The organism is Clostridium ljungdahlii DSM 13528 (assembly GCF_000143685.1).
GTDB classification, from domain to species: Bacteria; Bacillota; Clostridia; order Clostridiales; family Clostridiaceae; genus Clostridium_B; species Clostridium_B ljungdahlii.
The window spans coordinates 3,978,115-4,208,800 of record NC_014328.1 but is presented as its reverse complement, the minus strand read 5'-3'; the positions used below and the strand labels follow the sequence as shown (position 1 = coordinate 4,208,800).

Here is a 230,686-nt window from a genome sequence, read left to right as displayed (position 1 = left end):
TTTAACAAATAGGTAATTTAAATTCAAATTGTGTTTTTTCTTTAGAACTTGAAATATTTATCTCTCCAGAATGCAATTCCATAACTGTCTTTACAATTGCTAAACCTAACCCTGTTCCTTCTCTTTTGTCACAGGACTTTTCTACTCTATAAAATTTATTAAATAAATTTGCTAAATCCTCTTGTTTTATTTCTTCTCCATAATTCACAAACTTAATTATCGCATTATCATTTTCTTTATCTATGATTATATCTAAATATTTTCCTTCACTAGCATACTTAACACTATTACTTATTATATTTTCAAATGCTCTAGCTAGTAAAATAGGATCTGCATTTACCTTTAAGCCTTTACTTTTTGAAATTATTCTATATTCCATATTGTTATCTTCAAAAGATGGTATAAATCCCATAGTTACCTGTTCAATTAATTCTTCTATGCCTATTTCAGTTTTATTTAACTTCAAATCCATATTATTTATTTTAGCAAATTCAAAAAGCTGATCTATGGAACTTTTCAATTTTTTAGCTTTTTCTAATGAAATATTGCAGTAATGTTTTAACTTTTCATTATTATTAGTACCTTTTCCTATTAGCTCTAAAAATCCCAGAATTGAAGTCAATGGAGTTCTTAAATCATGTGATAAATTAGTAATCAAATTGTTCTTCTGATTTTCCCATTGCCTCTCCTTTTTCATTAATTCATTTAAATCGTAAGCCATTTTATTTACATCACTCGCTAAAGTTCCAAGTTCATCTTTTCTTCTAATAGGAATAGTTACTTCCATATTACCTTCAGCCAATAAATTCAAGACTCTCGAAATTTCTTCTATATAATCTGTAATTTTATTCATTTTTTTTATAAATATAGAGCATGCCAAACATATAAATATGAAAAAAATCACTAAGGTGCAAATTGTCCCAACTATCCTGCTATTGTTATAAGCAATTGCAAAACTTACATAAAGGTCATAAGATAAAATATGTAGTATTCCAAAACCTGAAATAAATATTAACATGGTAATTGCAAATGCTTGTACCCCACTAAAAAAGAGGTTAATAATTATATTGTATTTTATACTTCTACTCCTCAATTTTATATCCAACTCCCCATACTGTTTCTATTATTTTTGGCTCCTTTGGATTCTGTTCTACCTTTTCTCTGAGCCTCCACATATGAACCATAACAGTATTATTTCCCTCAAGGTATTTTTCTTTCCAAATTTCCTTAAATATTTCCTCAGCACTAAATACTTTCCCTAAATTATTCGCTAATAATAGCAAAATCTCATATTCTATTGGGGTCAACTTTAACTCTGTACCTAACTTACATACTTTATGATTTTTTCTATTTATAGTTATATCTTTAAATTCAACAATATCAGTATCACTAGTTTTATTGCTTTTTTCATTTAAAAAAATATATCTCCTTATTTGAGATTTAACTCTAGCAATAAGTTCCATGGGGTTAAATGGCTTTGTCATATAGTCATCTGCTCCAATTGACAATCCTTGTATCTTGTCCATGTCCTGACTTTTAGCACTAAGCATTATTATTGGTATATTATAATCTTTTCGGATTTTCATACATACTTGATAACCATCTATACCTGGCATCATTATGTCTAAAATGACGAGATGAATATTCTCTTCATTTATTATTTTAATTCCATCAATACCATTATAAGCTTTGAAAACCTTATATCCTTCATTAATCAAGTATACTTCCATAAGTTCAACTATTTCGGCTTCATCATCTATAATTAATATATTAAAAATATTATCATCTCCAAATCTTTAAATATAATAACATTTTACTATATATAACCATAACAAGAAATAGTCTATATATCTATTATTAAAAAGGAAAAACAAGTTGAATATATAAACTATTTTATTGCACAAAATTCAATTATTACAGTATGTTATTATATTTTATAACCTAAAAAATTGAAGTAATATAAAATCCATATAAAAGCTAAATTTGTTATATTTAAAAATATATAATACCCTCTTGCTTTTATCGATCCATTTTTCTTGACTAAAGAATAAACCAATAGAGCTAAACTAAAAGGAATAATTACAGTTGATACAATTAATAAGGTTAAGAAAAAGTAAAGTAAATATTTGAAGCTAAAATCATAATTATTAATCATCATCATTTCTAAACTCACTGCTCCTAATACTCCAACAATATTAAAAACTTCTATAATTATGTTCAGCAGCTTAAGAACCTTTATAGATCTGATTTTTTTAGGCTCTTTGCATTTTTTGCTTTTTCTTCTAATGAACAATATTACAAATAAAATTGGATTTATAATAAACATAATTATTGAAATACTTAAAACAGACATAATAAATTCTCTCTCATTATAAAAATTGACTTTCTCAAAGGAATTCTCACTTATGTCGTTAAATGCATAAGTTACCTTTCCTTCCTTATCAGTTCTAAAAGCAAATTTTCCTCTTCCATCTTGTCTTAGAAATACTCCATTTTTTACTTCAACAAGTGTAGTTGTAATTTCTTCTTTAGCTGGTGTAAATTCATGAAGTGTTAATGTACCATCTTTATTATCTTTAATTTTCATATCCATTGTAGGATCAAACAATACATTTAATTTCATAATATTATTTTTTGAAGTTCCATCATAACTTCTATAAGTTCCATCATATTTACTATAATCTTTGTTTGCATTTTTCTTAGCCGCACTAAAATTATTACTATTTTCAGGATAAAAATAATTCAGAAATTCCTCTTCAAAATTAAACGGAAGTGCACCTAATGTATTAGTTGCAACATATATTCCTAAATTCTCTTTTGAAATTAAAAATAATGTAGTAGTATATCCAGGTAAACCTCCCTCATGTTTTATTATTTCATGCCCATTTCTATAACTTCTAATGAATCCAAATCCAATTCCCGGTAAGAATTTTGAATTAGAAAATTGTTTGTCATGCATCATTGCTAGTGTCTTTTGATTTAAAATATTATTATCATTAAATTTACCATTATTTAAATTTTCTATAATGAAATTTTCCATATCTTTAGCTGTCGCAATTATTCCAGATGAACCTGAAGTGTATTGGTATGCAAATGGAGTTTCAACATACTTATCATTATCATATACATAACCTGCAGAAGTACTACCGCTTTTTAATCTAACTGAGCTATTACTCATATTTAAAGGTTTTAATATTTTTTCTTCTACATACTTCTCATAGCTTATTCCAGAAGTTTTTTCTACTATATACCCTAGAAGGTTATATCCAATATTTGAATATCTACAAACAGTATTTGGTTCTGTAACAACTTTAAGAGAATGAGTATCAAAATAATATTCCTGTGGTTTTATTGAATTCACATCTGTGGTAGATACATTAAGTTCACTTTCTTCATCAAGTCCACTTGAATGAGTTAGCATATTTCTGCATGTAACAGGCTTATCATATTTATTAATTACTTTATATGGACTTATATAATCATTAACATTTTTATCTAAATCAATTTTTCCTTCTTCATATAACTGCATTATAGCCGTTGCTGTAAACAACTTGCTTACAGAACCTGCTGGAAATCTTGTTTTATCTGGATCAACTGGAGTTTTAGATTCCAAATTACTATATCCATACCCCTTCTTAAACATTTCTTTATTATCTTTAACTACAACAACTGATACTCCCGGCACGGAATACTTTTTCATTTTTTCACTGAAATAATTATTCATAAAATTCTTAATGTCTTGAGTATTATTTATATTTCCATGTGTTTTACTTAATTTTCCTTCAGCCTTTACTTCACCTATATTAAGGTTATTACTTAATCCTACTGAAGCTAAGATTACAATTAATAATATGCCAATTACTCTCTTTAAACTTATATTCACAAGATTCAACTCCTTAACTTTTTTATAGTTAAATCTTACCTGAATATACATTTTTAATTTTAACTTTTTTCTTACGAAAATTTTAAGCTTTTATATATTTTTTCTAAAGAATAATATCAAAACTAACCTTTGAAAACAGTAAAACCTTACAAAATTGTAAGGTTTTTTTATATAAATCGATTTGTTGCTTTTCTTAATTCATATAAAATTTATTTATCTGATGAAATGTGAAGAGAAAATGTCAACTTAAGAAGTTTAAGGAGGTTACTAATAATGAAAAAACTTATTACTTATATTAAAAGATTTATAATTTGTTTTTCGCTTGTTGCATATATTTTCCCAACGCTATGCGCTTCAATATGTAGCTTTCGCTATATTGTTAATAGTAACGCAACTGTTTCAGCAAAAGAAAATAAGAAAGAATTTTCAGCACCTTTGTTAAACAGTAGTTCTACAGAAACTTTAAACAAAGACAATGTACAAAAATTTGCTGATACTATTTTTAACCAAGAATTAAGAAGATTTAATGTACCAGGAGCTGTTTTATCTGTTGTTAAAGATAATCATGTACTTTTTGAAAAAGGATATGGATATTCTGACATAGATAAAAAAACACCAGTTAACCCTAAAACAACAGTTTTTAGAGCTGCTTCCATTTCTAAGCTTTTTACCGCTACAGCTGTTATGCAGCTTAAAGAAAAAGGTAAAATAAACTTAAATGAAAATGTAAATAATTATTTAAAAGGCTTTCAGATAAAGGATAACTTTTCTAAGCCTGTTACTCTTGATAATCTCTTAACTCATACAGGTGGTTTTGATGAAAGGATTATAGGAGAATCAGAACTAGATAACTATCACCAGGAAAAACCATTTAAAGATACCTTAACAGCTCGTATTCGTCCTATAATTCGAGAACCAGGTGAAGCAATACAGTATAGTAATTATGGTATGGCTGTAGCTGGATATGCAGTTGAAAGTGTATCAGGCACTACTTTTGATAAGTATATGGAAGATAACATATTAAAACCTCTCCATATGAATGACAGCAGCTTTGTCTTTGATAAGAAAACACTAGCTAATTTATCACAAGGCTATGATTATAAAAATGGAGTTTACAAAAAAGTACCTATGTATGGAAATACCTTTTTACCAGCAGGAGGCTTAAAAACTACAGCAGATGATATGAGTAAATTTATGATTGCGCATTTAAATAACGGCACTTATGATAATACTTCTATATTGAGCAAAGCCTCCATAGAAGATATACATAAAAAACATTTTCCATTAGATAAAAATATACCATGCATGTGCTATGGATTTGCGGAAAATTATATAAATGGTACAAGAGTACTTGGTCAAGGTGGAGATGATTATGGTTTTCATAGTATGTTATATTTAATACCAGGCAGCAATGTAGGTTTTTTTATATCAACTAATGGTGACAATGGAGCCAAAATTTGTGGTGACGTAGCTGGACAATTTATGAATAGATACTATCCTCAAACTAAGCCGCAGGCAAATATGAATAATACAGCTAACTTCAATAAAAGCAACTTAAAAAATTTGGAAGGTGCTTATATTCCTAGCAGGTATCCAAGAGGAGAAATAGGAAAGTTATTGATGTTAATGTCTCAGCCTATAAATGTAAAAAGTACTAAGGATACATTGATTATACAATACCCTAATGGACAACAAGATGCTTACAAAGAAACATCCCCTTTACTTTTTAAAAATGTTATGGGAAATAGTCTTACCTTTATAGCAAATAAGCAAGGGAAGATATCTTATATGCTTAATGCTGGTTCAAATGATGTTATGAATAAAATTCACTGGTATGAGAATCCTACATTGCATAAAATTATTTTCGTGTTTTTTTTAGTATTATTTTTGTCTATGGCTATTGCCATGATACTATTCAATCTTAAAAATAGAAACAACAAAAAGCCTCTAATTTTTAAATATCATAGATGGGCTATAGCTTTTATTTGCATTTTGAATGTAGTTTTTTTAATTGGCATGGCTAAAGAATGTATTACTTTATTATCATCCTTGATTTTCTTAACAGAATTGCCTAAGGCAGCTATATATCTGTTAATGATCCCAATAATAACTACCATACTTACTTTTGGATTAATAATATCAATATGCTTATATTGGCATAATAAAAAATCTAATTTAGGCACAATTATACCCAATATATTAATTTACTGTATATTTTTAGCTTTTACTCTGTATCTAAATTACTGGAATCTCTTAGGATTTAAATTTTAGTTAAAAAATATCAAAATTTCAACCTAGCTTTTCTCCCAAATAAAATTATGCTATATTAAAATTACTATAGCATAATTTTAGAAGGAGGAAATTGCTTTGTATAAGATACTTGTTGTTGAAGATGATATTAAATTAAATGACCTTATAACAGAGTATCTTCAAAGATATAAATATGAAGTCGTTAATATACAAGATTTTAAAAATGTAGATACTGAGTTAGAAAAATCAAATGCTGATTTAGTTCTTTTAGATATAAATTTGCCTTATTATGATGGTTTTCAATTATGTAAAACTTTTAGAAGAGTATCAAAAATACCTGTAATTATTATTTCTTCAAGAAGCAGTGATGAAGAACAAATACGAGGGATTGAGTTAGGAGCCGATGATTATATTGTAAAACCTTTTAACTTTGATTTTTTGCTAGCTAAGATACAAGCTGGAATAAGAAGGGTATATGGTGAATATGCAAATGAATCAAATATACTTGAAAGTGATGGAGGCATTAAACTTAATAAAGACACTTTTAAGATATTTTATAATCAGATTGAACTTGAACTTAGCAAAAATGAGTTCAAGCTATTAAATATGCTTATTAAAAATGAAAATAAAATAGTCAGTAGGGAAGAACTTCTGGAAGAACTTTGGGATGATTCCTTTTTTGTAGATGATAACACTTTAACAGTAAATATAACGAGAATAAGAAATAAACTTAAAAAATTGGGTGTTAGTGAAGCTATATCAACCAAGCGAGGTGTAGGATATATATTCCACACAACTGCAAATAAGGGGAATTAGTATGGATAATAAAAAAGTATTAGTAAACTTTTTAAAAGATAAATTAGCATTTACTGTTGGGTATTTCCTTAATACAATTTTAATTCTTTTTTATGGTTATTTGATAAGTAACAAAAGTGATGTGATATACCCTTTATTTATATCTATAATAATATATGTATTTATAATATTTAATGAATGGATTAAATATTATAGGTTCAATAGAAGCTTTAATGAAGGTATAGAAAGTAGATACTTTGATTTAAATCCAAAAACAAATGAACAGAAAGAAATAGCTAAAACTATATTTAAAATTCATGAAAACTATACAAATAAGATAAGTACAATTTATGCACAAAATGCAGATAATAAATACTTCTTATCCCAATGGATTCATAATATAAAGACGCCCACTTCAATAATTGATCTTGTTGTTCAAAAAGCTGCTAAAGGAATAAAATATAGTAATGAAAATTCCACAATAAACCAAACAGATATATTAAGATTATTCTTGGATATAAGAGAAGAAAATGATAAAGTTAAAAGCGGTTTAGATCAAATCCTAAACATTGATAGATTAAATAGTTTTTCTAAAGATTATGATCCTCAAGAGGTAGATTTTGTTTTATTATTAAAAGAAGTTATCAATAGTAAGAAAAACCAGTTTATTTATAATAATGTTTTCCCTAAAATAGAATTTAATTATGAAAAAATATTAATTATTACAGATAAAAAATGGAATAAGTTTATGCTTGAACAAATAATATCGAATGCTATTAAGTATTCTGGAGATAGCAGACAAAAGAAATATGTATATTTTAATATATATTTAGATAATAAAGAAGTAAAGTTAACAATTAGAGATGAAGGTATTGGAATTCCGGGTTATGATATAAAAAGAGTCTTTGAACCATTTTTTACAGGAGAAAATGGGAGAAAAGTAGGTAATGCAACGGGTATAGGCCTATATATATGTAAATTAATATCAAAAAAGTTGAATCACAATATAAATATAGATTCTGAAGTTGATAAGGGGACTACTTTTTCAATTACTTATCCATTAAAATTAAATACAACGGGGTGATACTAATGGAGATCTTGAGTGCCGAGGATATTATTAAAGTCTATGAATGGAATTTAGAAGTTAATCCTACTAATGTTTTGAATGGTATAAATCTGAGCATTGAAAGTGGAGAATTTACTGCTATTATGGGACAATCAGGCAGTGGTAAGACGACTTTGCTTAACATTTTGTCGGGAATCGATAAGCCTACCAGCGGAACAGTAAAGATAATGAATCAATATATAACTTCGCTAGACAAAACAGAACGTTCTATCTTTAGACGAGAAAACTTAGGAATTATATTTCAAAATTTTAATCTTCTTGATAATATTACCCTTGCAGAAAATGCTGCACTTCCATTGATATTTAAAGGTGCGGGGAAAGAAAAGATTAATGAAAAAATAGAAGAATATTTTACGTTTTTTAATATATACAATATTAGAAATAAATATCCCTATAATGTATCTGTAGGTGAACAACAGAGGGTAACTGCATGTAGAGCACTAATAAATGATCCTTGTATTATTTTAGCTGACGAACCAACTAGTAGTATTGATCCAAATACCTCAAAAAAGTTTATGAAGTATTTGAAAAAAATAAATGATCAAAAAAAAGCAACAATTCTTATGTCTACACATGATATATATGCTGCAAGCTACTGCAGCAGGGTTATCTTTATAAAATCGGGGAAGATATTTGCAGATATATACAAAAAAGGAGATCAGCATACTTTTTTTAATAGAATATTGGACACTCTTGCTGTAATTAGTGGTGAGTGATATGAATTGGAGAAAGATGCTTGAACAAACTATAAAATTAAATTTAGATCAATATTTTGCATATATATTCTCTCTTGTAATTTCAGTTTCATTCTTCTTTACGGAGCTAATATTTTATAATTCATATGTAACAGCAATTGGACTAAAAAATATTTTTATACTCCCATCAATTGCAGTTTTTAATACAATGTTGTGGAGCATTTTTACATACATTTCCTTTATAAAATATAGGCAAAAGGAATTTGCAACATTTTTGACTTTAGGAATGACATGCAGCGACATTAAGATGCTAGTTTTTGTGGAAAATGTGCTAACTTTTTTTATCTATATGCCTATAGGATTGATTTTAGGTGCAGCATTTTCAAAAATCATTGTACTTTTTGCACTAAAATTATCGGGAATGTTTATTTTTACTTTTAAATTTGAATCAATTGTTTTTATAGTTACCATTGGATACTATGTTTTTCTTACTATTATATTCATTTTATGGACATTTAAATTTATCGATAAACTGTCAGTAATTAATGAAGTGAACTATAAAAATTTGTATATAAAATATTCTAAAAAGAAAGAGTTTGCAAAAACAATAATTTCTATTTTAATACTGTGTTATATAAATTTTAAAGAAAGAATGTTTGTAAACTTTCAATCTAGATATTATGTTGACTATTCTTTAATATGTACATTAGTAATTTATATGTTATTTTTAGTTTTTATAAAAATTTTTGCTGTTGTTATAAAAAGAAGAGAAAACTTTTATTATAAGAAAATTTTATTAGTAAACGAGCTAGAAGATTCCTTCAAAAAAAATAAATATATAATTCTTTTTATTATTTTCCTAAACACTATATTTATTACCAGTAATAGAGTGTATAGTTTGCCCAATGTAAAAACATTTTTTAATATTTACAGCATTTTTCGTGGGTCCGCTTTCAATTTCATATATATGTTTATTGTACTATTGAGTTTTATTGTTTCTTCTAATATTTTATATTTTAAAGCAAAGATAGATTTTTGTGGCTGGCAACTTAAAAGGACTAAATTATATTATATTGGATTAATTGATAAGGAAATAGATACATTGTTAACATATAAAATTAGAATAATATTTTTTTTACCTGCACTTTTAACGGTATTAACAAGTATTGTATATATTTATGTTTTAAATACCAATGGAGAATTTAAGATAGATACATTTAAAATATTGGCATATTATCTTATTGTTCAATTGTTAGGATACATTATTACTAAAAAGAAAATAGCAATATTAAATAACTAGTAAAGTGTTAATAATTATATAATATGTATATTTATTGCAAATGAGGGCACAATATTAATATTAGAGGTTGATATATACAATCGTGCAAAAGAAACAAAAATAAAAAAATCCTTAGAAACTTTAGCAGAAACAAAAGCAGAGATAGAATTTTTGGTTGTCTGCAAGTGTGAAAGGCGTGTACGTGTGCCAAAAGTAAAATATATAAAAATAAATGATATTAAATTGTAAATAAAATATTGTAAGTATCATGAATTTTTTTAATATACTAAAGCAAGTAAAATCAATAGCTAACATAAATTAAGGTGTCCAATACGTTGGATACCTTTTTTATATATTTTTAAATTTCATATTCTGCTGAATGCATAAAAATATAAGTTATCTTTTTAAGCAATATTATAAAATCTCCCACATTGCTTAAATTCATTTTTTATGAAATTTCATAAGATGCTTTTTATATGAACCAGAATTGCAAGTATCAAATCTTTGACACTTACAGAGGAAAAAACAAATATACAAATTTAGATCAAACTATATTGACCGAATCGGTTTATGAAGGTATAATAATATAAACCGATTCGGTTTATATAGTAAGAAGGTGAAAGTATGGAAAAATTTTTTAGTTTACCTAAGGAAAAACAAAATGTAATTATAGATGCTGCTCTTAGAACCTTTGGAACCAATGGCTATAAAAAGACTTCCATAAGCGATATTGCTACTGCAGCAGGAATATCAAAGGCTATGGTATTTCATTATTTTGGTACAAAGAAAGAATTATACCTTTATCTAGTTAATCTATGCGGCAATATTATGATGACTGTAGTTGATGAAAAGTTTGATAACAGCATTACTGACTTTTTTGACAGAATTAAAATGTCATCTAATATAGAAATCTCCGTAATGAAAAGGCATGCTGCAATACCTTCCTTTTTAACTAGTGCATACTTTGAAAATGATGAAGAGGTAAAAGATGACTTAAGAGATATCTTTAATAGTGGAGATGAATTTAGAAATAGAATAGCCTTTGATGGCGTGGATACTTCTAAGTTTAAAGAGGGGGTGGATCTAAAGTTACTTATGAAAATGCTTCTGTGGATGGCGGATGGGTATACAAAACAGATGTCAGATAAAACAGAAATTAATTTTGAAATTATGCTGGATGAGTTTAACAAATGCTTGGATATGCTTAAAAATAATTTTTATAAAGAAGAATATTTGTAGGATGTATACAAAGTTAACTGTTGAAAGATTTTTTAAATGAATTGTGATGAGAGGGGAATAAAAATGAATTCATATTTATTAGGCTTTAAAGACATTGATAAATCACAGCTTTCAGTAGTAGGAGGAAAAGGTGTAAACCTTGGAGAACTTTCAAGAATTGACGGTATACAAGTTCCTGAAGGTTTTTGTATTACTACTTTTGCCTATAAAAAAGTAGTTGAGAATAATAAAAATTTCAACAGTCTTCTAGAAGAGTTATCCCACCTTAAGGTTGAAGATAGAGAAAAAATATGTGAAATCAGTGGCCAAATTCGCAAATTAATTGAAGACATCACTATTCCCAAAGATATAGAAGAAGGTATAACAACATTTATTAAAAAGTTTGGTGAAAAGAATGCTTTTGCGGTTCGTTCAAGTGCTACTGCTGAGGATTTACCTTTGGCCTCCTTTGCAGGACAGCAGGATACCTATTTAAATATAATAGGAAAAGATTCTATTATTCATCATGTTAGCAAGTGTTGGGCATCACTATTTACAGATAGAGCGGTAATATATCGTATGCAGAATAACTTTGATCATCGTAAAGTATATCTTTCTGTAGTTATCCAAATGATGGTTTTTCCAGAGGCTTCAGGAATTATGTTTACGGCAGATCCAATATCAGCAAATAGGAAGGTTGTTTCAATAGATGCAAGTTATGGACTAGGGGAAGCGCTAGTGTCAGGACTTGTGAATGCGGATATCTATAAAGTTAAAGAAAGCAAGATTATAGATAAAAAGATATCTACAAAGAAGATTGCTATTTATGGACTTAAACAAGGTGGAACTGAGCAAAGAGATATTGAGAATCAAAGACAGAATATTCAAACTTTAACGGACCAGCAGATTCTGCAGCTTGAACAAATAGGCAGGAAAGTAGAAAAATATTTTGGACGACCACAGGATATAGAATGGTGTATCCATGAAGGTAATATATATATTGTTCAAAGTCGTCCTATTACTACTTTATATCCTGTCCCAGAAGTTAAAGATGATAAAACTCATGTGTTTTTTTCCTTTGGTCATAGGCAGATGATGACTGAAGCAATGTCACCTTTAAGCATGACCTTCTTTGCAGTTTTGTTTAAGATGATGGTAGATACACCAATGTACTATGCAGGTGGAAGAATATATGTGGACTCATCAAATGAATTAAGCTCACCTATTATGAGGAAATCTTTTGTAAAAGGGCTTGCAGCAGTAGATGTTCTTATGCAGAATGCTTATTACAATATTTTAAAGCGAGAAGATATTATGAATAATCTTCATAAATCAAAAAAGCCAATGGTTTCTATCAAACTAGCTTTCAGGTGGCTTGTTAAAACTATAGAATGCTACAGGAAAAATGATCCTGCCATTGCAGAATTCTATATGGATCGCAGCAGGACTATTATGAAGGATTTGGAGAAGCAGTCACAAAAAATTTCAGGTAATGAGTTATTTGATTTTATTGAGAAGAGTATGACTAAAATAAAGGACAATATGATGGATACTTATGGAGTTGTTTTTGCTGGAGCCTATGCCTCTAGCTGGATTAACAAGAATTTGGGAAAATGGCTTAAGGAAAAGAATCCAGCAGATATGTTAGCTCAATCCGTATCTAATAATGTTACTTCAGATATGGGACTTGAACTTTTAGATGTATCAGATGTAGTAAGAAAGTATCCAGAGGTAATTAAATATTTGGAAAGTCCTAAGGATGAGAGCTTTTTTGAAGATCTTGTTAAACTTCCAGGAGGAATAGAAGTAAAGGATGCAATAAAGAACTTTCTGAAGAAATATGGGATGCGATGTTCTGCTGAAATAGATATAAGCAAGACTAGATGGAATGAAAAGCCAACAATATTGGTTCCATTGATTCTAGGCAATATTAAGGTTTATCCTCCTAATTCTCACGAAATCAAATTCAATCAAGGACTCAAGGAAGCTGAAGAGAAGGAGCAGGAAATTTTAAGAAAGCTTGAAAAGATGCCAGGAGGTAGGGGAAAAGCTAAAAAGGCAAAGAAAGCAATCAGTGTTCTACGTAATTATGCAGGATATCGTGAGTTTAACAAGTATATCTTAATCTGGTATGAATGGGTTGTGAAACAGGTTATTATGAAAGAAGCTGAAAGATTAATACAACAGGGGCTTATAAAGGAGGCAAGTGACATATTCTATCTTGAATATGAAGAATTGAGAAAAGTGATTAAAACTAATGAATTAGATTATAGTATCATACAGAAAAGACAAGAAGATTATGAGGTTTACCAAAAGCTTACACCACCTCGTGTAATTACTTCTGATGGAGAGGTTATTTCCAGTCAATATGATATAAGCAAGATTCCTGAGGGTGCCTTAGCAGGGGTGGCAGTATCAGCAGGTATTGTTGAAGGCAGGGCAAGAATAATATTAAAAATCGAAGATGCAAATATTGAAGAAGGTGATATACTAGTTACTACTTTTACTGATCCTAGCTGGACACCAGTATTTGTATCTATCAAGGGATTAGTTACAGAAGTTGGTGGAATGATGACTCACGGAGCAGTTGTTGCAAGAGAATATGGACTTCCAGCAGTAGTGAGCGTGGAAAATGCTACAAAGTTTATAAAGGATGGACAGAGAATTCGTGTAAATGGAACAGAAGGGTACGTGGAAATACTTGAGTAAATTAATATTATTTAGTATTTTCGGGTTATGTGCGACTCAATTTATTCTGCTAGCGGATGTTTCTTCACATGAAAGTAGTACAGTGAGCGCGATTAATATCCGAAACTAGAGATATATAATCAATATAGTTTAATATAAATGATAATTTAATAATGTACCTAAGTAATGGAGGAAAAGGTCACTATATTAAGGTTTTTAGATCACATGAATTCAATAATAAAAGATACATTTTCAGAAGTTGTGGAAAATTATACTAGAGGTAATGTTCAATAGTTATTTTTATAAACCTACTTCTTAAGCATAGCTAATTTTTAAAGAGACATTTAAACTAAAAATGTCTCTTTTTTAAATTATCATATTTATTTACAAATAGCATTCTATTAATATTAAATATCTAAAGCACCGTAGTAACCACCATGAACTGCTTCTAATACTTTACCCACTTTAACACAATCTCCAATTTGAAAGAATCTAGGTGCTGCATAACGTAAAGCTTCAACAGATTCTGAATTTGGTTTCATACCAGCAGCAACCAAAATAGTATCTGCAGGATATAAAACTTCATTTCCAGTTTCATCTATACATAACAAACCTTCGTTAGTAACTTCTTTAGCCCTTGTATTTAAGTGCATTTTAACATGTCCTTTCTTTAATGTTACTTCTAAAGCAATCTTATGCATTTCTGATGTATCTGGAGCATAATCATTTCTCATTTCTACAACAGTTACATCTTTACCTAGGCTATCAAGATAAATAGATGTTTCTGTACCTATTAATCCTCCACCTAAAATAACAACTTTATCTCCAACAGCTGGTTGTGATTGATGAATAGCATCTATTCCTACAACTTTATGGCTAGTATCAATTCCTAAGATTGGAGGCACAACAGGTACCGATCCTACCGCACAGATAATTATATCTGCATGCAGCTCTTTTGCTAATTCTGGAGTTAATTCTGTATTTAAACGTACTTCTATATTTGTTTCAACTAATCTCTTTGCTAATAATTGAGAATAGTTAAATAAATCTTGTTTAAATGGAATATATTCTTCATAAAGTAACGCGCCACCTAAACGACTATTCTTTTCAAATAAAATAACTTCATGTCCACGAGCTGATGCTTGTAAAGCTGCTGACATGCCAGCAGGACCTCCACCAGCAATCAATACCTTTTTAGGTATTGTTGGAGCAAAAGCAGCTTCATGTTCTCTTTCTCTACCAATCACCGGATTTAATGCACAGACAGTTGTACGTGTTGTCATATATTCACCAAAACAGCTAAAGCAGCGGCAGCATTTAGTAATATCATCTTTTCTTCCAGTTAAAGCTTTTTCAGGGAAGAATGGATCAGCCATTAATTGACGCCCCATTTCAACAATATCTGCTTTACCACTAGCAATTATATCCTCCATCATATCAGGATCATTTAAGCCACCTAATGTAGCAACTGGAGTCTTAACATGTTTCTTAATCTCTGCTGCTAAATGAACGTTGCATCCATGTTCAATAAAAACAGAAGGATGTGTGATAACAAATGCACCTCTATTTTCATGAACACCTGCAGATACATGAATTAAATCTACTTTACCATCTAATGCTTGAGCAATTTTAACACCATAGTTAATGTCATAACCACCTTCAGTATATTCTGCTCCACTCATACGGAATTCAATTGGAAAATTAGGCCCAACTGCTTCACGAATCTTTTCAACACATAAAAAAGGAAAACGCATTCTATTTTCGAAGCTTCCACCCCATTTATCAGTTCTTGTATTAGTGTTAGGAGACATGAATTGATTTATTAACCATCCATGACCACCATGAACTAATACCATATCGAAACCAGCTTCCTTAACCAAGGCTGCTGCCTTACCAAAACTATCAGCAATTTCAAGAATTAAATCTTCTGGCATTTCATAAACATGTGTACCATCTGCCCAAATTTCATCAACAGGACCAAAACGTTTAGCTTGTTTATTTGATTGACTGCGGTTACCAGCGTATTTACCGCCGTGTGATAATTCCATAGAAGCAAAGCAGTTATGGCGATGAATTATACGAGCTAATTCTGTTAATGATGGTAAACTCATGCGAGTGTCTAGTAGGATATGTTTTGTATGAGATTTACCTGTAGCGCTATGCACAATTCCTTCACTTACAGTGATAACAGCTGCTCCACCTTTTGCTCGCAAGCTATAAAAAGAAATGTTATCTCTTGTTAAGTTTTCGTCTGGCCCGATTTCTGGAATTGAAATTGGAGAACCTATCATACGATTTTTTAATGTTAATCCAGCAATTTTAATTGTGCTACCTAAATTGGGATAATATTGATTCATTTTTTTCCCCCCTAGTTTTCCATTTTTAATATAGCTTTAACAACTTTACCTTTATTCACATCTTCAAAAGCTTTATTAATATCTTTAAAATTATAATAAGTAATTAATTTATCAAATGGAAACATTCCTTTTTTATAGTACTCTAATAATTCGGGAATAAAGATTTGAGGAATAGAACAGCCTTCAACAATTCCTACCAATTTCTTCCCTGAGCCCATTAATTCATTTTCTACATTAATTGTAAGATCTTGTGTCGCACCTAATACAACACATGTACCTAAAGAACGGGTACAATTTAAGGATTGTCGGACACATGTGCCATTACCTGTACAGTCAATTGCATAATTTGCACCAATGCGAGTTATTTTTTTCACTTCATCAACTACACTTTCAACTCTAGTACTATTGATTGTATGAGTTGCACCAAACTCTTTAGCCATTTCTAATTTAGCATCGATAATATCAGATGATTTTGATTTAGATGATCCTCCAACAGCAATAATAGTTGTACATCCCGCAATTTTAGCTGCCATGATAGCACTTAAGCCTACTGCACCAATTCCTGTAACAACAATAGAACTTGCTGGATCTGGTTTCAAATAATTTAAAACCGCACCTGCACCTGTTTGGATACCACATCCCATAGGACCAACCATGTTTAGATCCACATCATCTGGTACAGGAATTAAATTATTGGCATGAACAACTGCATATGTTGCAAATGCGCCTTGTCCAAAGAATGAAGATACGTCTTCACCATTATAGTGAAGGCGTTTAGTTCCATCAAATTGCGTTCCAAAGAAATTTAATTTACGATTTACTTCACAGCCATAAGGTTGACCAGAACGACACGCTTCACATGTACCACAATATCCATAAGAAAAACCAACACGATCTCCTTTTTTAAAATTAGTAATACCTGGACCTACTTCTTCAATAATTCCGCAGCCTTCATGTCCAAATACTGCTGGAAGGGGCACTGGTATAATTTGTTGACGTGCAACTTCATCAGTATGGCAAACACCACAAGCTGTTACTTTAACCAATACTTCATCAAATTTTGGAGCATCTAATTCTAGTTCTTCAATTTGAAATGGTTGTCCTTTTTCAAAAACAACTGCTGCTTCAATTTTCATTTTTTATCCTCCTCGAATATTTTATTTTTTAATCCCTTACGGAATGTCACAAGAATAATACTGAACATTTTAATTTACTTCTACAAATTTGAACTTTTAATAAGCGATATTTTTCTTAATTCCCCAGAGCAGCATTATTATAGTTAAAATAGCTGCCAGAACTGCTCCAATAATAAAGCAGGTGATTACATTACTGCCTCCACTAATTACTGCAGAAAGTGGATTAACAATAAATGGACAAATGAATTGACCAAAATTTTGTGCACATGTTACGGCTGAAATTGCCATACCAGCTGAAAATGTATCTACAGACATTCCAGTATTTATAAAAATACCCGGTAAAGTTGATGCAATAGCCATTCCAAAGAATATGCTTCCCACATAACACATATTTAAATTACTTGCAGATGCTATGATCACAAAAGATACTACTAACATCAAACAACCAACTGATGTGGTACAGTTTCTAGCTATCTTTGCTAGTTTTCCATATAACAACCCCATTACGAAACCGCCCGCCGCGAAAAATGCTACTGATAATCCCGCATCTGCAGCAGTTCCAAGTTTCTTTTCTGCTATAAGATAAGATAATGAAACATTATATATTTGAAAATTAATAAACAGGACAAACATGAATATTTAGCTACATACAAAGTTCTATAAGTACTTAACTGAATAGTCATGTTAAAAAATATTAAGGTACCTTTGTTAAAATGATATCAAAAAATAGCGGCTTCAATCAATTCCAACTATTACGTAACTAATTCAGAAATGGAATAAGAGAAACTGTTAGTTATATGCAATCTATTTTAGGATTAAACAAGAAAAATATTATGGCAGGGGACTAATTAGCATATTTTATCTGATGGCTATCTACTGTAATACTCCAACTTATACCAAAGTGGGAGATAACAGTAGCTACGCCCCTAGATAATTCATCTAATTTAGTGGGAGAAACAAAACTCTAAAGAGGAAGCGATTATCACCAAATCAAAGATGTGGGATATCTGCTTTTCCCACTGAGTAAGATTCATTGATAACTATAATAGATACAAGTAGTTGCATTATTGTAATGAATTTTGAAATATTATATAATTAAACTTAGTTCAGAATAAATTGCCTAATTAAAGTAATTAATTTAAAAATAAAGCAGGTGAGATATTATGACGGAAGACCAATTGAGGTATTTTGTAACTATAGTAGATACTGGTAGTTACATAGAAGCTGCCTTGGAGCTAAATATTGTTCAATCTTCTATTAGTAAACAGATTCAAGCATTAGAAAATGAATTAGGCATTCAACTTTTTAATCGCCAACATAGACGTATTGAATTAACAGATGAAGGAAAACAATTATTACCTCAAGCTAGACAGTTATTAGAAGGATTTTATCGTTTGAAATATATGGCACAAAAGTTGCAGCCTAGATACAAAAATAGAATAACAGTAATATCTTTGCCTTTTATAGGTTACTTTGGCTTATATGTTCCAATAAATCAATTTAAATTAAAGAATCCTTCTTTCAAAATCAATATTATAGAACTAGAAGAACCGCAATTATTTCGCAGATTGCTAAGTAATAGTTTTGATATAGCATTAACTTATTGGCATGAACAAAATCTAGCTAATAGTAAAAATATCTTTATTCCTATTTCTACAGACGAAATCGTTTTAGCTGTTAATAAGGATGACTCTTTAGCCCAATTAAAGCATGTTACTACAGAACAATTAAAAAATACTCCTCTTATGCTAATGGAATCTTATACATGCGTAGCTAATCTATGTAAGACTTTCTTTGAAGAACATAGTATTGTTCCTAATATTATATTTAGGGGTAGGCCAGAAACTATTTTTAGTTGTGTACAAGCTAACCAAGGTGCTGCTGCTTTAATAACACGTAAACAAGCTAGTTCTTATTTAGCTAATAATGTTGTTTTAATTCCGATTACACCTAATATTCCGGCTATATTAGGCGCAGTTATTAATAAACATAGTCAAAAAAATCTCAAAGTTAAAGAACTAGTTAATATGTTAATAGGTAGAAATATTAAATGATGAAACATGATTATAACAAGTGAATAATTATAGCAGAGAAAAATCACATTATATTATATAAAAACCCATGCAGCATCTTCTTTAATAGTCCTCCACAAAGAGCATCAGCCAAAGCCGCATCCATTTGAATTTTCCACATTCCATCCGTTTTGTTAAGAGTTATTTTCAAGTTACTTGTAACCATTTTATTATCAGAATTTTTAATTGCTTCAATAAGTGGATTATCTGCATCTTTATAATGCGGTATATCTTTATATGCATTTGATAAATCACGGTTAGTAATTTTCACTTGAGCTGTTGTGACATTCCCATTTTCTTTAACTTCCCCTATATCATAAGAAAAATTCTTTATAAACTCTTTCTCTGTTTCATCTAAATTATTGCCAAAAAGCTTATTATCCTTATATACAAAAACGCCTTCCCGTCGATCATTATATTGAATAAATTGGTTAAATTTCTTGGAATCCCCATTCTTTAGTGCTTCAAAAGCAATTTGTATAGTTTGTTTAGGGGAAATTTTTGATGACAAACCAGTCGTTTTATTGCCATCACCTGATAAATTTCCACAAGCAGATAATAAAACTGTAAATACAAAAACAAGTACTAAAAAACATTTTGTTTTCATTTCAATGACCTCCTAAAAATGTTTTTATTAAAAAAGTAAATGTAAAAAGAAACAGAATTGCAATAGCAGAAATACCAGCAATAAATAAAAGTTTATTAAACGTTTTTCCGGATTTAATATTCTCCTTATTTTCTTTAGAATTAATTTCTATTGGCTTACTTATCTGCTCTTCACCTTTTAATAAATAATCCGTACTAACATTATAAATTTCACTTAATTTAATAATATTATTGATATCTGGATTGCCTTGGTTACTTTCCCATTTTGATATTGCTTGTCTTGTTACTCCTAATTTTTCTGCTAACTGTTCCTGCGAATATCCTTCATGTTTTCTTAACTTCTGTAATCTTTCAGATATGCTCATTAACTCGCCCCCTAGTATGATAAACATGTAAACATTAAATAATAGTTTTCCTGCCTAAAACTTTAATCTATATAACATCTTTATAGTTCTAAAGTTCATTTATATAACTATTGTTTAATAACTCATCTTTTGAGACAATATTCTCGTATAGATAGAGGTTTACGCTCACCCCCATGAGGCTTTTTGACCTCGGAGCAGAGACTGCTGCCTCTTCTTTGCGAGATGTTGCGTATGAGCTGGATGTCAATTGTATTTTTACAATTTTTCGTATATCGAACTAGGCTGTAACTTGCATAGATGAGAGGATTCTATCTAAATAATCTTTTAAATGAAGGTGACTTTTTATGTATATTGTTGGTGTTGATATTGGTAAGAATAATCATGAAGCTACTATTATTGATGATACTGGCTCCATAATCGGCAAATCTATAAAGTTTGCTAATTCCCATAGCGGTGGAAATAAATTAATTGAACATATAAAAAAATATACTGGCAATTCTAAAGTTATATTTGGACTTGAAGCTACGGGGCATTATTGGCTGTCATTATATTCATTTTTACTAACAAAGGGATATGAGATAAACGTTATTAATCCTATTCAATCAGATAGTTTTAGAAATTTGTATATTCGTAAAACTAAAAACGATACGAAAGATTCTTTTATAATTGCTGAAGTTATTAGATTTGGTAAATTTACTAATACAAAACTTTGTGATGATAAACTTCTTGCTCTAAGACAGCTTTGCAGATATAAACTTTCTTTAACTACTGAAATTTCTGAACTTAAATGCAGAATAATTACAGTACTTGACCAAATTTTCCCTGAATATGATAAACTATTTTCTGATATTTGGGGTGCAAGTTCTAAAGCTGTTCTCGAAAAATGCCAAACTCCAGAAGGAATATTAGAATTGGATATAAATGATTTAACTAAACTATTGAAAACAAAAAGTAAGGGAAGACTTGGTTTTAATAAGGCTGATGAGATTCAAAATGCAGCTAAAAATACCTTTGGCATTAAGATAGCTAAAAAAGCTTTTAAATTTCAAATAAAACAACTTATTAGTCAAATACTATTCCTTGAAAAACAAATGAAATCTCTAGATTCAGAAATTGAGTTTTATTATAGTAAATTTGACTGCCATCTAACAACTATTCCTGGAATTGGTTCCGTAACTGCTGCTATTATTCTTAGTGAAATTGGTGATATTAAACGTTTTAAAAACTCTTCTAGTCTTGTAGCTTATGCTGGCATTGATCCTACTGTTAAGCAATCAGGACAATTTCTATCTAATAACAATAAAATGTCCAAAAGAGGTTCACCGTATCTTAGACGTGCCTTATTTTTATCTGCTTCAACATGTGTCTTACATGACAGTCCTCTTAATGAATATTATAATAAAAAACGAAGTGAGGGTAAACATCACTTAGTTGCAATAGGAGCTACAGCTAATAAATTAACACGCATTGTTTTTGCTGTTATGAGAGATAACAAGGATTATGTCCCTATTAACTAAGCAATATTATAACTAGACTAATAGTTTTATGTAAAATTTTAACTATTAATTATTTTAATAGTTTATTTGCTTTGCTCAAAATACTTTCTTATTATTCGTTTTTAATCTTCATATAAAATAAAAAAGGCATAACTCTGCCTTTTTATTAGTAAACAAAATAAGAATAATACGAACTGGTTTATTTATTACTATTAACAATTTCTATAGCTGCCTTACCTGTCATATGTTCGATTTTGACTTCAATTAAACATACTCTATTCCATTCTCTTTCAATTTCTTGCTGCCCTTCTTTAATATAGTCAGGTGAATATTTTTCAACTAAACTTTCAATGGCATATCTCCTATCGGAATCGTTTGTAAGAATCCTTGCTCTGCCAAATATGGAAACACTCCGAAAATGGGTAGTAAAAGTTTTTTGTATTACTTCGTCTTTTTCTATAACACAAAATGTCACTTTATCATTCCTTTTAATGCTGTCAATCTTATGCCCTTGTTTTGCACCATGCATAAATAGTTTGCCGTCTTTAAAAACATAACTTATTGGAACGGTATATGGATAATCATCGTCACCAATTACACCTAAGACGCCAGATGTACATAACTTTAGAATTTCAATTGTCTCTTCTTTGGATAATAATTGTTTTTTTCTTCTCATATCTCTAAACATAATTACACCTCTAATTCTTTCGCTATTTTATTTCTTATCATTTACTGCAATTCTTGATTAAATATTACAATTTACACTTACGACGTTTTATAAAAATATAATATATTAGCATTACTAAATATTTAATAATGTACTTGAAATTTCCTCAAATCGTTCATCATTTATACCAAGTTTTTTCTTAAATTTTTCATCTTCCATTCTTGCTACAATTATTTTGTCAGGAGATATTGCTTTAATAATATTTTTTATCTTCTCAATTGATTCTTCATCATCGTTATAGCCTTTAATGATAGTAATTTCAAATATAAATTTTCCTTTGTATTGTTTATTAAAAGAAACCATGTTTGAAATATATTCTGCTAATGTATATCCTTCAATAGGTCTTTGAACTTTTTGAAAGCCTTCTTCTGTTATTATTTTTATTTCTCCAACAACCTCATCACATTTATTAGCAATTTTCATATATTCATCTCTACCTAGTAAATATCCATTAGAAAGTAGTCTTACAGGCAAACCTTTGTCTTTGATAAAGTCAATAATATCACCAATTTTATCATTTACTAAGGCTTCTCCTTTTGAGTTAATAAAAACTAATTCTGCTTTTGTACTTTCTATCCTGTTTCCAAGTTCAATCAATGAGCTGTCTATTTCATCAAATGACATTTTTGTATCTACCTTATTTTTCGACCTTCCAATAGGACAAAATATGCAATCAAAATTACAATACTTTTCTGGAAGTACATTAATCTCCAGTACCCTTCTTCCATCTTCCATATAAATATCTTTATAACTAAAACCACTCATTACCTTTTTTTCTCCTTTCGTATAACCATGGGACAAGCAATCCTGACCGCTTTCGCTCACGAGTTACTCGTTAAAGGTCATTTAGACCTTTAACCTCAAATTAATCTATTAATACTTCTTTATTGTTAATATCAAGAATTGAAATCTTGCACGTTCCACCTAAATTATCCTGTACTATTTTTGCTAAATCTTTTAAAGCATTCTCAAAATCTTTAACTCTTCTCTCATCAACTAATTCAATGCACAAAAAAGCATTCCTTGTATTTTCAGTGAGCATTGTTCTTACTGATTCACGCCAATTAAAACATCTGCAAATTGCTCCTTCGTTATCTTTATATACTATTTCACCTTCATATGGTAGTGCACTCTCATCTGTTCCTAATGTAATAAAGCTTTCATCTCCAACTGCCTTAGTCAATCTTATATCACCAGCAAATTTATCCATATCCTCTCCACCACAAGGCAATGCATATGTTAAAGAAATAGAATTGTAAATATCAACTAGCGGATTAATAGTTCCTATATGAGTTCCTTTATCAACTCGTTTTAACAATGCTTCAATAGATGATCTTGCACCTTTCTTTGTTTTAAACTTTTGGAAGGCTTCTCTCCATACTTTTATGACTTCATTGCTGCTGAATTCTACATTCTCCAAATATTTTAATGCTTCCTTTTCTGACTTACTAATCATATTCTTGTATTGATCTTCATCTTTTATAAAGTTATCTATGCCATGACAAACTATAATTCCTATCCTTGCACCTGGAAACAGACTCCAAAAATCATCTTCAATAACAAACTTTTTCATTAAAATTCCTCCTTCATATTAAAGCTAAATAACTGCATATTTTCTTCTTATCACTTTTCTTTAATTAAAATTATATTTATTTTTGTTATTTATAAGCTATATACAATTATTAGTCTATTGATATTAATTTTAAACCAACGATTCCAAGAACTATAAATACAATACAACTCATACGCATTACATTAATTGGTTCTTTAAATAAAATAACACCTAACACTACAGTGCCAACAGTTCCTATCCCTGTCCAAATTGCATATGCATTGCCTAATGGTAATCTTTTTAAAGACAATGATAAAAAATAGAAGCTTGCAATCATTCCTATAACAGTTAGGATGCTAGGTAATATTTTTGTAAATCCCTGCGAGTACTTCAGCCCTATTGCCCAGCTTATTTCGAAAAAACCTGCTATAACTAAATAAATCCATTCCATAAACTTTACCTCCCTAAATTTTATTAATTAAGATTAGTATAGTAATATTTCATGGCTTATTTAAAAGAAAATAAAACAAAAAGCCTAAGGAAATATTACAAAAATATCTCCCAGGCTTTTATCCTTCCGTGTACACAATTAAATGTGCGCTTCCTCTCGGACCAGCCAGTTACAAACTGCGGAACCCTAGAAAACTCAAATATATAAACTTTTTTATAATTTATAAGTTACAACTTATAAATCTAATTTAGCATAGTAGTGGGTTTAAATCAAGTTAATATTTTTAATTCGCAAAATCTTACTCTTGCGAATTAAAGTATTTATATATTTTAAACATATTACAAATTTTTTTATAAAATCTATTGACTTCTCATAGCTGGTCTCTATTCTTCAATTATATAGAAAACGAAAGGTTGCAGTCTACCAAAAAGTGCTGAAAATTTGTCAACGAAACGTTGCTATTCGTTTTTTTGTTACTGTATACGTATAGTCAATATATTTATTGGGGACTGGATTCTTTCCACAATTCCACTTAAGAATTCCAAAGCAAAAATCAGCTTATCATCCTCCAAATATAAAAAATAAAGCATTTATTGAGTTTTCAAATCAACAAATGCTTTTCTTTTTTATATTTATATTATAATACATTGCACAATTTAAAATCATTTATTTTATAAATTTTCTAGTCTATACTATTTACAATATGGTATTAATAATTATATACTTTCACTAATTACTTTATTCAATAAACTTGTATTAAAAAACCGTACTGGATTCCAGTACGGTCATTATGTATGGTGGAGGCGAGGGGAATCGAACCCCTGTCCAAAAGCAGAAACATTTGAGCATCTCCGAGTGCAGTCCTTAATTTAAAATTCCCTCCTTCAGACGCCTAAGGACAGGCTTCTGAATTCAGTAGCTTCATAAATTCCGTTCCTAGGTCAAAGCTTTCCTAGGCTCGTTTCCCCGCTATCGGCGCCAGACCCTAGATCGCGGGAAGTCTAGGCTGACGGCTAGCAGACTATGCTGCTAAAGCTAAATTTTCGTTATTATTTTCGTTTATATTTAATCCCATAGTTTTTTAACGCGGGCCCACAGGTTCCCTCGACTCGCTTCTCAAACACATCACACCCCTGTCGAAACCATTGCGCCCCCATGTTGGGTTAAGTGTTTGGATACTTAATACCGCATAATAATTGTCTTATGCAGTATTAAATTATATCACCCAGATTACTATAAGTCAAATATTAAAATAATGGAAAAAATATTCTTAGAAAGTGGAAAAAAATAAGTCGTCACATGACAGAAATAGCATTTATATGAAGATTAATGGAAAACATGTTATAATTAAAATAGATTTAAATACAAAGTGTTTGGAGGAAATATGAGAATAAAAAAACCTAGATTAACTTTACAGACCACTATAACTTTACTTGTTTGCGGCGTGGTGGCCATTTCTCTATTAGTAACAGATGTTCTTATAAGTGCAAAAATATCAAGTAATGCAGAAAAAAATCTATCTAATAAAGCGTCCTATATTGCTAGGATGGCTGCCAGTTCACCTACTATAATTGAATCTTTAAGTGATAAGAAAAATGAAAAAATCATTCAAGAACTAGCGAATAAAATAAGAAAATCAACTGATGTAGAATTTGTTGTAGTTACTGACATGAAAGGTATAAGAAAATCGCATCCAGATATAAATCAGCTAGGAAAGCATTTTGTTGGTGGTGACGATGTAGAGGTTCTGAAAGGCCATGAATACGTTTCAACTGCTGAGGGAACATTGGGTAAGTCACTTAGAGCATTTGTTCCAATATTTACTGCAGACGGCAAGCAAGTAGGAATGGTTTGTGTTGGCATATCATTAAACACTGTACAGCAGGCTGTCTCACAAAGTAGAATGATTATATATTTAGGTATAGGTATAGGGTTTATAGTTGGAGTTATAGGTGCTATGCTGCTTGCCAAAAGCATTAAAAAAACCATGTTTGGATTAGAACCTTGGAAAATTGCAAAACTTTTAGAAGAGCAGAATGCAATGCTTTACTCAATAAGAGAAGGTGTTATAACTGTAGATGAAAACTGCCGAATTACTCTAGTAAATGAAGAGGCAGCCCGGATATTCAACAAAGCAGGCATTACCAACCTTATTGGTGAAAAAGCGGAGGACTGTGTTCCAAATACCAGATTAAACCATATTCTAAAAACTGGACAACCAGAATTTGACCAGGTGCAAGATCTCAGAGGGATAAAGATTTTGACCAATCGTATGCCAATTTTAGTGAATAAGAAAATTGTAGGTGCTATATCAACTTTTCGTGATAAAACTGAAATGAAAGTATTAGCGGAACAGCTTACAGGAGTAAAACAATATGCAGGTGCACTTAGGGCACAAACCCATGAGTTTATGAACAAATTACATGTTATATTAGGTATGTTACATATGAAATGCTATGATGAACTTACAAACTATATAAATGGAATTGCAAATAAATATCAAGAAGAGATAGGATTTATAGTAAGGCATGTAAAGGATCCTGTACTTGCTGGATTTATTTTAGGTAAAATGAGCTATGCTAGAGAAATCAATGTCAAGTTAAAAGTATGCGAAGACTGCTTTATACCTGAGCCAGAAAATCCTGAGTTAACTCATGAAGTTGTAACTATACTTGGCAATTTACTTGAAAATGCAGTGGAAGCTGTAAAGGATTCCAAAGAAAAGATAATAAATTTAACATTACTATATGAGAAAGAAACTCTGACTATAGAGGTAAATGATAGTGGTTCTGGAATTGATGAAGATACGAAAGAAAAACTTTTTATAAAAGGTTATTCAACAAAAGGAAATGACAGAGGATTAGGTCTCTATTTAGTACAAAAAAGTGTAGAGAGATTAGGTGGTGAGATTGAAATATACTCAGAGTTAGGTAAGGGTACTCTATTTTCAATTTATATACCTTATAAGAGCAAGGAGAGAATGGTAAATGATTAATGTTTTAATTGTTGAAGATGATCCTATGGTTGCAGAATTTAATAAAAAATACCTTAGTCAAGTAGGTGGATTTAAATTAAAAGCTGTAGCACGTTCCTTTGAAGAAGCTGTAAAAGTTTTAAAAACAAGCGATATACAATTAATTTTATTGGATATATATATGCCCGGTTTAAGTGGATTGGAATTATTATCTCAAGTAAGAAAAATGGGTAAAGAAGTGGATATAATTATTGTATCGGCTGCTTGTGATATTCAAACTATAAAAAGAGCTTTGCAATACGGTGCAGTGGATTATTTGATAAAGCCCTTTGAATTTGATAGATTTAACTCAGCATTATCTGCCTATAGAGAAGCACAGAATTTTATGAAACAAAAAAAAGAACTTAGTCAGACAGAACTTGATCAGCTTATTTTAAATAATCGGGAAGAAAATCAAGTATCTCCACAGTTGCCAAAAGGACTTGATAAAAATACTTTAAGAAAGGTATGGACAAAGGTAATAGAAATGAAAGAAGATACATTTTCAACAAGTGAAATTGCAAGATATGTTGGAATATCAAGAGTTTCCATGAAGAAATATTTAAGCTTTCTAAATAAGCTAGGTGCCCTGCAAGTAGAGGTTATTTATGGCTCTGTTGGAAGACCTATTCATAAATATAGATGCATAGACATCGAAAATAGTTATATAAAAAAGTATATATGCTAATAAAAAAACCTTTAGACTGAAAACTAAAGGTTTTTTTATTTGCGTAAATTTTGGTTAAAGGTTTTCACTTACTTTAGTTACAAAATTATTTAGAAAGTTTCAATAACTTTATAAATTGCAATATGAAATTTATAATAAACTTGAAAATAAGGTAATAAAGCAATTATTTTTATGATTTAAATATTAGTTGGAGGTAATGTTCATGAATCTAAGAGAAACTGCATTAAAATTTCACAAAGACAATGAAGGTAAAATTGCACTAAAATGCAAGGTGCCGGTTAAAAGCAAAGAAGATCTAACACTAGCATATACACCTGGAGTTGCAGAACCTTGCTTAGAAATTAATAAAAATCCAGAATGTATTTATGACTATACATCAAAAGGAAATTGGGTAGCTGTTGTAACAAATGGTACAGCTGTTCTTGGCCTTGGAAATATAGGCGCAGGTGCAGGGCTTCCTGTTATGGAGGGAAAATCCGTTTTATTTAAAACTTTTGCTGGAGTAGATGCATTTCCAATATGTCTGGAAAGCAAGGATATTAATGAAATTGTAGCAGCTGTAAAACTTATGGAACCAACTTTTGGAGGAATAAATCTAGAGGACATCAAAGCTCCAGAATGCTTCGAAATTGAATCAAAGCTTAAGAAGGTTTGTAATATACCTGTATTTCATGACGATCAACATGGAACTGCAGTTGTTTCGTCAGCTTGTCTTATAAATGCATTAAAAATAGTAAATAAGAAATTTGAAGACTTAAAAATTGTCGTAAATGGAGCAGGAGCAGCAGGAACTGCTATTACAAAACTTTTAATAAAAATGGGAACAAAAAATGTAATACTTTGCGATACAAAAGGTGCTATATACAAGAAAAGACCAATTGGAATGAATAAGTTTAAGGATGAAATGGCAGAAATAACAAATCCTAATCTTCAGAAAGGAAGTCTTGCTGATGTTTTAAAAGGTGCAGATGTATTTTTAGGAGTATCTGCAGCTAATTGTGTAACTGAAGAAATGGTAAAGTCCATGAATAAAGATTCAATAATTATGGCAATGGCAAATCCAAATCCAGAAATACTTCCTGATTTAGCTATAAAAGCTGGAGCTAAAGTGGTATGCACAGGAAGGTCAGATTTTCCAAATCAGGTTAACAATGTGCTTGCTTTTCCAGGAATATTTAGGGGAGCTTTAGATGTAAGGGCAAGTGAAATAAATGATGAGATGAAAATAGCTGCAGCATATGCAATAGCAGAACTTATAAGTGAAGAAGAATTGAAACCGGACTATATAATACCTAATGCTTTTGACTTGAGAATAGCTCCAAAAGTAGCTTCATATGTGGCAAAAGCTGCTATTGATACAGGTGTTGCAAGGAAAAAGGATGTCACTCCAGAGATGGTTGAAAAACATACAAAGACTTTGCTTGGAATTTAATATGTGAGGATATAAAAACAAGGGGGAATTTACGTGCAAGGTACAATTAACATGCCTAAATCTGAAAATAATAATTTTATTTCAAAATTTGTAAATTATAAAATAGGGGTTACACCTCTTCCAATATTTATTGTACTGGTGGCAATAATCTATTTTGCTTCAGTAACAAAAAAACTTCCTGCAGATATGATTGGTGGTTTTGCAATAATCATAGTTTTGGGAACATTTTTCGGAGATCTTGGCTCAAAGCTTCCAGTGTTAAAAAACATTGGTGGTGCTGCAATTTTATCAATAATAATACCTTCTATGATGGTATATTTTAAACTGCTTAATACAACATCCATGAAAGCGATTACTGGAATAATGAAAAATTCTAACTTCTTATATTTATATATTTCATGCTTGGTTGTAGGAAGTATACTAGGGATGAATAGGAAAGTACTGATAAAAGGTTTTGTCAGGATGTTTGTTCCTTTAGTTGTAGGAACTATTATGGCAATTGCAGGTGGAATGTTAGTGGGCTTATTATTTGGATATAAGCCAGGTTATACTTTCTTCTACATTGTAGCCCCTATACTTGATGGAGGAATTGGAGAAGGAATATTGCCACTAACTATGGGATATTCAGATATCCTACACCAACCTCAAAGTCTCCTTATTGCAAAACTAGTTCCAGCAGCAGTACTTGGAAATATTGTTGCTATAGTAAGTGCTGGAGTATTGAAACGTTATGCTGAAAAAAGACCAGACCTTACTGGTAATGGACTGTTAGTAAAGACAAAAGAAGATAATGAAATACTTGCAGAACAAAAAGCTGAAAAACCTGTTGATTTTAAACTTATGGGAAGCGGTCTTCTAATTGCTTGTACTTTCTATGTATTTGGTCTTTTAACTAGTCCGCTTATAGGAATACCAGCACCTATCATTATGATATTTACTGCAGCAATAGTTAAATATCTCAATGTGATACCACCTGAAACAGAACAAGGTGTTCATCACTTGTATAAATTTGTATCATCAAGCTTAACTTACCCGTTGTTAGTTGGTATTGGTGTATTATATACTCCGTTTAGTGATTTGGTTAGAGCAATCACACCAGCATACATTATTATTTGTATATCCATAGTTTTGTCAATGATGGCATCAGGATTTTTTATTGGCAAGTATATAAATATGTATCCAATAGAATCTTCTTTAGTTACAGCATGTCACAGTGGACTTGGTGGCACAGGTGATGTAGCAATCTTGTCTTCAGCAAATCGTATGGAACTTATGCCATTTTCACAAATATCTACAAGAATTGGCGGAGCATCTATGGTTGTTATAGCAACATTGCTGCTTAAAATGTTTAGTTAATAAATTAATTTAGGGAGAAGTCATTATATATTGTTAATGACTTCTCCCATTTTAAATGTTTTTATTTTGCTGATTTCTTTTTACTGTTTTTATTATGGTTTTGTCCTTCTTCAGTAATAGGTATCTGGCCTTTACTTTTTTTAGCTCTGGCCTTTTTGTTATCAGGCTGACTGTCCTTAGTCATTTATGTTACCTCCTAAATTAATCCTGCTTTCTTATTACCAGTTTTAGCTTTTCCCTGGATTTCTTTCACAGGTTTCACAGTATTTCTATTAGATTTCATCTTTTTATTGCTTTCAGTACCATGAGGGTCACTTGGATCGGGCCTTCTCATTCCTGCTTTAGCCATAAAAATACCCTCCTTAGATTCAAAATACATAGTTATTTTTAGCATTGAATAAGAAAATATACACATAATAAGCAGAGATATTATTTATAAAATATATAAGTGATTAATAAAAAAGAGGTGGCAAGGTATGAAGAAAAAATTAAGTATTTTTATGTGCACTATGTTTTTAGTATCTTTACTTGGAGTACCTGTAGTATATTCCAAGGAAGTTACAGGAATGAAAAATGAAAATGTGCAGCTTGAACACATACAAAATAAAAATGTACAGCTTAAAATAGACTCTAAAAAGAAAAATAAAATTCCTAAGAGATTCAGAAAAACTACAGATGACATTAGAGTTTATGGTAAAGCCTTAAATTTGAAGGGACTATCCTCTTTAAATGCTTCAGGCAGCGCACAGTTTACAGGGCAGAATATAAAAATGGTGAAAGAGGAAATAGGCAATGTACCTATATTGGTAGTAGATTTAAGGGAAGAGTCCCATGGTTTTATAAATGACCTGGCAGTTAGCTGGGTAGGAGAAGAAAAAAATAATGCAAATAAGGGACTTACTAGGGAGCAGGTATTAAAGGATGAAAGCGAAAGGTTAAAAGGTATCAAATTAAATGAGAAACTTGGTATTGAAGAAAAAGAAATAATTCCAGATAAAGTTCAAGATGAGAGGGAACTTACGGAAGAAAATAAGATGTCCTATGTAAGAATACCTGTTACAGATACAGAAGGGCCTACAGATGAAATGGTGGACTATTTCATAAGCATTGTAAAGAAAACGCCGCCAGGTACATGGATGCATTTTCACTGCAAAGCCGGAATTGGAAGGACTACTACGTTTATGACAATGTACGATATTATGAAAAATGCTAAGGATGTAAGCTTAGACGATATAATGGAGAGACAGATTTTGCTTGGAGGGAAAAATTTACTTAAGCCTTTTCATAAAGTTGGAAGTAAATCTTCAGAGAGATCGGAATTTATAAAGAAATTCTATGAATACGCAAAAGAAAATAAGGACAATTTTAATACTAGCTGGTCTGAGTGGTTAAAAAACCATAAAGATTCAGTTAAAGACTTAGATTAGGAGGTCCTATAGGTTGAAATATAAAAATAACATATTTGTCAAAACAGTTGTACTTATGTGTATATTTTTTATGACAATAAACCCCAATGTGGTTTTTGCAAATAATTCAAAACATAACCTGAATGATGATTTGCAGAAGGACAATAAAAAAGTAATTTACTTGACTTTTGATGACGGACCCAGCAAACTTACAGATAAGTTTCTAGACATACTAAAGGAGAACAATGTAAAAGCCACATTTTTTCTCATAGGCAATCAAATAGAAGATAATGAACAGGTAGTAAAGAGAATATATAGTGAAGGTCACAGTATAGGACTTCACACATATAGTCACAAATATAGAAAAATATACAGAAATGGTGACAGTTTTATAGATGAAATGAATAAATCTAACGAAATAATAAAGAGAGTTACGGGGAAGGAAAGTCACTTAATAAGATTTCCAGGAGGGAGCAGGAAACATCTAAATAAAAGATTTTTAGAGAAATTGCACAACAATAAGTTCAAAATATATGACTGGAACATACAGGCACCTGATGGAATTAATCCAAAGATTCCACCGTATAAACTAGTTAAAGAGGCTACTAAAGATCCAGATAAGCATAATCCAGTAATACTTTTAATGCACTGTGATTATATGCATAAGAATACTTGTACTGCATTGCCTCAAGTAATAAGTTATTACAAATCCCATGGCTATGAATTTGAGCCTATAACAGAAAATACAGATGAGGTTTATTTTCCCATAAAAACTAATAAAGCTTCTTCATTTTTAGAAAAGTTATTTAAAAATTGATTTTTAAGTTAGAATACCTTAGAGACTTAGATATGTCTGATGCACAAGTTTATCTAAGTCTCTTTAGGTTTTTTTGAAATAATTTCTAAAAATTTAAAAAATAAGAAGAAATTATATATTTTTTATAGTTTATAACATATATAAACAAATATGAACATATATAAACAGTATAGAACAAATTACATATTTTATTATAACAAAGGAGAAAACAAAATCCTTCCAGAAGAGAGACGTATTAAAATAGTAGATTTTTTAAAAGAAATATGGACAAGAAAGTAGCAAACAAAAGTGAGAAAGAGAGAATAGATATATCTGGTTTAATTAAAAGAGGAGGGTATATATGCCAGGTGTTTTAGTGATGGCTGATGATTTTACAGGCGCAAATGATACAGGGGTACTACTTAAGACAAAGGGACTAAATGCTATTTCTTTTTTGAGAAGTGATGATGTGAAAAATTTTCATAGTGATGAAGATGTTTTCTGTATAAACACAGACACTAGAGATAAGGAAAAGCAGTATTCGTATAACTTGATTAAAAGTATAACCCATGAATTTAAAGATCAAGTTAAAGTTATAAGCAAAAGAATAGATAGTACCTTGAGAGGAAACGCAGGAAGTGAAATAGATGGTGTACTAGATGAATTGGGGAAAGAATATAAAGCTGTTGTAGTAGCGTCTTATCCTTCATCTGGACGAATTTGTATTGGAGGATATGTTCTTGTAAATGGAGTACCACTAGAAAAAACTAATGTTTCAAAGGATATTAAAACCCCGGTAAAATCTTCTAATGTAATTGATATTATAAAATCTCAGAGCAGTAAAAGTGTTGGACATATATCTTTGGAGAAAGTTTTAAAAGGAAGTAATTTTTTAAGTAGAGAAATACAGGATAATTCTAATGAAATAATTGTTATAGATGCAGTAACAGATGAGGATATTAAAATTATAGCTGATGCATGTGTATTGTCACAGCAGAAAATTGTATGCATAGATCCAGGGCCTTTTACGGCATATTTTTCATTAAACTTGTTAAAGTCAGGCAAAGAAGATTTTTATAGAAGCTTAATGGTTATAGGAAGTACTACAGATTTAACTAGAAGGCAAATAGAATATTTTAAAGAACATAAAAATATACTTATTTATAACGTAGATGTGAGTAATTTAATAGATAATTTTGAAGACGAATTGCAAGAGGCGTTAAGTTATTTTAAACAAAATTATAAGAAGTATAAATATCTCTGCATAAGTACTTCTTTAGAAAAAGATGAAATAATGGATAAAGCTAGCATGAGTATATCTTATATTATATCAGATAGATTAAATAAGCTAGCAAAAGATATACTTAGCGTAAAGGATTTCAATATTAATCTTGCTTATTTAACTGGAGGAGATATAAGCCAGGGGTTTTTGAAAAATATAAATTCAATTGGTGTGGAAATAATAGATGAAATAATTCCACTTGCAGTATACGGAAAAGCAGTAGGAGGGGAATTTGATGGATTAAACATAATAACCAAAGGAGGACTAATTGGGAATGAAACATCTGCAGACTTTATATTGTCTGCTGTAGAAAAAAATGTTAAAGGTGGTAGTAAAAATGAGTAAAAAAATTGTAGCAATACCAATAGGGGATATAGCAGGTGTAGGACCTGAAATAGTAGTTAAATCTCTTAACAAAAAAATTATTTATGATAAAGTGAACCCTTTAGTAGTAGGAGAATTGAGGGCAATAAAAAGAGCTTTAGAAGTGACAAATATAAATTTAGAAATAAATGTTGTAGATAAAGTAGAAAAGGCAAAATTTGAATTTGGAACGATTGATTTGATTGATCTAAATAATGTAAATGGATATGAAATAAAATTTGGAGAGGTACAAGCAAAGGCAGGAAAATCAGCTTTTGAATTCATTAAAAAATCTGTAGAGCTTGCAGGTGAACATAAAGTAGATGCTATAGCAACTACTCCTATAAATAAAGAAGCTCTAAAAGCTGCAAAAATAAATTATATTGGACATACTGAAATATTGGCTGGTCTTACAGGTACAGGTGATCCTATGACCATGTTTCAAGTACGTAATTTAAGGGTGTTTTTTTTGACCAGGCATTTATCACTTAAGGACGCTGTAAGTTCTGTAAAAAAGGATAAGGTTTATGAATACATTCTAAAATGCAGTAAGGGACTTATGCAGCTGGGAGTGAAAAATCCTAGGATTGCAATTGCAGGATTGAATCCTCATGCAGGGGAGCACGGACTTTTCGGAATGGAAGAAGTTGAAGAAATCGTTCCTGCGGTAGAAGCTGCAAGAGAAAAAGGTATAGATATAGAAGGGCCTATAGGAGCAGATTCAGTATTTTATAAGGCATTAAAAGGTACTTATGATGCAGTAATATCGCTATATCATGATCAAGGTCATATTGCTACAAAAATGGTAGACTTTGAAAAAACTATTTCTATAACTGTTGGACTGCCTTTTATAAGGACATCTGTTGATCACGGTACAGCTTTTGATATTGCAGGTAAAAATATTGTAAGTCCAGTAAGTATGGAGGAAGCAATTAAGCTGGCTTATGAATATGCGGAGGTATACAAATAAAAACTTAGTTTTCTGTACTGACTCATTTAAAACAAACTATAATCTAAAACCTTAAGTACAGTGAACTAGTTTATATAAACAGAGTTCTTGGTTTCAGGTGGAGTTTTTTCTCCATCTGAAACTTAGAAATCGTTATCCAGGGGCGTAGCAGCCGTTATGCACAGCATAAGAACTCTAAATCGCTGAAGCTCAAGAGTTCTAATATTCCCCACTTTATAAGAAAAGCAGATATCCCAAATCTTTGATTTGGTGATAGTCGCTTTCGCTGTGTGCGATGGGGGTATTACGGCTGGTAGCCATCGGATAAAAATAAATTATAAGAAAGGACATGGTGTGAACATGGGGACATCAAGAAGGTGGGTGAGAATTATACCTATAGCATTTGTAATGTATATGACGGCTTATATGGATAGAATAAATGTGTCTATGATACTTCCATATATAGATAAGTCATTTAACTTGACAAGTGCAGATATGGGTATAGCCTCAGGAATATTTTTTGTAGGTTATATGGTACTGCAGATACCAGCTGCTATACTAGCAGATAAGTGGAGTGCCAAAAAAGTTGTATTTATACTGATTATGCTTTGGAGTATAGTTGCTATGTGTACAAGTTTAGTACAAAGTAAAGCTCAGCTATTTGTATTAAGGTTACTTTTAGGAGTATTTGAAGGTGGTGTATGGCCGTCAGTTTTAGTACTGCTTGCTAAATGGTTTCCGTCAGGAGAAAGAGCTCGTGCTAATGCTTTTTGGATGATTAACATGCCGTTATCTGCTGTTATTATGGCACCTATTACAGGCTGGCTTATATCTATAACAAGCTGGCGTATGGTATTTTTAATTGAAGGACTTTTACCTCTTATTTGGGGATTTGTATGGTGGTTTGCAATATCTGATAGTCCAGCTGATGCTAAATGGGTATCTGACGATGAGAGAAAATATGTAGAAGATACAATTGCGAAAGAAAATGAAAATAAGCCTAAAGCTACTGGATATGGTTCAGCTTTTAAAAATTCAACAGTTATATTGCTTTTGGTTGCCTACTTTTTCTGGATGTCTGGTTTTTATGGATATACTATGTGGGTGCCAAGCGTTGTAAAAGGTTTTAAAGGACTTAATTCTTCTGCAGTAGGACTTATAAGTGCAATACCTTTTATTTTTGCAATGGCATCTATGGCTGTTAACTCTTCCTTATCTGATAAGAGGCATCAAAGGGAAACGCATGTTGCTATACCTCTTTTAATTGGAGCATTTGGACTTATTGGAGGACAGTATTTTGCACATACGGCTGTAGGAAAAATGATATTCTTAATTATAGCAGCTATAGGAGTATATGGACCTTATGGACCATTCTGGGCTATACCTACAGATATATTGAGACCTGAACTTGCAGCAGCAGCTATGGGACTTATAAATGCTCTTGGAAACTTGGGAGGATTTTTAGGACCTTACATTGTAGGATGGATTCAAGGAAAATTTGGAGGATTCCTAGGATTTATTGTTTTAGGAATATTCTTAATGATTACGGCTGCTATTTCTATGGTAATTAAGTCTAGAAGAAGTGCTGCCAAACAAAATGCAGTAGTTTAATTAGAATGTTGTACTAGTAGCATTATAGGGGGAATTAAAATTGAGAATACTTCTTGCTCCAGATTCCTTTAAAGGAAGTTTGTCTTCAAAAGATGTTTGCAGTGCTCTTAGAGAAGGAATACTCAGGGTATCTCAGATGGATATACTGGAAGTTCCTATTGCAGATGGGGGAGAAGGCACAGTAGATGCAATTGTTTCATCTACAAAAGGTACAGAATATTTTGAAAAAGTTAATGGACCTTTAGGAGAAAAAATAAAAGCTCATTACGGAATATTAAAAGATAAAACTGCAATTATAGAAATGGCCTCGGCTTCAGGATTATATCTTGTACCTGAAAATAAAAGGAATCCACTTATAACTACATCTTATGGAACTGGACAGCTTATAGAAAGCGCTCTAAATAAAGGATGTAGAAAGTTTATAATTGGAATAGGAGGAAGTGCTACAAATGACGGTGGTGCAGGTATGCTGCAGGCTTTAGGTGCAAGCTTCTTAGATGAATGTAATAGGGAGATTGGTTATGGAGGCGGATGCCTTGATAAGCTGGCAAGGGTGGATTTAAGCAGTTTAGATGGCAGAATATATGAAAGTGAATTTATTGTTGCATCGGACGTGGTTAATCCTCTATGTGGTAAAAATGGTGCATCTTTTGTGTATGGACCTCAAAAAAATTCATCTCCTGAAATGGTCAAATTGCTGGATGATAATTTAATGCATTATTCTGAGGTTGTGAAGGATACTCTAAATAAGGACTTATCACAAACTCCAGGAGCAGGTGCTGCAGGTGGAATGGGATTTGCACTTATGGCCTTTTTAAATGCTAAATTAGAAAAAGGTATAGATGTTGTAATTGATATTACTGGAATGGAAGATAAAATAAAAGCCAGTGATTTAGTTATAACAGGAGAAGGAAACACCGATTTTCAAACTGCTTTTGGAAAGGCTCCTCTAGGCGTTGCAAAACTAGCTAAAAAATACAATAAGCCTGTAATTGTATTGTCCGGTGGTCTTGGAGATAACTATAAGAGCTTATATGATATTGGTGTTACTTCCTTATTTAGTATCATAGATAAACCTACGTCGCTTGAATATTCTATGGAGCATGCATCTGAATTAATAAAGGATAGAATAGAAGATATTATAAGAACAATAGTAGGAGTTTTAAATTAGAATTTGACTTATACTAAATCATATAATGACAAATTGCGTCACCTTAAAAATTTTAGTAAGTCTAAAGTCCGGTATTTTGAAAAGCTAAGAAGCTTAGCTAAACTCGTGCCTCAAACATATCTAAGCTTCTAAGATTTCCTAAAATACCTCACTAAGACTTACAAAAAAATTTTTAAAAGTGCCTTCAATTTTGTCATTATATTTCATGTATAAGTCTAAATTTCAATTGAAAACTCTATGTGGGTATTCTAGCTTAAAATCAACTTATACGCAGGCATATTTTTACAATGCTGAAGCTCTTTTAAATATTTTGTATATAAGTCTTGGAAAAAATTCGTAAAAACTTAGAACTTTTAAATTGTCTGAGGTACGAGTTTTCAAAAGTTCTTAGCTTTTTTAGAATTTTTTACTTAGACTTATCAAAATATTTAACGAGCTGAAGGTTGTAAAAGATATCCGGAGTATAAGTTGATTTTTGCTTAGATTCCCCTATAGAGCTTATTTACTGATATTCTTTTTCATAATATCCATAAATGTATCTGGTGGGACAACTTTTACTTTAGGATTTTTATTTAACTCTGTTATTACTTTTTCTACGTCTTTCATAGATTTACTCCATGCATGAACGTACACAAACGTATAGGCTTCAGGTTTGGATATGTTGGTGTAGCCTTTATTAACATAATTATTTATGTTATTTATAAGAGCATCTTCCTCTTCCAGTCCATACCAGAGTACATCTCTGCAGGACACCACTGGTTTTCCATTGCTCCATACAATTTTACCTTTATAGTCATTTTGCTTATTATAATTAAGGTAGAATATACCGTCAACATTTGAACAAGTAGTGTATTTATTCCATAATTTAGTATCATAAAGTGACCAATCATCCAAAACTGATACATACCTTTCATCTACATCTGCCATATAATTGTTTAATCTTTTTAGATATGCGTTTAAAGAATCTTCCTTAAATTTACTAGGGTACATATAACCATTGCCAGAAGGTGATACTACAAAGTTATCCCTATAAGGAATTGAAGATGTATTTTTATAATATAGTTTAAAAACGGTAGGCGCTAGTTCATACATAGAAGGACTTATGCTGAATCCCATATTAAAACTACCTCTTTTAGGAGATCCGTACCATTTTTCAGATCCATAATTACTCCCCAGGTTCCACTGCTGGTTATCTCCATCTGACATTATAAAAGTTACGTAGTGCATAGGTTGATAGAAAAGTTTTTTATCAGGCTTTACACTGCTTTTTTGTGTTAAAGGTACTGATGGAAAGGCACTTAATACTGTTAAATTGTAAGACCAATCTGCAGGAACCATACTTACTCCATTTTTAGAGGCTGCACTTACATTACCATGTTCGTCAGGCCCCCATCCAAGGCATGTAGAGTCCTTTTTCATAGACTCAAAAACTTTATCCCTTAGTGAGAAATCTTTTAGATCATCCTCATAAAACACTAAACATTTACTCATGATTCCATAATCTCTAAGAGGAGCATTTTTATTTGGAGACAGCTGAATTACAACGGAATGATTTAGTCCTGAATTCCACAAATTATTATAAGCCCAATATTTATCGGTGTTTACACAATCACCCTGTATTTTAATTCCTGTACTTTTAACCTTATCTTCTATAGATTTATCTATAGCTATGGAATTTTTTAATGCTGCAAGAGAGCAGGCATTGTTAATAGAAGGGTTTTTCTCAGGATAACTGCTGTAAAGTACATATCCAGACACTAGTGATTTAAATTTATCTAATAAATACCAGGGATCTTTTACTATGGTATAAGTTACCCCGTAATTTGTTTTTAAATCATCCAGCCATATTTTGTAATCAGGTTGATTTTTGTTTAAAGTATATATTTGAGAATTTGACTTATTTGATATTACTCCTTGAAGGGTGACTATCATAGTTTTTTCTGCAGGAGTTAGATCATTTTGGTAAATTACATAAAGGTGATGTGGTATTTTCGAGTTTTTTACATAATAAGGCTTGCCTAAAAAAGCATGTACATTTGGGATAAATATACCAAATAAAAAAATAGAAATAATTAGTACAATAGATTTTTTAAATTTCATATGAATTTACCTCCTAATCTTATTATGCAGTTTTTTGGTTAGTTTATTAGAAATTTGGTTTGGTAAGATATAGTAGGAGATGTTTAAAAAATAGGAATATTTTTAGATGTATAATATTTGGAGAAACTCTAATTTTAAAAAATATATTGACAATAAATTTCCTGTATTCTATTATATAGAAAGAGTTTAATTAAATATAGTGATATGCAAAGAAGAGGATTAGTAGAAATGATATTTTTTTAAGAGAGGAAACGGGTGGTGAAAGTTTCTAAATGTACATTTTGAACCTACCTTTGAGTTCTGTTAGAATACAGCGGTAATTGCCGTTATAATTATAATTGAGAGAATATGTTTAATATTTTAAATATATTAATCAGGGTGGTACCGCCGACGTAACCTCGGTCCCTTTTGGGATTGGAGGCTTTTTTATATTTAAAGGAAAAACTAACTACACTAGATTCAAATTTTGGAGGTAATTAAAATTGAGTAAAAAGATGGTAGAACAAATAACATCAAGAGATGAAGATTTTGCACAGTGGTATACAGACATTGTAAAAAAAGCAGAATTAGCTGATTATTCAAGTGTAAGAGGCTGTATGATAATACGTCCTTATGCTTATGCTATGTGGGAAAATATTCAGAGTTATTTAGACAAAAGATTTAAAGAAACAGGACATCAAAATGTATATATGCCCTTATTTATTCCTGAAAGTCTTCTTCAAAAGGAAAAGGATCATATAGAGGGATTTGCACCAGAAGTTGCCTGGGTAACTCACGGTGGTAATGAAGAACTTACAGAAAAATTATGTGTTCGTCCAACATCAGAAACATTATTTTGTGAACATTATGCTAAGATAGTTCAGTCTTATAAAGACTTGCCTAAGCTTTACAATCAGTGGTGTTCTGTAGTTAGATGGGAAAAGACTACAAGACCTTTCCTTAGAACTACAGAATTTTTATGGCAAGAAGGTCATACTATACATGAAACTAAGAAGGAAGCCCAAGAGGAGACCACAAGGATGCTGAATGTATATGCGGATCTTTGTGAAAAAGTACTGGCTATTCCAGTATTAAAAGGACAGAAAACTGACAGTGAAAAATTTGCAGGAGGAGAAGCTACATATACTATAGAAGCACTTATGCATGATGGAAAGGCACTTCAGGCTGGTACATCTCATTACTTAGGACAGAACTTTGCGAAATCTTTTGGAATGCAGTATTCAGATAAAGAAGGAAAACTTCAATATGTATACCAGACTTCCTGGGGTGTAACAACCCGTCTTTTAGGAGCAATTATAATGGTACATGGCGATGATAATGGACTCGTAGTTCCACCTAGAATAGCTCCTACTCAGGTAATTATAGTACCTATAGCACAGCATAAAGAAGGAGTACTGGATAAGGCAAACGAACTAAAAGATAGAATAGCTAAATTTGCAAGAGTTAAACTTGATGACAGTGATAAAATGGCTGGATGGAAGTTTAGTGAATATGAGATGAAGGGAGTTCCTATACGTCTTGAAGTAGGACCAAAGGATATCGAGAAAAATCAAGTTGTACTTGTAAGGAGAGACAGTGGAGAAAAGATAATAGTATCCATGGATAACCTGGAAAAGGATATACCAGATCTTTTAGATAAAATTCATGACGGTATGTTTGAAAAGGCAAAAAATCTTATAGAAAACAATACAAATAATGCTGTAAACATGGAAGAGTTTAAAGATATAATGGAAAATAAAATAGGTTTTGTAAAGGCTATGTGGTGTGGAGACGCTAAATGTGAAGAAAAAATTAAAGAAGTTACTGGTGCGTCTTCAAGATGCATTCCATTTGAACAAGAACATATTTCAGATACCTGCGTGTGCTGTGGTAAAAAAGCTGATAAATTAGTTTATTGGGGAAAAGCATATTAAAGAAACCTGTGTTAATATAATACTTCAATTTTTAGAAATGCTATCAAAATTTTGATAGTATTTCTTTTTGGCAAATAAATTTAGTGGTTACTTGCAAATATCATAGATATTTGGTTAAAAATAACTTTAAAAATATTTTGTAAATACTAGTAGGAAAAAGAGTATTTATTGCTATAATATAAGTAGATTATGAGTTGAAATAAAGTGGAGGCTTACATATGTTTAATAGCAAAAAATTTAAAGGTAACAAATTCAAATATGTTATTTATTATTCACTATTAGCTGTTATAATTGTGTTTATAGTTAATGAATACTCTAGCCAATTAAAATATGAGCACATAAAATATAGTGATTTTATAAATTATATTAACCAAAATAAAATATCTAATGTACAAATATCCAAGGATAGGCTAATAATAACTCCCAAGGATAAGGATACAGCTCATAAAGGAAAAATACTTTATACTGAAAGGGTAGATGATCAGAATTTAATTAAAAAGTTAAATGATGCCAAAGTTCAATATGAAGGCGTGTCACAGGAAAGCTCTCTAATGAGAAGCCTTTTTACAAATTGGATTTTACCCTTAAGTATAATTATGTTTTTTGGAAGTATTTTAATGGGAAGATTAGATAAAAAAATGGGCAGTGGAGTTATGTCCTTTGGAAAGAATACCGCTAAAATATATGCGGAAAATGAAACTGGCGTGAACTTTAGTGATGTGGCAGGACAGGAAGAAGCTAAAGAATCTCTGATTGAAATAGTTGATTTCTTGCATAACTCTCAAAAATATGTATCAATAGGTGCAAAGCTTCCTAAGGGGGCACTCCTTGTAGGGCCACCAGGGACAGGAAAGACTCTTCTTGCAAAAGCTGTAGCAGGGGAAGCTAAAGTCCCATTTTTCTCTATATCAGGTTCTGCTTTTGTAGAGATGTTTGTAGGTATGGGGGCATCTAGAGTTAGAGATTTATTTAAACAGGCACAGGAAAAGGCTCCTTGTATAGTATTTATAGATGAAATAGATGCCATAGGTAAAAGTAGGGGTGGCAACGTATCTGGAAATGATGAGAGGGAGCAAACTTTGAATCAACTTCTTGCAGAGATGGATGGATTTGATTCTTCTAAAGGAGTTGTAATTTTAGCAGCTACCAATAGACCAGAAGTACTTGACAAGGCACTTTTAAGACCAGGAAGATTTGATAGAAGGGTTATAGTAGATAGGCCTGATTTAAAGGGAAGAGAAAGTATACTTAAAGTTCATACTAAGGGAGTTAAAGTTTCAGAAGATGTAGATTTAAATTCTATAGCAAAATCGACTCCTGGAGCTGTAGGAGCGGATTTGGCTAATATGATAAATGAAGCTGCTTTAAGGGCAGTGAAAAATGGTAGGGAAGAAGTAATTCAGGAAGACTTAGAGGAATCAGTAGAAGTAGTTATGGCTGGTAAAGAAAAGAAAGATAGAATTTTATCTGATGCTGAAAAAAGAGCTGTTGCTTTTCATGAAGTAGGTCATGCACTTGTGGCTGCATTATTAAAACATACGGATCCTGTACATAAGATAACTATAGTTCCGAGGACCATGGGTGCACTAGGTTATACGATGCAGCTTCCTACAGAAGAAAAATATCTTGTTAGCAAGGAAGAAATGATAGATAAGATATGTGTCATGCTAGGGGGAAGATCTGCAGAAGAAGTAGAGCTTAATAGCATATCTACAGGTGCATCTAATGATATTGAAAGAGCTACGGAAACAGCTAGGAGCATGGTGACTATGTATGGAATGACAGATAGATTTGATATGATGGGACTAGAATCAATAAAAGATAGATATTTGGATGGAAGACCGGTGCAAAATTGTAGTGCGGAAACAGCTGCTATTATAGATGATGAAACCTTGAACATAATAAAAGAATGTCACGAAAAGGCAAGAAGTATTATTAAAGAAAATAAGGATTTACTCATAAAGATATCTGAAAGCCTAATTGAAAAAGAAACTTTAATGGGAGAGGAATTTATGGACATAATAAAAGAATATAATGACAAAAAACAGGAAACTCAGGATACAAAACTCTGATTATGGACTACTCTAAGGCATTTGGAAGAAAATAGGATAGAATACTCAATGGTTATTTCTTTGAAAATGCCTAATGGGTAACTTATGAAATGGAGATAGTAATATGTATAGAGACGATTTAAAAAAGGAATTGGAGAAGGAAGTCGAGCTGGATCTTGAAAGGGAAAAATTAAAAGAAGTCTTAAAAGAAATTGAGGTACAAATTTTAGAATACATTGAGAGTAGAAAAAAAGTAATAGACTATATTTTAAAGCTAAGAGAAAAAAATTTGGAACAGTACGAAGATGATGAAGACAAAGTTATAGAATATTTTAACCATGAAATGTACGAAAAGGAAGAACAGTATAGGCTAGTAAATAAAAGCATAAAAGAACTTACCATACTGAGCAATTCACCTTATTTTGGTAAGGTAAAATTTCAGGATGAATATGGAGAGGAAGAAATATACATAGGTAGGTTTGGTGTGACAGGAAGGAAAAGTTACGAACCTATTGTAATTGACTGGAGATCACCTGTATCTTCTTTGTTTTATGCAGGTAAGCTGGGAACTGTAAAATATACATCTCCTATGGGAGAAGTAGAAACAGAAGTGCTTTCTAAGAGACAATTTATTATAAAAAAATCTAATCTAGTAGGTATGTTTGATTCCAGTATAGATGTAAAAGATGAAATCTTGCAAATGGTACTTAGCAAAAATGCTGGTGAAAAGTTAAAAGATATTGTAATGACTATACAAAAAGAACAGGATAATTTAATAAGACAGCCTAGAACAGGGGCTATTGTGGTAAATGGAGTAGCAGGAAGTGGAAAAACTACTATAGCACTGCATAGAGTAGCTTACTTATTATACAATTATAGAAAGGTTCTTCAAGGAAAGGTACTGATATTAGGTCCTAATAGCATATTTATAGATTATATATCACTTGTACTTCCAAGTTTAGGAGAGGAAAAGGTTACTCAAACTACTTTTAGAGAATTTGCAGAGGATATTCTAAATGTGCCTTATATAATGGATTTTAAGGATTATATGGAAAAAGTATTAAGTCACCAAAAAGATTTTTCTGAAGAAATTAAGTATAAGGGTTCTTTACAATATGTGCAGGATATAGATAATTTTATTGGCAGTTTGGAAAAAGATTGTTTTAAGATAGAGGATGTGTTTTTTTACGATAAACTTATAATGTCTGGAGAAGACATAGATAAGATGCTTAATTATTATTTTAAAGATATGCCTCTATTTAAGAGAAGTGCCAGGATAAAAAGAGTCATATACTCAAAGGTAAGGGATGAAAGAAACAGGCTAATAATATCTATACAAAAAGAATATGAAAATAAGGTGAAGAGTCTAACGGAAAGTGAACTAAATGATTGTGGAAATGAGCTGGAGTACAAAAGACGAAATGGTATAAGAGATGTAATAAAAGAAGTAATTAATATCAAAAAAAATAAGTTAATCTGGCTTAAAAATCCTGATGTGATTACATTATACAATGATTTTAATGGAAATAAGTTGCTGATTTATGATGATTTAGCTCCTATTTTATATTTAAAAATAAAGCTGGAAGGGCTAAGATATAGAGATGAAGTAAGACATATAGTGATAGATGAAGCACAAGATTATTCTCCGCTGCAGTTTCGGGTTATTTATGAACTTACAAAGTGTAAATCTTTTACTATAGTAGGAGATACCAATCAGAAAATTATATTTTCAAAAGAGACACCTGCCGTGGAAAAATTGGAAAACATACTCCCGGATTTAGAGATAAAGCGTTTTTCATTAAATAAAAGCTATAGATCCACAAATGAGATAATTGATTATGCTAATAAATATCTAGAAGGGGATAAAACCGTACCTCTAGTTAGAAGTGGAAAAAAAGTTGTGGAAAAAAGGGTAGATAATTCCAAAGAACTTGTGGACAAAATACTAGATAATGTTGTAGAATTAAAAGAAAGAGGTTATGAAAGTATAGCCATAATTTGCAGGGATTTAAAAGACACGGAAGCTATAGGTAATTTAATAAAAGCAAGAATTCATATAAATGTGCTTGATAGAGAAGATATGATTTATTCCAGCGGCGAAGTTATACTTCCAAGTTATTTTGCCAAAGGTTTAGAATTTGACGCGGTTATAATGATAGATACCTGTGAAAAAAATGAAAATACATTAAAATATATAATGGCTACAAGGGCGCTGCATGAATTATATGTGTATAAGACTTCCTCGATTAATTAAAAGTTTACTAAGCTTCAGGTTTAAATCAATTATCCTGAAGCTTAGTGTTTATTTATCCGATCGCTACCATTGCTAACACCCCATATTCTACCAAAGTCGGGGATAAGCACTGCTACGCGGCTGGATAAGTTCTTCTTAGGTTCAGCTGGAGAAAGTCATCCTTATAAGCAAACTCCATCTGAACCTAAGAATCACTTGATAAAGGAGACATGATCTATGGGGGATAAATTACTAGAATCAATTGAAAAAGCTGAATTGAATCATACACTTGATAAAAGTGAAATAGTTGAATTATTTAACAGTAACGAACATAATGAAGAACTTTTTAAAGCGGCAGACAGAGTAAGAAAAAAATATGTAGGGGATGAAGTACATTTAAGAGGACTGATAGAATTTTCTAATATATGCAAAAGAAATTGCATGTACTGTGGACTTAGACGTGATAATAAAAATATCAAAAGATATAGAATAGAGCCGGATAAAATAATCGAATTAGCAAAAAAAGCAGTAGGATACGGCTATAAAACAGTTGTTTTGCAGTCTGGAGAAGACGATTACTATACTGTAGATAAGCTAAAATACATAATATCAAATATGAAGAAAATGGACATAGCTGTAACTCTAAGCATAGGTGAAAAAACTTTTGAGGAGTATAAAGCTTTTAAAGAAGCTGGAGCAGATAGATATTTAATAAGAATAGAAACTACGGATCCGGAACTGTATGCAAAAATGGACCCCGGGATGAGTTATGAAAATAGAAAACGCTGCTTGAAAGATCTTGGAAAGTTAGGATATGAAGTTGGTACAGGATGTCTTATAGGTCTTCCTGGCCAAACTTTTGAGTCGCTTGCAGAGGATATATTATTTTTTAAAGAAATAGATGCAGATATGGTAGGAGTAGGGCCTTTTATTCCAAATGCAGATACGCCTTTAAGAGATGAAAAAGGTGGAACGTTTATAAATGCTCTTAAAGTTATGGCTATAAGCAGACTGATTATGCCAGATATTAATCTTCCTGGTACAACAGCTATGGAAACTTTAAATCCAAGAGGCAGGACTATAGCTCTTCAGAGTGGAGCTAATGTAGTTATGCCAAATGTAACGGAAGGTGTATATAGGAAGCTTTATGCACTATATCCAGGTAAAATTTGCACAGGGGATACTCCTGCCCAATGCAGAGATTGTATAACCGGTAAAATAATTACTATAGGAAGGGTCATATCTGGTTCTAAAGGATTTAGAGTAAAAAAATAGTTGAAATCATTAGATATTTGTGATAAACTTAGAACAATTTAATAAATTAGTTACCTTAGGGTAGAGGTGCTGTAACTATCAGTATTTATTTTTAGTCGGCGGACGTTGAAAAATAAAGAAAGGAGCTGCAGCCGAAAAAACTAGTTTGGCGAAACTGTTTTTGGCTTTGTACATAATATGTTCAAAGCTGTCATTGAAAAGGCATATTCATTTTATATGATTTAATGGATATACTTTTAGTGGAGAGCTACAAAGGTACACGACCATGCATATTTGTGCAGTATAGGTGTTGTGTCCCTTTACTGCACTATTTTTTTATAAGATTCATTGATAACAAACAATTTAGGGAGGAGTATTATGGCAATTATTGTTCAGAAATATGGAGGGAGTTCAGTAGGAACTCCAGAGAAGATAAAAAATGTAGCAAAGACGGTAGTTAGTAGGGTTGAAAATGGAGATAGTCTAGTAGTTGTAGTATCAGCTATGGGAGATACTACAGATGACTTAATAGCCCTTTCAAAAAAAATTACAGATACCCCAGATAAGAGAGAATTAGATGCACTTTTGTCTACTGGCGAAATGATGTCCTGTGCACTGCTTGCTATGGCTATAAAAGATTTAGGATATGATGCTGTAAGTTATACAGCTTATCAAATTGGCATAAAAACTAGTGGACAATATGGCAAATCTCTTATATGTGATATAAATGGAAAAAAAATAAAGAAAAGTTTGGATGAAGGAAAAGTTGTAATTGCAGCAGGTTTCCAGGGTATAAATGATAAAGGAGATATAACTACTCTAGGAAGAGGAGGGTCAGATACCTCTGCTGTTGCAATAGCTGTAAAACTAAAAGGAAGTTGTGAGATATATACAGATGTAGATGGCATATACAGTGTAGATCCTAGAAAATATAAAGATGCTAAAAAACTAGATGAAATAGATTATGAGGAAATGCTTGAACTTTCAAGTTTAGGTGCTCAAGTTATGCATTCTAGATCTATAGAATTAGCTCAAAAGTATAATATACCCGTATATGTGGGATTAAGCAATAGTGATATAAGAGGAACAGTTATTAAGGGGGTAGATAGTATGAATTTAGAGAGTAAACCAGTAACAGGACTTGCAACAAGTGATGAAGATGCAGCAATAACGCTAACAAATATTGATAACGACATAAACATTATTTCCAATTTATTTGAGAAGATAGCAGAAAAAAGAGTAAATGTAGATATGATAAGCCAAACTGCACCTGTAAGTGGAAAGGTGAATATATCATTTACTGTACCAAAAATTGACTTAAAAGATTGTCTTACTATTTTAAAAAGTTATTTCAATGAAAAAACTAAGGTTGATATAGATGAAAACATTACTAAATTTTCAGTAGTTGGTATAGGAATGAAAACTACTTCTGGAGTAGTTGCAAAGATGCTTAAATTATTTAAAGAAAACAATATAGGTGTAAAGATGATAACTACATCTGAGATAAGAATTACTTGTGCTATAAAACAAGAAGATAAAATGAAAACTATAAACTTAGTAGCAAAAGAATTTAATTTATAGTTTTATTCGGATAAATCTTGACGTATATTCGGAGTATGCTTATGAAATTAAGAGCATATTTAAAAACTTTTAGGAGGAAACCAGTGTGAAAATGATGGGTAGTATGGAGATCAGAAACAATGTTTTATACATTGGTGGGATGAGTACGGGGGAATTAGTGAAAGAATTTAAGACTCCTCTCTATGTAATGGATGAAGAATTAGTAAGGGATAGGTGCAGGAGATATTACAAATCTTTCGAGGCTGATAAAGCTAATAAGGTCACTTATGCAGGTAAAGCCTTTTTAACTTTGGCTATGTGTCAGATAATAAACAGTGAGGGATTGTATTTGGATGTAGTATCAGATGGAGAATTGTATACTGCACTAAAAAGCGGCTTTCCTATGGAAAAAGTCTATTTTCATGGAAATAATAAAACTTTAGATGAAATAGATATGGGAGTAAAACTTGGAGTAGGTAAGTTTGTAGTAGATAATTTCTATGAGATGGAAAAGATAAATTCCGCAGCAAAGAAATATGGGAAAATACAAGAAATACTCCTTAGAGTGACACCAGGAATAGAGGCTCATACCCATGACTATATAAAAACTGGTCAAATAGATTCTAAGTTTGGATTTACAATGTTAAATAATGAAGTTATGAATATAATAAAAAGTGCAGTTGATTTTCCTAATTTAAAATTTGTTGGAATCCACTGTCATATAGGTTCTCAAATATTTGAAACCAAACCTTATGAAGACGAAGTTGAGATTATGTTAAATCTAGTAAAAAAAATAAAAGATGAATTGGGCCGTGAAGTAGAGGAATTAGATCTTGGCGGCGGATTTGGAATATACTATACAGAAGGAGATAAGCCTAAATCTGTAGAAGATTTTTGCAGTATTATACTTCAAAAGGCAAAGGAAAAAGCTAAAGAGCTTGATTTAAAACTTCCTATTCTTGTGATAGAACCTGGCAGGTCTATAATTGGTAATGCGGGAACAACTCTTTATACCGTAGGATCTATAAAGAATATTCCAGGTGTAAGAAAATATGTATCTGTAGATGGAGGTATGGCAGACAATATAAGGCCAGCTTTGTACGGTGCAAAGTACGAATGTGTTTTAGCAAATAGAGTAAATGACAGTGTAAAAGAAACAGTTACCATAGCGGGAAAATCCTGCGAATCGGGAGACATATTGATAAAAGATGTGGAGCTCCCGGAAAGCAGAAGCGGTGACATATTAGCTGTGTTTACCACAGGAGCTTATGGATATTCTATGTCTAGTAATTATAATAAGATTCCAAAACCTGCAGCAGTTTTAGTAAAGGAAGGAAAGGCAAGGCTAATTGCTAAAAGACAAACCTTTGATGATCTAATAGAAAATGAAATAATGTTATAATTTAAATCCATCCTGAGTGTGAATTAATATTTTGTGGTTTTATTGGGAACAATAATCAAAGCAAAATTCTTTTTCACAGGAAAGGATGGATTTTTTATGCTTTACATTGTATGCATTATAGGTATAGGGATAATTTTATTGCTCATGATGACTTATAGCAAACTCAATAGGGTTGATTGTAGAAATGAAAATGTAGGAGAGGATATTTCTACACTAATTGTTGATAGAGAAGAATTAAAGAAATATGCTAGAGAAATATCAACTGTTCCGTCTGCAGTTCAAAGAAGAAGCTGCAAGAAGCAATTAATAAAGAGTTTGGATAAAAGTTATGGAAGAATTTTAGCTGGATACAATTTTTTTGATGAGGAAATTAAAGATAGAGAGGAAATAGTATCCTGTGCCGAATGGCTTTTAGATAATTTGTATCTGGTAAAAAAGGAATACAAAGATATAAAAAATAATATGTCTGAAAAATATTATAAAAATCTTCCTGTAATGACTGAAGGCACTATGAAAGGCTTCCCTAGAATATACTACATTGCTAGGGAAATGTTATCAAAGACTCAGGGAACTGTAAAAGAAAATACCATAGAGACATTCATAAATGCATATCAGGAAAACACAATATTAAGAAGTGGAGAACTCTGGGCAATACCTATAATGATAAGGATAGCTTTGATTCAAAATATAAGTAGTATAACTGATCGTATGGTATTTATGCAAAAAGAAAGAAAGAGGGCAAAAAGTGAAGCAGAGGATATTATAAATTCTAAAGAGAATGAAAATGAAATAATTAATAAGTTAAAGGATAAAAATATTAAATTTACACCCCATTTTACAGAAGGATTCATTAAAACATTAAGGGATAATTTTATAAGAAATGCTGAAATATACAATTGGATAGATGAAGAGCTAGATAAAGAAGATAGCAGCGTTAAAAGGATGGTAAATATAAATCACCAAAAGCAGGGTATATGCCAGATTTCTATGGAAAATTCCATAAGTGGAATGGTAGAAATATCTGCATTGAACTGGAAAGAAAATTTTGAAAGATTGTCCTACGTAGAAGAAATATTGAAAATGGATCCTGCAGGAATTTACAGTGAAATGGATTTTAAGTCTAAGGATTATTACAGACATAGAATAGAGAAAATGTCTAAAAATATAAACATACCTGAATCTTTTATAGCCAAGAAGGCTATAGAGTGTGCAAAAGAAGCTTGTGGAGAAGAATACGAAAAACATGTAGGGTATTATTTAATCGATAAGGGTATAAGCTGTCTTGAGAAAAAAATAAAAAACAGTACAAGAGAATATAAAAATTTGCATTACAAAGCTCGAAATAAGATAACGGTTAACTTCTATATAGGTAGTATTGTATTTGGAACTATTTTTCTAGATGCGCTCATAAGTGGTATAAATTTTTATGTAGACAATTTATCTTTGTGGAAATATATATTAGGAGCAATTGTACTCTTTATACCTTTAAGTGATATATTTATATCTATATTCAACTGGAGTGTAAATAAGCTTGTAAAACCCAGGTTTATACCTAAAATTGAATTTAGAGATGGTGTACCTGAAAAGTTTAGTACGGTAGTAGTAATACCTGCTATTATAAACGATATTAAGCAGGTTAAAAAACTTATAGGTGATATAGAGGTTTATTATCTAGCAAATGAAGAAAAAAATTTGTATTTTGCACTATTAGGTGATTTTAAGGATAGCCTTGAAAGAGAAGAGAAAGATGATAAATTAATAGTAGATACAGCTTTAAATGAAATAGAAAAATTAAATAAGCAATATTCTCAAGGGCAAAAAGACAAATTTTATTTTTTAAGCAGGTTTAGGAAATATAATGAGAAAGAGGGAAAGTGGATTGGATGGGAAAGAAAACGTGGAAAGCTTATGGAGTTCAACTCTCTTATAAGGGGAAGTGATAATACAAGTTATGATGTTATAAGTGGTGACATAAAAAATTTATATGATGTAAAGTATGTTATAACTTTGGATGCAGATACTAAATTGCCTAAAGATACAGCTAGATTTCTCATAGGAGCTATGGCTCATCCCCTAAACATACCTTATCTGAATCGTGACGGTAAAAAAGTAATAAGGGGACACGGCCTTATGCAGCCTAGAGTAAGTGTCAGTGTATTAAGTGCAAATAAAACGCTTCATTCCAGTATATTTTCAGGCGAAACAGGAATAGACGTATATACAAATGCTATTTCTGATGTGTATGAAGATTTATTTGACGAAGGTATATTTACGGGTAAAGGTATTTATGATGTAGATGTATTTAACAGTGTTTTAAAAGGTGAAATACCCGAAAACTCTGTATTAAGCCATGATCTTTTAGAAGGATCTTATACAAGAGCTGCTCTTGTGACTGATATAGAACTTGTAGATGGATATCCTGCTTACTATAATACCAGTTGTAAAAGACTTCATAGGTGGGTAAGAGGAGACTGGCAGCTGCTTCCCTGGTTATTTAAAAAAAGTTCTTTAAATAGGTTATCAAAGTGGAAGATAATAGATAACTTAAGAAGAAGCATTATAGCACCCTCCGTAATGGTGTTAATTATAGTGTCTATGACATTATTTAAAAATTTAAATGATTTTTTGGTAGTAGCCTTTGTTTCAATACTTTCACCTATACTTTTTGACGTATCTGAAACAGTAGTTTCTCCTATAAGGGGAAATGGACTTTCAGGTAAAATAAGTAATTTTAAAACTGTAGTAGAACAATTCTTTCTAATACTAAGTTTTCTACCTTATCAGGCGTATTTAATGTTGGATGCTATAATTAGAACTCTTTACAGGCTTTTTATAAGTAAAAAAAATTTGCTCCAATGGCAGACTGCAGCAGATGCAGAGGCCACTTGTAAAAAGGGATTGGAAAGTTATTTAAGGTCTATGTGGATAGGCAGTGCATTAGGTATTATTATAGCTTTTTTGGGCTTTAGAAGCTCTGTAGAAGATGCTGTTTTGGTAGTACCTTCCTGTATAATCTGGATTTTTTCACCGTGGATTGCATTTAATATAAGCAATGAGAGAAAAAATACTGAGGAAGATATTCATAAGGAAGAAAAAGATATATTGAGAAGATTGGGAAGAGAAACTTGGGCTTATTTTGAAGATTTTATATCACCTGAAAGTAATTGGCTTTCTCCGGACAATTATCAGGAAGAACCGTATAAGGGAGTAGCCTACAGAACTTCTCCTACTAACATGGCTATGGGGATTTCTTCTAATATAGTTGCTTACGACTTAGGATATATAGGCATAAAAGAGCTCATATATAGACTCCACCATATAATATCCAATATGGAATCCTTAGAAAGGTATAGAGGACATTTTTATAATTGGTATGACATAAAAAATAAAGTTCCTCTAAGGCCTAGATTTATATCTACAGTTGATAGCGGGAATTTAGTGGCATACATGTGGCTTACAGAAGAATCACTGGAAGAATATATGAGCTATCCTATAATAAATAAAAATTTGCCAGAGGGATTTAAGGATACTTTGAAGCTAGCGCAAAATGAATTATATAGTAAACTTAAAATTGAATATGCTTATGGTAATTTTATAGATAAACTTTCTAAGAATAATTTAACTATATTTTCCTTAGAAAGTTTATTGCAGGATTTAAATACAGAATGTGTGAAGTTTATAGGGGCTGGTAAGAACTTATATTGGAATGAGAAAGTTAAAAATATGACATGTAAATTTATGGATGAATTAAATGAATTTTTCCCCTGGATTTATTTAATAAATGAAAATGAGGAATTTCATGATTTTAGGCCTGAATTGAACGAATTGGCAACTAAAATTCCTTTAAGAGAACTTCCAGAAGCTTTTGATAAATTGATTAATCTTATGGATAAAGGTAATAAAAAAGACTCTTCAGAAGAAGAAAATAGACATAAAGATGATTTGAAAAAATTATTGTTGGACAGTAAATTAAATTTATGTAATTTTATATCTAATGTAAAAAATGTAATAGAAAAATTGAGAACCATTGATGAAGAACATAATTTTAATATGCTTTATAGTAAAAAAAGACAGCTTTTTGCTATAGGATATGATGTTGAAAAGGATACTATTGGCAAAAATTATTATGACCTTCTAGCATCTGAGGCAAGGCAGGCTAGCTTTGTATCTATAGCTAAAGGTGAGATTAAACAAAACCACTGGTTTAACCTTGGTAGATCCATGGCTTCTATGGGAGGTGGAAAGGCATTAGTTTCTTGGTCTGGAACTATGTTTGAATATTTAATGCCACTTATAATTATGAAAAGCTTCCCTAATACTTTGTTGAGTGAAACCTATGAATATGTGGTTAAAGCTCAAAAAAAATATGGTGAGAAAAGAAGAGTCCCTTGGGGAATTTCAGAATCTGCTTACTATGACTTTGACATAAATTCTATATATCAGTATAAGGCTTTTGGAATACCGGCAGCTGGATTAAAAAGAGGACTTATTAATGAATTGGTAATAGCACCTTATGCATCCTTAATGGCTCTTCAGGTTGATTTTAAAAGTGCATTTTATAACGTAAAAAATCTTATAAAATCTAAGGCTGAGGGCAGATATGGATTTTATGAAGCTATAGATTATACTAGGGAAAGACTTGCAAGAAAGCAAAAGTGTGCTCTGGTAAAATGCTTTATGATACATCATCAGGGAATGAGTTTTATGTCACTGGATAATGTGCTTATGGAAAATGTACTTCAGGAAAGATTTCATAGAATTCCTAGGGTAAAATCTGCAGAACTTTTACTTCAAGAGAAGATTCCTAAGAATATAATCTATAATCATGAAGAACATAGTACAAATGAAAAACCTATAGTAAAGAATGAAAATGTAATTGCTAGAAAGTTTACGGGAGCATGTACAGAAATACCAGTAGTGAATATAATTTCTAGTAACAATTATTCTATGATGATAACCAATAGCGGCAGTGGATATAGTAAAAGAGGTAACATGACAATTTATAGATGGCGTGAAGATGCCACAAAAGATGATACGGGAATGTTTTTTTATATAAAGAATATAAATTCAAATGAATATTGGAGTGCTGCTTATGAACCTTGTGAACATGAAGGAGAGGAGTACGAAGTAGTATTTTCGCCTGATAAATCAGAATTTAGAAGAAAAGATGGAAACTTAAGAACTTATACAGAAGTTACTGTATGCCAAGAAGAAGAAGGTGAAGTGAGAAGAATTTCTATTACAAATACAGGTGAAAAGAGGAGAGAAGTTGAAATAACCAGTTATATGGAAGTAACCTTGTCACCTTATAATGCGGATTTGGTTCACCCTGCATTCCAAAAATTATTTATAGAGACTGAATTTATACACAATCCTGTATGTTTACTTGCAAGCAGAAGACCTAGAAAAAAGGATGAAAAAAGACCATGGTTAGTGCAGACTATAGCATTGGAAGGAGAACAATTAGGTTCAATCCAGTATGAGACCAGCAGAGTGAAGTTTATAGGAAGAAATAGAAATCTAAGGAACCCAAGGGCAATGGATAATGATGTGCAGCTTACTAAGTCCGTAGGAGCTGTAATTGATCCTGTAATAAGCATTAGGGTAAGAATAGCTGTAGATCCAGGAAAGACCTGCAAGGTAGCATATACTACTGCAATTACAAGCTCCAGAGAAAAGGCAATCGAAATTGCAAATAAGTATAGGGATATGTTTAATGTAAATAGAATATTTAAACTATCCTGGACAGAATCTCAGATGGAAATGAAGTATTTGGGTATAAAATCCAATCAAATAAATATGTATCAAAAAATGGCCTCAAGGATTTTATTCTTAAATAGCTCCCTTGAGCAAAGAAAAGAATATATTATGAATATAAGAAAAGGACAGTCTGCTTTATGGGCTTATGGAATTTCAGGTGATTTACCTATAGTACTTGCCGTTATAAGGAATGAAAATCACATGTCACTTGTGAGACAGCTTTTAAGTGCACATGAGTACTGGATGTGGAAAGGGTTGTCGGTAGATTTAGTTTTTATAAATTTACAAGATAGCTCATATATGCAGCCTCTTCAAAATAAGTTGGGGGATGCTGTGAATTCTAAAGCTTCAAGATATAAGAAAAATATTGATGGGGGAATATTTTTATATAATAAAGATACTATGAAGAAAGAAGATATAGAACTCCTTATAGGCATATCTAAACTTGTAATAGATGGAGATAAGGGAGAACTGTTTGAGCAGATTGAAGATAGTATATATTTACCAGAGGGTAGTATGGAGAAGATTGATGAAAACACAAGCTTAGCCTTTAAAAACAAATCTTCTTATCATTTTCAACTTCCAGAGCTTCAGTATTTTAATGAGGTAGGGGGATTTTCTTCACAAGGAAAATCGTACATTATAGTGCTAAAGGATCATAATCATACTCCGGTTCCATGGATAAATGTAATTTCAAACAAAAAGTTTGGATTCCATATTTCTGAAAGTGGTACTTCTTATACATGGAGTAAAAATAGTAGGGAAAATAAACTTACAACCTGGTCAAATGATCCAGTTATGGATGGAGAGTCTGAAAGCATTTACCTAAGAGACGAGGTTACAGGACAGATATGGAGTATATCTCCTGAACCTATAAGAGATTCTGGACAGTATGTAATAGAACATGGATTTGGGTATTCCAATTTTAAACATGAGGCTAATGGGATAGTAGGCGAAATGGATGTTTTTGCTGATATGAATGAAAGCGTAAAAGTGTTTAAAATAAAGCTAAGGAATATAAGTGGAAAGAGAAGAAAGATTTCAGTAACTTATTATGCAAAATTAGTATTGGGAGTTTGCCATGAGCAGACAGCACAGTATATATGTACAGGATTTAACAAGGAATCGGAATATATATATGCTAGAAATCCATATAGTGAGCACTTTAATCAAGGAATATGTTACATGAAAATTTTAGGAGGAGAAGAACTTTCTTATACTGCTAGTAGAAAAGAATTTATAGGTAGGGGAGGAGATATATCTAAACCTAAAGCACTGGAATGTGAACAATTTTCTAATAAAGTAGGGGCAGGATTTGATCCTTGTTTAGCTGAGAATGTAAAAGTAGAATTGGATACAAATTCAGAAGAAGAGGTACTAATTTTATTTGGAGAAGAAGATAGTTCTGAAGAAGTGAGAAGGGTAGTTGAAAAATATAGTAGTATAAAAAATGCATATATGGAATTAGAAAAAGTTCAGGAGTATTGGTCAAAATTATTTGGAACTATACAAGTGGATACGCCAGATGAATCCATGAATATAATGTTGAATGGATGGCTTATGTATCAGATTATAGCTTGCAGATACTGGGCAAGAACAGCTTTTTACCAATCTGGAGGTGCCTATGGATTTAGAGACCAGCTTCAAGATGTAATGGCTATTTGCTATATAGATCCATCTGAAACTAGAAAACACATAATATACAGTGCTTCAAGACAGTATCTTGAGGGAGATGTACAGCATTGGTGGCATCCATTTGTTGAAAGTGGAATTAGAACTAGATTTTCCGACGATTTACTTTGGCTTCCTTATGTAGTAGAAGACTATATACAAAATACAGGCGATTACAGCATATTGTCTGAAAAAGCTTTGTATTTAGAAGACACTGCCCTTCAAGATGGAGAAGATGAAAGATATAATATATCAAATGTGTCAGAAAAAAGCGGAACGATATATGAACACTGTATAAAAGCAATTGAAAAATCCCTTAAATTTGGAAGTCACAATATACCACTTATTGGTTCCGGAGATTGGAATGATGGTATGAGCACTGTAGGAAATAAAGGACAGGGTGAAAGTGTATGGCTTGGATGGTTTTTATATAATATACTGGATAAATTCATACCTATATGCACATTTGAAGGAGATGTGAAAAGTTCAAATAAGTACTCAGAGCTAAAAGAATTTATAAGAGAAAACATAGAAGAAAATGCGTGGGATGGCGGCTGGTATAGAAGAGCTTATTTTGATGATGGAACTCCACTTGGTTCTGCAATGAATGAAGAGTGTCAAATTGATTCAATTTCTCAATCTTGGGCTGTTATATCAGGTGCCGCAAAAGAGTCTAGAGCAAAAGAAGCTATGGAAGCTTTGGAAAGAAATCTCATAAGAAGAGATAAGGGAATTATATTGCTTTTAAGCCCGGCTTTTGATAAATCCGATTTAGAACCAGGTTATATTAAAGGATATGTGCCTGGCGTCAGGGAAAATGGAGGCCAGTATACCCACGCTGCTATATGGTCAATTTTGGCACTATCTAAAATGGGATATAATAATAAGGCATATAGTGCATTTTCTATGATAAATCCTATAAACCACAGTAACACATATTTAAATTGCCAGGTTTATAAAGTGGAACCTTATGTTATGGCAGCAGATGTGTATGCAGTTGAGCCTCATACAGGCAGAGGAGGATGGAGCTGGTATACAGGTGCGGCAGGATGGATGTATAGAACTGGAATAGAGTCAATACTTGGAATGAAATTCAAAGAAAAATTAGGATTTACAGTTTCTCCTTGTATACCAGACAGTTGGAATGGTTTTAGTATGAAATACACGAGAGGAAAGTGTATTTATAACATACAGGTTTTAAAAGACAATGAAAAGGGAATATGGTTAGATGGAAACAAGGTTTCACAAGGTATAATACCTTTTTTAAGAGAGGGCGAGCATGAAGTAAAAGTATATATGTAACCCAGGTAAAAATTTCCATAGCATTTTTTACAGGTTTATAGTAGAATATATGATAATATTCGATATAGTTTAAATCCTTTGAAAGAAAGCAAGTAAATTTGAAAACAGATTTTTAGAGAGCTGTATGAGGTGAAATTACAGTAATTATGCTTGAATTGAATGGATTCTTGAGGAGAAAAATGAATTAAATTAGTAGTTTTAACCGTAAGTCTTACGTTATAAAGACAGGATATTTTGTAATCCATATGAGAAAAAGATGTAATTTTATCTTTTTGAATTTAGGTGGTACAGCGGTAAATACGCCCTATGATTTTTATATCATAGGGATTTTTTTTATAAATGCTTAAAGGGAGGCAATAATAATGGAAGAAAAGAAAAAAGTAATATTTAGTGGCATTCAACCTTCAGGAAATTTAACTATAGGAAATTATTTTGGAGCTTTAAAAAATTGGGTAAAGCTTCAAGACAAATATGACTGCTATTTTTGCGTAGTAGATTTACATGCAATAACTGTAAGGCAGGAACCAAAAGATTTGAGAAGGAGAACCCTGGAAGTGCTTGCAATATATTTAGCAGCAGGTATAGATCCAGAAAAAAATACTATATTTATTCAATCTCATGTTCCTACTCACTGTGAAGCAGCATGGCTTTTAAATTGTTTTACTTATGTAGGAGAATTGGAAAGAATGACTCAGTATAAGAGTAAATCTAAAAAATACGAAAATGGTGGTTCTATAAGTGCAGGACTTTTAAACTATCCTGTACTTATGGCAGCAGATATATTGATTTATAATGCAGACCTTGTTCCTGTAGGTAAAGATCAAACACAGCATGTAGAATTAACTAGAGATATAGCGGAGAGGTTTAACAATCTGTATAGTCCTACATTTACTATGCCAGAAGCATATATACCAGAGGATGGAGCTAAAATAATGGATTTACAAGATCCTACAAAGAAAATGTCTAAGTCATCAGATAATCCTAACAGTTACATACTTATTATGGATAAACCAGAAGATATAAAAAGAAAGATAAATAGGTGTGTTACTGACAGTATTGGAAAAGTAAAATATAATGATGACCAACCGGGAGTTAAAAATCTTATAAATATAATGAGTGCTGTAACTGGAATGAGCCATGAGGAGATAGAGAAAAAATATGAAGGCAAAGGATATGCTGAATTTAAAAATGATACTGCAGAAGCCTTAATAGGTGAACTAAAGCCAATACAGGATAAAGTCAATGCGTTCCTTCAAGATAAGAAATATCTAGAGGACATATATAAGAAAGGTGCAGAAAAGGCTTATTATGTATCAAGCAAGGTACTTAGAAAAATGCAGAAAAAGATAGGATTTATTCCTGTTTCAAAGTAAATAAAATTTTTATAAGGAAAATAGCCAGCTTCAATTCAATAGAGAATTAAAGCTGGCTTATTTTATTCTGTCTTACCTATATCTGATAGCTCAAGGCCTTTATTGTGTTCAAGTGCCCAACTAATAGACCACTCACTTTGAAATATTAAAAGGTCTCTTCCTTTTAGGTCTTTTACTTTTTTAGTATCACTTGTTAAAATAAGATCTTCTACCTTTGTAGAAGAGCTTTCTATCCACCTTATAGCTCTATAAGGAAGCATGTCGACTTTTATATCTACATTGTATTCATTTTTCATTCTGTACTCTAGCACTTCAAACTGAAGAACGCCAACCACACCTATGATGATTTCCTCAATCCCTATATTTAACTGCTTAAATACTTGAATTGCACCTTCTTCTGAAATCTCACTTATACCTTTTATAAATTGTTTTCTTTTCATGGTATCTATGGTTTTTACTCTGGCGAAATGTTCTGGTGCAAACACCGGGATGCTTTCAAATTTGAATTTTTTATTTGCAGGACATAATGTATCTCCTATATTATAAATTCCAGGATCAAATACACCTAGTATATCCCCTGCATAAGCTTCTTCCACTATTTCCCTATCTTGAGCTAGGAACTGCTGCGGCTGAGAAAGCCTTACTTTATTTCCTCCCTGGAAATGAAATACTTCCATACCCTTCTTAAACTTACCGGAACATATTCTCATAAAGGCAATTCTATCCCTATGTGCAGGATTCATATTTGCCTGTATTTTAAATATAAAAGCAGAAAAATCATCACTAAAGGGATCTACTTCTCCACTGTCTGATTTTCTTGGTAGAGGTGGTGTAGTTAAATTTAAAAATTCCTTTAAAAAAGGCTCTACTCCGAAATTGGTGAGGGCACTTCCAAAAAATACAGGAGTAAGTGAACCTTCTCTAACCTTTTTTATGTCAAATTGGTCTCCTGCAATATCTAAAAGCTCTATATCGTCTTTTAGTTTTTCATGTAAAGCTTCACCTAATAAGTCTTTAAAAACATTGTCATCTACAGAGCCTTCTATGGATTCTACTGCTGTTTGACCGTGGTTTCCGCCATTAAATACTTCTATTAGACTTTTTTCTCTATCATATATTCCCTTGAAGTCCTTACCAGATCCTATAGGCCAGTTCATTGGGTAGGATTTTATTCCTAAAACATTTTCTAGATCATCCATTAATTCAAAAGGATCCTTACTTTCCCTATCCATTTTATTTATAAATGTAAATATGGGAATTCCACGTAAACTGCAAACATTAAACAGTTTTTTAGTCTGTGCTTCAACTCCCTTTGCTGCATCTATTACCATTACTGCACTATCTGCTGCCATTAAAGTTCTATATGTATCTTCACTAAAATCCTGATGGCCTGGTGTGTCTAATATATTTATACAAAAATTATTATAGTTAAATTGCATTACTGATGATGTTACAGAAATACCTCTTTGTTTTTCTATTTCCATCCAATCAGATACTGCGTGTTTTGAAGCCTTTCTTGCCTTAACAGAACCAGCAAGTCTTATGGCGCCTCCGTATAATAACAGTTTTTCAGTAAGAGTTGTTTTACCTGCATCTGGGTGAGATATTATTGCAAAAGTTCTTCTTTTTTCTATCTCTTTTTTTAAGTCTGCCACTACCTTTTCTCTCCTCTTTTTTTATTAGTTTCATCACTGATTTTAACTTTATTATATATTAATGTCAACTTGTGTTGTTTGTAAAATTTAAACGTTTAATTCTAATGCTTACAGGTTAATATAAGGTCTTTTACAATTTAAACTTATTTTTTGTAAATGATATAATTATTATGAAATATTATTAAAGGGAATAAGATAGCACCTATATATGGAGGGAATTTATGTATAAACTAGTAGGAATAGATATGGATGGTACTTTGCTTAGAGATGACAAAAGTATTTCAGAAGAAAATTACAATGCTATTCAAAAGGCTAAAGAGCTTGGAGTAAAAATTGTACTAGCTACTGGAAGGCCATTAAAGGGAATTGAAAAGTATTTAAAACAATTAAAGCTTACTTCAGAAGGAGATTATTCTGTAGCATTTAATGGAGCAGTAGTTCAAAAAAACAATAATGGTAAAGTTATAAGTGAAAATTTACTTAAGCATGAAGATTTGAAGTACTTATATAGTTTGAGTAAGCAATTAAATGTAAATATTCATATCCTTACTTTTGATTTTTGTGCTGCAGCTAAGCTAAATAAATATAGTAAATTGGAATCTTCTTTAAATAAGATACCACTTAAAATATTAGATTTGAACCAAATTCCTGATTATGTACCTATAGTAAAAGTTATGTTTGTAGATGAGGAAGAAAAGCTTTCAAAGGCCATAGAAAATTTACCTAGAACAGTATATGAGAAATATACCGTTCTTAGAAGTGAACCATATTTTTTAGAGTTTATAAACAAAAATGTAAATAAGGGATTCGGTATACAAGTTTTAAAGGAGAAGCTAAATATAAGTAGGGATGAAATAATGTGCATAGGTGATGCTGGAAATGATATTCATATGATAAAATATGCAGGATTAGGCGTTGCTATGGAAAATGCTTTTTCCGATACAAAAAAAGTTGCAGATTATATTACAAAAACTAATGAGCAAAATGGAGTGGCACATGTAATAAATAAATTTATACTAGAACAATGTGCTGTAAAATAGAATCTCCATAGAGTTTCTAAACCCAAAATCAACTTATACTTCGGATATTTTTTACGACATTCAACTCGTTAAATATTTTGATAAGTCTAAGTAAAAAATTCTAAAAAAGCTAAGAACTTTTGAAAACTCGTACCTCAGACAATTCAAAAGTTCTTAGCTTTTACGAATTTTTTTCTAAGACTTATATACAAAATATTTAAATGAGCTTCATTGTTGTAAAAATATGCCTGCGTATAAGTTGATTTTTAAGTTAGAAAGCTTATTCGTTGATCCTAATTAAAGTTTGAACTTATACATGAAATATAGTGGAGAGTTGGAGAAAAATTATCATTCACTCTCCACTTTCAATTATTAACTTTTAACTTAGTATAATATAAGCGTGCTAGCGTTAGAACTAATTTTTCATAGTTTCTAAATAGTAATTACTTACATATATAGCCTTTTTCTTCTTGTAATAAAGCATGTCTAATGGCTTCTGGACAAGTACTTTACCTTTAGCCAAAATAAAGTCTACTAATTTTACAGTTACGTAAGCTAATATCATTCCAGCAAAAACATCTATTACCCAATGAACCTCTAGATATAGAGTTGAGAATATTACACTTAAACAGAAAAAACCAAATACACATTTCCATATTTTGTTCCGTTCCCTAAGAACTAATAAAAACATGGCAAAGCATATAGATGTATGCATAGATGGAAAACAATTAAGAGTAACACCTGCCGCAGCGCTTGGACTTAATTGCCTATCAAGGCCATCAGGTTGCCCAAGTACAAACCATACCTCCTGTAAATGGAAAATAAGATAAAACGGAGTTATTAAAAATATCTGTACTACATGTGCAGATAAAATATAACGTAGCATTTTCTTAAAGTCCTTGGCTAAGGTAGATCTATAAACTGCAAGTAAAACAGGTAGTACAAAACCGTTATTATATACCATTCTAAAAAACCAGGTTAAAGTTTCTGTTTTATAAATTCTTGCAAAACTTCCATTATTAAATGGTATTTTACTAAATATAGGATTTAGATCTACTACTATTTTCCTACTTATTTGCCAACTTAGCATTTTCCCCCAAAACGCATATCCGTGCTGTTCTATGTAAAATATGAACGCAAAAAATGGAATACATAATATTAAGAAAGGAATTACTTTAATATCATTTCTAATATCTGAATAGACTGTGAAACACATTAAAGCAAGCATACCCAGATATATTTTACTAGTCAAACTAATAGATGGATATTGAACTAGATATAAAGTCTTATGCAAGAAATATAAACCTATAAGAATAAAGTAGTACTTACTTAGTAAATTGAATAATATTTTAAACGTGTGCTGCGTAGTTTTCCACATTTTATTTTCTACAAATTTATACATGAAATTTATACCCCCCTTATGGACAAATAAATTATATCACTAGTAAAAGGGTAAGTATATAAAAAAATTTAACAATATTTTATCTTATTTTACATAAATATAACCTAATTATCTTTTCTATATTTATTTGTCATTAGGGAGGAATAAACTAAAATCAAGTATAAAATATTAATTTTATGCAGCATATTAGAATCGTTTTTTGCCCATAAATGCCGTGTCTATTATAAAAACAAAAGCACATATTAAAAGCAGCATATTTATGAAAGTTAATCCTATTTTAAATATTGCACCTATAAATAGGAATATCAAAAAAAGGCTGCAGAGCCATTTAAAAAAAATCATTTTAAAATCTCCCTTATATAATTAAATAAAAATATTAAATGTATAAAGTAGTATTTCCTCTTTTATATGAATTAATACAAAAGTGTATCGTTACATTTTGAGTTTTTTATAAAAAAAAATATAATGTTATTAATTCAAATTTAAGGGGGTTATCATTATAATGGAACAAAAAAGATTAAGCGTAAGTGGCTTAAAAGTCAGAGACATTATTCAGGTATCACTTATGGCAGCAATAACTTATATTGCTACAGCTATAATTAATATACCAACAGGAGTATTGGTTAAAGGTGTTGTACATATGGGAGACAGTATGGTACTTTTAGCAGCTATATTAATTGGAAGAAAAAAGGCGTTTTTATCTGCAGCTATAGGAATGAGTTTATTTGATGTTCTTTCATCCTATGTTATTTGGGCTCCTTTTACTTTCCTTATAAAGGGTATTATGGCTTGGATTGCAGCAACTATTGCTTACAGAGGAGAATATAATGGTGAAAAGTTTTGGAATAATATAATCGCATTTATTGTAGCTTGTATTTGGATGGTATCTGCATATTATGCAGCAGGAGTGGTTATAATGCATTTTGTCACAAATATAGCTTTTTCAAAAGCCATCATTTTATCTGCAGCAGAAATCCCGGGAAATATAGCCCAGAGTATTGTAGGAATAGCTATAGCGCTTCCACTAGCAAAAGTTTTAAAGAGAGCTAATTTAGGTAAATAATAAAGGAGAGGTTTTCACCTCTCCTAATTATTTACCTAGCTCTCATTCTATTCTTTTCAGCTTTTCTTTTTCTTCTACATTCAGGACATCTTACAGGATCATTTTCAAATCCTTTTTCCTTGTAAAATTCCTGTTCACCCTCTGTAAATACAAATTCTTTTCCGCAATCTTTACATACGATTGTTTTATCTGCCATAAAAAAACCTCCTTAACCTAGGACTAATTTTATTCTTGATAACCTACCTCCTAGGATTAAAAGGAGAATATAGCACCTTGAAAAAATTTGACCTAATATAAATATTATAATTAGAGTAAAACTCTAAGCTAATTATACCATATTTTAATAAAAAAACAATATTTTAAATAATTATGGCTTGTACCAATTCGTTGGTATAACTAGCATAGGGGAAAATGTTAATTAATGCAAATGTTAATTTTAATTAAAGTTGAATGAATTAAAAATCTGTCAAATAACAATAGTAATAGAGTATAATTAAATTAGGTTTTATATATTAAACTCAAAAAAGTAATGGGGTTGTTTTCATGGATATAAAAAAATTTTTTAATTTATTAAAGAAAATGGAAGGACCGAAATTAGATTTTAAACAATTACTAAATATTGAAACTGATAGTGGAAGAAAAGAATTAGCTAAGGACATATGTGCTATAGCAAATTCTAGAGGGGGAAGAGGATATATAATAATTGGAATTGAAGATAAGACTAAGAAAATAGTAGGAGTAGACAGAAATTTTAGTGAAGAACAAATACAGCAGATAATAAGCTCTAGAATAGAACCTCCCATACCAATTTCTCTAGAACTTTTAAAGTATAAGGGAAAAGATATAGTTATTATAAATATATATGATGGACCTCAAAAACCATATCAAATGAGAGAAAATGGAGCCTTTTACACGAGAAGAGGTTCAACAAATGATACGATGCGTAAACAGGAAATAATATCGGCTCTTCAGCAAAATTTAAATTTAAATACGGAATTGTGTCCTATACCACATAGCAAATTAAACTGTATAGATAATTGTATAGTAGATAAGTATTTTTTGTCTCAAGGGATAAAAGTAAATGATGAAAATAGATTGGGTTTAATGGAGGATGCTTCTATAATATATATAGATAAGGATTCAGGTAAGTATATGGTAACGTTAGGTGGGCTTCTAATTTTTTCTAATACAAACAATGTATATATTCCCCATAATATGATAAAAATAGTTAATAAGATAAATAAAGATTTTAGAAAGGTGAGTATAATTCAGGGAAATCTACTGTCAATTATGGATAAAGCACAAGAGGCTATTGAGAATATTATAACAGTGAAATCATATCCCACAGAGGGGATAAGTGAAGGAATAAGAAATGCCGTAATGTATAGGGACTATTCTGATTTTTCTAGGGAAATAGAGGTTATAGTAAGCTATAATAGTGTAGTAATAACTAGCCCTGGAATGTTATCAAATAGGGAAAATACAAGTTACTATAATTATGCAAGAAGGAATATGTGGATATATGAAAAAATAATTACACTGGATTCTAAAAAGAGATTTACAGGAACTGCAGCAAGTTTTAGTAGAATTCAAAAGCTGTTTAAGAATGTAGGAAGAGTTAAATTTATAAATTCTATAAAAAATGATTATTTTAAGATTATATATCCTGGTACTAAGAAGTTGAGTAACTAATATACTAGTAACAAAGGTAGAAAAATAAAAATAATATTTTCCAAAATAATACACCTAAGTTATTGAAAAAATATTCTGAATATTATATAATTTATCTATAAGGATGACACCTGAATATTAAATTAAGGGGTGATAAAAATGATTCATGTATTTTGCAGCAAAAGAGGATCTGGGAAAACTAAAGAACTGATTAATTTGGCTAATGAAAAGACAATGATAGGGAGGGGGCACGTTGTCTATATAGATGATGATAGGGGACCACTGTGGCAATTGAACAGAGGAGTAAGATTTATAGTAACAAGTGATTTTAAATTAAAAAAAATAGAAGAGTTTTATGGTTTTTTGTGCGGCGTACTTTCAGAAGATTATGATATTGATACAATTTTTATTGATGGATTGTTTAATATTGTAAAAGAAAATCTTCAGGATATGGCGCATTTATTTTATGCCATTGAAAAGCTGTCGGAGGAATACAAGGTTAATTTCTATATAAGTGTAAATGGAGAAAAAGAGGAGATACCTGAGTGTATTATGAAGTATGTAGCCTGATTAATGAAGTAATTTGTTTGTGAGAAAATAATGCTGGTTTTTATATAGTTAAGACTGGAGAGTGTATCTTCAGTCTTAAAATTTTTAAAATAACTTTAAATTAAAATTACATAGGTAAATCATTTAAATGTTGATAAAAATAGGTTTTAAATATATACTATACAATATATAAGAGTACTATTGTACTGACTATTTGAAAGGTAGGGATTTAGGTTGCCTAACGTTTATGACATATTATTGGAACGTGGATACATAAAACAAAGTACACATGAAGAAGAAATAAGAGAGTTATTAGGAAAAGAAAAAGTGACATTTTATATAGGATTTGACCCAACAGCAGATAGCCTCCATGTAGGACACTTTTTACAAATGATGGTTATGCATTATATGCAAGAAGCAGGACACAGACCTATAGCTTTGCTTGGTGGTGGTACTACAATGGTTGGTGATCCTACTGGAAAAACTGATATGAGAAAGATGTTATCTAAAGAACAAATACAACATAATGCAGAGTGTTTTAAAAAGCAGTTTTCAAGGCTTGTGGATTTCAAAGATGATAAAGCTATCCTTGCCAACAATGCAGATTGGCTTTTAAATTTGAATTATATTGAATTCTTGAGGGATATAGGAGTTCATTTTTCCGTAAACAAAATGCTTACAGCAGAGTGCTTTAAACAGAGATTAGAAAGGGGATTGTCTTTCCTTGAATTTAACTACATGCTAATGCAGGGATATGATTTCCTAGAGTTAAATAGAAGATATGGCTGTGTGCTGGAATTAGGGGGAGATGACCAGTGGTCAAATATAATAGCAGGAGTAGAATTAATTAGAAAAAAAGAGCAGAAACCTGCTTTTGGGATGACTTTTACTCTTTTAACTAAAAGTGATGGTAAAAAAATGGGTAAGACAGAAGGGGGAGCTATATGGCTGGATCCTGAAAAAACATCACCTTATGAATTTTATCAGTACTGGAGGAATATAGGAGATGCTGATGTGGAAAAATGTCTGGCTCTTTTAACTTTTCTTCCAATGGATGAAGTGAAAAGACTTGGCTCACTTCCAGGTGAGGAGATAAATGAAGCTAAAAAAGTGCTTGCTTATGAGGTAACGAAGATTGTACACGGACTAAAGGAAGCTGAAAAAGCTAAGGAAGCAGCAGAAGCTTTGTTTTCTGGTGGACAGAATATGGAAAATGTGCCTACTGTAGAGATAGGTGAAAATTCACTTGGATGTTCCATAGTGGAATTACTTGCTGATTTACAAATACTTCCTTCAAAAAGCGAGGTAAGAAGGTTAATACAACAAAATGGACTCACTGTAAATGACGAAAAAATAACTGATCCAAAACTTTTAATTACAAAGGATAGTTTTAAAGATGGAGAAATGCTTATAAGAAGAGGAAAGAAAAAGTATAATAGGATTATACTAAAATAGTAAGTAATTTATATAACTAATAATGGCTTCTTTTATAGATCGCCTATAAAAGAAGCCATTATTAGGCATTTTCTTTGAAATGCTTTAAATATTATATTTCCACATTATTAGAGCATCCTCTTTATTGTCTCTATAATATCCTTTCCGTATACCGTTTTGTAAAAATCCGTACTTTTTATATAAATTTTGAGCACGTATATTGGATCTTCTAACCTCTAAGGTCATACTTTTTATAAATTCAATTTTGCATATTTCTATAAGGGCTTCTAAGAGTAAACTTCCAACACCTATACCCCTGTATTCTGGATGAACTGCTATATTTGTTATATGCCCCTCATCTAGTATAACCCACATGCCTGCATAACCTATGACTATGCCTGATTTTTTTGCTACAACATATTTTGTAAGTGAACTGTTTTCAATTTCTTTCTCTAGAGACTTTCTACTCCAGGGCATAGGAAAACATAAAGAATCTATTACAAGAATCCTATCAATATGTTCTAGTTTTAAAGGGCAAATTTCTATATCACTCATGGACTTGGGACCTCAGTTTTTTTTCATACTCCCTTTCAGCTTGGGATTTCCTTAGATAAAAAGGTGCAAAACTATATAAATCGTCTTGTATACCGGATTTTAGAAGTTTTAATCCTAATTCACCCAAAGAAGAAGCTCTTGCCAAATTTAAATTTGCAGGTGAGAAACGAACTTGTTTTATATTTGAAATTAAATCATCCTTAAATTTTGGAACAGCATCTCCTATGAAACACACGGGTTCATTATAGTTGTTCAATGTTTTAATTAGATCTTCTATGGAAAGGAGCATATGATCACTTAGCATATTTAATTTATTATCTGTAAAGTTATAAAGGGCGGTGTATACATTTCCCCTAAGTGCATCTAATATAGGACAAATAATACCAGAGGTATAGCATAAATTATAGGCTAACGCATCTAAGGAAGATACTCCCACAAAGGGTTTGCCTGTACCTTGGCTTAATCCTTTTACTACAGCGGCTCCAATTCTAAGTCCTGTAAAAGAACCAGGACCCTTTGAAACAACAAAACCGTCTATAGAATGAATATCCATATTTAAGTTTTTTAAAAGAGTGTCTATCATAGGCATTAATACTGTGGAATGCTGTTTTTTATAATTAAAAGTAATTTCACCGAATAATTTATTGTCGTCTATTACAGCACAAGTTGCTGATTCGGTGGAAGAATCTAAACTTAATATTTTCATGTTCTTATTTTAGCTCCTTTATGTAATCATATCTATTACCATGATATTTTATTATTATTTTTCTATAATTTGGACCTTTTTCTGGAAGTTTATAAATACTTACCCATATGCATTCTTTAGGTATTAATTCCTCAATATAATTTGCCCATTCTATAATACTTACAGCATCACTGAAAATATACTCATCAAATCCAATTTCAGCAATTTCATCTATATCATTAACCCTGTATACATCAAAATGGTATAATTTTAGTCTTCCATAGTACTCATTTACTATGGTAAATGTAGGGCTTGTTATAGGATCATCTATGTTAAGACCCTTTGCTATTCCTTTTGTAAAATGGGTCTTTCCTGTACCCAAGTCACCATTTAGACAAATTATGTCACCGGCATTTAATAAGCTGCCTATTTTTTTGCCTAGATTAATGGTATCTTCAACACTATTTAAAATAAATTCCACAGCAATTCACCTCATAGAATATTGTATCTAAAATGTATTAAAAAGTGAAGGAATATATTATTTCATTTCAGGATTGTAGGAAACAGTTATATAATCTTCATAAGAGCCTAGATTAGAAAGATTACTTATTGCTTCCTTTAGATGGTTTAGTGCATGGTCACATATAAATCCTCCAGATACCATTTCGTCCATTATGTTAAAGGCCTTTTCCGAACTCATACCATTTCTATAAGGTCTATTTTCTGTAAGGGCTTGGTATATATCACACACTGCCATAATCCTGCATTCTTCGGATAATTCATCTGCTTTTAAGCCTTGAGGGTATCCTCTGCCATTTAACTTTTCATGATGATTTGATGCCCATTTGCTTATATTAGGAATATCGCCTATTTTATTCAATATTATTCTAGTATAATAGGCATGAGATTTTATTATACCGAATTCCTCAGTTGACAGAGAACCATTTTTATCAAGTATATAGAGAGGAATAGATAGTTTGCCTATATCATGCAGGAGACCTGCGATCTTCATTTCATGACACTTTTCCTCTGGATATCCAATGAATTTTGAAACTAAATAGGCAAGGCTTGCTATACCTTTAGAATGAGTTGCAGTAAATTTACTTTTATTATCTATTATGTTTGCAAATATTTTAGATATTGCTTCAAACTCATGGAGATCCATAAACATATTTAACTTGGGGTGAGTTTCATCTAGTATAAAGTCAATAAAATCTATATTTTGAAGATTAAGCCAGAACATATCAGAAGATGCACTTCCTAAAAAAGCATTTGCAATTGTTTTGGAAAAAATCTTTTTAGAATTTTGTTTGATCCATAAGATAATATTATTTTTTTGCTGATAGTTAGATATATTTTCATTATATATAAGTTCTATTAAATCCGAAATTCTTATTATTTGACTTTCTAGAGGGATCATATCTCCTTTTAGCCCCATGGCACCACTTCCATCAAAATTTTCATGATGATATAATATTATCTTTGATATATCATGAAAGTAGGGAAAAGATTTAGTTATTTTATTACCAAGTTCACAATGTTCTTTTATAAATAGATTAGCAGAATGACTCTGAGATAAAAAGGTAGCAGCTCCTATATCATGCAGTAGAGCTGATACATAAAGTTGTTTTTTAAAATCATCACTTAATTTTAGATAATTTGCAATTTCAAGCGCTATATAGGTAGTCCTCTGGGAATGATGGATAAATCGATGATCTGAATAGTTTATATTTGTTATATTTTCAATGACTGGATCATTCCCATTAAAGCTATCATATTTGGAACTCATTTGAGCTAAATCCAGTGCAATTGACATGGCCCTTATTGTTTTGTCCATACTAACCTTCATGGATAAACCCCCTTAAATAGAATATACTCTGTACACCTAATTTTATCACAATGGAATGTGTCAATAAATACTTATGAATAAGCAATGTGAAAAATAAAAATTATTTGCAAAACAGGTATTGTGATTTGCAATGTTAAAATACATTATGTAAAATGTATTTGTTATGAGTTAATTTATCAATGGTAGATAAAATGATATACTTTGATTTGCATTCTGGATAGGAAGGTGAAAGACTTGAAAAAAGTATTGAGCTTAATTATGTCTTTTTTAATAATTTTTATTGTTGTTGGATGCAATAGTAAAGAAGAATATAAAAGTAATAGCAAGTTGCAGGTAAGAAATAATGTACAATTAAATATAGTTACTACAGATAAATTTCTATATAATATGGTAAAGTCTATAGTAGGAAACAGACATGTAGTAGAATATATGTTTAATGATAGAAAAAGTGAAATGAATTTTAAGTTTACTGAAGACAGTGTAAATAATGTATCTAAAAAAGATCTATTTTTTTATGTAGGTGCAGATTATGAGCCTTGGGTAGATACTTTTGTGGACAAATTAAATAAAAGTAAGGTTGGAGTTATAAATGTTTCAAGAGGAATAAATCTTTTATCTTATAACAGAGTAGTAAAATATAATAATACAATTTTAAAAGATAATCCCTATTATGTTAACAATATTGATAATTATAGGATAGCACTTATGAATATTAAAAACGCACTTGAGGATAGGGATGCTAAAAGTAGAGATTTTTATGAGAAAAATTTTTCTGAAACTTTGAATAAATTAGATAGTTATAAAAAAGACTTAAAGTCAGTAGATGGAGAATTGAGTAATTACACTTTTATTGTTATAGAAGATGAACTTAGTTATTTTGCAAGGTATAATAATTTGAAACTTTTAGATGTAAGTCCAAGGGAAGATAATAGCATAATGCCTTTGGATTCAGCAGGGCAGAAGAACTTAGAACAAAAATTAAAAGACAATAAGGTAGTTCTTCTTTATAATAATGATTCTGTAGTTAAAAGTAATGAAGAGTTGATAAAAATTTATAATATAAAAACTTCTAAAATAGAAATTTATAATGGGGATTTTAACTATGAAGAAACCCTTAAACATAATATAAATAGTTTAGAAAATATTTATAAAAAATAAAAAGCTTGCATTTTATTAGTTTATATTATATAATTATTAACGTCTTAGGGGTATAGCTCAATTGGTAGAGTGCCGGTCTCCAAAACCGTAGGTTGTAGGTTCGAGACCTACTACCCCTGCCAGATATCAATGCTTTCACGATTTCGTGAAAGCATTTTTTATATGAAATAACATAACCGTAACACAACCCAGAAAAAAATATATAAACACAAATAAAAAAAATGCCCTAAAACTATAGGGCAAATAAATGATTAATTCTATCAACTGCTAGTATTGCAGTTTTATTTTCCGCTGGATTTTCTATATTAATTTTAGATACTCTTTTAAAGGTTCTCTGAACTTTAAGCTCATTATTTTCAAAATCTATGTCAGACCACTTAAGAGCTACTACCTCCCATATCCTCAAACCTGTTCCAAGTACTAATATAAATAATGCTCTATTTCTATGATTTAGTATATAAAAATGTTAATACAAATTATAATTTGGTTAAGGAGGTTAAAAGAAATGGCAAGAGGAATTATTATTTTTGGTTCATCTGGTTCTGGAAAAACAACATTGGGAAAATTGGTTGCAAAAAAGCTTGATTTTCCGTATTTTGATATAGACGATTATATTTGGAGAAAAGATACAGATAAACCTTTTACTATTATGTATACTCATGGGGAAAAAATCAACAGATTAATGACAGATATATCAAAAGGAACTCATTTTGTGATGGCAGGCTCAATGGATAGCTTCAATAAACCATTTGTTCCGTTATTTGATTTAGCGATACACATTACCGCGTCCATTGATACTAGAATTGCCAGGATTAATAAGAGAGAATATGAAGTATATGGGGAGAGAATTATGGAGGGCGGCGATATGTATGAAGAGCATTGCCGTTTTCTTGATAATTCAGCAAGATATGATACAGATGGTTCTCCATGTATGCGCACACATGCACAATGGGCTAATTCGTTACCATGTAAAGTACTTCAACTAAATGGGGATGAAGATTTAAATAAGAATGCTGAAATAATAGTCCATGAATATTTGAAGCAGGATTCTTTATGAATTAGTAATTTGTAGTACAGATTATTTATATTATGTGACTTAAAAAATATTATCTACATATTATTGATGGACCTCAGTTGGTATTTACCGTTACAGATCCTAATGGAAGCCTTATTCCTGATAGTAATATCACAGTTACAAATGTTGCCGACAAAACTTATACTTATTCTGTTAAAGTAGACCCATCTGCATTTAAAGGCAATGTAAATTATACACTTAGTGTAAAAACAATTTATAAAAATGGAAAAACAGCTGGACAAACTCATACATCTGCCCCTGATCAAAAACAAAATATTCATGTAGCTTATGTTAATAGTTTTGAGTATAGCAATTTTACTTTTGGAGCTTATGACAGAAATCAAAATCAATATCCCTATTCTTATGACTTAATAAAAGTTTGGGATGATGGAACAAAAACTTCTAAAGGAGTAACAGGAACTGTTTCTGGCGAAGGCTCGGTTTCAATTCTAGGGGAAGATCCAACGTATGATGGTGGACCTGCTAATGTAGGTAACCAAATACCACCTGTAAATATTAAAAGTTTTGAGATAAAACCGATAGTTGATTCTGATTGGAGTTGGTCAGATAATAAATATAATTTGAGTTTCACTGTTATTAAGAACCTAAGTAATGGTCAAATTGAAGAAAATCAAGAATCTATATCAATAGATCCTTCAACAACCTATACTTATACTGCAAAGGATGGTAGGTCACCAGACTATTCACAAGACTTTACATTTACTGCACCAGCAGCACCAACTCCGGTTGTAAGTGATGTTTTAGTAGAACCCAGCAGTATTAGTTCTAGATGGACTGGAAATGATGCTAATGGAGGAAATGTTCAGGAAAATTATACTTTAACTTATAAAATTAATGGTCAATCCTTCTCTAAATATTTAAGCACCAACTTTACAAAGGGTACAGGATACAGTGATCAAAATTTACTCTATACAGTAGCATTTAATGGTGAAGATGTGAATGTAAGTTATACATTGCCATATATTCAGCCAGTTTCAACAGACATTAATACTTCTAATGCTGGTTCTGGTAGTAATGATAATAATGGCAAAGGATAACACTAATAAACAGTTTAAATTTAGAAATACATAAAAAATTTATTGATTTGCAGCAAATAATTTTATAAAAGACCGTATTGGAGATATTAATATGCTCCCTTATCCATAAACAGACTTTTATTTTTTAATCTGTCTACTTTAAGGGGAGCAAATAAAAACTTTACGGCTTTTTTATTTGAAATAACACATTAAAAAAGTAAATTTATTTGCATTTTTGGAGAAACTGATGAAGGGTATGATTCTCTTTTTTTCTATCGCTATTTAATCTTCCAATTCTATCGCATAAGCCAAGTAAAGCCACTTCATGGATATCTGTGTGCTCTTTCATACCCTGTATGTCTGCAAAGGGCAAATTATTTACTACAAAGAGTATTTGCATATGGTATCTGATAAGCTCACAAACTTCTTCAATGAAGTCTTTATCTTGTGTAAAAAATAGCAAAAATTCTTTTGATAGAGCTGATCCAACCTTATCATGGTCATAGGAAGTTATTTTACCCTTTCTGTCCCTGGTTGTAGAAGGTTTTCCAATATCATGAAGCAGTGCTGCCCACATAAATACTTTTTGATTTTTACTTTTTGATTTTACATTTGCTGCTTCGTCTACTACAAGTAGAGTATGATTCCAAACAGTACCTTCTGGGTGGTATTTTGGAGATTGCTTCGTAATATTCAATTTGTAGAGCATATCAAAGGGATACTGCTGAAATAATGGATCATTATAGAGTTCTTTTAAATAATCTGATGGTTTCGAATCATTCAGCAAGTGATACTCAATATTGAGGTACAATCTATTCAAGTTCATCATCTCTTAGTGTTTGAGCCTAATGCTTCTTTTTTTGTGTTATGATTTTCATTTTGGTTATCACTATGAGTAGAGTTAACGGCATTGCTTAGTTTTTCTTGTACGTTTTTAGATTTTATATTTTTATTTTTTTTACTTTTAGACATATCTTTCACCTCTCTAATCAGTATTCCAATATGAAAAATATTTATTCTAATAACAAATCTTTAGAAAAGAGGGTAACATTTATCACAGATTATATAAGTATTTTATAATATAATGCTTATATTCAATATGATATTTAGTGATGTTTAGGGAGGGTTAAATTGTGGACCTTATGAGATTAAAACTTAAAGACACAAATAAGGAAAGTTGGTTAAAAAGAATAATAAAAGTGGAAAAAGAATTTAAGCAGAGTAAGCCTGGACATTGTAATGATTATTCTACTAAAGCTTGTTTAAGATGTGGAAGGTGTTGGAACAATTCTTCTAAATAAATTAGTTGACTATCTTCAGTATATTCCACAATATAGGAAAATATTAAATGTTTGACATACACATTGGCAAAGTTTATACTTATATAGGATTTTTAACATAATGTAGACTAAATTTGATAATTATGAAAAATGAAAAGAGACATAGTACTCTTTTTATTAACAAATAATTTATATGAGGATGTGACTTATGTCAAGATCAAGAAGAACAAAAAGAATTAAGAAAAATAAAAAATTTAAGACTACAACTTTAATTTGTTTTACACTAGTAATTATAGTGGCTTCTTTTTGCAGCTATAAATTTCACCTTCAAAAAAAATTAACTAATTCTGTAGAAGTATCAGCTTCTGCAAATTCCCATAAAACTAAAAAAACTCAGGATGCTATACCTAAAAATGCATTAAATTCAATTCCTGAAACTACTGATTCCCAGAATAAAGATTTGAGGAAGTTTCCATACCCTTACAGTTCTATGCTTGCAATATGTTCTGATATTGATGATGGAACATTGGAGGAATTTAAAACGTATCACAAGTTTTTAAATACCAAATCTGAGACATCATATGGGCAAGGACTGGGATTAGATATTGGAGATTCATTTTGGATGTATATGGGTGATAACAGCAACTCTGTAGTTGATGTTCATGGAAGGCATAATGTGAAAAGCATAATGACATTTTTCAATGGGACAAGTCAAACTGAAAAACATAATGCTGATGAGATAACTCACTATATTAAGTCAGGATGGATAGACTGTATCCATACTTTTGGAGATTTTTCAACTGAAAATCAAAGAGGTACTCTTTTTAATAGAAATTTGGCTGAAAATGCATGGAACGTTTTGAATTCTGAAAACTTAAAACAAACGGTATGGATAAACCATGGTAATAAAGCTAATAAACAAAATTTTGGTGCATATGGTACTGGAAATTTTATGAGTTATCAACAAGGGGACAACCCTAAATCACCTTACTATCATACAGATATAACTTTAAAAAGTGGTATTAAATATGTTTGGGATTCATGGTCAGATCATAAATTTGGACATAATTATCCACTCTATGAAATTTCATTGAGAGATGGGAAAAAAGTGTGGGGATTTCATAGGTATACAAATGATTTAGCAAATAATAAAATAGATTGGATCTGGACTCCGAAATACATTCACAGGCAGCTTACGAAAGACAATCTTGATAGTATAGTAAATAATAAGCAATACAGTATAGTGGCACAACACTTGGGTATTGACACAGAAGATTTATTTACACAAGATAATATAAGTTCACTGAAGCTATTGAAAGAATATCAGGACAACAATAAAATACTTGTTGCGAAAACTTCCAGAGTTTTAAACTATGCAGATATACATAAGTATTTAACTTATCAAAAATTATCTCAAAACGGAAAAACTTATATTAATATAACTTCTATAAATGATCCTATATTTGGAAGATACGTTCCTACAGTTGATGATATAAGAGGAATTACTTTTTATTGTGATAATCCTAAAAATACAGTGTTGTTAATAAATAAATCTAAGATAGATAATGATAATTTAAAAGTAAATCCTAAGGATGAAACAGGTAAAGTAAGTATATCTATAAAGTGGTTTAAACCGGATTACAAAGATTATACACAGCAATGAAGTTTTAAAAAATTTTTTCGTATACAATTCTAATTTTATTTAAAGTGAACATAAAATAGTCCATATTTTAAGCTAAAGTATGGGCTATTTTCTATTAACGCAGATATTAAACATAATTGATTTAGTACTATGTTTTTGATACAATCAACATAAGAAGACAAAAACTAATAATATGAATTAATCAAATTAAGTATTAATTAGTTTTGATTAATTTTATCATGAAATTACTTTGGCGTTTACTTAAAACAAATAAAATAGTATGGGGGATGAAATTTTTGAAAAAAAAGAAAATGTTAATGTTAGTTTTAAGCTTATTACTAGTATGCGTTGCATTTATAGGCTGTGGACAGAAACAGCAGAGCACTACTACGAATAATGACACAGATAAAAAGACATTACTTATTTATTGCGCTGCAGGAGTAAATAAACCAATGGAGGAAATAGCCAAAGAATTTGAAAAGAAATATGGGGCGAAAGTTCAGTATACCTATGCTAATTCTTCAGAACTTATAAGCCAGATGGAAGTTTCTAAAAAGGGAGATCTTTGTGTACTAGCATCTAATGAAGATTATGAAACAGCAAATAAAAAAGGTTTAGTTTTAGCTAGAAAAGATTTAGTATACCATGTACCTGTAATTGCTGTACCAAAAGGAAACCCTGTAGGTATTAAAACTTTAAATGATTTTAAAAAACCTGGAGTTAAGGTGATTTTAGGAGATTCCAAAACTTCTCCATTAGGAAAACTTGCATCTAAGTTATTTCAAAAACAGGGTATAGAGAGTCAGGTAAAAAATAATGTAGTTTCTACAGTTACTACAGTAAATGAAATGGTAACGTTTGTTTCCATGAAAAAAGCAGATGCATCTATTATGTGGGAAGATAATGCTTTAAATGCGTCTAAAAGCATAGATTTAGTGCAGATTCCTAAAGATCAAAATTTGATTAAGACAGTACCTATAGCTGCATTAAAGAGTTCTAAAGATAAAGAATTATGCAATAAATTTATAAGTTTTGCTGTATCAGATCAAGCAAAATCAATATTCATCAAGTATAATTTGAAGCCTATTAAATAGAAACTAGAGGTCTTGAGTATGTCAAAAAATAATTATAAAGACATTCTTTTTAAAATTTATATATTTATTTTTATAAGTATCTTTATGATTTTTATAATTTTAACTATATTTGTGGTTTTTCAAAAAAGTTTTTCTAACTTAGCATCCATTATTATGGACAAGGAGATACAATTTGCAATTAAATTAACATTATATACATCTACAATATCTACTATAATTTGTTTGATATTTGCGGTACCTATAGCTTATGGACTTGCCAGATATGATTTCTTTGGCAAAATGATTATAAACTCTGTAATACAGATATCAAATTCTATTCCTCCAATTGCAGCAGGAATTGCTTTGCTTATGTTATTTAGTACAAAGCAGGTTGAAGATATAATAAATAGGTTGGGATTAGATCCCGTATTTTCGGTTAAAGGAATTATACTAGCTAACTTTTTTATCAATGCTCCATATATGATAAGAATTTTAAAGGGAACTTTTGAAGATGTGAATCCCAAACTTGAATTTGTAGGAAGAACTCTTGGATGCAGTGTATGGGGATCATTTTTTAAAATAACAATTCCTTTAGCTAAAAACGGATTGATCTCAGCTATAATAATTACGTGGATAAATGCACTTGGGGAATTTGGAACTGCACTTATGCTGGCAGGTGCTATTAGAATGAAAACGGAAACTCTGCCAGTAGCTATATTTTTAAATTTGTCAGCAGGAAACCTGGATAAGGCTTTAGCTGCTGCCACTATACTTATAATTATATCTATAATTTGTTTATTTGCATTTGAATGTGTGCAAAAATGCAGTACAAAAAAAGTTAACTACTAGAATTTTATAAGGAGGCTAATATGCTTAGAGTAGAGCATATTTATAAAAAACTTGGTGATTTTGAAATTTGTAATATAAGTTTTGAAGTATTGGATGGAGAGTATTTTGTAATACTAGGGTCTACAGGAAGTGGAAAGAGTGTTGTTTTAGAAGCTATTGCAGGTGGTTATGATATTGATAGAGGAAATATATATATAAATGATGTTAATATAAATAATATTCCGCCGGAAAGTAGAAATATTGGATTTGTATATCAGGATTATTTGCTATTTCCCCATTTGTCAGTTAGAGAAAATATATTATTTGGATTAAAGACGAAGAAAATGAGTAAAAATATTATGGATGAAATTTTACAGAAAATAAGTTCAATGTTAAATATAGAACATTTACTGGACAGAAGGCCGCTTACGTTAAGCGGTGGAGAACAGCAGAGAGTTGCCTTTGCAAGGGCTGTTGTGACTTCACCAAAGATACTACTCCTTGATGAAATAAGCAGCGCTTTGGATCCGGGTACTAAGAAAAAGTTTCAACATAACTTAAAAAAAATGCATAGAGAATTAAATACTACTACTATTCAAATAACCCATGATTTTAACGAAGCAGTATATTTGGCAGATAGAATAGCGATTATGGGGAATGGACAAATTTATCAAATAGGTACTGTTGATGAAATATTCAATCATCCTAAATCAAAGCTTGTAGAAGATTTTATAGGTCATGGTTTATGATTAAAATGTTTTAACAGAGGGGAGAAATTACAAATGTATATATCAGATGAACTCATTGACAAATTTATTAAAGAAGACGTTCCTTATATTGACTTAACTACTTTAGTTTTAGAAATTGGTAATAAAAAAGGCAAGATACAATTTTTTTCAAGGGAAGATGGGGTATTATGTGGAACAGAAGAAGCAGCAAGAATATTTGATAAATTAAATATAGAATTGACAAAAATAAAACCTTCCGGCAGTTTAGTAAAGAAAAATGAGGCCTTTCTTGAAGGAAAGGGCAGCGCTAGTGATTTACATATGGCATGGAAAATCTGCCAAAATATTATTGACTACAGTTCTGGCATTGCGACTAAAACAAGGAAATTAGTTAATAAGGCAGCTAATATAAATTCAGATGTTTCTGTTATAACTACAAGGAAAAATATACCTGGTACTAAAGAATTAGCTATAAAAGCAGTTGTTTCAGGTGGAGGCTTCCCTCATAGATTAGGATTATCGGAGACTATACTGATTTTTAAACAGCATTTAAATTTTTTGGGAGGCATTCATGAATTAGCTAAGATAATTAAAAAAATTAAAGGTAAGGTTTGTGAAAAAAAAGTAATAGCTGAAGTTGATTCACTGGAGGATGCAGTTGAACTTTGTAAAAATGGAATTGATGGAATTCAATTTGACAAGGTTCCCTGTGATAAATTAAAGGTAAATGTAAGTATTTTGAAAGATATTAATCCATCTATGGTTATATTAGCTGCTGGTGGGATTAATGAAAGCAATATTGAGGATTATGTTGAAACAGGAATTGATGCTATTGTAACAACCTGTGTTTATTATGCAAAACCTATTGATATAGGATGCAAAATAGAACCTATAATGTAAATATTTGTTGGAATTGATTATACTTCTGTTTTAGATTAGTCTCATAATGATGCTACCATATCATTATGGGACTAATTCTGTATCATTATAATAAAATTAAATTTTTATTTTTATCTAACTTCAATTATAACCTGTTAGAAGAAAATTTAAAAAACTTAGTTTTAAGCAGTATTTTTGTCTTATGCCAAGAATTCTGCTTGCGATATATGCATTTTTAATTTATATATTACATTTTGGCTTGAAAATTGCTTGTATAATTTAAATAAGTGAAAGGGGAGATTATTGATGAATAAAGAATTATGGAATAAATGTATACAATTTCATGGACATGAATGTCCAGGCCTTGCCATAGGATTTAAGGCCTGTGAGGCGGCAGTAGAGAAAATGAATTTAAAATTTTCATCTGATGAAGAAGTAGTATGTGTTACTGAAAATGACGCTTGTGGTGTTGATGCAGTACAAGTTATAACAGGATGTACTTTAGGAAAAGGTAATCTAATATATAGGGGTACTGGTAAAATGGCATTTTCATTTTTTAACAGAGAAAATGGAGACAGTATAAGGGTAGTTTTAAAACAATTTAAGGGTGAAATGAGTAGAGAGGAAAGAGAAAGGTATATTTTAGAATCACCGGTAGATGAAGTATTTGAAATAAAAAAACCTAAGTTTGAGGTTCCCAAAACTGCAAGATTGTTTAATACAGTTATTTGCGATAAATGTGGAGAAGGTGTTCCAGAGCATAAAATTAGAATGAGTGAAGGAAAGAAACTTTGCTTGGATTGTTTTGAAGAATATACACGAGGGTGGTAAAGAATGGACATAAACTTTTTTTCGAATTTGTGGAATATTTCAAAGAAATCATATGATATGGAAGAAAAATTTTGGGATGAAAGGGCTGAAGAGTTTAATAGCAAAGATATAGAGGAAAAAGAGAGTAGAGATTTTATCTCTATACTAGAATTTATTGAAGCAAATAAAAATATTAAATTTAAGAACGTATTGGATATAGGATGCGGTACAGGATTTTATTGTAGAAAGTTTTCGGAAATATCTGAATGTGTTACTGCTGTAGATATTTCTGAAAATATGCTGAAGTATGCCCAAAAAAATTTAAAGGAAGAATGCAGGAATAATGTAAAATTTGTAAAAAAGGCATGGCCAGACTTAAGTTTAGAAGAATTTAAATGGAAAGAAAAATTTGATTTGGTTTTTGCATCTATGACGCCAGCTGTAGATAGCTGTGAAGATCTTATAAAAATGATTGATTGTGGGACAAACTTGTACTTTTTAAGTGGATTTGTAGAGAGAAAAGACAGCTTAAAAAATGAGATTTCTGAGATGATTTTAGGATGCCATAATGATAAGCCCTATGGGAATAAAATGTATAGTGCCCTTAATATACTATGGAATATGGGTTATTATCCAAAGATAACTTATGTAGATTCAAATTGGAGTAAAAATCAGCCTGTAGATCAATTTTACAAAAAATGCTTGCTTAATTTTGGAAGAAAAAAGCCTTTAACAGAAGAAGATAAAGTTTTAATTAGAGATTACATAGAAAGCAAGGCAATAAATGGAATTGTAGAAGAAAAGGTAACTTCTAAAGTGGCATGGTTTTGTTGGAAAAAGTAGAAGCATATAAAAAATAAGCAAAGGAATTGATGAAATTGAAAGAAGAGATACATGAAAATTACGAAAAGTATACAGGAAGAAAAAAAATTGTAATTTTATTTGTACTATTGCTAATCATAATATTTTCCTTATTTTCTATATGTGCTGGTTCATCAAATATTAAACCGTACCAAATTTTAATGACTATTTTTCAAAATGGGGATGGGTTATCCAACGTTGTAATTTGGAATATACGTCTCCCAAGAGTTTTAGCTGCTATTATAGCAGGTGCAGGTCTATCTGTTGCGGGATGTGTAATGCAAAGTAATTTAAGAAACCCTCTTGCATCACCGTCAACTTTAGGAATATCCAGTGCTGCAGCTTTTGGTGCAAATATTGCTATTATAGTATTTGGAGCAGGAAGCGTTAAAAGTACCGGTAGTGATGCAGTGCTTATAAATAATCCATACATAGTTACTATTTGTGCATTTTCCTTTTCCATGCTAGCTGCTGTTGTTATTTTAATGATTGCAAAACTCAGAGCTCTTTCCTCAGAAGCAGTACTCCTTGCCGGAGTAGCTATAGGGTCACTTTTTTCTGCTGGTATTACACTCATTCAGTATTTTGCCCAGGATGTTCAGGTAGCAGCTGTTGTATTTTGGACATTTGGTGATCTTGGACGTGCTTCTTGGAAAGAAGTAATTATAATGGCAATTCTTATCATAGCATCAATGATTTATTTTGTTATAAGGCAGTGGGATTATAATGCTATGGACAGTGGAGAAGAAGCAGCCAAGAGTCTTGGAGTGAGTGTAGAAAGAGTACGGTTTGGCGGAATGTTTGTTTCTTCTTTAATCACTGCAGCAGCAGTTTCTTTTCTAGGTATTATAGGATTTATAGGACTTATAGGACCTCAGATAATGAGAAGAATTATTGGAGGGGATCACCGTTTCTTGATTCCTGCATCTGCACTTATGGGATCACTTTTACTTCTTGTTTCTGACACCTTTGCAAGGACCATAATTTCACCTATAATACTTCCTGTTGGTGCTATTACATCTTTTATGGGAGCACCTATGTTTTTATATTTGCTTATGAGGGGGTATAAGAGAAAATGATTTTATCTGTAAAGGGGCTTACTTTTAAGTATCCAAGTAGATCTGTTCTTAAAGATATTAATTTTTCAGTAAAAAAAGGGGAATGTCTTGTGATCTTGGGGACAAATGGAGCAGGAAAATCCACCCTCCTTAAATGTATAAATCATATATTAAAGGCACAGTCCGGTACTGTATTAATCGAAGGTGATGAAATTTTTAAGCTTAGTCCCATGAAGCTTGCTCAAAGGATAGGCTATGTTTCCCAGCAGCAGATAAGTGTTAGGACTACTGTTTTTGATTCGGTGCTTTTAGGGAGAAAACCATATATAAAATGGAATATTTCAAAAGAGGATATTGAAATAGTGAATAAGGCTGTTAAAGCGCTTGGACTTGAAGATTATTCTTTAAGATATTTGGATGAATTAAGTGGCGGTGAATTACAAAAGGTTGTAATTGCAAGGGCACTTGCCCAGAAGCCAGAGGTGCTTCTTTTAGATGAACCTACAAGTAATTTGGATTTAAAAAATCAACTTGAAGTCATAAGAATTATTAGGGAAATAGTTAAGACTCAGCAAATTGCCGCCGTAATGATAGTACATGATCTAAATCTTGCTATAAGATTTGCAGATAAATTTGTTCTATTAAAAGATGGGAGTATTTTTGCTGCAGGTGGAAGGGAAGTAATGACGCCTGAAAACATTGAAAGCGTTTATTCTGTTTCAGTAGCTATTGAAAAATATAGAAATACTCCTGTAGTTGTACCACTATAAAGGGAGAGGTTATTATGTATAAAAAATTTTCATGCATGATGGTTGCCATGTTATTCTTAATTACATGTGTATTTAGTGGCTGTGGCAATAAGGGAATATCTAAATCATCTGAGAAACCAGAAAAAATAAATTTAACTGATATGGATGGAAGGAAAGTTACTATTCCTGCAAATATTAGGCGTGTAGTGGCTATTGGATCGGCAATGAGATTATATTGTTATGTTAATGGTATAAATGAACTTGTTGGTGTAGAAAAGGCACAGCAGACAAGTTCTGACGGACGACCTTACATGCTTGCAAATCCTGGACTTAAGAAATTACCTGTAATAGGACCTGGATTTCCGGCAGATCCTAATCCTGAATTAATCCTTAATGTAAAACCTGATGTAATTATTGCTGGAGATATTGTTGATAAATCAGGGGCTGAAGAACTGCAAAATAAGACAGGAATTCCTGTAGTAAATCTTACCTGTGGAAATAATGTAGTATTTGATCAAAAAATGTATACTGCATTGAAACTTATAGGTAAGGTTATAGGAAAAGAAAAAAGAGCTAATGATATAGTAGATTATATGGAAAATTGTAAGAATGATTTAAGCAAGCGAACCAAAGACATATCAAATGAGGAAAAACAGAGTGTGTATGTTGGTGCACTTTCCATGAAAGGAACTCATGGCATTGAAAGTACATCAGCCAATTATCCTCAACTTGAAATATTAAATGCTAAGAATGTGGCAGATGAAACTGGGAAAAGTGGATCAGTTATGATTGACAAAGAAAAACTTTTAACATGGAATCCTCAAAAAATAATTATTGACGAGGGTGGATATACTTTAGTACAGCAAGATTATGGGAAAAACTCCAACTTCTATAATTCCCTTTCTGCAGTAAAAAATGGAGAATTATATGGCCAATTACCCTATGTTGCCTATTATAACAATATAGATACTGCATTAGCAGATACATATTATCTTGGTAAAGTTCTCTATCCTGAAAAATTTAAGGATATTAATCCAGAGAAAAAGGCCGATGAAATTTATAAGTTCCTTCTTGGAAAAGAACTTTATTCTCAAATGGCAAAAGATTATGGAGGATTTAAAAAGATAACGCTTAAACAATTGAATAAGTTCATAAACAAAAAATAAGCTTAAATTAATTGATTTGTTAGAATTTTTTTGATATTGTTATATATAGGTAAACAAAACATATACTGCTTAAGATAATTTAGATAAGTAATATTAAATTAAATACTATGTAAAACATATTAAATAAAATTTAAATATGGAGGCAGAGTTTAATGGGAAAAGTAGTTTCTTTAAATATTAGTGAAAAAAGAGGAACTGAAAAAATTCAAGTTCCCTCAGTTAATGTTATTGAAAAATTTGGTATTGAAGGGGATGCACATGCAGGAAATTGGGATAGGCAGATAAGTATATTACCTATAGAGGCTTTAGAAAAGGTTCCTTCTGATAAAATTGAGGAAGTTAAAAAAGGTGGATTTACTGAAAATATTACTATATCAGGTATTCCTCTTAACAATCTTGGTGTTGATAGTTCAATTCGAATTGGAGAAGTTGTAATTAAAATACTTTATATAGGAAAAGATAAATACAAAGAATGTGGTAGGCCTTATATAGTTAGTAGAGAAGGTAGATTTGGCATAGTAGTTAAAGGTGGAAAAATAAATGTTGGTGATCCTGTAGAAGTTATTTAGTTTTAAAATGATAAAATGTTCTCAAAATGAAATATATATTTTATCAAAATGATATTGTTTAAAAAAGGACAATATCATTTTTTATATGCATTTTTATTTACAAAATTACTTTATTTGATAGTTGCCTGCTCTAATATTACAGTGCACTTTATTTATATATATATTAATTGAAGAATTGGTACAAAAATTGCTAATTTATTTAAATAATATATTAAATTAGGCATTTGAAAAGAAATGACAAGTCAAAGATGTGGAGATAGGTTCCGCTGATAGTTGTTCTATCAAAGGGTTCTGCCGATGCAATATGATGACTAGTTGTTTTTTGAAGATGCCTTAGAGAAGGGGATAAATTATGCATAGGAAAATTTCAAGCTTATTGCTTGTAAGCGTATTTATAATAACATTTCTATTTGCAGGATGTTCTTCTAAATCAGCTGAAACTTCAGGTTCAAAATCTGAAAAGATAACTGTAACAGATTTAGTTGGGAGAAAGGTTACATTAAATGCAAAGGCAAATAAAGTTGTAGCCATTGGACCAGGGGCATTGAGACTTTACTGTTATATAAATGGTTCAAAAAAATTAGTAGGCGTGGAACAGATGGAAAAAGGTAAGGCTGTAGGAAAACCATATATGATGGTAAATCCTGAAATTAAAAAACTTACAGCTATAGGTCAAGGTGGACCTAATAATTCACCAGATGCTGAAAAAATACTTTCTGTTAAGCCAGATGTAATTTTTTCTACTTATTCCTCAGATAAATCCTCTGCTGATGAGTTACAATCTAAAACTAATATACCTGTTGTAGTTGTAAGTTATGGAAAACAATCTACTTTTGACCCTGATGTGTATAATTCTTTACAAATTATTGGCAAAGTTACTAACAATGAAAATAGAGCACAGCAAGTAGTTGACTATATGAAAAATTGTAAAAATGACTTATATAAAAGGACTAGAGATGTTCCTGAAAATAAAATGCCAAGTACATATATCGGAGCTGTAAGCATGAAAGGTTCTCATGGTATTGAAAGTACTCAGGGAAATTACTCACTGCTTAAGGCTGTAAACGGAAAAAATGTAGTGGACGAAACAGGAAAAACAGGCACAGTCATGATAGATAAAGAAAAACTTCTTAAATGGAATCCAGAAAAAGTTTTTATAGATGAGGGAGGGCTTCAGGTAGTACAGGAAGATTATAAAAAGAATCCTGATTATTATAATAATCTTTCTGCAGTAAAAAATGGTGAAGTGTACTCACAGATGCCTTACAATTTTTATGATACAAATATTGAAACCGCCATGGCAGATGCCTATTATTTAGGCAAAGTTCTATACCCTGAAAAATTTAAGGATGTGGATCCAGTAAAGAAAGCCGATGAAATTTATAAGTTTATTCTTGGAAAAGAAGTTTATTCACAAATGGCAAACAACTTTGGTGGATTTAAAAAAATAACTTTAAAATAATAGGGTTTGTTGTAAGTTAAAAGTAAACTTTTGCACATATAAAATTTTGACTTAATATAAAAATATTGTGACGCAGTATTTTTAAACTGTAGTGGAAGTACAACTTTGTAGTGCACTGATAATCTAATAAATCTAAAAAATACAACTTCAGGTGTACTAAGTATGCTTGGAGTTTTTTAGTACAAACAGCGTGATATTAAGGGCTTTATTATGATCATATGTTTAAAAAGTCTTATAAGATATTAACGAATGAATTTAATAGTAATAGAAAATAATAAAAAAAGACAGATTACTTTTTAAGGAGTTGAAAAGAATGAAACTCGATTGGATTTGGCAGTCAATACTTATTTTTTTTGTAGGAACATTTATATTGAGAATAGGAGGAAGAAAATCTATATCACAAATGACAATATCTCAAACTATTGTAATGATAGGTTTAGGGTCGCTGCTAATTCAGCCTGTAACTGGAAATGGATTATTTATTACCTTTCTAGTGGCACTTGTGTTGGCGATATTAATGATAATTACAGAGTATATAGAGGTAAAAGTAGACTTTTTAGAAAGTTTATTTTCAGGTAAAGCTGTTATAGTTATTCAGAATGGGGTACCTAATATAAAAAATTTGAGGAAATTGAGGTTATCTATTGATAGGCTGGAAACCCGTTTGAGGCAAGTTGGAATATCCTCAATAGAGGATGTCAAATATGCAACCATTGAGGTAAGTGGTCAACTGGGATATGAGCTGAAGGATAACAAGAAGCCTTTAACAAAGGAAGATTTTATGACTTTAATGGTAGAAATATCACAAATGAAAAAAATGATAGGAAGCAATATAATATCTCAAAGTAACAATAATGAACAAAATAATATTTTTCAAGAGATTAGTAGTAGGAAGTTTGAAGGAAATAAAAAAGAACCATAAAATTATCTAATATATACTAATTTGGTAAATAACATTGTTAAAGGAGCTGTATTTATATGCATTTAATTAAGGAATTTTTAATAGTAGGCGGCAGAATAGTAACTATCCTACCTTTAGCACTAGGAATAACTATATATATGGGGAAACGCTCTGTTGGAGAACTTCCGATTTTTGACTTTATAGTAGTAATAACGTTAGAAGCTGTAGTAGGTGCTGATATAGCAGATCCAAAAATTGAACATATACATACTGCAGTAGCAATTATTCTAATTGGGCTCTTGCAGAAACTGATTTCAAAATTAAAGATAAAATATAGAAAGTTCGGGCACATAGTGACATTTGAGCCTACAATTGTTATTCAAGATGGAAAGTTTATAGTATCAAACCTTACAAAGATACATTATTCAATTGATAATGTTCTTCAAATGCTGAGGGAAAAGGAAGTATTTGATATTAAAGATGTATATTTAGCAATTGTGGAGCCAAACGGCAATGTTTCAGTACTTAAAAAACCATATAAAACCGAGGTAACTATTGAAGATATAAATTTAATTAAAAAAGATCCTTCTATATCATATCCAGTAATAGTTGATGGGATAGTATATAGTGAAACATTGAAAAAATTGAATCTTTCTGAGGACTGGTTAAAAAAACGGTTAGAAATTATCGGTATGAATAGTGTAGAAGAGATTTTCTTTGCTTCAGTAAATATGAAAAAAGAACTGCATGTTTCACCGAAAAATTATATGAATGATAAGAGTAAAATAATGCCTGTATATAATTAAATATTTATAAAATCAGTACTTTGGGATGTTAGTATTCAAAATTGTATAATATACCAAATAAGAAATTCTATTAAGTATATAGCCTCCAAAGATAAAATGGGATGTATGAAAGACTTAAGTTGGAATTGATATATAATTAGCATATGCTATAATTATACATAGGTACAAAAATAATTTTAAAAATATAATGGAGAAAGCTTGAGGTGGAAATATGTATACTTGTGCTATGTGCAGTGAACATTATTGTAAAAAAGGAGAACTTGACAAATTGCATCTTAATTGTCCATGCAATGAGAAAGAGGAACAGGAGCAAATAAAAAAGCTATATTCTGAAGATGAAAATTATAAATTGGCACATAATTCAGCATTAGTTGAAGCAGAAGGATATTGCAAAAAAACAAGACTCGAAGAGATAATGGATTTTGCAAATAAATGTAATTTTAAAAAATTAGGAGTGGCTTTTTGTGTAGGGTTAAGTAAAGAAGCAAAAATGTTATGTAAAATATTAAAACATAATGGATTTGAAGTTGATTCGGTTATTTGTAAAAATGGAAGTATACCTAAAGAATTTTTAAATATAAAAGATAGTCAGAAGGTAAGACCAGGTACTTATGAAGCAATGTGCAATCCTATAGGACAAGCTATTTTATTAAATAATGCTAAAACGGATTTGAATATTATTTTAGGCTTATGTGTAGGACATGATTCATTGTTTATAAAACATTCTAATGCACCCATAACCGTTTTTGCAGTTAAAGATAGAGTACTTGCACACAATCCTTTAGGGGCCTTATATCTTTCAGATGGATACTATAAAAATAAGTTGTATAAATAATTAATAAAAGTTAATGATATATAGCAAAATTTTAAATAGGGTTTATCTTCACAATGTATAATATAGTAGTTTATTGAGTTTGAGAATTAGATTAATATTTTGGGGGAATAGAAATGAATAAAAATGAGTTTTATGCTGATTTATTTCACAATTTTAGAAAACTTGTAGAGGACAATGGACTTTTAAATGATGAAGTAAAAATAACAGGAAGAGCATTAACTGTAGAAGAAGCCATAGGAAATACTGAGAGAAAAGATTTTCCTATTATAAAAGGAAAAGAAAAATTACTTCAAGCAGATTTTAAAGGTGCTAAAGGTCAGGCTTTTACAGATATGCCTAATAATTTTCACGGAAATTTAAAACAAATAATTGAAATGCCTCTACGGACAAATTTTGATACAGCTGTATATATTGCTACTTTAAATGCTGTATGTAGATATTTAGGAATGACATATAAGACAGTGCATTGTAAAGATGGGGAACCAGAAAAATGTGCTTTAGAGTTAGTGGAATATATAAAAAATAAATATGGGAATCCCAAAATTGCGTTGATAGGATTTCAACCAGCTATGTTAGAAAATTTAAACAAAAATTATAAAGTTAGGATTGTAGATTTGGATGCCAATAATATAGGAAAAGTTAAATATGGTGTAATGGTTGAGGATGGAAGTAAACCAATTGAAGATTTATTGAATTGGTGTGATATTGTAGTTGCTACAGGTAGTACTGTAGCTAACAAAACAATAACAAGTGTTTTAATAGATAAACCAACTATATTTTTTGGAACTACCCTTGCAGGCACGGCAGCTTTGATGAAACTTGAAAGATTTTGTGCTTGTTCAAAGTAATGAAGAACAATAATTAGTGAAATTTTATATTCATTTTTAGATTAAATATATATAAAGTGAGGGAAAAGGATGAATATTGCAGTGGCAGCGGAGGGTGAAAATTTAAATAGTATAGTATCTGACAAGTTTGAAAAATGTTTATATTTGTTGATTGTTAATATGAATGATTTAAGTATTAAGACTATAAAAAATGAGAAACCATGTAAAGGTTTATCTCAAAAAAACCTTGCTGATGAGATATTAAAGTATGATTGTGAGGCATTGATTACAGGTGATATACAATTGACGGCATTTGATATTCTGGCAGATGAGGGAGTAACAAGGTTTTTTGGTGCAGGTTATTCAGTTGAAAAAACTCTTGAGCTAATGGATAAAAGATCATTAAAATTAATTAGAAACTGTAATGGGACAGATAGCTGTAGTGGTAATCACCACTAGTCATATTCATATCAAGAACACCTTTCAAATGGGATATTTTTTACATGAGATGAAAATTTTATATTAAGTGAATAAAAGCACTCTTTCTTAACAATAATTTTGGATAATGAATTTACAATTATTTGTGCTGAGGAGTGTTTTTTTCAGCCATCGGGTAAATATTTGTTATTTTAGAAATAGCATTATGCCAATATTAAAGTCACTATCTAAAAATTTCATAAAATAGATGATATAATGATTGCCAAGGATGATACAATATATTTATTAGGAAGAAATATAAAATAATTTTAATATAATAAGGAGGATTAGATAGATGTTAGAATTAAAAAATTTATGTCTTGAAATAGAAAATGATAATGGAAAAATCAATATTTTAAAAGATATAAACTTAAAGTTTAAGAAGAATAAAATATATGTAATTACTGGTCCAAATGGTGGTGGTAAATCATCTTTAGCCAAAACAATAATGGGAATATATAAAGCTTCTTCTGGAGATATACTATTAGATGAAGAAAATATCTCAGATTTGGATATTACCGAAAGAGCTAAAAAGGGTATAGGATTTGCATTCCAACAGCCTGCAAGATTTAAAGGTATAAAAGTAAATGAGTTGCTAAACCTAGCTGCAGGGGATAATAAGGTAAATACATGTAAATTACTTCAGGACGTAGGACTTTGTGCTCAAGATTATATAAATAGGGATGTTGATTCAAGTCTTTCCGGTGGTGAACTTAAGAGAATAGAAATAGCAACTATACTTGCTAGAGACCTCGAAGTTGCATTGTTTGATGAGCCTGAAGCAGGAATAGATTTATGGAGTTTTAACAAGTTAGTTGAAACTTTTGAAGCTATGAATAAAAATAAAGAAACGACTATAATTATAATATCTCACCAAGAGAGAATTTTGAATTTAGCAGATGAGGTTATCATACTTGCAGATGGTCAAATTAAGGAAATAACTTCAAAAGAGAATATACTTGATAAAATAAAAAAGAATGATAATTGTAAATGCGGCGAGATTTGTCAAAAAGGAGGTACTTTTTAGATGCTGAATGAATTGGATAAAAGTATGTTAAGTCAAATGTCAGGACTTCATGAATTGCCAATTGGCGCTTATAATATAAGAAAGAACGGAGAAAAGGCTGCAAGAAATACTACAGCTCATATAGATATAGTTACAAAAAAGGATAAGCCTGGCATAGACATAATAGTAAAACCCGGCACTAAAGGCGAGAGTGTACATATACCTGTAATTTTAACACAAGAAGGGTTAAATGATGTTGTGTATAATACTTTTGAAATTGGTGAGGGGTCAGATGTACTTATAGTGGCAGGTTGTGGTATACATAATCCAGGTGATAAAAAATCTCAGCATGATGGAGTCCATGAATTCTTTGTCAGGAAAGGTGCTCGCATAAAATATGTAGAGAGACATTTTGGAGAAGGCAGTGGAAATGGTGAAAGAGTATTGAATCCTAAAACAATAATAGAAGTTGAAGAAGGAGGATATGCTGAATTAGAGCTAGTCCAAATAAAAGGAGTAAGCAGTACTAAAAGGGATACAGAAATAAAACTTCATAAAAATGCTAGAGCTGTAGTATCAGAGAGACTTCTTACATATAAAAATCAAGATGCAGAGTCGAAGATAAATGTGGAAATGGTAGGAAAAGATTCTTCTGCACGAATAATTTCTCGTTCTGTAGCACGAGATGAGTCAAAACAACTATTTCATTTAAATATGTCTGGATATGAGAGATGCAGAGGTCATATTCAATGTGATTCCATAATAATGGACAAAGCAACGGTACAATCTATACCTAAAATATCAGCATTTCATTCAGATTCACAACTTATACATGAAGCTGCTATAGGAAAAATTGCTAGTGATCAACTTATAAAACTTATGTCATTAGGACTTTCTGAAAAAGAAGCTGAAGATACTATATTAAAAGGATTTCTTAAATAGCCCAAAGATGTAAAAATAGCATGTTAAAAATATCCTTTTTTAAAGATATTTTTAACATGCTTCATAATTTTACTGATTATTATGTAGAATAATTAATCAATTTTGTTTAATACATCAGCTATAAATTTTTCTTTTCCAATCCTATCCATAACTCCTGAAATTCTTTCACCTTTATTGCCAGTTTGTCTATAATACTCCATAATGGTATCGACAATTGATACTATTTCTTCTTCTTTGAATATTTTTCCAAGTGAGTCTCCGATTCTCATTCCTCTTCCAAATCTTCCACCAACAAATATTTCTGCACCTTTTTCTTTAACAGTAACAGCATTACTGTTGCATACTCGTACACATTCACCACATTCTACACATAAATTTTTATTATGAACTATTTTTTTGTCTACTAACTGTAACGCTTTTTGTCGGCAATTTGTTACGCAAAGTCCGCAGCCAACACAATTATCTGAATCAAATTTAGGTACACATCTTCCCATAACTCCGATATCATTTATATTAGCTTTTCCACAGTTATTAGCACACCCAACTATTCCTATTTTACATTTATGTGGAGTATCAGTTCCAAAGTATTTGCGGTCTAATTCTCTGCAAATTGCTTGGGTGTCAATATTGCCATGGAGGCATACAGTTCCTTTACAGGAAACTAAAGGTCTTACTTTTTGGCCTGTACCGCCGTGGCGTAATCCTAAAGCTTTAGCTTCTTGAATTACTTTTTCTGCATCTTCATCCTTGATCCATGGAACTTCAATTTGAAGTCTTGTTGTAAGTCCCGAATACCCTCGTCCATATTTTTCCGCAATTTTATTAATGTTGTTTAATTCTTCTACTGTAAAATTGCCGGCTTTACTTAAAAACCTAACTGAATAATGTTCTTTGTCATTTTGTAACAAAAATCCTAATGCTTTCATTTCTTTTTGTCTTTTTGCACTAACCATAGTGATTATACATCTCCTTTAAAGTTATCATTCATTTTTAATAAGTTTGCTATAATAATAAGAAAATCCATATTCTAAACAAGAAATGCCTTATCTTTGTGTTTTATTTATCAATATTACTTGCTTTCATGATATCACTTGTGACTAAATAAGGAAATATATATTATGTTATAATAATGATAGGTAAAACCTATTAAGAATTTTTAATAGTATAAATGCAATAGGGCGGAATAATAAAAAGAGGTTACTAATATGACAATTCGACATTTAAAAATTTTTATTGCTGTAGTAGAAACAGGCAAAATGAGTACTGCTGCAGCTCGATGTTATATCTCGGAACCAACTGTCAGCCAGGCAATTAAAGAATTAGAGGGGCATTATGGTGTATTGTTATTTGAACGAATTGGTAAAAAATTATGTATTACAGAAGCAGGAAAGAACTTATTTGCCTATGCTAGAATGGTAGTAAATCAGTTTGATGAATTAGAGGATAATATGCTGAAGGGATTTTCAGAAAAACTTCGGATTGGTGGTACCATAACTGTGGGTTCCTGTATTATGCCTCAACTTATAAATCAATACTGCAAAATAAAGCCTCAGGTTGAGACCTTCGTTTATATTAATAATACTAAGTCTATAGAAGAAAAGTTGCTAAAATCTGAATTAGATATTGGTATTGTGGAAGGTAAAATTAAAAGCCGAGATTTAGTTGCTATTCCAATGATAAATGATTATCTTGTAATAATATGCAGTAAAAACCATAGATTTTCAGGATGCAGTAGTATTTCTGTTAAGGATTTGGAAGAAGAATATTTTGTAATGCGTGAAGAAGGAAGCGGTACGAGGGAACTTTTTGAGAATTATATTTCCAGGTGTGGAGCAAATATAAATATTAAGTGGGAAGTAACTTGTCCAGATATGATGAAGAAAGTAGTAATTATGAATAATTGTTTTGCAGCTATATCTGCAAGGTTAGTTGAAGAAGAAGCAAAAAAAGGTCTGCTGTATGTGATAAAAGACAGTGGGCAAGCTTTGAATAGATATTTTAGTTTGGTATATTATAAGAACAAATTTGTTAATGATAATATGAAGAGCTTGATGTATCTATTGGAGGAATATAAGGACAAAGATATCTTAAGTGGAATTTCTACTGGAACCTTAATGGACATATAATGTTTTTAAATTTAATCAGTGCTATTAATGTAAATATATTTTGAAGTAGGCGGATCTACTTTTTTAATACTTTGAATTTTTATTAGGGGAATTAAAGAAACTTGTTTTGAATTATTATCAATGTAATTTGTAGTATCAAGAATTCCTGTTACTTGTACCCATGTGTTTTTGTCTAAATTTTGTCCGTTGTAATTACATAAGAATCCAACAGTCTGTGTATCAGCTGCACAGCATACCATAAGCAATCTTGCAATAACAAATTGATTGGCTTTTATGTTATCGTTTTTGTAAACAAAACCGGTTAATGTTATTTTACAATTTCTAAATTTATTTGGATCATCGCTGATTCCATTAAGAAAAGCAAAAAAATTTTTTTCAGTCATAACAATTTCCGTATTTTTAGTCATACTAGAGTTTTTTCTTAGTGCTTTTGTGTTTGCTTGAGTAGAATTTTGCGTTACATTCATTCCCTTTGTATCTGCTATTTGTTGATTTAATCCACCTGGATTCACTAAAATACCAATGATTATTGGAATCCCAAATATTAAGTAGCCAAACTTTGGTTTGTCATTTGGAGTACTTATTATTTTAGGTATTTGAAAAATTCCCAAAACCAGCAAAGCTATAGAAGCAAACGTAACATACTTACTCATATTAGGAGTTATAAACATATTAATCTTTTTTGAAGAAACTAATTTATAGAAATAAAATGAAATTGCAAGAAGAAGTATACACCATGTAAATTCTCCTATGTTAAAATTAAATTTTTTACTATTCATGTTTAGATACCCCCAATAATTTTCAAACTAAGAGGAATTATATAATTTGCGGATGCAGCCATAATGAAACATATAGAAACTATAAGAAAAACAAGCTTTATTACAAATTTTTTATTAAATGTGCCCATAAGCATTAATGTGTTTTTTATATCAAGCATTGGGCCAAATATTAAGAATCCAACTACAGAACCAACAGTAAATTGTCCAAGAAAAGTTCTAGCAATGAAAGCATCTGTTTGAGAACAAATACATAATATATAAGCTAATACAAGCATAATTAATATAGAGTACATTTTACCCTGTCCAATAGAAAGTATATATTTTTTGGGTATATAGGTTTGAACAAAGGCTGATATAAGTGCACCTATAATAAATAACTTACCTGTATTATAGGTTTCAGAGCTAGTATGGTAAATTATATCACAGAAAAAATGAAGTTTATGGATAGTATTATTGTGACTATGACTATGATGTCCATTGCAATTGCAGATGCATTTATTTACTTGAATATCATATCTCAATACATTTCCTGGATGCATTAAATCTATGAAATATCCTATTAAAATAGCACTTATAAATCCAAATATAAATCTTGAAATTAGTATGTATAGTTTACCAGTAAATGCATAGTAAGTGGAAAACAAAACTATAGGATTGATTATGGGTACAGAAAGCATAAAAGTAATAGCTATGCCTGTAGGAACTCCTTTCTTTATAAGCCTTCTGGTAACAGGTATTATTGCACAATCACATACTGGAAAAACTAAGCCTATTGATGCTGCACAAAATAAACCTATAATTTTATTTTTAGGTATAATTTTTAATACAGTTTCTTCTGAAATAAAGATTTGGATAAATGATGAAATCAGTGATCCAATTATAATAAATGGCAGTCCTTCTAGTATCATGCTTATGAATACTGTGCAAAAATTATTTAATGTATTAGTATCAATCTTTATTATAAAAATATTTCTTAAGATATTCATTAAAAAAAGTAATAATACCATTGACATTATAATTATAGCCAGTTTTTTGTCGTTTGTATAAAACTTAGCGTTCTTTTCCATTTTAACTCCTTTACTGATTATTAAATAATATCTAATGTGGAAGCTGTTGACAATTTAGGTATATATGTATATTATATATGTAAATGCAAGCTATTTGCAACAACTTTATATGAGGAGTGAAAAAATGTATAAAAGAATAATCTCAATTTTAATGTTAATGTGTAGTCTTGTAACTTTTTCGGCATGTGGTAATGCTAGTGTGAACAGCAATAATAAGGTTGCTGATAAAAAAGAATCTCACGGAAAAATTCAAGTTGTAGTTTCTTTTAATGCTATGAGAGAATTTGCTGAAGCAGTAGGTAAGGATAAGGTAGAAGTTAAGACAGTAATTCCAAATGGGGTTGAGCCTCATGAATATGAGCCTAAAGCGAAGGATCTTGAAGATTTAAACAAAGCTAAAGTATTTGTTTATAATGGGCTTGGAATGGAGTCGTGGGTGGACAAGTCTCTAAAAGTTATAAATAACAAACAATTAGTTGTTGTTGAAGCATCAAAGGGTTTTGAGTCAATAAAGAATACTGATGAAGGTGAAATTAAGGAACATGGACAAAATGATCCTCACGCTTGGGTAAGTTTGAAGGGTGCGGAATTTGAAGCAAAAAACATAAAAGAAGCTTTAGTAAAGGCTGATCCATCTAATAAAGATTATTATGAGAAAAATTATAAAGATTTTTCAACTCAACTTAACAGTTTATATAATGATTATAAGAAAAAGTTTGATACAGTAACTAATAAAAATTTTGTTACAGGTCATGCAGCATTTGCTTATCTTTGTAGAGATTTTGGACTAAAACAAAATAGTGTAGAAGATGTATTTGCAGAAGGTGAGCCAACAACTAAAAAGATGGAAGAGTTAATTAATTACTGTAAGCAAAATAAAATAAAAACTATATTTGTAGAAGATATGGTAAGTCCTAAGGTTTCAGATACCCTTGCTAAAGAAGTTGGAGCGAAAGTACAAAAGATATATACAATTGAAAGCAAGGAAGATAATAAAGATTATATTCAAAGCATGAAGAGCAATTTAGAATTAATATATAATAGTTTAAAATAGGTTAAGGCATTTTCAAAGAAATTAAAAATAGGAGTTATGAACTAAGAAATTAGTGTCTAACTCTTATTTTTGTTCTATTATGCATTTAATATAAATATTATAATTTAGTATAAACGTAATAGAGGGAGGTAAAGTACAATTGATAACTCAAAATGATAAATTGGGAAAAAACTTTCTTATAATAATTATTTTTATGCTTATTTTTCCTATTTTGTTTTCAAGCATTTCAGTATTAATGCCATCATTTCATTTTTCACTGCCTAATATTCAATTTAAATCTTTAACAGATAATAAAATGTTACAAGGATTTTCAACAATTTTTTTAAGTATAATCTTGGAGGCATTTCCTTTTATAATGGTTGGAACAATATTGGCATCTATAATTCAAATATTTGTTACAGAAGAAACTTTAGCTAAGATAATACCTAAAAACAAGTTTTTAGGATTATTAAGTGCTGCTTTAATAGGATTAGTATTTCCTATATGTGATTGTGCAATTGTTCCTGTTGTAAGAAAATTAATAAAGAAAGGTATGCCGTTACATATAGGTATTACTTTTATGCTTTCCGTACCTATAATAAATCCAGTAGTACTTGCTTCAACTTACTACGCATTTTCAAATAATATTTACATAGTTATTATGCGCGGTGGGTTAGGTATTATTGGGGCAATGATTATTGGTAATGTAATTAGCATTATATGTGATAATAGTTCTGTATTAAAAAAAGTAGACATGGGTCTCCAATATCATCACAGGCATTATCATCAACATGATAGTACTTGTCAATGCGGATGTGGACATTCTCATTATAATTCAGGTAAAAAACATAATATAGGATTAACAATTATGGAAGTAGTGGATCATACAAATATAGAATTAAATGGTGTTGGAAAGTTTGTAATTATTGGTGCATTTCTATCTTCACTAATGCAAACAGTTGTACCAAGAAAATATATTTTATTAGTTGGACATGACAAAATATATTCTATACTTGTTATGATAGGTTTAGCATTTTTATTAGCAGTATGCTCTGAAACTGATGCATTTATTGCAAGAACATTTATTGGTCAATTTACTACAGGGTCTATAATAGCTTTTCTTATATTTGGACCAATGATTGATATAAAAAATACACTTATGTTAAGTGAAACTTTTAAAAGTAGCTTTATAATAAAACTGATTTTTGTAATTTTTACAGTTTGTTTTATTATAGGAGCATTAGTTAATTACTTGCCTTTTAATGGGGGATTGATATTGTGAAATTGAACAAAAGTGAATTTAAATGGTTTGTAATACTTATATGCTTTACTTATTATGTTTACAACTTACTTTCATCCGGGAAAATTTATCTTTATCTTAATCCTAAAATGATAAAATATGTTCGTTTTTCTTTCATTATTTTTCTTATACTCACTGTTTTTCAACTAAGAAGACTTTTTATACCTACACAAATGAATAAAAGAAAGGTTTATTTTTGTGTGTTTTTAGTTCCATTGTTTTTAGGTATTTACATAAATCCGAAGGGATTAAATGATGAACTTATTTCAAAAAAGGGTGAAGTAGTAATGAAAAATAGCATAAGTAAAAACATCTCAATTTCTAAAACTCAATCGAAAAGTATTCAGAAAGATACTCCAAAAGATAATATTTTAGTTGTTGATGGAAAAAATTTTACTCATATAGCAGATGATATTTGTTATAATAATCCAAACAAATATAAAGGTAAAGATATAGTTATAACAGGTTTTGTGTTTAGGGATGGTACAAATTCTAAAGATAAATTTCTAATTGCAAGATTAATGATGGTTTGCTGTGCTGCTGATACAGAGGTTACAGGATTAGTATGTAATTGGAATAAAGCTTCTACATTAAAAAATAACAAATGGGTTAAAATCACAGGAAAAATTGATGTAGAAACTGAAAATATTAACGGTGAAAAGTCCAGTACTCCTGTTATAAGAGTTGAATATGTAGATCCAGCTCAAAAGCCACAAAATCAATATATATATCCAGAATAACTTTAATACAAGGAAGAGAAGTAATAAAAAAGCCTATACATTTTATAATGCATGGGCTTTTATACTATAATAAATTGTAAAATATATGTTTCCTTTTATAGATTAGGATCTTTATCTTTTTGTTCTATGAACATCTCTGAGTATTCGTTATACTTTCCCGTAAAAACTGGATGGGTAAACCACATTCCCTTATTTCCAAGCATAATACTTAAAGGTTTAGCTTTTTCATAATCCATGTCTCCATCTTCATTAAAGAAATTATCATTTACTTCAAGACTTACTACCTTGCCTATAATTAATGAGTACTTTTCCCTTTTTATTTCTTCGACTAATTTACATTCTGCCCAAGCTAAACAACCTTCAATACCTGGAGCTTTAATTTCCTTAGATGCATGTACTTTTAGTTTTGAACATTCAAATTCATCTACTTGAGGAGGATAATTTTTCGAACAAGTCATTACTTCTTCAATCATATTTGTAGATGGAATATTAACCACAAATTCTTGAGTTTCTCTAATGTTTTCTAATGTATCACGTTTAATCCATGAAGCTAATACAATTTCATCTAAAGGTCTTAAAATAGAAGTAATATTAGACCATGGGGCAATATTGCAAATTTCATTTTCATCTTTTGTAGAAATTAATACTACTGGTTGAGGTAGTATTTGTTCTCTTTTATGAGCAGCTAAAAACATAAGTGTACCTCCTAAAAAATTTTTATATTAACCATCTTGTCTATCCCAATTGTATGGGATTTCATCATTATGAGGATGTACACGAAATTCATCAGGTTCATCATATTTATAAAGTTCTGTTGGAAGACCTAGTGTAATTGATGGTTGTGTTCCAATTGCTTTTAATCCATGGTAAACTCCTGGTGGTATAAGTATAAATAAAGGATTTCTTTCTCCAACAAAAAATTCATTTATTTCACCTTTTGTTGGAGAATTTTCTCTAGCATCATAAAGCACTATTTTTGCCATGCCAGAAATTACTGCTAATCTATCAACCTGAACAGAATGTATATGCCAACCTTTTACTACACCAGGATAACAAATTGATGTAATAAGTTGTCCAAATTTTCCACCTAAAAAATCTTCATCATCATTTCTAAAGATTTCTATTAAAGAGCCTCTTTCATCTGGATATACCTTCAATCTTTTGTACTTTACACCTTCAATAATATTATCTACCCACATTCCCTCTTCTTTCATTACTTTTGTTCTTGTTTTTTCCATAGCATTTGCCTCCTTTAAGTTTTTAGTAGTATTTATTTAAAATTTTCATATAATTGGCAATTATACTAAATTAAAAGAATTAGATACTTCAGAAAATATATTACTTATTTCATCTTCTAATTCTCCTAATTCTGATGATTTTCCTATAAGGTTAGTCCAAATAATATCATGAGAATAATTTAAACAGCCTATAATTGGTATATTACGATGTGTTAGTTCCTTATATAAAATTGGTTTTGTCTTATCATTTACTTTATTTAAAACTACTTTGAAGTTTTTTTGTGCTTCTTCTGCTAACTTTTTCCCTTTTTCAGCTAATAAAATTGACTCATATGAAGTATCTACTACCATTATTATTAGATCAGCACCTTCTAATACCCCTCTGCCAAAATGTTCAACTCCAGCATCAGTGTCCACTAAAACCCACTGATTATCTTCGATTACAAGTTCATTTAAAAATGAACGTGCAACTGCACCCATAGGGCAAGCACAACCTTCCATACTATGTTGAATTTTTCCTACACGAACTAATCCAATATTACCATTCCAATAAGAACATTGTGGTGGTAAGTTAGATAAGTTTAATTTTTTATCAAATATGGGTACAGCGCCTTTTGTGTTATTTCTCATTGCATTCATTAATTCTTCTACTATTTTTGTTCTTCCGCCTAAGTAATCAAGTAAACTTATATTTGGGGTTTCTAGTCCCAACATTGTTGCTAAACTAAGATTTGATTCATCTACATCAACAACTAAAACTTTATTACAGTTAGCACTTATTTGTTTTGATAATAAAGTGGTTAATGTACTTTTACCACAACCACCTTTACCGCTTATGATTATTTTTGGCATATACAATTCCTCCTTAAACTTAAGTTTTTTTGTAAATTTAATTTTGTAATGTATACTTATATGAATAGATAAAAAATGATAAATTATATAGATAAATTATGTGATATTTTTGTTTATTATTTTAAATAAGCAATATTCATTCCAATTTTTTAAAAAATTATATATATTTACTTAAAAATCTACAGAATTAGTTATTAATAAATATATTTAAATTAAATAATTATAGTATTTTATAAAAAATAATATAATTATTTATCATTTTGAAATTAATAAGTTTCATCTTGATATATTGTCTATAAATGAGAAGAAATAAATCTATAGATGTTTTCACATTGGCATTTGACAATAATTATGCATAGATGTATTATGAAAATGGCAAATGCCAATATATAAACAGTAATTAAATTTGTTACAAATAAAAAAATTAAGCCAGAAATTACATTAAAATTTTTGGCAACACTATAAATAATAATGGAGGAATGTTATTATGGAAAAAATTCAAGGAAATATGAAGTCATGTCTTCAACCTATGCCCAAAATATTAGTTTCTTGTAGGGATGTAAATGGTAAGAATAATGCACTAGCAGTAGCATACTGTTGTAACTGCAGTTATGACCCACCAATGATTATGGTAGGTATTGTTCCATCTAGATATTCTTATAAAATGATAAAAGAAACAGGTGTTTTTGTAGTAAATATTGTTACAAAAGAACAAAAAGAAATGTTTGAATATTTAGGTAGTCATAGCGGCAGAAATGAAGATAAATTTTCAAAACTTAATATTAAAGTTGACGAAGGAATAAAGGTAAATGCTCCTTTATTAGCAGATTGTCCTATAAACATAGAGTGTAAGGTAGAGGGATCTATAGTTACTGGTTCACATGAAATGTTTGCAGGAAAAATTGAATATGTTCATGCTGATAAAGAAATGATTAAAGATAACGGAGATATTGATTTTTCTAAAATTCAACTTCTTTAATTTACTTCTTTAATTTAAATGAGTTGGTGATTAAAATGAATTTTAAAATAGTAACTCTCATAGAAAATAACCCTGGTGTTGATCCAAAATTATATAATGAACATGGAGTATCACTTTACATAGAAGTAGATGAATTTAAAATTTTGTTTGATACTGGAAATGTGTCACTGTACAGGAGAAAAATCCATTAAAGAAATGAAACTTCAATTTAAAAAAAGATTCTTATATAACAACACAGGAAATGTAATTATCTAGATTTAATATTAAAAATATTAAAGGACAATATACAACTTTTTAGCAAAAGTTTTTTACTAAAAAGTTGTACATTGTCTCTAAAAAATTGCTTTTAAAGATTTTTATTATGATGTTTTAGACATCAATGTTAATCAAATTTCTTTCTCTAAAAAATACCCATTATAAAATGTTGAACGCCAAGAGAAATAAATGCTAAAACTACCCAGCATGTAAAGCCTAACACAATTGGTCTTACACCATTTTTAACAAGTTCCACAATATTACTATTTAATCCTACAGACACCATTGCCATTACAATTACAAATTTTCCAGCTTCGCATAAAAAATTAGTAAGTGCAGCTGGCAGAGGAATAAATGTGTTAATTATAGAGGCAGCTACAAATCCAAGTACAAACCAAGGGAATATTTTGCTAATGCTGTAAGATCCCTTTTTACCTTTTAATTCTTTTTTAGAAGTATAAATAGCAAGTACCAATGTAACTGGAACAATGGCCAGTGTTCTTGTAAGTTTTACTATAACTGCAAGATTACCTGCTGCATTACTGTAAGAATAGCCAGCAGCTACTACAGATGAAGTATCATTAACAGCTGTCCCAGCCCAAAGACCAAAGCATTGATTACTCATGCCAAGTAAATGCCCGAGAAATGGAAATAAAAAGGCTGCAATGGCATTAAAAAGAAATATGGTTGATATAGAATGGGCAACTTCTTGTTCATTTGCGTTAATAACAGGAGCTGTTGCTGCAATAGCTGAACCACCACATATGGAAGAACCAACGCCAATTAAGGTTGCCGTTTTCCCATTTATCTTTAATAATTTACCTACAATATAAGCAGTAATAAATGCTGCTGTTAGTGTGAAAGTCATTAAAAGAATTGTTTGTTTTCCTATTTTAAAAACATTAAAAAGATTCATGCCAAAACCCATAAGGATAATGGAGTATTGTAGTAATTTTTTTGCAGTATAGGTTATACCTTCATTAAAACAGTTTGGTCTTTTCCAAAATGCTAAAATCATTCCAAATAAAATTCCAAGCACAGGGCTTCCTATAATAGGAAAAGCATTTCCAAGTAGCCATGCTGGAATAGCTATAATTAGTGCAAGTATAATTCCTGATACTTTATTAGTTATTGTTTTCATAAGATTTCCCCCTATCTGCAATTCATAATACACCTTGACATTATATAAGTAAAATATTATTATTTAATGAATGTAATAAGTATATACTAATGTGTAAGGAGAATATTATGACTTTAAGACATTTTAAAATATTTGTTGCTGTATGTGACAAAATGAATATGACTAAGGCTTCTGAAACACTTTTTATGTCTCAGTCAGCAGTTAGTCAGGCAATTTCTGAACTTGAGAGTCACTATGGTATACGACTTTTTGAACGGCTTTCAAGAAAACTTTATCTGACTCAGGCAGGAGAAAAACTGATGAGTTATGCTAGGTATATTATCAAATTAAATACAGAATTAGAAAATGACATGAAAACTTTGTATAAAAATGGTGCTATACGCATTGGTGCAAGTGTTACTGTTGGAGCTTATGTTTTACCTAAATTTGTTTCACATTTTCAAAAAGTATATCCAGAAACTGATATACAAGTGTATGAAGAAAATACTACAGAAATTGAAAAAATGCTTCTTCACGATGAAATTGACATAGGTCTTGTAGAAGGAGAAACGACAAATTTGGATATTTTAAACAAACCATTTATGGATGATGAATTGATACTTATTTGTGGAGCTTGCCACAGATTTGCAAAACTTCCTTATGTGGAACCTTGCGAACTTCAAAAAGAAAAATTTATTATTCGTGAAAAAGGAAGTGGAACTCGTAAGACATTTGAAGATAAAATGATAGAAAATGAATTAACATGGAAGGCTTCCTGGATATGTAACAATACTGATACTATAAAAATTGCAGTTGCAGAAGGATTAGGAGTGTCAGTTATTTCTAGAAATTCAGTGATAAATGAATTATCCTCTGGTACCCTTTGCGAAATACCTGTTAAAGGTATTAAATTTAAGAGAAAGTTTAAAATCATATATCACAAAAATAAATATTTAACAAAGATAATGAAACGTTTTATAGATTTATGTACAATAAAGAAGTAAAGATATTAATGAATTTACAATGCACCATAATTGTGCATTGTGAACTGTGAATTATGAATTCATTTATATCGTAATTGTTAAAATCTTATATATTCGAAATTTGAGTAATAAAAAGAAATGGAGTGTAGATTATAATGTATGATTTTGAAAAAATGAGTATTCCTGAATTAGAAAAAAAACTTGCAGAACTTAAAGACTCTCTTGAAGATATAGAAGAAGAAAGATCACTTGTACTAGGACAGAGAGGCATTCATTTATCTAGTGCTACAGTAGGAAAATATGAAGCTGAGATAGAACAAATAAATAAACGCATTAATGAGTTAGAAGAATTATTGCGGAAAAAACGCTGTGATTGATATTTTGTTTTAAATAGAAAAATGATTATTATAATTGGCATTTGATAATAATTATAAATGGAGTTATTATATAAGTAGCAAATGCTAATTACAAATTTAGGAGATGATTTCATGTCAGAATGTAATTCATGCCCATCTAATGGGGGATGTGATAAGGATAAGCAGAAATGTATGATTGAAAATAATCCTTTAAACAAAGTGAAAAAAATTATTGGCGTTATGAGTGGAAAGGGTGGAGTAGGGAAATCTTCAATTTCAGTTCTTATTGCAAAACGTTTAAAGGAACTGGGATATAGCACAGGTATCTTAGATGCAGATATAACAGGGCCAAGTGTACCAAGGCTTGTTGGACTAAAGGATAAAAAAGTTATTTCAGATGGAGAACTAATGCATCCTGTAGATACAGATGATGGCATAAAGGTTATGTCTTTAAACTTATTAGTGGACAATGAAAATGATCCTGTCATTTGGAGAGGACCGATGATTGGGGGCGTAGTTAAACAATTTTGGACAGATGTACTATGGGGAGAACTTGATTATTTAGTTATTGATATGCCTCCAGGAACAAGTGATGTTGCACTGACAGTTATGCAGTCTATTCCTATAAATGGAATAGTTATGGTATCTGTTCCCCAGGATCTAGTTTCAATGATAGTTTCAAAAGCTGTAAATATGGCAAGGGCAATTAATATTGATGTATTAGGTGTTATTGAAAATATGAGCTATATAACTTGCCCGGATTGTAGTAAAAAAATAAAACTATTTAATGGAGAAAGCACAACTAAGTTTTTAGAAGAAATGAATTTGAAGCTTTTAGGAGAAATTCCTGTTTTAAATAGCGTAGGTAATTTATCAGATCCTACATATAAAAATGAAGATGAAGACCTTGAAAAGGTTTTTTATCCTATCGTTGATAACGTAATGAAGAGTTTAGACAAATAAAGACAAATACTTATAAATGAATTATAAATTACCCGTAACCGTTTTGTAGTTACGGGTAGATTTTTTAAGTATATTCTGATGGGGGTAATTTAAAACACAATAGTTTAAAGGGAGTTATGGGTATTTGAGAATAAATCTATTTTAGTAAAAGGCATTAGAGAATATGCCCATTATTAGGACCAGGAGTTAAAATGAATGTTTCTTTTACATTTACAATGACAGCACCTTTGGTTGTTAGGTTTATTTTAGATGTTATTGAATTTCCTTCTTCTAAAAGCTTTGAATCAATTGAATATGTTGCTGTACCTTTCAATTGATATCCTTCCAATGTTTCGTCATTGTATATAGTAATTGCAATTTGTGAATTCTTTTTAATATTTTCAATGGACTTTTTCATAAAAACATCGAAAAGGATAAGGTTGTCTTCATTATCCATCTTTTTAAAAAGAATAGGTACTGCATTAGGGGTTGTGTCCATTGTAGACATAATCCATGCTTTTGATTCGTTTAATAATTTTTTTACGTTTTCATCAAGTTTGTTCATAATATACACCTCACATCTAAAAATTGTAATTAATTTATATTCTTATTCCAGTAATTTAAATACTTACTAAAAATTTATATAAATTATTCAACTAATATGTTACAACAATTATTATATTTATCAAGTATGCACTTTTTTGTAACAATACTAACATAAAAGTAACCATTGAAGGGAGGTTTTTACATGAAATATAGATGCCCTATTGAGACTACATTATCATTAATAAGTGGAAAGTGGAAAATACTCATACTAAAAGAATTAATAAAAGGACCTGTACGTTATGGATTGTTAAATAGAAAAATCTCAGGTATAAGTGCTAAAGTTTTAACTCAGGAATTGAGGGAAATGGAGCAAGATGGTCTTATAGTACGTAAAGTATATGCAGAAATTCCATCCCGTGTTGAATATAGTTTAAGCGAAATGGGTACAAGCATGTTGGATATATTGAAGGCAATGAGAGATTGGTCACTCAATAACGATGTTGTTCATCCTATTAAATGTTTTAAATGTAAGCAATGTGAATCTTTAGACAATAAAAATGATATTAAATAATTAATTTATAAAAATATAGGTTATTGGCATTTGACAATAATAAATATTAGTGATACTATGAAAATAGCAAATGCCAATAACATAACTGAGATATGAGTTTATTTTACAATATAGTTCATATCTATAGCAAAAGTATAATTGAAGATTTGGAGGGATAGTGATGAAAATAGCAATTTCATCAGCAGGAAAAAATGCTGAAGATTTACTTGATAGTAGGTTTGGAAGGTGCAAGTACTTTCAAATTCATGACACTGAAAGTGGAGAAGTTAAAATCATAGAAAACAAAGGTCAAAGTTCAAGCGGAGGAGCAGGTATTGCTGCATCTAATCAATTAATAGATGAGAAAGTAAATGCTATTATTACGGGTAATCTTGGTCCTAATGCATTTGAGCTTGTTGAAAAATCAGGAATCAAAGCTTATAAGTGCAGTAGTATAGATATAAACTCAGTTCTTCAGAAGTATAAAAATAATGAACTTGAAGAAATAAAAACTTCTGGTCCAGCACACCATTGAAGAATTTATTAAGTTGGAGATGAGTGTATAGTGAATATAGCAGTACTTAGTGGAAAAGGAGGAACAGGAAAAACTACAGTATCTACTAATCTTGCTCTTGCTTTAAAGGCAAACTATGTAGATTGTGATGTAGAAGAACCAAATGGTTTTCTGTTCTTAAAACCTAAAGTAGATGTAGTAAAATCAGTGAAAGTAGAATATCCAATAATAGATGCTTGTAAATGCACTGCCTGTGGTGCTTGTGCAAATGCATGTCAATTTAATGCCCTTGCAAAAGTGAAAGATGATCTTTTCCTTTTCCAAAAGTTGTGTCATGGCTGTGGTGCTTGTGAAATTGTATGTAAATACAATGCTGTAACTTATGGTAAAAGAGAAATAGGGAAAATTGAAAAAGGAACATCAAGAGATATAAAATGCAGTAGAGGAATTTTAAATATAAGTGAACCTATGGCAGTACCTGTTATTAAAGAGTTACTTGAGAATTTGTCAGGAGAAGTTAATTTAATTGATTGTCCACCTGGAACTTCCTGTAATGTAATAAATACTTTAAAATATGCTGATGCTGCAGTGCTCGTTACAGAACCTTCAGAGTTTGGACTTCATGATTTAAAAATGGCGGTAGAACTTGTAAAAATGTATAACATACCTTTTGGTATAGTTATAAATAAAGATGATAAAAAGGACAATATAATAAAAAAATATTGTAAAGAACAAAAGATTATGTTGCTAGGTACTATTGACTATAGTAAAGATATAGCAATACTTTATTCTAAGGGCCAAATATTATATGATGATTTACATCACAAATCAATATTTGATAAACTCTCACAGAAGATAAGGGAGGTGTTAGCTTGGAATTAGTAGTTGTAAGTGGAAAAGGTGGAACAGGAAAAACTACTATTGCAACAGCATTAGCTGAAATTGCAAAAGATGTAATAAGGATAGATTGCGATGTAGATGCCCCAAATCTTTACATGTTTTATAAAGGAAAAGATATAGAAAAAAAAGGTTTTATAGGTGGAAAAAAGGCTTCTATAAATGAATCTATGTGTAAAAAATGTGGCAAATGTGAAACCGTATGTAAATTTCAAGCTATAATAGACTTTAAAGTAGATTTATTTGAATGTGAAGGTTGTGGTGCATGTACATTAGTATGTCCTCATAATGCTGTAGAATTAAAAGATCAAAATGTAGCAAATACTTTTATTACTGAGTTAGATAAAGGAATAATTTCAAGATCAGAAATGAAAATAGGGGCTGATGGGTCAGGAAAATTAGTAAACTATTTAAGAAAAAATGGGAAAAAGTTTAATTGTAATAATAAGCTAACTATAGTAGATGGATCACCTGGTATTGGATGTCCTGTAATATCTTCTGTAGCAGGTAGTGATGCAGTGTTAGTCGTTACAGAGCCTACAAAATCAGGCCTTGAAGATTTAACAAGAGTAGTAAATTTATGTAAACATTTTGAAATTTTTACTATGGTATGTATAAATAAATATGATATAAATGAAGAAATAGCTAAAAAAATAGAAAACTTTGTATTTTTGGAAAATTTAGAGTTAGTAGGTAAAATTCCTTATGATGATACTGTTATGAAGTCCATAAATGAATTAAAACCTATAACTTTTTATAAGGAAAGTATGGCAGAAAAAGCTATTGAAGATATGTGGAATACTATAAAAAGCTTTTTCTAAATTGTTAGCGTTAAGTATAAAATTATAAATTATCAATTAAAATATAAGGAGGAAGTTTAAATGAAAATAGCAATTGCAAGTGATGGAAAGTATGTAAGTGGACATTTTGGACATTGTGAAGGTTTTACAATATATGATGTAGAGAATGGAAAGGCATCTCAGGGACAATTTACTGCAAATCCAGGACATAGACCAGGATATCTTCCAGTTTTTTTAAAAGGGTTAAATGTAAATGTAATTATTGCAGGAGGTATGGGAGAAACAGCACAACAGTTATTTAATGAAAATGAAATTAAGGTAATAGTTGGTGCACAAGGTTTATGTGATGATATGGTACAAAAATACATTAAGGGTGAATTAAAATCAACAGGAAGTATTTGTGAGGAACATAAATACGAAGGACATTGTAACGAATAATTTTAAAGGATGTTTTAATGAATAATGATTTAATGTCTTTAAAAAAAATTATAGAGAAGAGAGGATATAGATTTACCGCAGGCAGAAGCAAAATACTGGAAGTCATCTTAGATAGTAATACACATTTAAATGTAAAAGAAATATATGAAAAAGTAAAAGGAAAGCATATAGGATCTGCTACAGTGTATAGAGCTTTACGATTATTTAATGAATTAGGAATAGTAAAAGAAATAAATATCAATGGAATAAGTTACTATGAAATGAAAATATTTAGTAGAAAACCCCTGCATATGCATTTTAAATGTTTTAATTGTAATAGTATAATAGATATAAATAGTCAAAGTTTAGACTTTGACTATTTGAGACTAAATAAAAAAATAGAAGCAGAAAATGATTTAGAAATATATGATTTAAATATTATGTTTATAGGATTATGTAGTAAATGCAGGGAGGAGTTAAAATGCCAAGGCCAACAAAGTTTAGAAGAGTAGAGTTTTTCCCGGAAAATACTTATTTTGTACCCTGGGGAAAACATAAGTGTGAAATTGAGGAAATTGTTTTAAAGGTAGAAGAACTTGAGGCGATGAGGTTAAAGGATATTGAAGAATTAAATCAAGAAGAATGTGCTCAAAAAATGCAGGTATCCAGGCAAACATTTCAAAATATCATAGATAGTGCCAGAAAAAAAGTAGCTGTAGCATTAACAGAGGGAAATGCCATAAGAATAAATGGAGGTAACTATACTACAACCTACTGTAAATTTAAGTGTTTACATTGCGGTAACGTATATGAAATAAAATATGAGCAAGATAGATATACTTGTCCTATTTGTGGTTCAGAAAAAGTTATATGCAATAAAAAGGCGAAATTCTGTGGAAAATGGTGTAGAAATATGAAGAGTGATAATAACGTCTAATTATGGAAAAACTATTTGAAAGTATTGCAAATAAGATTAAAAATGCTATAATTAAAATAGCATATGACAAAAATTGGAGGAAAAGTTTATGAAAATAGCATTACCTAATAACGGAAATATGGTTAACCAACATTTTGGTATGAGTCAGAGTTTTGTAATTGTGACTGTTGAGAACAATAAAATTGGAAATGTTGAAGAAGTATCTACAGTTCAGTTAGCTCATCAACATGAGGGCCTTGCAAATTTACTAGTAAAACATAATGTTGATTTAGTAATAACTGGAGGCATTGGTGGAGGAGCTTTGATGGGATTACAGCAGTGTGGTCTCAAAGTAATAAAAGGAGCATCTGGAGAATACAGAGATGTTGTTCAAAGTTATATTGATGGAAAATTAGAAGATAAAAATGAGCTTTGCAATCATCATTGCGAACACTAAACAAAAATAGAGTCTCTAAACAAAAGATCAACTTATCTAGAGTATAAGTTGATCTTTTGTTTAGAGACTTTTTAAGAAAAAATTGAGGAATAGTCTATCCAGTAGCAGATACAACAGTAAAATTCAAATAAAGTTTTATAAAAGCAGGAAAGATGGGTTCTAATATAGAATAACATAAATATAAATATTTACTAAGATGTAGAAAGAGGTGTTTGGTATGGCAAAAACTAAAATATTAATACCTTTAGATGGAACTGACAGGAGTATGCATTCTCTTGACTTATTAAAAAAAATGTTTAAGAAAGATGAAGTAGAAGTTACACTCATGAATATTTCAGAAATAGTTATAGTAAATGATATGGTGATTACAGATAAAGTTGATAGAGCACGTGAAACAGGGGAACTTGTTTTAGATAGGGCAGAAAAAGAACTCCAGGGATATACTGTAAACAAGTTTTTTGATTTTGGATATGCTGGAGATGAAATATTAAAAAAAGCTTCCCAGGATAATTTCGACATTATAATAATGACTAAGTCCACTAAAAAGGGTTTAGCTAGAATGGTCGGTTCTGTTACTAGTAAAGTTGTTAAAAATTCACCAAAGATAGTCATAATAGTTCCAGAATAGTTTAATTTAGCATTTGGATTAAATTCCCATATGTTTGTTAAATATATACCAAACTAGTATAGATATTTTTAAAATACTGTACTTAAACAGTAGTAATTTACGTAAAAAAATTTTTTGATTTTTTTAAAAAAGTCCTTTTCAAGTTGTACATTATTATGGTAATATGTAATTGAAGAAGTTGTGTAGTAATATTGTAAACGTTTCTTAATTTATTTTCATCCATGTAGTGCTTAAAAAACCAAAATATGTCACACGCAATTGCATATTTCAAACAATAATATTTATTTTCTCGTTAAATTCACAAATAATTTATTAATAATATCAATAACCAAGATTATACTTAAATGGATGTTTATTTTTTAACATTTTTTATAGTAAATATATTTATTTTATGTAGTAAAAAGGTTATAATTATAATTGTATTTATTACAATTAATTAAAATAAAAAAATAGGGTTTTAGGTAAAATTAAGTTATTTTAAGAAGTAATTACAACAAAAATTGAAGTTATTTCTTTAAGGAGGGAATTATTAAAATGGAAGAAAAAGCAAAATCAATTGATCAGGCTACTTTACAATTATTGGACAAGGCAAAACAAGATGGGGTCGAAACAGTTTGGGATAGAAAAGCAGACATGAAGGTACAGTGTGGATTTGGATCAGCAGGAGTTTGCTGTAGAAATTGTAGTATGGGCCCATGTAGAGTAAGTCCAGTGCCAGGAAAAGGTGTAGAAAGAGGTATATGTGGTGCGACAGCAGATGTAATTGTATCTAGGAATTTTGCAAGAATGGTTGCAGCAGGTACTGCAGCACATTCAGATCATGGTAGAAGTATAGCACTTAGTTTGTATCACACTAGTAAAGATGGAGATATAAAAGTTAAAGATGAAGATAAATTAAAAAAATCTGCAAAAAGATTTAATGTTGAAACTGAAGGCAGAGACATATATGATATAGCTCATGATGTAGCTAAAGAAGGATTAAGTAATTATGGTAAGCAGATTGGAGAAGTTAATTTACCACCTTCCTTACCAGAGAAGAGAAAAGAATTGTGGAGAAAATTAGGTGTATTTCCAAGAGCAGTTGATAGAGAAATAGCTGGAGTTATGCATTCAACACACATAGGATGTAATGCAGATGCAGAAGCTATGATTAAAATGTCTATGAGATGTTCACTAACTGATGGATGGATGGGTTCATTCATGGGAACAGAATTCAGTGATATAATGTTTGGAACACCTCATTCCGTTGATACAGAGGCAAATCTTGGAGTACTTGAAAAGAATTCTGTAAATGTAGTTTTACACGGACATGAACAACTTCTTTCAGAAATGATAGTAGAAGCAGCATCAGATCCAGAACTAATTGAACTTGCTAAATCAGTAGGTGCTGATGGAATAAACTTATGTGGAATGTGCTGTACTGGAAATGAAGTTTCTATGAGACATGGAATTAAAATAGCAGGAAACTTTATGCAGCAGGAATTGGCTGTAGTTACAGGAGCAGTAGATGGACTTATAGTTGATGTACAGTGTATTATGCCAGCACTAGCAAAATTGTCCAAGTCATATCATACTAAGTTTATAACAACTTCACCAAAGGCACACATCACAGATTCAATTTATATGGAATTTGATGAAGAAAACCCACTTGATTCAGCTAAAAAGATTTTAAAGGAAGCAATATTAAACTTTAAAAATAGAGATCAGAGTAAAGTAATGATTCCTGAATTGAAATCAAAGGCAATTTTGGGATATAGTGTTGAAGAAATTATAAATAAATTAGACAAGGTTGTAAATACACAAATAGGACCAATGCAAACTGTAAAACCTTTGGCAGATGTTTTAGTATCAGGAGTATTAAGAGGTGCTGCAGCTGTAGTTGGATGTAATAATCCTAAAGTTGTACAAGATTCTGCACACATTGAAACTATAAAGGGATTAATAAAGAATGATGTAATTGTTGTTGTTACAGGTTGTGCAGCTCAAGCAGCAGCAAAATATGGCTTATTGCAAAAAGAAGCAGCAGAAAAGTATGCAGGACCAGGACTAGCTACTGTATGTAAGCTTGTAGACATACCACCAGTACTTCATATGGGTTCTTGTGTTGATATAAGCCGTATATTAGACTTAGTTGGAAGAGTAGCTAATCTTCTTGGAACCGATATGAGTGACCTTCCAGTTGCAGGTGTAGCACCAGAATGGATGTCAGAAAAAGCTGTAGCAATAGGTACTTATGTAGTAACTTCAGGTATAGATACTTGGCTTGGAGTAGCACCTCCAGTAACAGGTGGTCCAGAAGTTGTTGACATTCTTACTAATAAGATGGAAGATTGGGTAGGAGCAAAATTCTTTATAGAAACAGATCCTAAAAAAGCAGTTGAACAAATTGTAAATAGAATGAATGAAAAACGTAAAAAGTTAGGTATATAAGAATAAAGACAAGCAATTGCCATGCCAAAGTTAAAATGGCTTAAAAGCTAATTTTAACTTTGCATGGCTCAATATGATATAAAAATATGTTCTCAAAATGATATGAAGCCAAGAATACATATCATTTTGAGAAGAATTTTAATTTATAGATGGTATAATGTAGAATAAAACTTATAATTTATCTACAAATACATAAATTATAAGGGAATATATTTGCAGGTAAAAGTATATATTAAATTTGTGTTTTAAATAAATTATATAAAATGGTTGTTCAAAATGGGAGGGACTACATATGAAAATGAAAATGGCTATAACAGGTAAAGGTGGTGTAGGTAAAACTACATTTTCAGCGATAATGAGTAGAATATATGCAGAAGAAGGATATAATGTTTTAGCTGTGGATGCAGATCCTGATCCCAATTTGGCATTAGCATTAGGATTTCCAAAAGAGATAGCAGATGAGATTGTTCCAATTTCAGAAATGAAAAAGTTAGTAGCAGAGAGAACAAATTCTACTCCAGGATCCTTTGGAAAAATGTTTAAAATAAATCCTAAAGTTGATGATATACCAGAAAGATATTGCAAGGAATACAAAGGTGTAAGACTTTTAACTATGGGAACAGTTGATACAGGCGGAACAGGTTGTTTCTGCCCGGAAAATGTTTTGCTTAAAAAACTCACGTCACATTTAATGCTCCAAAACAAAGATATCGTCATAATGGATATGGAAGCAGGTATTGAACATTTAGGAAGGGGAACAGCACAAGGTGTAGATGTATTTATTGTTGTTGTAGAACCTGGAATAAGAAGTATACAGACGTTCAAGCATGTGAAAAAATTAGCTAAGGATATAGGAATAGAAAAGATATTTGTGGTAGCAAATAAAATTAGAAATAAGAAGGACGAAGAATTTGTATTGGAAAATGTAGATGAAAAAGAATGTCTTGGATTTATACATTATAGTGACACAGTTGGAAGTTCTGATAGAGTCAATCAATCTCCTTACGATTCCAATGAGGAAACTGTTAAGGAGGTAAAAAATATAAAACAAAAATTAGAAATGGGGGTTTTTTAAATGACTTATAAATCAGACATCGAAATAGCTCAAGAATGCACAATGAAGGACATTAAGGAAATTGCAAAGAAATTAAATATTTCCGAAGATGATATTGAATTGTATGGTAAATACAAAGCAAAGGTAAATTACAACTTGTTAAAGACTACACCTGGTAAGAATGGAAAACTTATATTATGTACAGCTATAAACCCAACACCTGCTGGAGAAGGAAAAACTACTACAGCAATAGGTGTAGCAGATGCATTAAATAGAATGGGAAAATCTGTTGTTGTTGCACTTAGAGAACCATCTATGGGGCCTGTATTTGGTATAAAAGGTGGAGCTGCCGGAGGTGGATATGCTCAAGTAGTACCTATGGAAGACATAAACCTACACTTTACAGGTGATATACATGCACTCACTGCTGCTAACAATTTACTTGCAGCAATGATAGATAATCATATATATCAAGGCAATAAACTTAACATAGACCCAAGAAGAATTGCTTGGAGAAGATGTGTAGACATGAACGACAGACAGCTCAGGTTTGTAGTCGATGGATTAGGTGGAAAAGCCAATGGTACACCTAGAGAAGATGGATTTGATATAACAGTTGCTTCAGAAATAATGGCTATATTCTGTTTATCAAGTGACATAATTGATTTAAAGAACAGAATTGCTAAAATAGTTGTAGGATACACTAGAGATGGCAAGCCTGTAACAGCTCATGATTTAAAAGCTGAAGGAGCTATGGCAGCACTTCTTAAAGATGCATTAAAACCAAATCTAGTACAAACTCTTGAAGGAACACCAGCATTTGTACACGGCGGACCATTTGCAAATATAGCTCATGGTTGTAACTCAATAATGGCTACTAGAATGGCTCTTCACTTTGGTGATTATGTAGTTACGGAGGCAGGTTTCGGTGCTGACCTAGGTGCTGAAAAATTCTTAGATATCAAGTGCAGAATGGCAGGATTAAAACCAGATGCAGTAATAATAGTTGCTACAGTTAGAGCATTGAAATATAATGGCGGAGTTCCAAAGGCTGATTTAAATAATGAAAACTTAGGAGCTCTTGAAAAAGGACTTCCAAATTTATTAAAGCATGTAGAGAATATAACTAAGGTATATAAATTACCAGCAGTAGTTGCATTAAATGCATTCCCTACAGATACACAGGCAGAATTAAAATTAGTAGAAGATAAATGTAAAGAATTAGGTGTAAATGTAAAATTATCAGAAGTTTGGGCTAAAGGCGGCGAAGGTGGAATAGAAGTTGCCAAAGAAGTGCTTAGACTTATAAAAGAAGAGAAAAATGACTTCCAGTTTGCTTATGATGAAAAATTACCAATCAGAGATAAAATAAGAGCAGTAGCTCAAAAGATATATGGTGCTGATGATGTTACTTTTACAAATCAGGCAGACAAAGAAATTGATGAGCTTGAAAAATTAGGATTTGGTAAAACACCAGTATGTATAGCAAAGACCCAATACTCCTTAACTGATGACCAAACTAAACTTGGAAGACCAACAGGATTTAATATTACAGTAAGACAGGTTACAATTTCTGCTGGAGCAGGTTTTGTAGTTGCAGTAACTGGTTCAATAATGAAGATGCCAGGTCTTGGAAAAGTTCCATCTGCTGAAAAAATAGATGTAGATGAAAATGGAGTAATAAGCGGATTATTCTAAAAACATTTAGGAGGAAACAATATGAAATTAGCAGATAAAAGTTGCACAGATTTTATAGAAGTTCTTGCATCTAAAGCTGCAACTCCTGGTGGAGGCGGAGGATCAGCTATTACAGGTGCTATAGGAATGGCACTTGGAGGCATGGTATGTAACCTTACAATAGGAAAGAAAAAGTATGCACAGTATGATGAAAAGGTAAAAGGCATACTTAAAAGATCTGATGAGCTTCAAGCAGAGCTTTTAAAGATGATGGATGCAGATGCAGAATGTTTTCTGCCTCTTTCAAAGGCTTATGGAATGCCAAAAGACACTGAAGAGCAGAAAAAAATAAAAGAAGAAACTCTAGAAAAGTGTCTAAAACAAGCATGTAGTGTTCCAGTAAGTATTGTTAAACAAGCTTATGAAGCAATAAAACTCCATGAGGCACTTGTAGATAACTGCTCCAAACTTGCAATAAGTGATGTTGGTGTAGGAGTTCAGTGTCTAAGAGCTGCTATTATTGGAGCACAGCTTAATGTCATAATCAACATAAATTCTATTAAAGATCAGGAATATGTTAAAAAGGTAAAAGCAGAGACGGAACCTTTAGTTGAAGAAGGCATTAAGATTGCAGATAAGGTATATGAAAAAGTAGTTAGTGCACTTTCCAAATAAAATTATTATTCTCCAGAAGAAATTTTAATTTCTTCTGGAGGCACTTGTAAATTAGTTTAGTATGGTACAGATAGCTAATTTTAATATGAAGGAGATATAAGTATGGGTCAAATAATTAAAGGTAAACCAGTGGCAGATGCTATAAGTGAGGCTTTAACTAAAGAAGTTAATGATTTAAAGGTAAAGGGTATTACTCCAAAGCTTACATTAGTAAGAGTTGGAGCAAACGGAAGTGACCTTGCTTATGAAAAAGGAGCTCTAAAAAAGTGCGAAAAAATTGGAATAGAGGCAGTCGTTAAAGAGCTACCAGCAGATATATCACAGGACAAGTTTATTGAAGAATTGAAAAAAATAAATGCGGACAAGACTGTAAATGCAATAATGGTATTCAGACCATTTCCTAAGCAGTTAGATGAAAGTGTTATAAAATATATAATCGCCCCTGAGAAAGATGTAGATTGCTTTAGTCCTGTAAATGTTGCTAAATTAATGGAAAAAGATATGACAGGATTTGCACCTTGTACACCATCTGCGGTTATAGAAATCCTTAAGCATTATAAAGTTCCTATGAAGGGAAAAAATGCAGTTATAGTAGGAAGATCTATGGTAGTTGGAAAACCAGCGTGCATGCTGCTTTTAAATGAAAATGCTACAGTTACCGTATGCCATTCAAAAACTACTGATATGCCAAAGGTTTGTTCCCAGGCAGACATACTGGTAGTAGGCATAGGAAAAGCTAAAATGATAGATTCAAAATATGTAAAAGATGGTGCCGTAGTTATAGATGTAGGCATAAATGTAGATGAAAGTGGAAAGTTATGTGGAGATGTAGATACAGAAGACTGTGAAGCAAAAGCTTCAATGATAACGCCAGTTCCTGGAGGAGTAGGTTCAGTTACGTCATCTATACTTGCACAGCATATTGTAAAAGCATGTAAATTACAAAATAACCTATAAACCTGTGAAATAAATGGAGGAATAAATATGATTATTTCAGAAAAAAAATCTTTTGATGAATTATTGGACTACCTTAAAGACAGTGAAAAAGTAATAATCACAGGATGTTCTTTATGCGCAACTACTTGTAAAGTAGGCGGAGAAGAAGAAGTATTAGCAATGAAAGCCAAGTTAGAAGAACAAGGCAAAAAAGTTTTAGGATACAAAATACTTGATCCTTCCTGCAATCTTTTAAAAACAAGAAAAGATTTAAAGTCCTTAAAAGCTGAATTGAAAGAAGCAGATGCAGTAGTATCCCTAGCTTGTGGTGATGGAACTCAAACTGTGGCCAAGTTAGTAAAGATTCCCGTTTATCCAGGTAATAACACTATGTTTATAGGTGAAGTAGAAAGAGTTGGACAATATGCAGAAGCTTGTAAAGCTTGTGGAAATTGCCAGCTTGGATGGACAGGGGGAATATGTCCAATTACAATGTGTGCAAAGGGACTTTTGAATGGACCTTGTGGTGGTGCAAGAGATGGTAAATGTGAAGTTGATCCTGAAAATGATTGTGCTTGGATATTAATATACAATAAATTAAAAGAACTAGGACAGCTCGATAATTTGACAGAATTAAGAAAGCCAAGAGATTATCAAATAAGTGCTCATCCTAGAAAAATAAATTTAAATGCTAAGTAATAATCAGAAGGGGGATTAAAAAATGAGCTTATTGAAGGAAGCTTTTGAAAAGGGAGAGTTTGCAATTACAGCTGAAATGGCACCTCCAAAGGGAACGGATCTTTCTCATTTAATTGAATGTGCCAAAAAGATAAAAGGAAGAGTTCAGGGAGTTAATGTAACGGATTTTCAGTCTGCTACATTAAAAGCTACATCTTTAGCTACTTGTAAAGTATTAAAAGATGCAGGATTAGAACCTGTATTTCAAATAACAGGAAGAGATAGAAACAGAATAGCAATTCAAGGAGAATTGTTATCTGCAGGTGTTTTTGAAATTGAAAATGTTTTAGCTCTTACTGGAGATTATACTGCTACAGGAGATCACCCTGGTGCAAAGCCAGTTTATGATCTAGATAGTGTTGGGATATTACAGGTGGCAAGTATTTTAAATGGTGGAAAAGACATGGGTGGAACTGATTTAAAAGGGAAACCAGATTTCTTTTTAGGGGCCTGTGTTACACCTAGATATGATCCGTTAGAGCTTCAAGTTATAAAGATGAAAAAGAAAATTAAAGCTGGAGCTAAATTCTTTCAAACTCAAGCTGTTTATGATATGGAAACTTTAAAGAAATTCAAAGAAGAGACTAAAGCTCAAGGTGTAGATGCTAAAGTTATGGTAGGCATAATACCTTTAAAGTCAGCTGGTATGGCTAAATACATGAATAAAAACGTACCTGGTATATTCGTACCTGATGAACTTATAGATAGAATGAAGAATGCTGAGGATAAAGTTCAAGAAGGCATAAAGATAGCAGGAGAATTTATAAAGGCCGTAAAAGAATCAGGACTTTGCGATGGAGTTCATATAATGGCAATTGGTGCGGAAGAAAATGTGCCATTAATATTGGATGAAGCAGGATTATAAAAATATATAGGATTAAAAAATAAGGGGCGATTAGGAATGAAATTAGTTGTAATTGGTGGAGGACCAGGAGGATATGTAGCTGCACTGCAAGCTGCAATTTTAGGAGCAGATGTTACTGTAGTTGAGAAGAAAGCTGTAGGAGGAACTTGCTTAAATGTAGGATGTATACCTACAAAAGCATTACTTGCTTCCACAGATGTTTTAAGCGTAATAAAAGGAGCATCAAAATTTGGAATTAATGTTGAAGGTGAAGCAAAACCTGATTTTGATGCAATTATGAAGAGAAAAGATAAAGTAGTAGATCAACTTGTAAAAGGCATAGAATATATGTTTGAACATAGAGGGGTAAAGCTTATAAGGGGAACAGGAAAACTTATAAGCAATAAAGAGGTAGAGGTTACAAAGCAGGATGGATCTAAAGAATCCATAACGGCAGATAAAATTATACTTGCTACTGGTTCTGTACCTGTTACACCTGGAGTATTCAAGTATGATGGTAAAAAGGTTATAACTTCAGATGAAGTTTTGAATTTAGAGAAACTTCCAAAGTCAATGATACTAGTTGGTGGAGGTCCTATAGGATGTGAAATAGGATTCTTCCTGAATAGTATGGGAGTAGAAGTTAAGGTAGTTGAAGCTCTTCCACATCTTGCACCACTTGAAGATGAAGATGTTGCAAAACAACTTCAGAGAATTTTCAAACAGCATAAGATTAAATACTTTGTAGGTGATGGTATAACTAGTGTAGAAGTTAAAGGTGATACGGTAACTGCTACATTGGGAAGCGGAAAAGTTTTAGAGGCTGAAACACTTCTTATAGCAGTTGGAAGAAGAGCTTATGCTGAAGGTTTAGGTTTGGATGATATAGGTATTGAAAAAGATCAAAAAGGAAGAATAATTGTAAATGAATATTTAGAAACTAATGTAGAGGGAGTTTATGCAATAGGTGATTTAATTCCTACTGCTGCTCTTGCACATGTAGCTGAAAGAGAAGGTATTGTAGCTGTTCAAAATGCAGTTTTAGATAAAAAGAAGAAGATGAGTTACAAAGCAGTACCTGGTTGTACATTTGTAGAACCAGAAATAGCTTCTGTAGGTATGAAAGAAAAAGATGCTGAAAAAGCAGGAATCCAGTACAAGGTTGGAAAATTTGACTTTAGAGGACTTGGAAAAGCTCAAGCTATGGGTAAATTACAAGGATTTGTAAAGATTATTACAGACGAAAAGGACGTAATAATTGGAGCTGCTATTGTAGGTGATAGAGCAACAGATATGATTTCAGAACTAGGTGTTGCTTGTGAGCTTGGTTTAACAGCAGAACGAGTTGGTGAAGTTATTCATCCACATCCAACTTTATCTGAGGCAATGATGGAAGCTCTTCATGATGTACACAAACAATGTGTTCATTCTGTTGATTAAATTGTTTAATGTGTATAGGGCTATCGTGCCCTATACATGTAATATATAATTAAAGATGTTTTCTACATAAGAGGCATAAAATTTATAATAGGCTTTTTATAAGTAATCTGAAACACAGCAATATAAGGAGGTTGTACTATGGGATATAAAATAGCTGTAGCAGGTAAGGGTGGTACCGGTAAAACTACTTTGACAGGTCTTTTAATAGATTATTTAATAAAAAAAGGTTCAGGACCTATTTTAGCAGTAGATGCTGATGCAAATGCTAATTTAAATGAAGTACTTGGAACAGAAATTGAAGAGACTATTGGACAAATAAAAGAAGATGTAAATAAAAGATCACTTGCAGGGGATAATTTTCCTGGAGGTATGATGAAAGCAGATTATTTAAAGTATAAATTAAATGCATCAGTAACTGAAGGAGACGGTTATGACCTTATTGTTATGGGAAGATCCCAGGGACCAGGATGTTATTGTTATGTTAATGGAATACTTAAAGCACAAGTGGATTCACTTTCTGGTAATTATGATTACATAGTAGTTGATAATGAAGCGGGAATGGAACACTTAAGTAGAAAACTTATAGATCCTATTGATACTCTATTTCTGATAAGCGATTGTTCCAGAAGAGGTATACAGGCTGTTGGAAGAATAAAGCAGTTAGTTGCTGAATTAAAGTTAAAAGTTGGCCAAATCTTTCTTATCGTAAATAGAGCTCCAGAAGGTAAATTGAATTCAGGAATAAAAGAAGAAATAAAAAAGCAAGAACTGGATTTAGTAGGAGTTGTGCCGATGGACCAAATGGTCTATCAATTTGATTCAGATGGAAAAGCATTAGTAGAGCTGCCAGAGGATTCTTCATGCAGAAAAGCATTGAATGAAATACTATCAAAAATTCAATTTGAAAATTAAATTAAGGAGGCATACATTATGTTCAAAAAACCAACACAAAAATTTTCAGGCAAAATTGGTGAAGTTGAAATTGGAACAGGAGAAAAAGCATTAAAATTAGGAGGAGAATCAGTATTACCATTTTATACTTTTGATGGAGATACAGGAAATACCCCAAAAGTAGGTATGGAAATTTTAGATGTATATCCAGAAGATTGGATAGATCCTTTAAAAGACATATACAAGGATGTTGCAAAAGATCCTGTTAAATGGGCACAATTTGTAGAAGAAAAATATAGTCCAGATTTTATATGCCTAAGACTTATAAGTGCTGATCCAAACGGTACAGATGCTGCACCAGAAGATTGTGCTAAAACAGCTAAAGCAGTAGTTGAAGCTATAAAAACTCCATTAGTAGTTGCAGGTACAGGAAATCATGAAAAAGATGCAAAATTATTTGAAAAAGTTGCTCAGGAAACTGAAGGACACAATATACTTTTAATGTCTGCAGTAGAAGATAACTATAAGTCAGTAGGAGCTGCAGGTGTAATGGCTTATAATGACAAAGTTGTAGCTGAATCTTCAGTTGATATAAACCTTGCAAAACAAATAAATATTTTAATGAATCAACTTGGAATAGACAATACAAAGTTTGTTGACAACGTAGGATGTGCAGCAGGTGGATACGGTTATGAATATGTTATATCAACTTTAGACAGAGTAAAGCTTGCAGCACTTGGTCAAGATGATAAAACTCTTCAAGTTCCTATAATAAGCCCTGTTTCTTTCGAAGCTTGCAAAGTAAAAGAAGCAATGGATTCAGAAGAAGATTCACCACAATGGGGAAGCCAGGAAGACAGAACAGTTTCTATGGAAGTTGCAACAGCATCCGGAGTATTAGCATCAGGAACAGATGCTGTAATATTACGTCATCCAAAATCTGTAGAAGTAATTAGAAACTTTATTAAGGAATTATTAGGTTAATTAAAATTTATACTGGGATTAAATAAGGAGGATTAAAAATGGCTTTAACAGGATTAAATATATTTAAATTAACACCAAAAAAGAATTGTAAGGATTGTGGTTTTCCTACTTGTCTAGCTTTTTCAATGAAAGTAGCAGCAGGAGCTGTAGAAATAGGAAAATGTCCTCATATGAGTGATGAGGCAATGGAAAAATTAGCTGAAGCTACTGCACCAATTATGAAGACAATAACTATTGGTAAGGGAGATAATGAATATAAATTAGGTGGAGAAACTGTTTTATTCCGTCATGAAAAAACTTTTGTAAATAGAAATAGATTTGCAGTTGCATTTTCCGATAGTATGGATGATGCAGAAGTAGATGCTAAGATCCAGCATATAAAAGATGTAGATTATGTTAGAATCGGTGAACAAATGAAAACCGAATTTGCTGCAATAAAATATGCAGGAAATAAAGACAAATATCTTGCTTTAATAAACAAAATAAAAGCGAGTGGAGTAAAAGTAGCTTATGCCCTAGTCTGTGAAGATGTAGCAGTAATGAAAGAAGCTCTTCCACTAGTTAAAGATGAAAATCCATTAGTTTATGGAGCTAATAAAGATAATTTTAAAGAAATGGTTGAACTTGTAAAAGGAGATAAATTAGCTTTAGGTGTAAAGGCAGACGGATTGGAAGCTCTTTATGGTTTAGTAGAAGAAATACAAAAATTAGGATATAAGAACTTAGTACTTGATCCAGGTGGAAAATCTATTAAAGAAGCTTTTGAAAATACAGTTCAAATTAGAAGAATAAATATTGAAGGTCAGGATAGAACTTTTGGATATCCTTCTATAATATTCCTAGATGAACTTACTAAAGCTGATAAATTTATGGAAGTAGCTTTATCTACATTATTTACTTTGAAATATGGTTCATTACTTGTTTTAAGTGATATGGATTATGCAAGAGCACTTCCTCTTTATAGTATAAGACAGAATGTATTTACAGATCCACAAAAACCAATGACAGTTGATTTGGGTATACATGGAATTAACAACCCAGATGAAAACTCACCAGTATTATGTACTGTTGACTTTGCTCTTACTTACTTCCTAGTTTCAGGAGAAGTTGAAAGATCTAAAGTTCCAGTATGGATGGTTATACCAGATGCAGGCGGATATTCTGTTCTTACATCTTGGGCTGCAGGTAAATTTACTGGTGCTGCAATAGCTGATGAAATAAAGAAGTGTGGAATATCAGAGAAGACTAAGAACAGAACTCTTTTAATCCCAGGAAAGGTTGCAGTTTTGAAAGGTGAATTAGAGGAACTTCTCCCAGATTGGAATATAGTAATTAGTAGTACAGAAGCTATGTTTATTCCTAAGTTATTAAAAGAGTTAACTGCTAAGTAAAAATTATTTAAGTAAAAAATAGGCAATGATTAAAAATTTTTAATTATTGCCTGACAATATAAATTAATACTAGTTTATAAAGATTAAGGTAAATAGGAGGTCATCTGAACATGGATAAATTTATGATCATAGGCGAAAGAATTCACTGCATATCTCCATCTATAAGAAAGGCTATTGAGGAAAGAAATCCTGAACCAATATTCAAAAGAGCAAAAGAACAATTGGATGCAGGAGCTAATTATCTAGATTTTAATATAGGACCAGCAAGAAAAGATGGGGAAGAAATTATGCAGTGGGGTGTTAAGGCTCTCCAAAGTGAATTTGACAACGTTCCACTAGCACTTGATACAACAAATAAGAAGGCTATAGAGGCAGGACTTAAAGTTTACAATAGAGAAAAAGGAAAACCTATCATAAATTCTGCAGATGCAGGAGAAAGAATTGGGAATATAGACTTAGCTGCAGAATATGATGCTATGAGCATAGCACTTTGTGCAAAAGAAGGAATAACAAAAGACAATGATGAAAGAATAGCATATTGCACTGAAATGCTTGAAAAAGGTATGGGTCTTGGAATGGAGCCTACAGATTTACTGTTTGATCCATTATTCTTAGTAATAAAGGGCATGCAGGATAAACAAAAAGAAGTATTAGAGGCTATTAAATTAATAAGTGATATGGGTCTTAGAACTTGCTGTGGATTAAGTAATGTTTCAAATGGAGCACCTAAGGAAATAAGACCAATAATGGATGCAACTTTTGCAGCTATGGCAATACAATGTGGTCTTACTTCTGCAATAATGAATCCATGTGACAAGAGATTAATGGAGACAATAAAGACTTGTGATGTTGTAAATGGTGCTGTTTTATATGCAGATTCTTACTTAGAGTTGTAATTTAGAGTTATAATTTAGAGCTATAATATATAATATTTTAAATTAGGAGGGGCTAAAAATGAATTTATTTCAAACTGTATTCACTGGTTCAAAGCAGGCTCTAGCAGCTGCTGAAGGCATAGTAAAACAAGCTGTTGACGAGAAGGGTAAAGACTATAAAGTAGCATTTCCTGATACTGCATATTCACTACCAGTAATTTTTGCAGCTACAGGAAAAAAGATAACTACTGTAGGAGAATTAGAAGGTGCATTAGATATAGTAAGAAGTTTGATAGTTGAGGAGGAAATGCTTGATAAGCTTTTAAATTCAGGACTTGCAACAGCTGTTGCAGCAGAAATTATAGAAGCTGCAAAGTATGTTCTTTCCGATGCTCCTTACGCAGAACCATGTGTAGGATTTATATCTGACCCAATAATTCGTTCTCTTGGTGTACCACTTGTTACTGGAGATATACCAGGTGTAGCAGTTATATTAGGAGAATGTCCAGATGCAGAGACTGCAGCTAAAATTATAAAGGATTATCAATCAAAAGGTCTTTTAACATGCTTAGTTGGAAAAGTAATTGACCAGGCAATAGAAGGAAAAGTTAAGATGGGACTTGACCTCAGGGTTATTCCACTTGGATATGATGTTACATCTGTAATTCATGTTGTAACTGTAGCTATAAGAGCTGCACTTATATTCGGAGGAATTAAGGGCGGTCAGTTAAATGATATATTAAAATATACAGCAGAAAGAGTACCTGCTTTTGTAAATGCATTCGGACCATTAAGCGAACTTGTAGTTTCAGCAGGTGCAGGAGCTATAGCACTTGGATTCCCTGTACTAACTGATCAGGTTGTACCAGAAGTTCCTACATTGTTGTTAACTCAAAAAGATTATGATAAAATGGTTAAAACTTCATTAGAAGCTAGAAATATAAAGATAAAGATAACTGAGATCCCAATTCCAGTTTCCTTTGCAGCAGCATTTGAAGGTGAAAGAATAAGAAAGAATGATATGCTTGCAGAGTTTGGTGGAAATAAGACTAAAGCTTGGGAATTAGTTATGTGTGCAGATCAGGGAGAAGTTGAAGATCACAAGATAGAGGTTATAGGACCAGATATAGATACTATAGATAAAGCTCCTGGAAGAATGCCTCTTGGAATGCTTATTAAAGTAAGTGGAACAAATATGCAGAAGGATTTTGAGCCAGTGCTTGAAAGAAGACTTCACTACTTCTTAAACTATATAGAAGGAGTAATGCATGTTGGTCAGAGAAATCTTACTTGGGTAAGAATAGGTAAGGAAGCTTTTGAAAAAGGATTTAGATTGAAACATTTTGGTGAAGTAATATACGCTAAAATGTTAGATGAATTTGGTTCAGTTGTAGACAAATGTGAAGTAACTATAATAACTGATCCAGATAAGGCTGAAGAATTGGAAGGCAAATATGCTGTACCAAGATATTCAGAAAGAGATGCAAGACTTGAATCATTAGTTGATGAAAAAGTTGATACTTTCTATTCATGTAATTTGTGTCAATCCTTTGCACCTGCACATGTATGTATAGTAACTCCTGAAAGACTTGGACTTTGCGGTGCAGTTTCATGGCTTGATGCTAAAGCTACACTTGAATTAAATCCAACAGGACCATGCCAGGCAGTTCCAAAAGAAGGCGTAGTTGATGAAAATTTAGGTATTTGGGAAAAAGTAAATGAAACTGTTTCAAAAATTTCTCAAGGTGCTGTAACTAGTGTTACATTATACAGTATATTACAAGATCCAATGACTTCCTGTGGATGTTTTGAGTGTATTACAGGTATAATGCCAGAAGCAAATGGTGTTGTAATGGTAAACAGAGAATTTGGTGCAACAACTCCTCTTGGAATGACATTTGGTGAACTTGCATCTATGACAGGTGGTGGAGTTCAGACTCCAGGATTTATGGGACATGGAAGACAATTCATAGCTTCAAAGAAGTTTATGAAAGGTGAAGGCGGACTTGGCAGAATAGTTTGGATGCCAAAAGAATTAAAAGACTTTGTTGCAGAAAAATTAAATAAGACAGCAAAGGAATTATATGATATAGATAATTTTGCAGATATGATCTGTGATGAAACTATAGCTACAGAATCTGAAGACGTAGTAAAATTCTTGGAAGAAAAAGGTCATCCTGCATTAAAGATGGATCCAATAATGTAGTAAAATTTTTTAAGTACTTAAATGATAGTGACAGGAACAGCTGTCACTATTGTTTTAATTAATGAATCATTAAGTTGAGAGTGTAAGTCTGGAATTTTGTATAAACCGTTTACTCATCCAATTATAAAAATTTAATTTATAAAGGAGTGTTATTTATGGATTTTCCAAAAGAATTAAAGTATAGCAAAGAACACACATGGGCAAAGATTGAAGGAGACACAGCACTTATAGGCATAAGTGATTTTGCACAGGATCAACTTGGAGAGATATTATTTGTAGAAATGCCAGATGTAGGAGATGAAATTACTCAAGGAGTTTCTCTTGGAGTTGTTGAATCATCTAAAAAGGCTTCAGATGTAATATCTCCATTATCTGGAGAAGTATTGGAAGTTAATGAGAAACTAGATGATGAACCAGAATATATAAATGAAAATGCTTATGATGCATGGATAGTAAAAATAAAAGTAAAAGACAGTGGAGAAGTTAAAAACTTAGTAGATGCTTCTGAATATGAAGCAGGTTTGAAATAAACAAAGGTTACTTTTCACAAGGAGGTATTCACAAAATATGGTAAAAGTTAAATTTACTCCATACAACAAAGAAATAGATGTTTTAGAAGGAGAAAATCTGCTGGAGGCTATAAGAAAAGCAGGTGTATTTATAGACACTCCATGTAATGGAAGTGGGTCCTGTGGAAAATGTAAAGTTAAGATAACAGCTGGAAATGTTATATCAGAAGATAGCAGACATATTACGGAAAAAGAAAAAAAGGAAGGATATGTGCTTGCCTGTCAGTGTGAGGTTAAAGAAGATATATCAGTAGAAATACCAGGGACTGCATCCTCTTCAATGCATGGAATGAAAATAGAAGATTTCTCAAGCAAGAGAGAATATGAAATATTTGAAAGAGCTAAAAATCAAATATTAAAATGTGGTATGGAATTTAAGACTTATGTAAGGAAGGACTATTTAGAGTTAGATCTTCCTAATTTAAATGATAATATATCTGATTTTGAAAGATTAAAAAGGCATATTAAAAATTATTTAAATTGTAATAGTGTATTTTGTAGATTACCCATATTGAGGAAGATACCTCAGCTTTTGAGAGAGTCAGATTTTAAAGTAACCATAACTCATATACCTAGAGGAGTAGGTAAAACTACAATTATTGATATAGAAAAAGGGGATACGACAGATAAGATTTATGGAGTGGCAGTGGATATTGGCACTACATCTGTGGCAGCGTGTTTGGTGGATTTATACAATGGTGAATTAATTGCAAAAGCCTCATCTGGAAATGCTCAAATAAAGTATGGAGCAGATGTTATAAACAGAATAATGTATTCTACTAAAGGTAACGGACTACAGGAATTGAATCACGCAGTGATACAGGAAACTATAAATCCCCTCTTAAATAAGATGTATATGGATTCAGGAATAAGAAAGGAACAAGTGGTATCCTTTGTTACGGCTGGTAATACAACTATGTCTCATCTTTTTTTGGGGTTGTATTCAAATTTTTTAAGAATGGAGCCATATATACCTGCTTTTGTTAAGACTCCTTTTATAAAAGCTTCCGAGCTAAATATAGAAGTTAACCCTGAAACATTTATATATTTAATCCCTTGTGTAGCAAGTTATGTAGGGGGAGATATAACTGCAGGTGTATTGTCTTCGGGAATGTGGAATACTGAAGATAATATACTATTTATAGATTTAGGAACAAATGGTGAGATTGTATTTGGAAATAAAGAATATCTGATGACCTGTGCTTGTTCTGCAGGACCTGCCTTTGAAGGTGGTGAAATAAGTTGCGGAATGAGGGCATCAGGAGGCGCCATAGAAAAGGTTAAAATAGGCAGCGACTATGAACCTATAATTAGCGTTATTGGCAATGAAAAGCCTCTTGGAATATGTGGCTCAGGTATTATAGATTTAATATGTTCAATGATGTTTGCAGGAATTATTGATAGGAAGGGCAAAATAGTAAAAAATTTAAAAACTAATAGGATTAGATTTGATGAAAATGGAATTGGGGAATATATTTTAGTTTTTAAAGAACAATATGATTTGGATAGAGATGTAAGTATAACAGATGTGGATATAGACAACTTTATTAGGGCAAAAGCAGCAATTTATTCTGGAATTACTACACTTTTAAATAACCTGGGGATGGATTTTACCATGATAGATAAAATCTATATAGCAGGAGGTATAGGAAATAGTTTAAATATAGGTAATGCTGTAAAGATAGGAATGCTGCCTGATATAGACCAAGATAAAATAAATTATATAGGTAATAGTTCTCTTATGGGATGCTATTTGACACTGATGAGTGAGGATGCAAGGCACAAGTTGGAGGAAATAGCAAATCATATGACCTATGTAGAACTTAGTGTAGATCCATTATATATGGATCAGTTTGTATCAGCTTGTTTTTTACCACACACGGATATAGAAAAATTTCCTACTGTTAAGAAGCTTTTAGAAAAATCTCTTTAGTCATATTGAAATTGGTATGTTGCCATTTTATCGTTATGTTATTTTAATAACATAGTAAAAGGAGTATACTTAAATTGAAAGTTAATTTTTAACTTAGGGTAAACATTTATTCTGATATCAGAATTGGTACCCTGTTTATGTGTAAAATTTAAGAGGAGGTAATTGAAAATGTGTGAATCAACAGCTTATTTGGTAACACCTGAAGGTGAACGTAAAATTATGGATTATGTAGTGGATATAGTTCCGAAAGAAAATGGTAAGTTGTCATTGACAGACATTTTAGGAGAAGAAGAGATAATAGAAGGAATGTTAAAGGAAGTAAGACTTTTGGAGCATAAGATTGTAATAGAAAAAGCAATGTAGCTATTGTATAAGGAGGTACTATAATGAACAACGAACATGAATGCCACCATCATCATGACAATACACCTCATACTCATGAACATTATCATGATGGTATAGCTCATACTCATACACATGTTCACGATGATGATCACCATCATACACATGAAATGTTAGATGGAGATGAAAGTAAGGAAGAAAAAACATTAAAGATACTTTTAAGTCATTGGGTGGAGCATAATAAGTCCCATGAAGAAGGATTTGCAGAATGGGTAGAGAAAGCAAAAAATATGGGAAAAGTAGAAACTTCACAATTTATTGAAAAGGCAATCGACTTTATGAAGCAAGCTGACAATATGTTGGAAGAAGCGGAAAAGCATATGGAATAGCTTAGATTAAGTTTGTTAAACAACTTCAATTTTATAGAAAGATATAGGATTGAAGTTGTTTAGCCATATATACCATCTATGAGGAGATTATATAATTATTAGAAAATTAAAAAAATAATAATGCTATTTGTTTTGGAGGGATGTAATAGATGTACAAGAATGGTATAGACAAAAAACCAAAGGATGAAATACCCTATGATCACTATAAAAGTGTATTTAAGAATTTTAAACCTGAAGAAATGGCAAAAAATACAGGGTGCGTATACAATGAATCCAGAGGAGAAATAGAAGTAAAATTGATGGGGAAAAATGTAATAGTAAAATATCCTTCCGGTGAGGTTCTTAATGAGGATGGTTCTGAAATGGAAAAATATCCTCCTAGAACTTTAATTTTGAGATATCTGATGCAGGGCAAAGGATTAGCACCTTCTGATAAATATATAACCTATAGAGAAGTGGATGGCGGAAATGTGTATTATAATAATTTTTATGGGAGATGTCTATTAAGATTATCTAAAACCTTTGGGAACAATATAAACAAATTTAAAGAAGTTTTTGAAAGTCTAGGAGCTCAAGAAGTAAGCATGGGGGATGCTGCTTATAAATTTAGATTTTTAAACAACATATATGTTATTTTTGCATTATGGGAAGGTGATGAAGAATTTGCACCTTCGTCCCAGATATTATTCAATAGTAATGTGCCATTCTATTTTACGGCTGAAGATTTAGCTGTAGTAGGAGACACATCTATAGGAATTATAACAAATTTAGCATATAAGAAATAGGAAATAAGAGATGGGGGTCTCGAAATGGAAAATAATATGTTAAAGCCAAATGAAATATGTAATGCTGCTGTAGGAGCGGGTTGTTCTAAGGCAGCATTAAAGACTTACCAACAAGCAGTACTTGGAATACTCGCGGGGGCGTTTATTGCATGTGGTGGTGTTGTTTCTGCCGTTGCATCTCATGGTATAACAAATGTTGGAGTTTCAAAGTTTGTAGGGGGAGCTGTTTTCCCGGTAGGACTTATATTAGTGGTTATATGTGGAGCAGAGCTTTTTACAGGGAATTGTCTTATGGTTGTACCATTAGTTGGCAAGGAAGTAACCCTTAAGCCTATGATTAAAAATTGGATAGTAGTTTACATATTTAATTTTATAGGATCAGTTATTGTAGCTTTTTTGGTATTTGAATCGGGGACTTTTGGAATGAGTAGTGGAAAGCTTGGTGGAACGGTTATAAAGGTAGCTTCAACTAAAGCATCACTTTCTTTTGGCACTGCTTTCTGCAGCGGAATAATGTGTAATTTTTTAGTATGTCTTGCAGTGTGGGGTGCTTTTGCAGCTAAAGATATAATAAGTAAAATTGTAATAATATGGTTTCCTATAATGACTTTTGTGACTTGTGGATTTGAGCATAGTGTTGCCAATATGTATTTTTTAACAGCTGGGCTTTTTGCAAAATCCAATCCTTCATTTGTAGCAGCATCAGGAATTTCACAGGATAAAATAGTATCTGCAGCTGGAATAGTTCATAATTTAATACCTGTAACTTTAGGTAATATAGTTGGAGGATCAATATTTGTTGGATTAGCATATTTTGTTGTTTATAAATATAAATCTTCTAAACCAAAGGAAAGCGTATGTAAATAAGGCATTTTTATACCCTCAATTGTTATTTAATTATCATTCTTTATTCTTGAATAGTGTGATATCATATGTTAAACTTAAGCTAATATTAAGAAATATGGTTATGACAGAATAAAAAGAGAGCCAAAATTTTAAGACATTTAATTGGTGCCTTAAGTTTGGCTCTTTTTATTTTTTACTATTACATAAGGAGGAATATTCGGTGTTTGATGTTACTATTATAGGAGCTGGAGTTGTTGGAAATGCTATAGCAAGAGAGTTATGTAGATATAAACTTAATATATGTGTTGTAGAAAAAGATTCTGACGTGGGAAATGGTACTAGCAAAGCAAATAGTGGTATAGTTCATGCAGGGTTTGATGCAGATCCAAATACGTTAAAAAGTAAACTAAATGTGATTGGGAATAGTATGTTTGATAACCTCTCTAAAGAATTAGATTTCACATTTAAAAAGGTTGGTTCATTAGTGCTTTGCTTTAATAAATCTGAGGTGAAAAATCTGGAGAAATTAAAACAGCAGGGAATTGAAAATGGAGTTACTGATCTTGAAATAATAGGTGGGGATAAAGTAAGAGAAGTAGAACCCAACATATCAAAAAATGTAGTTGCTGCACTACATGCTCCAACGGGAGGAATAGTTTGTCCTTATGAAATGACCATAGCACTGGCTGAAAATGCAGCTGTAAATGGAGTGAAATTTAAATTAAATACAAGAGTAATATCTTTAAAAGAGAGTAAGGGATTTTATATAATAGAAACAAATAGAGAAAATATAGAAACGAAACTTATAATAAACGCAGCAGGATTGTTTTCAGATGAGATTAATAATATGATAAGTGCTAGGAAAATTAAAATAGTTCCAAGAAAAGGGGAATATTGTTTATTTGATAAGACAGCAGAACATACAGTTTCAATGACTATATTTCAATTACCTACTAAGAAGGGAAAAGGAGTTTTAGTTACTCCTACAGTAGATGGAAATTTGCTTATAGGGCCTGATGCAGAAGATATAGAAGATAAAACAGACTTAACTACTACAAGTAGAGGGATAGATTTTGTAATTTCTAAGGCAGCTTTAAGTGTAAATAAGCTGCAAATGAAACAGATCATAACTTCTTTTTCTGGGCTTAGGGCACATAGTGTAGAAGGAGACTTTATAATTGGAGAAGCAGAGGATGCGGAGAATTTTATAAATGCAGCAGGTATTGAATCACCTGGTTTAACCAGTTCCCCTGCTATAGCAGAAATGGTTAGAGATATTGTAGTTAGCAAGTTAAAACCGGAAAAGAACGATAAGTTTAACCCTATAAGAAAAGGAATGCCTAAATTTAGAGAAATGACAAATGAAGAGAGAAAACGTATGATTGCCAGTAACCCAAAGTATGGTAAAATTATATGTAGATGCGAAACTGTTACAGAAGGAGAAATATTAGATGCCATAAGGAGACCTCTTGGTGCAAGAACAATGGATGCTGTGAAAAAGAGAACTAGGTCAGGTATGGGAAGATGTCAGTCAGGATTTTGCTCACCGAGAGTAGTTGAGATTTTGGCAAGAGAATTGAAGATTTCACCACAAGAAGTAACTAAGTTTGGAAATCATTCAAATATATTAGTAGGGAAAGACAAAGAAGGAGTAAATCGCTTTCGCTGTGTGTGATGGGAGAGTTATGGATGGGCAGCGGGTAGCCATCGGATAAATTAGGATGATTTGGAGGTTTAAAATATGCAAGAATATGATGTAGTAATAATAGGAGGCGGACCTGCAGGGCTTGCAGCTGCTATATCAGTTAAAGAAGCAGGGATAAATAATATAATTATACTAGAGAGGGAAAATGAGCTAGGGGGAATATTAAATCAATGTATTCATAATGGATTTGGTCTCCATACTTTTAAAGAAGAATTGACAGGACCTGAATATGCTCAGAGATTTATAGATAAGGTAGAAGATTTAAAGATACAATATAAATTAAATACTATGGTGCTTGATTTAAATAAAGATAAGTGTATAACGGCTGTGAATGAAGAAGAAGGTATAATTGAAATAAAGGCTAAATCTATAATTTTATCTATGGGATGTAGGGAAAGACCAAGAGGAGCCATAAATATACCGGGAAGCAGATGTGCTGGGATATATACAGCAGGAGCAGCTCAAAAATTTGTAAATGTAGAAGGATATATGCCGGGAAAGGAAGTTGTAATACTTGGTTCTGGTGATATAGGTCTCATAATGGCAAGAAGAATGACGCTTGAGGGGGCAAAGGTAAAAGCAGTTGTGGAACTTTTACCTTATTCTAGCGGGCTTAAGAGAAATATAGTGCAGTGCCTTGATGATTTTGAAATTCCACTGAAATTAAGCTATACCGTAATAGACATAAAGGGAAAGGAAAGAGTAGAAGGCGTGACTATTGCTGCAGTAGGTAAAGATAGAAAGCCTGTCAAGGGTACTGAAGAATATATACCTTGTGATACTTTGCTTTTATCTGTTGGACTTTTGCCAGAAAATGAACTTTCGAGAAAAGCTGAAATAAATTTATCTGATGTAACAGGAGGACCTATAGTCGATGAAAGTTTAGAGACTAATGTAGACGGAATATTTGCCTGTGGAAATGTATTGCATGTTCATGATTTAGTAGATAATGTAGCATTAGAAAGTATAAATGCAGGTAAGAATGCAGCTAGATATGTAAAGGGTGAGAAAAGATTTAGTGGATATAAAATAGAAGTTATAGCTGCTAGTGGTGTCAGGTATACAGTACCAAAGTATATAAATCCTAAAAATGTAGAAAAATCAGTAGATGTTAGATTTAGAGTAGGGGATGTATTTGAAGATAGTTTTATATCAGTTTATTTTGATAAGACAAGAGAAATGTATATAAAAAAGAGGATACTTACTCCAGGAAAAATGGAAACAGTTAAGATTAGTAAAGAGCTGCTGAATAAATATACGAATTGTAAGGAGATAACAATAAAGCTGGAAAGGGAGCAGTAGTATGAGTACAAGAGAATTAACTTGTATAGGATGTCCTATAGGATGTCAGCTTTTAGTTAAGATTAATAAGGATAAAGTTGTAGAAGTTACTGGAAACACCTGTAAAAATGGAAAAGAGTATGGAGAAAAGGAATGTACTAATCCTACTAGGATAGTTACTTCTTCTGTATATGTAGAAGGCGGAGAAATAGATGTACTTCCAGTTAAAACAGAAAGGGACATCCCTAAAGATAGGGTATTTGATTGTATAAAGCTGCTCAAGGGGAAAATAGTTAAGGCACCTATTAAAATAGGAGATATAATAGTAGAAAATGTAGTAAATTCAGGAATAAATATTATAGCTACGAAAAATGTAAAAAGAAGTAAGAGAAGCTAACCTTCTTATTTTTTGCTACAGCAAGTAAACAGTAGTATAACAGTAAATAAATATTATTCTAGAAGAATATGTTATAATAATATTAAGAATTTACTGGAGATAAACAGAGTTCTTGGTTTCAGGTGGAGTTTTTTCTCCATCTGAAACTTATTAACAGGATTCTTAGTGCTTTAGCACTTAGAAGGCGTTATCCTTTAGGGGAAATCGTTATCCAGGGGTGTAGCAGCCGTTATCCCCCAGTTAAGTAGAGAGCCAAAATCTATGATTTTGTGCGAATCACTTACTCCTTCGACAATAGGAGAAGGAGTTTCATACAAAGAAGATGGGGGTATTACGGATGGTAGCCATCGGATAAAGCTAGGAGGTATAATATGGATAAAACTACATTAGATGAATTGACAAATCAGCTTGGAAACTTTACACAGTTAAAACTTGAAAGCATACCAGATATAGATTTATATATGGATCAGGTAACTACTTTTATTGAAGAAAAGTTAGGATATTTAAAGAGAAATAAAGAAGATACGGCTATTACTAAAACTATGATAAACAATTATACTAAAGCAGGTATACTAATGCCGCCTAAAAAGAAAAAATATTCTAAGCAGCATATGATACTTATTATATTGACATATTACTTAAAACAAATTTTATCCATAGGTGATATACAGAGCTTATTTTCCTCTCTAGCTAAATCCATAAAAGAAGGAGAAGATCATACAAAAGATTTAGATAAGATATATCAGGATTTTTTAAAAATAGAAAAAATTCAAGTGGAGAGTTTTGTAAAAGATTTTAAATCTAAAATTACTGAGAATGATACCTTTAATTGTAATGGGGAAGAATTAGAACAGGATGAAAATAAACTTATAACAGTTGTAGTTATGTTGATTGTAAGGGCGAATATAGAAAAGAAAATGGCAGAAAGTATAATAGATAATTTCTTTGGAAAATAAATTGTGTACATAAACTTGCAAACTTGCAAATTTATCCGATGACTACCTGCTCTAATACTTCCACTTCTCTAAGTGGGAGTATTAGAGCAGCTACGTCCCTGGATAACGATTTCTAAGCATTAGGTGGAGTCAAAACTCCATCTGATGCCAAGAACTCTGTTTATGTACAAGTACAATAAGATATTAAAAAATTATTTAAATAGTTTATTAAAACAATCTTTGCAAATCATGACTGTACCTTTGTTTGCAGATATTAGTTCACTACTACTTACTGATTTTTGGCAAATTTCACATACGCGATGTTCATGATCCTCATGGAAACTTGATGTTTTTTTAGTGTTTTTAAAACTTCTTTTCCTATTTGGAGGAGGTGAATAGTTTATAGGTTCATCCATGGTAGTCTTTTTAAAAACATTGTAGTCCATGTCATAGGTACTCTCACCAAATAACTCCAGTTCAAATCTAGGATAATCCTGATCGTAATGTTCTTCTATGATTAATCTTCTAATCTGGGCATCATTTATTATGAGTCCACTTTTTTCAATACCATCAAATATACTTTTAGTTATGTTGTTGGTATCAGGGTGTCTTTTTTTACTCTTATAGTATACTTTTAAAAGGGCTATAAGGGATTCTTCTATAACTAGTCCAGGATTTTGACTCCTGCATTCATAAGCTATTTCTTCTTCGTACAGAGCATATCTGTCGTGATATTTCCCGGAATTATAGGGCAATATGGCTCTTCCATTTACGTTAAACAGCTTAAAATTTGACTTAGATATAGGAGAACCTTTTACTATAATTTTTGCATAAGGTTTGATCATATTTATTTCTCCAGTAATTTAAGTTTATATCAGTGAATATTATACATATATTATATCACACGCATGAGTTTTAAGTCCCGGGAAATAATTATGAAGTACAATGAAGTGCGTAAGTTTTAAATAATATGATTTATAGGTATTTTTATTAATACCTTTGCACCACCAAGTTCTTCAGAATGGGATAGTTTCGTTGAACCTCCGTTCAGCTTTATAAATAAATTTGTAATACTATTACGTCCTTTTAATTTTCACTTCTTCCCTCAAAATAGTTATACCATAAAAAGCTTATTAAAAATAACAAAATAGTGGCAATTAAACAAATATATATCCCATTATGAAATTCATTTATTAAAAACAAATGCTTACCATTATCAATTTTTAGACTAATATAATAATCGGGTATTCTACCTCCCCAGCTGCAAGGAGTCCATTTCCAAATTCCATCTCCAAGTCCTGTAAGCATAAGGGCAGTAATTAAACTTTCTGATATTCCAAGCCCTATAGACGCTCCACTTCCAAACCTAAAACTACACAACAAATGTAATAAGTATAAAAAGATTTCACAAAACAATAAAATTAAAGTCATCTTTCCATAAAACACTGCACTAAATACATTTTTATGAGCCAAAAATTCTAATCCCAAACCTAAAATACCAATAGCCACAATTAAAGAACCTAATCCCATAAGAAGTAGCATACACAATTTGCTGAAAAACTTAAGCAGTTTATGCCTTGCCATCAAAAGTTCCTGAAAATTTCCTGCATCAGCTTCCTGTTCTACAACCATGGCACAGACAATTCCAATTATAAGCGGAAATCCTGCTGATAAGACTTGTATATAAAATCCTACCTTTGAAACATTGTCTACAGTTGCAGGCGATGATGTGTAATATGCCACACATAGCGTTGAAATTAGTATTGGAACTATAATGTGTATCCATATTATTGGAGTATGATGTATTTTCTGAAAATCTGATCTTATAAGTTTAAAAAGTTTACCCATTTATTTTGCCTCCTGTCCTTCATACCATTTTGCAGTTAAAATTGTAAGTATTACAAATAAAACTAATGTAATTATAATTCCAGGTAAAATAACACTGTGTGATAATAACTCAGGTTCAAATCTTTTACTTCCAGGAACAGCTGGAAGTCCATTTGGAAGTATTTTCACAATTGGACACATTAATCTAGCTGGAATTGCATATGGTATTAACCATAATACTTTTTTTAGAGAAAATATTACCGCCCCTAATTCATATGCAACAATATTAATTAATATTGTTGGAAACATTCCAACTTTACTTCCGAGAAACAAGCAAAGAGGTACCTGCCATAAAAAAGTAATGATTAAAACTAAACTCCCTAATGCTGAGCTTGTTATTGGAATTCTTCCTTCTGGATTTTGAAAAGGAAGAACATTACCAATTACTACAACTCCAAATAAATGAATTATAGAAGCAATAACAATCATAAGCATACACACAAGTATCTTGGATATCCATACTTTTTTAAGATCTACAGGAAGTGAGAGGACTGCCATGTTTTTCATTTTGTTGTCTTTGACAGCAACTAATGTACATAATAAAGATACCATTCCTGGAAGCAGCATTGAGTACCACCAGTTATACATGTTTATTTGAAAATATGTAGGTTCTAGTGCCAATGTACAAAGTATTGTAAAAATTGGTGCCAGAAAAATGAGCTTTCCTATAAATGTATGCTTTATCTTCAAATATTCTGATTTAAAATAAGCTTCCATACTATTCACCGTCCCTTCTATATTTTCCAGCAACTTCTATAAACAATTTTTCAAGATCTTCTCCCTTTTTCATATCTCCCTGATATCCTAAAATTCCACCTGAAATAATTCCAATTTCTTGAACTACCTGTTCAACTTCACTTAGTATGTGACTCGACAATATCACTGTAATTCCCTGCTTCGGAAAAGATCGAATCAATTCACGAAGTTCCTGTATACCAAAAGGATCCAATCCATTAGTGGGTTCGTCTAGAATTAAAAGCTTTGGATTGTTTAAAAGAGCAATTGCAATTCCAAGCCTTTGCTTCATTCCCATAGAAAATTGCTGTGCTCTTTTTTTACCTGTATTTTTCAAATCAACTATTTCAAGAACTTCATCAATTCTCTTATCAGGTAGTCCCAAAACTGTAGTACGTACTTTTAAATTTTCCTTTGCAGTAAGATTTCCATAAAGGGGTGCACCTTCAATTAACGCTCCCACATTTTTCAAATCATTTCTGCTCCAATTATGGCCTTCAAAAAAGATTTCTCCACTACTTTTACGCAGCATTCCAGTGATCATTTTTAGTGCTGTAGATTTTCCTGCTCCATTTGGTCCAAGAAGCCCATAAATAGAATTTTTTTTGACTTTAAGTGATATATTGTTCACTGCCATTTGTCCCTTGAAATTTTTACAGAGATCTTTAGTCTCTAAAATTAAATCATTCATTGTAATCATCCTCCTGTTTGATTACATAGTAATTTATAATTATAAAGATTTTATAAAGATGTACCACTAGGGTGCAATTTTTTCCAATGTTACTATACTATAAAAAGGATAAGTAGTATAATTCAATGGTAGATAAACGAATGCGTTTAATAACTTTATATGGAATGTAGGAAGGTAAGAAATTATGGAAAGAGATATAAAAATACTTGCTATAGAGAGCAGCTGTGATGAAACTTCTGCAGCTGTAGTGGTGAATGGAAGAAATGTTTTGTCTAATATAATATCTTCACAGATAGATATACATACAAAATTTGGAGGTGTAGTGCCAGAAGTGGCTTCTAGGAAACATATAGAGGTTGTAAGTCTTGTAGCACAGCAGGCTATTGAAAAGGCTGGTATTACATTTGATGATATAGATGCCGTAGGAGTTACTTATGGACCAGGGCTTGTAGGGGCACTTCTTGTAGGTCTTCAATATGCAAAGGGTTTGGCTTATGCACTTAATAAGCCTTTAGTAGGAGTAAATCACATAGAAGGTCATATAAGTGCTAATTTTATACAATATAAAGATTTAAAACCGCCTTTTGTATGTATGGTTGTATCTGGAGGACATACTTATCTGGTTTATATGAAGGACTATGGAAAATTTGAGGTTATGGGTCAAACTAGAGATGATGCAGCTGGAGAAGCCTATGATAAAGTTGCAAGAGCTATTGGACTTGGATATCCAGGGGGACCTAAAATTGATAAGTTAGCTAAAGAAGGAAATCCAGATGCAATTAAATTTCCTAGGGCAAATTTTCACGATGAAAGTTCCCTTGATTTTTCATTTAGTGGTTTAAAATCTGCTGTGTTAAACTATTTAAATCAAAAGAAAATGAAAAATGAAGACATAAATAGAGCTGATGTAGCAGCATCGTTTCAAAAGGCTGTAGTAAGCTTTTTAGTAGATAACGCCATGAAGGCATGCAAGTTGAAAAATGTAGATAAAATAGCTGTAGCAGGAGGAGTAGCTGCAAATAGTTGTCTTAGAGAAACTTTAAAAAATGCAGGCTGTGAAAAAAATATAGAAATCTTGTTCCCAGAAATTATATTATGCACGGACAACGGAGCTATGATAGGAAGTGCTGCATATTTTGAGTATATGAAAGGGACTAGAAGTCCTCTAAGTTTAAATGCAATTCCAAACTTAAAACTAGGAGAAAGATAGATAAGTTATAGAGTTTCTAACTTAAAAATAAACTTATACGTAAGAATATTTAACCGTATTTGCGGCTTACCAAAATATTCGGAGTATAAGTTTATTTTCGTTTAGAAACTCTATCATGTTGAATAATTTACCACAATATATTGAGTAGCATAAATAATATATAGAATATACTATTTACAAAATGCATTACACGATATATAATAAATGGTATCGATATTGATTTTCTGTATAAAGAAAAATTGCAAATAACATATTAATATATATATTGCCAAACTATAAACTGTAGACAACAAATTCCATTGTAACGTATACATACAGTATTCACACACTATACAAGAAGGTTTTCAAAATAAACTGTTATGCAAGGCAAAAAAAATAAAAATTCAATTGAAATAATTTTGATACTTATATATAATAGTAATGTGACTCAGATATTTAATAGTAAATATTAATAAATATTAATGAATATTAATATTTATACAAAATATATAATTTTTATAAAAGGGGATGGATTACTTGTTAAAGAGGTTTAAGAGGGTTCTTGTAGCGAATAGAGGAGAAATAGCCATAAGAATATTCAGAGCATGTAAAGAATTGGGAATAACTACTGTAGCAATATATTCAAATGAGGATAAGAGATCTCTTTTCAGAACTAAAGCTGATGAATCCTATATGATAGGGAAAAATAAGGGACCTGTAGAAGCATATTTAGATATTGATGAAATAATAGACATAGCTTTGAAGAAAAATGTAGATGCAATACATCCGGGTTATGGATTTTTATCAGAAAATCCTGAATTGGCAAAAAAGTGTAAAGAAGCAGGTATTGAATTTATAGGGCCTACATCAGATATGATGGAGATGCTTGGCGATAAGATAAAGTCTAAAATTGTTGCACAAAAGGCTGGAGTTCCAACAATACCAGGAGTTCAAGAGGCTATAAAGACAGAAGAAGAAGCTTTAAAATTTGCTAAGTTCTGTGGATATCCTGTTATGATTAAAGCAGCTGATGGCGGTGGCGGCAGAGGAATGAGAATAGTAAGGGAAGAAAAAGATCTCGTAGAATCCTACAACAGTGCTAAAAATGAATCCAGAAAAGCTTTTGGTTCAGAAAAAATATATATTGAAAAATATATTGAAAGTCCAAAACACATAGAGGTGCAGGTACTTGGAGATAAGTACGGCAATATTGTCCATCTGTATGAAAGAGATTGTTCAATACAGAGGAGACATCAAAAGGTTATAGAATTTACACCATCTTTAGCCCTTTCAGAAGAGAAAAGACAACAAATATGCGAAGATGCTTTAAAAATTGCAAGAACTGTAGGATATACAAGTGCAGGTACCTTGGAGTTTTTGGTTGATAAAAACGGAAATCACTATTTCATAGAGATGAATACTAGAATTCAGGTAGAACATACCGTAACTGAAATGGTTACAGGAATAGATATAGTTCAAGATCAAATACTTATTGCAGAAGGACATTCACTTGATTCTAAGGAAATAGGAATAAAGTCTCAAGATGATATAGAGTTAAAAGGATATGCAATACAATGCAGAATTACTACAGAAGATCCTTTAAATAATTTTGCACCAGATACAGGAAGAATAGATATGTATAGAACTGGTTCTGGATTTGGCATAAGACTTGATGGAGGAAATGGATTTACAGGCGCAGTAATAAGTCCTCATTATGATAGTTTGCTAGTAAAAACTGTATCTTGGTCAAGAACTTTTGAAGATGCCATAAGAAAGGCAATAAGGTCTATAAATGAGACTGTTATATCAGGAGTAAAGACAAATGCAGACTTTATAATAAAAGTATTAAGTCATGAAAAGTTTATAAAAGGTGAATGTGATACTAATTTTATTGAAGATAATCCAGATTTATTTGATATAAAACCAAAACTAGATAAAGAGATGAGTGTACTTAAATTTATAGGAAATAAAGTAGTAAATGAGACTCGTGGAAAGAAGAAGAAATTCAATATACCTATTGTACCAAAAGTAGAGGAAGATATTAAATTAAGTGGGACGAAGCAAATACTTGATACCAAAGGAGCAGATGGATTAGTTGACTGGATAAAGTCACAAGATAAGCTTCTTATTACAGATACTACTATGAGAGATGCCCATCAGTCACTTATGGCAACTAGGGTGAGAACTAGAGATTTGCTTAAGATAGCAAAAGCACAATCGGTATTAGCAAACGATCTTTTCTCCATGGAAATGTGGGGAGGAGCAACTTTTGATGTAGCCTATAGATTTTTAAATGAATCTCCTTGGGAAAGACTTGAAAAACTTAGAGAAAAGGTTCCTAATATACTATTCCAGATGCTCATAAGAGGAGCTAATGCAGTAGGATATAAGAACTATCCAGATAACGTTATTAGAGAATTTATAAAACAATCTTCAACTTCAGGTATTGATGTATTTAGAATATTTGACTCTCTAAACTGGCTCAAAGGAATGGAAGTTGCTATAGATCAGACATTAAAAGAAGGAAAAATAGCTGAAGCATGTATGTGCTATACAGGAGATGTATTAGATGACAAAGAGGATAAATATACCCTTCAGTACTATATAAACTTAGCTAAAGAAATAGAGAAAACTGGAGCACAGATTCTTGGAATAAAGGATATGTCTGCCCTATTAAAGCCATATTCTGCTTATAAACTTGTAAAAGCACTTAAGAATGAAATCTCTATTCCAATACATCTTCATACTCATGACACTACAGGTAATGGTGTGGCAACAGTACTTATGGCTGCCGATGCAGGACTTGATATAGCTGATACTGCATTCAACAGTATGTCTGGGCTTACTAGCCAGCCAGCTTTGAATTCAATAGCAGCAGCACTTAAAAATACAAATAGAGATACTAAGTTAGATGCAGATAATCTTCAAAAAATATCTAACTATTGGGAAGATGTAAGACCTATATATAGTCAGTTTGAGTCGGGACTTAAGTCAAGTACTGCAGAAATATACAAGTATGAGATACCAGGAGGCCAATATTCAAACTTAAAACCTCAGGTTGAAAGTTTTGGGTTGGGAGATCGTTTTGAAGATGTAAAAGAAATGTATAAGCGAGTTAATAAAATGCTTGGCAACATAATTAAAGTAACTCCTTCTTCAAAAATGGTAGGAGACCTGGCTATATTTATGATACAAAATGATTTAGATGAAAAGAACATTTATGAAAAAGGAAAAAATTTAGCTTTCCCAGACTCTACAATTTCTTTCTTCAAAGGAATGATGGGTCAGCCTATGGGAGGATTTCCAGAAGAACTTCAAAAAGTAGTTTTAAAGGGAGAAGAACCTTTTAAGGTAAGACCAGGAGAACTTTTACCACCAGAAGATTTTGCCAAAATAAAAGAGTATTTAACTAAAAAATATAAGAGAGAATTTAATAATAAAGAGCTTATAAGCTATGCTATGTATCCTGATGTATATGAAGGTTATCTCAAATTCTTAAGTGAATATGGTGATCTTAGCAGAATGGAAAGTGAAACATTTTTCTATGGACTTGCGGAAGGAGAACTTTGTGAAGTTGAAATAGGAGAAGGAAAGAGTTTATTTGTACAGTTATTAGAGATTACAAAAGTTGATGATGAAGGATATAGATTCTTAGTATTTGAGGTAAATGGTATTAAGAGAGACATAAGGATAAAAGATAACTTGGCTTTCTCCGGATCAGGAATAAAAGAAAATTCATGTGTTATGGCAGATGAAGATGATGAAAAAGAAATAGGATCAAGTATACCTGGAAACATTGTTAAAGTACTTGTAAAACCAGGAGATAAAGTAGAAGAGGGCCAGAGCTTAATTGTAATAGAGGCTATGAAAATGGAAACAAATGTTTCAGCTGCTGAAGCAGGGGTAATTGATGGAGTATTTGTAAAAGAAGGCCAGAGAGTTAAAACTGGAGAACTTTTAATTAGATTAAAATAGATAAATATTATTAAAGGTACTATTAGGGTTTCTAATAGTACCTTGTTTTTTAATACTCTATAGCTTAACTTCACTAACTTAACCAGTTATGTTAGAATATATTAATAATGACAATTTAGCGGTGTAAATTTATAGGAAAGAGGTATGAAGATGAACAAAAATATTGGATTTATCGGATGTGGAAACATGGCTCAAGCTATAATTGGCGGAATAGTAAAGTCAGGATTAATTAACAGTAAAAATATAATGGCAAGTAATAGATCTTATGAAAAACTTAAATCTACTGAAGAGAAATACGGAATTTTGACAGCTAAAAGCAATGATGAAGTGGCTAGATTTTCAGATTTGCTTTTTTTGAGTGTAAAACCAAACGTATATAAGAAAGTTATAGAAGAAATAAAAGATGAAATAAAAAAAGATGTAGTTATTGTTACTATAGCTGCAGGTGTAGATATTAAATCTGTAGAAGGATGGTTCGAAAAGAAATTACCTATAATAAGAACCATGCCAAATACCTCTGCTCAAGTAGGTGAGAGTATGACTGCAGTATGTGTTAATGATGTAGTTAAAGAAGAAGATTTAAGTTTTACGCTGGATATTTTTAAAAGCTTAGGAAAAGCGGAAATAGTAGATGAAAAACTTATGGATGCAGTTGTAGGTGTAAGTGGATCTTCAGGTGCCTATGTATATATGTTTATAGAAGCACTGGCAGATGGTGCAGTTTTAAGTGGAATGACAAGAAAAATGGCCTATGAATTTGCAGCACAGTCAGTTTTAGGTGCAGCAAAGATGGTACTTGAGACAGGACAGCATCCGGGAATACTCAAGGATAATGTATGTTCTCCAGCAGGTACAACTATAGATGCAGTTTATTCACTTGAAAAAAATAACTTTAGGGGAACGGTTATTGAAGCTGTGAAAAAATGTACAGAAAAATCAATTGAAATGTCAAAGCGTGTTTGATCTTATAGTAAGAAAGGTGCAGAACATATGGAAGGTATAGGATTAGTTTTAGAAGGCGGAGGTATGAGAGGATTATACACTGCTGGAGTATTAGACTTTTTTATGGAGAAAAATTTGTATTTCCCTTATGTTATAGGAGTATCCATGGGAGCTTGTAATGCATGTTCATACATTTCAAGACAAAAGGGAAGAAACAAAAAGATAAACATAAACTATGTGAATGATTCCAGATATTTGAGCTGCAGAAATTTGATATTTAAAAAGGGACTTTTTGGAGTAGATTTTATATTTGATGAAATACCAAATAAACTAGAGATATTTGATAAAAAATCTTTCTATAATGCAAATGAAAAATTTATAATAACAACTACAGACTGCGATAAAGGTGAACCTGTATATTTTGATAAAAATCAATGTTTAGATGAAGAAATATTTAATGTGATAAGAGCTTCTAGCAGCTTACCCTTTATGGCTTCTATAGTAAAATTTAGGGGGATGAATTTATTAGATGGAGGAATCTCAGATCCCATACCTATAAAAAAATCTATAAAAGATGGGAATAATAAAAATGTAATTATCTTAACTAGAAATAAAGATTATGTAAAAAAGCCTTTTAGGATGAAATTTTTAGCGAACAAAATATACTATAATTATAAAGGGTTAGTGAATGCAATGGTAGACAGACATAAAAAATACAACAATACTTTAAGCTATATAGAACAACTTGAAAGAGAAGGAAAGGTATTTGTGATAAGGCCTAAAGAGCAGCTTAAAGTTAGGAGAATAGAAAAAGATAAAAATAAACTCACTGAACTATATAATCAAGGGTATAAAGAAGCTTCACAGTGTTATGATAAATTAGAGAAATGGATTGTGGGGTAAATAATAGGAAGGGAGAATTGATATGGATTTAGGAAAAACATACAATGGCTTTAAATTACTAGAGAAGGAAAGATTAGATGAGATAAATTCTGAGGGAATGCTTTTTGAACATGAAAAAAGTGGTGCTAGATTATTTTTCCTAAAAAATGAAGATGACAATAAAGTATTCTCAATAAGCTTTAGGACGCCACCGGATGACAGCAGAGGTGTTCCACATATACTTGAACATTCTGTATTGTGTGGTTCAAGAAAATTTCCTGTAAAAGAACCTTTTGTAGAACTAGTAAAGGGTTCTCTCAATACTTTTTTAAATGCGATGACATTTCCAGATAAAACAATGTATCCTGTAGCGAGTGTTAATGACAAGGATTTTGTAAATCTTATGGACGTATATTTGGATGCAGTTTTTTATCCTAATATATACAAGTATTCAGAAATCATGATGCAGGAAGGGTGGCATTATGAACTTGACAGCAAAGACCAAGACTTAACTTATAAAGGTGTAGTATACAATGAAATGAAAGGTGCCTTTTCATCGCCAGAGTCCATACTTCTTAGAAAAATGATGGAATCTCTCTATCCAGATACTCAATATGGAGTAGAATCTGGAGGAGATCCGGATGTGATACCGGAACTAACCCAACAGCAGTTTGTAGAATTTCATAATAAGTATTATCATCCATCAAATAGTTATATATATTTGTATGGTAACATGGACATTATGGAAAAACTGAAATTTTTAGATGAAGAGTATTTAAGTAACTTTACTAGAAAAAATGTAGATTCTACTATATTAAATCAGGCTGCTTTTAGTAGTGAGAGACAGATGACAATTAAATATCCTATTTCAAGTAGTGAAAGAGAAGAAGATAAAACATTTTTAAGTATGAATTATTCGGTGGGAAAAGCTGTGGACAGTGAGTTGTACCTAGCTTTTGACATACTGGAGCATTTACTTTTAGAAACTCCATCTTCACCTTTAAAAAAGGCACTAATCGATGCCAATATAGGAAAGGATGTATTTGGAGTATTTGAACCGAGTATGCTTCAGCCTATGCTTGGAATAGTATGTAAAAATTCTAATGAAAGTGAAAAAGATAAATTTAAGCAGGTAGTTGAAACTACTTTAAAGGATATGGTTAATAAGGGTATCGATAAAAAGCTTGTAGAAGCCTCTTTGAATATAAAGGAATTTCAGCTTAGAGAAGCAGATTATAGGGGATATCCTAAGGGACTAATATATGGAATGAAGTCTATGGATAGCTGGTTGTATGGTGAAAAACCATGGATTCACCTAAATTATGAGAAAGTATTGGATAAGATAAAATCTGAATTAGACAACAATTATTTTGAAAAACTTATAGATAAATATATTTTAAAAAACAACCATAAGTCTATGGTAATAGTCAAACCTGAAAAGGGTCTTGAAGAAAAGAAGGAAAAAGCACTAAAGGAAAAGCTAGGTAATTTTAAAAAGAAACTTTCAGACAGTGAATTAGAAAAGATAATACAAGATACTCAAAAATTGAAAAAGAGACAGGAAAGTGGAGACAGCAAGGAAGATTTGATGAAAATACCACTTTTGTCCATATCAGATATAGATCCAAAGGCCAAGAGATTGAAACTTGAAGAAAAGGAAGAGGATAAAGTAAAAGTACTATTTTATCCGACATTTACCAATGGAATTTATTATTTAAACCTTTATTTTGATAGTAATACAGTAAAGGAAGAACTTATTCCATATATATCACTTTTAAGTGCGGTACTTGGAAAAGTCAGCACTGAAAATTGTTATTATGAAGAATTGGCCAAAGAAATAAATATATATACAGGTGGAATAGGTTATTCTGCTCAATCTTTTGGAGAAAATGGAAATAGCCACAAATTTTATCCTAAGTTTGTAGTAAGATCAAAGGTTCTTGTGGATAATTTACCAAAGTTAATTTCAATATTGAATGATGTAATAAATCATACAAAATTTGAAGAAAAGAAGAGATTGAGAGAAATAATTCAGGAAACTAAATCTAGAATAGAGATGGCTATTTTTGAAAGAGGCCATGTAGTAGCTGCAAATCATGTTTCATCTTATTTTTCACCTATAAGTAAATATGAAGATATGCTCAGTGGTTTAGAGTTTTATAAATTTATATCAGATTTAGAAAAGAATTTTGATAGTAAGTCAGAGGAAATAAGCAAAAAATTAGAGGAAGTTTCAAATAATATATTTAATAAAAATAACTTGACTGTAAATATAACTTGTGGTGAGAAAGATTATGGTAATTTTAAAAGTGCTTCTAAGGATTTATTTCATGAATTAAAAGATAATGAGATATGTAAAGTAGAGTATAATTTTGATTTGAAGCCTAAAAATGAAGGACTTATGACGTCATCTAAAGTTCAATATGTAGCTAAAGCTTATAACTATATAGATCTTGGATACTCTTATAGTGGAAGTCTTCAGGTATTGAGATCCATAGCTAATTATGAATATTTATGGAATCAGGTAAGAGTTCAAGGAGGAGCTTACGGAAGCTTTGCATCTTTTCAGAGAAATGGAAACATGTTTTTTACATCCTATAGAGATCCGAATTTGAAACATACTGTTGAGGTATATGATAATGCAAGTAAGTTCTTTGCGAACTTTAAGGCAGACAGCAGACAGATGACCAAATATATAATAGGTACTATATCAGATTTGGATTTTCCACTGTCACCTTCTATGAAGGGAGAACGTGCTGCTGAGAACTATATAAGACACATAAGTTATGATGACCTACAAAAGGAAAGAGAAGAAATACTAAGCACTAAGCCTGAGGACATAGCAGGATTTGCAGAACTTATTTCCAGTGTAATGAATAAAAATAATGTATGTGTACTTGGAAATGAACAAAAAATAAAAGAAAATAAAGATATCTTTAATAATATGGTTAGTTTGTTTGAATAGTTAAATCCATTGTAGAGTTTCTAAACGAAAAATAAACTCTACATAGTTATTCACATTGTGGATAACTATGTAGAGCATTTTATTAAACTGCGCTATTTTCAGGTGTATTGTTGTACTTTCCTGATTTTAAATCTATAACCCAGTGTCTGATACTTTCGTAAAGTATGACTATCAATATGGCCATAACGATTAGAGATAATACTGTAAGTGTAGTGTTACCATGTGGAATGTAGTTGCCAGTCATATTTTCAATTGAAGCTGTTAAGGTTGCCACACTTATAAATGCCATTGGTATTACTGTAATTGGCATGTATTTCTTTTTGCCCATTCTTATAAGTACTGAAGTACCTATTGCAAAGGCTATAGCTGCTAAGCTTTGGTTTGCTACACCAAATAGAGGCCAGATAGTGGATATATTACCTGTATACAATAGATAACCCCAACATACAGACATAAGCAAACTAAAGAATATTATGTTAAACCAAGAATCTTTTTTTGCAAGAGGCTTGCAGAACTTACCGATTAAATCTTGAAGTAAGTATCTACCTATTCTAGTACCTGAGTCTATAGTTGTAAGTATAAATAATGCTTCAAACATTATACAAAAATGATACCAGTAAGACATCAATCCTTTAAGTCCAGGAATCTGATAGAATACGTAGGACATACCAACTGCGAGAGATACAGATCCACCAGTTCTTCCTGCCAAGTTTTCTCCTACTAGCTGCTGCAGCATAGGAAGTTCTTTTGGAATCATACCTAGTTTTGCAAATACAGCTGGTGCTGAATTTATAGCAAAGTAATCAGCTGTTGGAAGACAAGTTGCAGCAATTAATGCCATTAAAGCTATAAAGGATTCTAGAAGCATAGAACCGAAACCTATAGGAAGTATATCCCTTTCATTTGAAATAAGTTTAGGTGTAGTACCAGAACCTATTAATGAATGGAAACCTGATAGAGCACCACAGGCAATGGTTATAAATACAAATGGGAATACTTTACCTGAAACTATAGGACCTCCGCCATTTACAAATTTAGTGATAGCAGGCATCTGAAGTTCTGGTCTTACAAATATAATACCTATTGCAAGGACAAGCATAACTCCAAGTTTCATATAAGTACTTAAATAATCTCTTGGCAGTAATAAAAGCCATACAGGAAGTACAGCTGCACAAAAACCATAAGCTGCAAGTATAAGTGACATTTGTTTTACATTGAAAGTAAGATATGGTGCTAAGGCTGAATGCTGAACAGTTGGTCCTAAAATAACTCCAAGTAATATAAGTACCATACCAATAATTGTACCTTCAGCTATTTTACCTGGTCTTAAGAATTTAAGATAAATACCTATAAAAAGTGCCACTGGGATAGTAAAGCCAACTGTAAACGTTCCCCATGGACTGTTGTTAAGAGAGTTTACTATAGGAAGTCCAAGACCTGCCATTGTTATTATGAGTATGAATATAACTGAAATTGATGTAATGTAACCCATTCGTTCACCAAGATTTTTCCTGGCAATTTCGGCAATAGATTGTCCGTCTTGTCTAACTGAAGCAAATAAGATAACCATGTCGTGAACGGCACCGCCTAGTACACCACCTATTAAAATCCAAAGTGTACCTGGAAGATATCCGAATTGTGCTGCCAAAACTGGTCCTATGAGTGGCCCAGCACCTGCAATTGCAGCAAAATGATGGCCAAGAAGTATCCATTTGTTAGTTGGTACATAATCATGTCCATCTTCGAACTTTTTAGACGGAACCTCTCTTGTTTCATCTAATGCTAGAACTTTTGCCGCTACAAATGATCCGTATATTCTGTAGCCCGCGACTAATACAAGAGCCCCTATAATTACTAGTACTATAGAATTCATATAAAAACCTCCTTTTTAATTTATTAATAATTATGAATGATTCATTAATAATTAATTATATGAATTTTATTACATATTTATAATAGTCTGAATTTATTGATTTTCATACCCAAATATTCCAAAGTGCAAAAAAACGGATGCGAATGGACAAAAATAACATGTGAATGGTATTTACAATAAGTTGAATAGCATAATTGAATTTTACAGTGTGAAAAATTTATAAAAAAATTCACAGTGTGAATATATTTTCATACACACTGTGAATAAAACTTTTAAGGATAAACTTTATCCAACTATTTTTTCTTCTTGAGGATTATCATAATCTCCGGATTTTAAATCTTTAATCCAGTGTCTTATGCTTTCATAAAGTATAATTATTACTATAGCTATGAGAATTATAGATAAAACTGTAAGTGCAGTTTTATGATTTGGAATATAGTTTCCTGTTATATTTTCAACTGATGCAGTTAAAGTAGCTACACTTATAAATGCCATAGGGATTATTGTAATAGGTATATACTTTCTCTTGCCCATTCTTATAAGTACTGAAGTACCTATTGCAAAGGCTATAGCTGACAAACTTTGATTTGCCACACCAAATAGAGGCCATATTGTAGATATATTACCTGTACACAGTAAGTATCCCCAACAGAAAGACATAAGCAAACTGAAGAATATTATGTTAAACCAGGAGTCTTGTTTGGCAAGAGGCTTACAGAATTTCCCGAATAAATCCTGAAATAAATATCTTCCTATTCTAGTACCTGAGTCTATAGTAGTAAGTATAAATAATGCTTCAAACATTATGCAGAAATGATACCAGTAAGACATCAATCCCTTAAGTCCAGGAATTTTATAGAATACATAAGACATACCAACAGCTAATGATACTGAACCGCCAGTTCTTCCTACTAAGTTTTCTCCTACTAACTGCTGCAGCATAGGGAGTTCTTTTGGAACCATACCTAGTTTTGCAAATAAAGCTGGTGTTGAATTTATAGCAAAGTAATCAGCAGTTGGAAGGCAAGTTGCAGCAATTAATGCCATTAAAGCTATGAAAGATTCTATAATCATTGATCCATAACCAACAGCTAAAATGTCCTTTTCATTGGCAATAAGCTTAGGGGTTGTACCAGTACTTATCAATGAATGGAAACCAGATAGAGCACCACAGGCTATAGTTATAAATATAAATGGAAATACTTTACCTGGAACTATAGGTCCTCCACCATTTACAAATTTAGTAAGAGCAGGCATTTGAAGTTCTGGTCTTACAAGTACAATACCTACTACAAGTGCCACCATAACTCCAATTTTCATGTAAGTGCTTAGGTAACCTCTTGGAATAAGTAAGAGCCATACAGGAAGAACAGCTGCACAGAAACCATATATAGCAAGTATAAGTGACATTTGCTTTACATTAAAAGTTAAATATGGAGCAAGTGCTGAACTTTGGATAGTTGGTCCTAAAATAACTCCTAATAATATAAGTGCCATACCAATTATAGTACCTTCACCTATTTTACCTGGTCTTATAAATTTAAGATAAATACCTATGAATATTGAGACCGGAATAGTAAAACCTACGGTAAAAGTTCCCCATGGACTACTGGCAAGAGAGTTTACTATTGGAAGCCCAAGGCCCGCCATAGTAATTATTAGTATAAAAATGACAGAAATTGATGTAATATAACCCATTCTTTCGCCTAAATTTTTTCTTGCAATTTCGGCTATTGATTGACCATCTTGTCTAACTGAAGCAAACAATATAACCATATCGTGAACACCTCCAGCTAGTACACCACCTATTAAAATCCAAAGTGTACCTGGAAGATATCCAAATTGTGCTGCTAAAACTGGTCCTATAAGTGGTCCAGCACCGGCAATGGCTGCAAAGTGCTGACCTAAAAGCATCCATTTGTTTGTAGGCAAATAGTCATGTCCATCCTCAAATTTTTTAGCGGGAACTTCTCTTGTTTCGTCTAGAACTAAGACCTTTGCAGCTAAAAATGATCCATAAAGTCTGTAGCCTATAACTAAAACTAAAGCTCCTATAATTACTAGTACTATAGAGTTCATATAAGTACCTCCTTGTAAAATTTTTGATAAATTAAAATAATTGATTAATAAATAGCAATGGTAACGTTATTACATATTCATAATAGTCCGAATTTATTCGTTTTCATACTAATGCACTCTAAAATGGTAAAAAAGGATGATAAATAGTCGAAAATAGACGGTAATCGGTAAGGGGTATTTATATAATAAAGTTAACAAAGCAACTAAATTTTGTTATTATAATATAAGGGGTGCTATTATATTTTTTAGGCATAAACAGAGTTCTTGACATCAGATGGAGTTTTGACTCCATCTGATGCTTAGAAATCGTTATCCAGGGACGTAGCTGCTCTTTACTCACACTTAGAGAAAAGCAGATATCCCAAATCTTTGATTTGGTGATAGTCGCTTTTGCTGTGTGCGTGGGAGTATTAGAGCAGGTAGTCATCGGATAAAAGTTCAAATAGTTGGTTTCTGCTAGTTCTCATAGATAATTATACGAGGAGTGATATACTTTGATTTATCTTAAATTGCTTCAGAACATGGCCTTAATTGCATTATCTGCATATATGTACAATCATTCTAGTGTTTTAAAACAATTAATTAAAGATGAGCTGGGAACTGTAGATAAAATTTTACTTGTAATATTTTTTAGTACATTAGGTATTTTAAGTAATTATACGGGTGTAAATGTAGAACCAGCTAATAATATTAGTTCAGAAACTATGGCTTTGGGGTATCTGGGAATGCATGATGCTATAGCTAATACAAGGCCTATTGCAGCCATAGTGTCTGGATATATTGGAGGACCTTTAATTGGAGTTATAGTAGGATTGATTTCAGGAGTCCATAGGTATGCTTTAGGTGGGTTTACGGCTGTTGCCTGTACTATTGCAACTATAGTAGAGGGGCTTATAGGGGGTATTGCAAGAAAATATTCCAAGGATGAAAGCCTTAATGTAAAGCACGCATTTTTTGCTGCCATAGTTGCGGAGTGTTTTCAAATGATAATAATTTTAATATTTGCAAGACCTCTTATAAGTGCACTTATATTAGTAAAAATTATAGCTGTCCCAATGATACTTATAAATTCATTAGGTACTGTTATTTTTATAAGTATAATAAAAAGTGTTAAGGAAGAATATAATAAAGTTGGGGCTATAGAAGCCCAAAAGGCTTTAAACATTGCAAAGAGAACTGTAAAATATATGAGAAAAGGACTTGGAGAGGAAACAGCTAAAAATATATCAAAAATAATATATGAAGTAGCAAATATTGATGGAATACTTATAGGGGATAAAAGTGATATTTTGACTTGTTCTGTTAAAAACATAAATAAGATAAAATTAAGAGAAAGTATATATAAGTGTGATAAGTTTCCTGTTTATAAAATCATAAATGAAGGACAGATGTTTTTTGTATGTGCACCATTTAATATACCAAACTCTGGTTTTCAAGGAGTGCTGGGGCTTGGATTGAAGTCAAAAAAAAATATTAACAATTATTTTATACAATTTGTACAAGAACTAAGCGATTTACTCTCTAACCAGATAGAATTATATAAACTAAATAAATTGGCAGAAGAAGCATCCATAGCAGAATTTAAAGCACTAAGATCGCAGATACAACCTCATTTTTTGTTTAATGCTTTAAACACCATATCATCATTTTGTAGGACAAACCCTTCTAAAGCTAGGGAACTTATTATAGATTTATCAAATTATTTTAGACAAACTTTAAAGAGAGAAGAGGATTTTGCCTATTTAAAAGATGAATTAGAATTTACTAAATCATACATTTCTATTGAAGAAGCTAGATTTGGAAATAGGCTGAAGTTAATTATTGATATACCAGATAAAATGATGACAGCGAAGGTTCCTGCATTCATATTACAGCCTATTGTAGAAAATGCTATAAAACATGGAATACTGCCCAAACCTGAAGGTGGCAGTGTATATCTTAAGGCATCTTTTAAGGATAAAGACATATTATTTTCAGTAGAAGATACTGGGGTAGGTATGAGCAATGAAAGATTAAATGAAATTTTAACTAAATGGCCTGGAATAGGATTGAAGAATGTAAATGAAAGATTAAAACTATTATATGGGGAAGACCATGGGCTAAGCATAAAAACTTCTTTAAATAATGGAACTAAAATTAGTTTCCTCATATCAATGAAGGAGGTTTCATCAGTAAATGGATAAACTGAGATGTGTTATTGTAGAAGATGAGATTCCTGCTGCGGAGGAATTGAATTATATAATATCAAAATATGAGGATTTATGTGTAGAAGGAATTGCATATGATGGTAAAAGTGGACTAGATCTTATAAAAAATAAAAAGCCAAATGCTGTATTTTTAGATATAAATATGCCTTTAAAAAATGGTATTGAGTTGGCAAAAGTTATTAAAAAATTTGATAAGTCAATAGATATAATATTTGTTACTGCTTATGAACAATATGCAGTTCAGGCTTTTGAAATATATGCCCTTGATTATGTACTTAAACCTTTTGATGAAAAGAGAATAGCTGTTACTATAAGAAGATTAATTAGCAAATGGCGTGAAAAAAGTTCAGAAAATGAAAAGATACCTGATATATTAAATGAAATAGTAAGTAAAATAGACAAAGAGAGTAATTTGGTAAAAAGAATTCCTTGTGAGAGGCAAGGGAAGATAATATTAGTAAATGTAAAGGATATCTATTATTGCTATATAGAAGATGATAAAACCTATGTTAAAACTAAAAGTGACAGATATCTGGTTGGGACAACTCTTTATCAGATAGAAGAGAAAACTAATTTTTTTAGGTGTCACAGGAGCTACCTGGTAAACATGGATAATATAAAAGAATTATATTCTTGGTTTAATGGAACTTACAAGCTGGTTATGGATGATGAAGAAAAATCAGAAATTCCTATAAGCAGAAGTAAAGTAAAAAAATTGAGAGAATTGCTTAAGATATGAACTATAAAATTTCTAAGTAAAAAATCAAATTATGAAAAGGAGAAATGTGTTATGGCAGTAGTAAATGTAAGTCTTCAAGTATTACCTGTAGTGAAGGATAAGGATTTGTATGGTGTTGTTGATAAAGTTATAGAGTATATAGCTTCTACTGGGGTAAAGTATGAAGTAGGACCTATGGAAACTACTATGGAAGGTGAATTGAGTGAACTTCTGAAAATAGTAGAAAAGGCTCAAAGTATATGTACAGAAGCAGGTGCAGAGAGAGTTGCATCTGTAGTAAAAATAGATTATAAGCCAACAGGAGTAACAATGAAAGAGAAAATTGGAAAGTATAGATAGTCAGCAATTGCTATAGTTAAGAAGGGATGAAAAATAATGAATATAAAGAACATAGCAGTTTTAGGAACTGGAACTATGGGACATGGCATAGCATTACTTTCTGCAAAAGCAGGATTAAATGTAGTTATGTATGGCAGATCTAATGCAAGCTTGGAAAGAGGATTTAATAATATAAAATCTAGCTTAAATAGTTTAAAGGCTGCAGGAAAATTGTCAGATGAAAAATGTGAAGAAATTTTAAGTAAAATAAAGGGTGTTAAAACAATTCAAGAAGCTGCTAAAGATGCTGATTTTGTAATAGAGGCATTAGCTGAAAACTTAGAGCTAAAACAGGATATCTTTAGGCAGTTGGATGAAATTTGTTCACCAGATGTAGTTTTAACTAGTAATACTTCAGGACTTAGTCCAACAGCTATAGCTAAGAATACAAAGTACCCTGAAAGAGTGGCAATTGCCCACTTTTGGAATCCACCACAGCTGATTCCATTGGTAGAAGTAGTACCAGGAGAAAAAACATCACAGGATACAATGAAAATAATCATGAACTGGGTTGAATTTATAGGTAAAAAAGCTGTTCGCATGGAAAAGGAGTGTTTGGGTTTTATAGGGAATAGGCTTCAACTTGCACTTCTTAGAGAAGCTTTGTATATAGTAGAGCAAGGATGGGCAAAACCAGAAGAGGTAGACAAAGCTATGGAATATGGCCATGGAAGAAGATTACCTGTTACAGGCCCATTATGTAGTGCAGATTTGGGAGGATTGGACATATTTAACAATATATCTTCATATTTATTTAAAGATTTGTGTAATTATACGAAACCTTCTAAGTTAATGCAGGATAAAGTTGAAGCCGGAAATTTGGGAAGTAAGAGTGGACAAGGATTTTATAATTGGACACCAGAAGTTTTAGAAAAGAAACAAAAAGAACGTACAGAAGTACTTTTAGACTTTTTAGAGAGGGATTCTAGGGGAAAATAAAGTTTTTAAATAACAAAGTACAAAGTTTAAATATCAAATAAGGATAATTTTCTTTCTAACATAAGAAAATAAAAAAATTACGACATAACTTTTTCAAGAGGACAATTGACAGAGGACAGAGGACAATGAAGGTGAGTTTTCCTCCTTACGTCAAAAAACTAATTTATTCTTAAGCTTGTTTTGCTAATGCAAAACATCGCTTAAGCAGGCTCTAAAATCTGTGATTTTCAGATAATTGCTTGCTCAGAAAGTACTTTTTAGAAACAAAAAACGTGAGTTTCTTTTAAATTAGAGATTTTTCGTAGTGCAGCGGAGAAAAATATTCCTTCACTGTCCTCTGTCAATTGTCCTCTCAAAAAAAGTTGATTTTTAAGTTAGAAACTCTACATTACAGGCTGCTGGCAAATATATTTTGTCGGCAGTTTTTGTATTATCAATGAAATAGATAGCTAAAGACACTTATTTCTGGTAGAATAAATGCAAAATAGCTTATGAATATAGTAGGAGGATTTGGAATGATACTTATAAAAAACGGATATGTTATTGACCCATTGAGCAAATTAAATGAAAATATGGATATTTTAATAGATAATGAAAATGTAGTAAAAATTGACAAAAACATAAATGAAGAAAACGTAGATAATATTATAGATGCTTCTTCTTGCATAGTTGCTCCAGGTTTTATAGATATACACAGTCATTTTAGAGATCCTGGTTTTACCTATAAAGAGGATATATTTACTGGAGCAAATGCAGCCGCAAGGGGAGGATATACAACGGTTATATGTATGGCGAATACTAAACCGGTGGTAGACAATGTTGAGACTTTAAACTATATATTGAACAAGGCTAAAATGGCAAGAATTGAAGTACTTCAGGTAGCTTCTATAACAAAAGGAATGGTTGGAAAAGAAATTGTAGACATGAAAAAGTTAAAGGAAGCTGGAGCAGTAGGATTTTCTGATGATGGTAAACCAATTATAAGTTCAAAAACAGCAGTTGAGGCTATGAACATGGCAAGAGAGCTTGATGTAGTTCTTAGCTTTCACGAAGAAGATTCGGAACTAATAAGTGAAAATGGAATAAATTCAGGGAAAATAGCAGATGCATTAGATATAAAAGGCTCTCCAAAAGAAGCAGAAAATGTGCTTGTTGCAAGAGATGCAGCACTTGCAATATCAACTAAAGCAAAAATTGATATTCAACATATAAGTTCTGGTTTATCTGTTGAACTTGTTAGATGGGCAAAAAAAATGGGTGCAAATATAACGGCAGAGGCAACACCACAGCATTTTAGCATAACAGAAGAAGAAGTCTTAAAAAAGGGAGCAAATGCAAAAGTAAATCCACCTTTGAGAATGGAAAGTGACAGAAAGGCTATAATCGCGGCATTGAAAGATAATACAATTGAGATAATAGCTACAGACCATGCACCTCATTCAAGGGAAGAAAAAAAAGGCAAAATTTCTAAAGCACCAAGTGGAATGATAGGCCTTGAAACTGCACTCTCTCTTGCAATTTCAAAATTGGTTAAACCAGGATATTTAAATTATATGGATGTTATAGAAAAGTTTACTGTAAATCCTGCAAAATTATATAAATTGGATAGGGGATATATAAAAGAAGGACATAGGGCAGATATTATAATATTTAATCCTGAGGAAGAATATGTGGTAAGTGACTTTTATTCTAAGTCCTGTAATTCTCCTTTTATAGGTGAAAAGTTGTATGGAAAAGTAAAGAGAACAATATATAAGGGAACTATTGTGTATAAAGACGAAAAATAGTGTGTTATCTGAGAAATAAGGTGAAAAGGTGACATAAAAAGTGAAATGCCTCAGAATAGAAGTAATAAATGTCAAGTTGCAAAAAGTATCAATGAAATATTATGTATATGAGCCTTGCTTAATTAAAAGAAGCAGGGCTTTAATTATGAAATCATGTTTCCTATAAGTTGATTTTTTCAACTAAGATCAACTACAACTCCATTTACGGGAAATAGGTCAACATCTAAAATATTATTTAGAGGCGATAGAAAGAAATGAATATTTTAATAAGGTAGATAAATGATTTGATGATAATAATTCTAATGGAACAAATACTCGTATAGACGAGACAACAATCAAGAAAAAACTGAAGGAAAGGTTAGGTGAAAAAAGTGAATGCAATAAGTATAAAAAATCTTAAAAAGTCTTATGATGGGCAGCTTAATGCTTTGAATAATATAAGTGTAAGTATACCAAAAGGCGAGATATTTGGATTTCTTGGCCCTAATGGTTCAGGAAAAACCACTACAGTTAGAATTCTTAATGGAATTCTTTCAGCAACGTCAGGATATGCTGAAATTTTAGGGATACCTGTGGGAAAAAGTAATATTGAGATTCATAGATTATGTGGTGTTATGACCGAAAGTTCTTTCTGCTACGAAAACCTTACTGCTGAGCAAAATTTAATATTTTTTGGCAAAATGCATGGAATGGGTGAAAAATTGCTTAATGAACGTACTGATTTTATATTGAAAAGGCTGGAGTTATTAGATGTAAAGAATAGAAAGGTAAAATCTTTCAGTACGGGAATGAGAAAGAGAGTTTCTCTGGCTATAGCATTAGTTCATAATCCTAAGATTTTATTCCTTGATGAGCCTACTTCTGGTTTAGATCCAGAAAATGCATTTAATGTTACAAGGCTTATAAAAGAACTTGCAGAGGAAAACGAGGTTACAATATTTCTTTGTACCCATCAATTAAAATATGCTGAAGATATCTGCACACTATATGGTTTTATAAATAATGGTAGTATCCTTGGTTTAGGCACATTTGATGAACTTGCTTTAAGGAAAAATGCGGCTCTTCAATTAAAAATTAGGGGAAAAAATATTTCGGAAAAACTTGGATTTATTTATGAGGGTAATGATGTATATAGCAAAGCTATTTTAGGAGACAAAGAGGTAAATACCCTGATACAAGGTATACTGACAAGTGGTGGAGAAATTTACGAGGCCATGCAGAAGAAATGGTCACTAGAACAACTGTACTTTAAATATATAAAAGGCACATCTAATGATGTAACTTTATAAGTCTGGAGGGGTTAGAGTATGGATATAAGTGAAAAAGCATTGATTTATAAAGATATAAATGAAATAATAAGTTCAAAACGGGTTATTATGCCTATGACGATTGTACCGATTATTTTGATTGTAATCATACCATTAGGAATATTTATTGGTGCGAACTTTATTGGAAATGATTCAAGTATGCTTACAAAAATGGCGCCTCTCCTAAGAAAATTGCCTCCTGAATATGCAGCATATGCTCCAGCTAAGCTTTTAATAAAAGTAAGTATAGACTTTATGTTTCCATCATATTTTCTCATAATTCCAATAATGTGTTCAGGAGTTATTGGAGCCAGTAGTTTTGTGGGAGAAAAAGAGCATAAAACGCTGGAGTCCCTGCTTTACACACCAATATCCATGGAACAACTGCTTAGAGCTAAGATTTTAGGTGTTTTTGTGCCATCTTACATCGTGACTTTCATTTCATTTATAGTCTTTGGCATCATATGTAATATAGGTGGTTTTATCTATTTTGGAAGACTTATTTTTCCAGACATAAAATGGCTTATAATCATACTTTGGATTTCACCTGCAATCAATTTATTATCACTAACATTTACTGTTATGGTATCGGCAAAATCAGAAACCTTTCAGGAAGCACAACAGGTAAGCGGCCTTCTTGTCATTCCAGTGATTCTTATATTAGTAGCTCAAATGACAGGTATACTTTTACTCAATAATCTTGTAATGCTTATAGTGGGTGGTGTTCTTTTAGTACTTGATTACCTATTAATAAAAAGGATTTCCTCTAAATTTGTTCCTGAGAAATTGATTTAAATATATGTTTGTAATTCTTTGAATGTACTTTAAATTCAAGTTAAAAACTACCTTTAATGTGCAGATATCAACAATTTATAGCTGTTTCTAACTTAAAAATAAACTTATGCGTAGAAATATTTTACAATAAACAAGTACATTTAAATATTTTGTATATAAGTCTTAGTTGAAAATTTATGAAAAAGCTTAGGACTTTTGAATTGTCTGAGGTACGAGTTTTCAAAAGTCTTTAGGTTTTTGTAAATTTTCTGCTTAGATTTATCAAAATATTTAATTGCACTTGTGGTTGTAAAAATATTCGGAGCATAAGTTTATTTTTGTTTAGAAACTCTATAATATGTTCTCCCAATCAGCGTATAAAGTTTCTATTTCATTTTGTGTATCTAAAAGTTCCTTGTTTACAGCACTGCTTTTTTCAGGATTAGAATAAACTTCTTCTAGGCACAGTTTTTTCTGGAGTTCAAGTACGTGGTCTTCTAAATTTGAAATCTCTTCTTCAATGTTTTTAACTTTAGATTTCTTTTCACGTTTAGACTTTTCAAGTTCTTTTTTCTTTTTTTTATCATGTTGTATTTGAGTTTTAGTCTTTGAACTTTGTTCTTCTTCCATTTCGAATCTCAAGGGATTCTTTTTCTTTTCAACATAATAGGTGTAATTACCCAAGTATTCTTTTGCACCATTCTCATTTAATTCATATATTTTATTGACAGATTTATTTAAAAAGTACCTATCATGAGAAATTACAAGCACGGTGCCATCGTAGTTTAATAAAGCTTCTTCTAAAGCCTCACGGGATGTTATGTCAAGATGGTTTGTAGGTTCATCTAAAAGTAAAAAGTTAGATTTAGACAATATAAGCTTTAATAAATTTATCCTGCATTTTTCTCCACCGCTTAAAGAAGATATTTTTTTAAATACGTCATCTCCTGTAAATAAAAAGCTGGCTAGAGCATTTCTTATTTCTGTAGTGGTGAGTTTTGGAAAACTGTCCCATACTTCGTCTATAATTGTTTTTTCAATATTTAAGTCAGATTGTTCTTGGTCGTAGTAGCCTACCAACACATTTTTACCTAATTTGCAAAGGCCATCATCCTGTTCTAATTTGCCTAGAATTATTTTAAAAAGTGTAGTTTTTCCCCTACCATTTTCACCAATTAGAGCTGTTTTTTCTCCTTTTTTTATATCAAAATTTAAGTTTTTAAACAATAGTTTTTTATCAAAACTTTTACTCAAGTTCTCTACGTGAAGTACATCATTTCCACTGTTTATTTGAGTTTTAAATGTTATACCTTTAATTTTTTCATCTTTGTCAGGAGCAGCTAGTCTATCAATTTTGTCTAACATCTTTTGTCTGCTTTCTGCTGCCTTTATGCTTTTTTCCCTGTTAAAAGATCTATATTTTTCAATGATTTCTTCTTGCTTTTTTATTTCTATTTGCTGCATATTATAAGCTTTTAACTGGACTTCATAATTTTTTTGCTTTAACTCCAAAGAAGTAGTATAATTTCCATTATAAAAATTTATATGACCATTTATGAGTTCCATAGTTGACTGAGTTATAGCATCTAAAAAGTACCTATCATGAGATATTATTATGATAGTACCTTTATAGGATTTTAAATATTCTTCTAGCCATTCTATAGCGTCTAGATCCAGGTGGTTAGTAGGTTCATCTAAAAGAATGATATCAGGTTTAGATAAAAGCAGTTTACAAAGTGCCACCCTTGTTTTTTTCCCACCGCTTAGCACAGTTATAGAATCGAGAAATTCATTTTCTTGAAAACCTAATCCACTTAAAACTCTGTTTATTTCAGCTTTGTAGGTATAACCACCCCTGTTCGTATAAAGCTCTGAACAGGTGGTATATTTATCTATCAATTTATTTCTATACTCTTCATTTTTGGCATCGTAAGGTTCGTTCATCAAGGCTTCTAATTTATTTAACTTATTTTCTAAATTAATTAGATCCTGAAACACAGTAAGCATCTCGTCATATATAGTATTTGAAGAATCCAATGACAGATGTTGAGTTAGATATCCTACTGTTTTAGCCTTATCTATAAATAAATTTCCACTGTCATAATTTATTTTACCTGTTAAGATGTTAAATAAGGTGGATTTGCCAGCTCCATTTGGACCGATTAATCCTACTTTTTCTCCATCATTTATGTTGAAAGTTATATTTTCAAGTATAATTTCTATTCCATAACTTTTATGAATATTATTGCAACTTAAAACAACCATTAGTAACACCTTCCTTAATCATTAACATTTTACTATGTATAGTAACTTTTTTGTAGTCCTATGTTATAATTATAATTAGAAAATTATAATATGGAGTAATTGATGTTTTAAATTTATTTTTAAAAGAAATCATAATTAATTAACTTTCAAGTACATTTGTAAGGTTGGGAATGTAGGCAAATTAATAATAGTTGTTACTGCTCATTATTTACGAATGTTAAAAGGTAACTAAAAAAGTGAGTACTATATTGTATAAAACATGTAAATAATTAATATAATTTACATATAAATGTATTGATTTATGTCTGTATGAATAGGATAATTAAATATATATCAAAGTAATTTATTTAGATACAATAATGGTATTCTAAAAATCAAAAAAGTATTTAAGAGAAATCAAAGAATATAGAAGAAGGTGTAGTATGGATAAAAAAAAGAATATATCAATGGCTGTTATAAAGAGATTGCCAAAATACCATAGGTATTTAATGGATTTAATGAAAAATGACGTAGATAGAATATCCTCTAAGGAATTAAGTGAAAAAATAGGGTTCACAGCTTCACAAATAAGGCAGGACTTAAACTGTTTTGGAGACTTTGGACAGCAGGGATATGGGTATAACGTAGGTGAACTATATGGGCAAATATGCAATATACTTGGTCTTACGAAAACTTATAAGACTGTTATAATAGGTGCAGGTAATATAGGTCAGGCTATAGCTAACTATACTAGATTTGAAAAAATAGGTTTTCGGTTAGAAGCTATTTTTGATATAAATCCTAAACTTATAGGTATTAGAATTAGGGATATCGAGATAAGGGATATAGATTATTTAGATGATTACTTAAAAGAAAGTAGTATAGATATAGGAGTTATATGTGTACCTAACAATAATGCCCAAAAGGTTTGTGATATTTTAGTCAAAAACAAAGTTAAAGGTATTTGGAATTTTGCTCCTGTAGATTTGGTTACTCCAGAAGGCATAAAGATTGAAAATGTTCATTTAAGTGATAGTTTATTAACATTGACATGTCTTTTAAATGACATAGATTAAAAACTTAAATGAATTCTTTAAGCTAAAAAATTCATTTGTTAGAAAATAAATTTAAATCATAAATATTTAGAAAAAATGATCAATATTTATGAATATAGTTTATATTTTTAACATATTGTAATTGTTTTCTTGTGCAATTTTCATAATTATATGATATAATTATATAGGTTTATATTAGGTCAAATATGAGTTGAGAAAGGGGCAAAAAGCCGTTTAATCAGATGTATCTTATTGGGGGGTATTTACTGATGCTGTAGGGTGAATTTCATCCGAATTTACGCCCTTGGAGTGGAAGACCGAACGAAAGTAGCTAATTAGCAAAATCGAACACTATGAAAAGGGAAATGGGCATAGATTTTATGATTTATGTACTAAAAAAATGGCATAAAAGTATGTACAAGATTGTTAACAAAAAAAAGTTATCACCAAACATATTCTTAATGGATATTGAGGCACCAAGAGTTGCAAAGTCCTGTTTACCAGGACAATTTATCATAGTCAAAATGGATGATAAAGGGGAAAGAATACCTCTTACTATCTGTGATTATGATGCAGAAAAAGGAACTGTTACTATTGTATTTCAGACATTAGGAGCTTCAACTAAAAAAATGGCTAAATATGAAGTGGGAGAATATTTTGAAGATTTTGTTGGACCACTTGGACATTGCTCAGAACTTGTAGAGATGGATCTTAAAGAACTTAAGAAGAAAAATATAATGTTTGTAGCAGGTGGAGTAGGTACTGCACCAGTTTATCCACAGGTAAAATGGCTTCATGAACATGGAGTTGCTGCAGATGTTATAGTTGGATGTAAATCAAAAGATCTTTTATTATTTGAAGATGAATTGAAACCAATTTGTGGAAATTTATATATAGCAACGGATGATGGAAGTTATGGATATAAGGGTTTTGTTACGGATCTTTTAAAAGAGATTATTGACAAGAAAGATAAAGAGTACGATTGTGTAGTTGCCATAGGGCCTATGATAATGATGAAGTTTATAACTCAAGTTACGAAACAATACGGAATTAAAACAATAGTAAGTTTAAATACTATAATGGTAGATGGAACTGGAATGTGCGGAGCTTGTAGGGTTACTGTAGGTGGAGAATTAAAATTTGCCTGTGTAGATGGTCCTGAATTTGATGGACATCTTGTAAATTTTGACGAAGCTATGAGAAGACAGGCTATGTATAAAACTGAAGAAGGAAAGAAACTTCTTAAAGAAGAAGAAGGGGACACCTTTGATAGAAAAGGCTGTGAATGCCACAAGGAAGATAAAGCTGATAGAATGAAAAGAGTACCTATAAAGGAACAAGATCCAAAGGTTAGAGCTACTAATTTTGATGAAGTTTGCTTGGGATACACTGAAGAAGAAGCTGTAAAAGAAGCTTCAAGATGCTTGAATTGTAAAAAGCCTATGTGTGTTACCCAGTGCCCTGTTACAATAACTATACCTAAGTTTATTGAACAGGTAAAAAATAGAAACTTTGAAGAAGCTGCTAAAATAATAGCAGAATCAAGTGCACTTCCTGCTGTATGTGGAAGAGTATGTCCTCAGGAAACTCAGTGCGAAGGAAAATGTGTACTTGGCAAAAAAGGTGATGCTGTTGCTATAGGTAAGCTAGAAAGATTTGTAGCAGATTGGTCAAGAAAGAATAATATCGATTTATCTAAGACTTTACCTAAAAACGGCAAAAAAGTAGCTGTTATAGGAAGTGGTCCTTCAGGACTTACTTGCGCAGGAGATTTAGCAAAACTTGGATATGATGTTACTATATTTGAAGCACTTCATGAAGCAGGAGGGGTACTTGTATATGGTATTCCAGAATTCAGACTTCCAAAGGACAGTGTAGTAAAACATGAAGTTGAAAATGTAAAGAAGTTAGGAGTAAAAATAGAGACAGATGTAATAATTGGGAGAACTGTTACAATAGATGAACTTATAGAGAAAGAAAAATTTGATGCTGTATTTATAGGCTCAGGAGCAGGACTACCAAGATTCATGGGAATACCTGGAGAAAACTTAAATGGAGTATTCTCTGCGAATGAATTCTTAACAAGAAGTAATTTAATGAAAGCATATAGGGATGATTATGCAACTCCTATAAAAGCAGGCAAAAAAGTAGCTGTAGTAGGAGGCGGAAACGTAGCTATGGACTCTGCGAGGACGGCTCTAAGGCTTGGAGCAGAAGTATACATAGTATACAGAAGATCTGAAGCAGAACTTCCAGCAAGAGCAGAGGAAGTACACCATGCAAAAGAAGAAGGAATTAAATTCAATCTTTTAACTAATCCTGTAGAAATATTAGGGGATGAAAAAGGTTGGGTTAAAGGAATACGCTGCATTAAGATGGAACTAGGAGAACCAGATGCATCTGGAAGAAGAAAACCAGTTGCAATAAAGGGTTCGGAATTTGATTTAGATGTAGATACTGTAATTATGGCTCTTGGTACTTCACCAAATCCACTTATATCAACTACAACAAAAGGACTTGAAATGAATAAGCGTAAATGCTTAATAGCAGAAGAAGAGACTGGACTCACTACAAGGGAAGGAATATATGCAGGTGGAGATGCAGTAACAGGTGCTGCTACTGTAATACTTGCAATGGGTGCTGGTAAAAAAGCTGCTAAGGCTATAGATGAATATCTGAAAAAATAATTATATATTGAATAAAGAAGCTGTATCAGATTTCTGGTACAGCTTTTTTAATATTGATTGAAAATTATCTTAATAAAATGGTATACTATCAGAAATAAGTATACGATTTTGGTAAAAATTTTACGGAGAAAAGGAAGTATAATATGGATTTTAATTATGTAGAGGATTTTGAAAATGGAATTATAATAAAAAATGTTCGAAATTTTGAATTAGCTCATATATTTGAATGTGGGCAGTGTTTTAGATGGCATAGAGAAGAAAATGGTAACTATATAGGTGTAAGTTTTGGAAAAGTAATAGAGGTAGAAAAAAAGGGAGAGGATGTGATTTTATATAACACATCTCAGCAAGATTTTAAGGAAATTTGGGCAGAGTATTTTGATTTGTATAGGGACTACAATGAAATAAAAAATATACTTAGTAAAGATCCTGTTTTAAAGAAAGCTATAGAATTTGGAGAAGGAATCAGATTATTAAAGCAGGATCCCTTTGAATTGATAGTTTCTTTTATAATATCTGCTAATAATAGAATTCCAATGATACAGAGGGCTATAAAAAATATAAGTGAAAAATGGGGAGAGCCTTTAGAATATAAAAATAAAATTTATTACAGTTTTCCTAAAATAGATAAATTAAAGGAAGCCACTTTAGAAGAACTTGCTTCTTGTGGAACTGGTTTTAGAAATAAATATATAAAAGATACTGTATCAAAGATTTATTATAATGGAACTAAAACTAAAGAAAATTACGATGAAAAATATGATATTAATTGGATTAAAGATCAAGAGGATGAGGTATGCCATAAAGAGCTTCAAAAATTTATGGGTATAGGTCCTAAAGTATCAGATTGCATTATGCTTTTCTCTATGCAGAAATATTCTGCATTTCCTGTAGATGTATGGGTTAAGAGAGCTATGAATTATTTTTATCTGGCACCAGATGTATCGCTAAAAAAGATAAGAGATTTTGGAATAAGCAAATTTGGCAAGTTGTCAGGATTTGCACAGCAGTATTTATTTTATTATGTTAGGGAAAATAATATAAAGTTATAGGATATATATTATAAATACTAAAAATTCAGCAAAAAATAACTATTCTTTATCTGTATTATTTTTAAATATAACCTGTTTTAATTTATTTATTAAAAATAAATTAAAGAAGTATTGGTATATAAAAAGAAATTATATAATAAAATATACTGTGTCTACTGTTACATTTTATATTTAAAACTGTTATAATAAAATAAACAGTTTATAAAGTGTAGCAGGAGGAAAACGTAAGATGAAAGATTTTGAAACACCCTTAAAAAAACTAAAGTATTTGGTGTTAAAGGAGGTTTCTTCTTTAACAAGAGAAAACAAATTAACTGAAAAAGAATTGAAAAAAATACCCTATAAAATAATTTGCGGTGATAAGGAAGAGTATAGATGTTGTGTGTATAAGGAAAGGGCTGTTGTATATGAGAGGGCTCTTTTGGCTTCAGGATTTGTTCCAACATATAATACTACATTGGACCTAAAGAAAATTGTAGATAGGGAATACATAATGTATGTACTTTCAGCTGCCTGTGATAAATGTCCTATATATAAATATCGTGTGACAGAGGCTTGCAGGGGATGTATACAGCATAAATGTATGGAAGTATGTCCGGCAAAAGCAATATCCAAGGTAGATGGAAGGGCTCATATAAATCAAGATATTTGCAAAGAGTGTGGTATGTGTAAAAAAGTATGTCCTTATAACGCCATTGCAGAAGTAATGAGGCCTTGTAAAAAGTCTTGTCCAACTGGAGCTTTGGAAATAAACTCAAAAAACAGGATGGCAATGATAGAAAAAGAAAAGTGCATTAATTGTGGTGCTTGCATGGCAGCATGCCCATTTGGAGCTGTATCAGATAGAAGCTATATTTCTGAGGTAACTAAGGCACTTATGGGTGAGAATAAAGTGTATGCAGTAGTAGCACCTGCTATAACAGGACAGTTTGGGTGCAAAGTTACAGTAGGTCAGGTAAAAGATGCATTTAAAAAAATAGGATTTGAAGATATATTGGAAGCAGCTTGTGGGGCTGATGCTGTAACTGTAAATGAAAGCAATGAATTTGTAGAGAGAATGAAAAATGGGGATAAATATATGACAAATTCATGCTGTCCTGGATTCATGGGTTACATTGAAAAGGAATTTCCAGGTGAAGTAGTAAAAATATCAGGTACGGTTTCACCAATGATTGCAGCAGCAAGAGCAATTAAAAATCAGGATAAAAATGCTGTAGTAGTTTTTGTAGGACCTTGCACTGCAAAAAAGTCAGAGATAACTAGAGAATCAATAAAAGGGGCAGTAGACTATGCTATGACTTTTGAAGAAATAGCAGCTTTGTTTGGTGCTTTTGATGTTGATCCAGAAAATTGTGAAGATGTGCCAATAGATGATGCCTCTGTGTATGGAAGAGGATTTGCACAAGGTGGAGGCCTTACAGCGGCTATAGAAAATTATATAGGAGAAGAGAAAATAGATATTCAATTTGATCCTGTAAAGGTAAGTGGAAAAGATGAGATAAAAAAAGCTATGACTTCGGCTAAAATTGGGAGACTTCCGGGTAATTTTATAGAGGGAATGATGTGTGAAGGTGGATGTATTGGGGGGCCGGCTACTATGATTTCTTCTATGAAAGCTAGAGGCCAATTGATTAAATTTAGTAAACAATCTCATAAAAAATCTGTGCTTTCTAATGAAAAACTTGAAGAATTTAAAGATGTAGACCTTGAAAGATAAACAGAGTTCTTGGCATGAGGTGGAGTTTTAACTCCACCTATTGATTTTTAAGTTAGAATACCGATATTGTTAAGTAAAATTTAATAAATTATACAAAAAATTATGATAAGATTTAAAGTATATAACAGAGCCAATTGAATATAATGAATACTAATTATATTAAACTAGGTGATATAGATTGAAAAAACTAAAAATAGTATTAAAGAAATATAGATCTTATATAGTGTTAGCAATTATATTGTTTATATTAATTGCAGTTGCATATGAATATTACAATAAATACATGTACATATTTAGAGATCCAAATAAAATAAAGAATTGGATTATGTCCTATGGCAAATATGGAGTAGTAGTATTTCTATTTATTCAATTTTTGCAGGTAGTTGCTTTTTTTATACCTGGAGAGATTGTCCAAATTGCAGGAGGATACATATATGGAACGTTGTTTGGAAGTATCATATCAATTTTAGGCATAACTTTTGGCAGCATAGCAGCTTACAGTATATCTAGAATTTATGGGAAGCCGCTTGTAAACAAAATAATATCTGACAAAGATTTAAAATTTTTTCGTAAAATGTTGAACTTAGGCAGCATAAACTTTATAGTATTTTTGTTATATGTAATTCCAGGAATACCTAAGGATGTTCTGGCTTATATATGTGGAATATCAAACATTAGCTTTAAACATTTTATATTTTATTCAACTTTAGGAAGGCTGCCTGGAGTAATTATTTCAGCATATTTTGGATCAAAAATATATACTGGAAATAAAATAGTTCTTATATTAATAGGAATCACAATGACACTTTTATTTGTAATAGGCGTGTTAAAGGGAGAAAAGATAATAGTTAAGATAACAAAAAATAAAACTTCAGAAGGCGATAAACAACTTTAATTGTATTGTTTATCGCTTTTTTAATAAATTTTAAGTATTTTGTATACATAAGGCCTAATTGGAAGATAATAATAGGTATGGTTTTACATATAAAGAATTTGTATATAAAGATATATATGAAATTAATAGTAATAAGGCGAAATAACTACATAATTAAAGTATAATCGATATTTTTACTGTAAAATAGGTTAATAACTGGTAAATTTAAATTTGAAAATATAAATACTATTCATTATTATAATAATTGTATTAGCACTCATAATTAATGAGTGCTAACAATGAAAGCTAAAAATTAATTTTAAATACATTTAAAATATTTTTAAGGAGGGGTTTATATGAAAATTAGACCACTTGGAGACAGAGTCGTAATTAAAAAATTAGAAGCTGAGGAAACTACAAAAAGCGGTATTGTTTTACCGGGAAGTGCTAAAGAAAAACCACAAGAAGCAGAAGTTGTGGCAGTAGGAATTGGTGGAACAGTAGATGGAAAAGAAGTTAAAATGGAAGTAAAAGTAGGAGATAAGGTATTATTCTCCAAATATGCTGGAAATGAAGTAAAAATAGATGCACAAGAGTACACTATTTTAAAACAAGATGACATATTAGCTATAATTGAGTAGTTAATAATTAATTCGAACAGAAAAAATAAGTATTTATATAACGGTTAATTGTAAGGAGGGTTTTTTATGGCAAAAAGTATTTTATTCGGTGAAGATGCAAGAAAATCAATGCAAGAAGGCGTAAACAAGTTAGCAAATGCAGTAAAAGTTACACTTGGACCTAAGGGAAGAAATGTAGTACTTGATAAGAAATTTGGTTCACCACTTATAACAAATGATGGTGTTACAATAGCAAAGGAAATAGAATTAGAAGATCCATATGAAAATATGGGAGCACAGCTTGTAAAAGAAGTTGCTACAAAGACAAATGATGTAGCAGGAGATGGAACAACTACAGCTACTTTACTTGCTCAAGCAATAATAAGAGAAGGATTAAAAAATGTTACAGCTGGAGCAAATCCAATGCTTATAAGACAAGGTATAAAGATAGCTGTAGATAAGGCTGTAGAAGAAATAAAGAAAATTTCAACAACTGTAAAAGGAAAAGAAGATATAGCAAGAATTGCAGCTATATCAGCTTCTGATGAAGAAATAGGTAAATTAATAGCTGATGCTATGGAAAAGGTAGGCAACGAAGGTGTCATAACTGTTGAAGAATCAAAAACTATGGGAACTGAATTAGACGTAGTTGAAGGTATGCAGTTTGACAGAGGTTATTTAAGCCCATATATGGTTACTGATTCAGAAAAAATGGAAGCTGCAATAGAAGATCCATATATATTAATAACAGACAAGAAGATATCAAATATTCAAGATATATTACCATTACTTGAGAAAATAGTTCAGCAGGGAAAGAAATTACTTATAATAGCTGAAGATGTAGAAGGAGAAGCACTTGCAACTTTAGTTGTAAATAAGTTAAGAGGAACATTTACTTGTGTAGCAGTAAAAGCACCTGGATTTGGTGATAGAAGAAAAGAAATGCTTCAGGATATAGCAATACTTACTGGAGGACAGGTAATATCAGAAGAATTAGGAAGAGATTTAAAAGAAGCTGAATTAGAAGATTTAGGAAGAGCTGAATCTGTAAAGATAGACAAAGAAAATACTACTATAGTAAATGGACGTGGAGATAAAAAAGCTATAGCAGATAGAGTATCACAGATTAAGGTTCAAATAGAAGAAACTACTTCAGATTTCGATAAAGAAAAACTTCAAGAAAGACTTGCAAAACTTGCAGGTGGAGTAGCTGTAGTAAAAGTTGGAGCAGCAACTGAAACTGAATTAAAAGAGAAAAAATTGAGAATAGAAGATGCACTTGCAGCTACAAAAGCAGGTGTTGAAGAAGGTATGGTACCAGGAGGCGGAACTGCTTATATAAATGCAATTCCAGAAGTTGAAAAATTAACTTCAGATGTACCAGATATAAAAGTTGGTATAGACATAATAAGAAAAGCATTAGAAGAGCCAATTAGGCAGATATCAAGCAATGCCGGCGTTGAAGGATCAGTAATAATTGAAAAAGTTAAAAATAGTGAAATTGGCGTTGGATATGATGCATTAAAAGGCGAATATGTAAACATGGTAGAAAAAGGTATTGTAGATCCAACTAAAGTTACAAGATCAGCACTTCAAAATGCAGCATCCGTAGCAGCTACATTCTTAACTACAGAAGCAGCAGTTGCAGATATTCCAGAAAAAGCACCTGCAGGTCCAGCAGCAGGTGCACCAGGAATGGGCGGAATGGAAGGAATGTATTAATTTAAAAGCAAATATAAATGAAAAATTGAACCCTAGCATTATGTAAATGCAGGGTTTAATTTTTATATTAAGCAGCATAATAGAAAGTTTTTTAAATGCATGTATATATGGGGTATTTAAAGGGAAATCTATAATATAATTTAGGACTATTTTAGATATATGAGGAATTTTTCATTGACAAAAAGAAAAAAATTGAATAAAATAGTGTAAATAGTTATTAAAAGAGATAGAAATTCATTAAAATTTGTAAAAAGTGAATATCTTTTGTCCAGCTCATATATACCCTCAATAAGGGAGGGAGTATCTACCGGAAGCCGTAAATTTCTGACTATGAGCGGAATTATTATGGTACAAGTCATATTAATTTCGCATACATATGGGAATTTAATATGGCTTTTTTATTAAATCTTATCAAAAATGATTAAGCAGAAATATATTATATTATAATTTAGGAGTGATTTTAATTGGCAAAAATTTTAAAAAAAGCATACACTTTCGATGATGTACTTCTAGTACCAAACAAATCAGAGGTCTTACCTAGAGAAGTTTCTTTAGCTACTAATTTAACTAAGACTATAAAGTTAAACATACCTCTTATGAGTGCAGGAATGGATACTGTTACAGACTCAAAAATGGCTATTGCTATGGCAAGAGAAGGTGGCATAGGTATAATACATAAAAATATGACCATAGAAGAACAGGCTATGGAAGTAGACAAGGTAAAAAGACAGGAAAATGGAGTAATAACAGATCCTTTCTTCCTTTCACCCGATAATAGCATAAATGATGCCCTTAGCCTTATGAGTAAGTATAGAATATCTGGAGTACCTATAACCGTAGAAGGGAAATTGGTTGGTATAATTACTAACAGAGATATAGTTTTTGAAACAAACTATGATAAGAAGATTTCCGAGGTTATGACAAGAGAAAAGCTTATAACAGCTCCAGAAGATACTACTATAGAAGAAGCTAAAGAAATATTAAAAACAAGTAAAATAGAAAAACTACCTTTAGTAGATAAAGATAATAATTTAAGAGGACTTATAACTATAAAAGATATAGAAAAAGTAAAGAGATTCCCAAACAGTGCTAAGGACTCTAGAGGAAGGCTTTTATGTGGTGCTTCTGTAGGAGTTACAAAAGATATGATGGAAAGAGTAGATGCTCTTGTACAAGTAGGAGTTGATGTTTTAAATGTTGATACAGCTCACGGACATTCTAAGGGAGTTTTAGATGCAGTAAAAACCATAAAAGAAAAATATCCAAACGTACAAATTATTGCAGGAAATATTGCAACAGCAGAAGCTGCTAAAGATTTAATTGAATCTGGTGCAGATGCAATTAAGGTAGGTATTGGACCTGGATCTATATGTACTACTAGAGTAGTAGCAGGAGTAGGAGTTCCACAGCTTACTGCAGTAATGGACTGCGTAGAGGAAGCCAATAAATGCGGTATACCAGTTATTGCAGATGGTGGAATAAAGTATTCAGGAGATATAGTAAAGGCATTAGCTGCTGGGGCAAAAGTAGTTATGATGGGATCAATGTTTGCAGGCTGCGAAGAAGCACCAGGTGAAACTGAAATATATAAAGGAAGAAGTTATAAAGTTTATAGGGGAATGGGTTCTCTAAGTGCAATGGCTTGTGGAAGCAAGGATAGATATTTTCAGGAAGGAAATAAAAAATTAGTTCCAGAAGGTGTAGAAGGAAGGGTTCCTTATAAAGGATCTGTAGCAGATACTGTATTCCAGCTAATAGGAGGAATACGTTCAGGAATGGGATATTTAGGAGCACCTACTTTAAATGATTTATATGAAAAAGCTACTTTTGTAGTTCAATCTTCAGCAGGACTTAGAGAAAGTCATCCACACGATATTTCCATGACTAAAGAAGCTCCAAATTACAGTGTTAGACAGTAAAAATTATAGTCGAATAGAAGTTTTTATAATATAATTGTATTTGTAATGTTTAATATAAAATGATTTTCTATAATTGGTTAGGAGGAAGTTCATGGAAAAAGAGATGGTTGTTGTAGTTGATTTTGGAGGACAATATAATCAACTCATAGCAAGAAGAGTTAGAGAAAATAATGTATACTGCGAAATACTTCCCTATACTTGTTCTATAGATAAGATAAAGGAAAAAAATCCTAATGGAATAATATTTACAGGTGGACCAAATAGCGTGTATGGTGAAAATGCTCCTAGAATAAGTGAGGAGATATTTAAATTAGGAGTACCTATTTTAGGCATATGCTATGGACATCAACTTATATGTAATATATTAGGTGGAAAAGTTAAAAGTGCAGAAGTAAGGGAATATGGAAAGACAAAGATAGAACTTGATGCAAATAGTGCTTTATTTTCTAATATAGATAAAAATCAAATCTCATGGATGAGTCATACAGATGTTGTATCAGAACCTCCAAAAGGATTTAAAGTAATAGCAAAGACCAATGGATGTCCTGTTGCAGCAATAGAAAATACTGATAAAAAAGTATATGGAGTTCAATTCCATCCTGAAGTTGAACACACACCTTTTGGAAGAAGGATGCTTTCTAACTTCTTATTTAAGGTATGCAATTTAAAGGGAGATTGGTCTATGTCTTCCTTTGCAGGTGAAAAGATAAAGTTAATAAGAGAAAAAGTAGGAAATAAGAAGGTAATATGTGCTATGTCTGGTGGAGTTGATTCTTCCGTGGCAGCAGTTCTTGTACATAAGGCTGTAGGGAAGCAGCTTACCTGTATATTTGTAGATCATGGCCTTTTAAGAAAAGATGAAGGCGACCAGGTAGAGCATGTATTTAAAAAGCAATTTGATATGAACTTTATAAGAGTAAATGCCAAAGATAGATTTTTAGGGAAATTAGAAGGTGTATCAGACCCTGAAAAGAAGAGAAAGATAATAGGAGAAGAGTTTATAAGGGTATTTGAAGAAGAAGCTAGAAAATTAGGAGATATAAGCTTCCTAGTTCAAGGCACTATATATCCAGATGTAGTTGAAAGTGGTCTTGGAACCTCTGCAACTATAAAGAGCCATCATAACGTAGGTGGACTTCCAGAAGACATGGATTTTAAACTAATAGAACCTCTTAGAGAATTGTTTAAAGATGAAGTTAGAGCTGTGGGAGAAGAACTTGGAATTCCTCATAAATTGGTTTGGAGACAGCCTTTCCCAGGACCAGGACTTGCAATAAGAGTTTTAGGAGAAATTACTGAAGAAAAGCTTGCAATAACAAGAGAAGCAGATGCTATATTTAGAGAAGAAATAGCAAATGCAGGACTAGATGAAAAGATATGGCAGTATTTTGCTTGCCTTCCTAATATACGTTCTGTTGGAGTAATGGGTGATGAAAGAACATACTGCTACACAGTTGCACTGAGGGCTGTAGTATCCAGTGATGCCATGACTTCCGATTGGGCAAGAATACCATATGATGTTTTGGATAAAGTAAGTAGAAGGATAGTTAATGAAGTTAAAGGAGTAAACAGAATAGTTTACGATGTAACTTCAAAACCACCGTCTACTATTGAATGGGAATAAAAGTAAAACACTGTTAAGTCAGTATTTACAGAGTGTTGCCGTAGATTTATAGTTTAATAAGTTAGTTAGTGAAAAGTAATTAGGATAGAAATATCTTAGTTACTTTTTTCTGTTTTTTGCAGTATTTTAGGAGGTGATTTGTATATGCGAAAAGGTGACATCAAAGGGGGACAATTATTCAAGCAAAACTAGAGATAGAAAAGATTTATACATAACTGTTTGATGAGTTCATGATATCAATAAAGATAAAGGAGAGGAGCGAATACACACTAAGAAGTGTATAAAAGTACATTGCGATAAAAAAGGAGTTGAAATTCAGAATATGTCATAATTCATATAAAATAATTCTATTGAAAAAAAACCAAATTTATGTATAATATAAATATATTCAAATATAAACATGAAAAAATATAAATGTAAAGGTGTTGTAAATATGCGCAAAGAGGTAGTTTTTAAATAAACTAACTGAATAAGGATTATTTTTAGAAAGTATATCAAAAAATCTTGAATTACTCAGGGTTTATTTGTGGTAGGATTAATTTTAAAATCATTAATGCTTACCATGATTATTTGTGTAATTTAAAAATAATCAGTATTAAAATGAGCATGTTACACCTTAATTTGCATAATAGGAAAGCCGTGTTCTAAACACGGTATTTTTATGCCTATTTTTGCTGCATTTATAAATATAGTATAAGATTTTAATCTATATAACTTCTTAATTAAGTTGTATAAATTAAAATCCTATATTTCATGTTTATATTTAGGTTATATAATTATGAGGCCGTAAGTGAACTTGTGTTCATTTGTGGCCTTTCGTTTTTTAAGGAGATTATTAGTATGGTTAAGATATTCAGAATACAAAGTACAAACAAACTTTTTCATAATATAAGGACGGTGAATAAATAATGGTTAAAAAACTTTCAGCATATAAAATTTATTTATTATTTTCAGCTATTACAGCAATGTGTTTTTCATTGGTGGGCACAGTTATGATAGTGTACCACATTGAAAAGGTTCATTTAAATCCACTTCAGCTTATCCTTGTAGGAACTACGTTAGAAGCAGCATGTTTTCTATTTGAAATTCCTACAGGTATAGTTGCAGATGTATATAGCCGTAAGTTATCAATTGTTATTGGCGCAATTTTGACAGGATTGGGATTTATTTTAGAAGGATCAATTTCTAGTTTTGTCTTTGTCCTTGCAGCACAGATAATATGGGGATTAGGCTCAACATTTATCAGTGGATCTGTTGATGCATGGATTGCAGAAGAAGAAAAAGTGAAGGACTTAGATAAGGTATATATAAAAGGAGCACAAGCAGGACAAATAGGAGCAGTTATTGGAATAATACTAAGTACCATAATAGGTAATTTATCAGTAAGATTGCCTATTATAGTCAGTGGATGTTTATTTGTAATTTTTTCACTATTTTTAGCATTGTATATGCCAGAAAACAATTTTAAGCCATCTGCCCCTGAAGATTTAAATACTTTTAAAAAGATGGGATATACCTTTAAATCTGGTTTGAAATTTGTAAAAAGTAAAGCCATAATGATAGTTTTAATTTCTGTAACTTTATTTTATGGTTTATCTAGCGAAGGATATGACAGACTTTCCAATGCACATTTTCTACAGGATACTACACTTCCTAAGCTTGGAAATCTTCAGTCCGTAACTTGGTTTGGTATATTTGGTATTGCAGGAATGATATTAAGTGCTCTAGCAATGCAGTTTATAGCAAGAAAGCTGGAAAAAGAGGATAAAAACCAAAGTGGAAAAATATTATTAGTCACAAACATATTTTATATATCATTTATGTTAGTGTTTGCACTTACAAAGAACTTTAAATTAATGTTAATAGCCTATTTATCAACAAATATGTTTAAAACTATAAATGAGCCTATACTTAATGCATGGTTAAATAGTCATATAGATGATAATGCAAGGGCAACCATACTTTCTATGAATGGACAAATCAATGCTTTAGGACAAATTATAGGTGGACCAATTATTGGAATTATAGCTACAAAGATTTCTATAAGCATTGGTATAGCATGCACTTCATTGTTGATGACACCAGTATTAATATTATATATTGTTTCTTTAACAATATATAAAAAAGATGTATGTTAAAGTAAATATTATCGACACCCCATGACATGCAGATCTTGTTTTTTAAGTACAACCTTCTTTAAGTGTTTTAGATGGAACTATATTAGTTATATTTGCAGTAGAAGGGATTCAATCACATATGGAAATATTATTCAACACATTAAAGGCTTTAAAAATTCCTACAATAATTTTTATAAATAAAGTAGATAGAGTAGGAGCAAATTGTAATAAAGTTTTTAAAGAAATAAAAAATGGTGTCTAATAAAATAGTTAGATTACAAAAGATAGATGAAGAAGGAAGCAGAGAAATTTATTTAAATAATTTTATTGTATGGGAATAATATATATATATTTAAATTTAATATTAGTAAAAATGGAGTGATGAAGAAATACGTTTTAAAGAAGTTGTACAGAACTCTATTTTTGTATGTATGGGTAAATTTACCTAAAAAGACAAAACAAATTAAGCCTTAATAAGGTACATTAGTAATTGATATAATTGAGTTTTTATAATATACTGAAAACATACAATTATTTAAATTGTGACATAATAAATAATTATAACTCAAATTAGTACACAAATTTGCAAATATTTTATAATTGGGGTAGAAAGGAAGGGATTTATTATGATTTCCATAAATATGCTGGAACAGTTAAAAGCTATATTAGAATTGCAATTAGACATGATACCTGGTGGAGTGCTATATTTGATTATTGAAGAAAACACATTTACATGGAGAAAAGCATCAAAACAATTTGATTTGGATATGTTTCAGGTTGGGGATAAATTAAATCCAAATAGCATATCAGGAAAAGCAATGAAAGAAAACAGAACATTGACAGAAAATGTTCCTAGATCGCTTTATGGCTTAAGATTAAAAGTAGTTGCAGAACCTTTAGTTGATGAAAGTGGAAAAGTTGTTGGAGCACTTTCAATTGTATTTCCAAAGCTTCATCCTGTAGCAAGATCCTTTAATAATTTTGCACCTGTTTTATCTGAAATGTTTCCAGAAGGAGCTTTTATCTATATGACTGATTTACACAAAGTAGCATACAGACAAGCCTCAAAACAGTTTGATATGCCTGCTGTAACTGTAGGATATAAATTAGTAGAAGGCGACATTGCAAAAGAGGTTATAGACAAGAAAAAGCAAGTTACAGTAGAACTTGATAGTTCAAAGTATGGAGTTCCTGCTTTAGTTACATGTTTACCATTGTTCGATGAAGAAAATTCAAATGAAATTGTGGCCACATTGGGAATAGTTATTCCCAAAAAGGTTGCAAGCGATCTAAGAGATATGTCTGCTAATCTTGAAAGTGGCATTTCTGGAATTGCTTCTGCAATTGAACAGTTATCTGTATCTGCAACAAACATACACTCAAATGAAATGGATCTTAATAATGGTATTAAGGAAGTAATAAATTTGTCCGAAGAAATTAATAAGGTATCAGTATTTATAAAAAATATTGCTGATGAAACAAATATGCTTGGCTTGAATGCTTCTATAGAGTCAGCTAGAGCAGGGGAAAGCGGAAAAGGTTTTGAAGTTGTTGCACAGCAGATAAGAAAATTGTCTAAACAATCAAAAGATACAGTTCCACAAATTAAGAAATTAACTGATAGCATCAAACAGAAAGTTGATGAAACTCGTGAAAAAAGTCAGGGTTCTCTAGCAGAAAGTCAAGAACAAGCTTCTGCTACAGAAGAGATTACGGCGAGTATACAAGAATTGAGTTCTATGTCAGCAGAATTAAATAAAATTGCACAAAAATTGTAAAGAATATTATAAAATTGTATTTGAAAGTGTATCATAACAGTATATGGTTGTGATACACTTTTAATATGCAACACATTAATAAATAATGTAATAAAGAAAATTAATATATATTAAGAGATAAAAAGTAAAAATAAAATGAAAATTTATTAATTTTTTAAGGTTTTTAGTATAAACTATTTTATAGATATACAATTATGGAGGTAGGATATGTTTAAAGGATGTTTAAACTTGGATTTGAGCAAATGTGAGAATTATTTAAAAAATTATGAGATAGAAGCCATGGACCCTTTTATAAATCAGGCTCATGAAATGCTCCATAAGAAAACAGGGATAGGCGGTGAATTTACAGGATGGATTGGTTTACCTCTAAATTATGATAGAGAAGAATTTGAGAGAATAAAAAAATGTGCAAAAAAAATTAGAGACAATTCTGATGTCCTTGTAGTCGTAGGAATAGGTGGATCTTATCTGGGAGCTAGAGCAGCTATAGAAATGTTAAGTCATACTTTCTATAATAATTTGCCTAGAGAAAAAAGAGGTGGCCCTGCAATATATTATCTGGGAAATAACATAAGTTCAACTTATATGGCAGATTTTATGGAAATTATAGAGGAAAAAGACATATCTGTTGATGTAATATCCAAATCAGGTACTACAACAGAACCTGCAATAGCATTTAGAATGCTTAGGGAATTACTTGAAAATAAATATGGACGTGAGGGAGCAAAAGAGAGAATATTTGCTACAACTGATAAGAAAAAAGGTGCACTAAAGTCTCTGGCAGATATGGAAGGATATGAAACCTTTGTAATTCCAGATGATGTTGGAGGAAGATTTTCTGTACTTACAGCAGTAGGTATGCTTCCAATAGCTGTAGCTGGAATTAATATAGATCAATTAATGCAAGGTGCTGCAGATGCGGTTATTGTCTATGGAAATCCAAAGTTAGATAAAAATGATGCCTATAAATATGCAGCAGTGAGAAATATTTTGCAAAGAAAGGGTAAATCTGTAGAAATATTAGCTAATTTTGAACCATGTTTGCATTATTTTGGAGAATGGTGGAAACAGCTGTATGGGGAGAGTGAAGGAAAAGATAATAGAGGAATATTTCCAGCAGCAGTAGATTTTTCAACAGATCTTCATTCTATGGGACAATATATACAAGATGGATTTAGAAGTTTAATTGAAACCTTTATAAATGTTGAGAAACCAAGAAAAGAGATTACAATAAAATCAGATGAAGGAAACCTTGATGGATTGAATTTTATTGCAGGAAAAACTATGGATTTTGTAAATCATCAAGCCTTTAAAGGTACAGTCTTAGCTCATAGCGATGGAAATGTACCTTGTATAGTATTAAATGTACCTGAATTAACAGCATATTATTTTGGATATATGGTGTATTTTTTTGAGAAGTCATGTGCTGTAAGCGGCTATCTTATGGGAATAAACCCTTTTGATCAACCTGGTGTTGAAAAATACAAGAAAAATATGTTTGCACTCCTTGGAAAACCTGGTTATGAAAATATGAAATTAGAACTTGAAAAACAGATATAGAGTTTCTAGTTTGAAGGTGGACTTCATATAATAGCAAATTTCAATTAGAAAACCTATAACTAAGTTTTTCCACCCAATTTTTAAAATAGAAGTGCTTGAGATTTTTTAAATTCAAGTTTTGAAAAATGACTGGAAAAACTTCAGAAAGCGGCCTTTATTATTAAATTTATGGTTATAATGTTGAACATTAATAGCTATTGCTTTTAAGATAATCAATATATTCGTTTCCCCATATCTGGAGTGCATCCAAAACGGGTTTAAAATGATCGCCCAACTCACTGAGTGAATACTCTACCTTTGGTGGTATTTGGTTGTATACTGTTCTGATAATTAGGCCGTTCTTTTCCATCATGCGTAACTGCTTTGTCAGGGTAGCCTGTGTCAAATTGGGAAGCGTTCTTTGGAGTTCATTAAAGCGCATTGTTTTTACGCTTAAGTGGTGCATAATGAGCAATGTCCATTTTCCTGTAAGCAATTTTTGTGCCGTCACATATGGACAAATTCCAAATAAATCCTCGTGCATAAATTCCTCCTTTAGTATCTATTTGATACTTACTATATTAAAAAGTTGTACTTGAATATTGTATCGTACTATGATTTAATAATATAGAAAAGTAGATTGAAAGTCAATCACTAAAAGGAATGGAGGAAGTATTTATGGAAGAAGTTTGTAAGTTCTTGAAAAAATGCGAAACATATTATTTGGCAACTGTTGAAGGTAATCAGCCGAGAGTTCGTCCTTTTGGCACGGCGGATATTTTTGAAAATAAACTTTATATTCAAACCGGCAAGGTCAAAAATGTATCAAAACAAATGAAGGCAAATCCGAAAATTGAAATCTGTGGTATGGCAGATGGTAAATGGATTCGAGTGGAAGCTGTTGCTGTTGAGGATGATAGAGTAGAAGCAAGACAGCATATGTTGGATGCATACCCATCACTCCAGAAAATGTATAAAGCTGATGATGGCAACTGTCAAGTTTTTTACCTCAAGGATGCCACAGCTACTATATCATCTTTCATAGATGCACCTAAGGAAATTAAGTTTTGATTTGATATCAAATCATTTTAAATTGATGAAAAAGAAAAGATCGCAAGGCTTATTGCTTTGCGATCATGTTTTTTTTGAAATTATATTAAATATTTGGAGTATAAATTTATTTTTGCTTAGAAACCCTAGAAATATTTTTATAAATTATCTGTTAAATGTGTAAATATAATATATAATAGGAAGTGTTGTAATATATTTTTATAGGTGTAGGGGGAAGTTATTTGAAAAAGTATTTTATAAAAAGATTTGTAATATTTACACTTATATTCTTTGTGTTATATTTTATTAACCTGCAGGATAAAAATTTAGGATCAGTTTTTAAAATTATTGGCATTTCTTTATTGTCAGGTGGATGCCTTGGAGGACTTATGCTTTTGCTAAAGATTACCTTCGGAAAAATGGGACAAAAAAGAAATCAATAGTAAAGGAGAAAATACGTAAAATTATACGTTGTGGATTAGATGAAAATATTAGTAGATGCAGATGCCTGTCCTGGAAAGTCTATAATAGAAAAGGTTGCTAGAGAAAATAATGTGGAAGTTATAATGTACTGCGATATAAATCATGTTTTAAATAGCAATTATAGTATTATTAAATACGTGGATGGTGGATTTCAAAGTGTAGATATGGTTCTTATAAATAAAGTTGAAAGTGGAGATATAGTTATAAGTCAGGATTATGGAGTGGCAGCCATGGCTTTGGGCAAAAAGGCCTATGCTATAAATCCTAAAGGGTATATATATGATGATAATAATATGGACCAACTTCTTTTTGAAAGACATATATCTTCAAAAATAAGAAGGTCAGGGGGAAAAACTTTCAACCCTAAGAAAAGGACAAAACAAGATGATGAGAGACTTGAAAAAAATTTACTTAAATTAATATACAGGTGTAGGGATAATTAGTGTAGATAATTTTTACAAATGAGAATAGGATACTCCTTTTAAAATAATTTATTTTTAAAGGGAGCATTTTTTAGTTTAATTAAGTCTTACTATTGCTAAATTGTAATGGGAATATACAAAAAATACTATTACAAAATATGGAACTATAGTATAATAAATTTATGGGAATTAATGCCTAGGAATATTATTTTACATGGGGGATGATGTAGATGAATGAACTTGCTATAAGCTGTAATCTAGAAAGTCCACAGAAGCAAAAATCAAAAATCATTATAAATATATATAATAACTTAAAGGAAAAACTTGTTTATAAGTATATGATTGGATGCAATGGAACATGGAGTGTGTTAAAAGACTTTACAGAAAGTGAGAATGTAGAGTGGATTCCGAAGAATGAAGGAAAGTATATATTAATGGTACAAGCTAAAAAGGTAAATGGAAGTAAAAGTTTTGATTATGTATCTAGGATGGACTATGTAATAGGGAAAGTAGAGGAAAAACTAATAACTGCTGTACATATGGATAAGAAGAAATTGAAATTAGGGGATAAATTAAATATAACAGTTAGTACATCTAAAATGCCTAGTATGATAAACATGTAAACATTAAATAATAGTTTTCCTGCCTAAAACTTTAATCTATATAACATCTTTATAGTTCTAAAGTTCATTTATATAACTATTGTTTAATAACTCATCTTTTGAGACAATATTCTCGTATAGATAGAGGTTTACGCTCACCCCCATGAGGCTTTTTGACCTCGGAGCAGAGACTGCTGCCTCTTCTTTGCGAGATGTTGCGTATGAGCTGGATGTCAATTGTATTTTTACAATTTTTCGTATATCGAACTAGGCTGTAACTTGCATAGATGAGAGGATTCTATCTAAATAATCTTTTAAATGAAGGTGACTTTTTATGTATATTGTTGGTGTTGATATTGGTAAGAATAATCATGAAGCTACTATTATTGATGATACTGGCTCCATAATCGGCAAATCTATAAAGTTTGCTAATTCCCATAGCGGTGGAAATAAATTAATTGAACATATAAAAAAATATACTGGCAATTCTAAAGTTATATTTGGACTTGAAGCTACGGGGCATTATTGGCTGTCATTATATTCATTTTTACTAACAAAGGGATATGAGATAAACGTTATTAATCCTATTCAATCAGATAGTTTTAGAAATTTGTATATTCGTAAAACTAAAAACGATACGAAAGATTCTTTTATAATTGCTGAAGTTATTAGATTTGGTAAATTTACTAATACAAAACTTTGTGATGATAAACTTCTTGCTCTAAGACAGCTTTGCAGATATAAACTTTCTTTAACTACTGAAATTTCTGAACTTAAATGCAGAATAATTACAGTACTTGACCAAATTTTCCCTGAATATGATAAACTATTTTCTGATATTTGGGGTGCAAGTTCTAAAGCTGTTCTCGAAAAATGCCAAACTCCAGAAGGAATATTAGAATTGGATATAAATGATTTAACTAAACTATTGAAAACAAAAAGTAAGGGAAGACTTGGTTTTAATAAGGCTGATGAGATTCAAAATGCAGCTAAAAATACCTTTGGCATTAAGATAGCTAAAAAAGCTTTTAAATTTCAAATAAAACAACTTATTAGTCAAATACTATTCCTTGAAAAACAAATGAAATCTCTAGATTCAGAAATTGAGTTTTATTATAGTAAATTTGACTGCCATCTAACAACTATTCCTGGAATTGGTTCCGTAACTGCTGCTATTATTCTTAGTGAAATTGGTGATATTAAACGTTTTAAAAACTCTTCTAGTCTTGTAGCTTATGCTGGCATTGATCCTACTGTTAAGCAATCAGGACAATTTCTATCTAATAACAATAAAATGTCCAAAAGAGGTTCACCGTATCTTAGACGTGCCTTATTTTTATCTGCTTCAACATGTGTCTTACATGACAGTCCTCTTAATGAATATTATAATAAAAAACGAAGTGAGGGTAAACATCACTTAGTTGCAATAGGAGCTACAGCTAATAAATTAACACGCATTGTTTTTGCTGTTATGAGAGATAACAAGGATTATGTCCCTATTAACTAAGCAATATTATAACTAGACTAATAGTTTTATGTAAAATTTTAACTATTAATTATTTTAATAGTTTATTTGCTTTGCTCAAAATACTTTCTTATTATTCGTTTTTAATCTTCATATAAAATAAAAAAGGCATAACTCTGCCTTTTTATTAGTAAACAAAATAAGAATAATACGAACTGGTTTATTTATTACTATTAACAATTTCTATAGCTGCCTTACCTGTCATATGTTCGATTTTGACTTCAATTAAACATACTCTATTCCATTCTCTTTCAATTTCTTGCTGCCCTTCTTTAATATAGTCAGGTGAATATTTTTCAACTAAACTTTCAATGGCATATCTCCTATCGGAATCGTTTGTAAGAATCCTTGCTCTGCCAAATATGGAAACACTCCGAAAATGGGTAGTAAAAGTTTTTTGTATTACTTCGTCTTTTTCTATAACACAAAATGTCACTTTATCATTCCTTTTAATGCTGTCAATCTTATGCCCTTGTTTTGCACCATGCATAAATAGTTTGCCGTCTTTAAAAACATAACTTATTGGAACGGTATATGGATAATCATCGTCACCAATTACACCTAAGACGCCAGATGTACATAACTTTAGAATTTCAATTGTCTCTTCTTTGGATAATAATTGTTTTTTTCTTCTCATATCTCTAAACATAATTACACCTCTAATTCTTTCGCTATTTTATTTCTTATCATTTACTGCAATTCTTGATTAAATATTACAATTTACACTTACGACGTTTTATAAAAATATAATATATTAGCATTACTAAATATTTAATAATGTACTTGAAATTTCCTCAAATCGTTCATCATTTATACCAAGTTTTTTCTTAAATTTTTCATCTTCCATTCTTGCTACAATTATTTTGTCAGGAGATATTGCTTTAATAATATTTTTTATCTTCTCAATTGATTCTTCATCATCGTTATAGCCTTTAATGATAGTAATTTCAAATATAAATTTTCCTTTGTATTGTTTATTAAAAGAAACCATGTTTGAAATATATTCTGCTAATGTATATCCTTCAATAGGTCTTTGAACTTTTTGAAAGCCTTCTTCTGTTATTATTTTTATTTCTCCAACAACCTCATCACATTTATTAGCAATTTTCATATATTCATCTCTACCTAGTAAATATCCATTAGAAAGTAGTCTTACAGGCAAACCTTTGTCTTTGATAAAGTCAATAATATCACCAATTTTATCATTTACTAAGGCTTCTCCTTTTGAGTTAATAAAAACTAATTCTGCTTTTGTACTTTCTATCCTGTTTCCAAGTTCAATCAATGAGCTGTCTATTTCATCAAATGACATTTTTGTATCTACCTTATTTTTCGACCTTCCAATAGGACAAAATATGCAATCAAAATTACAATACTTTTCTGGAAGTACATTAATCTCCAGTACCCTTCTTCCATCTTCCATATAAATATCTTTATAACTAAAACCACTCATTACCTTTTTTTCTCCTTTCGTATAACCATGGGACAAGCAATCCTGACCGCTTTCGCTCACGAGTTACTCGTTAAAGGTCATTTAGACCTTTAACCTCAAATTAATCTATTAATACTTCTTTATTGTTAATATCAAGAATTGAAATCTTGCACGTTCCACCTAAATTATCCTGTACTATTTTTGCTAAATCTTTTAAAGCATTCTCAAAATCTTTAACTCTTCTCTCATCAACTAATTCAATGCACAAAAAAGCATTCCTTGTATTTTCAGTGAGCATTGTTCTTACTGATTCACGCCAATTAAAACATCTGCAAATTGCTCCTTCGTTATCTTTATATACTATTTCACCTTCATATGGTAGTGCACTCTCATCTGTTCCTAATGTAATAAAGCTTTCATCTCCAACTGCCTTAGTCAATCTTATATCACCAGCAAATTTATCCATATCCTCTCCACCACAAGGCAATGCATATGTTAAAGAAATAGAATTGTAAATATCAACTAGCGGATTAATAGTTCCTATATGAGTTCCTTTATCAACTCGTTTTAACAATGCTTCAATAGATGATCTTGCACCTTTCTTTGTTTTAAACTTTTGGAAGGCTTCTCTCCATACTTTTATGACTTCATTGCTGCTGAATTCTACATTCTCCAAATATTTTAATGCTTCCTTTTCTGACTTACTAATCATATTCTTGTATTGATCTTCATCTTTTATAAAGTTATCTATGCCATGACAAACTATAATTCCTATCCTTGCACCTGGAAACAGACTCCAAAAATCATCTTCAATAACAAACTTTTTCATTAAAATTCCTCCTTCATATTAAAGCTAAATAACTGCATATTTTCTTCTTATCACTTTTCTTTAATTAAAATTATATTTATTTTTGTTATTTATAAGCTATATACAATTATTAGTCTATTGATATTAATTTTAAACCAACGATTCCAAGAACTATAAATACAATACAACTCATACGCATTACATTAATTGGTTCTTTAAATAAAATAACACCTAACACTACAGTGCCAACAGTTCCTATCCCTGTCCAAATTGCATATGCATTGCCTAATGGTAATCTTTTTAAAGACAATGATAAAAAATAGAAGCTTGCAATCATTCCTATAACAGTTAGGATGCTAGGTAATATTTTTGTAAATCCCTGCGAGTACTTCAGCCCTATTGCCCAGCTTATTTCGAAAAAACCTGCTATAACTAAATAAATCCATTCCATAAACTTTACCTCCCTAAATTTTATTAATTAAGATTAGTATAGTAATATTTCATGGCTTATTTAAAAGAAAATAAAACAAAAAGCCTAAGGAAATATTACAAAAATATCTCCCAGGCTTTTATCCTTCCGTGTACACAATTAAATGTGCGCTTCCTCTCGGACCAGCCAGTTACAAACTGCGGAACCCTAGAAAACTCAAATATATAAACTTTTTTATAATTTATAAGTTACAACTTATAAATCTAATTTAGCATAGTAGTGGGTTTAAATCAAGTTAATATTTTTAATTCGCAAAATCTTACTCTTGCGAATTAAAGTATTTATATATTTTAAACATATTACAAATTTTTTTATAAAATCTATTGACTTCTCATAGCTGGTCTCTTATGTTTAGATACTGGATAAAGATAAAAGATGAATGGGAAATGATAAAAGACTATTGTGCTGAAAATACGCTTTCCTGGACAGTTAAAAGTGATGGAAAATGTGAAATACTAGTAGAATGTAAAAATGTAGATTCAAAAAACAAATATGATGACTTTAAAATTGAAGAATTTCAGGTGTTTCCTCTAAAAGAAATTAAGATAATGGATTTTAAGTGCCTGACTGGAGAAATTTTAGTAGATTCTGAACTTACTTTTCAAGTAGATGCACAGTATGATGTAGATAGAACTATACTTTATAAATTTTTTAAAATAAGTTCTAATGGACAGGTACAGTGTATACAAAATTATTCTACCAAGAGGACAGTAAGTTATGTGGAACATAAGAGCGGTGAGTACAAGCTCTTGTGTATGGTAAAAGATATGTACTCCCAAAATAAATTTGACGATAGGGCTATGCTTAATTTTGAAGTTAAAAAGTACAGTAAAATTTATATAAAAAATTTTATTACAGATATAAATTATCCACAATTATGTGGGACAAAAGTAACTTTAAAGTCGGAAACTATAGGTGGAAGAGATGTTTTATACAGGTATATAATTTATGGAAAATCCAGCGAGGATTCTGGATATACTCATTCTAATAGTTATGTTTGGGAAAGTAAGGCGCCAGGAGATTACAAGATAACTTTGATGGTGAAGGATAAATCCTTTCAGGGAAGTTATGAGGCTATGGAACATTTAAATTATGTTATAGATGAGAGAAGCGATGAACCTGTAAAAATTGAAAAAGTTTTAATGGATAAAAATGATCATGTGTTAATAAATGAAAATATTAATGTAGAGGTAGAAGCATCAGGAGGAGTAGACCTTAGATACTCATTTATAATGAGGGAAAAGGCAGCAGAGTTATATAAAATAAATTATTGTAAAAATAAACACATGAAATTTATTCCTAAAAAAGAAGGAAATTATGAGCTGGAAGTTAGAGTAAAAGATAAATATTCAAAGAGAGAATATGACTGTCATTCTATAATAAATATAACGGTTCTAAGCTATATACCTGCTGCAATTGATTATGTGCTGTATCCATTAAGGGAGTATTATTTAGTAGGAGATAAAATTTCTATAAATTGTATAGTTCAAAATACTACAAATGTGCTTATGAAGTATGTGCTTAGTATAAATAATCACCAGGTGGAAGAGACGGATTTTGTGAGAGAAAAGACCTATGTGTTTACGCCAAAATACAGTGGTAGATATAAGGTGGATATACTTGCAAAGAATGTTAAAGGGACCAGAGAATTTGATTGCAAAAAAGAAGTTACAATTAAAGTAAATGAAGCACTACCTGTAACAAATACGAGAATAACCTGTGACAATGCAGATTTTTTATGTAATAAATCAGTTATATTTACAGCTCATAGTGAAGGAGGTAAAGATGTACTATATGAATTTTATATAATGGAGAAAGGGGATTGGAATTTAGTTCAAAACTATAGTAAAAAAAATTACTATACATTTATTCCCTTTGAAAAAGACGAATATAAAGTGCTTGTACTTAGTAAAAGTCAGTACAATAAAGTGTTTTATGAAGATTATACCATATTTTCCTTTAAAGTTAATTGAATAGCTATAAAGTTATCACATATTAACACGATGAAAATGAGTAGATTATGTTTTTAAGCAGGTGAAAAAATGAGTGTAAATAACGTAAGTAATGAGAATCAAAATACAAATCTTCAAAAAGTATTACAATATGAGATGATGACTCAAATATTAAAACAAGCCTTTGGAGATTCTGATTCCTTTCAACTTGTAATGGAAAGCTTAACTAAAGCATTATCAGACAGCAGTGGAAATATTGACTTGTCTAAATTAAACTTGGGACAAGAAGATCTTAGTAAACTAGGATATGGGGCAGGACAAAGGTTAAATACTGTTTATAATAGTGTAAAAAGTGACATACAGAGTGGATCTGCAAGTATTGATCAGGCAATTGCAAATGCTTCAAGAAAATATGGAGTTGATGCTAATTTAATAAAGGCAGTTATAAAGCAAGAATCTGATTTTAATCCAAATTCTACGTCTGGTGCAGGAGCTGAAGGACTTATGCAGCTTATGCCAGGTACTGCTAGTGAACTTGGGGTCAATGACCCATATAACATAGATCAGAATGTAGATGGAGGTACCAAATACTTAAAAGAAATGCTTAATATGTATGGAAATAACAAGGAACTTGCACTAGCTGCATACAATGCGGGTCCCGGCACTTTGCAGTCTAGGGGTGTTAGCAGTGTTTCAGGTATTTCAAGGTTACCTTATGAAACGAGAGATTATGTACAAAAAGTTATGAAATATTACGGAAAATAGTACGACTTTCTCTAATGATATTTGAATAAAATTGCAATAAATATTTAATTATGCAAGATACAGGATATTAGTAAAATATATTAATATCCTGTATTTTTGTGTGGTGCCAAGAACTCTACTTATGCATAAATTAAGCCAATTATCTGAATTTTGAACTAAAACTTAATAATTAAAAGTGAATAGTGAATGAAGGTTTTTCTCCACTACGCTGCGAAAAATCTTAACGAAAGAAAATTGCCCATAACTATTAATTATAATAGTATATTTTTTATAAATGCAGAAAAGGGTATAATATATGAGAGGAGGCGGAAATATGGATAGAATAGACAAGATTTTAGCAAATTTAGGCTTTGGAACGAGAAAAGAGATAAAAGCTGTAGTAAAAAATGGAGAAGTAAAAATAAATGGAACTGTTATAAAAGATAGTTCCATGAAAATAGATCCTGATAAAAGCACAATAGAAGTTGGAGGTAATGTTGTAGAGTACAAAAAAAATATATATTTATTAATGAATAAGCCTCAAGGAGTAGTGTCAGCAACTTTTGACAATTATGATGAAACGGTTATAGACATTTTAGAGCCTGAGTACCAGGCATTTAAGCCATTTCCAGTAGGAAGGCTAGATAAAGATACAGAAGGACTTTTACTTATTACAAATGATGGTGAGCTAAATCACAGGATGATATCCCCTAAAAATCATGTAGATAAAGTTTACTATGCTGAAATAGATAAGTATTTAGATGAAAGAGATGTAAATAGGTTTAAAAAAGGAATACAACTAAAAGATGGTTATAAATGTTTACCTGGTAAACTACATATTATAGAATCAGATGAAGATGGTGCTAAGGTAGAAGTTACTATACAAGAAGGAAAGTTTCATCAAGTTAAAAGAATGTTCAATGCATTAGGAAAAAATGTAGTTTATTTAAAGAGAATAAAATTTGGACCTATAGATTTGGATAAAGATCTAAATTTAGGACAATATAGGGAATTATCTAAAAATGAGATTGAAAGTATAAAAAGAATTTAAATATGAATTAAATTCAATCATAATTATATTAAATTTACAATTATATGTGCATAAATGTATCAGATTTTACTTGATATTTTATTCAAGTTTTACTATAATTAAGTTGCAAGGATAAATAAAAGGAATGAATAGCCCCCTTTTTATTTATGAGCAAAACAGTCCATGCCCCAATGGGCTGTTTTTGCTTTTTTGAATTTAATTATCTACAATTTTATAGATTAATGTTTTAATACGTGATAAAATTAAAGGGGGAATATTAACATTAAATGTACATGAATAAGGAGTGTAGTTCATGGAAGAATATAAATCTAAATTACAGAGTAAAGAAATGGATTACTTGTGTGAGGCAGTATTGTCTTTAAAGACAAAAGAAGAGTGTTATAGATTCTTTGAGGATATATGTACTATAAATGAAATAAAGGCATTAGAACAGAGGCTTCAGGTAGCTAAAATGTTGAAAAACAAAAAAACATATTTGGACATTGCAGCTGCAACAGGGGCAAGTACTGCTACCATAAGTAGGGTTAATAGGTGTTTGAATTATGGAAGTGATGGTTATAAGATAGTTTTAGGAAGACTAAAATAATATATTCAATCAGTACAAATAAATTTTTTTTGTGTGTTGATAAAAATATCAGCACATTTTTTATGCTTTTCATGATTAAATTAATTGTAGAATGTTATAATATTAAACAGGAAGTATCTCTGTATCTACTTTAAATTAGAGGAGATAAACAAACAGGAGTGAATGTTATGGATTTAAAAAGCCTTTTGAATAAAGAACAGTATGAAGCAGCAGTGTATGTAGACGGTCCTCTATTGATTTTAGCTGGGGCAGGTTCTGGAAAGACCAGGGTTTTAACTTATAGAATTGCTCATATGATTAAGGATATGAATATATATCCTTCTAAAATACTGGCTATAACTTTTACTAATAAGGCTGCAGGAGAGATGAAAGACAGGATAAAAGAATTAGTAGGAGATGAAGTAGATGGAATGTGGGTATCTACATTTCATTCAAGCTGTGTGAGAATACTTAGAAGAGAAATAGACAAATTAGGATATAATAAGAATTTTGCAATATATGATAGTTATGATCAAAAAGTGCTTATAAAACAGTGCATGAAGGAATTAAATATAAGTGACAAGGATATAACTGACAGAGAGATAATAAATAAAATTAGTGGACAAAAAGATAATTTAATATCTCCACATCAATTTAAAAAAGAAAATGAAGGAAACTTCAGAATGAATAAAATTGCAGATGTTTATTTGTTATATCAAAAAAAACTCAAGGATAACAATGCACTGGATTTTGATGATCTTATATATAAAACTGTACAGCTTTTTAAGGAAAATGAAGATATACTGGAATTTTATCAGAGAAAGTTTAAGTACATAATGGTAGACGAGTATCAAGATACCAATAGATCTCAATACGAATTTGTAAGGCTTCTTGCAAAGGCACATAAAAATATATGTGTAGTAGGAGACGATGATCAATGTATTTATGCTTGGAGAGGTGCAGACATAAAAAATATTTTGGATTTTGAAAAAGATTATCCAAATGCAAAGGTAATAAAGTTAGAGCAAAATTATAGATCCAAGGGTAATATATTGAAGGCAGCTAATGATGTCATAAGTAATAATTCAAATAGAAAAGAAAAAATGCTGAGAACTGAAAGTGAAAATGGAGACAAAATAAAATTATATAGGGCTTATTCGGATATAGATGAAGGCAGGTATATTGCATCTAAGATCAAAGAAATACTGAAAGAAGATGAAGGCAAACAGTACAAGGACTTTGCAATACTTTATAGAACTAATGCCCAATCCCGTATATTTGAAGATGTATTTATGAAATCAAACATTCCCTATAGAATTATTGGAGGCTTAAAGTTCTATGATAGAAAAGAAATAAAGGATATTATGGCCTATTTAAAGTTTATAAATAATCCTTTGGATGATGTTAGTTTAAGAAGGATAATAAATGTGCCAAAGAGAAGTATAGGGGATTCTACAGTACAGAAAATACAGGATTTTGCTAATTCTATGAATGAATCCATGTACAATGTACTTTTATCTATAGACGAGGTTTTAAATTTAACAAAGAGGAATATTAATTGCATAAATAAATTTGTAAGCCTTATAAATAGTTTTATAAGAAGCAGGGACAAGATTACTGTGTCCAGTCTTATAAAGGAGATATTAGATACTACTGGATATTTAGAGGAACTCAAAGATTCAAATGAGGCAGATAGTATAAGCAGGGTAGAAAATTTACAGGAGCTTGTGTCTGCTGCTGCAGAGTTTGAAACTTCTTCAGAAGATCCGTCTCTTTCTGCATTTTTAGAGAAGGTGACTTTGGTTTCAGATGTAGATAATTTTGATCAAGATGCTGACTCAGTTGTACTTATGACAGTACATAGTGCTAAAGGATTAGAGTTTCCTGTAGTCTTTATGGCGGGAATGGAAAATGGAATATTCCCGGGAACCCAGTCTTTAAATGAGTTTAAGGAAATGGAAGAGTCTAGAAGGCTTTGTTATGTTGGAATAACTAGAGCTAAGGAAAAACTTTATATGACTTCTGCGGAAACCAGAAGGGTATTTGGAAGAATGGTATCTTACCAGCAGTCTAGTTTTATAAGTGAGATATCTCATGACCTTATAGAGTATGATAGCTTAAAAAAATCCAATTTTACTAGTTCTATAAATAAGCAATTAAATAAAAATACTTTTTCCTGGGGTAAAAAGGTTCACCAGAGCAGCTTGATAGAAAATCCAGTATCTCCTTCTGTAGAAAATGTACCAAAGGGTAATTATTTAAAACTAGAGAATATAAAAGAAGGAACAAAAGTTAAGCATGGGAAGTTTGGATTAGGGACTATTGTAAGTATATCTAAAAGTGGCAGTGATATAAAACTTACTATAGTTTTTGATAAGATGGGAATAAAAAATTTAATGTACGGAGTAGCACCACTGGAAGCTGTATAAGTTGCATTGATTGTTTATGGAGGATTTTAGCTTTGATATATGAAGATAGGTATAATGAATTAAAGAAAATAATTAATTATCATAATGATAGGTATTACAATCAGGATAATCCTGAAGTATCTGATTATGAATATGATATGTTAATGCAGGAACTGAAGAATATAGAAAGAGAACATCCGGAGGTTATCACTCCGGATTCTCCTACTCAGCATGTAGGAGGTAATGCTAAGCGTGAATCAGGTGTACTTGTTAGACATAGAGTTCCTATGTTAAGTCTTAGGGATGTTTTTAACAAAGAAGACGTTGAACAATTTGTTGATGATGTTAAAGCTCAATTTCCTGATGTAGAATTTGTAGTGGAAACAAAAATTGATGGTTTATCAATGGCTTTACGCTATGAAGATGGAAAACTTATAACTGCTATTACTAGAGGCGATGGTATTGTCTATGGTGAGGATGTTACAGTCAATGCTAAAGTGATAAATGATGTAGTTAAATCACTTAAAGATAAAATCCCGTATCTGGAGATTCGTGGAGAAGTATATATGACTAAACAGGCCTTTGAAAATGTTAATGAACATCAGGAACTCTTGGGAAAAAAGGTATTTGCTAATCCTAGAAACTGTGCAGCAGGTACTCTTAGACAGCTGGATAGTAAAGTTACAAAAGAAAGAAATTTATCTCTTTTTATTTTTAATGTTCAGGATGTTCGGGGTATGGAATTTAAAACTCATACCGAAGGGTATGAATTTCTAAAAAAACAGGGTATTAAAGTTATTGAGAATTATACAGTATGTAAAACTACTGGTGAAATATGGGATGCCATTGAAAGAATTGGTGAAAACCGTGGAGATTTAGATTATGATATTGATGGTGCGGTTATTAAAATTAATAATTTAGCATACAGAACAGAGCTTGGCAGTACTTCTAAAGTTCCAAAGTGGGCTATTGCTTATAAATATCCACCTGAAGAAAAAGAAACTAAGCTTCTTGATATTCAACTTACAGTAGGAAGGACAGGAAGGATTACCCCTGTTGCTATTTTTGAACCAATAAGGTTGTGTGGTACAAGCGTATCAAGAGCCACTCTCCATAATCAAGATTTTATTGATGAATTGGATGTGGGTGTTGGTGATACTATCGTAGTATATAAATCAGGAGAAATTATCCCTAAGATCAAGAAAGTTATACACGAAAAACGTCCTGAAGGAACAGTTAAATTTCAGTTTCCAGATAAGTGTCCTGTATGCGGCAGTCCAGTTGCTAGAGAAGAAGGTGCAGCTGACATTAAGTGCACTAATATTAATTGTCCATCTATGCTTGTAAAAAGAATTATTAATTTTGTAAGCAGGGATTGCATGGATATTAAAGGATTTGGTGCAGCTTATGTTGAACAGCTTGTTGATAAAGGATATATAGATGATATACCGGATATTTATCATCTTAATGAATATAGGGATAAGCTTGTTGAAGAAGGTATAATCGGAAAAGAAAAGAATACAGATAAACTTCTTGATGCCATTGAAAATTCGAAGAAAAATGAGCCACAGCGGCTATTAGCAAGTTTGGGTATATCTAATGTTGGTAAGTCAACAGCTAAAGAACTTATGAAATATTTTAAATCTATTGATAATCTCATTAATGCAGATATTGATGAAATCAAGAAAGTATCTGATATTGGTGATATAAGTGCTTCAGCAATATTTGAATATTTCAAAAATGAAGATAACCTTAAAATTATAAGCGAACTTGCTAAATGCGGTGTAAATATGGTAATGAACGAAAATAAAGAAGAAGATAATTTACTTGAAGGCAGCAAGTTTGTTATTACAGGAACACTTCCATCAATGGGAAGAACTGAAGCAAAGGAGCTTATAGAGAAACATGGCGGCAAGGTATCAGGTTCGGTATCTAAGAAAACCACATATGTACTTGCAGGGGATGCTCCTGGAAGCAAAGTAACTAAGGCTCAGGAATTAGGAGTTAAGGTAATATCTGAAGCGGAGTTATTACAAATGCTCAAATAAGTCACTAAATAAGATATAACATTTTATTAATTTTGCTAATTATTAAATGTTTGTAAATCAAGATGTAGGAGAAGCAGTGGCAAAAGGAATAATAGAATTTTTTAAACAGGGAAATATAATAAGGAGCATAGAAGAATTATTAAGATTTGGAGTTAAAATAATAAAAGAAAAGTGAATTTGAAGGCATGCTATAAATATTTACAAAGAAGTAAAAAAGGATTATTATAAGAATAGTTTAATTTTATATGAAAGTTAAACTATTTGTATAGTATAGAGATTCTAGGTTATAGGCAGCTTATTTTCTTTAATATGCTACTAAGTTTTGCTTGGGATCACTATAGTGGAGGATAAAAATGAAAAGGACAATAAATTTATTAGGGTGGATAGGAGTTATTTTTACTATCTTGGCATTGATATTAACGCTCCTTACTACATATCATTTTACATATGTAAAGTACTTTAATGATTATTGCACGCTGCAGTGGAGCATATTTGTTACTATGGTAGCTTGGGCTATAAATATGATAATTTCTAGAGCTAACTTTAGAAATATAGTATACCCTATAACATGTGTATTGATAGCTTGCGCAACTATGTTTTTTATGTATATGAAAGTTTATTAAGATTATAGAGACAATCTTTTGGTAGATTGTCTCATTTTTTAGGTGCGCCCAATATGGGCGACAGCTTGGGGGTGAATATATTGAAATCTATTGGAATTGTTACAAATAGCAATTCTTTAGTGGCTGTATTTTTGAAAAGCAATATAGAAGAGATATATAAGGGTTTTGCTGTAATAAATAATTATTATTTGAATGAGCTTAAAAGTACAGATAAGATAAACGATGATGTAATACTCATAATGAATGATGAAATAGCAATTGAAATAGAGAGATATGTAAAAAATAAAAAAAATATAATAGTCATTAAAAGAACGATAAAAGAAAATGAAGTTTATAAAATATTTAATATTCCTCAGGGCACTAAAGCTCTTGTGGTAAATAATGCGAAATCAGCCACATTGGAAACCATATCTCTATTATATAGGATAGGCGTAAATAATATTACCCTTATACCTTATGACGAAAATCAAAATTATGAAAACATAAAATTTGCAATAACTCCTGGTGAAGTTTCCAGAGTACCAAAATATATTGAAAAAATTATAGATATAGGAAATCGACACATTGATATATCTACTTTTATTAATATTTCTAATAAATTAGCACTTAAAAATAGAGTGATTGATACCAGATTGTTTAAATATTCAGAAAAAATTGTAAATTTAGATAGCGGTATCAAAGATAAATATAAGGAACTTTATATTAAAAATGAAGATTTGAATGCAGTACTTAATATGTCTAAAGAAGGAATAATGTTTACGGATTTAGATGGAAATATATCATTTTACAATAATGCCTTTGAAAAGTTATTTAATATAAGAAAAAATATCAAATGTAAAAATATTGAAGATGTCTTGGATAAAAATTTGGTATGCTTACTTGTGAAAAATAGTGTTAAAGATGAGCTTATAGAATATAGAGACAAGTTTATAGTAGTTAATAAAGAAATTGTTGTCTACTATGGAGAAAAAAAAGGATGCTATATCAGTATAAATGAAGTTACGTATTTAGAACAGCTTGCAAAAAAACTAACAGTAAAATATACAAATAAAGGACTTATAGCAAGGTATGATTTTAATTCTATAAAAACAAATTCAAGCAGTATAAAGGAATGCATCAAATTAAGCAATAAAGTTGCAAAATCAGATTTAACAGTTTTAATAACAGGTGAGAGTGGCACTGGAAAGGAACTTTTTGCTCAATCAATACATAATGCATCTTTGAGAAAAAATTGGCCTTTTGTTGCCATAAATTGTGCTGCAGTTCCTGAAAGCTTGTTAGAAAGTGAATTGTTTGGATATGAGAGTGGGGCCTTCACAGGGGCACGCAAAGAAGGAAAAGTTGGATTATTTGAACAGGCTAATATGGGAACTATATTCTTAGATGAAATAGGTGATATGCCTTTAACTTTGCAGGCCAGACTGCTTAGAGTATTGCAGGAAAGACAGGTAATGAGGATAGGTTCTGATAGGCTTATAAATGTTGATATTAGGGTTATTGCAGCTACAAATAAAAATTTACTCCAGATGGTAGAAGAAGGGCAATTTAGAGAGGACTTATTTTATAGAATCAATGTACTGCCTATAAATATACCACCTTTAAGAGAAAGAAAAGAAGATATTATTTCTCTTATAAAATATTTTATGGGAAGAAAAAAGACTATAAGATTATCTGATGAAGTCATAGAAATCTTTATGAATTATTCTTGGCCGGGTAATATAAGAGAAATTCAGAATGTTGCTTCCTATATAAAAATTATGAATGACGATGATGAAGTAAATATTGGAGATTTGCCTTACTATTTGGTTGAATATAATATAAACTTTGATGAGGAAGCTGCATATCTCAAATGCAAAAATTGTATTTTTGATGCAGTATCAATATTAAAAATTATTAAAGAGCAAGGAATTTTAAAGTCAGGAATTGGTAGAAAAAATATAAAGGAAATTTTAGAAGCAAATAATATAAGGTTAAGCGAAGCTGAGATAAGAAGAATAATGAGCATTTTAAACAAATTGTCATTGATATCATGCAATTTGGGGAGAAGAGGAAGCAAAATTACAACGAAAGGGAACAATTTTTTAAAATGGATTGAAAACAGGGCAAAATTATAACCTAAATAACCTATTTAATATACAGTACTTACGCAAGTAAGCCGTCCACAGGATATTTTTTTCTTTAATGTATGGCATAAAAAATGCTTATAAAAATTATATTAAATTTGAAATAGCTTTCAGGGAGGAAAAACATGAATACAGTTATCGGAATATCTGGCAATATATTAGAAATGGGAGGCGGATCAGTTCCTGGTATAAAAAGGACGTATGTAAATAGCGATTATGTTTTATCTGTAGCTTTGGCTGGGGCCTCACCGATAATACTTCCTGTAATTGAAAATGAAGAGTATATTTTTGATCAAGTAAAAAGAGTTGATGGAATAATTATTTCTGGTGGATATGATGTAAATCCCATATTATATGGAGAAGAACCTATAAAGGCTCAGGGATTTACTTCATATGAGCTGGATAATTTTAATTTTAAGCTCATTAAGGCAGCATGCAGCTTGAAAAAGCCGATACTTGGCATTTGCAGAGGGTTACAAATAATAAATGTATATTTTGGAGGAACATTATATCAAGATCTTGACGATAAAGATGGATTTTACATTAAACATTCTCAAGATTCCAGTAGAAGCTTTACAGGTCATACCATACTTGTAAAAAAAGATAGTATATTGTATCCGATACTTGGAGAAAAGTCTATGGTGAATAGTTTTCATCACCAGGGTATAAAGAATTTAGCAAAAGGGTTTAAAGTAGGTGCCGTAGCCAAAGATGGTGTAATAGAGTCCATAGAAAAAACAAAAGATAACTTCATTTTTGGTGTTCAATGGCATCCAGAAGGACTTGCAGCTAATAATACCAAAATGCTTGAAATATTTAAAAAGTTAGTATCTGTTTCGAGAAAAAAGTGAAAGGAGATACCATATGAGAGTGAAAAAAGAAGAAATGAAATATGTAGCCCAGCTTGCTAAGCTGGAATTTAATGAAGAAGAAGAAAAAGAAGTCATAGAAGAACTAGATAGAATGTTTAAATATATGGAAAACTTAAATGAATTAAATACAGATGGGGTGAATATAACTATAAATCCATATTGCATGGAAAATAAATTTAGAGAAGATACTGTGGAAGAATCTATGGATATAAAAGAAGTACTGGATAATTCACCACAAAATCTTAAAGAATATATAGTAGTACCCCAGGTAATAGAATAATTTTACAGGAGGTGGTTTTATGAAGCTGACTGCACATGAAATTAGAAATATGTTGAAAAACAAAGAAATAAGTGTAGAAGAAATTGTAAGATCCTATTTAAATAGAATAAATAAATTTGATACTATATTGGGAGCTTATTTATATGTAGAAAAAGAGGGAGCACTTAAAAGAGCAAAGGATTTGGATAAGAAAATAAAACATGGTGAAAAAATGGGTGGACTTTTTGGAATACCTATTTCTATAAAAGATAATATAAGCGTTAAGGGTATGCAAAACTCTTGTGCTTCAAAGATGCTTCAGGGATACATATCTCCTTATGATGCTAGCGTAATAAAAAGGATAGAGGCTGAGGATGGAATAATAATTGGAAAGGCAAATATGGACGAATTTGCCATGGGATCTTCAAATGAAAAAAGTGCTTTTAAGTTAGCCAGAAACCCCTGGGATTTAAGCAGAGTTCCGGGAGGATCTTCAGGTGGATCGGCTGTTTCAGTTTCAGCTGGTGAATCTGTAATGTCTCTTGGAACAGATACAGGTGGTTCTGTAAGGCAGCCTGCATGTCTGTGTGGTGTAGTAGGTTTAAAGCCAACTTACGGAAGAGTTTCTAGGTATGGAGCAGTTGCGTTTGCTTCAACTTTAGACCAAATAGGTCTTATGTCAGCAGATATAGAAGATTGTGCATGTTTAACACAATGTATAGCAGGGTCTGATAAAAATGATTTTACTACAGTAGATATGAAAGTACCGGATTATAGCAAAAGTTTGACTAAAGATATTAAAGGCATGAAGATAGGTATACCTAAAGAATATTTTGAGGATGGGTTAGATGATAGAATTAGAAAATCCATAGAAGAAGCTGTAGATGTACTAAAGGCAAATGGGGCTGAGGTTAAAGAGTGTTCTATTCCACTTGTAAAGTATTCTATGGCAGTTTATTATGTAATTGCAAGTGCTGAAGTTTCTTCAAATTTAGCTAGATTTGATGGAATAAGATATGGATATAGATCAAAAAATTTTAAGGACTACAGGGACTTATATTTTAAATCTAGAAGTGAAGCATTGGGAATGGAAGTTAAGAGAAGAATAATGTTAGGAACATATATGCTTTCTAAAGGTTACTATGATGAGTATTATGAAAAGGCACTTAAAGTTAGAAACCTTATAAAAAACCAATTTGAGGAAGTCATGAAGGAATTTGATGCACTTATAGCACCTACTTCACCTACTACTGCATTTAAAATAGGCGAGAAGAAAAAGAATGCATTATCTATGTACCTTTCAGATGTTTATGTGCTCCCTGCTAATGTATCCGGTATGCCGGCTATATCTGTACCTTGTGGTATGGTAGATGGACTTCCAGTAGGATTTCAAATTATGACAAATTATTATAGAGAAGATACAATCTTTAATATAGCTTATAGTTTTGAACAATCTACTAACTGGCATAAAATGAGTCCACAAATTAGTGAGGTGTAAAAATTATGGAATATGAATTGGTAATTGGCCTGGAAGTTCATGTAGAGCTTTCGACAAAAACTAAGATGTATTGTGGATGCAGCACTGAATTTGGAGGAGAACCCAATAGTCACGTTTGTCCAATATGCCTTGCACTTCCAGGTGCGCTCCCTAGAATAAATAAAAAGGTAATAGAGTATACCATAAAATCGGGAATTGCCCTTAATTGCTCAATAAATAAAAAGAGTAGAATGGATAGAAAAAATTATTTTTATCCGGATTGCCCTAAAAATTATCAAATAACCCAACACAGATTTCCTTTATGTAGAGATGGATACATTGAGGTAGAAAATAGTGAGGGAGAAAAAAAGAAAATAGGTATTGAAAGAATACATATGGAAGAGGACGCAGCAAAACTAATTCATACAAAAGCAGGTACCTTGATAAATTACAATAGAGCAGGTGTACCTCTTATAGAGGTAGTGTCCAAACCAGATATAAGAACCCCAGAGGAAGCTACCTGTTATCTTCAAAAGTTAAAAAATATTTTGAGATCCATAGGAGTTTCAAATTGTAAGATGGAACAAGGTTCTTTAAGGTGTGATGGTAATATGTCTATAAGACCTAAAGGCAGTAGAAAATTTGGTGTAAAAGTGGAAATAAAGAATGTGAATTCCTTTAAAGCTCTTGAGAAAGCTTTTGAGTATGAATATTTAAGGCAAGTAAAGGCTGTAGAGTCTGGAGAAAAGATAGTACAAGAAACCAGAAGATGGAATGAGTCTAAAAATAGAACTGAGGTTATGAGGGCTAAAGAACAAGCTAGAGATTATAGATACTTTCCAGAAGGGGATTTAACAGCTATAAATATTTCAAATGAATGGATAGAGGATATAAGAAAAACTATACCTGAACTTCCTTATGATAAAGTGGAGAGATTTACTAAGGAGTACAATGTTTCAAAACACGATGCTGAGGTACTAATATTAAATATGGGGGCAGCAGATTTCTTTGAGAAAACTGCCAAGTTAAGCCGAAACCCTAAAGCTGCTTTTAACTGGATTATGGGAGATATATCAAGGCTTATGAATGAAAAATCAGTATCATTAAATGAGCTTAAATTTAAGCCGGAAGACCTAGTAAGTTTAATCAAATTTATAGACTCAGGTATGATCTCTAATAATATAGGTAAAGAAATAATGGAGGAAATGTTTGTAAGTGGTGCAAAACCTGAAGAAATAATTGAGAAGAGGAACTTTTTACAAAATAGCAGTGAAGATGAAATTCTGCAGATAATAAAAAAGGTTATGAAAGACAATCCTAAACCATTAGAAGATTATAAAAACGGTAAGAAAAGAGCTATTAAATTTATGATAGGTTTAGTTATGAAAGAAACTAAGGGAAAGGCAAATCCTAAGATTGTAAATGACCTTGTAAATAGAGAATTTAATAAAAACTAACTAAATAAAGGAATAGAAAACTATTTTAAAGCTTTCTTATTCCTTTTTATTATTGTCTGTTTTAGTTTGAGAAACGTCATTTTTCTTTGTCAAAAAATGCATATATTGAGTTAGTTTTTCTACTAAATAGTTTCTATATTTTAATTGGGATAACATTTGCTTCATAATTATAAATCCCCAAATTGAAACAAACATAATAGTACACATAGTTAAAATGCCTAAAACTTCTAATGTAAGTATCATATTTACACTCCTTATATCTAAATGTACGTGAACATTATATCATAAAAAACATGGATTAAAAATAATACAGTCTAATTTGTTTATTTTTATAATAAGTGACAATAATTTAAATAGTATCCCATGAATTGGGAATGAGGAGATATATATGAAGAAATTTATTTATATAATATTAGGTATGCTCATAATTTCCATAGTTTCTATAACTTTAATTGGAGGATCTTTGCAAAAGAAAGTTGAGCAAACTGAAAGCAGTAATTATAAGAATAATGTGACATATAATTTGGGTAAGTTACCTGAAGATCTTATAATGCTTGATTCCAATAATTTAAGGGAAAAGGATATACTTGCAAACACATTTGAAGGACTTGTGAATTGTGATGAAAATGGCAAAATAGTTCCTGCACTTGCTGAAAGTTGGGATATAAGTCAAGATGGAACTAATTATACTTTTAAAATAAGGAAAGATGGAAAGTGGAGTGATGGTTCTGATATTACTGCAAATGACTTTGTGAACTTTTTTTCTGATATTTTAAATAAAAACACAAATAACATATTTTCAGATCAGTTAAATTGTATATTTGGAGTAGAAGATTATAGAAAAGGAAAGTGTGATTTTAATAATGTAGCTATAACTGCTTTGAATAATAAAACACTCAATATAAGATTAAATTATCCCTGTAATTATTTTTTGAATATACTATCTCAGCCTATATATGCACTTAGAAATATTGATTCTAAACTCATAGATTGGAAAAAAGACTATAGATCAATAATGTATTCAGGGAGTTTTTGTATAAACAATATATCTGACAGCGGGGAGATTACATTAAAGAAGAATTCTCATTACTGGAACAAGGCACAGGTGAAAAGTAATAGTATAACATTGAGTTCCTTAAAAACTAAAGAAAGTGCACTTGCTGCATTTCAAAGCTCTACAATAAATGTGTTCACAGATCCTCCTTTAGGAGAATTAAAAACTATAGAAGGTAAGGCAAAATATAAAGTTTCGCCTTTACTTCAAGGGGAAGGCATAGCTTTTAATTTAAAAAGGAGTGGTATTGCAAATGACAATAGTTTTAGGAAGGCAGTAGCTGCTTCTATTAATAGAAATAATATAGTTAAAAATATATTAAATAGCACTGCTTTGGAGTCATATTCTTATATACCCCAGTATACAGGGGATGGATTGAATGGCAAGTATATAAATAAGGTATTTTTTCAAGGCAATGAAGATATAAAAAAAGCTTCTGATATGATGAAAAGTGTAAGTTCTAGTTATGGAGAAGCTTCATTAAAACTCATATATTTGGATACAGTTGAAAACAAAAAAACATGTGAAGCCATAGGTGAAAGTATAAAAAAAGCTGTTGGGATAGATGTGAAGTGTGAAGGATATGAGGCTTCTAAATTCAATGAGAAGTTAAAAAAAGGTGATTATGATATGGCAGAGATAAAATACGAGGGATACTATGATTATCCTCTGTCGTTTTTGGATATGTGGAGGTCTGCATCCCAATATAATTTGTATGGATATAGAAATGTGCAATTTGACAATAAATTTATGAATGCTAAATTTGAGAAAGATGGAACTAAAAGAATAGAGATACTTAAGGAAATGGAAAATATGTTGATGGAAGACATGCCAATCATCCCCTTATATTTCAATGATGTAATTATAAGTCAAAAAAACTATGTACAGGGTATTTATACTAATAAATTGGGAAATATAAAGTTAGATAAAGCTTATTTAGATGTTCATTGATAGAGCATATAGTACTTTTTACAAGGCTTGAAAAGGTCTCATAAATATGAGACCCTTTCGTTAATTAGAATTGAGATTTGTAAATTGGTTTGAAGTGCTTTTTAATTGTCCTTTTGGAGTAAAATATATACAGTTTGTTTCTAAAGATGAAAGGTTTGTAATAGCATTAATTTGATCTAAGGTACATTTTCCGTTTTTTTCATGTATGCAACTTTCCGAGCAATTAATATTCATCATTAGGTATCACCTACCTTATAGAAGCAGACTTAGTTTTAAAGTTAAATTATGAAGTGCTTGTACTGTAGTTATATTATTATGTCCTAAATATTAAAAAATATTTTTAAAAACTTTTAGTACTGATGTATTATTATTGTGCTATTTTAGGACTTAAAAGATGTATTACAAGAAAAAATATAGACATATTTTTATAGGCGTCAAAGGAAGTTTTTACAGATTTAAAACTTTCCTTTTTTCTGCTGTAAGTTACGTATTTGGTAAAAACAGGTGCTATTTCACATGATTCAGGTGATGGAATTGAATCTGTTTTAAAATTTTGTTCTTCTCTTAAATCTTCAGATTTAAGAGAAAAGTTTTCGTACCTTTCTGCACTGCTTAGATCAGGGGCATCAGGCCAACTTAAAATTATACCTGAGTCTATAAGCTGACGCTTAAATATGTCCAGTACTATTAAACTGTTTTTATCTTTATCCTTATATACATCTACATCTATGAGAAAGACTATAAGATATAGCATGATTTCTAAACATGTAAATTCAATGTTTTTTTTGGAGGTATTTTTAATAAATAATCCTTTTTCTGCATCATACAACTTTAAAAGTCTTTTAAATATAAAGTCGGCATTGTCCTTAGACTTTATAATATTTGTGTACTTATATATAAGCATATAATTTATATAATTCAATGAATCATTTTCTACATCTGTTTCTCTTAAAGATTCAGCCAAGGTGTTGTCAGAATAAAATTTTTCAAATATAAGCTCTGATATGTCGAGTATTAGATCTTTACAGGTCAAGTCTTTGGAATAGCTGTAGAATATATTAAGACCAAAGCATAATCTTGTAAGTTCTTCAAAAGATAAATCATACAAGTCTTCTTTTAATTTTATAAGCATATTTAGAATGTCAAAAGAAAAATTTCTAAAGTCCTCCCTTTCTTCTCCTTCAAGTAAAGTGCTGCATTTGTAGTAGGCAGCCATTAAAAGTGCCTGAGATGAAAATTTGAACTTTTTATTTTTATCTGCAAATTTTAAGTCATCCATAAGGGAACCGTCTTCTAGTTTTTTATCTGTAAATACACCTTCATTATTTCTAAAGTGCAGAGCATAAAATTTTAATTGACTTTTACAAAGGGATTCATACAATTTCCCTAAATTATAATTTCTTTTATCTATGTTGTTAAATAGATTATAGTAATCACAAAGTTCTAGTAAACATAGAGTCATAAGTGTATTGCTATCTATGTTTATTTCTTTTTTAAATTTATCTTGGTTCCAACATAACTTATTGTCCATATTTATGAGAATAGGGTTTGCTTTCCTATAAATACATATAAGTGGAGAAACACCTTTAAATGTGTTAATATCAAAGTTGGGTATGTTTTTTATATCAAGTTCTTTAACTGGAGTGGAAACTCCGCATTCTGAGTGCAGTACAATTTCCTTTAAAGATTCTTTTGATAAATAAAATAGTTGATTTTTGATGTTAGCCGGGTTTACCTTATTAATTCTCAAAAAAGGTCCTATATATTTCAAAATATTCACACCTACCATAAATTAATCCTTATATATATAATATGAGGTGAGATGTAAAATAGTGCTTGTTTATTTTTAGAAAGAAGGAATTTTTATGAAAGCTGGAAAATTAAATTGGGAAGATTTAAAAACTATAATAGATGAAAATAGGAAAGTAGTACGAGAAGATGTGAGAATAAGAAGCGGTATAGGAGAGGACTGCAGTGTAGTTAATTTTGGAGATATGGAATGTGTCATGTCTACAGATCCTATTACAGGGGCTAGTGTGAACAGTGGAAAGCTTGCAGTTCATATAAATTGTAATGATATAGCATCTTGTGGGGTTGAGCCTGTTGGAATTTTAGTTACGATTTTAGCTCCAGAAAGTAGTTCTTTAGAAGACATAAGAAGAATTATGGAAGAAATCAGTGAGGAAACGGAAAAACTAAATGTGGAAATTTTAGGCGGGCATACGGAAATAACAAGAGCTGTAAATAAAATGGTAATATCCTGTACTGTAATAGGAAAAGGAAAAAGCGGAGAAGCTGTAGCTACTTCAGGTGCAAAAGAAGGGGATGATATACTGGTAACAAAACATTTGTGCCTGGAAGGAACTAGTATTGTAGTAAATGACTACGAAGATAAGTTAAAGAATATACTTACCACTGAGGAAATAAAAGAGGCAAAAGGTTATATAAAATATATAAGTGTGGTAAAAGAGGGGATTTTATCAGCAAAATCAGGAGTAAATTCTATGCATGACATAACTGAAGGTGGAGTACTAGGGGCACTTTGGGAAGTTGCCAAGGCAAGTAAAGTAGGATTTAAAGTATATAAAAATAAGATGCCAATTACTAAAATAACAGAAAAGATATGTAATAAGTACGCAGTTGATCCTTTGAGGTTTATATCTTCAGGAAGTATGCTCATTACTACAAAAGATGGAAATAAACTCGTTAAACTTTTAAAAAGCCAAAATATTAATGCATATATTATAGGCAAAATTACCAGGGAAAAGGGAATATTGGTTTGTGATGAATTTGAAAAAGAGGTTGTACCGCCTAAAAGAGATGAGTTATTTGTACTAGAGGAAAAGTTGAAATAATTGATGTATAATTAGTAATATAGTTTTGATTTTGGAGGTAAAGTATGAGAATTGATGGTAGAAAATATGATCAGATTAGGCCTATAAAAATAACAAGAGATTATACAAAATATGCAGAAGGATCAGTACTTATAGAAACAGGAGATACAAAGGTAATATGTACTGCTTCTATAGAAGATAGAGTACCTCCTTTCCTAAAAGGAAAAGGGGAAGGATGGATTACCTGTGAATATAATATGCTGCCTAGGGCTACTCAAGTTAGAAAAATTAGAGATATAACTAAAGGAAAAATTGATGGAAGGACAATGGAAATACAAAGAATAATAGGAAGAGCACTTAGATCTGTAGTGGATTTGAAAGCTATGGGAGAAAAAACTATATGGGTTGACTGTGATGTAATCCAAGCAGATGGAGGAACTAGAACTGCTTCTATATCAGGAGCTTTTGTAGCACTTGTAGATGCTGTAAATAAACTTCATAAACGTACCCCTTTTACAGTTTATCCTATAAGAGACTTTGTCAGTGCTATAAGTGTGGGAATAGTAAATAATGTGAGAATGCTTGATTTATGTTATTTAGAAGATTCAAGAGCTCAAGTGGATATGAACATAGTAATGACGGATTCAGGAGAGTTTGTTGAAATACAGGGTACAGGAGAACAAAGCCCATTTACTAGAGATGATCTGCAGGAACTTTTACGTTTAGGTGAAAAAGGAATAAACAATATGATTCATGCCCAAAAAGAGAGTTTAAAAATGGATTCTCTATGGATAGGTACAGGAGGAAAATGATGAAAAAACTAGTAGTGGCAAGCAATAATTGTAATAAGATAAGAGAAATTAAGCAAATACTTTCCAAATATCCTATAGAAATTTTGTCTATGAAAGATATGAATTTAAATGTGGATATCTTAGAGGATGGAAAAACATTTTCAGAAAATGCCTATAAAAAAGCCAGTACTATATACCATATACTGCAGGATAAGTGTATGGTTCTTGCAGATGATTCAGGATTAATGGTTAAAGGACTAAATGGGGCACCAGGGGTGTACTCTGCAAGGTTTGCAGGGGAACATGGAAATGACAAAAAAAACAATGAAAAGCTGTTAAAGCTTTTAGAAGGTATGAAACCACAAGATAGGGAAGCTAAGTTTGTATGTGCACTAGTACTTATAGTGGATTCAAAAAGGACATTTAAAGTTGAGGGCGAAGTAAATGGTATAATATGTGATGAAGAGAGAGGAAATAATAAATTTGGTTATGATCCGCTGTTTTACGTGCCCGAATATCATAAAACTTTTGGAGAACTGCCCTATGAAATAAAAAACTCTATAAGCCATAGAGCTAATGCACTTAAAAAATTGAAGGAGCAAATGAGGGACATTATGGAGGAGGTTTAGAATTTGCAAATAGGAGTAGTAAGTGATACACATAGATACAAGCAAATGGTAAAAAAAGTTATGCAGGTATTAAATCATATGGATTTGATTATTCATCTTGGAGATAATGTAGAAGATGTAAAAGAAATAGAAAAATTTTATCATGGTAACATTATAAACGTAAGGGGAAATTGTGACTTTTCTGTAGATGTCCCTCCTGAAAGGATAGAAATTATAGAAGGTAAAAAGTTTTTAATAACTCATGGGCATAGGTATGACGTTAAATACGATTTATCTAGGTTAAGATATAGGGCTTTAGAGGAAGAGGCAGATATAGTCCTATTTGGGCATACTCATGTATCTGAAATAGCCTATGAGGATGGTATATACTTTGTTAATCCAGGAAGTCCGTCTTTGCCTAGAAATGGGCTGAAAAGCGCTGCTATCATAAGCATAAATGATAAAATTATAAGGCCAGATATCATAGAATTATAAATAAAAATAAAAAAAAGTAAAATAGGGTATTGACGAATTAGAATATATCGTGTAAAATAATTGATGTTGTCAGGAGTTACAAAAAAGATTTCAAGATAAACAAGATGATTTCTTAATAACGGGGTGTGGCGCAGATGGGAGCGCGCGTGGTTTGGGACCATGAGGTCGCAGGTTCAATCCCTGTCACCCCGACCATTTAATTAAGATAAAACTTAGTTGAATGTAAGGAAGAAATAAAGTAGTGAATTCTTTTTATTTGACATAAAAGATTATGCGGGTGTAACTCAATGGTAGAGTGCTAGCCTTCCAAGCTAGTTATGAGAGTTCGATTCTCTTCACCCGCTCCAAGCGTGCGTCTTTAGCTCAGTTGGATAGAGCAACGGCCTTCTAAGCCGTGTGCCGGGGGTTCGAATCCCTTAAGACGCACCATAAGCGCCATTAGCTCAGTTGGTAGAGCATCTGACTCTTAATCAGGTTGCCCGGGGTTCGAGTCCCCGATGGCGCACCAAGATGTGGTGAACGTAGTTCAGTTGGTAGAGCGCCAGATTGTGGTTCTGGTTGTCGTGGGTTCGAGCCCCATCGTTCACCCCACTGTTGGGGTGTAGCCAAGTGGTAAGGCAATGGACTTTGACTCCATCATTCGTAGGTTCAAATCCTGCCATCCCAGCCAAAATGGTTCACTAGCTCAGTTGGTAGAGCACATGACTTTTAATCATGTTGTCCGGGGTTCGATTCCCCGGTGAGCCACCATTTTAATTTTAAATTATTACATTAGTCTATGCAGGTGTGGCGGAATTGGCAGACGCACTAGACTTAGGATCTAGCGCTTTACGGCGTGGGGGTTCGACTCCCTTCACCTGCACCATTTGTAATAATAAATGCAATTTTTATATATGCGGGAGTGGCTCAGTGGTAGAGCGTCACCTTGCCAAGGTGAACGTCGCGAGTTCGAATCTCGTCTTCCGCTCCAAATAAATTGCGGGTGTAACTCAATGGTAGAGTGCTAGCCTTCCAAGCTAGTTATGAGAGTTCGATTCTCTTCACCCGCTCCAAATATGCGTCTTTAGCTCAGTTGGATAGAGCAACGGCCTTCTAAGCCGTGTGCCGGGGGTTCGAATCCCTTAAGACGCACCATGATTAGCGTTATTAGCTCAGTTGGTAGAGCATCTGACTCTTAATCAGGTTGTCCGGGGTTCGAGCCCCCGATGACGCACCATAAGTTCAATTTAATAACGGGGTGTGGCGCAGATGGGAGCGCGCGTGGTTTGGGACCATGAGGTCGCAGGTTCAATCCCTGTCACCCCGACCATTTAATTTAATAAAGATATGCGGGTGTAACTCAATGGTAGAGTGCTAGCCTTCCAAGCTAGTTATGAGAGTTCGATTCTCTTCACCCGCTCCATTTTCATATTTATAATTAAATAGTATGAGCACCCATAGCTCAGCTGGATAGAGTGATGGACTTCGAATCCAGAGGCCGGGAGTTCGAATCTCCCTGGGTGCACCACTGATATAACTGGGATTGAGAGATTTAAAATTCTATTAAAATATGATTTTGCGGGGAAATTTGCGGGAAATTAAGCTAAAAAAATACTATTATTTTTGCGGGTTTTCATCCCCCGGAAATAATAAATTTTCTAATTTGTTTATAGCGTTTTCCTTTAAGCTAGGTAACACATGGCTATAAGTATTTAATGTCATACTAACTGTACTATGTCCCATAAGTTCAGAAACTACTTTTGGATTAGTATTAGCAACCAAGAGCATGGTAGCATAAGTATGTCTTAAATCATGAAATCTAATATAAGGTATATTTAATTTTTTACATACATTATATTGTTTCATTACTCTAGTATAATTTTTAGAAACATAATTAGGTTCATAAGGAGATCCGTCTTCTTTACATATTACAAAACTACGTTTATCGTAGTTTTCATTTTTTGATTTATTATACTCTTGAATTTGTTTTAAATCTTCAAGTCCTTTTATTGTGTAATCCAATAAAGGGATTTTTCTTTTTGAAGTAGGAGTTTTTAATTCTAATAACTGGAGTTCTCCATCAACTTTTTGAAGTTGCCTGGTAATATATATTTCTTTATCTTTTAGGTTAACATCTTTCCACCTTAATCCACATAACTCACCTAGCCTCATACCTGTAGTTGATGATAATAAAACTGGCATATAACAGGTTAAATTTTTTATTCTATCTAATAACAAGAATAATTGGTCTTTATTATACACGGTAAGTTCACGTTTGGCTTTTTTTGGTGGATCTATAGTGGTCATTATATCATAATCAATTATTTTCCATCTTAGAGCGTTTTTAAAAGCTTTTGAAAGTATCCAATGGTATTGCCTTATAGTTGTAGTAGAATTACCTAAGTCATTGGTACAATGTAAGTACATAGCATTTATATCACTTGGCTTTATCTTATCTAAATATTTATCACCTAAAGCTGGAATCATTATTTTATCTACAGCAATTTTATATCTTACCCAGGTTGAGTTAGCTAATTGTGGTTTAATAGTATTTAACCAATCTACTATAAATTTGGAAAACTTAATTTTATTATTTTTAAATCCCAATGTGGTTTTATCTTTCAATTCTATTTCTTTTTTTCTACCAGCAGCTCTTGCCTCTTTTTTAGTTGTAAAGCCACTGTCTGTTTCTCTTATACGTTCTTTTGTAGTTGGATCTATAAAATCAATTTCATAAGAATAAGTTTTTATTTTTAATCTTTTAGAATAACGTTCTTTTACACTAACAGCCATCTAAAACATCTCCCTTTCAAAATTTAACCAGTACAAATTAATAAATTTTAGTAGCTTGCTTTACAACTCCTATAATTTGAATTTCATCCTTTTTTATATCATACATTTTTGGCACATATTCAGGATTGTTAGACATTGGAATCAAAGTAATCATATTCTCATTTTTAACTATCTTTTTAACTGTAGCCTCCATACCATCAATTAAAACCACACCTATTTGACCATTTTCAATGCATGGTGTTTTTTCAATTAATAATAAAGATCCTTCTTTAAATTCCTGATTCATGGAATCACCTTTAACTTTTAGATAAAAGTAATCTTTGTCATTATCAATAAATTGTTTTAAAGTAGGTAAATAACCACTTATATTATCTTGCGCTAATATGGGTTTCCCTGCCCTTACTACACCTACGATTGGAATATTAATTACATTTGACATATCTTTATTTATAGTTTCATAAATATCTGAAGATTCTGCTACCTTGTTTGGTGTAGTATTGCTATTTGCATCATAATATGCAGCTTTTTTAAAAGACTCATACCAATCAGCATCACCATTAAACTGTGAGGGTATGTCACCATATAGACCATATTTATTAAGAAAAGCAGGAAATGACATATCAAAAAAATTTGCTATTTTTTTGGCTAAAAATTGACTAATTGGAGCCTCATTATTCTCATATTTAGCAAGTTCATTTTCATTTATACCAACAGCATCACTTAATTCTTTTTGAGTGATGCCCTGATACTCTCTTTCTTCTTTTATGATATAACCTATATTCTCTATTTCATCTGTACCTAAAAGATAATCCACAGTAACATCAAAAAGTTTTGCAAGTTTAACTAAGGTTTCATTACTAGCACCTTGTTTGTTACTTTCTATCATTCCTATAGAAGATTGACTTAATCCAATACTTTTAGCCAATTTTTGTTGGGTTATCTTTTTTAATTTTCTCAAATCTTTTATTTTATCACCTAACATGTAAATTACCTCCTAGTGATAATTTTATCATATTTACTGATAATTTCAATGGCAATTTTAAGAAAGTAAAAGAATTTATAAGTATAAATGATTTAATTCACAATTTTATCAGTATTTATGATAAAATAGAAGTTTAGTATTATCGGTAATAATGATATTATATACCCATAAGGTAATTAAATAAGCAAGGGAAGTGATTAAATGAAGATAACGCCTATAAGACTTAGAAGGTTAAACGCCGGAATTGAAACCGGAGAAGCTATAAATAAATTAGACATAAGCAAAAGTACTTTCTATAAAATTGAGCAAGGCCATTTAAAGCCTTCAAGAGATTTAATTCTAAAAATGAGTAGATTATATGACTGTTCTACTGATGAAATATTTAAGGCTTTAAAGATTTAATACTATATGAGGAGATGAATTTATTGAACAATTTAGTATCAAAACAAAACTTAACTTTAGACAGTAGAGAAGTAGCCAAAATGGTAGGAAAAGATCATAAAAATTTATTGAGAGATATTAATACCTATATTAGTCAGATGAAGCAAGCAAATGAGGACAGCTCAAAATTGAGCACTCCTATAAATCCCACAGATTATTTCATTGAAAGCCTTTATGTAAATTCACAGAATAAAACCCAACCATGTTACTTACTTACAAAGTTAGGATGTGAATTTGTAAGTAACAAATTGACGGGAGTAAAGGGGACAGCGTTTACAGCTATTTACACTAAAAAATTCAATGATATGGAAGCTTCAATTAATACTGGACTTGATACTTCACAACTTAGTCCAAGCCTACAGATGTTTAGCAAAATATTTGAATCTCTTGCTAACGCTGAACTAGGGCAAAAGAAATTACAGCAAGGTATTACAGAAGCTAAAAAGGAAGCATCTGAGGTAAAGAAAGAGGTACAAGGTATAAGAGATACTATTACATTAAGTTCTACTTCATGGAGAAAAGACACAACAGCACTTGTAAATAAGATAGCACTTAATGTTGGAGGATATGATCACATAAAGGCTATTAGAGAAGAAAGCTATAAACTACTTAATGAAAGAATGGGAGTTGATGTTAAAACAAGACTTACAAATAAACGTAGAAGAATGGCAGATGAAGGAATTTGTAAATCCAAAAGAGACAAGCTTACAATTCTTGATGTAATCCAAGATGATAAGAAACTTATTGAGGGTTATGTGGCAATTATTAAAGAAATGGCTATAAAGAGTGGCACATCATAGGAGGCTAGAATCATGAGTGTAATTACTAAAGGCATGATAAAAGATGTTGTTAATGAAAATTTTGAAGATTTAGTTTTAGATATCAGTGAACTTAAAGCTTGTATAGTAACTTCTGGATTAAAAGAAAGAGAAATAAAAGTATTATTAATGTTTAATGAGCAATTGCTAACTTGGATAAAGAAAGTCATAAATGCTCCTGATAAAATTATTGATTCAGAAAACAAGATTAGATTTATTAAAGAAATATTTAATAAGGAGGATGAATAATTGGAAGTGATAACCCTTTTTTCAAGAGAAGAAGCTGCTAAACTTCTAAAAATATCAACTAGAACTCTTGGAAGGTATAAAAAAGCAGGATTAATAAATCCAAAAGTTATTGGAGGTAAAGATTTATATACTTCAGAAGAAATAAATAGATTTATTGAAAGTAGGTGATTAATCATGGTAAAAAGCAAAATATATCCAAGTTATACTAACAACTATTATTACAATGAGGGTGATGATTTTATAAAACTGGTTAGAACTAAAAGTGCTTATGGTGGAACACCTATTTATAGACATAGTATAACCTTTGATACACCTGATGAAGCAGCAAAATACTTTGAGGAAGAGTGTGGAGAATAGAAAGGAGGAGGAAGAGTTGATTAATGTAGAGGACTATATTCCAATGGTACACAAAATTACTCACAAACAATACATGAAGTTCAAATATAGATATAGCTATGATGATATGTTTCAGGCTGGTTGTGTAGGTTTAATGAGAGCTGCTAAAAATTTTAATGAATCTAAGGGCAGAAAATTTTCCACTTATGCTTATAAATACGTGGAAGGGCACATAATTAATCTTGCACGAAATGACAGTTGGTATGTTGCTAATAGGGTAAGAGACAGGACAAAAGAATCATATGCTCCGGTTTCACTTGATCAATTAGTGGGGTATCAAGAAGATACTCCAATGGTGGATTTAATAATGGGTGATGTATCAGAATATAGCAATTTGGATTTAAGGATGGCATTAGGAAAGCTACCTGGAACCTTAAAGAAAATTATAGAAATGAGATACTTTTATGATTTTACGTGGAGAGAAATTTCAAAATCTATAAATATGCCACAAAGTACACTTTACAAATATAAAAAAGAAGCACTTGAAACTCTAAGAAAGGAGATAATGGCATGAAATTTAAAGATGGAGCTAAAAAGGTTACATTGGAAGATTGTATGAGAGTACATGAAGCTATAGGATTATGCTTCATTGTTGAAGATGGAAAAGACTTAACCTTTGAAATTGAAGAATAAAAAAGAACCCTTTGCAGAGGGCCCAAGAAAAATTTATAAATCTACTCACATTCTATAGTAGATTGTGAAATAAGTCAAATGGAGGATTAAAAATTGGAGCAAGTTACAGAAATCCCATTAAAGAAAGTTACTGCAGCCCAAATTATTAGGACACATAATACAGCTTTAAAAGTAAAGATTGATGAAAATATTTATATAGGAACAGAGTATTTCTTTTTAAGAGAGGATCTGGTCACTATAGGATATGCTAATAAATTAAAAAAGCTAATAAATAGAAGGGAGCTAAAAGAAAATACATTTAAAGATTTGGCTGATATAGATACTTATAAATATAGTGAAAATAATAAATATCATTTCTTTGATTCAAAGCACAAAATAATAGTTTTAGAAACTGAGATAGGAGATATAGGTGTTAATTACAATTACTACAGTTATTTTAAAAAACGAAATTTAAATTTTAAGTTTAACAATAATCGTACTGGATTCAATCCAATAGGAATGTTTAAGGGCAATGACTTTGTGGGAGTAATAATGCCTACAAGAATAAAGGTGGGTGAGAAAAATTAAAGTAGCATTAGTTAAGTTCAAAGGCTACCAAGAATTTATGGAATATTCATACTTTACGGATATTGAAGACCTGAAAGAAGGTGATGTGGTAGTAGTACCAACAAACAATTTTTATTCAGTAGGTGTGTTTTCAAGATATTCAAGTAATAAACAGCATATTAAGAACGCATCTAAATGTATTGTTGAAAAGGTAGATATTGAAGCATTTGAAAACAAAATGTTTTTAGGAGGCTTTGACTAATGGAAGAAAACCTAAATATAATTCAGCAGATAATGCTAAAAGCAATTAAAATTACGACAACTCAGGAACAGAAAGTTGCTTTTGAATTCTTGCCAGGAATAAAAGTTTTATCAATATCAATTATTACTGGTCAATGCAATCACAATGAGCTAAGAAGATCATGGAGCGTAGATGTTGCAAAAACTGAATTATTAAAAGTAGTACTAAAGGAACTTAAAAATTTAGATGCAACAACTGAGGATACTGACAAGCAAATTGATGATTTTTTAGGATAAAAAATAAATTTTAGGAGGAAATTTAATTATGAAAATAACAGCAGAATTCAATTCAAATGAGGAGTTATTAAGTTTTATTAGTACTTTTGGTGCTAAAGATATTTCTAAAACAGTGGCAGGACCTATAGGAGCAAATAGAACTGCAACAACTAATAAGTCAGAAGTTAAAGAAGCTCCAAAGATAGAAGTAGCCAAAGAAAATAAAAAGGAAGATGTAAAAAAAGAAGATAAGAAAGAAGTTGAAGAATCAAAAAATACTAAGGAAGATAGAAAAGAAGATCCTAAGATAACTAAGGAAATGGTTAGGGCTGTGTTCACAAAAATAATTAAGGCTGGAAAGCAAAAAGAAGCTAAGGAACTTACTAAAAAATATGGTGCTAGTAGAATTCCTGAAATAAAGGAAACTGACTATGAAGCAATCTATAAGGAAGCAGAGGTGCTGCTATAATGCCAGAACAACATGCAGTGTTAAGTGCTAGTTCTTCACATAGGTGGCTTGAGTGCCCACCCTGTGTAAGACTAGAAGAAAAATTTCCACCAAAAACAAGTGAATATGCTGCAGAGGGAACTCTTGCACATGAACTTGGAGAAATAACTTTAAAACATAATTTAAAAGAAATGGCTACTAGAACCTATAATTCAAGGTTAAAAAAAATACAAGATAATGAGCTTTTTACCGCAGATATGCCAGACTATGTAGAAACTTATGTTGATACATGCATGGAGAAATTTTCAGAAGCCAAGGCCAAAACAAAGGATGCCATCTTTAAGATTGAACAAAAACTTAATTTTAGTAAATGGGTTCCTGAAGGTTTTGGAACAGGTGACTTTGTAACAATAGCAGACGGAACAATGGAGATATGTGATTTAAAGTATGGAAAAGGTGTTCCTGTAAGTGCAAAAGGAAATCCACAAATGAGGCTTTATGCTCTTGGAGCAATAGCTGAATTTAGTTTCCTGTATGATATTAAAAAGGTGAAAATGACTATTATACAACCACGCTTAGATAGTATTTCTACTGATGAAATATTAGTAAATGACCTCTTAGAATGGGCAGAAAAGGTTCTAAAACCTACAGCTGAACTTGCTTTCAAAGGCGAGGGAGAGTTCAAAGCAGGAGAACACTGTGGATTCTGCAGAGCTAAAGCAGTATGTAAAGCTAGAGCCGATAAAAATATGGAACTAGCAAAATATGAGTTTCAAGAGCCTACAACCCTAGATAATGATGATATAGCTTATATATTAGGGAAAGCAGAAGAACTTGCTAAATGGGCAAAAGATGTACAGGACTATGCTTTAGATCAGGCATTAAAAGGTGAAGAATTTACAGGATTTAAAGTAGTTGAAGGAAGAAGTAACAGGAAGTTTACAGATGAAAATATGGTAGCTAAAACTCTTTATGATAATGGCTATACAGACAATGTTATTTTTAAACCAGCTCAATTATTAGGCATTTCTGCTATGGAAAAAGCAATAGGTAAGAAAAAACTTAATCAATTACTAAAGGGCTTTATTGAAAAACCTCAGGGTAAACCCGTATTAGTACCAGAAACAGATAAAAGAGAAGTGTTTAATTCTGCAAAAGCAGATTTTCAATAAATAAAAAATTTAATTATAAAGGAGAAGATATTATGTCAAATATAAAAGCAAAAAGAACAGGAACAAAGGTAACTACAGGAAAGGTTAGATTAAGCTATGCACATCTCTTTGAACCTCATGCAATAGAAGGAAATGAGCCTAAATACTCAGTAAGTGTAATAATTCCTAAGACTGATACAGATACATTAAAAGCTATCAAAGAAGCTGTAGCAGAAGCTAAGGAACAGGGTAAATCTAAATGGAATGGTAAGATACCATCAAACTTAAAAACACCTCTTCGTGATGGAGATAGTGAAAGACCAGATGATGAAGCTTATGAAAACAGTTATTTCTTAAATGCTAATAGCAAAAATAAGCCTGGTGTAGTTGACCAAAATGTACAACCTGTCTTGGATGCTACAGAAGTATACAGTGGATGCTACGCAAGACTTACATTGAATTTTTTCCCATATAGTGCATCAGGAAATAAGGGTGTTGCTGCAGGACTGGGAAATGTCCAAAAATTGGAAGATGGAGAACCATTAGGAGGATTTACAAGGGCAAAAGATGATTTTGAAGCTGTAGAAACAGCAGAAGATGACTTCTTAGGTTAATGGATACTTTAGCAATAGATGTTGAAACATATTGCGAGTTAGATATTAAAAAAGTGGGTGCTTATAAATATTGTGAGCACCCATCATTTCAAATACTACTATTTGCTTATGCTTTCAATGATGAACCAGTAGAAGTTATAGATTTTGCTCAGGGTGAAGAATTACCCCAGAAAGTTAAAACTGCTCTATTAAATCCAGGAATATTAAAAACTGCATTTAATGCCAATTTTGAGATTAATGCATTAAAGAAATATTTAATAAATGGAATAGATGCTGAAGATTGGCAATGCACAATGGTTCAATCTCTAATACTTGGTTTACCAGGTTCACTTGATATGGTTGGTAAAGTACTGCGTTTTGAAGAAGACAAGCAAAAAATGAAAGAAGGTAAAGCCTTAATTCAATATTTCTGTAAGCCATGCAAGCCAACTAAATCCAATGGTGGCCGAACTAGAAATTTACCTGAACATGCACCAGAAAAGTGGGAGATATTTAAAAAATATAATAAGCAAGATGTTGAGGTTGAAAGAGCTATAAGAAATAAATTGAATAGGTATCCAACTACAGAAAATGAACAGAGATTATGGGAATTAGACCAGTGCATAAATGATAGAGGTGTTGGAGCTGATATAGAGCTTATAGAAAAAGCAATTGAATGTAATAACAGTTATAATAAAAGGCTTACGAAAGAGGCTACAGAATTAACAGGATTAAGCAATCCTAATAGCCCAACTCAATTAAAAAGATGGATTGGTGAAAGGGTTGGCCATGAAGTTAAAAGTCTTACAAAGGACAGTATACCAACACTTATAAAAGAAAGTAAAGATGAAAAAGTTAAAAAAATTTTAGAATTAAGACAGCTTATGGCCAAGACAAGTATAAAAAAATATGAAACTATGCAAAGAGCTAGATGTGAAGACGGAAGAATGAGAGGGTTATTACAATTCTATGGTGCAAACCGTACTGGAAGATGGGCTGGAAGATTAGTACAAGTACAGAATTTGCCACAAAATCATTTACCAGATTTAGATGATGCCAGAAACTTCATAAGAACAGGACAATTTGATAAAGTTGAGTTCTTATATGACAGTATACCTGACACGCTTTCACAGCTTATTAGAACTGCATTTATACCTAAGGAAGGTAATAGGTTTATTGTTGCTGACTTTAGCGCCATAGAGGCAAGAGTAATTGCCTGGTATGCAGGAGAACAATGGAGGCTTGATGTTTTTAATAATAATGGTGATATTTATTGTGCCTCTGCATCTAAAATGTTTAAGGTTCCTGTAGAAAAGCATGGTATTAATGGACACCTGAGGCAAAAAGGAAAGATAGCAGAATTAGCACTAGGTTATGGTGGAAGTGTTGGAGCTCTTATGAGTATGGATAAGAAAAAAAATATTCCAGAAGATGAACTCCCAGGACTGGTAAAAGATTGGAGAGATGCAAGCCCACACATAACTAAATTTTGGTGGGACGTAGACAAAGCAGCTAAAAAAGCAATAAGAGAGAGGACAACAGTAGTTCTGCAATTTGGACTTAAATTTATATATGACCCAGGGGTTTTATTTATTCAACTGCCAAGTGGAAGAAAGTTAGCTTATATAAGACCTAAGATAGAGCCCGGTCCATATGATAAACCAATAATTACTTATGAAGGCTTACAGCAGACTTCTAAACAGTGGACTACATTAGAAACTTATGGACCTAAGATTGTAGAGAATATAGTTCAAGCCACTGCTAGGGATTGCCTAGGCATAACAATGCAGAGAGTTGAAGACAAAGGTTTTCATATTGTGATGCATGTTCATGATGAACTTATATGCGATGTACCTAAGGGTAAAGGAACAGTGGAAGAAATATGTGATATTTTTGGTGAACCTATAGAATGGGCTCCAGGACTTCCACTTAAAGCGGATGGGTATGAATGTAATTACTATATGAAAGATTAATAAGAGATATACACTTAAATATGACTTTATTAGATTGCAAAAACATAAATAAATTATGTTTTAATATTGAACCTTGAAAACTGAATAATACGGTGTTGAAAAATATGACATTTTGTTCAAAAAAATGATACCATACCTAAAATAGTATGTTATAATTTCCATATGATGATAATAAAAAAAGTGTAATTTTATAGGGGGGAAATAGGGGGGATAGTATGAATAAGTATGAAACCTATAAAAATAATTGTATTAGTAATGTTAAAGAATGCTTAACTAATATGGAATGTCAGCCAATACTATTTTTAGGCAGTGGTATATCTAAGAGATATTTTGATGCTCCTAATTGGAATCAATTATTAAAAATATTAGCAGAGAACTGTTCAATTGCTAAAAAATATGGTTATTATAAACAAACGTATGGGAATCCTATTAAAATCGGTACAGAATTATCAGATGTTTATAAAGAATGGGCTTGGTCAGATGGTGAAGAAGAATTTCCTGAGGAGTATTTTTCAGATGAGTATAAATCAGATATATTTATTAAAAGTAAAATCGCAGATTTGTTTGAAAGTATCGTTCCTAAAAATATTAGTGAAATAAAGTTACATCAGGATGAAATTACCTTGCTTCAAGAAATTAAACCCTATGCAATTATTACAACAAATTATGATAAATTTATTGAAATGATTTTCGATGATTATACGCCTATTATTGGTCAAAAAATATTAAGATCTCAGTATACAAGTATAGGTGAAATATTTAAAATACATGGATGTATAAGTGAGCCTGAAAGTCTTGTATTTACAAAACAAGATTATGATATATTTTTATCAAAAAAGAAGTATCTTAGTGCAAAGTTACTAACATTCTTTTTGGAACACCCATTAGTGTTTATAGGATATAATGCTGGTGATCCTAATATACAAGCTATACTATCTGATATTGATGAAATATTATCAACTAACAATCAATTAGTACCTAATATTTATATTGTTACTTGGAGTGAAAAAATTAATAATAATGAGCAATACCCCATGGAAAAAATAATTAATCTTGAAAATGATAAAAGCATAAGAATTAATCAAATTGTAGCTGATGATTACAAGTGGGTATATAAGGCCTTTACTAATGAAGAGGCAATTGAAAGAGTGAATCCTAAATTATTAAGAGCTTTACTATCTCGAACATATGAATTAGTAAGAGCAGATATCCCAAAACGCAAAATTGAAATTGATTATGAAACATTGGAAAGTGCACTCAATGACGATAATGAAATAAACAAAATTTATGGCATAACAAGTGTCGCTGATCCAAAAACATTTAATATTGCCTATCCCTATACATTAACGCAAGTTGCTGAAAAACTTGGATTTAAGAGTTGGTATAAAGCTAATGAATTAATTGAAAAGATAAGAGAAGAAAAGGGAGTCGATATTAAATCTACAGATAATAAGTATCATATATCAGTTAAGACCGGTGAAACAAGTCGTTTTAGGAAGTACTCAAGTGCATGCATTGATTTGCTAAGGAAAGTGATGAATGGGGATAAATATGAGGTTTGAAAATTATAATAGCTATTTTATAGTAGAATAAATTTAATAAAAATTTATATTAAATATCATAATAATACCGTATTATTCAAAAATGAATTTTACGGTATTTTTAATTAATTTAAATGCTTTTAAAGGAAGGAGCTTTATTAAAATGAATTTAATAGAGGCTGTAATAAAGAAAGTTATTAAAAGAAGAGAATTTAATTCTACTATAGAATGGAATTTAGATAACAATGATGAGTTATATAATATAGACTTTATAGAGTTTGAATGCATTACAGAAGATATGGGTGGATGCCAAAAAGAGTTACTAATCTATAAAAAATCTGAATGTCGAGATATCAAAGAGGGCTATGTGTTTCTACACTAAATTAAAATTCTATTTAGGTTAAAGATATAAAGGGGGTGATAACTTGGAATATACGGCAAGAAATAGTCCCAAAATTAAAATTAAATATGATGGATCCATAACACTTGCCACCGGAAAAAGCAAACATGAAAAACATTGGAAAAACAAAAATTTATTATACTCGGCTCTAGTTGAAAAGCTATCTAATACAACAAGAACACCTGAAACTTATACAGAATATAAAAAAATGTCTAAGAGTGAAAGAGACAGAATTAAAGATATTGGCGGATTTGTAGGTGGCTCTTTAAAAAATGGTCGTAGGAAGGCTGAGAACGTTGCTAATAGGACGCTAATTACTTTAGATATAGATTATGCAAATGGCGATATATGGTCAAGTATAGAGCTTTTATGGGACTTTAATTGTCTTATGTATTCAACTCATACACATGCGCCAGATAATCAAAGACTGAGACTTGTAATACCTTTATCAAGGCCAGTGCTTCCAGATGAATACCAGGCTATTGCTAGAATAATTGCAGATGATTTAGGGATAGACCAGTTTGACGATACAACATATGAACCCTCAAGACTTATGTATTGGCCAAGTACTTCAAGTAATGGAGAATACGTGTTTAAGGTTCAAGACTTACCATGGCTTAATCCTGATGAAGTGCTTGATAGATATACGTTTGGATGGCAGGATGTAAGTTACTGGCCAGAGAGCAGCAGAACAAGAGCAAAGATAAACACAGCTATAAAGAAACAGGAAGACCCATTAAATAAAAAAGGTGTTATAGGTGCTTTCTGCAGGACCTATTCAATAAGCGAAGCTATAGATGAGTTTTTAAAAGATGTGTATGTACCTGGCATGGATGAAACCAGGTACACATATGCGGAAGGTTCAACAGCAGGTGGGGTTGTAGTGTATGAAGATAAATTCAGTTACAGCCATCATGGTACGGACCCAGCTTCAGAAATATTATGTAATGCTTTTGACTTAGTAAGAATACACAAGTTTGGTGGGCTTGATGATGAAGCAAAACCAGATACACCAGCTAATAGATTACCCTCATTTACTAAAATGACTGAATTTGCATCCAATGATGAAAAGGTAATACAAACTCTTGGTAAAGAACGTATGGAAAAAGCTCAGGAGGACTTTGGAATAGTTGAGGATGAAACAGACACCAGGTGGCTTAAAGATCTTGAATATACAGACAATGGAAAGTTAAGGAGTACCATAAGCAACTTTCTTTTAGTAATTGAAAATGAGCCTCTATTAAAAGGAAAAATTGCTTATAATGAATTTTCAAATAGAGCTGTAGTTATTGGGCAACTGCCCTGGAGAAAAAAAGATAATATGTCAGACTGGAATGATACTGACGATAGTGGGCTTAGAGAATTTATAGAAAAGTATTACAAAATAAATTCTACAACAAAATGTGCTGATGCTCTAGCCTTAAGTTTTGAAAAACATTCATTCCATCCAATAAAAGAGTATTTAGATAGTTTATTATGGGATGGCATTAAAAGAGTTGATACTTTACTTATAGATTACTTAGGTGCTGAAGACAACAGTTATGTAAGGACAGTC

General features: G+C 31.2%; 210 protein-coding genes, 16 tRNA genes, 1 other RNA gene, 4 riboswitches and 1 other annotated feature (1 of these 232 cut by a window edge). Of the genes, 176 read left to right on the top strand and 51 right to left on the bottom strand.

Annotation, left to right across the window (positions count from 1 at the left end; genetic code table 11):
- Window position 1: 1 nt before the first annotated feature.
- From CLJU_RS19055 to CLJU_RS19045, 3 genes are all read right to left on the bottom strand, one after another.
- Window positions 2-1,093 carry a sensor histidine kinase gene (locus CLJU_RS19055; RefSeq protein WP_013240467.1) on the bottom strand — a complete coding sequence of 364 codons (1,092 nt, stop codon included), beginning with the start codon at window positions 1,091-1,093 and terminating at the stop codon, window positions 2-4.
- Entirely contained in the window at window positions 1,083-1,778 is a 696-nt protein-coding gene (locus tag CLJU_RS19050; protein WP_041705220.1) for a response regulator transcription factor, read from the bottom strand. The genes CLJU_RS19055 and CLJU_RS19050 overlap by 11 nt, the downstream gene beginning before the upstream one ends.
- A 149-nt stretch (window positions 1,779-1,927) precedes the next feature.
- Window positions 1,928-3,934 (bottom strand): serine hydrolase, encoded by a 2,007-nt coding sequence (locus tag CLJU_RS19045; protein ID WP_049781901.1) that lies wholly within the window; start codon window positions 3,932-3,934, stop codon window positions 1,928-1,930.
- A gap of 222 nt (window positions 3,935-4,156) precedes the next feature.
- On the opposite strand from CLJU_RS19045, the gene CLJU_RS19040 reads away from it, so the two are divergent.
- From CLJU_RS19040 to ppsA, 7 genes are all read left to right on the top strand, one after another.
- The gene (locus tag CLJU_RS19040) at window positions 4,157-6,154 is read left to right on the top strand and encodes a serine hydrolase domain-containing protein (RefSeq protein ID WP_013240464.1); all 1,998 of its coding nucleotides are present in this window, start codon (window positions 4,157-4,159) and stop codon (window positions 6,152-6,154) included.
- A gap of 96 nt (window positions 6,155-6,250) precedes the next feature.
- Window positions 6,251-6,949 carry a response regulator transcription factor gene (locus tag CLJU_RS19035; RefSeq protein WP_013240463.1) on the top strand — a complete coding sequence of 233 codons (699 nt, stop codon included), beginning with the start codon at window positions 6,251-6,253 and terminating at the stop codon, window positions 6,947-6,949.
- 1 nt (window position 6,950) lies between these two features.
- On the top strand, window positions 6,951-8,012 hold the full coding sequence (locus tag CLJU_RS19030; RefSeq protein WP_013240462.1) for a sensor histidine kinase: 1,062 nt from the start codon (window positions 6,951-6,953) through the stop codon (window positions 8,010-8,012).
- 5 nt (window positions 8,013-8,017) lie between these two features.
- Entirely contained in the window at window positions 8,018-8,770 is a 753-nt protein-coding gene (locus tag CLJU_RS19025; protein ID WP_013240461.1) for an ABC transporter ATP-binding protein, read from the top strand.
- Window position 8,771: 1 nt separating this feature from the next.
- Window positions 8,772-10,049, top strand: a complete 1,278-nt coding sequence (locus CLJU_RS19020; RefSeq protein ID WP_013240460.1) for an ABC transporter permease family protein — start codon at window positions 8,772-8,774, stop codon at window positions 10,047-10,049.
- 603 nt (window positions 10,050-10,652) lie between these two features.
- The gene (locus CLJU_RS19015) at window positions 10,653-11,267 is read left to right on the top strand and encodes a TetR/AcrR family transcriptional regulator (protein ID WP_013240459.1); all 615 of its coding nucleotides are present in this window, start codon (window positions 10,653-10,655) and stop codon (window positions 11,265-11,267) included.
- Window positions 11,268-11,330: 63 nt separating this feature from the next.
- The gene (ppsA, locus tag CLJU_RS19010) at window positions 11,331-13,955 is read left to right on the top strand and encodes a phosphoenolpyruvate synthase (protein WP_013240458.1); all 2,625 of its coding nucleotides are present in this window, start codon (window positions 11,331-11,333) and stop codon (window positions 13,953-13,955) included.
- Window positions 13,956-14,341: 386 nt separating this feature from the next.
- Here ppsA and CLJU_RS19005 read toward each other — a convergent pair whose 3' ends face one another.
- The 3 genes from CLJU_RS19005 to CLJU_RS18995 form a co-directional block, all read right to left on the bottom strand.
- Window positions 14,342-16,291 carry an oxidoreductase gene (locus CLJU_RS19005; protein ID WP_013240457.1) on the bottom strand — a complete coding sequence of 650 codons (1,950 nt, stop codon included), beginning with the start codon at window positions 16,289-16,291 and terminating at the stop codon, window positions 14,342-14,344.
- 11 nt (window positions 16,292-16,302) lie between these two features.
- Window positions 16,303-17,427 (bottom strand): NAD(P)-dependent alcohol dehydrogenase, encoded by a 1,125-nt coding sequence (locus CLJU_RS19000; protein ID WP_013240456.1) that lies wholly within the window; start codon window positions 17,425-17,427, stop codon window positions 16,303-16,305.
- A 96-nt stretch (window positions 17,428-17,523) separates the two neighbouring features.
- The gene (locus CLJU_RS18995; protein WP_013240455.1) at window positions 17,524-18,060 is read right to left on the bottom strand and encodes an MFS transporter; all 537 of its coding nucleotides are present in this window, start codon (window positions 18,058-18,060) and stop codon (window positions 17,524-17,526) included.
- A 530-nt stretch (window positions 18,061-18,590) separates the two neighbouring features.
- On the opposite strand from CLJU_RS18995, the gene CLJU_RS18990 reads away from it, so the two are divergent.
- Window positions 18,591-19,481: a LysR family transcriptional regulator gene (locus CLJU_RS18990; protein WP_013240454.1), complete on the top strand. Its 891-nt coding sequence runs from the start codon at window positions 18,591-18,593 to the stop codon at window positions 19,479-19,481.
- Between the two features lie 43 nt (window positions 19,482-19,524).
- Here the strand turns inward: CLJU_RS18990 and CLJU_RS18985 are convergent, their stop codons facing one another.
- Both CLJU_RS18985 and CLJU_RS18980 read right to left on the bottom strand, forming a co-directional pair.
- Window positions 19,525-20,106 carry a membrane protein gene (locus tag CLJU_RS18985; RefSeq protein ID WP_013240453.1) on the bottom strand — a complete coding sequence of 194 codons (582 nt, stop codon included), beginning with the start codon at window positions 20,104-20,106 and terminating at the stop codon, window positions 19,525-19,527.
- Between the two features lies 1 nt (window position 20,107).
- Entirely contained in the window at window positions 20,108-20,470 is a 363-nt protein-coding gene (locus tag CLJU_RS18980) for a helix-turn-helix domain-containing protein (protein WP_013240452.1), read from the bottom strand.
- A gap of 344 nt (window positions 20,471-20,814) precedes the next feature.
- Between CLJU_RS18980 and CLJU_RS18975 the strand changes: the two genes are divergently transcribed.
- Entirely contained in the window at window positions 20,815-21,987 is a 1,173-nt protein-coding gene (locus tag CLJU_RS18975; protein ID WP_013236856.1) for an IS110 family RNA-guided transposase, read from the top strand.
- A gap of 178 nt (window positions 21,988-22,165) precedes the next feature.
- Here the strand turns inward: CLJU_RS18975 and CLJU_RS18970 are convergent, their stop codons facing one another.
- The 5 genes from CLJU_RS18970 to ssrA form a co-directional block, all read right to left on the bottom strand.
- Window positions 22,166-22,654, bottom strand: coding sequence for a pyridoxamine 5'-phosphate oxidase family protein (locus CLJU_RS18970; RefSeq protein WP_013236855.1), 489 nt, complete (start codon window positions 22,652-22,654; stop codon window positions 22,166-22,168).
- Window positions 22,655-22,768: 114 nt separating this feature from the next.
- Window positions 22,769-23,458 carry a radical SAM protein gene (locus CLJU_RS18965; RefSeq protein WP_041704986.1) on the bottom strand — a complete coding sequence of 230 codons (690 nt, stop codon included), beginning with the start codon at window positions 23,456-23,458 and terminating at the stop codon, window positions 22,769-22,771.
- Window positions 23,459-23,558: 100 nt separating this feature from the next.
- Window positions 23,559-24,266 carry a B3/B4 domain-containing protein gene (locus CLJU_RS18960; RefSeq protein WP_013236853.1) on the bottom strand — a complete coding sequence of 236 codons (708 nt, stop codon included), beginning with the start codon at window positions 24,264-24,266 and terminating at the stop codon, window positions 23,559-23,561.
- Between the two features lie 109 nt (window positions 24,267-24,375).
- A complete protein-coding gene (locus tag CLJU_RS18955; protein ID WP_013236852.1) occupies window positions 24,376-24,696 on the bottom strand; it encodes a DMT family transporter in 321 nt (106 codons plus the stop codon).
- A 105-nt stretch (window positions 24,697-24,801) separates the two neighbouring features.
- Window positions 24,802-24,897, bottom strand: a riboswitch (guanidine-I (ykkC/yxkD leader).
- 594 nt (window positions 24,898-25,491) lie between these two features.
- Window positions 25,492-25,851: a transfer-messenger RNA gene (gene ssrA / locus CLJU_RS21920) on the bottom strand.
- A 229-nt stretch (window positions 25,852-26,080) separates the two neighbouring features.
- Here ssrA and dcuS point away from each other — a divergent pair.
- From dcuS to CLJU_RS18935, 4 genes are all read left to right on the top strand, one after another.
- Window positions 26,081-27,691 (top strand): DcuS/MalK family sensor histidine kinase, encoded by a 1,611-nt coding sequence (gene dcuS, locus CLJU_RS18950; RefSeq protein ID WP_013240451.1) that lies wholly within the window; start codon window positions 26,081-26,083, stop codon window positions 27,689-27,691.
- Window positions 27,684-28,397 carry a response regulator gene (locus tag CLJU_RS18945; protein WP_013240450.1) on the top strand — a complete coding sequence of 238 codons (714 nt, stop codon included), beginning with the start codon at window positions 27,684-27,686 and terminating at the stop codon, window positions 28,395-28,397. Before dcuS ends, CLJU_RS18945 begins: the two co-directional genes overlap by 8 nt.
- A gap of 202 nt (window positions 28,398-28,599) precedes the next feature.
- Window positions 28,600-29,829 carry an NAD(P)-dependent malic enzyme gene (locus tag CLJU_RS18940; protein ID WP_013240449.1) on the top strand — a complete coding sequence of 410 codons (1,230 nt, stop codon included), beginning with the start codon at window positions 28,600-28,602 and terminating at the stop codon, window positions 29,827-29,829.
- 33 nt (window positions 29,830-29,862) lie between these two features.
- Window positions 29,863-31,185 carry a 2-hydroxycarboxylate transporter family protein gene (locus tag CLJU_RS18935; protein WP_013240448.1) on the top strand — a complete coding sequence of 441 codons (1,323 nt, stop codon included), beginning with the start codon at window positions 29,863-29,865 and terminating at the stop codon, window positions 31,183-31,185.
- A 61-nt stretch (window positions 31,186-31,246) separates the two neighbouring features.
- Here the strand turns inward: CLJU_RS18935 and CLJU_RS23235 are convergent, their stop codons facing one another.
- A complete protein-coding gene (locus CLJU_RS23235) occupies window positions 31,247-31,369 on the bottom strand; it encodes a hypothetical protein (RefSeq protein ID WP_023162421.1) in 123 nt (40 codons plus the stop codon).
- Between the two features lie 12 nt (window positions 31,370-31,381).
- Window positions 31,382-31,534: a hypothetical protein gene (locus CLJU_RS22710; protein WP_013240447.1), complete on the bottom strand. Its 153-nt coding sequence runs from the start codon at window positions 31,532-31,534 to the stop codon at window positions 31,382-31,384.
- Between the two features lie 127 nt (window positions 31,535-31,661).
- Here CLJU_RS22710 and CLJU_RS18930 point away from each other — a divergent pair, with 127 nt between their 5' ends.
- The 6 genes from CLJU_RS18930 to CLJU_RS18905 all read left to right on the top strand — a co-directional run bounded on the left by CLJU_RS18930 (window position 31,662) and on the right by CLJU_RS18905 (window position 38,763).
- Entirely contained in the window at window positions 31,662-32,612 is a 951-nt protein-coding gene (locus tag CLJU_RS18930) for a fused DSP-PTPase phosphatase/NAD kinase-like protein (protein ID WP_013240446.1), read from the top strand.
- A gap of 55 nt (window positions 32,613-32,667) precedes the next feature.
- Complete coding sequence (locus CLJU_RS18925; RefSeq protein ID WP_122059711.1) at window positions 32,668-33,408, top strand: polysaccharide deacetylase family protein; 741 nt, start codon at window positions 32,668-32,670, stop codon at window positions 33,406-33,408.
- A 340-nt stretch (window positions 33,409-33,748) separates the two neighbouring features.
- On the top strand, window positions 33,749-35,014 hold the full coding sequence (locus CLJU_RS18920; RefSeq protein WP_013240444.1) for a four-carbon acid sugar kinase family protein: 1,266 nt from the start codon (window positions 33,749-33,751) through the stop codon (window positions 35,012-35,014).
- Window positions 35,007-36,002 (top strand): 4-hydroxythreonine-4-phosphate dehydrogenase PdxA, encoded by a 996-nt coding sequence (gene pdxA / locus CLJU_RS18915; protein WP_013240443.1) that lies wholly within the window; start codon window positions 35,007-35,009, stop codon window positions 36,000-36,002. Before CLJU_RS18920 ends, pdxA begins: the two co-directional genes overlap by 8 nt.
- A 339-nt stretch (window positions 36,003-36,341) precedes the next feature.
- Complete coding sequence (locus CLJU_RS18910; RefSeq protein ID WP_013240442.1) at window positions 36,342-37,592, top strand: MFS transporter; 1,251 nt, start codon at window positions 36,342-36,344, stop codon at window positions 37,590-37,592.
- Between the two features lie 40 nt (window positions 37,593-37,632).
- On the top strand, window positions 37,633-38,763 hold the full coding sequence (locus CLJU_RS18905) for a glycerate kinase (RefSeq protein ID WP_013240441.1): 1,131 nt from the start codon (window positions 37,633-37,635) through the stop codon (window positions 38,761-38,763).
- A 498-nt stretch (window positions 38,764-39,261) separates the two neighbouring features.
- Here CLJU_RS18905 and CLJU_RS18900 read toward each other — a convergent pair whose 3' ends face one another.
- Window positions 39,262-40,863: a GxGYxYP domain-containing protein gene (locus CLJU_RS18900; protein ID WP_013240440.1), complete on the bottom strand. Its 1,602-nt coding sequence runs from the start codon at window positions 40,861-40,863 to the stop codon at window positions 39,262-39,264.
- 200 nt (window positions 40,864-41,063) lie between these two features.
- Window positions 41,064-41,273, top strand: a binding site (T-box leader).
- Between the two features lie 84 nt (window positions 41,274-41,357).
- On the opposite strand from CLJU_RS18900, the gene proS reads away from it, so the two are divergent.
- The 8 genes from proS (at window position 41,358) to trpS (ending at window position 61,382) form a co-directional block, all read left to right on the top strand.
- Entirely contained in the window at window positions 41,358-42,776 is a 1,419-nt protein-coding gene (gene proS / locus CLJU_RS18895) for a proline--tRNA ligase (protein WP_041705614.1), read from the top strand.
- 218 nt (window positions 42,777-42,994) lie between these two features.
- Window positions 42,995-44,848, top strand: coding sequence for an ATP-dependent zinc metalloprotease FtsH (gene ftsH / locus CLJU_RS18890; protein WP_013240438.1), 1,854 nt, complete (start codon window positions 42,995-42,997; stop codon window positions 44,846-44,848).
- Between the two features lie 103 nt (window positions 44,849-44,951).
- Complete coding sequence (locus CLJU_RS18885) at window positions 44,952-47,081, top strand: HelD family protein (protein WP_013240437.1); 2,130 nt, start codon at window positions 44,952-44,954, stop codon at window positions 47,079-47,081.
- A gap of 216 nt (window positions 47,082-47,297) precedes the next feature.
- Window positions 47,298-48,335 carry a [FeFe] hydrogenase H-cluster radical SAM maturase HydE gene (gene hydE, locus CLJU_RS18880; RefSeq protein ID WP_013240436.1) on the top strand — a complete coding sequence of 346 codons (1,038 nt, stop codon included), beginning with the start codon at window positions 47,298-47,300 and terminating at the stop codon, window positions 48,333-48,335.
- A gap of 53 nt (window positions 48,336-48,388) precedes the next feature.
- Window positions 48,389-48,593: riboswitch (Lysine riboswitch) on the top strand.
- Window positions 48,594-48,692: 99 nt separating this feature from the next.
- Complete coding sequence (locus CLJU_RS18875) at window positions 48,693-49,895, top strand: aspartate kinase (protein WP_013240435.1); 1,203 nt, start codon at window positions 48,693-48,695, stop codon at window positions 49,893-49,895.
- A 94-nt stretch (window positions 49,896-49,989) separates the two neighbouring features.
- Window positions 49,990-51,276 (top strand): diaminopimelate decarboxylase, encoded by a 1,287-nt coding sequence (gene lysA, locus CLJU_RS18870; protein WP_013240434.1) that lies wholly within the window; start codon window positions 49,990-49,992, stop codon window positions 51,274-51,276.
- A 96-nt stretch (window positions 51,277-51,372) separates the two neighbouring features.
- Entirely contained in the window at window positions 51,373-60,009 is an 8,637-nt protein-coding gene (locus CLJU_RS18865; protein WP_013240433.1) for a GH36-type glycosyl hydrolase domain-containing protein, read from the top strand.
- A gap of 362 nt (window positions 60,010-60,371) precedes the next feature.
- A complete protein-coding gene (gene trpS / locus CLJU_RS18860; RefSeq protein WP_013240432.1) occupies window positions 60,372-61,382 on the top strand; it encodes a tryptophan--tRNA ligase in 1,011 nt (336 codons plus the stop codon).
- Window positions 61,383-61,444: 62 nt separating this feature from the next.
- Here trpS and CLJU_RS18855 read toward each other — a convergent pair whose 3' ends face one another.
- Window positions 61,445-63,037: a peptide chain release factor 3 gene (locus tag CLJU_RS18855; protein WP_013240431.1), complete on the bottom strand. Its 1,593-nt coding sequence runs from the start codon at window positions 63,035-63,037 to the stop codon at window positions 61,445-61,447.
- 221 nt (window positions 63,038-63,258) lie between these two features.
- Between CLJU_RS18855 and yidA the strand changes: the two genes are divergently transcribed.
- Window positions 63,259-64,077, top strand: a complete 819-nt coding sequence (gene yidA / locus CLJU_RS18850; protein WP_013240430.1) for a sugar-phosphatase — start codon at window positions 63,259-63,261, stop codon at window positions 64,075-64,077.
- A 394-nt stretch (window positions 64,078-64,471) separates the two neighbouring features.
- Here yidA and CLJU_RS18845 read toward each other — a convergent pair whose 3' ends face one another.
- Both CLJU_RS18845 and CLJU_RS22705 read right to left on the bottom strand, forming a co-directional pair.
- A complete protein-coding gene (locus tag CLJU_RS18845; RefSeq protein WP_242867455.1) occupies window positions 64,472-65,434 on the bottom strand; it encodes a phosphatase PAP2 family protein in 963 nt (320 codons plus the stop codon).
- A gap of 210 nt (window positions 65,435-65,644) precedes the next feature.
- Entirely contained in the window at window positions 65,645-65,800 is a 156-nt protein-coding gene (locus tag CLJU_RS22705) for a hypothetical protein (protein WP_167317022.1), read from the bottom strand.
- A 160-nt stretch (window positions 65,801-65,960) separates the two neighbouring features.
- Here CLJU_RS22705 and CLJU_RS18840 point away from each other — a divergent pair, with 160 nt between their 5' ends.
- A complete protein-coding gene (locus CLJU_RS18840; RefSeq protein ID WP_013240428.1) occupies window positions 65,961-66,521 on the top strand; it encodes an ECF transporter S component in 561 nt (186 codons plus the stop codon).
- Between the two features lie 31 nt (window positions 66,522-66,552).
- On the opposite strand, the gene CLJU_RS18835 is transcribed toward CLJU_RS18840, so the two are convergent.
- Window positions 66,553-66,717, bottom strand: a complete 165-nt coding sequence (locus tag CLJU_RS18835) for a zinc-ribbon domain-containing protein (protein ID WP_013240427.1) — start codon at window positions 66,715-66,717, stop codon at window positions 66,553-66,555.
- Between the two features lie 347 nt (window positions 66,718-67,064).
- Here CLJU_RS18835 and CLJU_RS18830 point away from each other — a divergent pair, with 347 nt between their 5' ends.
- The 3 genes from CLJU_RS18830 (at window position 67,065) to tyrS (ending at window position 70,196) form a co-directional block, all read left to right on the top strand.
- Entirely contained in the window at window positions 67,065-68,213 is a 1,149-nt protein-coding gene (locus tag CLJU_RS18830; RefSeq protein ID WP_013240426.1) for an AlbA family DNA-binding domain-containing protein, read from the top strand.
- A 138-nt stretch (window positions 68,214-68,351) separates the two neighbouring features.
- A complete protein-coding gene (locus tag CLJU_RS18825) occupies window positions 68,352-68,762 on the top strand; it encodes a hypothetical protein (RefSeq protein ID WP_013240425.1) in 411 nt (136 codons plus the stop codon).
- 213 nt (window positions 68,763-68,975) lie between these two features.
- Window positions 68,976-70,196, top strand: coding sequence for a tyrosine--tRNA ligase (gene tyrS, locus CLJU_RS18820; RefSeq protein WP_013240424.1), 1,221 nt, complete (start codon window positions 68,976-68,978; stop codon window positions 70,194-70,196).
- Between the two features lie 84 nt (window positions 70,197-70,280).
- Here tyrS and rimI read toward each other — a convergent pair whose 3' ends face one another.
- The 4 genes from rimI to CLJU_RS18800 are packed head-to-tail and all read right to left on the bottom strand — an operon-like array spanning window position 70,281 to window position 73,264.
- Entirely contained in the window at window positions 70,281-70,730 is a 450-nt protein-coding gene (gene rimI / locus CLJU_RS18815) for a ribosomal protein S18-alanine N-acetyltransferase (protein WP_013240423.1), read from the bottom strand.
- Window positions 70,723-71,436 carry a tRNA (adenosine(37)-N6)-threonylcarbamoyltransferase complex dimerization subunit type 1 TsaB gene (gene tsaB, locus CLJU_RS18810; RefSeq protein WP_013240422.1) on the bottom strand — a complete coding sequence of 238 codons (714 nt, stop codon included), beginning with the start codon at window positions 71,434-71,436 and terminating at the stop codon, window positions 70,723-70,725. The genes rimI and tsaB overlap by 8 nt, the downstream gene beginning before the upstream one ends.
- 4 nt (window positions 71,437-71,440) lie before the next feature.
- Window positions 71,441-71,896: a tRNA (adenosine(37)-N6)-threonylcarbamoyltransferase complex ATPase subunit type 1 TsaE gene (tsaE, locus tag CLJU_RS18805; RefSeq protein ID WP_013240421.1), complete on the bottom strand. Its 456-nt coding sequence runs from the start codon at window positions 71,894-71,896 to the stop codon at window positions 71,441-71,443.
- A gap of 57 nt (window positions 71,897-71,953) precedes the next feature.
- A complete protein-coding gene (locus CLJU_RS18800) occupies window positions 71,954-73,264 on the bottom strand; it encodes an HD-GYP domain-containing protein (RefSeq protein WP_013240420.1) in 1,311 nt (436 codons plus the stop codon).
- Between the two features lie 225 nt (window positions 73,265-73,489).
- On the opposite strand from CLJU_RS18800, the gene CLJU_RS18795 reads away from it, so the two are divergent.
- Window positions 73,490-74,422 (top strand): metal ABC transporter substrate-binding protein, encoded by a 933-nt coding sequence (locus CLJU_RS18795; protein ID WP_242825693.1) that lies wholly within the window; start codon window positions 73,490-73,492, stop codon window positions 74,420-74,422.
- A gap of 46 nt (window positions 74,423-74,468) precedes the next feature.
- Window positions 74,469-74,544 (top strand) — tRNA-Trp (locus tag CLJU_RS18790).
- A 110-nt stretch (window positions 74,545-74,654) separates the two neighbouring features.
- On the opposite strand, the gene CLJU_RS21915 is transcribed toward CLJU_RS18790, so the two are convergent.
- Window positions 74,655-74,879: a tyrosine-type recombinase/integrase gene (locus tag CLJU_RS21915; RefSeq protein WP_081442093.1), complete on the bottom strand. Its 225-nt coding sequence runs from the start codon at window positions 74,877-74,879 to the stop codon at window positions 74,655-74,657.
- A gap of 48 nt (window positions 74,880-74,927) precedes the next feature.
- Between CLJU_RS21915 and CLJU_RS18785 the strand changes: the two genes are divergently transcribed.
- Both CLJU_RS18785 and CLJU_RS18780 read left to right on the top strand, forming a co-directional pair.
- Window positions 74,928-75,479 (top strand): AAA family ATPase, encoded by a 552-nt coding sequence (locus CLJU_RS18785; RefSeq protein ID WP_013240418.1) that lies wholly within the window; start codon window positions 74,928-74,930, stop codon window positions 75,477-75,479.
- Window positions 75,480-75,556: 77 nt separating this feature from the next.
- On the top strand, window positions 75,557-76,555 hold the full coding sequence (locus tag CLJU_RS18780; protein ID WP_013240417.1) for a hypothetical protein: 999 nt from the start codon (window positions 75,557-75,559) through the stop codon (window positions 76,553-76,555).
- A 202-nt stretch (window positions 76,556-76,757) separates the two neighbouring features.
- Here CLJU_RS18780 and CLJU_RS18775 read toward each other — a convergent pair whose 3' ends face one another.
- Both CLJU_RS18775 and CLJU_RS22700 read right to left on the bottom strand, forming a co-directional pair.
- Window positions 76,758-77,363: an HDIG domain-containing metalloprotein gene (locus CLJU_RS18775; RefSeq protein ID WP_013240416.1), complete on the bottom strand. Its 606-nt coding sequence runs from the start codon at window positions 77,361-77,363 to the stop codon at window positions 76,758-76,760.
- Window positions 77,360-77,506, bottom strand: a complete 147-nt coding sequence (locus CLJU_RS22700) for a hypothetical protein (RefSeq protein ID WP_156496166.1) — start codon at window positions 77,504-77,506, stop codon at window positions 77,360-77,362. Before CLJU_RS22700 ends, CLJU_RS18775 begins: the two co-directional genes overlap by 4 nt.
- Before the next feature lie 161 nt (window positions 77,507-77,667).
- Between CLJU_RS22700 and CLJU_RS22695 the strand changes: the two genes are divergently transcribed.
- From CLJU_RS22695 to CLJU_RS18680, 20 genes are all read left to right on the top strand, one after another.
- Window positions 77,668-77,835, top strand: coding sequence for a hypothetical protein (locus CLJU_RS22695; protein ID WP_156496167.1), 168 nt, complete (start codon window positions 77,668-77,670; stop codon window positions 77,833-77,835).
- Between the two features lie 187 nt (window positions 77,836-78,022).
- Window positions 78,023-79,477: a hypothetical protein gene (locus CLJU_RS18770; RefSeq protein ID WP_013240415.1), complete on the top strand. Its 1,455-nt coding sequence runs from the start codon at window positions 78,023-78,025 to the stop codon at window positions 79,475-79,477.
- A gap of 275 nt (window positions 79,478-79,752) precedes the next feature.
- Window positions 79,753-80,550 (top strand): molybdate ABC transporter substrate-binding protein, encoded by a 798-nt coding sequence (modA, locus tag CLJU_RS18765; protein WP_013240414.1) that lies wholly within the window; start codon window positions 79,753-79,755, stop codon window positions 80,548-80,550.
- A gap of 18 nt (window positions 80,551-80,568) precedes the next feature.
- Window positions 80,569-81,378, top strand: a complete 810-nt coding sequence (locus tag CLJU_RS18760; protein WP_013240413.1) for an ABC transporter permease — start codon at window positions 80,569-80,571, stop codon at window positions 81,376-81,378.
- A gap of 20 nt (window positions 81,379-81,398) precedes the next feature.
- Window positions 81,399-82,106: an ABC transporter ATP-binding protein gene (locus CLJU_RS18755; protein WP_013240412.1), complete on the top strand. Its 708-nt coding sequence runs from the start codon at window positions 81,399-81,401 to the stop codon at window positions 82,104-82,106.
- 33 nt (window positions 82,107-82,139) lie between these two features.
- A complete protein-coding gene (modD, locus tag CLJU_RS18750; protein WP_013240411.1) occupies window positions 82,140-82,985 on the top strand; it encodes a ModD protein in 846 nt (281 codons plus the stop codon).
- Between the two features lie 285 nt (window positions 82,986-83,270).
- The gene (locus CLJU_RS18745; protein WP_013240410.1) at window positions 83,271-83,795 is read left to right on the top strand and encodes an FmdE family protein; all 525 of its coding nucleotides are present in this window, start codon (window positions 83,271-83,273) and stop codon (window positions 83,793-83,795) included.
- Window positions 83,796-83,798: 3 nt separating this feature from the next.
- The gene (locus CLJU_RS18740; RefSeq protein WP_013240409.1) at window positions 83,799-84,617 is read left to right on the top strand and encodes a class I SAM-dependent methyltransferase; all 819 of its coding nucleotides are present in this window, start codon (window positions 83,799-83,801) and stop codon (window positions 84,615-84,617) included.
- A 29-nt stretch (window positions 84,618-84,646) separates the two neighbouring features.
- A complete protein-coding gene (locus CLJU_RS18735) occupies window positions 84,647-85,714 on the top strand; it encodes a FecCD family ABC transporter permease (RefSeq protein WP_013240408.1) in 1,068 nt (355 codons plus the stop codon).
- The gene (locus tag CLJU_RS18730; protein ID WP_013240407.1) at window positions 85,711-86,463 is read left to right on the top strand and encodes an ABC transporter ATP-binding protein; all 753 of its coding nucleotides are present in this window, start codon (window positions 85,711-85,713) and stop codon (window positions 86,461-86,463) included. The genes CLJU_RS18735 and CLJU_RS18730 overlap by 4 nt, the downstream gene beginning before the upstream one ends.
- A 14-nt stretch (window positions 86,464-86,477) precedes the next feature.
- Complete coding sequence (locus tag CLJU_RS18725; RefSeq protein WP_013240406.1) at window positions 86,478-87,608, top strand: iron ABC transporter substrate-binding protein; 1,131 nt, start codon at window positions 86,478-86,480, stop codon at window positions 87,606-87,608.
- Window positions 87,609-87,760: 152 nt separating this feature from the next.
- The gene (locus CLJU_RS18720; protein ID WP_013240405.1) at window positions 87,761-88,177 is read left to right on the top strand and encodes an MOSC domain-containing protein; all 417 of its coding nucleotides are present in this window, start codon (window positions 87,761-87,763) and stop codon (window positions 88,175-88,177) included.
- A 352-nt stretch (window positions 88,178-88,529) separates the two neighbouring features.
- Window positions 88,530-89,639 carry an iron ABC transporter substrate-binding protein gene (locus CLJU_RS18715; RefSeq protein WP_013240404.1) on the top strand — a complete coding sequence of 370 codons (1,110 nt, stop codon included), beginning with the start codon at window positions 88,530-88,532 and terminating at the stop codon, window positions 89,637-89,639.
- A gap of 313 nt (window positions 89,640-89,952) precedes the next feature.
- Window positions 89,953-90,561, top strand: coding sequence for a DUF421 domain-containing protein (locus tag CLJU_RS18710; RefSeq protein ID WP_013240403.1), 609 nt, complete (start codon window positions 89,953-89,955; stop codon window positions 90,559-90,561).
- 56 nt (window positions 90,562-90,617) lie between these two features.
- Entirely contained in the window at window positions 90,618-91,346 is a 729-nt protein-coding gene (locus tag CLJU_RS18705; protein ID WP_013240402.1) for a DUF421 domain-containing protein, read from the top strand.
- A 211-nt stretch (window positions 91,347-91,557) separates the two neighbouring features.
- The gene (locus tag CLJU_RS18700; protein WP_013240401.1) at window positions 91,558-92,181 is read left to right on the top strand and encodes a DUF1847 domain-containing protein; all 624 of its coding nucleotides are present in this window, start codon (window positions 91,558-91,560) and stop codon (window positions 92,179-92,181) included.
- 113 nt (window positions 92,182-92,294) lie between these two features.
- On the top strand, window positions 92,295-93,029 hold the full coding sequence (locus CLJU_RS18695) for a Rossmann-like domain-containing protein (protein ID WP_013240400.1): 735 nt from the start codon (window positions 92,295-92,297) through the stop codon (window positions 93,027-93,029).
- 69 nt (window positions 93,030-93,098) lie between these two features.
- Window positions 93,099-93,467 carry a NifB/NifX family molybdenum-iron cluster-binding protein gene (locus tag CLJU_RS18690; RefSeq protein WP_013240399.1) on the top strand — a complete coding sequence of 123 codons (369 nt, stop codon included), beginning with the start codon at window positions 93,099-93,101 and terminating at the stop codon, window positions 93,465-93,467.
- 313 nt (window positions 93,468-93,780) lie between these two features.
- A complete protein-coding gene (locus tag CLJU_RS18685; RefSeq protein ID WP_013240398.1) occupies window positions 93,781-94,512 on the top strand; it encodes an ABC transporter ATP-binding protein in 732 nt (243 codons plus the stop codon).
- Entirely contained in the window at window positions 94,513-95,433 is a 921-nt protein-coding gene (locus tag CLJU_RS18680) for a SufB/SufD family protein (RefSeq protein ID WP_013240397.1), read from the top strand.
- A gap of 92 nt (window positions 95,434-95,525) precedes the next feature.
- Here the strand turns inward: CLJU_RS18680 and CLJU_RS18675 are convergent, their stop codons facing one another.
- Window positions 95,526-96,386 (bottom strand): 4Fe-4S binding protein, encoded by an 861-nt coding sequence (locus CLJU_RS18675; protein WP_013240396.1) that lies wholly within the window; start codon window positions 96,384-96,386, stop codon window positions 95,526-95,528.
- 252 nt (window positions 96,387-96,638) lie between these two features.
- Here CLJU_RS18675 and CLJU_RS18670 point away from each other — a divergent pair, with 252 nt between their 5' ends.
- Window positions 96,639-97,559, top strand: a complete 921-nt coding sequence (locus CLJU_RS18670) for a LysR family transcriptional regulator (protein WP_013240395.1) — start codon at window positions 96,639-96,641, stop codon at window positions 97,557-97,559.
- 11 nt (window positions 97,560-97,570) lie between these two features.
- Here CLJU_RS18670 and CLJU_RS18665 read toward each other — a convergent pair whose 3' ends face one another.
- Together CLJU_RS18665 and CLJU_RS18660 are read right to left on the bottom strand one after the other, a co-directional pair.
- Window positions 97,571-98,338: a TIGR03943 family putative permease subunit gene (locus CLJU_RS18665; RefSeq protein WP_013240394.1), complete on the bottom strand. Its 768-nt coding sequence runs from the start codon at window positions 98,336-98,338 to the stop codon at window positions 97,571-97,573.
- 2 nt (window positions 98,339-98,340) lie between these two features.
- A complete protein-coding gene (locus CLJU_RS18660) occupies window positions 98,341-99,405 on the bottom strand; it encodes a permease (RefSeq protein WP_013240393.1) in 1,065 nt (354 codons plus the stop codon).
- A gap of 124 nt (window positions 99,406-99,529) precedes the next feature.
- Here CLJU_RS18660 and CLJU_RS18655 point away from each other — a divergent pair, with 124 nt between their 5' ends.
- The 3 genes from CLJU_RS18655 (at window position 99,530) to CLJU_RS18645 (ending at window position 102,478) form a co-directional block, all read left to right on the top strand.
- Window positions 99,530-100,459, top strand: a complete 930-nt coding sequence (locus CLJU_RS18655; RefSeq protein ID WP_013240392.1) for a metal ABC transporter substrate-binding protein — start codon at window positions 99,530-99,532, stop codon at window positions 100,457-100,459.
- Window positions 100,460-100,598: 139 nt separating this feature from the next.
- Window positions 100,599-101,720 (top strand): permease, encoded by a 1,122-nt coding sequence (locus tag CLJU_RS18650; protein WP_013240391.1) that lies wholly within the window; start codon window positions 100,599-100,601, stop codon window positions 101,718-101,720.
- Complete coding sequence (locus tag CLJU_RS18645; RefSeq protein WP_013240390.1) at window positions 101,717-102,478, top strand: TIGR03943 family putative permease subunit; 762 nt, start codon at window positions 101,717-101,719, stop codon at window positions 102,476-102,478. The genes CLJU_RS18650 and CLJU_RS18645 overlap by 4 nt, the downstream gene beginning before the upstream one ends.
- Before the next feature lie 95 nt (window positions 102,479-102,573).
- Here CLJU_RS18645 and CLJU_RS18640 read toward each other — a convergent pair whose 3' ends face one another.
- The 3 genes from CLJU_RS18640 to CLJU_RS18630 are packed head-to-tail and all read right to left on the bottom strand — an operon-like array spanning window position 102,574 to window position 104,568.
- Entirely contained in the window at window positions 102,574-103,173 is a 600-nt protein-coding gene (locus CLJU_RS18640; RefSeq protein WP_013240389.1) for a flavin reductase family protein, read from the bottom strand.
- A 27-nt stretch (window positions 103,174-103,200) separates the two neighbouring features.
- Window positions 103,201-103,716 (bottom strand): polysaccharide biosynthesis C-terminal domain-containing protein, encoded by a 516-nt coding sequence (locus tag CLJU_RS18635; protein ID WP_013240388.1) that lies wholly within the window; start codon window positions 103,714-103,716, stop codon window positions 103,201-103,203.
- Between the two features lie 60 nt (window positions 103,717-103,776).
- A complete protein-coding gene (locus CLJU_RS18630; protein WP_013240387.1) occupies window positions 103,777-104,568 on the bottom strand; it encodes an ATP-binding protein in 792 nt (263 codons plus the stop codon).
- Window positions 104,569-105,055: 487 nt separating this feature from the next.
- On the opposite strand from CLJU_RS18630, the gene CLJU_RS18625 reads away from it, so the two are divergent.
- Both CLJU_RS18625 and CLJU_RS22690 read left to right on the top strand, forming a co-directional pair.
- A complete protein-coding gene (locus CLJU_RS18625; protein WP_013240386.1) occupies window positions 105,056-105,547 on the top strand; it encodes a flavin reductase family protein in 492 nt (163 codons plus the stop codon).
- Between the two features lie 35 nt (window positions 105,548-105,582).
- Window positions 105,583-105,738 (top strand): hypothetical protein, encoded by a 156-nt coding sequence (locus tag CLJU_RS22690; RefSeq protein WP_156496168.1) that lies wholly within the window; start codon window positions 105,583-105,585, stop codon window positions 105,736-105,738.
- A 209-nt stretch (window positions 105,739-105,947) separates the two neighbouring features.
- Here CLJU_RS22690 and CLJU_RS18620 read toward each other — a convergent pair whose 3' ends face one another.
- A complete protein-coding gene (locus tag CLJU_RS18620) occupies window positions 105,948-106,943 on the bottom strand; it encodes a YeiH family protein (protein ID WP_013240385.1) in 996 nt (331 codons plus the stop codon).
- A 107-nt stretch (window positions 106,944-107,050) separates the two neighbouring features.
- Here CLJU_RS18620 and CLJU_RS18615 point away from each other — a divergent pair, with 107 nt between their 5' ends.
- The 3 genes from CLJU_RS18615 to CLJU_RS18605 all read left to right on the top strand — a co-directional run bounded on the left by CLJU_RS18615 (window position 107,051) and on the right by CLJU_RS18605 (window position 109,224).
- Window positions 107,051-107,926: a LysR family transcriptional regulator gene (locus CLJU_RS18615; protein ID WP_013240384.1), complete on the top strand. Its 876-nt coding sequence runs from the start codon at window positions 107,051-107,053 to the stop codon at window positions 107,924-107,926.
- Between the two features lie 134 nt (window positions 107,927-108,060).
- A complete protein-coding gene (locus CLJU_RS18610; RefSeq protein WP_013240383.1) occupies window positions 108,061-108,282 on the top strand; it encodes a hypothetical protein in 222 nt (73 codons plus the stop codon).
- 111 nt (window positions 108,283-108,393) lie between these two features.
- Window positions 108,394-109,224, top strand: a complete 831-nt coding sequence (locus tag CLJU_RS18605) for an Mrp/NBP35 family ATP-binding protein (RefSeq protein ID WP_013240382.1) — start codon at window positions 108,394-108,396, stop codon at window positions 109,222-109,224.
- Window positions 109,225-109,378: 154 nt separating this feature from the next.
- Here CLJU_RS18605 and CLJU_RS18600 read toward each other — a convergent pair whose 3' ends face one another.
- Window positions 109,379-109,768 (bottom strand): pyridoxamine 5'-phosphate oxidase family protein, encoded by a 390-nt coding sequence (locus CLJU_RS18600; RefSeq protein WP_013240381.1) that lies wholly within the window; start codon window positions 109,766-109,768, stop codon window positions 109,379-109,381.
- 183 nt (window positions 109,769-109,951) lie between these two features.
- Between CLJU_RS18600 and CLJU_RS18595 the strand changes: the two genes are divergently transcribed.
- From CLJU_RS18595 to CLJU_RS18440, 32 genes are all read left to right on the top strand, one after another.
- Window positions 109,952-110,320 carry a winged helix-turn-helix transcriptional regulator gene (locus CLJU_RS18595; protein ID WP_013240380.1) on the top strand — a complete coding sequence of 123 codons (369 nt, stop codon included), beginning with the start codon at window positions 109,952-109,954 and terminating at the stop codon, window positions 110,318-110,320.
- A 160-nt stretch (window positions 110,321-110,480) separates the two neighbouring features.
- Complete coding sequence (locus CLJU_RS18590) at window positions 110,481-110,834, top strand: NifB/NifX family molybdenum-iron cluster-binding protein (RefSeq protein WP_013240379.1); 354 nt, start codon at window positions 110,481-110,483, stop codon at window positions 110,832-110,834.
- Window positions 110,835-110,864: 30 nt separating this feature from the next.
- Window positions 110,865-111,695: a P-loop NTPase gene (locus tag CLJU_RS18585; protein ID WP_013240378.1), complete on the top strand. Its 831-nt coding sequence runs from the start codon at window positions 110,865-110,867 to the stop codon at window positions 111,693-111,695.
- Complete coding sequence (locus tag CLJU_RS18580) at window positions 111,686-112,531, top strand: ATP-binding protein (RefSeq protein WP_013240377.1); 846 nt, start codon at window positions 111,686-111,688, stop codon at window positions 112,529-112,531. Before CLJU_RS18585 ends, CLJU_RS18580 begins: the two co-directional genes overlap by 10 nt.
- A gap of 60 nt (window positions 112,532-112,591) precedes the next feature.
- Window positions 112,592-112,948, top strand: coding sequence for a NifB/NifX family molybdenum-iron cluster-binding protein (locus tag CLJU_RS18575; protein WP_013240376.1), 357 nt, complete (start codon window positions 112,592-112,594; stop codon window positions 112,946-112,948).
- 17 nt (window positions 112,949-112,965) lie between these two features.
- Entirely contained in the window at window positions 112,966-113,439 is a 474-nt protein-coding gene (locus CLJU_RS18570; RefSeq protein ID WP_013240375.1) for a Fur family transcriptional regulator, read from the top strand.
- Window positions 113,409-113,864, top strand: a complete 456-nt coding sequence (locus CLJU_RS18565) for a DUF134 domain-containing protein (RefSeq protein WP_041705212.1) — start codon at window positions 113,409-113,411, stop codon at window positions 113,862-113,864. The genes CLJU_RS18570 and CLJU_RS18565 overlap by 31 nt, the downstream gene beginning before the upstream one ends.
- An 88-nt stretch (window positions 113,865-113,952) precedes the next feature.
- The gene (locus tag CLJU_RS18560; RefSeq protein ID WP_013240373.1) at window positions 113,953-114,300 is read left to right on the top strand and encodes a NifB/NifX family molybdenum-iron cluster-binding protein; all 348 of its coding nucleotides are present in this window, start codon (window positions 113,953-113,955) and stop codon (window positions 114,298-114,300) included.
- Between the two features lie 217 nt (window positions 114,301-114,517).
- Window positions 114,518-114,928: a universal stress protein gene (locus tag CLJU_RS18555; protein ID WP_013240372.1), complete on the top strand. Its 411-nt coding sequence runs from the start codon at window positions 114,518-114,520 to the stop codon at window positions 114,926-114,928.
- 534 nt (window positions 114,929-115,462) lie between these two features.
- Window positions 115,463-117,358: an anaerobic carbon-monoxide dehydrogenase catalytic subunit gene (cooS, locus tag CLJU_RS18550; RefSeq protein ID WP_013240371.1), complete on the top strand. Its 1,896-nt coding sequence runs from the start codon at window positions 115,463-115,465 to the stop codon at window positions 117,356-117,358.
- A gap of 298 nt (window positions 117,359-117,656) precedes the next feature.
- On the top strand, window positions 117,657-118,433 hold the full coding sequence (locus tag CLJU_RS18545; RefSeq protein ID WP_029170176.1) for an ATP-binding protein: 777 nt from the start codon (window positions 117,657-117,659) through the stop codon (window positions 118,431-118,433).
- Window positions 118,434-120,110 carry a formate--tetrahydrofolate ligase gene (locus CLJU_RS18540; protein WP_013240369.1) on the top strand — a complete coding sequence of 559 codons (1,677 nt, stop codon included), beginning with the start codon at window positions 118,434-118,436 and terminating at the stop codon, window positions 120,108-120,110.
- A gap of 21 nt (window positions 120,111-120,131) precedes the next feature.
- Window positions 120,132-120,764: a cyclodeaminase/cyclohydrolase family protein gene (locus tag CLJU_RS18535; RefSeq protein ID WP_013240368.1), complete on the top strand. Its 633-nt coding sequence runs from the start codon at window positions 120,132-120,134 to the stop codon at window positions 120,762-120,764.
- Between the two features lie 102 nt (window positions 120,765-120,866).
- Window positions 120,867-121,721, top strand: a complete 855-nt coding sequence (locus tag CLJU_RS18530) for a bifunctional 5,10-methylenetetrahydrofolate dehydrogenase/5,10-methenyltetrahydrofolate cyclohydrolase (protein WP_013240367.1) — start codon at window positions 120,867-120,869, stop codon at window positions 121,719-121,721.
- A gap of 27 nt (window positions 121,722-121,748) precedes the next feature.
- Window positions 121,749-122,399 (top strand): methylenetetrahydrofolate reductase C-terminal domain-containing protein, encoded by a 651-nt coding sequence (locus CLJU_RS18525; RefSeq protein ID WP_013240366.1) that lies wholly within the window; start codon window positions 121,749-121,751, stop codon window positions 122,397-122,399.
- A gap of 22 nt (window positions 122,400-122,421) precedes the next feature.
- Window positions 122,422-123,303 (top strand): methylenetetrahydrofolate reductase, encoded by an 882-nt coding sequence (locus CLJU_RS18520; RefSeq protein ID WP_013240365.1) that lies wholly within the window; start codon window positions 122,422-122,424, stop codon window positions 123,301-123,303.
- A 36-nt stretch (window positions 123,304-123,339) separates the two neighbouring features.
- Complete coding sequence (lpdA, locus tag CLJU_RS18515) at window positions 123,340-124,722, top strand: dihydrolipoyl dehydrogenase (protein WP_013240364.1); 1,383 nt, start codon at window positions 123,340-123,342, stop codon at window positions 124,720-124,722.
- Between the two features lie 138 nt (window positions 124,723-124,860).
- Complete coding sequence (locus CLJU_RS18510) at window positions 124,861-125,634, top strand: ATP-binding protein (RefSeq protein WP_013240363.1); 774 nt, start codon at window positions 124,861-124,863, stop codon at window positions 125,632-125,634.
- Between the two features lie 18 nt (window positions 125,635-125,652).
- Complete coding sequence (gene acsD, locus CLJU_RS18505; RefSeq protein ID WP_013240362.1) at window positions 125,653-126,597, top strand: acetyl-CoA decarbonylase/synthase complex subunit delta; 945 nt, start codon at window positions 125,653-125,655, stop codon at window positions 126,595-126,597.
- A gap of 38 nt (window positions 126,598-126,635) precedes the next feature.
- On the top strand, window positions 126,636-127,988 hold the full coding sequence (gene acsC, locus CLJU_RS18500) for an acetyl-CoA decarbonylase/synthase complex subunit gamma (RefSeq protein WP_013240361.1): 1,353 nt from the start codon (window positions 126,636-126,638) through the stop codon (window positions 127,986-127,988).
- Between the two features lie 110 nt (window positions 127,989-128,098).
- Window positions 128,099-128,884, top strand: coding sequence for a carbon monoxide dehydrogenase/acetyl-CoA synthase methytransferase subunit (gene acsE / locus CLJU_RS18495; RefSeq protein ID WP_013240360.1), 786 nt, complete (start codon window positions 128,099-128,101; stop codon window positions 128,882-128,884).
- 58 nt (window positions 128,885-128,942) lie between these two features.
- Window positions 128,943-131,069 carry an acetyl-CoA decarbonylase/synthase complex subunit alpha/beta gene (gene acsB / locus CLJU_RS18490; RefSeq protein WP_013240359.1) on the top strand — a complete coding sequence of 709 codons (2,127 nt, stop codon included), beginning with the start codon at window positions 128,943-128,945 and terminating at the stop codon, window positions 131,067-131,069.
- A 155-nt stretch (window positions 131,070-131,224) separates the two neighbouring features.
- Window positions 131,225-131,599 carry a glycine cleavage system protein GcvH gene (gene gcvH / locus CLJU_RS18485; RefSeq protein ID WP_013240358.1) on the top strand — a complete coding sequence of 125 codons (375 nt, stop codon included), beginning with the start codon at window positions 131,225-131,227 and terminating at the stop codon, window positions 131,597-131,599.
- Between the two features lie 37 nt (window positions 131,600-131,636).
- Window positions 131,637-133,571 (top strand): corrinoid activation/regeneration protein AcsV, encoded by a 1,935-nt coding sequence (acsV, locus tag CLJU_RS18480; RefSeq protein WP_013240357.1) that lies wholly within the window; start codon window positions 131,637-131,639, stop codon window positions 133,569-133,571.
- A 168-nt stretch (window positions 133,572-133,739) separates the two neighbouring features.
- Window positions 133,740-133,934: a CooT family nickel-binding protein gene (locus CLJU_RS18475; protein ID WP_013240356.1), complete on the top strand. Its 195-nt coding sequence runs from the start codon at window positions 133,740-133,742 to the stop codon at window positions 133,932-133,934.
- Between the two features lie 23 nt (window positions 133,935-133,957).
- Window positions 133,958-134,302: a DUF8180 domain-containing protein gene (locus tag CLJU_RS18470; protein WP_013240355.1), complete on the top strand. Its 345-nt coding sequence runs from the start codon at window positions 133,958-133,960 to the stop codon at window positions 134,300-134,302.
- Window positions 134,303-134,451: 149 nt separating this feature from the next.
- The gene (locus tag CLJU_RS18465; protein ID WP_013240354.1) at window positions 134,452-135,087 is read left to right on the top strand and encodes a DUF3786 domain-containing protein; all 636 of its coding nucleotides are present in this window, start codon (window positions 134,452-134,454) and stop codon (window positions 135,085-135,087) included.
- Window positions 135,088-135,111: 24 nt separating this feature from the next.
- Window positions 135,112-135,954: a formate/nitrite transporter family protein gene (locus CLJU_RS18460; RefSeq protein WP_013240353.1), complete on the top strand. Its 843-nt coding sequence runs from the start codon at window positions 135,112-135,114 to the stop codon at window positions 135,952-135,954.
- 199 nt (window positions 135,955-136,153) lie between these two features.
- The gene (locus CLJU_RS18455) at window positions 136,154-137,608 is read left to right on the top strand and encodes an NAD(P)/FAD-dependent oxidoreductase (RefSeq protein WP_013240352.1); all 1,455 of its coding nucleotides are present in this window, start codon (window positions 136,154-136,156) and stop codon (window positions 137,606-137,608) included.
- Window positions 137,609-137,674: 66 nt separating this feature from the next.
- Window positions 137,675-138,940, top strand: coding sequence for an NAD(P)/FAD-dependent oxidoreductase (locus tag CLJU_RS18450; protein ID WP_013240351.1), 1,266 nt, complete (start codon window positions 137,675-137,677; stop codon window positions 138,938-138,940).
- 1 nt (window position 138,941) lies between these two features.
- The gene (locus tag CLJU_RS18445; protein ID WP_013240350.1) at window positions 138,942-139,316 is read left to right on the top strand and encodes a DUF1667 domain-containing protein; all 375 of its coding nucleotides are present in this window, start codon (window positions 138,942-138,944) and stop codon (window positions 139,314-139,316) included.
- Between the two features lie 371 nt (window positions 139,317-139,687).
- Window positions 139,688-140,272, top strand: coding sequence for a DUF1836 domain-containing protein (locus CLJU_RS18440; protein WP_013240349.1), 585 nt, complete (start codon window positions 139,688-139,690; stop codon window positions 140,270-140,272).
- A 191-nt stretch (window positions 140,273-140,463) separates the two neighbouring features.
- On the opposite strand, the gene CLJU_RS18435 is transcribed toward CLJU_RS18440, so the two are convergent.
- The 4 genes from CLJU_RS18435 to CLJU_RS18420 form a co-directional block, all read right to left on the bottom strand.
- A complete protein-coding gene (locus CLJU_RS18435) occupies window positions 140,464-141,093 on the bottom strand; it encodes a RusA family crossover junction endodeoxyribonuclease (RefSeq protein ID WP_192847895.1) in 630 nt (209 codons plus the stop codon).
- A gap of 244 nt (window positions 141,094-141,337) precedes the next feature.
- Complete coding sequence (locus tag CLJU_RS18430) at window positions 141,338-142,099, bottom strand: lantibiotic immunity ABC transporter MutG family permease subunit (protein ID WP_013240347.1); 762 nt, start codon at window positions 142,097-142,099, stop codon at window positions 141,338-141,340.
- A complete protein-coding gene (locus CLJU_RS18425; protein WP_013240346.1) occupies window positions 142,100-142,855 on the bottom strand; it encodes a lantibiotic immunity ABC transporter MutE/EpiE family permease subunit in 756 nt (251 codons plus the stop codon). It abuts the gene before it with no gap.
- Between the two features lies 1 nt (window position 142,856).
- A complete protein-coding gene (locus CLJU_RS18420) occupies window positions 142,857-143,564 on the bottom strand; it encodes a lantibiotic protection ABC transporter ATP-binding protein (protein ID WP_013240345.1) in 708 nt (235 codons plus the stop codon).
- 184 nt (window positions 143,565-143,748) lie between these two features.
- On the opposite strand from CLJU_RS18420, the gene tsaD reads away from it, so the two are divergent.
- The 5 genes from tsaD (at window position 143,749) to CLJU_RS18395 (ending at window position 153,517) form a co-directional block, all read left to right on the top strand.
- Window positions 143,749-144,774 (top strand): tRNA (adenosine(37)-N6)-threonylcarbamoyltransferase complex transferase subunit TsaD, encoded by a 1,026-nt coding sequence (tsaD, locus tag CLJU_RS18415; RefSeq protein WP_013240344.1) that lies wholly within the window; start codon window positions 143,749-143,751, stop codon window positions 144,772-144,774.
- Between the two features lie 507 nt (window positions 144,775-145,281).
- Complete coding sequence (locus tag CLJU_RS18410) at window positions 145,282-148,728, top strand: pyruvate carboxylase (RefSeq protein WP_192847893.1); 3,447 nt, start codon at window positions 145,282-145,284, stop codon at window positions 148,726-148,728.
- 150 nt (window positions 148,729-148,878) lie between these two features.
- Entirely contained in the window at window positions 148,879-149,691 is an 813-nt protein-coding gene (gene proC, locus CLJU_RS18405) for a pyrroline-5-carboxylate reductase (protein WP_013240342.1), read from the top strand.
- 27 nt (window positions 149,692-149,718) lie between these two features.
- Entirely contained in the window at window positions 149,719-150,573 is an 855-nt protein-coding gene (locus CLJU_RS18400) for a patatin-like phospholipase family protein (protein WP_013240341.1), read from the top strand.
- Window positions 150,574-150,595: 22 nt separating this feature from the next.
- Window positions 150,596-153,517, top strand: coding sequence for an insulinase family protein (locus tag CLJU_RS18395; protein ID WP_013240340.1), 2,922 nt, complete (start codon window positions 150,596-150,598; stop codon window positions 153,515-153,517).
- Between the two features lie 82 nt (window positions 153,518-153,599).
- On the opposite strand, the gene CLJU_RS18390 is transcribed toward CLJU_RS18395, so the two are convergent.
- Window positions 153,600-155,390, bottom strand: coding sequence for a carbon starvation CstA family protein (locus CLJU_RS18390; protein ID WP_013240339.1), 1,791 nt, complete (start codon window positions 155,388-155,390; stop codon window positions 153,600-153,602).
- Window positions 155,391-155,675: 285 nt separating this feature from the next.
- Window positions 155,676-157,469: a carbon starvation CstA family protein gene (locus CLJU_RS18385; RefSeq protein ID WP_013240338.1), complete on the bottom strand. Its 1,794-nt coding sequence runs from the start codon at window positions 157,467-157,469 to the stop codon at window positions 155,676-155,678.
- A gap of 494 nt (window positions 157,470-157,963) precedes the next feature.
- Here CLJU_RS18385 and CLJU_RS18380 point away from each other — a divergent pair, with 494 nt between their 5' ends.
- From CLJU_RS18380 to CLJU_RS18350, 7 genes are all read left to right on the top strand, one after another.
- Window positions 157,964-159,652, top strand: coding sequence for a LytS/YhcK type 5TM receptor domain-containing protein (locus CLJU_RS18380; protein ID WP_013240337.1), 1,689 nt, complete (start codon window positions 157,964-157,966; stop codon window positions 159,650-159,652).
- Window positions 159,645-160,415, top strand: coding sequence for a LytR/AlgR family response regulator transcription factor (locus tag CLJU_RS18375; RefSeq protein ID WP_013240336.1), 771 nt, complete (start codon window positions 159,645-159,647; stop codon window positions 160,413-160,415). The genes CLJU_RS18380 and CLJU_RS18375 overlap by 8 nt, the downstream gene beginning before the upstream one ends.
- A gap of 51 nt (window positions 160,416-160,466) precedes the next feature.
- Window positions 160,467-160,754, top strand: coding sequence for a thiamine-binding protein (locus CLJU_RS18370; RefSeq protein ID WP_013240335.1), 288 nt, complete (start codon window positions 160,467-160,469; stop codon window positions 160,752-160,754).
- A 36-nt stretch (window positions 160,755-160,790) separates the two neighbouring features.
- Entirely contained in the window at window positions 160,791-161,732 is a 942-nt protein-coding gene (locus tag CLJU_RS18365; RefSeq protein WP_013240334.1) for a 3-hydroxyacyl-CoA dehydrogenase family protein, read from the top strand.
- A 515-nt stretch (window positions 161,733-162,247) separates the two neighbouring features.
- Window positions 162,248-163,519, top strand: a complete 1,272-nt coding sequence (locus tag CLJU_RS18360; protein ID WP_013240333.1) for a dihydroorotase — start codon at window positions 162,248-162,250, stop codon at window positions 163,517-163,519.
- Window positions 163,520-163,890: 371 nt separating this feature from the next.
- Window positions 163,891-164,808: an ABC transporter ATP-binding protein gene (locus CLJU_RS18355; protein ID WP_013240332.1), complete on the top strand. Its 918-nt coding sequence runs from the start codon at window positions 163,891-163,893 to the stop codon at window positions 164,806-164,808.
- A gap of 18 nt (window positions 164,809-164,826) precedes the next feature.
- The gene (locus tag CLJU_RS18350; RefSeq protein WP_013240331.1) at window positions 164,827-165,621 is read left to right on the top strand and encodes an ABC transporter permease subunit; all 795 of its coding nucleotides are present in this window, start codon (window positions 164,827-164,829) and stop codon (window positions 165,619-165,621) included.
- Window positions 165,622-165,951: 330 nt separating this feature from the next.
- Here CLJU_RS18350 and CLJU_RS18345 read toward each other — a convergent pair whose 3' ends face one another.
- Window positions 165,952-167,865, bottom strand: a complete 1,914-nt coding sequence (locus CLJU_RS18345; protein WP_013240330.1) for an ABC-F family ATP-binding cassette domain-containing protein — start codon at window positions 167,863-167,865, stop codon at window positions 165,952-165,954.
- 422 nt (window positions 167,866-168,287) lie between these two features.
- Between CLJU_RS18345 and CLJU_RS18340 the strand changes: the two genes are divergently transcribed.
- The 13 genes from CLJU_RS18340 to CLJU_RS18285 all read left to right on the top strand — a co-directional run bounded on the left by CLJU_RS18340 (window position 168,288) and on the right by CLJU_RS18285 (window position 186,569).
- On the top strand, window positions 168,288-168,920 hold the full coding sequence (locus CLJU_RS18340; protein ID WP_013240329.1) for a redox-sensing transcriptional repressor Rex: 633 nt from the start codon (window positions 168,288-168,290) through the stop codon (window positions 168,918-168,920).
- A gap of 332 nt (window positions 168,921-169,252) precedes the next feature.
- Complete coding sequence (locus CLJU_RS18335; protein WP_341349899.1) at window positions 169,253-171,586, top strand: bifunctional dihydroorotate dehydrogenase B NAD binding subunit/NADPH-dependent glutamate synthase; 2,334 nt, start codon at window positions 169,253-169,255, stop codon at window positions 171,584-171,586.
- Between the two features lie 143 nt (window positions 171,587-171,729).
- Window positions 171,730-172,638 (top strand): DNA-3-methyladenine glycosylase family protein, encoded by a 909-nt coding sequence (locus CLJU_RS18330; RefSeq protein ID WP_013240327.1) that lies wholly within the window; start codon window positions 171,730-171,732, stop codon window positions 172,636-172,638.
- 229 nt (window positions 172,639-172,867) lie between these two features.
- Window positions 172,868-174,355: a 4Fe-4S dicluster domain-containing protein gene (locus tag CLJU_RS18325; protein ID WP_013240326.1), complete on the top strand. Its 1,488-nt coding sequence runs from the start codon at window positions 172,868-172,870 to the stop codon at window positions 174,353-174,355.
- Window positions 174,356-174,533: 178 nt separating this feature from the next.
- Window positions 174,534-175,250: a TVP38/TMEM64 family protein gene (locus CLJU_RS18320; RefSeq protein ID WP_013240325.1), complete on the top strand. Its 717-nt coding sequence runs from the start codon at window positions 174,534-174,536 to the stop codon at window positions 175,248-175,250.
- A 335-nt stretch (window positions 175,251-175,585) separates the two neighbouring features.
- Entirely contained in the window at window positions 175,586-175,870 is a 285-nt protein-coding gene (gene groES, locus CLJU_RS18315; protein ID WP_013240324.1) for a co-chaperone GroES, read from the top strand.
- Window positions 175,871-175,936: 66 nt separating this feature from the next.
- Entirely contained in the window at window positions 175,937-177,571 is a 1,635-nt protein-coding gene (gene groL / locus CLJU_RS18310) for a chaperonin GroEL (RefSeq protein ID WP_013240323.1), read from the top strand.
- A 253-nt stretch (window positions 177,572-177,824) separates the two neighbouring features.
- A riboswitch (purine riboswitch) is annotated at window positions 177,825-177,922 on the top strand.
- A gap of 113 nt (window positions 177,923-178,035) precedes the next feature.
- On the top strand, window positions 178,036-179,490 hold the full coding sequence (gene guaB / locus CLJU_RS18305) for an IMP dehydrogenase (protein ID WP_013240322.1): 1,455 nt from the start codon (window positions 178,036-178,038) through the stop codon (window positions 179,488-179,490).
- 91 nt (window positions 179,491-179,581) lie between these two features.
- Window positions 179,582-181,114, top strand: coding sequence for a glutamine-hydrolyzing GMP synthase (gene guaA, locus CLJU_RS18300; protein ID WP_013240321.1), 1,533 nt, complete (start codon window positions 179,582-179,584; stop codon window positions 181,112-181,114).
- 908 nt (window positions 181,115-182,022) lie between these two features.
- Window positions 182,023-183,252: a tetracycline efflux MFS transporter TetA(P) gene (gene tetA(P), locus CLJU_RS18295; protein ID WP_013240320.1), complete on the top strand. Its 1,230-nt coding sequence runs from the start codon at window positions 182,023-182,025 to the stop codon at window positions 183,250-183,252.
- Between the two features lie 79 nt (window positions 183,253-183,331).
- Window positions 183,332-183,493, top strand: coding sequence for a GTP-binding protein (locus CLJU_RS23230; protein WP_341349913.1), 162 nt, complete (start codon window positions 183,332-183,334; stop codon window positions 183,491-183,493).
- A 364-nt stretch (window positions 183,494-183,857) separates the two neighbouring features.
- Complete coding sequence (locus CLJU_RS18290; protein WP_013240318.1) at window positions 183,858-185,009, top strand: methyl-accepting chemotaxis protein; 1,152 nt, start codon at window positions 183,858-183,860, stop codon at window positions 185,007-185,009.
- A gap of 207 nt (window positions 185,010-185,216) precedes the next feature.
- A complete protein-coding gene (locus CLJU_RS18285; protein WP_013240317.1) occupies window positions 185,217-186,569 on the top strand; it encodes a glucose-6-phosphate isomerase in 1,353 nt (450 codons plus the stop codon).
- 187 nt (window positions 186,570-186,756) lie between these two features.
- On the opposite strand, the gene CLJU_RS18280 is transcribed toward CLJU_RS18285, so the two are convergent.
- The gene (locus tag CLJU_RS18280; protein WP_013240316.1) at window positions 186,757-187,092 is read right to left on the bottom strand and encodes a winged helix-turn-helix transcriptional regulator; all 336 of its coding nucleotides are present in this window, start codon (window positions 187,090-187,092) and stop codon (window positions 186,757-186,759) included.
- Window positions 187,093-187,226: 134 nt separating this feature from the next.
- Here CLJU_RS18280 and CLJU_RS18275 point away from each other — a divergent pair, with 134 nt between their 5' ends.
- The 5 genes from CLJU_RS18275 to CLJU_RS18255 all read left to right on the top strand — a co-directional run bounded on the left by CLJU_RS18275 (window position 187,227) and on the right by CLJU_RS18255 (window position 190,612).
- Complete coding sequence (locus tag CLJU_RS18275; protein ID WP_013240315.1) at window positions 187,227-187,619, top strand: pyridoxamine 5'-phosphate oxidase family protein; 393 nt, start codon at window positions 187,227-187,229, stop codon at window positions 187,617-187,619.
- Between the two features lie 221 nt (window positions 187,620-187,840).
- Window positions 187,841-188,041 carry a hypothetical protein gene (locus CLJU_RS18270; protein ID WP_013240314.1) on the top strand — a complete coding sequence of 67 codons (201 nt, stop codon included), beginning with the start codon at window positions 187,841-187,843 and terminating at the stop codon, window positions 188,039-188,041.
- A 39-nt stretch (window positions 188,042-188,080) separates the two neighbouring features.
- On the top strand, window positions 188,081-188,524 hold the full coding sequence (locus tag CLJU_RS18265) for a YaiI/YqxD family protein (protein ID WP_013240313.1): 444 nt from the start codon (window positions 188,081-188,083) through the stop codon (window positions 188,522-188,524).
- A gap of 209 nt (window positions 188,525-188,733) precedes the next feature.
- On the top strand, window positions 188,734-189,126 hold the full coding sequence (locus CLJU_RS18260) for a triple tyrosine motif-containing protein (protein WP_013240312.1): 393 nt from the start codon (window positions 188,734-188,736) through the stop codon (window positions 189,124-189,126).
- Window positions 189,127-189,439: 313 nt separating this feature from the next.
- Window positions 189,440-190,612 carry an IS110 family RNA-guided transposase gene (locus CLJU_RS18255; RefSeq protein WP_013236856.1) on the top strand — a complete coding sequence of 391 codons (1,173 nt, stop codon included), beginning with the start codon at window positions 189,440-189,442 and terminating at the stop codon, window positions 190,610-190,612.
- Window positions 190,613-190,790: 178 nt separating this feature from the next.
- On the opposite strand, the gene CLJU_RS18250 is transcribed toward CLJU_RS18255, so the two are convergent.
- From CLJU_RS18250 to CLJU_RS18235, 4 genes are all read right to left on the bottom strand, one after another.
- Window positions 190,791-191,279: a pyridoxamine 5'-phosphate oxidase family protein gene (locus CLJU_RS18250; RefSeq protein ID WP_013236855.1), complete on the bottom strand. Its 489-nt coding sequence runs from the start codon at window positions 191,277-191,279 to the stop codon at window positions 190,791-190,793.
- Window positions 191,280-191,393: 114 nt separating this feature from the next.
- Window positions 191,394-192,083, bottom strand: a complete 690-nt coding sequence (locus tag CLJU_RS18245; protein ID WP_041704986.1) for a radical SAM protein — start codon at window positions 192,081-192,083, stop codon at window positions 191,394-191,396.
- Window positions 192,084-192,183: 100 nt separating this feature from the next.
- On the bottom strand, window positions 192,184-192,891 hold the full coding sequence (locus tag CLJU_RS18240; RefSeq protein WP_013236853.1) for a B3/B4 domain-containing protein: 708 nt from the start codon (window positions 192,889-192,891) through the stop codon (window positions 192,184-192,186).
- Between the two features lie 109 nt (window positions 192,892-193,000).
- Complete coding sequence (locus CLJU_RS18235; RefSeq protein ID WP_013236852.1) at window positions 193,001-193,321, bottom strand: DMT family transporter; 321 nt, start codon at window positions 193,319-193,321, stop codon at window positions 193,001-193,003.
- 105 nt (window positions 193,322-193,426) lie between these two features.
- Window positions 193,427-193,522: riboswitch (guanidine-I (ykkC/yxkD leader) on the bottom strand.
- A 185-nt stretch (window positions 193,523-193,707) separates the two neighbouring features.
- On the opposite strand from CLJU_RS18235, the gene CLJU_RS18230 reads away from it, so the two are divergent.
- From CLJU_RS18230 to gatB, 12 genes are all read left to right on the top strand, one after another.
- Window positions 193,708-195,333 (top strand): triple tyrosine motif-containing protein, encoded by a 1,626-nt coding sequence (locus CLJU_RS18230; RefSeq protein WP_013240311.1) that lies wholly within the window; start codon window positions 193,708-193,710, stop codon window positions 195,331-195,333.
- A gap of 69 nt (window positions 195,334-195,402) precedes the next feature.
- Complete coding sequence (locus tag CLJU_RS18225; protein WP_013240310.1) at window positions 195,403-196,077, top strand: lytic transglycosylase domain-containing protein; 675 nt, start codon at window positions 195,403-195,405, stop codon at window positions 196,075-196,077.
- Between the two features lie 313 nt (window positions 196,078-196,390).
- Complete coding sequence (locus CLJU_RS18220; protein WP_023162298.1) at window positions 196,391-197,107, top strand: pseudouridine synthase; 717 nt, start codon at window positions 196,391-196,393, stop codon at window positions 197,105-197,107.
- 292 nt (window positions 197,108-197,399) lie between these two features.
- Entirely contained in the window at window positions 197,400-197,693 is a 294-nt protein-coding gene (locus CLJU_RS18215) for a YerC/YecD family TrpR-related protein (protein ID WP_013240308.1), read from the top strand.
- Between the two features lie 167 nt (window positions 197,694-197,860).
- Window positions 197,861-200,101 (top strand): DNA helicase PcrA, encoded by a 2,241-nt coding sequence (pcrA, locus tag CLJU_RS18210; RefSeq protein WP_013240307.1) that lies wholly within the window; start codon window positions 197,861-197,863, stop codon window positions 200,099-200,101.
- A gap of 32 nt (window positions 200,102-200,133) precedes the next feature.
- Window positions 200,134-202,128 carry an NAD-dependent DNA ligase LigA gene (gene ligA, locus CLJU_RS18205; RefSeq protein WP_013240306.1) on the top strand — a complete coding sequence of 665 codons (1,995 nt, stop codon included), beginning with the start codon at window positions 200,134-200,136 and terminating at the stop codon, window positions 202,126-202,128.
- A 353-nt stretch (window positions 202,129-202,481) separates the two neighbouring features.
- Entirely contained in the window at window positions 202,482-202,751 is a 270-nt protein-coding gene (locus tag CLJU_RS18200; RefSeq protein WP_013240305.1) for a hypothetical protein, read from the top strand.
- A 71-nt stretch (window positions 202,752-202,822) separates the two neighbouring features.
- Window positions 202,823-204,865, top strand: a complete 2,043-nt coding sequence (locus CLJU_RS18195; RefSeq protein WP_406541130.1) for a sigma-54 interaction domain-containing protein — start codon at window positions 202,823-202,825, stop codon at window positions 204,863-204,865.
- Window positions 204,866-204,999: 134 nt separating this feature from the next.
- A complete protein-coding gene (locus CLJU_RS18190; protein WP_013240303.1) occupies window positions 205,000-205,725 on the top strand; it encodes a gamma-glutamyl-gamma-aminobutyrate hydrolase family protein in 726 nt (241 codons plus the stop codon).
- A 13-nt stretch (window positions 205,726-205,738) separates the two neighbouring features.
- A complete protein-coding gene (gatC, locus tag CLJU_RS18185) occupies window positions 205,739-206,026 on the top strand; it encodes an Asp-tRNA(Asn)/Glu-tRNA(Gln) amidotransferase subunit GatC (protein ID WP_013240302.1) in 288 nt (95 codons plus the stop codon).
- A 19-nt stretch (window positions 206,027-206,045) separates the two neighbouring features.
- Window positions 206,046-207,503 carry an Asp-tRNA(Asn)/Glu-tRNA(Gln) amidotransferase subunit GatA gene (gene gatA, locus CLJU_RS18180; RefSeq protein ID WP_013240301.1) on the top strand — a complete coding sequence of 486 codons (1,458 nt, stop codon included), beginning with the start codon at window positions 206,046-206,048 and terminating at the stop codon, window positions 207,501-207,503.
- A 5-nt stretch (window positions 207,504-207,508) separates the two neighbouring features.
- Window positions 207,509-208,939, top strand: coding sequence for an Asp-tRNA(Asn)/Glu-tRNA(Gln) amidotransferase subunit GatB (gene gatB, locus CLJU_RS18175; RefSeq protein ID WP_013240300.1), 1,431 nt, complete (start codon window positions 207,509-207,511; stop codon window positions 208,937-208,939).
- 36 nt (window positions 208,940-208,975) lie between these two features.
- On the opposite strand, the gene CLJU_RS18170 is transcribed toward gatB, so the two are convergent.
- Entirely contained in the window at window positions 208,976-209,182 is a 207-nt protein-coding gene (locus CLJU_RS18170; protein WP_013240299.1) for a hypothetical protein, read from the bottom strand.
- 145 nt (window positions 209,183-209,327) lie between these two features.
- Here CLJU_RS18170 and CLJU_RS18165 point away from each other — a divergent pair, with 145 nt between their 5' ends.
- Entirely contained in the window at window positions 209,328-210,944 is a 1,617-nt protein-coding gene (locus CLJU_RS18165; protein WP_013240298.1) for a peptide ABC transporter substrate-binding protein, read from the top strand.
- A 367-nt stretch (window positions 210,945-211,311) separates the two neighbouring features.
- Here CLJU_RS18165 and CLJU_RS18155 read toward each other — a convergent pair whose 3' ends face one another.
- Window positions 211,312-212,724, bottom strand: coding sequence for a hypothetical protein (locus CLJU_RS18155; RefSeq protein WP_242825736.1), 1,413 nt, complete (start codon window positions 212,722-212,724; stop codon window positions 211,312-211,314).
- An 85-nt stretch (window positions 212,725-212,809) separates the two neighbouring features.
- On the opposite strand from CLJU_RS18155, the gene CLJU_RS18150 reads away from it, so the two are divergent.
- The 19 genes from CLJU_RS18150 (at window position 212,810) to CLJU_RS18060 (ending at window position 217,179) form a co-directional block, all read left to right on the top strand.
- Window positions 212,810-213,799, top strand: coding sequence for an AIR synthase family protein (locus CLJU_RS18150; protein WP_013240296.1), 990 nt, complete (start codon window positions 212,810-212,812; stop codon window positions 213,797-213,799).
- Window positions 213,800-213,843: 44 nt separating this feature from the next.
- Window positions 213,844-214,590 carry a ribonuclease PH gene (gene rph / locus CLJU_RS18145; protein ID WP_013240295.1) on the top strand — a complete coding sequence of 249 codons (747 nt, stop codon included), beginning with the start codon at window positions 213,844-213,846 and terminating at the stop codon, window positions 214,588-214,590.
- On the top strand, window positions 214,590-215,198 hold the full coding sequence (locus CLJU_RS18140) for an XTP/dITP diphosphatase (protein ID WP_013240294.1): 609 nt from the start codon (window positions 214,590-214,592) through the stop codon (window positions 215,196-215,198). Before rph ends, CLJU_RS18140 begins: the two co-directional genes overlap by 1 nt.
- Before the next feature lie 3 nt (window positions 215,199-215,201).
- Window positions 215,202-215,672, top strand: a complete 471-nt coding sequence (locus CLJU_RS18135) for a metallophosphoesterase (RefSeq protein WP_013240293.1) — start codon at window positions 215,202-215,204, stop codon at window positions 215,670-215,672.
- 119 nt (window positions 215,673-215,791) lie between these two features.
- A tRNA-Pro gene (locus CLJU_RS18130) sits at window positions 215,792-215,867 on the top strand.
- Window positions 215,868-215,945: 78 nt separating this feature from the next.
- Window positions 215,946-216,019: transfer RNA gene (locus CLJU_RS18125), tRNA-Gly, on the top strand.
- Window positions 216,020-216,024: 5 nt separating this feature from the next.
- A tRNA-Arg gene (locus CLJU_RS18120) sits at window positions 216,025-216,101 on the top strand.
- 3 nt (window positions 216,102-216,104) lie between these two features.
- Window positions 216,105-216,180, top strand: a tRNA-Lys gene (locus CLJU_RS18115).
- Between the two features lie 7 nt (window positions 216,181-216,187).
- Window positions 216,188-216,263: transfer RNA gene (locus CLJU_RS18110), tRNA-His, on the top strand.
- Window positions 216,264-216,267: 4 nt separating this feature from the next.
- Window positions 216,268-216,342: transfer RNA gene (locus CLJU_RS18105), tRNA-Gln, on the top strand.
- Window positions 216,343-216,346: 4 nt separating this feature from the next.
- Window positions 216,347-216,422, top strand: a tRNA-Lys gene (locus CLJU_RS18100).
- Window positions 216,423-216,452: 30 nt separating this feature from the next.
- Window positions 216,453-216,537 (top strand) — tRNA-Leu (locus CLJU_RS18095).
- Between the two features lie 30 nt (window positions 216,538-216,567).
- A tRNA-Gly gene (locus CLJU_RS18090) sits at window positions 216,568-216,642 on the top strand.
- Between the two features lie 8 nt (window positions 216,643-216,650).
- Window positions 216,651-216,724, top strand: a tRNA-Gly gene (locus CLJU_RS18085).
- Window positions 216,725-216,729: 5 nt separating this feature from the next.
- A tRNA-Arg gene (locus CLJU_RS18080) sits at window positions 216,730-216,806 on the top strand.
- 6 nt (window positions 216,807-216,812) lie between these two features.
- A tRNA-Lys gene (locus CLJU_RS18075) sits at window positions 216,813-216,888 on the top strand.
- Between the two features lie 17 nt (window positions 216,889-216,905).
- Window positions 216,906-216,981: transfer RNA gene (locus tag CLJU_RS18070), tRNA-Pro, on the top strand.
- A gap of 19 nt (window positions 216,982-217,000) precedes the next feature.
- Window positions 217,001-217,074: transfer RNA gene (locus CLJU_RS18065), tRNA-Gly, on the top strand.
- Between the two features lie 28 nt (window positions 217,075-217,102).
- Window positions 217,103-217,179, top strand: a tRNA-Arg gene (locus tag CLJU_RS18060).
- A gap of 89 nt (window positions 217,180-217,268) precedes the next feature.
- Here CLJU_RS18060 and CLJU_RS21900 read toward each other — a convergent pair.
- Together CLJU_RS21900 and CLJU_RS21500 are read right to left on the bottom strand one after the other, a co-directional pair.
- Entirely contained in the window at window positions 217,269-218,444 is a 1,176-nt protein-coding gene (locus CLJU_RS21900; protein WP_013240292.1) for a tyrosine-type recombinase/integrase, read from the bottom strand.
- 37 nt (window positions 218,445-218,481) lie between these two features.
- On the bottom strand, window positions 218,482-219,426 hold the full coding sequence (locus CLJU_RS21500) for a helix-turn-helix domain-containing protein (RefSeq protein ID WP_013240291.1): 945 nt from the start codon (window positions 219,424-219,426) through the stop codon (window positions 218,482-218,484).
- Between the two features lie 201 nt (window positions 219,427-219,627).
- On the opposite strand from CLJU_RS21500, the gene CLJU_RS18040 reads away from it, so the two are divergent.
- The 17 genes from CLJU_RS18040 to CLJU_RS17970 all read left to right on the top strand — a co-directional run.
- Window positions 219,628-219,828 carry a helix-turn-helix transcriptional regulator gene (locus CLJU_RS18040; protein WP_013240290.1) on the top strand — a complete coding sequence of 67 codons (201 nt, stop codon included), beginning with the start codon at window positions 219,628-219,630 and terminating at the stop codon, window positions 219,826-219,828.
- Window positions 219,829-219,851: 23 nt separating this feature from the next.
- Complete coding sequence (locus CLJU_RS23080) at window positions 219,852-220,667, top strand: Rha family transcriptional regulator (protein ID WP_013240289.1); 816 nt, start codon at window positions 219,852-219,854, stop codon at window positions 220,665-220,667.
- Between the two features lie 12 nt (window positions 220,668-220,679).
- A complete protein-coding gene (locus CLJU_RS18030) occupies window positions 220,680-220,934 on the top strand; it encodes a hypothetical protein (protein ID WP_013240288.1) in 255 nt (84 codons plus the stop codon).
- A gap of 6 nt (window positions 220,935-220,940) precedes the next feature.
- On the top strand, window positions 220,941-221,102 hold the full coding sequence (locus tag CLJU_RS21895) for a helix-turn-helix domain-containing protein (protein ID WP_013240287.1): 162 nt from the start codon (window positions 220,941-220,943) through the stop codon (window positions 221,100-221,102).
- A 6-nt stretch (window positions 221,103-221,108) separates the two neighbouring features.
- Window positions 221,109-221,291 carry a hypothetical protein gene (locus tag CLJU_RS18025; protein WP_041705203.1) on the top strand — a complete coding sequence of 61 codons (183 nt, stop codon included), beginning with the start codon at window positions 221,109-221,111 and terminating at the stop codon, window positions 221,289-221,291.
- Window positions 221,292-221,307: 16 nt separating this feature from the next.
- On the top strand, window positions 221,308-221,844 hold the full coding sequence (locus CLJU_RS18020) for a sigma-70 family RNA polymerase sigma factor (RefSeq protein ID WP_041705202.1): 537 nt from the start codon (window positions 221,308-221,310) through the stop codon (window positions 221,842-221,844).
- Window positions 221,841-221,963 carry a hypothetical protein gene (locus CLJU_RS23225; protein ID WP_278244742.1) on the top strand — a complete coding sequence of 41 codons (123 nt, stop codon included), beginning with the start codon at window positions 221,841-221,843 and terminating at the stop codon, window positions 221,961-221,963. The genes CLJU_RS18020 and CLJU_RS23225 overlap by 4 nt, the downstream gene beginning before the upstream one ends.
- A gap of 93 nt (window positions 221,964-222,056) precedes the next feature.
- A complete protein-coding gene (locus CLJU_RS18015) occupies window positions 222,057-222,530 on the top strand; it encodes a lipocalin/fatty acid-binding family protein (protein ID WP_013240285.1) in 474 nt (157 codons plus the stop codon).
- A gap of 37 nt (window positions 222,531-222,567) precedes the next feature.
- Window positions 222,568-222,771, top strand: a complete 204-nt coding sequence (locus tag CLJU_RS18010) for a hypothetical protein (protein WP_049781931.1) — start codon at window positions 222,568-222,570, stop codon at window positions 222,769-222,771.
- A complete protein-coding gene (locus tag CLJU_RS18005) occupies window positions 222,771-223,046 on the top strand; it encodes a hypothetical protein (protein WP_013240283.1) in 276 nt (91 codons plus the stop codon). The genes CLJU_RS18010 and CLJU_RS18005 overlap by 1 nt, the downstream gene beginning before the upstream one ends.
- A gap of 28 nt (window positions 223,047-223,074) precedes the next feature.
- The gene (locus CLJU_RS18000) at window positions 223,075-223,494 is read left to right on the top strand and encodes a hypothetical protein (protein ID WP_013240282.1); all 420 of its coding nucleotides are present in this window, start codon (window positions 223,075-223,077) and stop codon (window positions 223,492-223,494) included.
- Window positions 223,494-224,645: a DUF2800 domain-containing protein gene (locus CLJU_RS17995; protein ID WP_013240281.1), complete on the top strand. Its 1,152-nt coding sequence runs from the start codon at window positions 223,494-223,496 to the stop codon at window positions 224,643-224,645. The genes CLJU_RS18000 and CLJU_RS17995 overlap by 1 nt, the downstream gene beginning before the upstream one ends.
- 32 nt (window positions 224,646-224,677) lie before the next feature.
- A complete protein-coding gene (locus CLJU_RS17990; RefSeq protein WP_013240280.1) occupies window positions 224,678-225,238 on the top strand; it encodes a DUF2815 family protein in 561 nt (186 codons plus the stop codon).
- Window positions 225,238-227,190, top strand: a complete 1,953-nt coding sequence (locus tag CLJU_RS17985; protein WP_013240279.1) for a DNA polymerase — start codon at window positions 225,238-225,240, stop codon at window positions 227,188-227,190. Before CLJU_RS17990 ends, CLJU_RS17985 begins: the two co-directional genes overlap by 1 nt.
- A gap of 215 nt (window positions 227,191-227,405) precedes the next feature.
- Complete coding sequence (locus tag CLJU_RS17980) at window positions 227,406-228,752, top strand: SIR2 family NAD-dependent protein deacylase (protein WP_013240278.1); 1,347 nt, start codon at window positions 227,406-227,408, stop codon at window positions 228,750-228,752.
- A 142-nt stretch (window positions 228,753-228,894) separates the two neighbouring features.
- Window positions 228,895-229,113, top strand: a complete 219-nt coding sequence (locus tag CLJU_RS17975; protein ID WP_041705200.1) for a hypothetical protein — start codon at window positions 228,895-228,897, stop codon at window positions 229,111-229,113.
- A 43-nt stretch (window positions 229,114-229,156) separates the two neighbouring features.
- A protein-coding gene (locus CLJU_RS17970; protein ID WP_013240277.1) for a virulence-associated E family protein crosses the window boundary here: on the top strand, window positions 229,157-230,686 show its 5' portion. The gene runs 894 nt beyond the window's last position; the window shows 1,530 of its 2,424 coding nt (coding positions 1-1,530); its start codon is at window positions 229,157-229,159; its stop codon lies beyond the right edge, outside the window.

Coding starts and splice junctions, on each gene's coding strand:
- CLJU_RS18385 (WP_013240338.1), bottom strand. CDS start 157,469: ATGAACTCTATAGTACTAGTAATTATAGGAGCTTTAGTTTTAGTTATA.
- CLJU_RS18745 (WP_013240410.1), top strand. CDS start 83,271: ATGAATAAAGAATTATGGAATAAATGTATACAATTTCATGGACATGAA.
- CLJU_RS18825 (WP_013240425.1), top strand. CDS start 68,352: ATGATTCATGTATTTTGCAGCAAAAGAGGATCTGGGAAAACTAAAGAA.
- CLJU_RS18390 (WP_013240339.1), bottom strand. CDS start 155,390: ATGAATTCTATAGTACTAGTAATTATAGGGGCTCTTGTATTAGTCGCG.
- CLJU_RS19015 (WP_013240459.1), top strand. CDS start 10,653: ATGGAAAAATTTTTTAGTTTACCTAAGGAAAAACAAAATGTAATTATA.
- CLJU_RS19025 (WP_013240461.1), top strand. CDS start 8,018: ATGGAGATCTTGAGTGCCGAGGATATTATTAAAGTCTATGAATGGAAT.
- CLJU_RS18680 (WP_013240397.1), top strand. CDS start 94,513: ATGCTGAATGAATTGGATAAAAGTATGTTAAGTCAAATGTCAGGACTT.
- CLJU_RS18475 (WP_013240356.1), top strand. CDS start 133,740: ATGTGTGAATCAACAGCTTATTTGGTAACACCTGAAGGTGAACGTAAA.
- CLJU_RS18970 (WP_013236855.1), bottom strand. CDS start 22,654: ATGTTTAGAGATATGAGAAGAAAAAAACAATTATTATCCAAAGAAGAG.
- CLJU_RS18395 (WP_013240340.1), top strand. CDS start 150,596: ATGGATTTAGGAAAAACATACAATGGCTTTAAATTACTAGAGAAGGAA.
- pcrA (WP_013240307.1), top strand. CDS start 197,861: ATGGATTTAAAAAGCCTTTTGAATAAAGAACAGTATGAAGCAGCAGTG.
- gatA (WP_013240301.1), top strand. CDS start 206,046: ATGAAGCTGACTGCACATGAAATTAGAAATATGTTGAAAAACAAAGAA.
- CLJU_RS18675 (WP_013240396.1), bottom strand. CDS start 96,386: ATGGTTAGTGCAAAAAGACAAAAAGAAATGAAAGCATTAGGATTTTTG.
- CLJU_RS18165 (WP_013240298.1), top strand. CDS start 209,328: ATGAAGAAATTTATTTATATAATATTAGGTATGCTCATAATTTCCATA.
- CLJU_RS18605 (WP_013240382.1), top strand. CDS start 108,394: ATGTCAGAATGTAATTCATGCCCATCTAATGGGGGATGTGATAAGGAT.
- CLJU_RS17995 (WP_013240281.1), top strand. CDS start 223,494: ATGCCAGAACAACATGCAGTGTTAAGTGCTAGTTCTTCACATAGGTGG.
- CLJU_RS18910 (WP_013240442.1), top strand. CDS start 36,342: ATGGGGACATCAAGAAGGTGGGTGAGAATTATACCTATAGCATTTGTA.
- CLJU_RS18615 (WP_013240384.1), top strand. CDS start 107,051: ATGACTTTAAGACATTTTAAAATATTTGTTGCTGTATGTGACAAAATG.
- CLJU_RS18835 (WP_013240427.1), bottom strand. CDS start 66,717: ATGGCAGATAAAACAATCGTATGTAAAGATTGCGGAAAAGAATTTGTA.
- CLJU_RS18535 (WP_013240368.1), top strand. CDS start 120,132: ATGAAATTAGCAGATAAAAGTTGCACAGATTTTATAGAAGTTCTTGCA.
- ftsH (WP_013240438.1), top strand. CDS start 42,995: ATGTTTAATAGCAAAAAATTTAAAGGTAACAAATTCAAATATGTTATT.
- cooS (WP_013240371.1), top strand. CDS start 115,463: ATGGAAGAAAAAGCAAAATCAATTGATCAGGCTACTTTACAATTATTG.
- CLJU_RS18330 (WP_013240327.1), top strand. CDS start 171,730: ATGGATTTTAATTATGTAGAGGATTTTGAAAATGGAATTATAATAAAA.
- CLJU_RS18620 (WP_013240385.1), bottom strand. CDS start 106,943: ATGAAAACAATAACTAATAAAGTATCAGGAATTATACTTGCACTAATT.
- CLJU_RS19005 (WP_013240457.1), bottom strand. CDS start 16,291: ATGAATCAATATTATCCCAATTTAGGTAGCACAATTAAAATTGCTGGA.
- CLJU_RS18450 (WP_013240351.1), top strand. CDS start 137,675: ATGCAAGAATATGATGTAGTAATAATAGGAGGCGGACCTGCAGGGCTT.
- CLJU_RS18640 (WP_013240389.1), bottom strand. CDS start 103,173: ATGTTTTTAGCTGCTCATAAAAGAGAACAAATACTACCTCAACCAGTA.
- CLJU_RS18955 (WP_013236852.1), bottom strand. CDS start 24,696: ATGGAATGGATTTATTTAGTTATAGCAGGTTTTTTCGAAATAAGCTGG.
- CLJU_RS18410 (WP_192847893.1), top strand. CDS start 145,282: ATGGATTACTTGTTAAAGAGGTTTAAGAGGGTTCTTGTAGCGAATAGA.
- CLJU_RS18190 (WP_013240303.1), top strand. CDS start 205,000: ATGAATACAGTTATCGGAATATCTGGCAATATATTAGAAATGGGAGGC.
- CLJU_RS18945 (WP_013240450.1), top strand. CDS start 27,684: ATGATTAATGTTTTAATTGTTGAAGATGATCCTATGGTTGCAGAATTT.
- CLJU_RS18940 (WP_013240449.1), top strand. CDS start 28,600: ATGAATCTAAGAGAAACTGCATTAAAATTTCACAAAGACAATGAAGGT.
- proS (WP_041705614.1), top strand. CDS start 41,358: ATGGTAGAACAAATAACATCAAGAGATGAAGATTTTGCACAGTGGTAT.
- CLJU_RS18560 (WP_013240373.1), top strand. CDS start 113,953: ATGAAAATAGCATTACCTAATAACGGAAATATGGTTAACCAACATTTT.
- CLJU_RS18510 (WP_013240363.1), top strand. CDS start 124,861: ATGGGATATAAAATAGCTGTAGCAGGTAAGGGTGGTACCGGTAAAACT.
- CLJU_RS18240 (WP_013236853.1), bottom strand. CDS start 192,891: ATGAAAAAGTTTGTTATTGAAGATGATTTTTGGAGTCTGTTTCCAGGT.
- ppsA (WP_013240458.1), top strand. CDS start 11,331: ATGAATTCATATTTATTAGGCTTTAAAGACATTGATAAATCACAGCTT.
- CLJU_RS18425 (WP_013240346.1), bottom strand. CDS start 142,855: ATGGAAGCTTATTTTAAATCAGAATATTTGAAGATAAAGCATACATTT.
- CLJU_RS18215 (WP_013240308.1), top strand. CDS start 197,400: ATGGAAGAATATAAATCTAAATTACAGAGTAAAGAAATGGATTACTTG.
- CLJU_RS18985 (WP_013240453.1), bottom strand. CDS start 20,106: ATGAAAACAAAATGTTTTTTAGTACTTGTTTTTGTATTTACAGTTTTA.
- CLJU_RS18760 (WP_013240413.1), top strand. CDS start 80,569: ATGTCAAAAAATAATTATAAAGACATTCTTTTTAAAATTTATATATTT.
- CLJU_RS18670 (WP_013240395.1), top strand. CDS start 96,639: ATGACAATTCGACATTTAAAAATTTTTATTGCTGTAGTAGAAACAGGC.
- CLJU_RS19040 (WP_013240464.1), top strand. CDS start 4,157: ATGAAAAAACTTATTACTTATATTAAAAGATTTATAATTTGTTTTTCG.
- CLJU_RS18340 (WP_013240329.1), top strand. CDS start 168,288: ATGGATAAAAAAAAGAATATATCAATGGCTGTTATAAAGAGATTGCCA.
- yidA (WP_013240430.1), top strand. CDS start 63,259: ATGTATAAACTAGTAGGAATAGATATGGATGGTACTTTGCTTAGAGAT.
- CLJU_RS18250 (WP_013236855.1), bottom strand. CDS start 191,279: ATGTTTAGAGATATGAGAAGAAAAAAACAATTATTATCCAAAGAAGAG.
- CLJU_RS19045 (WP_049781901.1), bottom strand. CDS start 3,934: ATGTATATTCAGGTAAGATTTAACTATAAAAAAGTTAAGGAGTTGAAT.
- CLJU_RS18005 (WP_013240283.1), top strand. CDS start 222,771: ATGGAAGAAAACCTAAATATAATTCAGCAGATAATGCTAAAAGCAATT.
- CLJU_RS18995 (WP_013240455.1), bottom strand. CDS start 18,060: ATGTTTGTCCTGTTTATTAATTTTCAAATATATAATGTTTCATTATCT.
- gatC (WP_013240302.1), top strand. CDS start 205,739: ATGAGAGTGAAAAAAGAAGAAATGAAATATGTAGCCCAGCTTGCTAAG.
- groL (WP_013240323.1), top strand. CDS start 175,937: ATGGCAAAAAGTATTTTATTCGGTGAAGATGCAAGAAAATCAATGCAA.
- CLJU_RS18610 (WP_013240383.1), top strand. CDS start 108,061: ATGTATGATTTTGAAAAAATGAGTATTCCTGAATTAGAAAAAAAACTT.
- CLJU_RS18245 (WP_041704986.1), bottom strand. CDS start 192,083: ATGAGTGGTTTTAGTTATAAAGATATTTATATGGAAGATGGAAGAAGG.
- CLJU_RS18595 (WP_013240380.1), top strand. CDS start 109,952: ATGAAATATAGATGCCCTATTGAGACTACATTATCATTAATAAGTGGA.
- CLJU_RS21500 (WP_013240291.1), bottom strand. CDS start 219,426: ATGTTAGGTGATAAAATAAAAGATTTGAGAAAATTAAAAAAGATAACC.
- CLJU_RS18420 (WP_013240345.1), bottom strand. CDS start 143,564: ATGAATGATTTAATTTTAGAGACTAAAGATCTCTGTAAAAATTTCAAG.
- CLJU_RS18575 (WP_013240376.1), top strand. CDS start 112,592: ATGAAAATAGCAATTGCAAGTGATGGAAAGTATGTAAGTGGACATTTT.
- CLJU_RS18325 (WP_013240326.1), top strand. CDS start 172,868: ATGAAAGATTTTGAAACACCCTTAAAAAAACTAAAGTATTTGGTGTTA.
- CLJU_RS18260 (WP_013240312.1), top strand. CDS start 188,734: ATGAATGAACTTGCTATAAGCTGTAATCTAGAAAGTCCACAGAAGCAA.
- CLJU_RS18600 (WP_013240381.1), bottom strand. CDS start 109,768: ATGAACAAACTTGATGAAAACGTAAAAAAATTATTAAACGAATCAAAA.
- CLJU_RS18660 (WP_013240393.1), bottom strand. CDS start 99,405: ATGGAAAAGAACGCTAAGTTTTATACAAACGACAAAAAACTGGCTATA.
- CLJU_RS22700 (WP_156496166.1), bottom strand. CDS start 77,506: ATGTCTAAAAGTAAAAAAAATAAAAATATAAAATCTAAAAACGTACAA.
- CLJU_RS18725 (WP_013240406.1), top strand. CDS start 86,478: ATGTATAAAAAATTTTCATGCATGATGGTTGCCATGTTATTCTTAATT.
- rph (WP_013240295.1), top strand. CDS start 213,844: ATGAGAATTGATGGTAGAAAATATGATCAGATTAGGCCTATAAAAATA.
- CLJU_RS18000 (WP_013240282.1), top strand. CDS start 223,075: ATGAAAATAACAGCAGAATTCAATTCAAATGAGGAGTTATTAAGTTTT.
- CLJU_RS18525 (WP_013240366.1), top strand. CDS start 121,749: ATGATTATTTCAGAAAAAAAATCTTTTGATGAATTATTGGACTACCTT.
- CLJU_RS17975 (WP_041705200.1), top strand. CDS start 228,895: ATGAATTTAATAGAGGCTGTAATAAAGAAAGTTATTAAAAGAAGAGAA.
- CLJU_RS18980 (WP_013240452.1), bottom strand. CDS start 20,470: ATGAGCATATCTGAAAGATTACAGAAGTTAAGAAAACATGAAGGATAT.
- CLJU_RS17990 (WP_013240280.1), top strand. CDS start 224,678: ATGTCAAATATAAAAGCAAAAAGAACAGGAACAAAGGTAACTACAGGA.
- CLJU_RS18845 (WP_242867455.1), bottom strand. CDS start 65,434: ATGTGGAAAACTACGCAGCACACGTTTAAAATATTATTCAATTTACTA.
- tsaB (WP_013240422.1), bottom strand. CDS start 71,436: ATGAAAATATTAAGTTTAGATTCTTCCACCGAATCAGCAACTTGTGCT.
- CLJU_RS18775 (WP_013240416.1), bottom strand. CDS start 77,363: ATGATGAACTTGAATAGATTGTACCTCAATATTGAGTATCACTTGCTG.
- CLJU_RS18865 (WP_013240433.1), top strand. CDS start 51,373: ATGCTTTACATTGTATGCATTATAGGTATAGGGATAATTTTATTGCTC.
- CLJU_RS18530 (WP_013240367.1), top strand. CDS start 120,867: ATGGGTCAAATAATTAAAGGTAAACCAGTGGCAGATGCTATAAGTGAG.
- CLJU_RS18200 (WP_013240305.1), top strand. CDS start 202,482: ATGAAAAGGACAATAAATTTATTAGGGTGGATAGGAGTTATTTTTACT.
- CLJU_RS18255 (WP_013236856.1), top strand. CDS start 189,440: ATGTATATTGTTGGTGTTGATATTGGTAAGAATAATCATGAAGCTACT.
- CLJU_RS18540 (WP_013240369.1), top strand. CDS start 118,434: ATGACTTATAAATCAGACATCGAAATAGCTCAAGAATGCACAATGAAG.
- CLJU_RS18655 (WP_013240392.1), top strand. CDS start 99,530: ATGTATAAAAGAATAATCTCAATTTTAATGTTAATGTGTAGTCTTGTA.
- acsC (WP_013240361.1), top strand. CDS start 126,636: ATGGCTTTAACAGGATTAAATATATTTAAATTAACACCAAAAAAGAAT.
- CLJU_RS18755 (WP_013240412.1), top strand. CDS start 81,399: ATGCTTAGAGTAGAGCATATTTATAAAAAACTTGGTGATTTTGAAATT.
- tsaD (WP_013240344.1), top strand. CDS start 143,749: ATGGAAAGAGATATAAAAATACTTGCTATAGAGAGCAGCTGTGATGAA.
- CLJU_RS18235 (WP_013236852.1), bottom strand. CDS start 193,321: ATGGAATGGATTTATTTAGTTATAGCAGGTTTTTTCGAAATAAGCTGG.
- CLJU_RS18350 (WP_013240331.1), top strand. CDS start 164,827: ATGGATATAAGTGAAAAAGCATTGATTTATAAAGATATAAATGAAATA.
- CLJU_RS18925 (WP_122059711.1), top strand. CDS start 32,668: ATGTGTATATTTTTTATGACAATAAACCCCAATGTGGTTTTTGCAAAT.
- CLJU_RS18275 (WP_013240315.1), top strand. CDS start 187,227: ATGGAAGAAGTTTGTAAGTTCTTGAAAAAATGCGAAACATATTATTTG.
- CLJU_RS18370 (WP_013240335.1), top strand. CDS start 160,467: ATGGCAGTAGTAAATGTAAGTCTTCAAGTATTACCTGTAGTGAAGGAT.
- CLJU_RS18140 (WP_013240294.1), top strand. CDS start 214,590: ATGAAAAAACTAGTAGTGGCAAGCAATAATTGTAATAAGATAAGAGAA.
- rimI (WP_013240423.1), bottom strand. CDS start 70,730: ATGAGTGATATAGAAATTTGCCCTTTAAAACTAGAACATATTGATAGG.
- CLJU_RS18565 (WP_041705212.1), top strand. CDS start 113,409: ATGCCAAGGCCAACAAAGTTTAGAAGAGTAGAGTTTTTCCCGGAAAAT.
- CLJU_RS19020 (WP_013240460.1), top strand. CDS start 8,772: ATGAATTGGAGAAAGATGCTTGAACAAACTATAAAATTAAATTTAGAT.
- CLJU_RS17980 (WP_013240278.1), top strand. CDS start 227,406: ATGAATAAGTATGAAACCTATAAAAATAATTGTATTAGTAATGTTAAA.
- CLJU_RS18445 (WP_013240350.1), top strand. CDS start 138,942: ATGAGTACAAGAGAATTAACTTGTATAGGATGTCCTATAGGATGTCAG.
- dcuS (WP_013240451.1), top strand. CDS start 26,081: ATGAGAATAAAAAAACCTAGATTAACTTTACAGACCACTATAACTTTA.
- CLJU_RS18365 (WP_013240334.1), top strand. CDS start 160,791: ATGAATATAAAGAACATAGCAGTTTTAGGAACTGGAACTATGGGACAT.
- CLJU_RS18730 (WP_013240407.1), top strand. CDS start 85,711: ATGATTTTATCTGTAAAGGGGCTTACTTTTAAGTATCCAAGTAGATCT.
- CLJU_RS18625 (WP_013240386.1), top strand. CDS start 105,056: ATGGAAAAAATTCAAGGAAATATGAAGTCATGTCTTCAACCTATGCCC.
- CLJU_RS18465 (WP_013240354.1), top strand. CDS start 134,452: ATGTACAAGAATGGTATAGACAAAAAACCAAAGGATGAAATACCCTAT.
- CLJU_RS18545 (WP_029170176.1), top strand. CDS start 117,657: ATGAAAATGGCTATAACAGGTAAAGGTGGTGTAGGTAAAACTACATTT.
- CLJU_RS18875 (WP_013240435.1), top strand. CDS start 48,693: ATGGCAATTATTGTTCAGAAATATGGAGGGAGTTCAGTAGGAACTCCA.
- CLJU_RS22705 (WP_167317022.1), bottom strand. CDS start 65,800: ATGATTTTTTTTAAATGGCTCTGCAGCCTTTTTTTGATATTCCTATTT.
- CLJU_RS18830 (WP_013240426.1), top strand. CDS start 67,065: ATGGATATAAAAAAATTTTTTAATTTATTAAAGAAAATGGAAGGACCG.
- CLJU_RS19030 (WP_013240462.1), top strand. CDS start 6,951: ATGGATAATAAAAAAGTATTAGTAAACTTTTTAAAAGATAAATTAGCA.
- groES (WP_013240324.1), top strand. CDS start 175,586: ATGAAAATTAGACCACTTGGAGACAGAGTCGTAATTAAAAAATTAGAA.
- CLJU_RS18715 (WP_013240404.1), top strand. CDS start 88,530: ATGCATAGGAAAATTTCAAGCTTATTGCTTGTAAGCGTATTTATAATA.
- CLJU_RS18710 (WP_013240403.1), top strand. CDS start 89,953: ATGAAACTCGATTGGATTTGGCAGTCAATACTTATTTTTTTTGTAGGA.
- CLJU_RS18220 (WP_023162298.1), top strand. CDS start 196,391: ATGGATAGAATAGACAAGATTTTAGCAAATTTAGGCTTTGGAACGAGA.
- CLJU_RS18230 (WP_013240311.1), top strand. CDS start 193,708: ATGTTTAGATACTGGATAAAGATAAAAGATGAATGGGAAATGATAAAA.
- CLJU_RS18030 (WP_013240288.1), top strand. CDS start 220,680: ATGAGTGTAATTACTAAAGGCATGATAAAAGATGTTGTTAATGAAAAT.
- CLJU_RS18170 (WP_013240299.1), bottom strand. CDS start 209,182: ATGATACTTACATTAGAAGTTTTAGGCATTTTAACTATGTGTACTATT.
- CLJU_RS18225 (WP_013240310.1), top strand. CDS start 195,403: ATGAGTGTAAATAACGTAAGTAATGAGAATCAAAATACAAATCTTCAA.
- CLJU_RS18470 (WP_013240355.1), top strand. CDS start 133,958: ATGAACAACGAACATGAATGCCACCATCATCATGACAATACACCTCAT.
- CLJU_RS18010 (WP_049781931.1), top strand. CDS start 222,568: ATGGAATATTCATACTTTACGGATATTGAAGACCTGAAAGAAGGTGAT.
- CLJU_RS18700 (WP_013240401.1), top strand. CDS start 91,558: ATGTATACTTGTGCTATGTGCAGTGAACATTATTGTAAAAAAGGAGAA.
- CLJU_RS18930 (WP_013240446.1), top strand. CDS start 31,662: ATGAAGAAAAAATTAAGTATTTTTATGTGCACTATGTTTTTAGTATCT.
- CLJU_RS21900 (WP_013240292.1), bottom strand. CDS start 218,444: ATGGCTGTTAGTGTAAAAGAACGTTATTCTAAAAGATTAAAAATAAAA.
- CLJU_RS18335 (WP_341349899.1), top strand. CDS start 169,253: ATGAAAAGGGAAATGGGCATAGATTTTATGATTTATGTACTAAAAAAA.
- CLJU_RS18735 (WP_013240408.1), top strand. CDS start 84,647: ATGAAATTGAAAGAAGAGATACATGAAAATTACGAAAAGTATACAGGA.
- CLJU_RS18695 (WP_013240400.1), top strand. CDS start 92,295: ATGAATAAAAATGAGTTTTATGCTGATTTATTTCACAATTTTAGAAAA.
- acsE (WP_013240360.1), top strand. CDS start 128,099: ATGGATAAATTTATGATCATAGGCGAAAGAATTCACTGCATATCTCCA.
- acsB (WP_013240359.1), top strand. CDS start 128,943: ATGAATTTATTTCAAACTGTATTCACTGGTTCAAAGCAGGCTCTAGCA.
- CLJU_RS18150 (WP_013240296.1), top strand. CDS start 212,810: ATGAAAGCTGGAAAATTAAATTGGGAAGATTTAAAAACTATAATAGAT.
- CLJU_RS18900 (WP_013240440.1), bottom strand. CDS start 40,863: ATGAAATTTAAAAAATCTATTGTACTAATTATTTCTATTTTTTTATTT.
- CLJU_RS18720 (WP_013240405.1), top strand. CDS start 87,761: ATGGGAAAAGTAGTTTCTTTAAATATTAGTGAAAAAAGAGGAACTGAA.
- CLJU_RS18740 (WP_013240409.1), top strand. CDS start 83,799: ATGGACATAAACTTTTTTTCGAATTTGTGGAATATTTCAAAGAAATCA.
- CLJU_RS18960 (WP_013236853.1), bottom strand. CDS start 24,266: ATGAAAAAGTTTGTTATTGAAGATGATTTTTGGAGTCTGTTTCCAGGT.
- CLJU_RS18360 (WP_013240333.1), top strand. CDS start 162,248: ATGATACTTATAAAAAACGGATATGTTATTGACCCATTGAGCAAATTA.
- CLJU_RS19000 (WP_013240456.1), bottom strand. CDS start 17,427: ATGAAAATTGAAGCAGCAGTTGTTTTTGAAAAAGGACAACCATTTCAA.
- CLJU_RS18885 (WP_013240437.1), top strand. CDS start 44,952: ATGTATAGAGACGATTTAAAAAAGGAATTGGAGAAGGAAGTCGAGCTG.
- gcvH (WP_013240358.1), top strand. CDS start 131,225: ATGGATTTTCCAAAAGAATTAAAGTATAGCAAAGAACACACATGGGCA.
- CLJU_RS18280 (WP_013240316.1), bottom strand. CDS start 187,092: ATGCACGAGGATTTATTTGGAATTTGTCCATATGTGACGGCACAAAAA.
- CLJU_RS18635 (WP_013240388.1), bottom strand. CDS start 103,716: ATGGAAAAAACAAGAACAAAAGTAATGAAAGAAGAGGGAATGTGGGTA.
- CLJU_RS23225 (WP_278244742.1), top strand. CDS start 221,841: ATGAAATTTAAAGATGGAGCTAAAAAGGTTACATTGGAAGATTGTATG.
- CLJU_RS18040 (WP_013240290.1), top strand. CDS start 219,628: ATGAAGATAACGCCTATAAGACTTAGAAGGTTAAACGCCGGAATTGAA.
- CLJU_RS18555 (WP_013240372.1), top strand. CDS start 114,518: ATGGCAAAAACTAAAATATTAATACCTTTAGATGGAACTGACAGGAGT.
- CLJU_RS18430 (WP_013240347.1), bottom strand. CDS start 142,099: ATGGGTAAACTTTTTAAACTTATAAGATCAGATTTTCAGAAAATACAT.
- lpdA (WP_013240364.1), top strand. CDS start 123,340: ATGAAATTAGTTGTAATTGGTGGAGGACCAGGAGGATATGTAGCTGCA.
- CLJU_RS18290 (WP_013240318.1), top strand. CDS start 183,858: ATGATTTCCATAAATATGCTGGAACAGTTAAAAGCTATATTAGAATTG.
- gatB (WP_013240300.1), top strand. CDS start 207,509: ATGGAATATGAATTGGTAATTGGCCTGGAAGTTCATGTAGAGCTTTCG.
- trpS (WP_013240432.1), top strand. CDS start 60,372: ATGGAAGAAAAGAAAAAAGTAATATTTAGTGGCATTCAACCTTCAGGA.
- CLJU_RS22710 (WP_013240447.1), bottom strand. CDS start 31,534: ATGGCTAAAGCAGGAATGAGAAGGCCCGATCCAAGTGACCCTCATGGT.
- CLJU_RS18840 (WP_013240428.1), top strand. CDS start 65,961: ATGGAACAAAAAAGATTAAGCGTAAGTGGCTTAAAAGTCAGAGACATT.
- CLJU_RS18630 (WP_013240387.1), bottom strand. CDS start 104,568: ATGCCAAAAATAATCATAAGCGGTAAAGGTGGTTGTGGTAAAAGTACA.
- CLJU_RS18025 (WP_041705203.1), top strand. CDS start 221,109: ATGGTAAAAAGCAAAATATATCCAAGTTATACTAACAACTATTATTAC.
- CLJU_RS18590 (WP_013240379.1), top strand. CDS start 110,481: ATGAAAATAGCAATTTCATCAGCAGGAAAAAATGCTGAAGATTTACTT.
- CLJU_RS18440 (WP_013240349.1), top strand. CDS start 139,688: ATGGATAAAACTACATTAGATGAATTGACAAATCAGCTTGGAAACTTT.
- CLJU_RS18460 (WP_013240353.1), top strand. CDS start 135,112: ATGGAAAATAATATGTTAAAGCCAAATGAAATATGTAATGCTGCTGTA.
- guaA (WP_013240321.1), top strand. CDS start 179,582: ATGGAAAAAGAGATGGTTGTTGTAGTTGATTTTGGAGGACAATATAAT.
- CLJU_RS17985 (WP_013240279.1), top strand. CDS start 225,238: ATGGATACTTTAGCAATAGATGTTGAAACATATTGCGAGTTAGATATT.
- CLJU_RS18965 (WP_041704986.1), bottom strand. CDS start 23,458: ATGAGTGGTTTTAGTTATAAAGATATTTATATGGAAGATGGAAGAAGG.
- CLJU_RS18265 (WP_013240313.1), top strand. CDS start 188,081: ATGAAAATATTAGTAGATGCAGATGCCTGTCCTGGAAAGTCTATAATA.
- modD (WP_013240411.1), top strand. CDS start 82,140: ATGTATATATCAGATGAACTCATTGACAAATTTATTAAAGAAGACGTT.
- CLJU_RS18800 (WP_013240420.1), bottom strand. CDS start 73,264: ATGAAGGTTAGTATGGACAAAACAATAAGGGCCATGTCAATTGCACTG.
- CLJU_RS23235 (WP_023162421.1), bottom strand. CDS start 31,369: ATGACTAAGGACAGTCAGCCTGATAACAAAAAGGCCAGAGCTAAAAAA.
- proC (WP_013240342.1), top strand. CDS start 148,879: ATGAACAAAAATATTGGATTTATCGGATGTGGAAACATGGCTCAAGCT.
- CLJU_RS18400 (WP_013240341.1), top strand. CDS start 149,719: ATGGAAGGTATAGGATTAGTTTTAGAAGGCGGAGGTATGAGAGGATTA.
- CLJU_RS18770 (WP_013240415.1), top strand. CDS start 78,023: ATGTCAAGATCAAGAAGAACAAAAAGAATTAAGAAAAATAAAAAATTT.
- CLJU_RS18570 (WP_013240375.1), top strand. CDS start 112,966: ATGAATAATGATTTAATGTCTTTAAAAAAAATTATAGAGAAGAGAGGA.
- lysA (WP_013240434.1), top strand. CDS start 49,990: ATGGGTAGTATGGAGATCAGAAACAATGTTTTATACATTGGTGGGATG.
- CLJU_RS18690 (WP_013240399.1), top strand. CDS start 93,099: ATGAATATTGCAGTGGCAGCGGAGGGTGAAAATTTAAATAGTATAGTA.
- CLJU_RS18685 (WP_013240398.1), top strand. CDS start 93,781: ATGTTAGAATTAAAAAATTTATGTCTTGAAATAGAAAATGATAATGGA.
- acsD (WP_013240362.1), top strand. CDS start 125,653: ATGTTCAAAAAACCAACACAAAAATTTTCAGGCAAAATTGGTGAAGTT.
- CLJU_RS18785 (WP_013240418.1), top strand. CDS start 74,928: ATGGCAAGAGGAATTATTATTTTTGGTTCATCTGGTTCTGGAAAAACA.
- CLJU_RS18990 (WP_013240454.1), top strand. CDS start 18,591: ATGACGGAAGACCAATTGAGGTATTTTGTAACTATAGTAGATACTGGT.
- CLJU_RS18520 (WP_013240365.1), top strand. CDS start 122,422: ATGAGCTTATTGAAGGAAGCTTTTGAAAAGGGAGAGTTTGCAATTACA.
- hydE (WP_013240436.1), top strand. CDS start 47,298: ATGGGGGATAAATTACTAGAATCAATTGAAAAAGCTGAATTGAATCAT.
- CLJU_RS18375 (WP_013240336.1), top strand. CDS start 159,645: ATGGATAAACTGAGATGTGTTATTGTAGAAGATGAGATTCCTGCTGCG.
- CLJU_RS18345 (WP_013240330.1), bottom strand. CDS start 167,865: ATGGTTGTTTTAAGTTGCAATAATATTCATAAAAGTTATGGAATAGAA.
- acsV (WP_013240357.1), top strand. CDS start 131,637: ATGGTAAAAGTTAAATTTACTCCATACAACAAAGAAATAGATGTTTTA.
- CLJU_RS18975 (WP_013236856.1), top strand. CDS start 20,815: ATGTATATTGTTGGTGTTGATATTGGTAAGAATAATCATGAAGCTACT.
- CLJU_RS18285 (WP_013240317.1), top strand. CDS start 185,217: ATGTTTAAAGGATGTTTAAACTTGGATTTGAGCAAATGTGAGAATTAT.
- CLJU_RS18705 (WP_013240402.1), top strand. CDS start 90,618: ATGCATTTAATTAAGGAATTTTTAATAGTAGGCGGCAGAATAGTAACT.
- pdxA (WP_013240443.1), top strand. CDS start 35,007: ATGAGTAAAAAAATTGTAGCAATACCAATAGGGGATATAGCAGGTGTA.
- CLJU_RS22690 (WP_156496168.1), top strand. CDS start 105,583: ATGAATTTTAAAATAGTAACTCTCATAGAAAATAACCCTGGTGTTGAT.
- CLJU_RS18920 (WP_013240444.1), top strand. CDS start 33,749: ATGCCAGGTGTTTTAGTGATGGCTGATGATTTTACAGGCGCAAATGAT.
- CLJU_RS18665 (WP_013240394.1), bottom strand. CDS start 98,338: ATGAATAGTAAAAAATTTAATTTTAACATAGGAGAATTTACATGGTGT.